This window comes from Hymenobacter daecheongensis DSM 21074, assembly GCF_900141805.1.
Taxonomy (GTDB): domain Bacteria; phylum Bacteroidota; class Bacteroidia; order Cytophagales; family Hymenobacteraceae; genus Hymenobacter; species Hymenobacter daecheongensis.
Genome location: NZ_FQYN01000005.1, coordinates 1 through 230,686 on the forward strand (window position 1 = coordinate 1; position 230,686 = coordinate 230,686).

Genomic DNA, 230,686 nt, shown 5'->3' on the forward strand with positions numbered 1-230,686 from the left:
CCGCTCAGGGCCAGCACCACGCTGCCCACGGCGGCGGGGCTGGTGTTAGCGCGCAGGTTCAGGTTCTGGGTGGGCAAGGTGGCCAGGTTCAGCACGGCCCCGGCGGCCAGCGTCTGCAGGGGCTGGTCGGAGTCGGCATTGATCAGCGTGAAGCTCGTTACGGCCTGCCCGCCCGTGGGCGGTGCTGGATTCACGGTGACGGTGACCTGGTCGGCGGCGCTGGCCAAGCCCAGGTTGTCGGTTACGACCAAGCTGAACACGTACGTGCCGGCCCCCAGGGCGCCCACGGTGGGCGCGGCCACGGTTGCCGAGGAAAACGTGGCGGTAGCCGGGCCGCTGGCCTGGCTCCAGGCAAAGCCTACGACCGAGCCGTCATCGGAGCCTGAGCCGTTGAGCACGGTGCTGGTGGTGGGCAGGGTGAGGGTTTTGTCCGGGCCGGCGTTGGCCACGGGCGGCACATTGCCGCCGCCGGGCTGGTTGGTGACCGAGAAGCTGATGGTGAGCGGGGTGCCGGGCGTACCGGTGCCGTTGCCGCCCGTGTAAGGCGTGGCCGTGAGCGAATACGTGCCTACGGCCGGGGTCCAAGGGTTGTAGTCGCCGCCCGTGTCGCTGAACAGGGCATAAGGCACCACATTCTCCGTCTGACTCCGGCTCTGGGCTCCGCCCAGCGAAAACCGCACGCTGCCCACGGCGGCGGGGCTGGTGTTAGCGCGCAGGTTCAGGTTGCGGGTGGGCAGCGCGGCCAAGTTCAGCGTACCCCCGTTCGCTAGGGTCTGAATATCCTGGTCCGAGTCGGCATTGATGAGTGTGAAGCTGGTCACGGCCTGCCCGCCCGTGGGCAAGGGCGCGAAGGTGGCCGTGATGGTGCGGTTGGCGCTCATGGTTATATTGAGCGGGTTGGCCATGCTGGTCACGTCGCCGCTCCAACCCGTAAACTGCTGCCCGCTGCCGGGCGAGGCCGTGAGCGTGACCCCCGTGCCGCTGGCGTAGCTGGCCGCATCCGGATTGCGGCTCACGGTGCCCGTGCCGCTGATATTTACGGTTAGAGCATAGAAAACGGCCGTGGGCGGGCCCAGCAGCGTCTGGATGGCCGTGTACCAGCGGTCGGCCATCTTTACCTCCCCGGCCGGGGTCAGATGCACGCCATCGTACGTGTCGACGGCCGGGTCGTACCCCGTGTTCTGATCCACGATAATCACCGGCGACTGGGCCGTCGTTTTTTGCTGGGCCAGCGCGGGCAGCAGCGCATTCAGCGCCGTGATGTTGCTGTTGCCGGGGCTCAGGGCCACCGGCAGCAGCTGGGCCATTATAATCTTAACCGTTGGCTTGCCCGCGCGCAGCGCGTCGATGAGCTGGCCCAGCTCGTCGCGGGTTTCTGTAACGCTCTGATTCTGAATCATGTCGTTGGAGCCGGCATGCATCAGCACCACATCGGGCTGGTGGGTGGCCGACCAGCCCTGGGCCTGGGCCAACAGCTCATCGGCCCGCCAGCCCCAGTGGCCTTCGTGGTCGAGGTCAAAGTCGGGGTTAGGGGGCGGGCCGCCGAAATTGCTGTTCTGGGAGCCCACGAAGTCGACGCTGTAGCCGCCGGTCTGCAGCTTTTGCCAGAGCGGGCGGCGGTAGGAGTTATGGTCGGTGTCGCCCTGCGTGGTGGAGGCTCCCAGGGGCATGATGCGCACCTGGGCCAGCGCCGGGCCGGGCACAAGCCAGACCAGCGCGAGAAGCAGCGCCCAAGGGACGCGCAAAAAAAGAAACCAGCTGCAAATAAGGGTAGGGTGCATGAGAATGGGACAAGAAGTGGACGATAAGTGCTGACACGCCGGCCAGAGCTTCTTCCACTCCTAACTCACCATACAGGTACTGAACCGTCCCACATTCTGTCAACTCCGGGCTCCCAACAGCACTTGCACACGTCACGGCGTGCAGAATCCTCTCCGCCAATTTTGCGTCTCCGGGCCAGTATACGCACTGATTTCCCGCGACGGCATAGCTTTGCTATCAAACATGATCAGAAATATATATACCAGGGTCCGGCAGTAGTCGAACTACGCTTTAATCATACCCCAGCAAGGGAACTGCCTGCTGCACACCTGCCACTACGAGTTCAAGCGCATCCGGCGGCCAATAGCAGCGTAGCAAAGCTGGCTAGACTTTGGAACAGCGTCATAGAAAGACAGGGAAGGGGCATAGGTTGCCAAGGTAGCTAATGGCGGAACTTCATACCAAAATCGGCCCCGCGCCGTTTGCCCAAGTAACCAAAATGGCTTTGGGCGCAACCCAACGCCTTTTTTCGCTACTTTTGGCCAGTTCCGGGCTGCTCGCGGCCCTTCCCCGTAACGCCTCGTAATGAAACTATTCCCCCGGATTGCGCTGGCGGCCACGCTCAGCGCGGCGGCCCCCTTAGCCGCGCACGCCCAGCAAACGCAGGTATTTGCCTCCGACGAACGACATTTTCAGGAAGGCCTCGAACTCTTCGACCGCGGCAAGTACGGTGCCGCCCAGCAGTCGTTTCAGCGCTACCTCGACCTCACCCAGCGCCGCACCGGCGAGCTGCGCGACCGCACCATCGAGGCCGAGTACTACTACGCCGTGGCGGGCCTCTACTTGTTTCACCCCGATGCCGAGGACCGCATTCTGGCCTTCGCGGCCAACAATCCGGCCCACCCGAAGGCGGCGGTAGCGTTTTTTGAGCTGGGCAAATTCTACTTCGACCAGAAAAACTACGCCAAGAGCATCGACTACCTGCAGCGCGTGGGGGCCGATAACCTCTCCAACGAGCAGCGAGCCGAGGCGGAGTTCAAGCTGGGCTACAGCTACTTCGCTCAGAAGGAGTTCGATAAGGCCAAGCTGCTTTTCGACCGCAACAAGCAGGGCAGCCACCAGTACCGCTACGCCAGCAGCTACTACGCCGGCTACCTGGCCTTCCGCGCCGGCGACTACCCCGGCGCCCGCCGCGACCTGGCCGTGGCCGAGGAAAACGACGCCTACAAGCTCGTGGTGCCCGCCATCATGAGTCAGATCTACTACAAGGAAGGCAACTTCGATGGCCTGATCGACTACGGCACCAAAGTGCTGGCCCAGACCCCGCCGCCTCAGGGGGCCGACGAGATTCAGCTCTTGGTGGGCGATGCCTTCTACCAGAAGCAGGACTACAAGCAGGCCGCCGCGTATTTTGACCAGTATGCCGCCGGCCGCAAAAAGGTGGAGCCCAAGGTGCAGTACAAGATCGGCTACGCCAACTACAAGATGGGCGACTTCAAGGGGGCCATCGGCAGCCTGAAGGGCGTGGCGGCCCAGCGCGACTCGTTGGGGCAGAACGCGGCCTACCACCTGGGCCTGAGTTACCTACAGACCAGCCAGAAGCAGCTGGCGCTGAACTCGTTCGATGCGGCCCGCAAGGTGAACTTCGATAAGAACATCACCGAAAACGCGACGCTCAAATACGCCCAGATCAACTACGAGCTGGGCAACTCGCCCGAGGTCATTGCCGCCCTCAAGGACTTCAACCGCCGCTTTCCGCGCTCCAAAAACGGCGCGGCCGCCGACGATATTCTCAGCGAGAGTTTCCTGAACTCCTCCGACTACGCCCAGGCCCTGCGCTACCTCGACGGCCTCGACGACCGCAGTGCCAAGCTCAACGCCACCTACCAGCGCGTGGCGTATCTGCAGGCCGCCACTTTGTATAATAACGGCCAGTATTCCGACGCTTTGCCGGTGCTGGAGAAATCCCTGAAATATCCGCAGGACGATGCCTTGCGGGCCGCCGCGCAGGTGCTGAAAGGGGAGGTGTACAGCGTAGGGCAGAAGTACCCCGAGGCCATTCAGGCCTACAACGCCGCCGCCCGCACCGCCCGCGACGGGGCCGCCGCCGACACCGATTTCGACCAGAAAGCCCGCTACGGTCTGGGCTACGCCTACTACAACACCCAGCAGTACGACCGCGCCCGCCAGCAGTTCCAGGCTTACCTGAACGACCCGATTGCCAAGCCCGCCGACGCGAACTACTACGACGTGCACCTGCGCCTGGCCGACACCTACTACATTGCCAAAAGCTACCAGCAGGCCCTGGATCTGTACGATAAAGTCATTCAGGCCAACGCCGCCGACAAGGACTACGCCTACTACCAGAAAAGCGTGACGCTGGGCCTGCTCGGCCGCCGCGACGAGGCCAGCAAAACTCTGGGCACGCTGCTGCGCACCGCGCCCACTTCGCGCTACGCCGACGATGCCGTGTACCAGCAGGCCCAGTTCGACTACGAGGCCGGCGACTTCCAGCCCGCCGTGGACGGCTTCACCAAGCTGATCGACAACCGACCCAACTCCCAGCTGATTCCGTCGGCGCTGCAGAAGCGCGGCGTGGCCTACGCCAACCTGAACCAGCACGAAAAGGCGGTGACGGATTTCCGGCAGGTGCTCACGCAGTTTCCGCGCACCAAGGCGGCCAACAGCGCTCTGTTCAGCCTGCAGGAAAGCCTGTCGGCGCTGGGCAAAACGGAGGAATTCGACCAGTATCTGGCCCAGTTTAAGCAGCAGAACCCCGAAAGTGGCGCTACTGAGAGCGTCGAGTTTGAGGCGGCCAAATCCCTGTATCTGGCCGAGAAGTACGACAAGGCCATTCCGCGCTTGGAAGGCTACCTCAAGCAGTATCCCGGCACGGCACTGGCCGCCAATGGCCGCTATTTCCTGGCCGATGCCTACCTGAAGACCGGCAAGAAAGCCGAGGCCCTGCCCCGCCTGCGGGCCGTGGTGGAAGAGGGCAAGAGCGAGTTTGTGAACCGCGCCGTGGGCCGGGTGGCCGATCTGGAGTTTGAGAACAAGAACTACCCCGAGGCCATCAAGTACTACGGTCGCCTGCGCGAGTCGTCGCAGAACAAGCGCGAGGTGGCCACGGCCAGCATCGGGCTGATGCGCAGCTACTACGAAAGCGGCGACTACGCCGGCACCCGCCGCGTGGCCGAGGAACTGCGGGCCCTGAGCGGGGCCACGCTCAACGCCACCAACGCCGCCACGCTCTACCTGGCCAAAGCCAGCTACAAGTCCGGCAGCCTCGACCAGGCCGTGCCCGAGCTAACTACGGCCGCCGCCGCCACCGACGAAACCGGGGCCGAAGCCCAGTACCTGCTGGCCGACGTGCTGTTTCAGCAGAAGAAATACCCTGAGGCGCTGGATGCGGCCTACAAAACCAACTCCTCCAACTACGAGCTGTGGCAGGGCCGCGGCTTCCTGCTGATTGCGGATATCTACCAGGCCCAGGGTGAAATTTTCCAGGCCCGCGCCACATTGAACTCCATCATCGACAATAAATTCCCGGTCGCCGAAGTCATCGAAGGCGCCAAGCAGCGCCTGGCTGCCCTGCCCGCCGACGCGCTGGCCGGCGGCTCCGGCAACGGCGCGCCTACGGGCGGCACCAAGTCGCTTACCACCAAAACCCCGACCAAAGCGCCGGCCACACCCACCAAAACCGGCCCCGCGCCTAAGGCTCCGGCCAAAGGTAAAGCGCCGATTAACAACCTGACGCCAAAGCAGGAAGCGCCCGTTGATTCAACTGCTGCTCCGGCTCCGGCGCAGGAGTGATAAGCACGTCATGCCGAGCGAAGCTGAGGCATCTCGCGTGCTAATGTTACTCGAAGTCGTCTGTCATCCTGAGCTTGCGAAGGACCTTATTACGGTAGAACGAGTCGTTGTTACGATTATCGTTCAACTGGCATAAGGTCCTTCGCAAGCTCAGGATGACAGACGAGTAAAAATAAAGTACCTAAGTCCCCAAGACCCCACTATATGATCCTTCGTCAACCATTGGCCCTGGCCGTGCTGCTGGCCGCCGCGCCGCTTGCCGCGCAGGCCCAACGCACCGGCCGCACCGGGGGCAAGATTGAAGATGCCGAAATTGAAATCGTGAAGGAGCGGGTGAACAAGCTGCCCGAAGCCACGCGCAACTTCGAGAAAATCCGCATCGACCCGCCCGCCAGGCAGGCCGGCAAAGTCGCCTATACATACCCCGACTTCCGCCTGCCCGCCGACCGCCTGAACCCTTCGGTGCGCGTGCTCACCATCCGGCAGGAGGAGCTGGCCCCGCAAACCGGCAACTACGTGAAGCTGGGTGTGGGCAACTACGCCACCACCTACGGCAAAATCTACCTGCACAACACCCGCTCCGACGCTGCTTCCTACGGCTTCGACTTCAGCCATATGGCCTCCGGCAAAGGCCCTGTGGATAAGAAAAATTCGGGCTTCAGCCAGAACAGCATCGGCCTGAACGGCGAAACCTACAGCGGCCCCATGACGCTGGGCGCGAAGCTGGACCTGGGCCGGGAGCGGTACAACTTCTACGGCTACAACCGCGCCGCCCTGGCAAAAACGCCCGAAGCCGACCAGCTCAAGCAAGTATTCTCCCGCGCCGCGGCCAAAGTCTACGCCCGCAACCGCGCCGCCGATGCTGCCTTCCAGTACGATTTTGGCCTGGGCTTCAACTACTGGAAAGACAACTTCAAGGCCACCGAGAGCAACGTGCACGCCGAGCTGCGCTCGGGCTACGCGCTCAGTGAGAAAAGCCGTGTGAGCGTAAACGGCGACGTGTCGTTCATCTCCCAGAAGGATTCGGCCTACTCCGTGAGCCGGCCCTTCGTGCAGGTGACGCCCGCCTACGAGCTGACTCTGGACCGCCTGCAGGTGAGCGTAGGGGCCACGCTGGGCTACACCGGCGACACCATCCGGCGGGCCTCGCAGTTCAACGTTTATCCGGCCGTGCGCCTGGGCTACACCGTGAGCGAGGATAAGTTCGTGGCCTTCGCTGGCTTGGGCGGCGGTCTGCAGCGCGTCACGCTCTACGATCTGAGCACCGAAAACCAGTGGCTGGCCGCTCGCCAGCGCGTGGCCGATACCCACCGCGGCCCAACGGTCTACTTCGGCTTCAACGCCACGCCCGCCCGCGCTCTGGCCGTGAATGCGAAAGTCACGCTGAGCAACGACCGCAACCTGTACTTCTACCAGAATTCGGCTAAAGACACCGCCCGCTTCGACTTGGTGTATGACCAGAAAGCCACGCAATTGGTCAATATTCACGGCGAAATCCTGTACAACGCCGCCGAGCAGGTCCGCATCGGCTTCAAGGCCGACTACAACGGCTACAAGGTGCATTCGCTGGCCAAAGCCTACCACCGGCCGGCGTTTCAGTCCACGCTGTTTGCCACCTATAATATGTATGGCAAGCTGCTGCTGGGCGGCGAGCTGTATACCTACAGCGCCAGCTACGGGGCCGGCTACCGCCCCGATGTGACCCGGCCGCTGCCGCGCCCGCTGCTGGCCGTGCCCCGCGCCACTGATGCCGTTATCGACCTGAACCTGCGCGCTGATTACCGTATTATAGAAAATCTGTCCATCTTTGCTTCGGGCAATAACCTGCTCAACCGCAAGTACGAGCGGTTCCTGAACTACCCGGTGAAGGGCCTCAACGTGCTGGCGGGTGCCACCTACGACTTCTAGAACCTGATTGTGTTGATGCCGAATTTGCCCGCGTCTTAGTGCCCGAAAGACCTTTTGGTCGCCCATAGCCCGCTTTTTTGCCTCCCGGCAATGGCGGGTTGGCCGTCCGGAAGGTCTTTCGCGTTGCCCGGCCGCCGGCTTTTCCAACCAATCCTAACCCCGCCACCTGATGCAGCTATCCGACCATATCCGCACCCTGCTCCGGGACCACGACTGCGTTATCATCCCCGATTTTGGTGGCCTGATTGCCGACTACGCGCCGGCCCAGATTCACCCGGTTCGCCACACGCTGGCCCCGCCCACCAAGCGCGTGGCCTTCAACCAGTCGCTCACGCGTAATGACGGTTTGCTGGTGGATGCGCTCAGTCAGGCGCTGACCATCACGCCCACCCAGGCCCGCCAGCTCGTGCGCGATGCCGTGCTGCGCCTGCAGGCCGAGCTGGAAACCGGCCAGCGCACCGAGCTGCCCGGCATCGGCACGTTCCGCCGCCTCGCCGGCCGCGGCCTCGACTTTGAGTATACCGGCCATCAGAACCTGCTGGCGGCCAGCTACGGCCTGCCCGAGCTGGTATCGCGCCCCATCCGGGCCACCGATGCGCTGCAGGCCCGCGAACGGCAGCCCGCCGCGCCGCTGCTCACCGTGAGCCGCTCGCGCCGCCTCACCCGCGCCTTCAAAGCCGCCGCCGCCATGCTCATTGCGGGTCTTGTTTTGACGGCTAACTACCAGGGCGCTTTGAAGTTGGGGTATCTGCCTGAAAGCTTTAGAATAGACCTAAACCAGGCTACGGCCGCGCCGGTGAACGAGGCCATGGCCGAGCGCCCGACCTTCGCCCGACAGCAGGCCACGCTGGCCAACAACAGCTGGGCGGAGGCCGCCCCCGCCACGGCCACGGTGATTGACAACGAAGCCGAAGCCACGAAAACAGTGGCGGAGGCCGCCGCTGCGCCAGCCAAAGCACCCGCGCCGGCCGCAGCACGCAAAGCCACCGTGGCCGTGAAGCCAGTTACCGTAGCCGGGAAGCCGGTGGCGCTGAAGCCAGCTGCAACCACGGCCACCGCTGCGCCGTCAGTGGCTCCGGTGGCGAAGGCCGGTGTGGTGGCTCCCAATCTGGTGCCGGCCGCGGGGCCAACCACAATTAAAAGCCGCACGGGCCGTTCCTACATCATCGTGGGCGCTTATACCACGCTGGCCCACGCCGAAAAAGGGCGGCTGGCATTGCTGAAGCACGGCCACAAAAATGCGAAAGTAGTGCTGCCGGCTCGCGGCAGCCGCCAGTTCCGCCTCTCGGTGCTCGACTATCCCAGCAACGCCGTGGCCCAGCAACAATTGCCCCTGGTGCGGAAGCACTTAGGTTCTGATCTTTGGGTTCTCAACTACTAGCATGACCGCCTTTCTGCTGCAGATTACCACCGCCGCTACCACCGCCACCGATACCGCTGCCACCGCCGTTGCCGCCGGCACCCCCACCGTCACCGGCGATTTGTCCCTGCTCGACCTGATTCTGAAGGGCGGCTGGATCATGCTGCCGCTGTTTTTGCTTTCGTTCGTGTCGCTCTACATCATCATTGAGCGCTTCATCACTATCCGCCGCGCCGCCGTCAACCCCGATGCGTTTATGGCCGGCATCCGCGGGCTGATGGTGAAGGGTGACTTGCAGGGGGCCAAGATGCTGTGCGCTCAGAATCCCTCGCCGCTGGCCCGCATGATTGAGAAGGGTATCCGCCGCATCGGGCAGCCGTTGAAGGACATCGAAACCAGCGTGGAAAACGTGGGTAAGATTGAAATTGCCCGCCTCGAAAAGAACATCAGCATTCTGGGCATCATCGCCGGTATCGCGCCTATGCTGGGCTTCGTGGGTACCATCATCGGCGTTATCAAGATTTTCTACGCCATCAGCGCCACCGGCGACTTCGGCATCGCCCAGATTTCGGGCGGCCTCTATACCAAGATGGTAACCTCCGCCGCCGGCCTCATCGTGGGCATCATCGCCCACATCGGCTACCACTGGCTCAGCATCATGGTCGAGCGCCTCGTGTTCCGCATGGAAAACTCGGCCATCGAATTCATGGACATTCTTCAGGATAACTAGCGGTGAAATGGTGAGATAGTGAACTGGTGAGTTGTCGTTCAATCTGCGCAATCTGCGCAAAACGCGCCGCCAAAACATCAAACTCACCATATCACCATTTCACCACCTCACCGTATGGACCTCAGCCGGCGCCGTAAGCTTTCCTCGCACGTCGAAACCAGTTCGATGAACGACATCATGTTCTTCCTGATGCTGTTCTTCCTGATTGTGTCGACGATGGTGAACCCGAACGTCATCAAGCTCATGCTGCCCAATGCCCGCTCGGGCAAGGCCGTGATGAAGCAGACTATTAATGTATCGGTGGATGCCGCCGGCGCGTATTTCCTGGACCGGCAGCCCGTGACGGCCGCCACGCTGGAAACGGCCCTGGCCCAGCGCATTGCCGGCCTGGAAAGCCCCACCGTGGTGCTGCGCGTCGATTCGTCGCTGAACGTGCAGAAGCTGGTGGATATCCTCGAAATCGGCAACCGGCTCAAGGTGAAGATGGTGATGGCCACCCAGGCCCAGCAGTCGGCCGCCAAGTAAGCTTTGGTTGGTTTTTGATAATTTGTTTCTGGTTTTTGGTCAACCGACGAAGTCAGATGTGTTGACCTGGATACCCAGCGCCAACAACCAACAACCAACAACTAAAAACCAAGTGCCATGCCTTTAGACTACCGCGAAGAGCACCGCCGCGAGGCAATTATCGGCACGGTGGCTATTCATGCGCTACTGGCCGCGGCCTTCATTTTCACCGTCTTCAAAGGCCCTGATCCGCCGCTGGCCGCCTTCGGGGGCGACGGCGTGGAGCTGAACTACGGCGTGGACGAAGCCGGCTCCGGCGACGTGCAGAGCAAGGCCGTGGCCAACGAGTCGCCGAACCGCGAAGACAGCCGCCCGCCCGCGTCCTCACCCGACCCCACGCCGCGCCCCGTGCAACAGGCCGCCGAGCCCACGCCCCAGCAGGCTTCGGAAGATAAGATAGTGACCAGCGAGGCCGAGGAAAGCCCCGTGAGCGTGCCGCCGGTAGAAAAAGCCGCACCCCGCCGCGAAGAGGTAAAGGAAACTCCCAAGCCCGCCGAAAAGCCCCGCACGCTCTACACCCCCAAAGGCAGCGCCAGCGGCGGCGGCAACGGCGAAAACGGCACCAGCAACGCACCCACCGGCAACAACAACGGCGACCGGCCCGGCTCCGTGGGCGACCAGGGCGACCCCAACGGCTCGCTCGACGCCAAAGCCCTCTATGGCCAGCCCGGCAGCGGCGGCTCGGGTCGCAGCCCCGGCTCCGGCGGCCTGGAAATGGCCGGCTGGGCCTTCGCCTCGAAGCCCGACGCGCCCGTGGTGGACAATTCCTCGGGGTTTGTGCGCTTTAAAATCAAGGTGAATGCCGACGGCGAGATTGAGTCGGTGACCAAAGTGGCCGGCAACGTGTCGCCGACCCAGGAAAAGGTGTGCCGCGACGCGCTGGAGAATGCCGACCTGCGCCGCACCAGTTCAGCCGTCGGCGGGGCCACGGGCTTCTATACTTTCAAGGTCACGGTGCGTTAAAGCATTCCTGGCCCTGCCGCAAGCCGCCGACCGGATTTCCGGCCGGCGGCTTTACTTTTACCGGCGCGTTGCCTTAGAAGTGAAGTTGTGCGTTTTTCAATGAGGCGGTTGAGAAAGTCACCAGAACGTCCTGCTGAGCTTGTCGAAGCATCTCTCCCGCTTCGTTGCAACGCTATTCAGCCGAAGCGGGAGAGATGCTTCGACAAGCTCAGCAGGACGTTCTGTGTAGTCTTTTAGAATTCTCGAAACAGCTTCACAACTTCCCCTTTCACAATTTCACCGCCCATGACCTACGCCGAAACCCTCGCCTTTCTCTACGACCAACTCCCCATGTTTCAGCGGGTAGGAATGGCCGGCTTTAAGAAGGGGCTGGGCAATACCGAGGCGCTGGCCGCGGCCATGGGGCACCCGGAGCGGCGGTTTCGGGCGGTGCACGTGGCGGGCACCAATGGCAAGGGCAGTAGCTCCAACCTACTGGCGGCGGTACTGCAGGCCGCCGGCTACAAGGTGGGGCTGTACACTTCGCCGCACCTGCGCGAGTTTACGGAGCGCATCAAAATCAATGGGCAGGATCTGGCCCCGGAGTATCTGGTGGCGTGGGTGGAGCGGTGGCGGCCGCTGTTCGGGCAGGTGCAGCCGTCGTTTTTTGAAATGTGCGTGGCGCTGGCCTATTCCTACTTTGCCGAGCAGCAGGTCGATATTGCCGTGGTGGAAGTGGGGCTGGGCGGCCGGCTAGATTCCACCAACATCATTACCCCGCTGGTGTCGCTCATCACCAACATCAGCTACGACCACCAGAACCTGCTGGGCGATACGCTGCCCGAAATTGCGGGCGAAAAAGCCGGTATCATCAAGCACCAGGTGCCCGTCGTCATCAGCCAGACCCAGCCCGAAGTAGCGGCCGTATTCGAGCAGAAAGCCGCCTCGGTGCAGGCCCCGCTGCTGTTTGCCGACCAGCACTACCAGGTGCAAATGCTGCGTGAGCCCGCCCCGGATGCCGATACGCAGCAGCTGCAGATCAGCGGCGCGGCGGAGCTGGCCGGGCTGGAGCTGGCCCTGGCCGGCGACTACCAGCGCCTGAACGTGGCCGGTGTGCTGGCCGTGCTCGACGAGCTGCGCCGCCAGGGCTTCACTATTCCCGAAGCCGCCGTGCGCACCGGCTTCCGCGAAGTGCACCGCCTCACCGGTTTCCGCGGCCGCTGGACCATTCTGAGCCGCCGCCCGCTGGTGGTCTGCGATACGGGCCACAATGAAGCCGGTATTCGCTTCGTGGTGGCCCAGCTGGCGCGGCTGCCCCGGCGGCAGCTGCATATGGTGCTGGGCGCGGTGAATGACAAGGATGTGAGCAAGATGCTGAGTCTGCTGCCCCCGGAGGCCACGTACTACTTCTGCCAGGCCAATATTCCGCGGGCCTTACCGGCCACCGAGCTGGCGGCGCAGGCGGCGCGGGCGGGGCTGCGGGGGGAGGTGTACGGCCCGGTGCCGGCCGCCGTGGCGGCGGCGCGGGCGGCCGCTGCGCCCGATGACGTGGTATTTATCGGGGGCAGTACCTTTGTGGTGGCCGAAATGGCCGAATTGTATTCCGAGTAACCCCGAAAAATGAGTCGAGTAAAACAGAAGCGCTTTGCCAACAACGCCGAGCGGCCGGACATCGTGGAGCCGGGCAAGGCCAACTTCCAGCAGCTGGCGGGCCGCTGGCAAACCGAGTTTTTTACCAGGCCCAACCCCATTACCCTGGAAGTAGGCTGCGGCAAAGGCGACTACACCGTGGGCCTGGCCGAGCGCTACCCCGAGCGCAATTTCCTGGGCCTCGACATCAAGGGCGACCGGATCTGGAAGGGCAGCCACCGCGCCGAGCAGCTGGGCCTCACCAACGTGGGCTTCGTGCGGATGCGCGCCCTGGATCTGCTCCAGCACTTCGGCTTCGGTGAGCTGAGCGAAATCTGGATTACGTTTCCCGACCCGCGCCCGCGCCTCGGCGATGCCAAGCGCCGCCTCACCGCCCCGCGCTTCCTCGACCTCTACCAGCAGATTCTGCGTCCCGGCGGCTTAGTGCACCTCAAAACCGACGACGAAGCGCTATTCGACTACTCCCTGGAAGTGGTGCAACAGCGCCCCGGCGCCACCGTGCTGGCCCACACCAAAGACCTGTACGAAACCCCTGAGCTGCTCCCGCACGCCGAGGATATCCAGACCCACTACGAGCGCCGCTTCCGCGCCGAGGGTATCCCCATTAAGTATCTGCAGTTTCAGCTGAGCTGATTTTTTAATGTGCTGATGTGGGAATGTGCTGATGTGCTAATTCTTTGATGGGCTGAAAAGTCGTCTGTCATCCTGAGCTTGCGAAGGACCTTCCTCGGGTAAGTGACAAGTCTTTTTAAATGCACAAAGCCCTTTACCGTTGGCGCGGTAAAGGGCTTTGTGCGTTGAATGAAAGTTGTAGTGCGGGAAGAGGGAGGTCCTTCGCAAGCTCAGGATGACAGACGACTTTTAGCACATCAGCACATTCCCACATCAGCACATTAAAAAATCACTCCTCTTCCAGCTGTTCAAAAGCCGCTTCCAGCTCCGTGAAGTCGCGCAGGCCGGGCTTGATTTCCTCGCCGCCTTCCAGCACGAGGCCGGCGGGCTTGATTTCCTCCACGAATTGGCGGATGCTCAGCGGCGGCGCGTAACCCGTGCCCAGCCAGAGCTTGTAGGTGCGGGCCTGCTGGGTGAGCTGGGCCAGCTGCATGGCCGAAAGGGCGTGGGCCGGCGGCGTGGCCAGCACGAACCCGGCCACGTGGGCGTGCTGGTCGCGGAAGCGCTTTTCTACGTCCTCCACCAGCATATCCGGAATCCACTTGATGAGCTTGAGCGCCGGAATGGCCAGCTGAGCCAGCTCCTCGGCGGGGCGACGGCGGTGCAGCAGCACGTAGTCGAGGCGGCAGGCCTGGGCCATTCGGTTGATTTCCTCCACCGAAAGCGTGTCGAACTCGCCCACCAGCCGCACGCCGGCCACCCAGCCGCTAAGCTCCTGCACCACCTCCGGCTGCAGGTGGCCGGGCAGGATGGGGTCGAGGCGGAACGTGAGGTAGTCGGCCCCCATGCCGGCGCAGTAGCGGGCATCGGAGAGGTTGTTGATGCCGCGAACGAGCACCGGAGAAATCAAGGACATAACGGAACGAGAGCAAGACGAAACGGCCACGCCTGGAATCAGCGTTCCGCAATATTCGGGATAAAACTCCTGATTTGGATGAATTCAAGGTCAATATGATAACCGGCAGCCAAAAATAATCCGGCGGCCGGTCCGGCGGCAGCGCCCGGCCGGCCGCCGGGCCCAACTGCGGACTTGCTACCTTTGCCGTATGACCGGCGGAAACTTTCGCGCGGCCTCTTGGCTTTCAACCAATATGAATACGAATACTTCCGAATCGAAAGGACGGGTCCTGGTCGCTATGAGCGGCGGCATTGATAGCTCCGTGGCGGCCGTGCTGCTGCACGAGCAGGGCTACGAAGTGGTGGGCATGACCATGAAAACCTGGGACTACGCCTCGGCCGGCGGCTCCAAGAAGGAAACCGGCTGCTGCTCGCTCGACAGCATCAACGATGCCCGCCAGATTGCCGTGGAGCTTGGCTTCCCGCACTACATCATCGACATCCGCGACGAGTTCGGCGATTTTGTCATCAACAACTTCACCGACGAATACCTGGCCGGCCGCACGCCCAACCCCTGCGTGCTCTGCAACACCCACATCAAATGGGATGCCCTGCTGCGCCGCGCCGACCAGCTCGGCTGCCAGTACATCGCCACCGGCCACTACGCCAACATTCGCCTGGAAAACGGCCGCTACGTCATCAGCAAGGGCCTGGATGAAAACAAGGACCAGAGCTACGCGCTGTGGGGCGTGAGCCAGGAGAGCCTGGCGCGCACCATGTTTCCGCTGGGCGCGATGCGCAAAACCGAGATTTATGACGAGGCCCGCCGCCGCGGCTTCACCGAGCTGGTGAACAAGCCCGAGAGCTACGAAATCTGCTTTATTCCCGACAACGACTACCGCGGCTTTCTGCGCCGGCGCGTGGAAGGGCTGGAGGCCCGCGTGGCCGGCGGCGAGTTTGTGCTGCGCGACGGCACCGTGCTGGGCCACCACGAGGGCTACCCGTTCTACACCATCGGGCAGCGCAAGGGGCTGGGCATTGCGCTGGGCTTCCCGGCCTACGTGACCGAAATCCGGCCCGAAACCAACCAGGTCGTGCTCGGCAACTTCGACGATTTGGCCAGCACCCGCACGCTGGTGGGCAAGCTGAACATGGGCAAGTACGCCTCCCTGGAAGGCATGGGTCTGGTGCCCGCGCGCACCAAAATCCGCTACAACCACGACGGCTCGCCCGCGTTTCTGGAGCAAATCGGCGACAAGATCCACGTCTACTTCGAAGAGGCTGTGCACGCCGTGACGCCCGGCCAGGCCGCCGTGTTCTACGACGGGCAGGATGTCATTGGGGGCGGCTGGATTGAGCGCCACATCATTGGCGAAGTCCCCGTATCTTCCCCAGCCACTACCCACCAAGTCATTTCGGCCTAACCCGTTATTCTATGCTGTTTTTATCCTGCCGGCTGCCACGCCTGCTTTCGGCCGCCAGCCTGCTCACGCTGCTGGTAGCCGGCTGCAAAACCGAGACCGAGCCCGGCCCCGAAGCCGGCACCGACTACTACCCGCTGGCGCTGGGCGACTACCGCATTTTTTCGGTGGTCGATTCCGTCTGGGTCAACTACCAACGGCAGCCTGTCAGTACGTACCAGTTTCGGGAGCGAATCGCGGAACAATTTACCGATGCCAGCGGTCAGCCGGCCTACCGCCTCGTGCGCTCCCGCCGCACCCTGCCCACCGACCCCTGGCGCGACGACAGCGTGATGGTCATTTCGGGCACGGCCAGCACCGTGCAGCTCACCCGCAACAACCGTCGCACCGTGGAGCTGGTGTTCCCCATCCGGGCCGGCCGCAGCTGGAACCGCGACGCCTTCAACGGCCGCGACCTGCCCGAGGCGCAGAGCCGCCGCTACCTGCGCGTAAACGAGCCCTTCGACACCGAAACCAGCACCAAAAGCTTCCACTACGACCACACCGTGACCACCGACGATGTGGAAGACGTGAACCTGGACAACCCCGTGACCAGCACCGCCAAATACCGCCAGGTATATGCCCAGGGCAAAGGCCCGGTATACCGGCAGCGCCGCCGGCTGGTGTACTGCAACGGCGGCAACTGCGACCCCAGCCGGGTTTTCGTGGGCCAGACGCGGGTGGAAACCCTGGTGGAGCAGGGCAACACGCCGTAGAAAAGCCAGCCCCAAATGCCCCGAAGCGCGGCCGGTAGCTCCTACCGGCCGCGCTTTTTTTGGGCGGCGCAGGCTTCGGGCGGCCGGCAAGCTGTAGGATGATTCGGGGGAACTCAACCACCCGGCAAATCCGTATCTTTCCCGACGATAACCTTCTCTTCCTGCCCCGCTCTATGCGCTTTTCCCAACTCCTGCTGCTGGCCGGCCTGTGGGCCGGCTCCGCCCCGGTGCAAGCCGCCGCCGCCCCGCCGGCCGCCCGGCCGCCCCAAACCACCGGCACGGTGCGCAAGCACCTGATTTACTTCACCAACAAAGCCAACTCGCCCTACAGCCTGAGCCAGCCCCAGGCCTACCTGTCGGCGCGGGCGCTGCAGCGGCGCACGCGGCAGGGCATCAGCCTCCGGCCCCGCGACCTGCCCGTGAACCCGGCCTATGTGGCGCAGGTGAAAGCCGTGGCCGGCGTGCAGCTCTGGTACACCTCGCGCTGGTTCAACGCGGCCATCGTGGCCTGCGACTCTACCACGCTGGCCGTGCTCAATGGCCTGAGCTGCGTGCGGGGCGCTGAAACGCTGAACCGCGGCCTGGCCGCCCCGCGCCCCGCTGAGGACGTGCCGCCCGCCGTCGCCCAGCGCTTGAGCAGCAGCGCCGACTACGGCATTGCCTACGGGCAGGCCAAGATGATTGGGGCCGCGACGATGCACAACGCCGGCTTTCGGGGCGAGGGCATGCAGATTGCCGTGTTCGATGCCGGCTTCACGGGCGTGAACCAGGTGGCGGCCTTCGCGCCGCTGTTTCAGGAGCAGCGCATTGCCAGCACCTTCAACTTCGTAGATAAAAACACCAGCGTATATCAGCGCGATGCTCACGGTACGCAGTGCCTCTCCACAATGGCGGCCAACCAGCCCGGCGTGTTCATCGGCACGGCTCCCAAGGCTACGTACCGGCTCTTTATCACCGAAGATAGCCGGCTGAACTCGGAAAACCCCATTGAGGAAGCCAACTGGCTGGTAGCGGCCGAATACGCTGACTCGGCCGGCGTGGACGTTATCAGCTCCTCGCTGGGCTACACCACCTTCGACCTGCCTTCAGCCGACTACACCTACGCCGACATGAACGGGCGCACGGCCATCTCGACGCGGGCCGCCGTGGTGGCCGCCCGCGTGGGCATGCTGGTGGTGAACAGCGCCGGCAACGAGGGCACCTCCAGCTGGCGCTACATTGCCGCCCCCGCCGATGCCGATTCCATCCTGACGGTGGGCGCGGTAGATTCGCTGCGGGCGCACGCGCCGTTCAGCTCCTACGGCCCCACGGCCGATGGGCGCATCAAGCCCAACGTGGCCACTCAGGGGCGCCAATCCGCTATTATTTCGCCTTCCGGCACCGTGGGCACCGGCAACGGCACGTCGTTTTCCTGCCCCATCATGGCCGGCATGGCTGCCGGCTTCTGGCAGGCCAACCCCGCGCTGAACGCGCAGCAGGTGCTCAGCTTTCTGCAGCGCTCCGGCACGCTGGCCACCGCGCCCAACAACACGCTGGGCTACGGCATTCCGCACTTCGTGCGGGCCTATAACCTGGCCAACCCCAACAACCCGCTGGCCGCCGACAGTCCGGCCGTGGCCGACGCGGCGCTGACCATCTATCCCAACCCCAGCGCCGGCGAGGCCATGTCGCTGCACCTGAGCGCGGCTTTCCGGGCCGCGCCGCTGCACGTGCGTCTCTTTGATGCACGGGGCCGGCTGGTGCGCGAGCTGCGCCTGGCCGCCACCCCGGCCGCCGATGTGCGGCTGCCGGCTATTGGGCTAGTTAAGGGGTTGTATTTCTGCGAGGTAAGCACGGATAAGGCCCGGCAAACCGTGCGCTTCGTGCAGCTGTAAGCCGGCGACGGCCCACCGATTCGGAAAGGCCGAAAGCTAGGCTTCTGGTTTTCGGCCTTTTTAGTTTTTATTAGCAATTATTCCAACCATATTAGCGTTATGAAGCGGCGCACCGCCGCGCTTCGTTCGTTTTTCGCCCCTTTTTCAGTTGATAGTATGTTGCAGCTCATGATTACTAAAAGAATTGGCCGCCGCCAGTTCCACTTTACGGTGCAGGGTCCCAATTTCCACGAGGTGGTGGCTGAATACGACCGGCTCAGCTTCCCCGACGTGCCCGCCTGCGGCCTGTGCGGCTCCGACAACCTAGATTTATCCTCGCGCCTGGCCCAGGACAAGTTCAAGTACACGTCCGTGAAGTGCCTCGACTGCCGCGGCGACGTGACCTTCGGCAAAACCCAGAAAGACGACCAAACCTATTTCCTGCGCAAGCGCGAAAACGGCGAGCTGGACTGGCAGGCCTGGAAAAAGCCGGCCGAAGTGAAGTAGCACGGAAGTCGGAAGCCGCAGCGCGGTGGTAGGTTTGTAGAGAATCGCACAAGAAGTCATTCAAAGCCGCGTAGCGGTGACAGAGCCGTTCGGGCGGTTCTGCCACCGCTACGCGGCTTTGTTCTTCATTCCTATTTATTGCTACAAACCTGTCGCCGCGTTGCGGCTCATTCATTCGTTACTTCGTGTCGAAGGAAAAACAGGCCAGACAAAGCTTGGCCCGAAAAAAAGCCGCCCCCAATCCCGCCTCCGGCATACCAAAAGCTGCTCCCCAAAGCGTTACCTTCGCTGTATGAACCCAACCCGACGCATGGCCCCGCTGCTGGCTCCCTCGCTGCTGGCCGCCGACTTTGGCAACCTCCAATCTGAAACCGAGCGCCTGGCCGCCAGCGCCGCCGACTGGCTGCACTGCGACGTGATGGACGGCCGCTTCGTGCCCAATATCTCCTTCGGTATTCCGGTGCTGCAGGCCATTCACCGCCACGCCCAGCAGCCCCTGGATGTGCACCTGATGATTGAGGAGCCCCAGCACTACCTGGCCGCGTTCCGCGACGCGGGAGCTGCCAACCTCACGGTGCACTACGAGGCGTGCCCGCACCTGCACCGCGTGGTGCAGCAGATAAAAGCCCTGGGCTGCCGCGCCGGGGTGGCCCTGAACCCGCACACGCCGGTGGCGGTGCTCGCCGATATTGCCGCCGACCTGGACTTGGTGTGCATCATGTCGGTGAATCCGGGGTTTGGGGGGCAGTCGTTTATTCCGAATACGCTGCGCAAGGTGGCCGAACTGAAAGAGCTGCTGATTGACAACGGCTCGGAGGCGCTGATTGAGGTAGACGGCGGCGTGAGCCTCGACAACGCCGGGGCGCTGGTAGAAGCCGGGGCCGATGTGCTGGTGGCCGGCAGCTTCGTGTTCAACTCGCCCGACCCGGTGCAAACCCTGGCCGACCTGCGGGCTTACCTCACGGCTACGCTGGCCGGCACTGCTCAGGACCAACGCTAATGCCGCTCCGTTTTCTGCGTATTTTGCCCCTGGTGGCGGGCCGCGCCGGCTGGCTGGCGCTGTTTCTGCTGCTGTTTTACCTGCCGACGGCCCAGGCCCAGCAGGCCGCCCGCATCCTCATCACCGGCACCGTGCGCGACGCGGGCGGGCAGCCGCTGGAGCTGGTAGGCGTGGGCATTGAGGGCCAGCCCGGCGGCACCAACACCGATGCGCGGGGCCGCTTTGCCCTGAGCGTGACCCGGCCGCAGAGCGGCAAGCCGCCGGTGCTGGTGGCCCGCCGCCTGGGCTTCGGGGCCCTGCGCGTACCGCTCGACTTGAGCAGCGGCGCGGAGCTAAATCTGACCCTGACCCCCGATAGCCGGGCCATAAAAGGCGTGACCGTGCGCGGCCGCCAGGACGAGGCCGATACCCGCGAGCAGGTCAGCATCACCCGCATCGACCCGCGCGCGGCCAAGGAGCTGCCCTCGGCCTTCGGCGACTTCAACAAGATCCTGACCACGCTGCCCGGCGTGGTGGCCAACAACGAGCTGACCAGCACCTACGCCGTGCGCGGCGGCAACTACGACGAAAACCTGGTGTACGTGAACGGCATGGAGGTGTACCGGCCGTTTCTGGTCACCACCTCGCAGCAAGAGGGGCTGAGCTTCGTGAACCCCGATCTGGTCGATAAGATTGAGTTTTCCAGCGGCGGCTGGCAGCCTAAGTTCGGCGACAAGCTTTCTTCCGTGCTCAGCATCGACTACAAAAAGCCCGCGAAATTCGGCGGCTCGGCCACGGCCAGCCTGGTGGGCGGCACGATGCACGTGGAAGCCACCTCGCCCAACAAGCGGGTGAGCTACCTGGCCGGCATCCGCTACAAAAACGCCTCCTACGTGCTCCGGTCGTTACGGCAGCAGCGCGGCGACTACAACCCCACGTTCTACGACGGGCAGGCCTACATCAGCGCCGCGCTGGGGCCCAAAGACGACGTGGAGCGCACCAGCCTGAGCCTGCTCACCAGCTTCGCCCACAACGACTACCGCCTCACACCCGAAACCGGCGTGGCCACCTTCAGCTCGGCCACGGCCCAGTTCAAGCGCCTGTTTATCGTGTATGATGGCCGCGAGCGGATGCAGTACGACACCTACCAGGGCGGGCTGAGCTTGAAGCACAATTTCACCCCAAGTCTGCAGGGCGAGCTGCTGGGCAGCGCCATGATTTCGCGGGAGCTGGAATACCGCGACGTGGAGGCCAGCTACAGCTTTGCCGAGGTGAACACCGACCCGAAGGCCCCCGACTACAACAAGGCCGTGCGCCAGCGCGACGTGGGCTCGCGCTTCGACCACTCCCGCAACACGCTGCTGGCCCGCGTGGCCACCCTCGAAGGCCGCGGCCGCTGGACGCCCGGCCAGCGCCACACCGTGCGCTGGGGCCTGAAAGGCGGCCGCGAAAACATCGAGGATCGGCTCAACGAGTACAGCTACGTGGATTCGGCCGACTTCGTGCCCGACTACCGCCGCACCCGGCTCGTGTCGGCGCTGGACCTAGCCAGTTCCCGCACCCAGGGCTACGCCCAGCACACTATTGCCCTGGATTCGCTGCGCACGCTCACCTACGGGGTGCGCGCCCACCAGTGGAGCGTGAACGGGCAGCTGACCGTGAGTCCGCGGGTGCAATACTCGTTTATGACGCGCCGCAACCCGGATCTGTCGTTTAAGCTGGCCACGGGCGTGTACTACCAGCCGCCGTTCTACCGCGAATTGCGCGACCAGACCGCCGGCACCCGCGCCACGCCCCAGAGCGTGCTGGTGCAGCGGGCCGGACTGAACCCCGAGCTGCGCGCCCAACGGTCGCTGCACTTTATTGCCGGCACCGAACTGCGCTTCCGGCAGTGGGAGCGGCCCTTCAAGCTCAGCAGCGAGGTCTATTATAAGTATCTCACCGACGTGGTGCCCTACGACATCGACAACGTGCGGCTGCGCTACTTCGCCAAAAACAACGCTACCGCCTACGCCGCCGGCTTCGATGCGCGGGTGAGCGGCGAGTTCGTGCGCGGCTCCGAGTCGTGGTTCAGCCTGGGCCTGCTCACCACCCGCGAGAACATCGACGGCGACTCCGTGACGCGCTACGACGACAATGGCAAAGCCCTCGGGCGCGAGGCGCAGGGCTACATTCGCCGGCCCTCGGATCAGCGGCTGAATCTCGGGGTATTCTTCCAGGACCAATTGCCCAACAACCCCACCGTGAAGGGCTACGTGAACCTAGTGTTCGGTAGCGGCCTGCCGTTCAGTCCGCCCGCGCTGCCCGAGGAGCGCGGCACCACCAAGCTCACCCGCTCCTACAAGCGCGTCGATCTGGGCTTTTCCAAAGTCCTCTCGCTCAGCAACCGCCCGGAAGCTACGCGCCGCCCCGGCCAGCTGGAAAGTCTTTGGATAGGAGTGGAGGTTCTCAACGTGCTGGGGGCCAACAACGTGGCCGGCTACAGCTACGTGCAGGACGTGAATGCCCGCACCTACGCCGTGCCCAACTACCTTTCCCAGCGCATCGTGAACCTACGCGTTATTGCGCGGTTTTGATGGTGGAATTGTGAAGGGTGAAGTTGTGAAATAACGCCTGTCATCCTGAGCTTGCGAAGGACCTTCCTCTTTCCTAACTGGGAATCCCATTCAACGCACAAAGCCCTTTACCACGCGGATGGTAAAGGGCTTTGCTCATTTCAAAAGACTTGGTAGTGGCGAAGAGGAAGGTCCTTCGCAAGCTCAGGATGACAGAACGAAAAACTCACCATTTCACTATCTCACCATTTCACTATCTCACCGCTAATACGCCTTGCTCTGCCACTCCGTGAGGGCCAGGCGCATGTTGGGGAGCTGGGTTTTGAAGGTGGAATCCTGCTTTTCGCCGAGCTTGATGGCTTTGCGGCCCACCACGATGGCCGTGCCGTAATCCTGCTGCGAGGCGAGCAGGCGGGCCTTGATCCAGGTATTGGTGTAGGCTTCCTTCAGCCTGATGGACTCATTGATGTAGCGCAGGGCCCGCTCCGATTCGAGGTTGTTCTGCACTAAGTAGTCGGCGGCCTGGGCCAGTAGCTGCCAGTTCTGGGGCTGGGCGGCAATGGTTTTTTCGATGGTAGTCAGCACCTTCGTATTCACGTCGGTTTCGACCAGCAGACTCACCGTGCGCTTTTCCCAGGTCAGATTCAGGCGGGCGCTGTTGCGCTTCACCTCCGAAAACCAGTACAGCAGACTCTCGTGCATGGTCGCCGCTTCCGGGGCGGCGGTCAGTCGGATCTGATCGTCCTTGGCATCGTAGCCTTCGGCGCCCCAGTGGGTGGTCACGCGGTTGAGAATGATTTCCCAGTCCTTGCTCTGGTGCGGCAATACATAAAAAGAGTAGCGCCCGGCGGGCACGGCCTTGCCGTTCAGAATCACCGGATCGGCGAAGGAAATGATGGTATTCTCGTTGGCTCCGGCCCGCCACACCTGCTCATACGGCACCAGCTGGCCCCAGATAGCGCGGTTTTTCACGCTGGGCGAATGGTAATCGACCACCACCTCGGTCAGGCCGACGGTTTGCTGCACCACGGCGTGCGGGCTCACCTGGGGCAGGGGCAGCTGTTGCTGCTCGGCCTTGCTTTGGGCTAGGGCGGCGGGGCTGGTGAGGAGGCAAAATGACAGGCCGCACCCGAGTAGGAGCGAGGAAAACCGGAAGGCAGGCATAGGCAAAAAGTAGAAGCAAAACAGGACAGCCAGCGGCCACCCGAAACAATAGTGCCAAAAACGCGGTTGGCCAAAAACGAGACGGCAAAGGTCCGGGTTCCCGATAATTTTTTGGAGGAAAATTTTGTTCCCGCCGCGCCGCTTGTACATTTGCCCAGCAATTCGCCTTCATGATCCTCGTCGCGCCCCTTTTCCGCACCCGCCCTCAAGCCGCCGCCCCCACTGTGGGCGTTGCCGCTGGCTGGCTGCGCCTGGCGCACCATCATGTACACGGCCACCATTCCTCGTAAGCGAGGAATGAACACAGCATATCGTCCCCCCGGGGCTGGCCGCTAGTCGGCCGCCCGGCCGCCCCACCCAGGCGGCCCGACCGCTATTTGCCGCTTCTCACGCCGCCCCGGTCATTCTCCCGTAACCAACTCACCCCAATTCTGAATGCTGAATCAAGCAGCCTGCCTGCAGAATTCATACTTCAACATTCAGAATTCATAATTCCCCTCATGATCCGTTTAGCCATTCAGAAGTCGGGCCGCCTGAGCGAAGATTCCCTCAATCTCATTCGGGAGTGCGGTATTTCCTTCGTCAGCAGCACCTACAAGCTCAAAACCGAAGCCACCAACTTCCCCCTCGAAATCCTGTTTCTGCGCGACGACGACATTCCCGGCTACGTGCAGGACGGCGTGGCCGACTTAGGCATTGTGGGCCAGAACGTGCTGGTAGAAGCCGGTTTTCCGGCCCTGGAAGTCGAAACGCTGGGTTTCAGCAAGTGCCGCCTCTCGCTGGCCGTGCTGCGCAATGAAACGTACAACTCGGTAGCCGATCTGCAGGGCAAGAACATTGCCACCTCATACCCCGAAATTCTGGGCCGCTACCTGGCCGGCGAGGGCGTGCAGGCGCACCTGCACACCATCAGCGGCTCGGTGGAAATTGCGCCCAGCATCGGCCTGGCCGACGCCATCTGCGACATCGTGAGCAGCGGCTCCACGCTGCTGGGCAACGGCCTGCGCGAGGTGCAGACCGTATTCCGCTCCGAGGCCGTGCTGATTGCCAACCAGCAGCTGAGCGCCGAAAAGCAGGAGCTGCTGGCCCAGCTGCAGTTTCGGATGCAGGCCGTGCGCCGCGCCCGCCGCAACAAATACATTTTGCTGAATGCCCCCGTAGCCTCGCTCGACGCGGTGAAGGCCCTGCTGCCCGGCATCAAGTCGCCCACGGTGACGCCGCTGGCCGAGGAAGGCTGGGTGTCGGTGCAGTCGGTGGTGAACGAGGACGACTTCTGGCACATTACCGGCCAGCTCAAAGCCGTCGGCGCCGAAGGCATTCTGGTGCTGCCGATTGAGAAGATGATTAGCTAATGAGGTTAATGTGCTGATGTGGAAATGTGGGTAATGTGCTAATGACAGGCACATGCTCACATCAAACTTTAGCACATTCAATCACATTTCCACATCAGCACATTACCCCCATGCAGATCTTTCAATATCCTTCGCAGCCGGAATGGGCAGCTCTGCAGCAGCGGGCCGCCCAGCAGCAGGCCCACGATGTGGAGCAGCGCGTGCAGCAGATCTTCACCGATGTGCGCCGGCGCGGCGACGCGGCCCTGGTCGAATACGCCCGGACCTTCGACGGTGCCGACCTGAGCGCCGGCCTGCGCGTGACGCCCGACGAGCTGGAGGCCGCCGGGGGGCAGGTGCCCGCCGAGCTGCAAACGGCCATCCGGCAGGCCCATGCCAACATTCGCCGCTTCCACGAGGCCCAGCGGCCCACGGAAGAGAAAGTGGAAACCATGCCCGGCGTGCTCTGCTGGCGGCGGGCCGTGCCGGTGCAGCGCGTGGGCCTCTACATTCCGGGCGGCACCGCGCCGCTGTTTAGCACCTTATTAATGCTGGGCGTGCCGGCCCGGTTGGCCGGCTGCCCTGAAATCGTGCTGTGCACGCCCCCGCAGAAGGATGGCTCAGTGAACCCCATTATTCTGTTCACGGCCCAGCTGCTGAGCATCACTACCATCATCAAGGCCGGGGGGGCGCAGGCCGTGGCGGCGCTGAGCGGCGGCACGGAGTCGGTGCCGGCCGTGGACAAGATTTTCGGCCCCGGCAACCGCTACGTGACGGCCGCCAAGCAGCTGGCCACCCGCTACGGCGTAGCCATCGATATGCCCGCCGGCCCTTCGGAAGTGCTGGTCATTGCCGACGACTCGGCCAATCCGGCCTTCGTGGCGGCTGATTTGCTCAGTCAGGCCGAGCACGGCCCCGACTCGCAGGTGATTCTGCTGTCGGATTCGATGACCATTATTGAAGCTACCAAAGCCGAAGTGCAGCGCCAGCTGGCCACGCTGCCCCGCGCCGCCGTGGCCACCCAGGCGCTGGATGAAAGCCGTGCCATTCTGCTGCGCACCCCGGAGGAAATGCTGTTTTTCTCCAATCAATACGCGCCCGAGCATTTGATCCTGGCCGTTAAAAACCCCGAGCAGCTGGCCGAGGGCGTTACCAGCGCCGGCTCGGTATTTCTGGGCCACCTCACGCCCGAAGCCGCCGGCGACTACGCCTCAGGCACCAACCACACGCTGCCCACCAACGGCTACGCCCACAATTACAGCGGCGTGTCGCTGGATTCGTTCCTGAAGAAAATCACCTACCAGCGCATCACCGCCGAGGGCCTGCTGAACCTGGGCCCGGTGGTGGAAACGATGGCCGAAGCCGAGGGCCTCAGCGCCCACGCCCGCGCCGTCACGCTCCGGCTGGAGTCGTTGGCGGGCGGGCAGTAAGTCTAACCGGAACTGTCATCCTGAGCAGAGCGAAGGACCTTATGTCCGTTGAACGAGTCGTTGCTACGCCTGTCGTTCTTACCCCATAAGGTCCTTCACTTTGCTCAGGATGACAAACGAAAAAATGAAATCCTTACCATCAGTGATGTTTGATTTAGATAGCCTCGTTCGCCCCAACATCCGCGCGATGAAACCCTATTCCTCGGCCCGCGACGAATTTCAGGGCGATGCCCGCGTGATGCTCGATGCCAACGAAAACAGCCTGGGCAGCGCCGGTCCCGAGCGGTTCAACCGCTACCCCGACCCGCACCAGCGGGCCGTGAAGGCCGAGCTGGCCCAGCTGAAAGACGTAGCCCCGGCGCAGATATTCCTCGGCAACGGCTCCGACGAGGCCATCGACCTGCTCGTGCGCCTCACCTGCACACCCGGCCACGACAGCATCCTGATTCTGCCGCCCACCTACGGCATGTATGAGGTGGCCGCCAACCTGAACGACGTGCGCATTGAGCGCCTGCCGCTGACGCCCGACTTCCAGATTGCGCCCGCCGACGTGGCCCGCATCGTGGCTTCCGAGGCCAAGCTGGTCTGGCTCTGCTCGCCCAACAACCCCACCGGCAACCTGCTCCACGAGGAGTCTATCGAGGAAATCCTGCGCGGCTTCCGCGGCCTGGTGGTGGTGGATGAAGCCTACGCCGACTTCGCCGCCGCCCCGAGTTGGACCACCCGCCTGGCCGAATTCCCGAACCTGGTGGTGCTCCAGACGTTTTCCAAAGCCTGGGGCCTGGCCGGGCTGCGCCTGGGCATGGCTTTCGCCTCGCCCGAAATCATCGGCTACCTCAACAAGATCAAGCCGCCCTATAACGTGTCGGAAGCCACCCAGCAGCACGCCCTGGCCGCTTTGCACGACGCCCCCCGCTTCGAGCAGATGCGCCAGCAATTGCTACTGGGCCGCGACTGGCTGGCCGAGCGCCTGCCCGCCATCGGCATTGTGGAAGCGGTTTTTCCCTCGGATGCCAACTTCCTGCTGGTCCGCTTCCGCCCCGATGCCACGGCCGTGTATGATTATCTGCTGGAGAAAGGCATCGTGGTCCGGAACCGCACCACCCAGCCCGGCTGTGCCGGCACGCTCCGCCTCACGGTGGGCACTGAAGCCGAAAATGAGCAACTGTTGCAGGCGCTGCGGGAGTTTACTGCTTAAAAAACAAAGAAAGAACGTGTCATGCTGAGCTTGCCGAAGCATCTCTACCACGCCGTTTGATTACCAATTCAACGAAGCGGTAGAGGTTCTTCGCAGGGCTCAGCATGACAGCCGATTTGATATACACCCCATGAAAAAAGTACTCTTCATCGACCGGGACGGCACCATCCTTATCGAGCCGCCCACGGATTTTCAGGTGGATGCCCTGACCCGGGAAAAATTCCAGTTTGTGCCTGGTGCTATCAGCGGACTAGCCCGCATTGCCCGCGAGCTGGACTATGAGCTGGTGCTGGTCAGCAACCAAGACGGCCTGGGCACGGCCAGCTTCCCGGAAGACACCTTCTGGCCCGCCCACACCATGATGCTCGACATTCTGCGCTCGGAAGGAGTGGAGTTCGTGCGTGAGCACATCGACCGCAGCTTCCCCCACGAAAACCTGCCCACCCGCAAGCCCGGCATCGGGATGCTGCAACAGTATCTGGCCGCGGGCGACTACGACCTGCCGAACTCCTTCGTCATCGGCGACCGGCTCACCGATGTGGAGCTGGCCCAGAACCTGGGCTGCCAGTCTATCCTGATTCGGGAGGAAGCCGACGAGCGGGCCGCGCTTAGTACCACGAGTTGGGAAAGTATATACCAATTCCTGCGCCTGCCCGCGCGCACCGCGGTAGTACAACGCGACACGAACGAAACCAAGATCCGCATCGAGTTGAACCTCGACGGCGCGGGCCGCCCCGAGATGCACACCGGCCTGGGCTTCTTCGACCACATGCTCGACCAGCTTAGCAAGCACTCGGGCGTGGATATGAAAATCACGGTGCAGGGCGACCTGCATATCGACGAGCACCATACTATCGAGGACACGGCCATTGCCCTGGGCGAAGCTTTCACCCAGGCCCTCGGCGACAAGCGCGGCCTGGCCCGCTACGGCTTCCTGCTTCCCATGGACGATGTGCTGGCCCAGGCCGCCATCGACTTCTCCGGCCGCCCCTGGATTGTGTGGGAGGCCGAGTTCAAGCGCGAGCGGGTAGGGGATATGCCCTGTGAAATGTTTTACCATTTCTTCAAGAGCTTTTCCGACGCCGCCCGCTGTAACCTCAACATCAAAGCTGAGGGTCAGAACGAGCACCACAAGATTGAAGCCATCTTCAAGGCCGTGGCCAAAGCCATTAAGATGGCCCTGGTGCGCGATGCCGGCAAGATGGAAATTCCGAGCACGAAAGGCATTTTGTAAGCTTTATCCAAATGTTTTAACATTTGGATAAAGGCTGTTTGGGTGTTGTGGCGCAAGTATTAAGTGCCTTTGGAAAGCTGGATAATCAGCTAGTGCAGATCAACTGTTTAGGTTATCTGTATTAACAAATGAGTAAATAAAGTTGCTTGCTCAAATGAACATAGCAGTCATAGATTACAAGGGCGGCAACGTACAGTCGGTGCTGTTTGCGCTGGAGCGGTTGGGCCTGCAGGCCACGCTCACCGCCGACCACAACCTGATTCGCGGGGCGGATAAAATCCTGTTTCCCGGTGAGGGTGAAGCCTCCTCGGCCATGCGTGAGCTGCGCGCCCAGGGCCTCGACCAACTGCTGCCCACCCTAACGCAGCCCTTCCTTGGCATCTGCCTGGGTATGCAATTACTGGGCCGGCACAGCCAGGAAAACGACGCCGAGCTGCTGGGCATTCTGCCTTTCGATGTGGTGCGCTTCCCGGAGGCGGCCGGCTATAAGGTGCCGCATATGGGCTGGAACAATCTGCAGCAGCTCCGCTCCCCGCTCTTTGCCGGCCTGCGGGAGGAAGACTATGTGTACTTCGTGCACAGCTACTACGCGCCGGTGGGCGACTACACTATTGCCGAGGCGGCGTATCCCGCCCCGTTCAGCGCGGCCGTGCAGCACGAGAACTTCTACGCCGTGCAGTTCCACACCGAAAAGAGCGGCCCCGTCGGCACCCGGATTCTGGAGAATTTTCTGAAGCTGTAGCAAGAACTCAAGAAGTGTCATCCTGAGCAAAACGAAGGACCTTATTACGGTAGAACGTCAATCATTGATACGGCTCGTTCCCATCCCATAAGGTCCTTCGCTTTGCTCAGGATGACAGACATGAAAAAAATACCCAAATGGAAATAATACCCGCTATCGACCTCATCAACGGCCAGTGTGTGCGCCTGACGGAAGGGGACTTCTCCCAGCAAACCACCTACGACGCCGACCCGCTGGCCGTGGCCCAGCGCTTTGAAGCCGCCGGCGTGAAGCGCCTACACTTGGTTGATCTGGACGGGGCCCGCGCCCGCCGCCCCGTGAACCTGCCGGTGCTGGAGCGCCTGGCTCGGCACACCAGCCTGGTTATCGACTACGGCGGAGGCCTGCAGAGCGAAGACGCCCTGCGCCAGGCCTTCGATGCCGGAGCGCGTCAGATTACGGCCGGCAGTATTGCCGTGCGCGAGCCTGCCACGGTGCAAGGCTGGCTGCAGCAGTTCGGGGCCGACCGGATTCTGCTGGGCGCGGATTTCCGCGACAACCACATTGCCATCAATGCCTGGGCTGAGCAAAGCGAACGGACGCTGGCCGAGTTTATCCAGGGCTACCTGGCGGCCGGGGCCAGCACCTTTATCTGCACCGACGTCAGCAAGGATGGCAAGCTGCAGGGCCCGTCGCTGGCCACGTACCAGCAGCTGCGCACCGAGCTGCCCGCCGCCCGCCTCATCGCCAGCGGCGGCGTCACGACGCTGGCTGATGTGGAGGCGCTGGCTGAAATTGGGATGCACGGGGCCATTATTGGCAAGGCGATTTATGAAGGGACAATTACGCTGGCAGAGCTGAAAGGCTGGCTGTAGAAAATTCAGAACGTGTGTCATGCTGAGCTTGCCGAAGCATCTCTCCCGCTTCGTTGTAATGCTATCCAGATGAAGCGGGAGAGATGCTTCGGCAAGCTCAGCATGACACACGTTCTTCTAACTCTAAATCAAAAACCCGATGCTCACCAAACGAATCATTCCCTGCCTCGACATCAAAGATGGCCGCACCGTGAAGGGGGTGCGCTTCGAGGGGCTGCGCGACGCCGGCGACCCGGTGGCGCTGGCTGCGCGCTACGCCCGCGAAGGGGCCGATGAGCTAGTGTTTCTCGACATCACGGCGACCAACCAGAAGCGCACCACGCTGGTGGCGCTGGTGCGCGAGGTGGCCCGCGAGCTGGATATTCCCTTCACGGTGGGCGGCGGTATCGGCACGGTGCAGGATGTGGAGGCGCTGCTGCTGAATGGGGCCGATAAGGTCAGCATCAACTCGGCGGCGCTGGCCCGGCCAGAGCTGATTGAGGAGCTGGCCCGGCGCTTTGGCTCGCAGTGCATCGTGGTGGCTGCCGATACGCGCTATAATGAGGCCGACGGCTGGCAGATCTATACCCGGGCCGGCACCCACAACACCGGCCGCGATGCCGTGCAGTGGTGCCGTGAGGCCGCCGACCGGGGAGCGGGCGAAATCCTGCTCACCAGCATGAGCAACGACGGCACCAAGGACGGTTTCGCGCTGGACATCACTGGGGCCGTGAGCCGGGCCGTGTCGGTGCCAGTGGTGGCCTCGGGCGGCGCGGGCTCCCTGCAGGATTTCACCAACGTATTCCAGCAAGCCCAGGCCGATGCCGGACTGGCCGCCAGCATCTTCCACTTCGGCGAAATCGGTATTCGGGCGCTCAAGGAGCATTTGCGCCAGGATGGTATTCCGGTTCGTTTGTAGTTTCTTATCTGTTACTATTCATCTGTCATCCTGAGCTTGCGAAGGACCTTATCACGGCAGAACGACTGTTGTCACAACGACTCGTTCAACTGGTATAAGGTCCTTCGCAAGCTCAGGATGACAGATGAGTTTAAAAACCACCCATGGAACTTGACTTTGCCAAAATGCCCGCCGGGCTCATCCCCGCTGTGGTGCAGGATGCCGATACCGGCCAGGTGCTTATGCTGGGCTATGTGAACGAGGAAGCCCTGGCCCAAACCCGGCAGCAGGGCCGCGTCACGTTCTTTTCCCGCTCCAAAAACCGCCTCTGGACCAAGGGCGAAACCTCCGGCCACTACCTCACCGTGGTTAGCCTGCACGAGGACTGCGACGGCGACGCGCTGCTCATCCGGGCCCGGCCCGATGGGCCCACCTGCCACCGCGGCACCACCAGCTGCTTCGAGCAGCCGGAGCAGGCGGCGTACCCGGCCGCGCCCATCGGCTTCGTGGCCGAGCTGGAGCGCCTGGTGCAGCGCCGCCGCGACTTTCCCCAGGAGGAGCCCAATTCCTATACCGCCTCGCTCTTCCGCAAAGGCATGCCCAAGATTGCTCAGAAAGTAGGCGAGGAGGCCGTGGAAACGGTGATTGATGCCGTGGGTGGCAACATTGAGGGGCTCAAAGGCGAGGCCGCCGATCTGCTGTACCACCTGCTGGTGCTGCTGGCCGCGTCCCGCATTACGCTGGAGGAAATTGTGGCTGTATTGAAGGAGCGGCATTCTACCATTTCGGCCGGGGTGCGGCGGGAATAGCCGGTAGCATATGTAGTAAAACGGCAGCCCCAGCGGGGCGACATATCGGTAGTAAGTGAGTCGATGGAAGATGCTAAAGCCCCAGCGGGGCGACACCAATCGTTAAGCGACGGTGCCGCCCCGCTGGGGCTTTTAAAACGCTTTATGCGCATTTCTCTACCGATATGTCGCCCCGCTGAGGCTGTTGTTCCGTCCTGGGTTTGATACTCAAAACCGGTAGCCCAACTGAAAACCGGCCACGCCGGTTGCCTGCCAGCGGTTGCGCCAGGAGCGCGAAAAGTACTGCTGATTCATATCGAGGCCCAGATACGTATCCAGCAGCAGGCGCTGGCCCAGGGACCACTGGCGGCCCAGGCGCAGCTGGGGCCGGATAGTCAGCGTGCTGGATGTGGTAGTGGTGGGGTGGTTGGAGGCGGCATAAGTGAACTGGTTGTAGCTCGTGCCTAGCCCCACGCCGGCGTACCAGCCCAGCAGGGCGGGCTTGGTGCGCTGAAAGTAGTAGCGCAGCTCGGCCGCCGCCGTCAGGTGGCGCGCCCGCAGGGTGTAGCTGTAGTTGCTGATGGTGTAGTCGTCATTCACGTAGGAATAGCCCCCGTGCCAGGTAGAGCCGGTGTAGCCCAGGCTGGTTTGCAGACTCAGGCGCGGCCGCAGCTGCCACTCGTAGCCCGCCGTGGGCAGCAGGCCCTGGCCCGCCGTGGTGCGCAGCCCCAGCTTTAGGGCATGGGTGCGCGGGGCGGGGGCGGCGGTCGTATCGGGTTGGGCCGGGGCGGTGGCGCGGGCGGCCAGGGGCAATGTGGCGAGCAGGGCCAGCGAGCAAAGCGGGAATTTTTTCATCGGCAGGGAGCAGTCGGGAAAAGGATAAGGAATAGGAGAGGAGCTTGCCGAAAGGAGTCCCGGCGGGCCCCGCAGGTTGTATGGCGGTTGGCAAATAGGCCCCGCCGGGCCGCCAGCCGGGGAAATAGTTGCTACTTTGCGGCCCGATTATCACCTGTTCTATGCCCGACCATTCCGCTTACCTGGCCCTGCAGTCGCTCACGGTGCTCGTGCCGGTTTACAATGAGGAAGAAAGCCTGCGCCAGTTTGTGGTGGAGATGAACAAATTCCTCGCCCAGACGCCGGTAGCCACCACTGTGCTGTTCGTCAACGATGGCAGCACCGACGGCTCGCTGGCCATTCTGCGCGACATCTGCCGCCACGATGCCCGCTACGAGTTCATTTCGCTGCGCGAAAACCGCGGCCTGAGCACCGCCATCAAGGCCGGCGTGGACCATTGCCGCAGCACGCTCATCGGCTATATCGACTCCGATATTCAGACCTCCCCGCTCGATTTTCTGCGCTTTTTCGAGTTTTTCCCGCAGTACGATATGGTCAACGGCATCCGGGCCAAGCGCCAGGATACGGTGGTCAAGAAGCTCTCCTCGAAAGTGGCCAACACGGTGCGGCGCACCCTCATCAACGACGGCATTCAGGACACGGGCTGCCCGCTCAAGATAATCAAGATAGAGTATGCCCGCCGGCTGCCGCTGTTTCATGGCATGCACCGCTTCCTGGGGGCGCTGGTGCAGCTGCAGGGCGGCCGGGTGAAGCAGATTGCGGTGCAGCACTTCCCGCGCTTCGCCGGCACGGCCAAGTACAACCTCTGGAACCGCGCCTGGAAGCCCCTGGTCGACACGTTCGGCTTCCGCTGGATCCGCAGCCGCTGGAAAAACTACGAAATTGGAGAGCACCACCGCGCCGACGGGGCGGGCAGCTAAGCCGCGGCCATGACGATGGAAACCCTTGCGCTGGCCATCGGCCTGGTGTCGCAGCTGCTGTTTTCGAGCCGCATCGTGCTGCAGTGGGTGCAGAGCGAGCGGGCCCGGCGGGTGCTGGTGCCCACGCTGTTCTGGCAGATCAGCCTGATATCATCGTTTCTGATGATTATCTACGGTATGCTGCGCCACGACCCGATTATTCTGGCCGCCCAGCTCATCAGCTACGCCATCTACATCCGCAACCTGCAATTGCTGGGCGAGTGGCGTAAGTTGAACCCCTGGTTTCGGGCGGCGGCCTACGGGTTTCCGCTGGCCATGCTGGCGTGGTTCGGGGCCGGCAATCAGCACTTCAGCCTGCGGGCCATGCTGGGCAGCCGCATTCCGGCCGGGCTGCTGGTGCTGGGCTCCGTGGGTCAGATTATTTTCCTGCTGCGCTTCGTGTATCAGTGGATCTACTCCGAGCGCAAGGGCGAATCATCCCTGCCCCTGAGCTTCTGGGCCCTCAGCTTCGGCGGCTCCGTCCTGATTCTGACGTACGCCATCCTGCGGCGCGACGTGGTGCTGATCATCGGCAACGTGTTCGGCACGGTGGTATATGCCCGCAACATCGTGCTGCTGCGCCGCGAGCAGCGCCGCGCCCCGGCGGTGGCCGCTGGTAAGGAGCCGGTGGGGTAGGCTCCAGCTAACGCAGGCATTAGCATTATAACGCTATAACGCTGCCAACGCCTGCTGCAACAGCCTTTCCGCAGTGTAGTGCGGCTGGTAGCCGAGTACCCGCCGTGCTTTTTCGCTGCTGTAAACCCGGTCAATGGTGGTGGGGAACTGCCAGCCCAGCCGCTGATAGGCGGCCGGGGCCATGGGCAGCCGTTGGGCAATAACCTGCGCGGGCTGCTGCTTGAGCAAGCCTACATCCTCGCGCTGAAACGGGCTGCTGCCCGTAATGTTGAAGGTTTCGAAGGTGGTGAAGCGGTGCTCCAGCGCCAGCAGATGGCCCAGGGCCCCGTCCCGTTCATCCAGGCCGCGGTAGAGGCGGTGGTTGGCGGCCAGATTGGCAGGCTCGGGCAAAAAGCGGCCCACCCGCAGCACCACCGTTTCGAGTCCTTCCTGCACAAAGAAATCCTGGCACAAGGCTTCGGCGGCCTGCTTGGTGATGTCGTAGATGTCGCGGGGCTCGGGGCGCAGATCCTCATCAACCCACACGGCCTGGGTGGGGTGCACCATGGCCTGCCCGTAGATGGAGGTAGTGCTGGTATAGAGAAACTTGCCGATGCCGTGCTGCCGGCAGGCATTCAGCAGATGCAGCGTGCCCTCAATGTTGGTGCGCACAAACTCCAGCCGCGCCACTCCCAACTCATAATGCCGCCCGTGCAGGGCCGCCGTGTGAATCACCGCGTCGGCACCCCGTAGCGCCCGGCTTACGGCTTGCGCATCCCGGATATCGAGCAGCAGATCGGTCGTGTCAGCCGGCAGCAGGTCGGCCCCGATAACGCGGTAGCCCTTCGCGCGCAGCAGCCGCACAATTTCCTGGCCCAGCCGGCCCGAAGAACCCGTGACAAAAACAGTAGCAAGGGGAAGCATTTGGCCAAGCAAAAAGTGAGGAGGCAAAATACGGCACAATACGCCAGTTGTTATTCGGCCGGTTGCGCATCCAGCCAGCGCACGAACTCCGCCAGCCCCGCGGCCAGTGGGGTATGCGGGGCGTAGCCAAGCAGGCGCCGGGCCTTGCTGATGTCGGCGTAGGTCACGTCCACGTCGCCGGCCTGCATGGGCTGGAAGGCCAGTGTCGGCGTTACGCCCACGGCTTGGCCCACGGCCTGAATCAGCTCCAGCAGCGGCACCGGGCGGTTATTGCCCAGATTAATGGTTTCGTACACCCGCTCCTGGGCGAGCAGATAATCCACGCCCTGCACAATGCCGGCCACCGTATCGAGCACGAAAGTATAGTCGCGGGCCGTGGTGCCGTCGCCGAACACGGGAATGGGTTGGCCGGCCCGCAGCAGGCGCACGAACTTATGAATGGCCAGATCGGGCCGCTGCCGGGGGCCATACACGGTGAAAAAGCGCGCGTTAAGCACGCTCAGGCCGTAGAGCTGGTGGTAGGTGTAGGTGAGCATCTCGCCGCTGAGCTTGGAGGCCGCGTAGGGCGAGATGCAGGCAGCCAGCAGGTTCTGGTCTTCGCGGAAGGGCCGCTGGGGCGTATTGCCGTACACCGACGACGAGGAGGCGAAAAACAGCTTGCCAATGCCGCGCAGCCGCATCCATTCCAGCAGGTGGGTGGTGCCGATGACGTTATTCTCCAGATAAGCCACCGGCGCGTGCACCGACGGTCCCACGCCGGCCTTGGCGGCCAGGTGCACGACTACCTCAATCGGATCGGCGGGCAGCGCATCCACCAGCGCATCGAGTCCGTGGCGCAGGTCGGCTTCGTGAAAGCTGAAGCGCGGGTGCGCCAGGCAGGCAGTCAGGTTGCGCAGCTTGAGGGCGCGGTCGTAGAACGGGTCGAAGTTGTCGAGGCCCACCACGCGGTGGCCGGCGTGGAGCAGCTGTTCGGTCAGGTGCGAGCCAATGAAGCCCGCGCAGCCCGTTACCAGAATGGATGCCATGCGTGAGAAGCAGGGGAGAAGAGGATGAAAAACGCCCTTTTGTTGGCGGGCGGGGCGCAAAGGTAGCCCGAATTGTCCGGCCCCGGCCAGCCTGCGTATAGCGTAGGTGGCGCTGGTGTTGGGGCCGGTGCAGATGTTGGTCGTTGGTTTGGGTTCAGGCTGCTGCTATGGAACACGTTCCCTCTCGCTTCGTTTGGGCGCTGGCGCTGGTTCTCAGCGCCGCCGGGCTGGGGCCTCCGTGCGCGGCCCAGCCGCCGGCCGGGCCGCTGGTCATCGGGCACGCCGGCTCGGGCTTTTTCCATCCTTTCAATTCTTTGCCGCCCAGCAGCCTGCGGGGCATCGAACGGGCGCTGCGGCTGGGTGCCGATGGGGTAGAAGTAGACCTGCGCCTGAGCCAGGACAGCGTGCCCGTGCTCTACCACGACTACACCCTCAACTCCATGACCAACGGCCGCGGCTGCGTCAGCCAAACACCGGCCGCGGCCCTGGTGCAGCTGCGCTACCGCGGCGGCTGGCTCCACGACTGGCGGCAGCATGAGCGAATCATTCCCTTTGATACGCTGCTGGCCCGCCTGGCCCGCCGCCCCGAATTCCCCTATCTGCACCTGGATCTGCACGAAGATGATGCCTGCGCCGCCAACGACACGGCCCGGAGCCGGGCGCTGGCCCGCCGTCTGCGCGAATTGCTCACGCACTACCAGGTGCCCGCTCACCGCCTGCTGATCCTGACCAACCGCCCTGCCACGCTCCGCTACCTGCATCAGCTGCTGCCCGCCGTGCCGCTGGGTCTGGAGCTGTCGACCGACTTTGAGGCCGACCTGCTACAGCTGCGGCAGCTGCCCTGGGTGCAGGCCGCCGTGGTGCACAAAGACGACATTACCCCCGCGCGGGCGGCCCGCCTGCATAGCCTGGGGCAGCAGGTGGTAGTTTTCGGGGGGCGTTCGGCCCGGGCCGAACGCCGGGTAGTGGCCACCGCCCCCGAGGCCTACCAGGCCGATAACGTCCGGCGGCTGCGGGCCATGCTCCGCCGCGGGAATATCCCTACCGAGAGCCGGCTTAGAAAACGGCCGCTACTAGCCCTGGGGCGGGAGCGTAGCGACTGATAGCATCTTCTGTTGGACTGCATTCATGAGCAGGCAGCCTTATGCTATTGCCTCGATAGCCGGTTAGTTTCCAGGCTTCTGCACGACAACCAAAACGCGCAGGGCGGGCTATCATTGCCGTTAAGCGCACTTATTGCAATTAGGTGTATTTATAGTGATATTTATTCTATGCGGAGGCCAGTACGTACCAACAGCCAGTGGGGGCGCATTATAGCGGTGCTGGCGGTATGTGGCTTCAGCTTCTTTGTGCACGGCGGAGCGCCCGCCGTCAGTTTGATGGAGTCCCGCAACTTTGTGGCCGCCCGCGAGATGGTCGCGGGCGGCTCCTGGCTTATTCCTACCCTGAACGGGGAGCCGCGGCTGGCCAAGCCCCCGCTGCCCACCTGGGCCGTGGCCGCGCTGCAGTCGCTCACAGGCCCTACCGAGAACCTGGCGCTGCTGCGGCTGCCCGCGGCGCTGGCGGCTACGCTGCTGGTGCTGTTCTTCTGGGCCCTGGCCCGCGAGCTGACCCGGCACCAGCCCGCCGAAGCCGCCGCGCCCGGCCGCACGGCCTGGCTGGCGGCATTGGTGCTGGCCAGCAGCCTGCTGATCATTGTGACGGGACGGGAAGGGCAGTGGGATATTTTTGCCAGCAGCCTGATGATAGGAGCCCTGTGGCTGCTGGTGCGGGGCTGGCGGCAGCCCGGCCCGGCCTACGCCCCGCTGCTGGGGGCCGGGCTGCTGGCCGGCCTGTCTATGCTCAGCAAAGGGCCGGTTGCCGTATATGCGGTGCTGCTGCCTTTTGTGGGCGCTTATCTGGTGGGGCAGCCCGGGTATCGGCGGCAGGTGGTCCGGCAGGGGCGGGGCACGACTCTGGCCGCGGTAGTGGCGCTGCTGGTGGGGCTCAGCTGGCCGGGGCATATCGGGCTGGCGCTGGCCCCCCTGGCCCTGAAAGTCGCCCGCACCGAAGTCACGTCCTGGGGGGGGCGGCACGTCCAGCCTTTCTGGTACTACTGGTCTTTCTTCGCCTTCACCGGGTTGTGGGCCTTGGTGGCCCTGCTCAGTCTGGTGTGGCCCTACGCCCGTCCTCGCCTGCGGGGCATCCTGCCCTACGCCCAGATCCTGGGGTGGTTGGTAGCCAGCTTGGTACTGCTAAGCCTGGTGCCGGAAAAAAAAGAGCGCTACATGCTGCCCCTGATGCCGCCGCTGGCATTGCTTGTGGCCGGCCTGCTGCGCTACTGGGAAACCTGGCAGGCTACCCGGCCCCAACCTGCCACGCCGACCGCCGATGTGTGGCTACTCCGGGGGTGGGGGAGTTTGCTGGTGGCCGTATTTCTGGCCTTGCCCGCTGCCATGGTCCTGAGCCGCCTGCCGGGGTTTGGGGTGGGGTCCATTTGGTTTGCAATGGCTGTCGGTGTGTGCGGAGCCCTGACCGGGTGGGTGGGGTGGGGCGTGCGCCAAGTGCGCCCCACGGCTCTGGTGGCCGCCACGCTAGCAGGTGTCGGAGCCATTATCGGGCTTTTGATGCCGGCTTACCCCGGTTGGGAAGCCCGCAAGGGGACGCCCGGCCTGCGCCAGCTGCGCGATGCCCGCCAGGAGCCCTACCTGCGCCGCATCGCCACCTGGCGCAGCCTCGACACGCTACACGTAAAGCAGGTGTGGGCGGCGGGCCGGGCAGTGCCGGTCTGGCACCCAAGTGTTGAAGCCTTGGCTGGCCTGCGGGAGCCGGTGGTTTTGTTCTCGGGAGGAAATGCCGCTGACCGGCTACCCACCGGGTGGGAGCGGTACGTGCAGCTGCAGCTGCTCGACAGTTTCTACCTAGGCCAGGATCAGCAGTCCGGCTATTGGCGGATATCCCGGATCGACCCGCTAAAGCATCCTCATAACAAAGTTGCGAATCACTAAAAAATAGTTTAACATAATAATTAAATAGATTGAATTTAGTTTCCGGTCCAGATAGGAGCGAGGTGGCCCCCGCTCCTTGTCAGAAGTCGTTAGGAAGTTCACCGCCCACGACGCGATACTGTACCAAAACTGCTCTACGCGGATTGTTCTTACCGCAAAGCCGTTAGAAGATGCTTTAGAAAGTAAGCCAGCAGCCTGTTAGCGACTTAGTTGCCGACGTATCTTCTCCAGCAACGCCCCGGCAATGGCTAAATCGTCAGTATCCTGAACGGAAAGTTGGGTATCCAGGCCCGGCCCCGTGATGCGGATGGTGTACACAGCCCCGCCCGTCAGGCCCTGAGCCTGAGGTTCCGCACCAGCCCCGCCGGTTGGGAAGTCTGCCGCCATAGTATCTGCGGGTCTAAGTGTATCAGCTGACATCGGGCGTGCCAGAGGCTCTTGTGCCGGCTGCGCCATCTGACTAGAGGAAGCGAAAGAATGAGCAGGCACAAAAACCGCTTCAGGTCCGGCGCCCCCCGCTTCCCTGGTAGTCGTGTGCTCCGGGTCTGTATCGTCCAGATCCGAAGTGTCTAGTCCAAACAGACTGGAAACGGCGTCAGAGTTCCGCAAGGCTGGTATATGAGCAAAAGCAGAGGTAGTCGAATTGCTACCCGTTGGGGAAGGGGTTGCCGCATAAGCCTGGGTTGGTGCCGGTGAAGAGCCCTCTGGAGTATTTTCCTGTTTGAATATATTCAGGGGCATCTCCGTGCTGGCCAGCTCCCGCCGTGGCGTTTGTTGGGCCGCCAGCATATCAATGTCTGCTATTATGTTGCGCTCATCGATAACGCCCACCATACGGGCACCCTCTACGAAGGCTTTAGCCACATTCTGCGCATTTATCTCCTCTACACCAAACTCCCGGATCAGCATTACATCGAACATATGCACCGGCAGCTCGCGGTTGCGGAACTTGCGGCATATATGCGTGAAGAGCGGTGGGTGCAGAAAGGCTTCCCGATGGTATATCTTTTCCTCCTGCTTGTCATAAGCATGCTTGATGCGTCGGAATAGGTTGGTAGTAGTCAGCAACTCCCGCTTACTGGTAACCAGCCCAAACTTTACCGCTGATCCGACAATCGCCTTGAAAGACCCACTAACCTTCCGGCTGAGCTTGCGGGCACAGGTCTCCAGAGCACACTTACCGCCAGTATCATCAACAACTTCTGCTATTTCCCAGGCACTGAGGTAACTCGTGCGGGGATAGTCTATGGTTTTAGGCATGAGAATGGGGAAGAGTATGAATAAATAGAAAGCACAAGTATATAAGATATAAGTATATAAAAGTAGTATAAAGTATAAAATAGTTTAACTTATATTTACTTTTTTATACTTTTTTTTGCTTTTTAGCTTTGGTTCTTAATATGCTTAAGCAATACAACTTGATTATCCTCCTATAGCATTCAATTTTAATACCACTCCAACTAAGGCCGGCGGCAGGGGCGGGGCGGGCCTTAAGCAGCCTTCAAAGCGCCATGGAGAGCCTCTAGACCACCATCTATCAGGCGACAGATAGTTTTGATCGTGCAGCTCAGCATACTCGCCTAGAGCAGGTTTAGTAGCAGGAGAGGAGCACGCGGCGTTTCCTCCGTCAGAACTTACACGCCGGGGTCCGACAACTTAGCAACACAACTGCCATATATAGGGCAGCTGTGCGACGCAACCGTCAACCTTACTCTGTGCCTGAAATCTGCACATAAGCCCTGATTTCACCGGAGCCCCAACGAAGCCAAGTAGATGAAGTAACAAGGGGAACATTCCGGCGTTTCATTCATCATACTCATCCAGTACTTGCGCAGTAGATACATGGCAGTTATCAATGTCGCCTTTGCGCAGCTGCTGCTCGTAGTCGGCCAGGCACACTTGATTCAACTTATCCTTGGGGCGCGTTGACGCCTACCGCATTGCCATCGGGGCGGCTTTCCGGCCGCCAGGCCAGCTTGAATAAGCGGATGTTGCGGTGTCCTCTGGCGGTTTGTTTTATAGCCTGTGAAAGAGCCATCAGCACGATATTGCGAAACCTTCTCAGCCGAACAGACCTGTGCCACAGTACACAGCAACACAGCTCGGATACAGTTCAATTAGCCATGGAACTCAACGACTTCCACATGTCTTATAATTTATATTATGTTAAGTAATGTTTTTCAGAATAACCCGAGGTATCTATATACCTCGGGTTATTCTGCTTGCTCCCCTTTGCTTACTTCGGGGCGTTCATTTTGGCATTTATCCGTTCTGCATCAGCGTTACGACCTAAAGCAGTATACGCTGCCTGCAGTGCAAATAGTGCTCCTTTATCATTCTGCTGAATGTTTACAGCCTTTTCTAAATACGGCAGAGCACTTTGTATATATACTCTACCTTCTGCCTTCATTTTATCGCCATTGGCCTTCTTATAGGCTGCGTCTGACATATTGTTAGTCTTTTTAAATAGATCAGCCCCTTTATTATAAGTGATAACACCAATATTGTATTGTGCATCAAAGTTATTCGGATCTACCTCAATGGCCTTTTTAAAGGCTACTAGTGCTTTGTCTGGCTGCTTAGCTTGGTAAATTGAGCCAAGAACGGTATACAGATTACTATTGCTAGGATCTACGGCAATAGCTTTTTCCAGTTTCCCAATTGCCTCTACGGTCCGGCCAGAACTCAGATACATGTTCGCTTCCTCGATCATAAAAGATTTATTGTTCGGGTAAGCTACCAGGGCCTGCTGCACTACTTTCATCGCATCGGCGTCGTTTTTCTCCTGCCGGGCAATCTGCAGCAGCCGGCCGTACAGCGCCGGCGACTTATAGTTCATGCCGAGCAGCTTGCTGTACGTGTCTTTCGCGCTGGTGAAATCCTGCTTGGCTTCGGCGGCGTAGGCAGCATACAAATACGCGGTGGTGTCCTGCGGGCGAATCTGCTGGGCCATGCGGTAGGAATTCAGCGCCTCGTCGTAGTTTTTGCCATTGTAGCTTTCTACGCCGGCGTTCAGCGCCAGGCCATACAGATTATCCAGCTTTTGCGCGGCCAGCTTGCCGAACTCGCCGTCTTTGCCATCCAGCTCTACGGCTTTCGAGTACGATTCAAAAGCAGCCTTCGTGCCTTCGCCGGGCTTCAGCGCTTTGCCGAAAATCGGGTTGCTTATCATCTGCTCGTAGATTTCGCCCCGGGTGTACCAGGTTTTGGCTTTGGCCGAGGTTTTGGCATTCAATACGGCACCGTCGATATCGGCGCGGGCTTTGTCGAGCAGGCCGTTGCGCTGATTCAGGATGGCACTGGTGACGGCCGAGGTCTGGGCCGAAGCGGTCTGCAGCGCCGCGGCGGCTACTAGCGTCAGAAAAATCTTCTTCATGGTTTTTTGCTGAAGAATGAACGAGGATGAGTGAAAGGAATTGATTGGCAAACGGCTGATACCGGCACTTGGTTCAGCCCAAAGCAAGTCAGAAAAGAAGCCTGACGAGCTTCCGGCACTGTATTCATAATCGAATACCATGCCTGAAAGCCGTCAGGCTCCGTGAAAACGCGGGTTAGTTACTGCTGAGCGTGTCCGGGTCGGTGAGCGAGGTAAGATCCGTCAACTCGGCGGCCGCGGCAGGCTCCGCTCCTTCCGGGCTGCCATTGGTGCCTGCCTCAAGCTCCGCCCCTTCTTCCAGCTCCTTATCATCGGCGGCCACCTTGGCTACCGACGAGATTTCGTCGCCGGCGCTGATTTTCAGCAGCCGCACGCCCTGCGTGGCCCGCCCGATGGTACGCAAGTCGCTCATCCGCAAACGGATGGTGATACCCGACTTGTTGATAATCATCAGATCATCCGAGTCCTGCACGTCCTTAATGGTAACCAGAGCGCCGGTTTTGTCGGTGATTTTCATGGCGCGGACGCCTTTGCCGCCGCGGTTCGTCACGCGGTACTCGTCCAGCGCGCTGCGCTTGCCGTAGCCATTTTCCGACACCACCAGCAGCTCCTGCGAGGCCGGATCGGTGATGCAGACCATGCCCACCACCCGGTCGTTGGCATTGGCCAGGGTGATGCCGCGCACGCCGGCGGCGTTGCGGCCCATCGAGCGCACCTTGCCCTCGGGGAAGCGCACCGCCCGACCCGAGCGCAACGCTACCACAATCTCGCTGCTGCCATTGGTGAGCTGCACGTCGAGCAGCCGGTCGCCTTCGTTGATGGTAATGGCGTTGATACCGGCCGTGCGGGGGCGCGAATACGCTTCCAGCGGCGTTTTCTTCACCGTGCCCTGCTCGGTGCAGAACATCAGGAAGGTGTTTTCCAGGTAGTCCGGGTCGCGCAGGCCGCGCACGTTCAGCACGGAACGCACCGAGTCTTCGCGCGGAATCTCAATCAGATTCTGAATCGGCCGGCCTTTGGTGTTCTTGCCACCTTCCGGCACTTCGTACACTTTCAGCCAGAATACCCGGCCCAGCTCGGTGAAGAACAGCAGGTATTCGTGGGTGGTGGCCACAAACAGGTGCTCCGTGAAGTCGTCCTGCTTGGAAGCGGCACCCTTGGCCCCAACGCCGCCGCGGCCCTGAGAACGGTACTCGTCCAGGGCGGTGCGCTTGATGTAGCCTTCGCGGGAGATGGTGATGACCATGCTCTCGTCGGCAATCATGTCTTCCATCGAGAAGTCGCCGCCGGCGTATTCGATGGCCGTGCGGCGCTTGTCGCCGTACCGCTCCCGGATTTCGAGCAGCTCGTCTTTGATGATCTGGCGCTGCAGCTCATCAGAAGCCAGCACGGCTTTCAGGTGGTCGATCAGGCGCATCAGCTCCTCGTATTCCTGCACGATCTTGTCGCGCTCCAGGCCGGTGAGGCGCTGCAGACGCATATCCAGAATGGCGCGGGCCTGCACTTCGCTCAGGGCGAAGCGCTCGATGAGCTGGGCGCGGGCCACTTCGCCGTCGCGGGAACTGCGAATCAGCTTGATAACCTCATCCAGATGATCCAGAGCGATGAGCAGGCCTTCCAGGATGTGGGCGCGCTTCTGGGCCTCGGCCAGCTCGTAGCGCGTGCGCCGGATGATGACATCGGCGCGGTGCTCCACGAAGTAGTGAATCAGCTCCTTCAGGTTCAGCGTCATCGGGCGGCCCTTCACCAGGCACACGTTGTTCACCCCGAACGACGACTGCAGCTGGGTGTAGCGGTACAGGTTGTTGAGCACCACGTTGGGCATGGCGTCGCGCTTGAGGTCATACACGATGCGCATGCCGTCGCGGTCCGACTCATCGCGCAGGTCGGAAATGCCTTCAATCTTCTTGTCGTTGATGAGCGCGGCCGTTTTTTCGATCATCGAGGCCTTGTTCACCATGTAGGGAATTTCGGTGATGATGATCTGCTCCTTGCCGCTGGGCAGGGTTTCGAAGTGGGCTTTGGCCCGCATCACCACCCGGCCCCGGCCGGTTTCGAAGGCCTGCTTCACGCCCTCGTAACCGTAAATGGTGCCCCCGGTCGGAAAGTCCGGCGCGGTGACGTGCTCCATCAGCTCGGCAATGGTAATTTCCTCGTTGTCAAGGTAGGCAATGATGCCGCTGACGACTTCGGTCAGGTTGTGCGGGGCCATGTTGGTGGCCATACCCACGGCAATGCCCGTCGTGCCGTTCACTAGCAGGTTCGGGAATTTGCAGGGCATCACCGAAGGCTCTTCCAGCGAGTCGTCGAAGTTGGGCTGGAAGTCCACGGTGTCCTTGTCCAGGTCGCCCAGCATTTCGTCGGCCAGGCGCTTGAGGCGGGCTTCGGTGTAACGCATGGCCGCCGGCGAGTCGCCGTCAATGGAGCCGAAGTTGCCCTGGCCATCCACCAGCGGGTAGCGCAGGCTCCAGTCCTGGGCCATGCGCACCATGGTGTCATACACCGAGGAGTCGCCGTGGGGGTGGTACTTACCCAGCACCTCGCCCACGATACGGGCGCTCTTTTTATAGGATTTGTTGTAGGACACGCCCAGATCCGACATGCCGTAGAGCACGCGGCGGTGCACGGGCTTCAGGCCGTCGCGCACATCGGGCAGGGCCCGGGAGATGATAACCGACATCGAGTAATCGATGTAGGCGCCGCGCATCTCGTCTTCAATGTTAATCGGAATGATTTTTTCGCCTTCCGCCATAGGGAAATCTTAGTCAGCCGGAGGCCCTTCGCAGGGCGGTTCCGACACCGGTGAGTGGGTACAATGTGAAGCCCGCAAGATACGAAAAAAGGCCTGTTTGGCCTAATCCGGCCTACTCCTTGCCTCTGCTTTTATCAGCCTTGTGAGTGCCCGATTTCGGGGTGTGCACCTTGATCTTTTCGCCCACGGCCGGGTACTGTTTTTTCCACAGCGGCTGGCCCCGGTATTTCACCCCGCTGTGCAGATGCACCTTGCGCGTGTGGCACGAAACAATGGGACAGGTGCGGCACGAAGCCACGAGCAGCAGCACCAGAAGCGGCAGCAGGAGCCGCGAAGCAAGCAAACGAACATTCATAGGCCCAAAAGTAAGCAGTTGGCGGTTGGAAGCCCGTCAGGGGCGAGCCGGGGTCAGGGTGGCCAGGTCCTCCCCTTCCCATTCGCGCAGAAATTGCTTCAGGAAGGTTTCCATGAACTCGTGGCGCTCCTGGGCCAGCTGCCGGGCCGCGGGCGTGTGCAGCCGCTCGCGCAGGTGCAGCAGCTTCTCGTAGAAATGGTTGATGGTCGGGGCCGTGTTCTGCTTATAGCTTTCGAAGGAGGCGTGCTGCATGGGCGGCACCGTGGGGTCGTGCAGGGGGCGGCCCTTGTGGCCGCCGTAGGCGAAGGCGCGGGCCACGCCAATGGCCCCGATGGCTTCGAGGCGGTCGGCATCCTGCACGGCTTCGCCCTCGGGCGTACTCATGGGCGTGGGCACGCCCAGGCCCTTGAAGGAGATTTCGCGGATGATGGTTTCGACCCGCTGAATGACCTCCTCCTCCACGGCCAGGCTGCTGAGCCACGCACGGGCGGCGCGGGGGCCAGCTTCCTCGTCGCCGGCGTGAAATTTCCAGTCGGCCACGTCGTGGAGCAGGGCACCCAGCTCCGTCACGAGCGGGTCGGCGTGGGGCAGCGTGGCGGCCAGGGCCCGGCTGGTGACCCACACCCGGCGGATGTGGTCCCAGTCGTGGCCGGAGCCCTCGCCGATGAACTTGTCGCGGATAAAGTCGGCGGTGCGGGTAATGATTTCCTGGGGTTCCAAAGCGGGGGGATGGCTAGGTGAAGAGAGAGCAAAACAACGAAGCAGACGGCAAATTCTTACGCGGCGGCCGGGCCGGATGGGCCGCCTCCCTCCTGTTCAGCCCGTTAGCGGTGGCGGGTGGCTGAATTATTTGGCCGGCCGCCGGGTTCTTGCGTATATTGCCTTCAAATGACATTAAAAAAACAAGCAAATGACTGTTGTTCGTAAAACTTCCGTGGCCAATATGGTGGAGCTGATGGGCGGTCCGGCCGTAATTCCGCAGCTGGTCCACAACGAGCTGGACCTGCTGGCGGTGGCCATCAAGGGCATTTCGGTGCAGGCCCTGCGGACGCTGCAGCAACGCCTGCGCTTCACCAACAAGGAAATCAGTGCCGTGCTGGGCGTGTCGGAAAGCACGCTGGCCCGGCGCGAGCAGGCCAATAAAGCCCTGACCCTGGATGAGGGCGAGAAGACCATTCAGCTCTCGGCCGTGCTGGCCAAGGGCTTGGAAGTATTCGAGGACGAGGGCGATTTTCACCACTGGCTCAACACCAATAACGTGGCCCTGGGCGGTATCCGGCCCATTCAGCTGCTGTCGTCGGCCATTGGGCGCGACAAAGTGGTTGAAATCCTATTTCGCATCGAATACGGCATGTATTCTTAACCGGTCTATATGCTCTTGTATCGATTGGGGAAAACAATTCGCATTCGGGATACGGCGGGAACCGGGGGGTTATATGCTGCCGCCCGCTGGAACGAAAAAGGAGTTCAGGTTCTCTATACGTCCGAGTATGTATCGCTGGCCAAGCTGGAAGTGCTGGCTAATTCGGCCTCGCTGCCCGTTGGTTTTTCGGCCTTAACCCTGGAAGTGCCCGACGATACACCCGTGAAGCAGGTGGATGCGGCACAGCTGCCTGCCAACTGGCGCAAGCTGCCCTACCCGCAGGAGCTGGCCCAGCTCACCCGCGCCTGGGTGGAAGAAGGCAAGTTCTGGCTGATGCGGGTGCCTTCAGCCCACGCCCCCGGCGAGTGGAACTACCTGCTCAACCCGCTCCACCCCGACCACCGGAAGCTGCGCATTGTGGCCATTGAGCCCCACCCCTTCGACCCGCGCCTGAAGCCCTGAGCCGCCGCCACGTATAAGCTACGGCGGTTGATTTTATATCAATTTTTACCTATATTTAGTAGTGTTTCCGTCGTTGCCGGATTCCGACCGCTAAGTGGCCGATATTCTACAACGAGGGACCCTTCTCCGCTCCCGTATGCTCTAAACCGCTACCCGCGCCGCTTTTCTCATCTTTTCCTGCCCCCTCATGGCCTGGCTAAGAAACCGCGTGCGTGCTGCCCGTCTGCTGGCAGTCTGCGCCTGCTGCGCCCTTGTGGGCGGAGCCGCGCCGACGCTGGCCGCCCCCCCACCCCGCCCGGCCCCGGAGCCCACAACCGAAGCCGGGCGCACGCTGAAAAGCCTGCTGGATACGGCCGCGCTGGGCTCGGCGGCAACCTACGCGCACCTGGGCCTGCGGGCGGGAGCCGGGGTGCTGCTTTTTTATACCCACAACGACTACCAGCCCATCTGGACGCAGGAGGCCGGCTGGAACCAGGGGGCCACGGAGGCGCTGGAATTGCTGGCGAAGGCCCCAGAGTACGGGCTCTGCCGCGAAGACTACCAGTGGAAGCAGCTGCGGGGCCTCCCCGATTCGCTGCGGCAGCTGGCCGGCAACCGCCAGCGCGGCCCGCTGCTGGCCGATTTTGAGCTGCGGCTCACCGATGCCCTCCTGCGCTACGGAATCCACCTGCGGGGCGGCCGCCGGCTGGCCGGCACACTGGCCCCCGAGCCGGCGGGCAGCAGCAGCGCGGAAGCAGCCAGCCGGCTCCGCACAGCCCTGGCGGCCGGTTCGCTGGCCGGCTTCGTGGCCGAAAGCGAGCCGACCGGGCGGGCGTATCAGCAGCTGCGGCGGGCCTGGGCGGCGGCGCTGGCGGCGGCCTGTCCCGAAGACTCGGCGCGCCTGCTGACGGGCGGGCAGGCGCTGTTCCGGCAAGTGGCTATCAATCTGGAGCGCCTGCGCTGGGAGGCCGCGCCAGACTCGGAGTACGCGGTGGTGAATATTCCCGCCTTTCAATTGCAGCTGGTGCGGGGCGGGCAGGTGGTACAAACGCACCGCGTGGTGGTGGGCAAGCCCGAAATGCCCACGCCCACGCTGGATAGCCGCATTATTGTGTTCGTGACCTCGCCGGAATGGCGCGTGCCTTATAGCATTGCGGTGAATGAGCTGCTGCCCGAGATTCAGCGCGACCCCGGCTTTCTGGCCGACAACGACTACGAGCTGCGCAACGCGGCCAACCAGCGGGTGAACCCGTGGCGGGTGCGCTGGCAGCGCGTGACCCCGGAGACGTTTCATTATACCATTCGCCAAACGGCGGGCCGCTCCAACGCGCTGGGCAGGGTGGTTTTTTACTTCCCCAACCGCCATACCGTGTTTCTGCACGACACGCCGGCCCGCACCGTATTCAGCCGCCCCGACCGGGCGTTGAGCCACGGCTGCGTGCGGCTGGAAAAGCCCCTGGCGCTGGCCGCCTACCTGCTGCGGCGCGAGGGCACCGAAGCCACCCTGCGCCCCGCCCTGAGCGGCCCTACCCGCCACGAAAAGCGCCGCTTCGACCTGCGGCGCGGCCTGCCCGTGCATTTCCGCTACTACACCTGCGCAGGCGAAAACGGCCAGCTGCGCCGGTACGCGGATATTTATGGCAAAGATCAGGCTCTGCTCGATGCCTTTTTCCCGCCGCAGCCCTGAGCCGGCGGCCACCCCGACGGGCAGGCACCTGTAGCCGGAGCGCTTCCGGCAGTCTCTACTGCTTAGTGTAACCGTGTTGGCCTTTTTTTCGGCGAAATTAGGCAAAAAACGCAGCGCCCGACAATTTTTTCCGGGTTTCTGCAACTGCTGTTTCAGTCCGCTACTCATCGTACTGGAATTCTCAGGGCTGCGGCGGCGTTATTGGGATGAAGAAAAAAACCTGCGCCACCGCGCGCCTTTTTTTGTTTATTTGGCTGAAGGCCGCTGCCGGCCGCTACGCCTGCCCTGACGGGAGTAGCCACCGGCTGCCGAAATCAGTTTCAGCCCTTACCTTTGTCTTATGCCGCACGAAGTAGCCAACCTCACCTTTGCCGAAGCCACCACCCACGCCCCGTTCGTGGACTACGCCCGCTGCGTGGATGCCAGCAGCCGCCCGGCCAACCACAGCGGCGACTGGCCAACAGAAGGCAAGCTCTATCCGGTGCGCGTGGTAGAGTCGCACCTTGAAGGGATGCCGCTGGTGCACGTACTGGGTTTCCAGGCCGATGCGCCGTATTTCAACGCCTACGCCCCGCACCGCTTCGAGCTGCTGCACACCATCTGGCTTAACTAGGCTTCCTTTTTCAGCCTTCTGATACAACCGCCAAGCGCGGCCGCCCAGACCCGGACGGCCGCGCTTGGCGGTTGTTGGCATTTGGGCGAAGCCCGGCGATGGATTCGGTTTCGAAGACGGCGGGCAGATTGCCGTTCAGGATGTACACAGGCATAGTGAAGCCGCGCCGGGCCAAGCGGCACCAGCACGTAGAGAGCGGGGCGAATCCAAGTGGGCCATTTGGGGGCGGAAGGCATCAGCGAGGCAGTAAGCAGGCATGAGAATGAAGGGCGTGGGCAAAGATATGCCGGTGCCGGCCGCGCCGTCGGGGGCCGGCCGCTGGCCTTCACGATTCGGTAACGGCCGGGTAATCCTGTCATAATGAGCCGCCGGTAGCTTTGGTGCATCCATTCACCAACCCTCTTTCGGATGCGTCAAACTATACTCTCAGGGGCCGTGGCGGGCCTGGGGCTGCTGATCCTGCCGGCGGCTCCGGCCGCGGCCCAGATCCTGCGCTTTGGAGCGGCAACGGCCGTGGTCAGCGAAAATACCAGCTCGGTCAGCGTGCCGGTTTCCATCACCAACCCCGGCGCGGCGGCCAGCACCGTGCAGGTGGTGCTCAGCCCCACCCTGAATACGGCCACGGCCGGCGCTGACTTCACCTTCGCCGCCCCCCAGACGCTCACGTTTCCGGCCGGCAGCGCCACCAGTCAGACGCTGGTGCTGCCGCTCACCGACGATGCGCTGGCCGAAGGAGCCGAGTATTTTACGCTACGCCTGCAAAACCCCACTAATGCCACGCTTGGGGCCGGCGGGGCCGAGATGCTGGTTTACCTGAAAGACAACGACACGGCGGCCCCCACCCAGAGCCGCAGCCTCACGCTGAGCTACATGGGCAGCTACCAGAACGGGGCAGCGGGCACGAACTCGGCCGAAATCGTGGCCCACGACCCCATCACGCGGCGGCTGTACGTGGCCAACTCGGTAGGCGGCAAGCTCGATATCCTCTCCTTCACCAACCCGGCCAGCCCCACGCCGCTGGCCTCCATCAATATGCTGCCCTACGGCAACATCAACTCGGTGGCGGTACGCAACGGTATAGTGGCCTGCGCCATCGAAAATGCTAATCCGCAGCTTGATGGCAGCGTGGTACTGTTCGATCAGAACGGCATTTTTCTGAAGCAGGTGACCGTGGGAGCCTTGCCCGACATGATTACCTTTTCGCCCGACGGGCGATTCATCCTCACTGCCAACGAAGGCGAGCCGAAATCGGACTACACCCTGGACCCCGAGGGCTCCGTGTCGGTGCTGAACTTCGCCGGCGGCGTGGCCGGGCTCACGCAGGCCAGCGTGACCACCGTGGGCTTCGGTGGCTACAACGGCCAGGCGGCCCAGCTGCGGGCCGATGGCGTGCGCCTGTACGGCGGCACCGCGGCCGCCCCCAGCAGCGTGGCCCAGGATCTGGAGCCCGAGTACGTGGCCGTATCGGCCGACTCGCGCCTGGCCTACATTACGCTGCAGGAAAACAATGCCGTGGCCACGCTCGACCTGAGTCAGAGCACCCCGCAGTGGGTGAGCCTGCGCGGCCTGGGCACCCAGGACCACAGCCAGCCCGGCTTTAGCCTCGATGCCTCGGACCAGACCCCCGACGTGCTGCTGGCCAACTGGCCCATTCGCGGAATGCGGCAGCCCGATGCGCTGGCGGCCTTTGAGGTGGCCGGCCAGCGCTACTTGCTCACGGCCAACGAGGGGGATGCCCGCGAGTATTCGGCCCTGACGGAGATAACCCGCCTCGGCGATGCCGCTTACGTGCTCGATCCGGCCGCCTTTCCGAACGCGGCGCTGCTGAAAAACGCGCAGGTGCTGGGCCGGCTGAACGTGACCACTAAAACCGGCGACACCGACGGCGACGGCGACATTGACCAGATTCACGCCTTCGGGGGCCGCTCCTTCAGCATTCTGAATGCCACCACCGGGGCCCTCGTGCACGACAGCGGCGATTTGCTGGAGCGCCTCACCAGCACCGACGCTACTTTTGGGACCATCTTCAATGCCAGCAACACCACCGGCACGCCCGTGCGGAAAAACCGCTCCGACGACAAAGGCCCCGAGCCCGAGGGCGTGACCACCGGCACGCTGCGCGATACGGTGTACGCCTTCGTAGCCATGGAGCGCATTGGGGGCATGGCCGTGTTCAACGTGAACGACCCCGCGCAGCCACGGCTGGTGCAGTACGTGAACAACCGCAGCCTAGTCAACGGCAGCGGCGACCAGGGGCCGGAAGGCATCGTGTTCATCTCGCCGGCTGACAGTCCCACCGGCCAGCCGCTGCTGGTGCTGGCCAACGAGGTGAGCAGCACGGTGGCGATATACGGCGTGCAGCTGCGCGGCACCGTGACGGCCAGCGGGCAGCTGCGCCCCGCCACCGCCCTGCACCTTTACCCCAACCCGGCTCAGGGTGGGCGCGTGCGCCTCAGCCGCCCCGTATCGGGCACGCTCTGCGATGTGATGGGCCGCCCGGTGCGCACGTTGCGCCAGGTCGAATCGTTTGAAACGGCCGGCCTCGCGCCGGGCGTATACGTGCTGCGCACCACCGACAATGGCCGCGCGAAGCTGGTAGTGCAGTAGCGCTTCACTACTGCTGAAACCGGTTGAAACCGCCCCCGCCGCTTTGGCGGGGGCGGTTTTGTTTAGCGGCCTTTTTGGGCCGCCCCGGCCAACCTTATGCATCCGGCGCGGCTCATCTGCGCGGACTCTTTTCCCTGCTTTCTTTGCTGTATGCTTCTGCCAACCATTTTTCGTCTGCTGTTATTGGGTCTGCTGCTGTTGCCGGGCCTTGGGGCTTCGGCCCAAACCCTGCTGCTACTTGAAGGGCAGGTGCTGGATGAGGCGCACCACGCGCCCGTGCCGTTTGCCACGCTGGGCATTCCGGGCCAGCCGCTGGGCACGGTGGCCGATGCCGAAGGCCGCTTCCGCTTCCTGGTGCCCGCCGCCCTGGCCGATGAGGCCGACCGGCAGTTGGTGGTGTCGTGCGTGGGCTACGCGCCGGCCCCGGTGGCCCTAGCGGCTTTCCGGGCCGGCCGGCAGGTGGTGGGGCTGCGCCCGGTCCCGGTGGCGCTGGGCGGCGTTACGGTGCGGCCGGGCCGGGTCAGGACCAAAACCTTCGGCCGCACCGGCGCGACTACCTTCATGACGGCCCGCCTGTATACCGAGCCCGACTTGGTGCGCGACGAGCTGGGCCGGGAGCAGGGCACGCTGCTGCGCCTCGACCCGGACTGCCGGCTGCGCGCGGTTCGGTTTCATGTAGCCTTCAACCGCTTTCAGTGGGTGCGGTTTCGGCTGAATCTGTACCGTGTAAAAGATGGCCGGCCCGACCAGCTGCTGCCGCTGCCGCAGGATATTACTTTCGAGGTGCGCCAGCCCCGGGGCTGGGTTACGGTTGATCTGAGTCCCTACAACATCCAGGTGCAGGGACAGCGCGAAATCGTGGTGGCGCTGCAATGGCTGCAAAGCGCGGCCACGGCCGGGTCCGCCAAGGCCTTTGCCCTTTCCGCCGTGCCCACGCCGGGGCACAGCATCGTGTTTCGCGACAAAAGCCAGGACCGCTGGCGCGACGTACGGCCCGGCCACCTGAGCCTGCACCTCACCGCCGACTCGTATGCGACTCCCCATCAGCCCAAAAACACGACCCCGGCCAGCGAGCCGGAATACGCGCTGCCCGACAGCCTGAAATACCTGCAGTTTGTGGAGCAGCCCGCGCCTGGTCCGCCGCCCTCCCACCACTACGGCGACAGCGCGGCGGTGGGCCACTACGTGGCGGTGCGGGGCGCCAAGCTCTATTACGAAGAGTACGGCCAGGGCGAGCCGCTGCTGCTGTTGCACGGCAACGGCCAGTCTATTGCCGCCTTTCACCGGCAGATTGGCCCGCTGGCCCGCCATTTCCGGGTCATTGCCGTGGATACCCGCGCCCAGGGCCGCAGTGCCGATGCCACCACCGGCCCGCTCTCCTACGACCTGTTTGCCGCCGACCTCCGGCAGCTGCTGGCCGCCCTGCACCTGCCCCGGGTGCGCGTGCTGGGCTGGAGCGACGGCGGCAACACGGCCCTGAAACTGGCCCTGGCCGACCCGGCTTTGGTGCAGCGGATGGCCATTATGGGGGCTAATCTGTTCCCGACCGAGCAGGCGCTGGCCCCCGGCGTGCTGGCCGGCATACGCCAGCACCTGCACGCCGTGCAAACCCGCCTCCCAGCCGATTCGGCGGCCCGCACCCAGGCCCGGCTGCTGCGCCTGCTGCTGGAAGAGCCGCAGCTGACTTTCGGCGCGCTGGCTGCCATTAAGGTCCCTACGCTGGTGCTGGCCGGCCAATACGATATGGTGCGCGAGGCCCACACCCGCGCCCTGGCCCAGGCCATCGGCGGCGCCCGCCTGACCATCTTCGCGGGCGCCTCGCACAACGCGCCCCAGGAAACCCCGGCCCTCTTCAACCAAACCGTGCTCGATTTCCTGCTAGCCCCGTAGCGCCGCTACCCGGCAACGCGCGCTCGGCTGAATTTCAGGCGAGCACCTGTCATAAGCCAGGAAACCTGCGTAAATCAGATGGAGGCACTGTATCCGTCAGGCTCCCCCTCTCCCCAAGGCTTCGCGCATGAAGCGAACCGGGGGCCGGGAGGGAGAGGCGCGCTTTCCCGGCATTTCCGCTTAATTTCGCCCGTTCAGCGTACCCCTAACCAACAGGAAGCCCATGCCCGGCTATAGTCCCCAGCAAATCGAGAAGAAGTGGCAAGCCCACTGGAAAACCAATAGCACCTTCAGGGCTGATAATAGCTCAGAGAAGCCCAAATACTACGTGCTCGATATGTTCCCGTACCCCAGCGGGGCGGGCCTGCACGTAGGGCACCCGCTGGGCTACATTGCCTCCGATATCGTGGCCCGCTACAAGCGCCTGCGCGGCTTCAACGTGCTGCACCCGATGGGCTTCGACTCCTTCGGCCTGCCCGCCGAGCAGTACGCCATCCAGACCGGCCAACACCCCGAAAAGACCACCCGCGAGAACATTGCCCGCTACATCGAGCAGCTTTCGGCCCTGGGCTTCAGCTACGACTGGAGCCGTGAGGTGCGCACCTCCGACCCGAGCTACTACAAATGGACGCAGTGGATTTTCCTCAAGCTGTTCAACTCTTGGTACAACCTCGACACCGACCGCGCTGAGCCACTGAAAACCCTGCTCGAAAAGTTTGACCAGAACGGCAGCGAGGGCATCCGCGCGGCCGGCGACGAGGAGGAGCGCCACAGCTTCACCAGCGGGCAGTGGAAGATGTTCACGGAAAAGCAGCGTTTGCAGGCCGTGCATCCCTACCGTCTCGCCTACCAGCAGGATACCTACGTAAACTGGTGCCCCGGCCTGGGCACGGTGCTCAGCAACGACGAAGTAAAGGACGGCCTCTCCGAGCGCGGCGGCTTCCCCGTGGAGCGCCGCCTGATGCCCCAGTGGAACCTGCGCATCACCGCCTACGCCGACCGCCTCCTGCAGGGCCTCGACTCGCTCGACTGGTCGGAAGCCGTGAAGGAGATGCAGCGCAACTGGATTGGCAAAAGCATTGGCGCGGAGGTTACGTTCCAAGTAAAAGACCACGAGCAGGCCCAGATCAAGGTCTACACGACCCGCGTGGATACCATCTACGGCGCGACCTTTCTGGTACTGGCCCCCGAGCACGAGCTGGTGCAGGAGCTGACGACGCCGGCGCAGCAGGCCGCCGTTCAGGACTACATCGACGCTACCAAGCGCCGCTCGGAGCGCGACCGGATGGCCGATACCAAAACCGTGTCGGGCGCTTTCACCGGCTCGTATGCCCTGAATCCGTTCAGCCAGGAGCCCGTCCAGATCTGGATTGCCGACTACGTGCTGGCCGGCTACGGCACCGGCGCCGTGATGGCCGTGCCCAGCGGCGACCAGCGCGACTACGTGTTTGCTAAGCATTTCGGCCTGCCCATCGTGCCGGTCACCGATGCCCAGAACATTGAGGAGCAGGCCGACCCCACCAAGGAAGGCCGCTACATCAACTCCGACCTCATCAACGGCCTCACCTACCAGGAAGCCACCCAGAAGCTGATTCAGGAGCTGGAAGCGCGCGGCATCGGCAAGGGCAAAACCAACTTCCGCATCCGCGACGCCATCTTCGGCCGCCAGCGCTACTGGGGCGAGCCCATCCCGATTTACTACAAAGATGGCGTGGCCTACGGCGTGGCCGAAGCCGACCTACCCCTGGTGCTCCCGGAAATCGACGAGTACAAGCCCACCGAAACCGGCGAGCCGCCCCTGGGCCGCGCCAAAGACTGGAAATACAAGGGCCAGTATGAGTATGAGCTGAGCACGATGCCCGGCTGGGCCGGCTCCTCGTGGTACTACCTGCGCTACATGGACCCGCACAACACCGAGCGTTTCGTGGGCCAGGAAGCCGAGCAATACTGGCAGAACGTGGATTTATACCTCGGCGGCGCAGAGCATGCTACCGGCCACCTGCTCTACTCCCGCTTCTGGCATCTGTTCCTGAAAGATCTGGGCTTGGTCACGGCGAATGAGCCGTTTCAGAAGCTGATTAACCAGGGGATGATCTTGGGTAGGTCGAATTTTGTGTATCGGTTGGATCATGGTGGTTTAACCAATTCGACAGAAGATAAGATGGACTACTCTACTCCATCTATATTCATCTCGAGTTCCTTTAAAAACTCATTGACTGGTATCTCTGATAGTCGTCTTAAAGACGCATTGAATAAGCTGGCAACCAAACTCTCTGAACAAACGGGTTACAACATTCGCTTACATCCAGTCGATTACAAAAACACGAATAACGTCGACGATTATGTCACGCCACTTCACGTTGATGTGAATATCGTGGAGAACGAAGTGCTCGACCTCGAAGCCTTCAAAAAGTGGCGCGAAGAGTATGCCACGGCAGAGTTTATCCTCGAAGACAACGATACCTACATCTGTGGCGTCGAAGTCGAGAAGATGTCGAAGTCGAAGTACAACGTAGTGAGCCCCGATGTGCTAATTGACCGCTACGGCGCCGACGCGCTGCGCCTCTACGAAATGTTCCTCGGCCCATTGGAGCAGTACAAGCCCTGGAACACCAACGGCATGAGCGGCGTGGCGGGCTTCCTCAAAAAGCTCTGGCGGCTCTACCACCCCCAGGACGGCGACTTCGCCGTGACCGAAGAAGCCGCCGCGTCCCAGGAGCTGAAGGCCCTGCACAAGGCCATCAAGAAGGTGGAAGAGGACATCGAGAAGTTCTCGTTCAACACCACCGTCAGCGCCCTGATGATTACGGTGAACGAGCTGACCGCCCTCGACTGCCACAAGCGCGCCGTGCTGGAGCCGCTGGTGGTGCTCCTTTCGCCCTACGCGCCCCATCTGGCCGAGGAGCTGTGGGTGGCGCTGGGCCACGCGGCCGGCAGCATCAGTGAGGCTTCGTACCCCAAGTTCCGCGAGGAATATCTGGTGGAAGACACCGTGAACTACCCCGTGGCCATCAACGGCAAAGTGCGCGAAACGCTGCAGTTTGCCGCCACCGCCACCGCCCAGGAAATCGAAGCCGCCGTGCGCGCGTCGGATTTCCTGCCGCGCTTCGCCGAGGGCAAGGAGCCCAAGAAGTTCATCGTGGTGCCCGGCCGCATGGTAAACGTGGTGGTGTAGCTCGGTGCTTTATCGGCTGGCAGCCTTCTGGCCCTGTCATCCTGAGCCCTGCGAAGAACCTTTCTCTTCGCCACTACTAAGCCTGATAAAATGAGCAAAGCCCTTTACTATTCGTGTAGTAAAGGGCTTTGTGCGTTGAAAGTGGTTTGCAGTAAACTACGAGGAAGGTCCTTCGCTCTGCTCAGGATGACAGACGTTGGATTACCTCTCCGCCTCAGCCAACTCTTCGCGCTTCGCTTTCGGCAGCGAGGCCCGCACCAGGTCGTAGGAATGGTCAATTAATTCGCGTAGCTGCGGGCCAGGGATGCCAGTGCCGACGAGCACCGTGTTCCAGTGCTTCTTGTTCATGTGGTAGCCGGGCAGCACGTAGTCGTGCTCGTCGCGCAGCTCCTGGGCGCGCTCGGGGTCACACTTCAGGTTGATACTGCCGAAGGTATCGATATCGGTGAGGGCGAAAACCTTGCCGCCAACTTTGAAAACCAGCGTTTCGGGGCCGAAGGGCGTTTCTTCGGTCACGCCGGCTTTGAGCAGGCAATAGTCGCGGAAATCTTCGATGTTCATAACTGGTTTATTAGAACGTCATGCTGAGCGAGGTCGAAGCATCTCTACTGCTTCGTTGTAACGGGTTTGTCATCCTGAGCTTGCGAAGGACCTTATAGGATGAGAACAAGTCGTAACAACGATGGCCGTTCAACTGGCATAAGGTCCTTCGCAAGCTCAGGATGACAAATACCTTGGCAACATCAGCACGCGAGATTCCTCGGCTTCGCTCGGAATGACGTTCTGCTGGTTCTTTCAGCCGACAACTTCCTACCGCGTGAACAGCCGGTAGAGCACCACGCACAGGCCGACCAGGAACATGGCCATGCTCAGCTTATTGATGAAGTGCATGGTGCGCAGGTTGAAGTTGGTTTGGCGGTTGGGGTCGTTTTTGCGGAAGAAATACCCGAGAGCGGGACCGAAATCGAAGAGGCCTTTGCGCATGATAGCTGGGGAAGATTGGTATGCAAAAGTAACAGGCCCGGCGGCGGAAAGATTTGCCGGCGGCCGGATAATCTGCCGGTTTTCGCGTGGGCTTACCGGAACAAAGCCTCGATGCGCTGCTGATTGTTCTGGCTGATAATCTTGCGCTTCACCTTCAAAGTAGGCGTCAGCTCACCCGATTCTACGCTCCACAAAGTGGGCAGCAGGGCTACTTTCTTGATTTGCTCCCACTGGGCGAAGGCAGCGTTGGTCTGCTGCACCAATTGCTCGTAGAGCTGCTGCACCTGGGCGTGGGCGGCCAGGGCGGCGTCGGAGAGGTCGGTGGGCAGGTTCTGACGGCCGGCCCAGGCGCGCAGCTCCGCGAAGGCCGGCACCAGCAGGGCCGCCGCAAACTTCTCGCCCTCGCCTACCACCATCACCTGCTCCACCAGCGGCGACTCGGAAATGCGCGATTCCAGGGGCTGCGGGGCCACGTACTTGCCGTTGGAGGTCTTGAACATCTCCTTCTTGCGGTCCGTGATTTTGAGGAATTTTCCCTGCACCAGCTCGCCGATGTCGCCGGTGTGCAGCCAGCCCTCGGCGTCGATGGTTTCGGCGGTCAGGTCGGGGAGGCGGTAGTAGCCCTGCATCACGGAGGGCGAGCGGGTCAGGATTTCGCCGTCGGCGGCGATTTTCACCTCCACGCCCGGCAGCACCGGCCCCACGGCCCCGATCAGATTGCCGGCGGGTACGGGCTGGCTGGCCGCAACCACGGGCGAGGTTTCCGTCATGCCGTAGCCTTCCATCACCCGAATGCCGGCAGCCCAGAACACCCGCGCCAGCCGCGGCTGCAGCGCCCCGCCCCCGCTCACGATGTAGCGCACCTGCCCGCCCATGGCCTCGCGCCACTTGCTGAACACGAGCCGGTTGGCCAGCGCCAGCTGCGCCCGGTACCACGCGCCCTGGTCCTGCTGCGTGTCATAGCGCAGCCCCAGATCCAGGGCCCAGAAGAACAGCTTTTTCTTCGCGCCGGTCAGCTCCTGACCCTTGGCCACAATCTTGTCGTAGATTTTTTCGAGCAGGCGCGGCACGGTGGTAAACACCTGCGGCTGCACCTCGCGCAGGTTGTCGGCAATGCGCTCCACGCTTTCGGCGTACCAGATGCTGAAGCCCAGCAGCAGATATAGATAGGTGGCCGTGCGCTCGAAAATATGGCTCAGGGGCAGAAAGCTCAGGGCTTTGTTGCCGGCCGGCAGCGGCAGGTAGCCGGTGAGATTTTCGCAGTTGAACAGAATGTTGCGGTGGCTGAGCATCACGCCTTTGGGTCGCCCGGTGGTGCCGCTGGTGTAGATGAGTGTGAGCAGATCGTCGGGCTGCACGGCGGCTTTCAGTGGGGCCAGCGGGGCCGGGTCGGCGGCCTGGCCCAGGGCCAGCAGCTCGGCAAAGGAGCGCGTGCCGGCTACCACATCGAAGGTGAAGACGTGCTCGGGGCCATCTGTGAGGCCCGCTACGGCCTGCTGCACCCGGGCCAGCAGCTTCTCATTTTCGACCAGCACCACCCGCACGCCGGCATCCTGGAAAATATGGCGGTAGTCTTCCACCGTGATGGTGGGGTACATGGGCACGCTCACGGCCCCGAGCTGGGCAATGCCGAAATCAGCCACCACCCACTCGGGGCGGTTGGCCGAGATGATGGCCACTTTGTCGCCGGGGCCGATGCCGAGCTGGTGCAGGCCCAGGCTGGCGTGGTTGCTCAGCCCCTGCACCCGCGCCGCGCTCAGGGGCTGCCAGGCGCCGGCTTTTTTCTCCACGAGGCAATCGGCCTGGGGCGTGGTGGTGGCCAGGTGGGCAAGCAGGTCGAACGTACGGCGGGTGGACATAAAGGGAAAGCTGAAAACGGCGGCAATTGCAATGACGCGGCCACAAAAGTAGCCCGCAGCAGCCCCGGCAACGACGGCAGGCCATAATTTTACCGGGCAGCAGCGAATACTACGTCATACGCAGCCCACGGCATCCTGAGCGAGGCAAAGACCAAACAATCACCCCGCGCGTGACACTTCGGCAGGCACCACCGGACGTATTTGCTCCAACAATCCGCATCTTACCAGCTACTTACCCTTGCCCCTTACGCATGAAACACCTCCTGCTCGCCGTCGCTCTGCTCACCACCACCCAGGCCCGGGCCCAAACCGCCACCGCGGAAACCGAGGCGGTCAAAAAAACTATTACCACCTTCTTCACCGGCATGCGGCAGGGCGACAGCACTTTGGTGCGCAGCACGCTGGCGCCCGGCGCAGTACTGCAAACCATCGAAACCAAAGGCGAAATCCGGGTTAGTGCCGAGGGCCCGAATGGCTTTCTCAAAGCCGTGGCCACGCCGCACAAAGACGTGTACGATGAGCGCATCACCTTCGAGCAGGTGCTCATTGATGCCAATCTGGCCAGCGTCTGGACGCCCTACCAGTTTTATATTGGCCCCAAGTTCAGCCACTGCGGCTACAATTCGTTTCAGCTGGTGAAGCTGGCCGCGGGCTGGCGCATCGTGCACATCATTGATACGCGGCGCAAGGAGGGGTGCAAGTGAGAGGTGTGAAATTGGTCTGCTAGTCGTCTGTCATCCTGAGCAGAGCGAAGGATCTTCCTCGGTTAAGCGACAAGCCTTTTGAAATGAGCAAAGCCCTTTACCAACGTGCGGTAAAGGGCTTTGTGCGTTGAAAGGCGTTTAGTAGTACGGAAAGAGGAAGGTCCTTCGCTTTGCTCAGGATGACAGGCAGCTAATACGCCTACGATTCCCTGCCCATTGCCAGCAGCTGCGCGGCCTTCAGCTGGCCCAGGTGCGCTACTACATGGTCGGCGTGGTGCAGGTCCTGGCCTTCGGAATGCTCGCTGCGGTAGCCCACGCAGTACATGCCGGCCGCTTTGGCCGCCGTCACACCGTTGGCCGAGTCTTCAATAACGAGGCACTCCGCCGGGGCCAGGCCGGCCAGCGCGGCCGCGTGCAGAAAGATAGCCGGGTCGGGCTTCGACTTGGGAAAATCTTCGCCGCTGACCAGATTATCGAAATACGGATATAGCCCGAAGCGCCCGAACACGCGGCCAATGGTTTCCTTCGAGGCTGACGACGCCAGCTGCAGCGGCACGCCGGCGCGGTGCAGCTCCTCAATCAGCGCCCGCGCGCCGGGCAGCAGCTCCAACGTCGTGTCGGCTTCAAACGCCCGGGCAAAATGCTCCCGCTTACGTTGAATCAGGGTTTCTACGTCTTCTGTCAGGTTAAACTGCTGCTTGAGCAGCTGGTACACGTTGCGGGTGGAAGAGCCCAGAAACGTGGCATATTCCTCCCGCGACATCGGAATACCCAGCTCGGCGAAGTGGCGGAAAAAGGCATCGTGGTGCAGCGGCTCGGTATCAACGAGCACGCCATCCATATCGAAGATAATGGTGCGGATCATGGGGCGGAGTGAGTTTCAAGCAAAGGTAGCAGCTCGCGCTTCCCACCTGCCTACGCCCCCCGGAACCCGGCTGTGGCGGCGCTTGTGAGGCCAGCTACGGCCGAGCCAGCGCCACAATATCCGGCACTTCCAGCACCGGCTTGGTGGCCCCGTGGCGCGCAACGTGCAGCATGGCCCGCCCCAGCTCCGCCAGCGTCGACACATACTTGGGTGCCAGCCGCCGCAACGCCGGGTAGAGCCAGCCGAAATACTTGTAGTACGACAGCACGTGCCGCTGCCCCGGCGTGGCCTTCAGGAAGCCCGGCCGGAACATGTAGGCGTGCGCGAAGCCGAGTTTGAGCAGGTCATTCTCCGTTTTGCCCTTCACGCGGGCCCACATCTGGCGGCCCTTTTCCGAACTGTCGGTGCCCGCGCCGGACACGTAGCAGAACGTGAGGCCGGGGTTGCGCGGCAGTAGCGTTTGGGCGAAGTGCAGGGTCAGGTCGTAAGTGAGGCGGCGGTACTCCGGCTCCTGCAGCCCCACAGCCGATACGCCCAGGCAGAAGAAACAGGCATTATAGCCCGTGAGCTGCTCCTGAATCGGCGTCAGGTTGTGGAAGTCGGCGTGGATGATTTCGCGCAGCTTGGGGTGGCTGATGCCACTGGGCCGCCGGCTGATGCTCAGTACCTGCTCCACGTTGGGGTCCTGCAGGCATTCGAGCAGCACGCCCTCACCTACCATGCCGGTGGTACCGGTTACAATTACACGTAGTTTCATAGGTGGGAAGACGAGTGCGAAGGAAAAATACTCGAAAACGTAGCGCGAAATATTGCCCGAATGGCCGCCCGGCACGCAGCCGGCGGCTTCTTTGTTAGCTTAGCAAATCAAACGAGCCTACTTGTATGAAACTCACGCTCATCATTCGTCAGGGAAAAACACACCTGATCGGGCAACTCAAGGAACTGCCGGGCGTGCTCACGTAGGGCAGCACGATAGCCGAGGTGAAAGACAATATCCGCGACGCGCTGGCCCTGTATTTGGAAGATATGCGGGAAGACAGCGTGGATGCCGCCGACATCATCGCGCAGGAAGAGCTGGAGTTCGTGGAGCAGGCCGCATGAAAGGCGGCAAATCCATCAAACATCAGGAAGCCCACGGCTGCCCGCTACACCGCCACGGCAGCCGCCACGATATTTACAAGAACGAGCAAACCGGCAAGCGCACCAGCGTCCCCGCCACGGCGATATTGACGAGGAGCTGTGCAAGGAAATCTGCAAGCAGCTGGGGATTCCGAAGGTGTGAAGCGTTTGCCCCTCTCTTATACTCTGGCCCCAGTGAAAATGGAGGGTTTGGAAGAGTTTGGCCGTTTCTCTGGTGTAGTAAGCTACTGATACCCATCCATTTCAAACCAAGCGTTCAACTCACTTAAAAAGTGAACAAATTTAGTAGTCAAGCGCAATCCTGGATTTTCTTTTCTTTTGACTGTAAGCACTACACAGCACTTTGCTGCTAAATCATGCTCTCGCATAAAAGAGCTAATCACATCAGTTTTATTGAAGAATATCTGATATAGCTTTTCTAGCGCTTCGTCGAGTCCATCACAGTCGTCCGATTCTGGAAGCCTGTACTCCCAGAAGCAGTCTTTGTAAAGTAGAGCAGGGAAAGAAAGGATCGGTTCACCTTTCAGACCGCTGGATGTGGGCTGTATGCCAAGTACGTTCGAAAACTTCTGAGGTGAGAAATCTTCGCCATAAAACGAAAGGTAGGCGTACGCCCTAGAATAACGCGACATAAAAGCCTACCCCACCACCGGCTCCTCCACCAATTCCTTTTCCACCCATCTCCCATCCTCGCGCATCAGCTCAATCAGCTGGTCCACGGCCTGCTCCTCGGGCACAGATTTTTTGATGACTTCCTGGCCGCGGTAGAGGGCAATCTTGCCTTTGCCCACGCCCACGTAGCCGTAGTCGGCGTCGGCCATTTCGCCGGGGCCGTTTACGATGCAGCCCATGATGCCGATTTTGACGCCCTTCAGGTGGTCGGTGCGCTTGCGGATCATGGCGGTGGTTTCCTGCAAATCGAACAGGGTGCGGCCGCAGCTGGGGCAGCTGATGTACTCGGTTTTGCTCATGCGGGTGCGGGCCGCCTGCAGAATGCCGAAGCTGAGCTGGTTGAGTTGGTCCAGGGTCTGGAGCCATTCGGCTTTGGGGCGCTCGGGCAGCAGCTCGGTGCTCAGCACCACGCCGTCGCCGAGGCCGTCGAGCAGTAGGCCGCCCACATCGGTGGCGGCGTAGAGCTGGGTTTGCTCGGGGGTGAGCTCGGGATACTGACGGTTGATGATGACCGGGTTGGTGATGCCATTCGTCAGCAGCTCGAAAAACGCGCGGCGGATTTCGGGCATGGCGTGGGCATTGTCGGTGTAGAGAATAACGACGGCCGTGGCATCGTGGCGGAGCTGATCGAGGGCTGCCGGCGTGAGCGAGGCCAGGTTGTGAAACACGAAGTTCAGCTCGGGGTGCTTATCCGTGGCCACGGCGTAATCAGCCTGGGTGAGCACCGGGAAGTGGTCGGGGCGCTGGCCGGCGTCGAGCCAGGCGGCGTAGTCCACCACTTCCTTGAGGCCGTTGGGCAGCATAAAGGGCACCGGGCGCCGGCCCGAATACACGTAGTCGGCCCCCAGGTCGTTCATCTGAAACTTATCCAGAAAAGCCGAATACAAATGGCCCACGGCCCGCAAATCGGCATATTCCATTTCGCCCAGCCGCGAAATATCCACCAGCACGCGGGGCACGTTGGCACCACCGAAGTTTAAAACTTCATGCGTTACGCGGCGGAAATACTGGAAAGGATTGATGGGCGAATCGGACGGCTCAGTTGTAGCGCGCGCATTAAATGCGGCAAAATCTTCCTCACTTTTCAACTCTGCGCTTCTCGCCAGCACCTCCATATCTGGTAGTGGCCGAATTGGCTTGGCCTCCTGCGCCCGATGCGTATACCGGTCAATCAGCGCCTTAGCTACCGGCGCTTCGGCTTCGGGGGCTTCGGTGAGGCTCACGCGCACGGTGTCGCCGAGGCCGTCTTCGAGCAGCGTGCCAATGCCCACGGCCGACTTGATGCGGCCGTCTTCGGCTTCGCCGGCTTCGGTTACGCCCAGGTGCAGCGGGTAGGGCTGCAGGCCTTCCTCGTCGAGCTTCTGCACCAAGAGGCGGTAGGCCTGCACCATCACCTGGGTGTTGCTGGCCTTCATGCTCAGCACCACGTCGTAGTAGTTTTCCTCCTCGCAGAGGCGCAAAAACTCCAGCGCCGACTCTACCATGCCCAGCGGCGTGTCGCCGTAGCGGCTCAGAATTCGGTCGGACAAGGAGCCGTGGTTGGTGCCGATGCGCATGGCCGTGCCGTACTGCTTGCAGATCTGGACCAGCGGGCGGAACCGTTCCCGGATGCGCTCCACCTCGGCCGCGTAGCTGCTGTCGGTGTACTCAATCACGTCGAATTTCTTCTTGTCGGCGTAGTTGCCGGGGTTCACGCGCACTTTTTCCACGATGCGGGCGGCCAACTCGGCGGCGTTGGGCGTGAAGTGGATGTCGGCAATGAGCGGCACGGTGCAGCCGCGCTTGCGCAGCTCCTTCTTGATTTCCAAGAGGTTCTGCGCCTCCTTCACGCTGGGAGCCGTGATGCGCACGTACTCGCAGCCGGCCGCCACCATGCGCAGCGTCTGCTCCACCGAGCCCAGCGTGTCCATGGTGTCCACGGTGGTCATGCTCTGCACCCGAATCGGGTTGAGGCCGCCCAGGGGCAGGTCACCGATTTTCACTTCACGGCTGAAACGGCGCTTGTATTCGGTGAGGCTGGGGCAATACGTCTTGTTCATATAAATAACCCGAGGGAGGAGTTTCGTCTGATAAACAAAGGTACGGAAGGTTTGTAGTCAGCCGGCTGCAAATGGGTTTTGCGGCACCGAACTGGTGAATGCCATTGGCAAAAAAGAACGTCCTGCTGAGCTTGTCGAAGCATCTCTCCCGCTTCGTTGGGTTAGCATCACAACGAAGCGGGAGAGATGCTTCGACAAGCTCAGCAGGACGTTCCTTCTATCGTCACGTTCTTCCAATAAAGTTCTACGCCCCCACTTCCAACACTATCTTCCCGATGTGCTCGCTGCTTTCCAGTAGCCGGTGGGCCGCCGCCGCCTCGGCTAGCGGAAACGTGCGGTAGATAACCGGCCGGAACTGCCCGGCGGCCAGCAGCGGCCAGACGTGGCGCTCCACCTCGGCGGCCAGCGCCGCCTTAAAGTCGGCGGAGCGCGGGCGTAGCGTGCTGCCGGTGAGGGTGAGACGGCGGCGCATCAGGTCCAGGGCATTCACATCCATTTTGCCGCCCTGCATGGCGTTGATGAACACCAGCCGGCCGTCGTCTTTGAGCAGGCGCAGGTTGCGGGGCGTGTAGTCGCCGCCAACCATGTCCAGCACCACATCGGCCCCGCCGGCGGCCTGCACGATGGCCTCAAAGTCCTCGGTTTTATAATTGATGGCCCGCGTGGCGCCCAGCTGCTCGCAGGCGCGGGCTTTCTCGGGGCTGCCCACGGTAGCAAACACCGGGCTGCCCAGCGCGTGGGCCAGCTGAATGGCCGTGATGCCGATGCCGCTGCTGCCGCCGTGCACCAGCAGCGTTTCGCCGGGTCGCAGCCGGCCGCGCTGAAACACGTTGTGCCACACCGTAAACGTGGTTTCGGGCAGCGAAGCGGCCTCCGGCAGGGTCCAGCCGGTGGGCACGGGCAGGCAGTGGCGGGCATCGGCCACGGCAAAGTCGGCATAGCCGCCGGCTGTCAGCAGCGCGCACACCGCGTCGCCTGGGTGCCAGCGCACCACCGCGGCCCCGCACTTTTCCACCACACCGGCCACTTCAAGGCCCGGCACGAGGCCCGTCACGTCGCCGCTGCCCGCGTATTTGCCCTGGCGCAGCAATACGTCGGGGCGGTTCAGGCCGGCGGCTTGCACCCGAATCAGCACTTCGTGGGCAGCCGGCTCCGGCACGGGCCGCGGCTGGTGGCGCAGCACCTCCGGGCCGCCGGGCGCGCTAATGACAATGGCGTTCATTTGGTCGGTTCGTGGTGAGGTTTTAGTCATTATGTGCGTTGTTTGTACAGGTGCTACGGTTCTGCTCGCCGAGCGGCAGCGCCCCGGCTTCTACGTTCGGGAGTCGTCACCCGGTCAGCACCCATCCCTCTGCCTTCCCCTGCCATGAAAAAGCTCACCTTCCACCCTATTTTCAGCGCCGCCAAAGCCACCGGCCTGCTGGCCTGGCAAACCGGCCGGGTTTTTCAGCAGCTCGCCAAAAAGGCGCTCGATGCCGTGCAGGAAGTGCTGCAGGCCGAAATCAGGAAGGGCAACGTGCAGTTGGTCACCGATTTTCTGACCGACAAGGCCCTGCCCGCGGCCAAGGCGCTGTTGCTGGAGCGCATGGCCACGCGCCTGCTGGTGCGCATCGGCCTGCGCGGGGCGCTGGCCTCCAATGTAGTGGGCTGGATTTTGCCGTTCGTGCTGGAGCGGCTGGTGAAAGTGGGCGTCAAGACCGGTTTTTTTGAGAAAGTGAAAAGCCACGGCACCGTGACCGAGGCCCTGCACCGTCTTGAAGAGCTTAAGCGGGCCACCTGGAAGTTTATTGCCCCCGATGCCGGCAGCGGGGCCGAGCTGGTAACGGAGGAAGAAATTGTGGAGCAGAAATTACTCAATACCAAAGCATAGCTCTATATTTGTTTCAAATAAATAGTATTTATATCCCAAATAAGCAATTCACATGTTTCGTCTAGCTACTCTCCGCGCCATTGGCTTCCGTTGCTGCTTGTTGCTGTTGCTCGGCTCGTATGCGCGCCCGGCCGCCGCGAAGGACGAGCAAGGCCTACAGCTGCATCATGACGCAGTGCACCAAGCTGTTACCATTCATCTGCCGGCCACAGCTCCGCGCAACAACCTATACCTGAGCGTATTGGATGCGGCCGGCCGCGTGGTATACCGCAAACCGCTCGATACTTCTTCCGGCCCGCTTATCTCGCTGCCCCTGAATAACTACGCGGCTGGCACCTACGTGCTGATTGTGGAAGGACCCAAAGGCTACAACATCGCGCAGCGCCTGGTGCTGAAATAGGCCCGGCCCGACTGGCAAAAACCCATTCTCTTTTCACGCAACAACGGACCGGACGGGCGAAGCAGCTTGGTAGCTGCTTCGCCCGTCCGGTCCGTTGTTGCGCGTAGCCGGATGAAAAGCGGGCCGGAATATCCGGCCAGGGCTTATTTAGCCAGATCCGCCGGAGCGCCTACCAGCGCGTCCAGCTCTCCGCTGATGTGCGCGAACAGCTTCAGCAGCGCAGCCGGCGCGTCTTCTTCGGCCTGCACGGTTTTGCTGCTGCCATCGGGCTGCCGGATGGTGAGAATGGTGGAGGGCAAATCGGAAGTGTTGCCGGTGTAGCGGCTTTTAAACTCGGCAAAGCCCATATTTTGCGCCTCACTCACCAGGTCGCTGACCCTGTCGGCGGGCAGCTGCAGCTGGTGGGTGCCGAGGCTGGCTACGTGCTGCCGGCCCTCGTACGTCACCCGGCCATCGGCCCAGAAAGTAGCCGTAAAATCGGGACACAAACCCATGCAGGGGGTTTTGGCGAAGATCAGCAGCGGCTCCTGGCGGTCGATTTCCGTCAGCTTGCCGCCGCCGGTAGGGTTCGTGGTTTCCAGCGGCATCTTGATACCGCCCGTTTCCCAGCTGGTAGGCGGCTTGATACCCCCCGTTTCGTGCTTCACGGGCGGCTGCTCCGGGTTCCGTATTTCATCCTCCGCCGGCGGCTTGATGTTGATGGCCTCGCCCGAGCCCCCCGCCGACGGCGGCTTGATGCCGCCGGTCTGCCAGTCGGTGGGCGGCGTTTTGATGATAACGGTTTCGCCCTCCACCGGCGGCTTGATGGTGACCGGGCCGCTGCCGGCGGGCGGCGTTTTAATGCCACCGGTTTCCCAACTCGGTGGCGGAGTTTTGATACCGCCGGTTTCGCCTCCGGTGGGTGGCGGGGACTTGATGCCGCCGGTTTCCCAGGTGGGCGGGGGCGTTTTGATGCCGCCGGTCTGGCCGCTGCCGGTGGGCGGCTTGGTGCCGCCGGTGGACGGAGTTTTTATCACATCCGGGCCGCTGCCGCCCACTGGGGGCCGCACGCCGCCGATTTGGCCGCCCCCAGGCGGGTAGTAGGCCGGTCCGCGCGAGTGGTAGGTGCTGCGCCGCGTCTGCGTCGACTGCCGGTGGTCGAGGCCGTAGTAGTTGACGGTGCAGGAAGTCAGGCCCAGGCCCAACAGCACCAGGGCCGGAAGTAGCGGATGCTTCATGATTTTGGATTTTGGGGAGAGATGGGAAGTGTGATAGCCAAAATTCCAAAAAGCGGGCCAGTATCAGGCAACTCTAATATTCGGAGCTAACCTACGCCGCGTCCGCACGGCTTACAAGTTGATTTACAAGCAGTAGCATTATCTAAAATCGGGCACAAAAAAAGCCGCCCCACCCGGAACGGCTCTTAATGAAATCGGGGCGGAGAAAAATTCCCACCCAACTCCGGCCCGATTCTAACCGCTGTTAGTGCCGGAACATCAGTTCCCGGTACTTCACCAGCGGCCAGTCCTCATCGGCCACCATCAGCTCCAGCTTATCCACGGAGCGGCGGATGGTGTCGAAATGCGTTTTTACCGTGTCGCAGTAGGCAATGGCGCGGTCACGGGTGTCTTCCAGCTTGTTGGCCACCTTGCGGGCCTGCACCATCTCGTCCACCTGCGTTTTGATGGTGCTGATGTGGCGCGAAATGGCCTTGATGGTGTCCACCGTCACCTGCGAGTGCTCGTCGTCGAGGCCCAGCTCGCGCAGGCCGCGCACGTTGGTGATGAGCTTGGTTTGGTAGGCCACCGCCGTCGGGATGATGTGGTTGATGGCCAAATCGCCCATCGTGCGGCTCTCAATCTGGATTTTCTTGATGTAGTCTTCCAGCAGAATCTCGTGGCGGGCGTGCAGCTCCACGTGCGAGAAAATGCGGTGCCGGTCGAACAGCGCGGCGGCATCCTCGCGGATGAAGGCATCCAGGGCCTGCGGCGTGGTCGGGATGTTGCTCAGGCCGCGCTGAGCGGCTTCGTCCTTCCACTCGTCGGAGTAGCCGTTGCCCTCGAAGCGGATGTCTTTGGAAGCAATAACGTACTCACGCAGCACTTCCACGATGGCCACTTCCTTCTTCTTGCCCTGCTCGATGCGGGCATCCACGGAAGCTTTGAACTCAATGAGCTGCTCGGCTACAATGGTGTTCAGCACCGTCATCGACGAGGAGCAGTTGGCCGACGAGCCCACGGCCCGGAACTCGAACTTGTTGCCGGTGAAGGCGAAGGGCGAGGTGCGGTTGCGGTCGGTGTTGTCGAGCAGAATGGCCGGAATCTTGTCGATGCCGAGCTTGAGGTAGATGTTGTCGCCCTTGTCGAGGGGCACGGTGGCGGTGCGCTCCAGCTCGTTGAGCACGCTGTCCAGCTGCGAGCCCACGAATACCGACATGATGGCCGGCGGCGCTTCGTTGGCCCCAAGGCGGTGGTCGTTGGAGGCCGAGGCGATGCTGGCGCGCAGCAAATCGCCGTAGCGGTGCACGGCCGTGATGGTGGCAATGAAGAAGGCCAGGAACTGCAGGTTTTCCTTGGGCCGGCGGCCGGGGGCCAGCAGGTTCACGCCCGTATCGGTGCTCAGGGCCCAGTTGTTGTGCTTGCCCGAGCCGTTCACGCCGGCGTAGGGCTTCTCGTGCAGCAGCACCTTGAAGTTGTGTACCTCGGCCACGCGGTCCATGATGTCCATCAGGAGCTGGTTGTGGTCCACGGCCAGGTTGGCATCCTCGAAAGTTGGGGCGCACTCGTACTGGTTGGGGGCCACCTCGTTGTGGCGGGTGCGCAGCGGGATGCCGAGGCGGTTGGCCTCTTCCTCGAAGTCGAGCATGAAGGCGTGCACGCGGCTCGGAATGGAGCCAAAATAGTGGTCTTCCAGCTGCTGGCCCTTGGCCGGCGCGTGCCCAAACAGCGTGCGGCCGGTCATCACCAGGTCGGGGCGGGCATCAAACAGCGCCTTGTCCACCACGAAGTATTCCTGCTCAATGCCCAGCGTGGTCGACACGCGGTTCACGTCCTTGTCGAAGTACTGGCACACGTCCAGCGCGGCCTGCTCCAGCACCGCCAACGACTTGAGCAGCGGGGCTTTATAGTCCAGCGCCTCGCCGGTGTAGGCTACGAAGATGGTCGGGATGCACAGGGTTTTGGCGCCGGCCGTCTCGATGATGAAGGCGGGGGAAGTGGGGTCCCAGGCGGTGTAGCCGCGGGCCTCGAAGGTGTTGCGGATGCCGCCGTTCGGGAACGACGAGGCATCGGGCTCCTGCTGCACCAGCGCCGAACCCTTGAAGTTCTCAATCGGCCGGCCGTCGGAGTTCAGGTCGAAGAACGAGTCGTGCTTTTCGGCCGTGGAGCCCGTCAGGGGCTGAAACCAGTGCGTGTAGTGGGTAGCGCCCTTGGCCATGGCCCAGGTTTTCATGGCCGAAGCCACCGCATCGGCCACGGAACGCTCCACCGGCGTGCCCTGCTTGGTCGCCGACTGCAGCTTCTTGAAATACTCGCCCGGCATGTTGGCCCGCATGGCCTCCAGGTTAAACACGTTTTTACCAAAAGTGTCGGAGCGACGCTCGCCGGTAGAAATAACGGCTACCGGCTTGCGCTGGTCAACAAGTTCAAGTGCTTTGAAGCGTAGAATGGCCATTGAGAGGAGTAAGACGAAGGAAGTGGCTTATGCAGGGCAAAAATACGATACGCCAGATACTTTTTCCAAAAACACCCTAATTTTTTAAGTCAATTTGCCTAAAACATGTCGTCCGCTTGCACATAAGCCCAACTTCGGAAGGTCATATTCCGGGAAAGCATAATTTTCAGCAAGTACCACCCCCTCTTTTTCACCGCGCAGTGGTTGACCCCGCTCCTTTGCGGCGTGACCGGCAGGATTCCGGTCCCGGCCTTCCATCGGGGCGAATCTGCGGCTACCTTTGCCGGGTGAGAAACCGCTTTGCCTTCCAGCTGCGCTATTTTCTGTGCTGGCTGGTCTTTTTTATGGCGGCGAAGGCCGTCTTCCTGCTCTACCACTGGCCCAAAGCCGCTGCCTTGTCCAGGGGCGAGCTGCTGCGCGTGTTTGGCTACGGCCTGCGCCTCGATGCCTCGGCCACTGCCTACCTGAGCATTATCCCGTTCTTTCTGCTCACGGCGGGCAGCCTGCTGCCCGCCCGCTTTCCCCTCGACCGGCTCCTGCGCTTCTATACCGCCGTGGCGGGCATTGTGGCGGCGTTTTTCACGGTTGCCGATCTGGAGCTGTACCGCGCCTGGGGCTTCCGCCTCGACTCCACCCCGCTGCAATACCTCGATTCGCCGGCCGAAATGGCGGCCTCGGCCGGTAGCGCGCCCCTGCTCCCGCTGGCCGCGGTGCTGCTGGGCCTGCTGGCCGCGGGCTGGGCGCTCTATAGTAAGGTGTGCGGCCGGCTGCCCGCGCTGCCGCCGGGCTTCGGGCGCGGCCGGGCCGCGCTGGCGGGGCTGCTGTATCTGGCGCTGCTGGCCGTGCCCCTGCGCGGCGGCGTGCAGCAGATTCCGGTCAACCAGAGCGACGTGTATTTCTCGGCCCGGCCCTTCGCCAACCACGCGGCCGTAAACGTGCCCTGGAACATCGTCAACTCGCTTTTCCTGCAGAGCGGCGGCCCCAATCAGTACCAAACGATGCCCGATTCGGTGGCCGCGCGCACGGTGCGGCAGCTCTACGCGCCGGCCCCGGTGGCTGATACCGCCGCGGCCCGCCTGCTGCGGGTGCCGCGCCCCAACGTGGTATTTATCATTCTGGAAAGCTTCACGGCCAAGCTGGTGGCCGGCACGGGCGGCGAGCCGAACGTGACCCCGAACCTGGACAGCCTGGCCCGCACCGGAGTACTATTCACCAACCTCTACGCGGCCGGCGACCGCAGCCAGAAGGGCCTTGTGTCGTTGCTCAGCGGCTATCCCAACCAGCCCACCACCAGCATCATCAAGTATCCGCGCAAAACGGAGCGGCTGCCGCACCTGTGCCAGTCGCTGAAGCAGGCGGGCTACGCCTCGCACTACTATTATGGGGGCGAGCTGGCCTTTGCCAACATGAAAAGCTACCTCGTAACGGCCGGCTACGACCAGCTCACCGAGCGCGCCGACTTCCCGCTAAATCAGCAGAACAGCAAGTGGGGCGCGCACGACCACGTGCTGTTCGACCGCATCCTGACGGACCTGAAAACCCAGCGGCCGCCGTTTTTCGTCACTGCCTTCACCCTCAGCAGCCACGAGCCCTTCGACGTGCCGATTCCGCGCAAATTCCGGGGCACCGACGAAGCGGCGCTGTTTCGCAACTCCGTATTTTATACCGACTGGGCGCTGGGCCGCTTTCTGCGCACGGCCCGCCAACAGCCTTGGTGGGACAACACGCTGCTCGTGCTCGTAGCCGACCACGGCCACCATCTGCCCGGCAACGATGCCATCGAAAGTCCCGGCAAATTCCACATTCCGCTGGTGCTGGCCGGCGGGGCCCTGCGCCCCGAAGCCCGCGGCCGGGTGGTGGCTACGTTCGGCTCCCAGACCGACGTGGCCCCCACGCTATTGGCCCAGCTCGGCCTGCCCACCACGGCCTATAAGTGGGGCTACGACCTGCTGCGCCCCGTGCGCCAGCCCTTCGCCTTCTACTGCTTCACCGACGGCTTCGGCTTCCTGACCGCCACCAGCCGCCTCACCTACGACAACATCGGCCGCCGCCTCACCTCCGGCGACACCACGCACCTGCGCCAGGGCCAGGCCTACGAGCAGGCTTCATTCGAGGATTTTCTGCGTAAGTAGCGCTGGAAAAAGGCGCAAGCCCTCTGCGCTCCTCCGCGAAACCTCCGCGCTCCTCTGCGGGAAATACCGTCGCTCAACTTCCCATGCCCGAAACCCTCCTATTCGTCTACAACGCCGATTCCGGGCTGGGCAACGCCGTGCTGGATCTGCTGCACAAGACCCTTTCGCCGCGCACGTATGCCTGCTCGCTGTGCGCCCTCACCTACGGCGTGCGCATGCAGCCCGAGTGGCGCGAGTTTCTGCAGCAGCTGCCCATCACGCCCACGTTCCTGCACCGCGACGAATTGCCCACCCGGCACCCCGAGCTGGCCAGCCAGCCCCTGCCCGCCGCGTTTCTACGCACTGCGGGCGGCAGCTGGCAGCCCTTCCTGACCCCGCAGGAGCTAAACCAGACCGATTTGCCCGGTTTGATGGACTTGGTGCGGGAGCGGCTAAGCAAGGCCGGGCTAGCGACGGATTCGGCTGCTTCCGAAACGCGGCTTTAGATTCTGGTTGATTGGGCTTCTGTCAGGTTCTTTTCGCCGGGAGGGAGTTGTTGGAGAGGTCTAAAGGGCAAAGTTATGCTTTTGATTGGCCTACCTTATGAGGAAGATTACAGAAGAAACTGTTGAAATCAAGTGAAAAAACTACGATAATGACTGAACAAGACATAATTGATTTAGGGATACTTTATAAATATCGTGATGCTTGTTATGAGCGCAATTGGGGCATTTTAGAGAACCAAGAGCTGTACTTTCCTACGCCTAGCTCCTTTAATGATCCTTTCGATTCTAACATTCTCATCCGTTTCGATTTAGTATCAGAAGACGAGCAGCGTAAGATAGTTGCAGATTACATCAGAGCGAAGTACCCTAACGAGGGGAGCAATCTGCGAGCGCCACGCGTAGCGCAGGTGATGGAAAGCATGAACGATCCAGAACAGCATGACCGCGCTAACAAAACCTGGACAGAGAACTTGACCCAACATACCCGAATGTTCTGTGTATGTCCTGATCGGGGCAATATCTTGCTCTGGTCGCACTATGGGAATAACCACTCCGGATTCGCCATTGGATTTGATCCCAAGGAGATGCTACAAGTCTGGAAAGATAATCAAGGCTTCTTGCTAGGGCGAGTAAGGTACGAGGACGAGTATCCCGTTATCCTACCTCCTAAAGCATCGAATGCATTAACTAAGCAGGCTACACTGATCAAAATGTTGAATGTAAAGTCGAGCATTTGGGCGTATGAGAAGGAAGTACGCCTGACCATGTTCAAAGGACCAGAAAAAGCAGCCTTCAAATCAGAATTAATCACCGAGGTAGTGCTAGGTTGTAAAATTTCAGACGATCATCAGCAGCGACTACTCAAACTCATGGATGAGAGGTACCCGCATGCCACAGTGCTCAAGGTGAAACTGCGCCGAGGAGAGTTTGCTTTAGACTTCGACCAGCTTAGAGGTTGATCTTGTAAAAAAGCCCGAAAGAATGTATCTTCTTCAGTAAGCTGCCCCATGAGGTAGCCCGGCCCAAAGCAGCGCTTTCTAGCCCCATGTTCCAACTCCACCATCGCCCTACCGGAAACCTGCCGCTGCCGCCGTATCTTTGCGGCCTTGCTTATGGACATGGAAACCAAGAAAGTTGCCTTCTACACGCTGGGCTGCAAGCTCAACTTCTCCGAAACCTCGGCCATCGGCCGACAGTTTGAGGAGCGCGGCTTCCGCAAAGTAGCCTTCGAAGACGCGGCCGACATCTACGTCATCAACACCTGCTCCGTCACCGACCACGCCGACCGCAAGTGCCGCAAGGTGGTGAAAGAGGCCCTGAAGCACAACCCCGAGGCATTTGTGACCATCGTGGGGTGCTACGCGCAGCTCAAGCCCCAGGAGATTTCCGAGATTCCCGGTGTGCACGCCGTGTTGGGCGCGGCCGAGAAGTTTCAGCTGGTGGATATTCTGGCCGGCTTCGAGAAGCCCGCCGCCGGCCAGCCCGGCCAGGTCTACGCCTCCCCCATTTCGGCGGCCACCGAGTTTCACGCCGCCCACAGCTACGGCGACCGGACGCGCACCTTCCTCAAAGTGCAGGACGGCTGCGACTACTCCTGCTCCTTCTGCACCATCCCGCTGGCCCGCGGCAACAGCCGCTCCGACTCGGTGCAGAGCGTGGTGGAGCGCGTGCAGCAGCTGGCCGAAACCGGCGTGAAAGAAATCGTGCTGACCGGCGTGAATCTCGGCGACTTCGGCCTGCAAGGGCCCGAGCGCACCCGCAAAGAGACGTTCTACGACCTCGTGCAGGCCCTCGACGAGGTAGAGGGCATCCGCCGCTTCCGCATCAGCAGTTGCGAGCCCAACCTGCTCACCGATGAGATTATCCGCTTCGTGGCCCGCTCGAAGCGCTTTATGCCCCACTTCCACATCCCGCTGCAGTCGGGCTCCGATAAGATTCTGGGCCTGATGCGCCGCCGCTACCGCCGCCAGCTCTACCAGGAGCGCGTGGCCCTGATCAAAGAAGTGATGCCTCACGCCTGCATCGGCGTCGATGTCATCGTGGGCTTCCCCGGCGAAACGGAGGCCGACTCTCTGGAAACCTACCAGTTTCTGAACGACCTGGACGTGAGCTACCTGCACGTATTTCCGTACTCGGAGCGCGAAAACACGCTGGCCCCCACGCTGCCCGGCCGCGTGCAGGACCGCCACCGCCACGAGCGCACCACCCAGCTGCGCGGCCTGTCGGAAAAGAAAAAACGCTTTTTCTACGAGCAGCACGTAGGTCTGGAAACCGAAGTGCTATTTGAAGATGACGTGACCAACGGCCAGATGGAAGGCTTCACGCCGAACTACATCCGCGTGGCCGCCAAATACGACCCGCTGCTAGTGGGCGAAATGAAGCTGCTCCGCCTCACCGCCGTGAACCCGCAGAATCTGATGGAGGCCGAAGAGATGGGCGTGGAATTATTTCATCACTAGTGCTGCACCTGGTCTCAACTAAAACAAAAGGGTAAACTCGAATTAATTTTACCCTTTTGTTTTAGTTGAGATTTTCGACTTTTCCATCAACCTCCGTCTAACTCAAGCTGCATAATAGAACATACCAGCCCCAGCGGGGCGACATATCGGTAGTAAAGCGCCTCTAAAGTAGGCCCAAAGCCCCAGCGGGGCGACACCAATCGTTGAATGAGAGTGCCGCCCCGCTGAGGCTTTTGAAATGCTTTATGTGCGTTTCTCTACCGATATGTTGCCCCGCTGGGGTTAAAAACAGATATGCTGCAACTTGGGCTATTTGGCCAGTTGCCGCTGCACCAGATCCAGCATCTGCTGCATCAGGCGCTGCTGCTCCAGCAAATGTTGGTTGCGCATTTCCGCTACCGTCAGTTGGTGGGCCATCTGCTGGGCATAGAGTGCGGCCTGCAAACTCTCCTGCCCAAAAGCAGCCAGCGTTGCGGTGGCCGTCGGCGCGGGAGTGGATGCTAAAACAACAGGCTGGTTATCCACCGCTTTATTATCGGCTGCGGCGGGCGGTACTGGCCCGGAGCTAAGCGGCATCTCAGTATGAGAGACTGCCGGCATAGCCTCTTTGGCAGCCGGGGGCACCGCTACTGGCACCACGGCAGCCAAAGACACGTTTTCTGACGAAGCTGGCAGCGAAGCTATTTCCGGCTCGGGCTTTTCAGGAACCACTGCCGGCGGGGCCGCTGCTACTGCTACCGAGCTTGCATCACCCGGCTGCGGGGCAGTAGTCAGCATAGCTCCTTGCCCCTGCAAAAGCCAATCTTTAGAAACATTTGGATATACATCAAACACTTTACACAAAAGGTCAAATCCTGGTTTATTTCGCTCATCTACAATATGCTGAATGACTGTCGCAGTCTTATCCAGGGAGTTGGCAAATGCGTTTTTTGATATACCCAAATGAGCAATAAGCTCGTTGAATCTTTGCCCTACGGTTGCCGTCTGTTCCATATACCCAAATGTTATCATTACCCCAAATGTATAAAAATATTTGCTATTTAAGCTTACCCCTGGGTTTTTTCTTTACTTGCCCGGCTTTCACCAGGGAATGCAGAATGCCGCGGGGCTGCAGCCGGTCGTAGGTAAACACGTAGGCTCCATCGGGTAGAAACTCGAAATCCAGGCGCGACATGCCCACCGGGTGAAACAGCAGCAGCGCATCGGGCCGCAGGGCGAATTCGGTCAGGTAAAACAGGGATTCGTAGGGGTCTGCTTCGGCCCCGTCGCCGGCATAGAGCCGCTGATCGGCCTGGGGCGTGGTGTTCCAGTGCTCGATGCCGTAGAGCTGCGCGACGTGGGTAATCAGAGTGGAGTCGTCGCCGTAGCTGGCCACTACGCCAGCCAGCTCGTCGTGCAGGCGGCGGATGATGGCCAACCCCAGCCGCCGCTCCAGCTGCGCGGGCGGATCGGCTACCAGCTCGGGCAGCGTCAGGAGCCGGCCGGTGCGCAGGCAGAATGTGAGGTGCTGGGTAGCGGGCTCCGTGAGGCCCTGCCAGTCGCGGCTAAACGCGAAGGAAAGCAGGTAGCTCTGGTTGAGCAAAACGCCGTAGGAAGTGGCACTCAGCCCCAATCCGCCGGCCCACCAGGTTTTCGTATCCTCATCGTAGCAGCATTCCCGCGCCGCCTGCTGCAGCTGCCGCCGGGGGCTGGCCGTAGAGTCGATGGTGCTGAATTCGGCGGTGACGAAAGCCAGGAGCTGCCGGTTGATGCACCGGGCCACGGCGGCATCGGGCAGGCGCACCTGGGGCACCTGAAAACGCGCCACTTCGCCCTGAACGGCTACCGGATACACAACCGCCTGACTACCGGCCATAGCTTGAGCCTCTGCTCGCGGCAGGGCGACTGACCCCACTCCTACTCCCAGCAGCCAGCGCACCAGTGTTTTCATCGGCCAGAAATGCTCCCGTGTGGCAGCCAGTGCATAAAGCTGTTCTGATTACCGTTGCCTGCCTGCGAGATTTGCCGGCGGCGCTCGGAATGACGGGCTGTTTTCACTTCCTACGGGAGCCCGCTCCTACTCGTAGCGCAGGCTCTCAATCGGGTCGAGGGCGGCGGCTTTGCTGGCGGGATAGTAGCCCGAGGCCAGCCCCACCGTCACGCAGATAATCATACCCAGCGTCATCCAGAGCCAGGGCACCAGGAACGTACCTTCGCCGATGAAGAGCGAAATGGAGTTGCCCATCGCCACGCCCAGCAGGATGCCCAGCAGGCCGCCGAGCATGCAGATAACGATGGCTTCGATGAGAAACTGCTGCCGGATCTGCAGGGCCGTTGCGCCCAGCGCCTTGCGGATCCCGATTTCGCGGGTGCGCTCCGTAACCGATACCATCATAATGTTCATCAGGGCGATGCTGGCCCCGAGCAGCGTGATGAAGCCCACCAGAAAGCCGCCCACCCGCAGGTTTTCCGACAACGAGTCGAGCTTGCTGGCCATCGAGTCGCTGCCCTCTACCTCGAAGGAATCTTCCTGGCCCAACGGGTCGTGGCGCACGGCGCGCATCACGCCGGTGGCCTCGCCGGTGAGGTAGGTCAGGTTGTCGGGCGAGGTGGCGGCGGTTTTGATGTCGTAGGTGAGGGCGCGCTGGCGGGGCATCTGATTACCGGTTTCCAGCGGGATCAGCACGAGGCGGTCGGCGCCGCCGCCGCCCATGCTGCTGCCGCTTTTTTCCAACTGGCCCACCACCTGAAAGCGGCGACCCAGCAGATAGATGTACTTATCGACGGGACTCTGGCCAGGAAACAGCTTGTCCTTCACCTCCGTGCCCACAATGGCCACGTTGGCCCCGCTGGCTAGCTCGGCGGGCGAAAAGGCCCGGCCCCCGGCCAGGTTGTAGCTCTGAATCTGCAGGTAGTTCTCGTCGCCGGCCATCACGTTCATGTTGGGGTTGGTCTTCTGGCCGTTGCCCTTCACCTCGGTAGCCCCGGAAATAAAAGCCGAAATGCCCACCTGGGCCTGGTCGCCGATCTGGCGCTTATACTGCATGGCCTGCAGATACGTGACGGCCGGGTAGGTTTTGCCCTGCACGCCCCCGCGCCGAAAGCGGTTGGTGTAGCCTTTGGCTTTAATCTCGAACGAATTAGCCCCCAGGCTGGCAAACGTGGCGTTCAGCGAGTACTTAATAGCATCGATGGCCGTGAGAATGCCCACCAGCGACATAATGCCGATGCTCACAATGAGGGCCGTCAGCACGGTGCGCAGCAGGTTGCTATGAATGGAGCGGAAGGCTTCCTTGATGTTTTCCAGCAGGTGCATAGCGGCGGCGAATCAATCCGGGGAGGTGAGGATTAAAACCGGCGGCAGGCGGTGAAAACCGCGTTTTGGCAACAGCGGCCGGTGCCGCAAGGTAGGCGGTTTCGGGTAAACTCCCGCCCGGTTTCGCTACATTTGTTTAGGCCCCTGCAGCCGGCGCGGCAACGGGCACGGAATTCTAATGGTCTGTTTGTTGTAGGGTTGATTTCCCTGCTTTCTCTCGTTTTTTCCTCTTTGCAGAACCCGATGGCCCTGAAGCGTATTCTGCCCGTTTTATTTCTGCTGGCCGCCTGGCTCGGCCAGCCCGCCGCCGCGTGGGCCAACCACGTCTTCATCCCAATGGATAATACCCAGAAGGAGCATCTGAAAGCCTACGGCATGGCCTACTGGCTGCTGGGCCGGGAAGTGGAGGTCGATTGGCTGCTGAACTACCGGGGCGGCTCGTTTGCGGCGGCCGTAGCGCCGGGGCTGGAAAACGAGCTGGCCGTGCGCGGCATCACCTACCAGGTGATTTCGGAGGCGCAGTACACCGGTATTCTGGCCCAGATAGCCGACCCCAACGCCAACATGGACCTGATGAAGCTGGAGAAAGCGCCCAAAATTGCGGTGTATACGCCCAAGGGCAAGCAGCCCTGGGACGATGCCGTGACGCTGGTGCTGGCCTACGCCGAAATCCCCTACACCCAGATCTACGACGACGAAGTGCTGCACGGCGACCTGCCTAAGTACGACTGGCTGCACATTCACCACGAGGACTTTACGGGCGAATACGGGAAGTTTTATGCCACCTACCGCAACCGCCCCTGGTACCAGCAGCAGCAGCGCGACGCTGAGGCCACGGCCAAGCGCAACGGCTTCAGCAAAGTAAGCCAGATGAAGGGCGCGGTGACGGTAAAAATGCAGGAGTTTATTGCCGGCGGCGGCTTCCAATTTGCCATGTGCGGCGCTACCGACACCTACGACATTGCCCTGGCCGGCCTGGGCGTGGATATGGTGGAAAGCATGTACGACGGCGACCCGGCCGATCCGCAGGCCCAGCAGAAGCTCAACTTCAACCGCACCCTGGCCTTCAAGGACTTCCAGCTGGTGCGCGACCCCTACCAATACGAGTACTCCGACATTGACATGCAGCCCGGCGAGCGGGGCGTGTACGAAGGCACCGACTACTTCCAGCTCTTCACGTTTTCGGCCAAATACGACCCCGTGCCCACCATGCTCACCCAGAACCACGAGAAAACAGTGAAGGGCTTCATGGGTCAGACCACCGCCTTCCGCAAGCAGCTCATTAAGCCCGACGTGGTAATAATGGGCGACAACAAGGCTTCCGGCGAGGTGCGCTACATGCACGGCACGCTGGGCAAAGGCACCTGGACCTACTACAGCGGCCACGACCCCGAAGACTACCAGCACATGGTGGAGGAAGAGCCCACCGACCTGAGCCTGCACCCCAACTCGCCCGGCTACCGCCTGATTCTGAACAACATCCTGTTTCCGGCGGCCAAAAAGAAGAAGCAGAAAACGTGATGCTATCCGGCCCATGCCGGGTTTTGCAAGCCTCCTTATCCGTTGCGCGGAGAAGGAGGCTTTTTGCTTCTGTCGGCTGCTGGGGCCCGGAAATCCGCTCCTCCAGCCGGCGGCGGCCAACCCGAAGCACGACAGAAAAACCGGACAGAAAGTTATCTTAGCCAGCGCAGTCCCGTTGGTCTGCCGCGGTTTCCCTAGCCCCTTCGTATGAACTCCGAGCACACCAACTACAGCCTCTCCGGCAGCCAGGAAGAGCCCGTAGCCGCCCTGGAAGAAGCCCCGAATCCGCTGCCGCGGGCGGTGCTGCGCCTCAACAACCATTTTCTGCTCGATGGGGAGTGGAAATTCGCCCTCGATGCCGACGACACCGGCCTGCGTGACTGCTGGTTTCTGGGCCACGACTACGAGCACAGCGCCCACTGGCCCGGCTCCATCGAGGCCCACATGGCCCAGGCCAAAGGCGACGCGCCGGCCGTGATGTGGCAGGATACGGTGGTGGCCTGGTACGAGCGCGAGTTCACGCTGCCCACCATTGCCGAGCCGCTCACGCGCTCCATGTTCCAGCTCACCTTCGGGGCCTGCGGCTACGAGACGCGGGTGTGGCTCAACGGCCGGCTACTGCGCACCATTGAGGGCGAAGACGTGCATTTTGGCGAGTACACGTCTTTTTCCTACGAGCTGCGCGAAGAAAATCTGCACCCCGTGAACCGCCTCACCGTGCGCGTGGCCGACACAATGGACGCCGAGACCACCCGCGGCAAGCAGGAGTCGCACATCTACAAGCGCGGCGGCATCTGGTATCAGACCTACAGCGGGGCCGTGCGCAGCGTGTGGCTCGAAATGGTGGAGCGCAACCGCCTCCGCTCCCGCCTCGGCGTCGATTCGGTGGTGGAAGACCAGCTCGTGCGCTTCAACGTGACCACCCGCGTGCACGACCCCGGCCACTACACATTGCGCCTGCGCGTGTTTGAGCGCGGCGCGGCCAAAGCCACGCCCCACCTGTTCACCTCCGATTTTCCGTTGCGCCTGGAAGCCGGACAGAAGCAGCAGCGCGTGGTACTGGAAATGCCCGGCGCCCGGCTCTGGTCGCCGGAAGCCCCGAACCTGTATCAGCTGGTAGCCGAGCTGATTGACACCGACGGCTACGCGGCCCAGATTGAAACCCACTTCGGCCTGCGCAAAATCGAGTCCAGGGGCCGCCACGTGTACCTGAACAACGAGCCTACGTATCTCGACGGCATTCTGTACCAGCCCGGCACGGCTACTTACGAGGAGATGCGCCGCCACATGCACGCCATGCAGAAGCTGGGCTGCAACCTGGTGCGCGTCCACATTGCCGGCATCGACCCGCGCATCTACAACCTGGCCGACGAGCTGGGCCTGCTGCTGTGGGTGGAAGTGCCCAGCCCGCACACCTCCAGCCCGCGCAGCCGCCAAAATCACCGCGAGGAGCTGCTGCGCATGCTGATGCTGATTGAGTCGCACCCCTCGGTGGTCATCTGGAGCCTGTATAATGAGGACTGGGGCTGCCAGGACATTGCCACCAACCCCGAAACCCGCCAGTACATCATCGACACCTACCACTTCATGCTTATCGAGCATCCGCAGTTTCTGGTGGTGGATAATGACGGCTGGCAGCACATTTCGCAGGAGGGTCGCCTGAAATCGGACCTGCTCACGGCCCACCTCTACACCCCCGACATGCCCCACTGGCAAAACCTGCTCGACCGGCTGGTGCGGGGCGAGATGGACGGCACCGCCGCCTTCCCCCTCATCGTGGGCGACGCTTTCTTCTACCGCCGCCAGAAGCCGCTGATTGTGAGCGAGTGGGGTGGCTTCGGCTTCGCCAACTACGGCGGCCCCGAGGCCGGTGAAGAGCGCACCGAGCAAATCCGCCAGTTCAAGCAGGAGCTGCGCGCCCGCCCCATCGCCGGCGACGTGTACACGCAGGCCACCAACATCGAAGACGAGCGCAACGGCATCATCGACCAGCACACCGGCGAGCTAGCCGTACCGCCCGGCCTGCTGAACTCGCGGTAATGTGCTAATTGTCATTGCGAGCAAAGCGAAGCAATCCGTCCTGGGCAATGAGCCAAGCTTTATAAACAGAAAAGCCGTGACGTATGTGTGCGTCAGGGCTTTCTGCTTTATCAAGGCTTTTTACATTTCAGAGGACGGATTGCTTCGCTTTGCTCGCAATGACAAGCAGCGCATCATCACCTAGTGCATCCTATCGTCGCGCACGGGGAGGTTGGTGATGATTTCGCCTTCGATTTTGAGCAGCTCCTGCAGGCGGGCATCCACTTCCTTGGGGTCGCGGTATTCCTTGGCCAGGTCTACATAGGCCACGAAATGGGCGGCCTCCGACACCATTAGTTCGTAGTAAAACTTGCTCAGGTCGGGGTCGGGAATGTGCTGCCAGAGCAGCTTGAACCGCTCGCAGCTGCGCGCCTCAATCAGCGCCGACACGAGCAGCATGTCCATCAGCTGCCGGTCGCGGTGGTCGCCGCGGCGCACGTGGGTCATCAGCTGCACCACGTACTCGTCGCGGCGCTGGGGACCCAGCTCGTAGCCGCGCTTGCGCAGCTCCAGCAGCACCCGCTCGAAGTGGGCCCATTCCTCGGCCACCAGGGCCGTCAGCTCGTCCACAAGGCGGGTTTTCTCGGGGTATTTCACAATGAGCGAAATACCGGTGCTGGCCGCCTTCTGCTCGCAGTAGGCATGATCAACGAGAATATCCTCGATGTTTTTGCTGGCAATATCCACCCAGCGCGGGTCGGTATTGAGCTTGAGCTTGAGGATGGTTTTTTCCTTGGGCTCGGAGGCGGAGGCGGCGGGCTGTGGTTCCATAAGGAGAAGGGGTTTCATCGGTTCTGCCTAGCCGGCTCGGGCCGGCGGAAGCAGCCCGATGGCCGGCAAAGCAGCTGGTTAATCAAAGAACTGCCACCGCAGGCCAAACTGGAAGCGGCGCGGCAGGCCGGTGTAGTAAGGCGTGGTGAAATAGCCGTCCTTATTGAGCAGATACTGGTTCACGTAAGCCATTTTCAGAAACAGCGACACGGTTTTAATGTCGGTGTTCAGGTACACGTCCACCAGCGGGTAGTTGCGGATGGTGAAGGCATCCTGGAGGTAAAATTGCTGGGTGCTGGGGCTGTAGGCGTAGCCTTTGAACTTCGACTGGTAGTACATTTCCACCCCTACCTGGCTGAACAGGGCCTTTTTGAAAATGTAGCTCTGGTAATACAGCTTGCTGTTGGTCACCAGCCGCGGAATGCGCACGCCGCGCTCGTCGGGGCTGTAGGTGTAAGTGGCCTGGTTGTCGGCGAAAACGTGGCCCAGCTGCAGCCAGTGTCGCAGCGTGCCGATGAGCAGTTGCTTGGAGCCCGTGAGCTGCGCGGGGCGGGCGTTCTGGTTGTAGTAGACCAGCTTTGCAATATTGACCACGCTGCCCGACAGCTCCAGGCGTTGCCGGCCCAGCGTCTGCGCGAGGCGGGCGCTGAGCTGCTGCACGTTGGTATTGTCGAAGGCGCTGTCGGCTACGGTGTGGTCCCAGGCGTAGTGGTTGCCGCTGAAGCGCTGCTGGGTGAGCGTGGGCGCATACGACGAATTCAGCAGCTCGCCGCTGAGCGGGCCCAGGCGGGCGGTGGCCCGCAGCCAGTACTCAGTCTGGCCCAGCGTGGCCGAGGGCTTCAGCTCGCCGGCCGTCTGAACGGCCACCAGGCTGCGGTAGCGGAAGGCCGCCGTGCCGCCCACAAACAGCTGCCCAAACGTGGCATCGGGCAGAATGGGGCGCACCACGCCGGGCTCGTTCAGGCCGTTTTCGCCCACCAGGGCGCGCGAAATCAGCCGGCCATTGCGGTAGCGGGCATACAGGCGGTATTCCACGGCCTCAGTGCGGCCCAGCACGCCCACCGCGTTTTCCAGCTGCCGCAGCTCGGCCCGGTCATCGGTGCCGATGTTGCTCAGCCGCGGAGCTGGCGGATAAAACAGCAGCCGCCCCTGCGCATCGCGCTGAGCCGGCGTGAAGGTGTCGGTGTATTTGTTAAGCTGCCGGCTCCAGTCGAAGAGATGATACACGGTGAGGCCGCGGCCCAGCAGGCGGTAGGTATGCACCAGGCGGCCCTGGTCCCGGTCGTCGCGGTTCAGGGCCTGCGTGAGCCAGACCCGCTCCCGGTCGTAGCCGAACAGGTCGCGCGGAAACGAATCGGTGGGCTGGGGCCGGATGCCGCCCTGCTCCACGGCGCGGTGGCGGGCGGTGCCGAAGCTCGCCAGTGCGTGGTAGCGGTCGTCTTTGCTTTGGAAGCGGGTGAAGAACAGCACGTTATTATGCTCCGACATCGCCTCGCGGTTGCCGGGCGCGGTAGCCACCGATTTGTTGGACGCAAACCGCTCAAAGGCCATTCCGATATTGGCCTGCCGGCCAATGCTGCGGCTATACGACAGCTCAAACACCTGTTCGCCCACGCCACTCTGGTTGTAGCGAAAAAACGTGTAGGGCGACTTGGTATCGTAGAACGGTATGGTGGCCGCGTCGCGGGCGTACTTGTCGAACACGGTGCGGCCCAGCCGGGCCCCGAGCTGGGTGTTGGTCTGCCACAGCAGCCGGTGCGAGGCCGTGCCCACGTTGCCCAGATCCTGCTGGAACGTACTGTCGTGAAACCAGTTGCGCTGCTGATGAATGCTGGTCAGGGTGGTATCCACGATGCGGCCCTCGTACTGCTCGCGCAGAATATCGGCCTCGTAGAGCACGCGGGTGGTTTTGGCGCCGTAGAGCACCTTGGTCGAGTCATCGACGATCTGGGCCCGCAGGCTCAGGGGCAGCCACAGCAGCAGCAGCGCCGGCAGCACGAAGCGGCGGCGCGCCCGGCGAAGGCACATATTCAGAGGCAACAGCAGATCAGACAACAGCTTGGGGCTGAAATAAAGGCGGGAGCAGGCTCCGGAGACGGGCAGCGCCGTCGGCCAGAAACCGTACTTCGATGGGAATGTAGAAAACGGGCAACCCGGCCAGCGCGGGCCGCAACGCCGGTTCCAGCAGGCGCACGGCATCCTTCTGGGTGGTAAAAACGCTCTGGCCGGGTTGTAATTGCCCGGCCACCGCCGCAATGTCGGCCGCGGTGAAGGCGTGGTGGTCGGCGAAGGCCGCGTGGTGCCGAATTTGGTAGCCGGCGGCGGTCAGGTAGCCCCGCAGCGGGCCGGGCTGGGCAATGCCGGTCAGCAGCACGATTTCGCGGCCGGCGGGCGCGGCCGAAGCCCCCACCGCCACCGGCGCGCCGTAGTCGTAGGTCGAAAACAGCACCGGCACCCGCGGCCGGCTGTAGCGCCGGATGCGGGCCGTGATGGCGGCCTGGTCGGCCACGGAAAGGTCGGCCGCGCACTTGGTCACGATGACCACATCGGCGCGGGCGGCTCCGTGGCGACTTTCGCGCAGGCGGCCGGCGGGCAGCACAAAGTCGTGGTAAAAGGGTCGCTCCTGCTCCATGAGCAATATATTGAGCACGGGCCGCACGCGGCGGTGCTGGTAGGCATCGTCGAGCACCACGGCCGTCAGGGCGGGCTCGGTGCGCAATAAGGTATCAATACCCAGGCGGCGGTTTTCGCACACGGCCACCGGCACCTGGCCCCCGAAATCCTGGTAGTGCTGCAGCGGCTCATCGCCGATGGTGGCGGCGGTGGCGGCGGCATCGGCCCGCAGGTAGCCGCGGGTGCGGCGGCCATAGCCCCGGCTCAGAATGGCCGGCTTTTCGCCGCTCTGGCGCAATTGCGCAATCAGCCAAGCCACGTGGGGCGTCTTGCCCGTGCCCCCGGCCCGCAGGTTGCCCACGCTCACCACGGGCACCGCGTAGGCCGCCGAGGCTTTCAGACCGCTGTCGTAGAGCCAGTTGCGCACGCGCAGCACCAGGGCATAGAGCCAGGCAAAAGGCAGCAGCAGCAGGGCGAGCGGGTGGGGCATAAACTGGCGGCGGAAACGCGGAACCGCAAAAGTACGCCTACTTCCTCAATCCCGGTAGCGAAATCCCGCACCGGGGCCGCCGCCCGGCCGCCGGGTGTTTCTGCGGTTCTGCGGAAATGTAGAAATTGCCGCCCGTCATTCGCCCTCCCTTATCTGCTGCTTCCCAAAATGAAACGAGCCTACACCAACCTTACCGTGCAGGTGCTCACGGCCATTGCTCTGGGGGTGGCCGTCGGGGCGCTGTTTCCGGCCGTGGGGGCCGCGCTGAAGCCGGTAGCCGATACCTTTATCAGCCTCATCAAAATGCTGATTGCCCCCATCGTTTTCCTGACGGTAGTGCTGGGCATTGCGGGCATGGGCAGCCTCAAGAAGGTGGGGCGCGTGGGCGGCAAGGCCCTGCTTTATTTCGAAGTGGTAACCACGCTGGCCCTGGGCGTTGGGGTGGTGGTGGCCAACCTGGCCCAGCCCGGCGCGGGCGTGCAGGAAACGGCCCAGGCCGTGCTGCAGGACGCGAAAAAAGCCGCGGAAGCGGCCAAGTTCACCGCCCAGGCCGGCGAGATGGACTGGGTGGCCTTCTTCACCCACATCATACCCGACAACGTGGTGGGGGCTTTTGCTAAGGGCGACATTCTGCAGGTGCTGCTGTTTTCGGTGCTTTTCGGGCTGGCTCTCAATCGGATGGGCGAGTATGCCCAGCCGCTGGTCAAAACCTTCGACCGGCTCTCGCACGCCATGTTCGGGGTGCTGGCGCTGGTCATGAAGCTAGCCCCCGTCGGGGCCTTTGCGGGCATGGCCTACACCATTGGCAAATACGGCGTGGCCTCGCTGCTGCCCCTGGGCAAGCTGCTGCTGGTGGTCTATGCCACCATGTTCATGTTTATTTTCGGAGTGCTGAATCTGATTCTGCGCGCCTACAAGCTGCGCCTGGGGCCGTACCTGCGCTTCATTCGGGAAGAAATTCTGCTGGTGCTGGGCACGTCCTCTTCGGAGTCGGCGCTGCCGCGCATGATTGATAAGATGGAGCGCTACGGCTGCTCCCGCTCGGTGGCCGGCCTGGTGATTCCGACGGGCTACTCCTTCAACCTCGACGGCACGTCCATCTACCTCTCCATTGCCGTTATTTTCCTGGCCCAGGCCTTCCATATCCCGCTTTCCCTGTCCCAGCAGCTCACCCTGATTGCCATTCTGATGGTTACCAGCAAGGGCGCGGCGGGGGTCACGGGCTCGGGCTTCATCGTGCTGGCCTCCACGCTGGCGGCCACCCGCCTGGTGCCGGTGGAAAGCGTGGCCCTGCTGCTGGGCGTCGACCGGTTTATGAGTGAGGCGCGGGCCATTACCAACGTCATCGGCAATGGCGTTGCCACGCTGGTGGTGGCCAAAAGCGAGGGCGAATTTGACGAGGCCCGCCACCGGCTGGCCCTGCTGGGACGCTCGGTGCCCGAGCAGGAACGCGCCGAACCCGCCGCCCTGCTGCCCCGCGTAGAAGTGCCCCACTGAGCCCGCCCAATTTATAATTCAACATTCAAAATTCCCAAAGAATGGCTACCGTTGCTGACCTCGCCCGCGTGCTCGAACAGGCCGCGCCCCTCGCCTACCAGGAATCGTACGACAATGCCGGCCTGCAGTGCGGCGACCCGCGGGCCGACATAACCGGCGTGCTCATTGCCCTGGACTGCACCCCGGCCGTGGTGGACGAGGCCATCCGGCGGGGCTGCAACGTGGTGGTGGCCCACCATCCGGTGGTGTTTAAGCCCCTCAAGCGCCTCACCGGGGCCAATGAGGTGGAGCAGACGCTCATCCGGGCCATTAAAAACGACGTGGCCATCTACGCCGCCCACACCAACCTCGACAATGTGCGCCACGGCGTGAACCGCCAGCTGGCCGCCAAGCTGGGCCTGACGAACCTGCGCATTCTGGACCCCAAAACCGGCACGCTCGGCAAGCTCATCACCTACGCCCCACCCGCCCACTCCGAGGCCATTTTGCAGGCGCTCTACGCCGCCGGGGCCGGCCACGTGGGCGACTACGCCGAGTGCAGCTTCCGCTCCGACGGTGTGGGCACCTTCACGCCCGGCCCCGGCACCACGCCCTTCCTGGGCACCGTGGGTCAGCCCGAAACCACCGCCGAGCAGCGCCTGGAAGTGCTGCTGCCGCTGCACCTGCACAGCCGCGTGCTGGCGGCGTTGCGGCAGGCGCATCCTTACGAAGAGGTTGCCTACGAGCTGATTAAGCTGGAAAATACGCACCAGGATGTGGGCTCTGGCATGGTGGGCGAGCTGGCCGAGCCGCTGCCCCCGGCCGAGTTTCGGCGGCGGCTGCGCCATGCGCTGGGGGTGCCGGTGGTGAAGCACACGGAGTTTGAAAAACCTATCAAAACAGTGGCCCTGTGCGGGGGCGCGGGCAGCTTCCTGATCGGTAAAGCCCGCGCCGCCGGGGCCGAGGCCTTCGTGACCGGCGACTTGAAATACCACGAGTATTTCGGGGCCGAGGGCCGGCTGATGCTCTGCGACGTGGGGCATTTTGAGAGCGAACAATTCACCGGGGAGCTGTTCCAGGATTTGCTTCACGCGAACTTTGGAAGTACTTTTGCGGTCTTAATTGCCCAGACCCTCACCAACCCTGTCCGTTATGATTTCTAACTCCTCCACGGAAACCACCGTTGCCAGCAAGCTGGAAGCTCTTCTGAATCTGCAGCGCCTCGACTCGCAGCTCGATGAAATCCGGCGCGTGCGCGGTGACTTGCCCGAAGAGGTTCGCGACCTGGAGGACGAAATTGCCGGCTACGAGGTGCGCGTGAGCAAGTTCGACGAAGAAATTCAGGGACTCAACGACCAGATCAAGCAGCGCAAGCAGAACGCCAAGGACGCCGACGGCCTCATTAAGAAGTATGAGGAGCAGCAGCAGAACGTGCGCAACAACCGCGAGTACGAGGCCATTGCCAAGGAAATTGAGCTGCAGCGCCTCGAAATTCAGATTTCGGAGAAGAAGATCAAGGAAGCCCAGTACCAGATTGAGGTAAAAAACAACGACATCGCCGGCACTAAGCAGCGCCTCGATGAGCGGAAGAAAGACCTCACCAACAAGAACACCGAGCTGCAGACCATCGTGGGCGAAAGCGAAACCGATGAGAAGAAGCTAATGGATGAGCGCGAGAAGGCCGTGAAACCCATCGAGGAGCGCCTGCTGACGGCCTACACCCGCATCCGCGGCAATGTGCGCAACGGCCTGGCCGTGGTAACGGTGAAGCGCGACGCCTGCGGCGGCTGCTTCAACACGGTGCCCCCGCAGCGCCAAGCCGACATTATCTCGCACAAGAAAATCATCGTGTGTGAGCATTGTGGCCGCGTGCTGGCCGATGTGGATTTGAAGGCAGTAGCCTAGGCAGCCACTAGTGGCTGGTTGAATTTTGAGAAAGGAACGGCCCCCCGCCGTTCCTTTTTTATTGGGAATACGGCAGTGAAAAAAGGGCGAGCGAACGGCAGCATGGCGAGGCATCTGGCAGTCTGGGGGGCGGTGGTTTTCGCCGGCCTGGCGGGGCCGTGCGCGGCGGTCACGCTTCGGCCCCGCCAGGAAATCAGCGGGCCGTTGGCTCCGGCCGGGCCGGCCACCGCTTCATCAATCAGCACTTTATCATCTACCTCCCGGCAGGCTTACAATGAGCTGTTTAAGCTACGGACGGAGTCGGCTCGCGCGCTGCTGCAGGCCGAGCTGAAGCGTCAGCCCGCCGCCGCCGGCGCGCTACTGGTCGCCGACTGCACCGACTTCGTGGAGCTGATGATTTCGCAGGATGCCAGCCGCTACGAGACCGTGACGATGGCCCAGAGCCGCCGGCTGGCGGTGCTGGAAAAATCGGCGGAGCGCGGGCCGTTGCGCGACTACGCCCGCGCCGAAATCCGGCTGCACCAGGCCGCCGCGCAAGTGGCCTTTCAGCACGAAGTGCAGGGCGCGTGGAATCTGCGGCAGGCGTATCAGCAGATGCAGGCCACAGTGCAGCGCTACCCCGATTTCTTGCCGGCCCGCAAAACGCTGGGCATGATGCAGTTCTTTATTGGCTCCTTGCCCGAGGGCTACCGCTGGTTTCTGAAGCTGCTGGGGCTGCCGGGCAGCGTGGAGCTGGGCCTGCAGAACCTGCGGGCCGCCGCCCGGCAGCCCAACGATTTTCAGCCCGAAGCTCAGATTATTCTGGCGCTGGTGCAGGAAACCTACTACAAAAGTGCCGACGAAGCCGTGCTGCTGGTGAGCCGCCTGGCCACCCAACAGCCCGATAATCTACTATTTAGCTACCTGTCCATCAGCCTCAACAAGCGCCAGCACCATACCGGCGCGGCGCTGGCGGCCTACCGCGCCCGCCCCACCGGCCCGGCCTATCTGCCCGTGCCCTATCTGCACCACATGGCCGCCGATTTGCTGCTGTACCAGGGCCAGTACGCGGCTTCGCAGCGCGAAAACCAGCAGTTCCTGCAGCAGTATCGCGGCGTGCACTACCGCAAGGATGCCGCCTTCAAGCTTTATCTGGCGGCCTGGCTGGGCAATGACGCGCCGGCCGCCGAGCAGTACCGCCGCCAGATCGGGGCCGGGGGCCGCACCGAGCTGGAAGAAGATAAGTATGCCCAGCGCTTCTTCGAGGACAAGCTGCCGCTGAGCCGCCCTCTCACCCGCGCCCGCCTGCAGATTGATGGAGGCTACTACCGCGAGGCGTTGGCCACGTTGCGCGGCTTCGCGGCCACGCCCGCCACCGGCCTGCGCGACCGGCTGGAAGACCCCTACCGCCGCGCCCGCGCCTACCAGGGCCTGGGCCGCCTGGATTCGGCCCGGCTGTTTTACACCCGTACCATTGCGCTGGCCGGCAAAGCGCCGTACTACTTCGGGCCGCAGTCGGCGCTACAGATGGGCTACCTCTGCCAGGCCGACGGGCAGCTGAACCTGGCGCGGGTATACTTTCAGAAGGTGCTTGATTCGCCTAAGCACGAGTACAAGAACAGCACCGATGCCAAGGCCAAAGTGGCGCTTTCGGGTATGCCGGCGGCAAAACTTCGGTAGCGGCTGGCTACTTTTGAGACTCCGGCTGCCCTGCTCATTTTCTTCGCCCGCCTTGCTGCCCCTTATAGTTTCTTTTGCCGCGCTGCCCGTTTCCGGGGCGGAATTTCGCGCCCGCGCCCTGCACTGGGCGGCCGGGTTTGCCTGCTGCGCTTACTACGAGTCGAACGGCCTGGAATATCCCGGCGGGCCGTTTGAGCGGCTACTGGCGGTGGCACCTCAAGCTGGCCCCGCTCCCACTACTTTGGCCGATTTGCGCGGCTGGCTGGCCCAGGCCCCATCAGCGGCGCCCCGCTGCGGGTTTCTGACCTACGATCTGAAAAACGAAATCGAAGCCCTGCACAGCGGCCACTTCGATGGGCTGCAATGGCCGGCGCTGCACTTCTTCAGCCCGGAAACCTGGCTGGTCTGGCAGCCGGATTCGGTGGAGATTCACGGGGAAACGCCGGGCGTGCTGGAAGCTATTCTGGCTACGCCGGTGCCGGCGGAAGCTGCTTTGCCCGCTATTCAACTGATGCCCCGCCTGCCCAAACGCGAGTATCTGGCGGCGGTGGAGGCCATTCGGGAAGACATTCTGAATGGGGAAGTGTATGAGCTGAACCTGTGCCAGGAGTTTTACGCCGAAAACGTGGCGCTGGACCCGGTCGGCACGTTTCTGCGCCTGAACGCGGCGTCGCCGACGCCCTTCGCCGGCTTCTACAAGTGGCAGGACCGCTACCTGCTCTGCGCCTCGCCCGAGCGTTTTTTGCAGAAGAAAGGGCCGTTGCTGACTTCCCAGCCAATCAAGGGCACCATCCGCCGCGGGGCCACGCCGGCCGAAGACGAGCGGCAGCGCCACACGCTGCTCCACGACGAGAAAGAGCGGGCCGAAAACCTGATGATCGTGGATCTGGTGCGCAACGACCTAGCCCGCGTGGCCCGGACCGGCACCGTGCAGGTGCCCGAGCTGTTCGGCCTCTACCCCTTCCGCCACGTCTGGCAGATGATTTCGACCATCCAGGCCCGGCTGCGGCCGGAGGTTGACCTCACCGAAATTCTACGCGCCACCTTCCCGATGGGCTCCATGACCGGGGCCCCAAAAATCCGGGCCATGCAGCTTATCGAGCACTACGAGCGCACGAAGCGCGGCCTCTACAGCGGCAGCCTGGGCTACATCACTCCCACCGGCGACTTCGATTTCAACGTCGTCATCCGCAGTCTGCAGTACCGCGCCGGCACCGGCTACCTCAGCTTCCAGGTCGGCTCGGCCATCACCTACGACTCCAACCCGGCCCGCGAATACGACGAGTGCCTGCTCAAAGCCCGCGCCCTGCTGGACGTGCTGGGCGTTGAACGGCTGTGAAGTTGTCATTGCGAGCAAAGCGAAGCAATCCGTCCTCTGAAACGTAGAAAGCTTCTTTTTACTGCAAAGCCCTGACGTAGATCTTACGTCAGGGCTTTCTGTATAATCAGGGGTTGGCTAATTGTCCAGGACGGATTGCTTCGTCGTGCCTCCTCGCAATGACAGGTTATAATTTCACCATCTCGCCGCTAAGCCTCGCCTCGAACTCCTGCAGAAACTGCCCCACGTGGTAGCCGTCGGCCAGGGCGTGGTGCACATTCACGGCCACGGGCATCCAGGTCGCGCCGTTTTCCTCGTAGAGCTGGCCGAAGGATATTTTGGGACAACTGTCGGGGTGAGCGAAGCTGCGGGCGTGGGTGAGGCCGCTGAAGCGCACCCACGGAATGGCCGAGCAGTGCAACACATCCGCGCGGGCGGTGGTGGGGCTCAGGCGCAGGCCGGTGCTGTTTTGTACGGCCTCCATTTCGGCGGTGGCGGCCGCTACGAAGCCCTTTAGCTCATCGTTTTGCTCGATGAATGAGAAGGCAAACGTATGGTCGGCGCGGCCCAGCGTAGCGGAGGCGTGCACCCGGTCATATCGATATACCTGGCCGTCTTCGATGCGAGTGCGGAACTCAGGCACCGCGTTGGCCGCCTGCACGGCGTGGTAGAGGTAGTAGAGGAAAAACGATACGCCCCGCTCCTTCGCCGCGGCCTGGGCTCCGGTACACTTGACGGGCGCCACCAGGCCGAAAAAGGGCTCTTCAAATGCTGAGAAGAAGGCAAAATGCTCGCGGCGGTTCCAGGTCGTCAGGTCAATCAGCTGTTTCATGGGCGGCAAGTTCGGTAACTTTGCGGCCCGCCGAAGCCTTTTTCGCCGGTTTTCTCTGCATTTGCCGCCATGTCTGCTCCCCACCTCATTGCCTTCGACGCTGATGACACGCTCTGGTCCAACCAGCCCCACTTCGACCAGGTAGAAGCCCGGCTGCTGAAAATAATGGCCCACTGCGGCGACCCGGCCCACATCCGCGAGCAGCTGAACATCGTGCAGCGCCGGAACATGACGCTCTTCGGCTACGGGGCCAAGTCGTTCATGCTCTCCATGATTGAAACGGCCATTCAGCTCACCAACGGTGCCGTCACTGGCCATGCTATTCAGCAGATTCTGGACATCGGCAAGGATCTGCTGCGTTACACCATCGAGCCGCTGCCGGGCGTGGTGGAGGTGCTCACCGAGCTGCGCCGCCGCGGCCACCGCCTGATGGTGCTCACCAAAGGCGACCTGCTCGACCAGGAAAGCAAGCTGGCCCGCTCCGGCCTAGGCGACTTTTTCGACTACGTTGAAATCGTGAGTGAAAAGGATGAGGCCACTTACCAGCGCCTCCTGGCCCGCTACAATGCTCTGCCCGGCGAGTTTTTCATGATTGGCAACTCCCTCAAGTCCGATATTCTGCCCGTGGCCCAGCTGGGCTTCCGGGCCGTGCACATCCCCTACCACGCCAACTGGATATTCGAGCACGTGGACCCCGAAAAGCTGGAGGGCCTGGAGTTCCACGCCGTCACGGACCTGCGCGAGGTACTGGAACTGGTGAAATAGTGAGATGGTGAAATGGTGAGTTTGATGTTCGGTTAGCGCCATCTGCGTGACTTGCGCCAAACGCGCAGCTCCGCGCCGCCAGAACGTCAACTCACCATTTCACCATCTCACTATTTCACCGCCTCTGCCATTCTGTCATTTTAGGGCTAAAAAACCTACCTTTGCCCTCCTTCTGAGTTTGTATTTCCTATGTCGCAGCAGCTGTTCACCTTAGATTATCTCGACACGCCCCCGACGGCCGCGGCTGGCGCGGAGCCCGCCCAGGACGTGCGCGTGAGTCCGGCCACCCGCACGGGGCGGCAGCGCAAGCTCTACATCGAGAGCTACGGCTGCCAGATGAATTTCTCCGACTCCGAAATCGTGTCGTCCATCCTCTTCGACGAGGGCTTCGACACCACCGAGCAGCTCGCCGAGGCCGATCTGGTGCTGCTGAACACCTGCTCCATCCGCGAAAAGGCAGAGCAGACCGTGCGCATGCGCCTCTCACAGATCAACAGCCACAAGAAGCGCAACCCCGGTATGCTGGTGGGCGTGCTGGGCTGCATGGCTGAGCGTCTGAAAAGCAAGTTCTTAGAGGAAGAAAAGCTGGTGGACCTGGTCGTGGGCCCCGACGCCTACCGCGACCTGCCCAACCTGATCCGGGAAGTGGACGGCGGCCAGAAAGCCGTGAACGTGCTGCTCTCCCGCGACGAAACCTACGCCGACATCACGCCCGTGCGCCTGAACTCCAACGGCATCACCGCCTTCGTGAGCATCATGCGCGGCTGCGACAACATGTGCTCGTTCTGCGTGGTGCCCTTCACGAGGGGCCGCGAGCGGAGCCGCGACGCCCACAGCATCGAGCAGGAATGCCGCGACCTGGTGGCCCAGGGCTACAAGGAAGTAACCCTGCTCGGCCAGAACGTAGACTCTTACAAGTGGGCCTCCGAAGACGGCACCGAGCACGTCAACTTCGCCCAGTTGCTGGAGCGCGTGGCCCGCATCAGCCCCGAGCTGCGGGTGCGCTTCTCCACCTCCCACCCCAAAGACATTACCGACGAGGTGTTGCACACGATGGGCCGCTACGAGAACATCTGCAAGTACATTCACCTGCCCGCCCAGAGCGGCAACTCGCGGATTCTCAAGCTAATGAACCGCACCTACGACCGGCCCTGGTACGAGGAGCGGGTGCAGGCCATCCGCCGCATCCTGGGCCCCGAGTGCGCCATCAGCACCGATATGATTGCCGGCTTCTGCTCCGAAACCGAAGAAGAGCACCAGGACACGCTCAGCCTCATCGACTGGGTGCAGTACGACATGGCCTACATGTTCTTCTACTCGGAGCGCCCCGGCACCCTGGCCGCCCGCAAGCTGGCCGATGACATTCCGCTGGACGTGAAAAAGCGCCGCCTCCAGGAAATCATTGACTTACAGCAGAAAAGCAGCGCCGCCCGCAACCATCAGGCCGTAGGCAAAGTGCACCGCGTCCTGGTCGAGAACTTCTCCAAGCGCAGTCAGGAGCACCTCAGCGGCCGCAACAGCCAGAACCAGGTCGTCATCTTCCCCAAGAAGCACTACAAGAAGGGCGACTACGTGAACGTATTCGTGCACACCGGCACTGGTGGGTCGTTGCTGGGCGACTCCGTTGAGTAGCCATGAGCAAGCTGGAGAAGTTTGTAGCCGCTTTACTAAGTACGCAAACCGATAAGAACATCGACTTCGCCGCCTTATGCGGCTTACTGCTCAAACTCGGCTTTTCTCAGCGCGTGAAAGGCAGCCATCACATCTTCGCCAGAACAGGCGTGGAGGAAATCATTAATCTGCAAAGCAACTCTGAGGGCCGGGCTAAGCCGTACCAAGTGAAGCAGGTGCGGGATTTATTGCAGAAATACAACCTGACACTGGATCCAACGCCTCAGTTGCGGGTTACCACAGAGAAGCTGGCCGAGGACATTGTTTCACTCAAACGCAAACCCAAGCAGTAAGATGGACAGCACCCAATATCCCGTTGTTATTCTTTGGAGCGCTGATGATGAAGCGTTTGTGGCTGAAGTTCCCGACCTGCCCGGCTGCATGGCCGATGGCACCACCCAGGCTGAGGCCCTGGCCAATGTAGCCTTGGTCATTGAAGAATGGCTGGAAACGGCCCGCGAGCTGAACCGGCCTATTCCGGTGCCTCGCGCCCGGCTGCGCTACGCTTAAAATAAAAACAGCCGTTTTTCGTCTGTTAACGAAACCACCCGACCTTGACACCCTCCGAAATACAATCTATTAAGCAGCGCTTCGGCATCATCGGCAACGCGCCGGCGCTGAACTACGCCATTCAGGTGGCCGCCCAGGTCGCGCCTACCGACATGACGGTGCTCATCAGCGGGGAAAGCGGCTCGGGCAAGGAATCCTTTTCCAAGATCATCCACGCCCTGTCGCCGCGCAAGCACGGGCAGTTCATTGCCATCAACTGCGGTGCCATCCCCGAGGGCACCATCGACTCGGAGCTGTTCGGCCACGAGAAGGGGTCCTTCACTGGGGCCCAGGAAGCCCGCAAGGGCTACTTCGAGGTGACCAACGGCGGCACCATCTTCCTCGACGAAATCGGGGAAATGCCGCTGGGTACCCAGGCTCGCCTGCTGCGGGTGCTGGAAAACGGCGAGTTTATCCGCGTCGGCTCTTCGAAAGTGCAGAAAACCGACGTGCGCGTGGTGGCCGCTTCCAACGTGAATCTGCTCGATGCGGTACGCGAGGGCAAGTTTCGCGAAGACCTTTATTACCGCCTCAACACTGTCCCGATTACGGTTCCACCACTGCGTGAGCGAGGCGATGATATCTATCTACTATTCCGCAAGTTCGCTACCGATTTTGCCGAGCGCTACCGCGTGAAGCCGATTGCGCTCAGCCCCGAGGCCGTGGTGGATCTGCAGCGCTTCCGCTTCCCCGGCAACATCCGCCAGCTCAAGAACGTGGCCGAGCAGATGTCGGTGCTGGAGACCGAGCGCGACGTGGACGCGCCCCGCCTGCGCCAGTACCTGCCCGCCGACCAGAGCAGCCGCCTACCCATGCTCATGCACGCCGCCACCGGCAGCGCCGACGGCGGCGGCACGGGCACCTACTCCGAGCGCGACCTGCTCTACAAGGTGCTCTTCGATATGCGCCGCGACATGACCGACCTTAAGAAGCTGGTGCTCGACCTGGCCGCTGGTCAGCGCCCGGCCGAAGCCCAAGAGTTGCTGCGCCAGAACAGCCACCTGTTCAGCAACCTCAACGTGGCCGCCGGCTACGAGGGCGGCAGCCGCCTCAGCCGCGGCACCTCTGCCGATGGCCCGGCCGAATACATCCTCACGCCCCGCCCCGAAATGACCGTGGACGATGAGGACGACTACGAGGAAGAGCCCCAGCGCGTGGAGGACATTCCGCACGAAACGGAGGAAGAAACCCTGTCGCTGGAGGCCAAAGAGAAGGAAATGATCCTCAAAGCCCTCAAAAAGCACCATAACAAGCGCAAGTATGCCGCCCACGACCTCGGCATCTCGGAGCGCACCTTATACCGTAAGCTGAAACAATATGATCTGGAACAAGCATAATAGTGAGCTACAAGCGGCAAGCTCCAAGCGGCAAGCCCCAAAAGGTTGGTTCATGCTCTTAGCTTGCAGCTTGCAGCTTATAGCTTGCGGCTTATTGACTGGCTGCTCGGTGTACTCGTTCACCGGCACCAACATCGATCCGGAAGTCAAGACCATTTCCATCCAGACCTTCCAGAATAACGCCGATAACGGCCCCTCGTTTCTGGCTCAGCGCTTCACCGAGGAGTTCAAAGACTACTTTCAGCGCAACACCACGCTCAAGCTCGTGCCCCGCGACGGCGACCTGCAGTTTGAGGGCCAGATCATTGCCTACGACTTTGCCCCGGCCGCCATTCAGCGCGAAAACAACGTGGACCAGGCCGGCGTGAACCGCCTCACCATTCAGGTGCGCGTGCGCTTCACCAACACCAAGGACCCCAAGCAGGACTTCGAGGAAACCTTCCAGAGCAACGGCGACTTTGCCGCCGCCCAGGACGTGGCCAGCATCAACAACGACCCCACTTCCCTGCGGCGCATCACCACCAACATTATCACCGACGCTTTCAATAAATCGGTGGCTAACTGGTAGTTATTCACCTCGCGCGGCACCGGGCCGCGGTGGTGTGGCCCGGCGCCGTGCGGGTAAGCCCACGAGGTTTTGCGGCCGGTCGGCCATCTATATATAGCATACGAATGGGTTTACCGGGTAAAATGATGCACTTTTGCCGCCCGCTAAAGCCGCTTGCTTTGCCGGCCCCGGCCTTCGTGGCGTAGGCCTTGAGAGCCGGCATTCCGCAAGGCAAGCCCTTCAATCCTCAGTAAATCAACGCTATGACCCGCGCGTCGCTGCTGCACATTCTGGATCATGTAAACGGAATTTCGGAAGCCGAAATCCGGGAGCTGGAGCAGCTGGCGGCCGCTTTTCCCTATTGCCAGACGGCGCACATCCTGCTGGCCAAAGCCGCCCACGACCGGGGCAACATGCTGGCCAGCCAGCGGCTGCGCCGCGCCGCCACCTATGCCGCCGACCGTGATTTGCTCCGTCATCTCATAGAAGATTCGGCCCCGGCTACGGCGCAAGCCATTGACCTGCAAACTCCTCCAGCCAAAGCTCCTGAACAGGCTGAGCCGCTTGCCGTGGCGGAAATGCTGCCAACAGCCGCCCCGGATAGCGCGGTTTTTGCGCCTGTCGCTGACCCAGAAAGCCCCGACGAGCCGCGCCCTACCAACCCGGACAGTATAGACTCGGCGGCGGAAGTAACCCCGGAAGAACCTGGCCCCGAACTGGCTGAGGTACTGGCAGAACCGGCCTCATCCTCGCAAGAAGTGTCCGCTGCCGAGGTCGAGGCCGCCGCTGTCGAAGAGCTGCTGCCCGCCGTAGCCCCTCCCATTCGTCCGCCGGTGGAGGCTGGGGCCGCCCGCTTCGAGTTTGGGCTGGCCGAGCAGACACCGGAAATTCCGCCGGTTTATCAGCTGCCTACGCTGGACGATGATGACCACGACGCGGTGAGCCCAGCGGCGGCTTTGGTCATTCCGGCTTTTCAGGCCGATGCGGCGTTGGCCTATGCCCTTGGGGGCAGTAGCCGGCTGGGGCATTGCCTGCAGCTCCGCGACGAGCTGACCCACGACTTGCCCACTGACGACTTCTTTGCCCCCGATGCCTTGCTGCTGGCACACCTACGGGCCCACACGCCGCCCGCGCCGCTGCCCTCCCGTTCTTCTTTCGATCTGATCAACAAGTTTTTGCGGGCCCAGCCCCGGCTCAAAGCCCCTACTTTGCAGACGCCCGCTGCCGAGGAGCAGGCCGATTTGTCGGTGCGTAGCCTGCAGGGCGTGCCCGATCTGGCCTCCGAAAGCCTGGCCAAAATCATGGTGCGACAGGGCAAAATCGGGAAGGCCATTGAAATATATGAACGACTGATAGTGCGTCAGCCGGAAAAAAAGGCGTATTTTGCCGACCAAATCCAACAACTGAAACCCTCGGAGTAATGTACGTTGCCCTTATCATCCTGATTCTTTTCGTGTGCTTCCTGCTGGCCCTGGTGGTGCTGGCCCAAAACCCCAAAGGGGGCGGATTGTCGAGCCAGTTCGGCGCGGGCGGCGCGGCTAACCTGATGGGTGTGAAGCGCACCGGCGACCTGCTGGAGCGCCTCACCTGGGGTTTCGCCATCGGCCTGATGGTGCTCACGCTGGGCACCCACATGCTGAACGGAACGTCTGACGCGGGTGGTGCCGTGCGCAGCGTAAACCAGCAGAAAGCCCTGGAAACTCGTATTCCGGCTGGTCCGGCCGCGCCGGCTTCGGCACCAACTACTGCCCCGGCCCCTGCACAGGCTCCCGCCCAGCAGCCAGCCGCTACGCCGGCTCCCGCCGCGGTTCCGGCCCAGTAAACAAGCTTTTACCAGCCCTGCTCAGCCGGTGGTTTCTCACGAAGCCACCGGCTGATTTTTTGTACGGCAATCCGGCGGCTTCTCTGCTTTCTACTGACACGATTGGCAGGTTGGGGCCAGCATCGCGCCGCGCCGGGGGGCCGATAGTGTTCATTCTGTCAGGCTCAGGCAGGCTGGCATAAGAAGTGTTGCCTGCCCCCGCACGTTCTTCTAACGAAAACCTTTCACCCAAAACAAACAATATGTCACTAAGCATGAAACCGCTGGCCGACCGCGTCATCATTGCACCGGCTGCTGCTGAGGAGAAAACCAAATCGGGCATCATCATCCCCGACACAGCAAAAGAAAAGCCCCAGCGGGGCGAAGTAGTGGCCGTAGGCGCGGGCAAGGTGGCCGATAGCGGCAACCTGATTCAGCCGCAGGTAAAAGTGGGCGACCAGGTGCTCTACGGCAAGTATGCCGGCACCGAAATCACCATCGAAGGCACCGATTACCTCATCATGAAGGAGTCGGATATTTTCGCCGTCCTGTAAAGCACCTTTTCCTTTCGACTTCCATTTCTGACTAACATAAGATGGCTAAGAACATCCAATTCGATACCGACGGCCGCGACAAGCTGAAGCGCGGCGTAGACAAACTGGCGAATGCCGTGAAAGTAACCCTGGGCCCGAAAGGCCGCAACGTGGTTATCGACAAGAAATTCGGTGCCCCCACCATCACCAAGGACGGTGTGACGGTAGCCAAAGAAATTGAGCTGAGCGACCCGGTAGAAAACATGGGTGCCCAGCTGGTGAAGGAAGTAGCTTCTAAAACCGCTGACCAGGCCGGCGACGGCACGACCACGGCCACGGTTCTGGCGCAGGCCATCTACACCGCTGGCTCCAAAAACGTAGCCGCCGGGGCCAACCCAATGGACCTGAAGCGTGGTATCGACAAGGCGGTGAAAGCCGTGGTCGAGAACCTGAAGGCCCAGTCGAAGAAGATTGAAAACTCTTCGGAAATTGCCCAGGTAGGCACCATTTCGGCCAACAACGACGCCGAAATCGGCCAGATGATTGCCGATGCCATGGACAAAGTGGGCAAGGAAGGCGTTATCACGGTGGAAGAAGCGCGCGGCACTGAAACCGAAGTGAAAACGGTGGAAGGCATGCAGTTCGACCGCGGCTACCTCTCCCCTTACTTCGTGACCAACCCGGAGAAGATGGAAGTGGAGCTGGAGAACCCCTACATCCTGATCTACGACAAGAAAGTGAGCACCATGAAGGAGCTGCTGCCCGTGCTGGAGCAGGTCGTTCAGACGGGCAAGCCGCTGGTAATCGTGTCGGAAGACGTGGATGGTGAGGCCCTGGCTACGCTGGTGGTGAACAAGCTGCGCGGCTCGCTGAAGATTGCCGCCGTGAAAGCGCCCGGCTTCGGCGACCGTCGGAAGGCGATGCTGGAAGACATTGCGGTGCTGACTGGTGGTACGGTGATTTCGGAAGAGCGCGGTTATAAGCTCGACTCTGCCACCCTCGAATATCTGGGTACGGCCGAGAAGATCATCATCGACAAAGACAACACGACCATCGTGAACGGCAAGGGTGAGAAAGACACCATCACGGCCCGGATCAACGAAATCAAGGCCCAAATCGGCACTACCACGTCGGACTACGACAAGGAGAAGCTGCAGGAGCGCCTGGCCAAGCTGTCTGGCGGCGTTGCCATTCTCTACATCGGCGCTTCGACGGAAGTGGAGATGAAGGAGAAGAAGGACCGCGTGGACGATGCCCTGCACGCTACCCGCGCCGCCGTTGAGGAAGGCGTGGTACCCGGCGGCGGTGTTGCCTTGGTGCGCGCCCTCGACTCGCTGGAAGCCATCGATACCCACAACAGTGACGAGCGCACCGGCGTGAACATTATCCGCACGGCTCTCGAAGCTCCCCTGCGTACCATCGTGGCCAACGCCGGTGGCGAAGGCTCGGTAGTCGTGCAGAAAGTGCGCGAAGGCAAAGGCGACTTCGGCTACAACGCCCGCGAGGACCGCTACGAAAACCTGATGGCCGCCGGTATCATCGACCCGACCAAAGTAACGCGCCTGGCCCTGGAGAATGCTGCTTCGATTGCCGGCCTGCTCCTGACGACCGAGTGCGTGATTTCGGACGAGCCCGAAGCTGAGAAAGAGCACAGCCACGGCGGCGGTGCCCCCGGCATGGGCGGCATGGGCGGCATGATGTAAGATCAGCCGTCTAAGCCTCTCGCTTGGATAACAAAAGCCCCGCTGAACTTCGGTCCGGCGGGGCTTTTTTATTGACTTAAAGCATGAGTTACAAGCTGCTCAAACAGTCACCAGCCGCAGCGCGGCGCCAGGTTTGTAGTAAAGCTTGCTTGCGAAGGTCAAAGCCGCGTAGCGGTGGCAGAGTTGTTCAGGCGGTTCTGTCACCGCTACGCGGCTTTGTTCTTTTCTCGCTTGGTTCTCTACAAACCTGCCGCCGCGCTACGGCTGGTGACTGTTTGAATTTGGACACGACTGCCCTTGATTCTCAACCATGCTGCGATGTTACGGCAGCTACAGAAGCAAAAAGCCCCCGACCTATGAGAATCGGGGGCTTTTCACACAAATTAGCTATCCTGATTAAGCAGCCGTCACTGGCTCGGCCATCATCGTGTTCAGACGCTTATAAAGCACGAACAGAATCAGCGACGCCACTGCCGACAGACCCACGAAAATCATGAAGAAGTCGTAGAGGCTGGTGATTTGGAAGCCCAGGAACGAGGGCCAGTGCGCGGTCAGCTCCAGCTCGGTCAGCTTGGCCGTCACGTCGGCGGTAGCTTGGCTGGTGCCGTTCAGAATGGCGGGCAGGTTGATGCCTTCCTTCGAGGCCTTGGCAAACTCGCCGGGGCCGGGAGGATACAGGCCCGACAGCACGCCGGCCAGCTTGTTGCCGGCGGCGGTGGCCAGGAACCACACGGCCATCAGCAGGGAGGCGAAGCGGGCGGGTGCGAGCTTGTTTACCAGCGCCAAACCAATCGGCGACAGGCACAGCTCGGCGAAGGTGTGCACCATGTACATGGTAATCAGCCAGAACATGCTCACTTTGGTATTGGCATCCACGCCCTTCACGCCGAAGGCGATGATGAGGTAGCCCACGGCCATCAGCATCAGGCTGATAGCCATTTTCAGCGGCGACGAAGGCTCAATGCGGCGCTTGCCCATCCAGGTCCAGAGCACCGCGAAAATCGGGGCAAACACGATGATGAATAAGGCGTTGGCCGACTGGAAGTACGACGCCGGCACCACTGAGGAGCCCAGCGTGCGGTCGGTCTGCTCATCGGCGAAGAACGTGAGCGAGGCCCCGGCCTGCTCGAACGTGCCCCAGAAGAAGATAACGAAGAAGCTCAGGATGAAAATAACGTAGATCTTCTGCTTCTCGCGGCTGGTCAGCGTAGGGTCGGTTAGGATGGTGACGGGGGCCACAATCATGGCCGAAAACACCAGCGCCCCGATCCAGTCCTGGTTCATGATCCAGGCAATGGCGGCATACACCACGGCAAACAGGCCGATGAGCATGGGCAGCTTGCTGGCGAAGCTCTTGGCGGGCTGCGCAATGGTTTCGGAGCGCACGGGGCCGTCGGTTTGTACGGGCACTACCGACGAGGCTTCCACGGTGCGCTCGGGCTTGGCACCCAGCGGCGTGCCTTCGGCCGTCACCACGTACTTATTTTTCAGCAGCTCAAAGGTGAGGCTGCCGATAAGCATACCGATACCGGCCGCCAGGAAGCCCCACTTAAAGTCGGCGGGGTTGCCCGTGTCGCCGAGCGTGCCGCACACCAGGGGCGAGAAAAACGCGCCCAGGTTGATGCCCATGTAGAAAATGGTGTAGGCCGCATCAATGCGCGAGTCGCCTTTGGGGTACAGCGAGCCCACCATGGAGGAGATATTCGGCTTGAAGAAGCCGTTGCCGAAAATCAGGCAGCCCAGGCCCAGAAAAAACAGCAGCAGCTGCGCCTGGGGCACTTCCGTCTGATTGGCACCATACATCGAAGCCGAGAAAAACAGCGCGAACTGCCCGGCTGCCATCAGCAGGCCGCCCACCAGAATGGAGCGGCGGTTGCCCCAGTAGCGGTCGGCCATGTAGCCGCCCAGCAGGGGCGTGAGGTACACCAGGGACGTATAGTTGCCGTAGATGAGCGACGACATCTCCTTGTTCATAAGGAGGGCCTTGAGCATGTACAGCGACAGCAGGGCCCGCATACCGTAGTAGCTGAATCGCTCCCACATTTCGGTGGCGAAGAGCACGTACAGGCCCTTGGGGTGGCTGGTGGAGGTGGCCATAGGCTGCTGCTCCCGCACAGCGGAGGTCGTTTGCATGAAAAAGAAGTGAAGGGATGAAAGGTGGAATAAGCCGCTGGCTGCAACCAGGCGGGTGGTTGGTAAAACTACAAAACTTTCGCAAGTGCCAACCGCCGCCGCAAATTGGCCCCGAAAAGCCCGTCGCTAGCAGCGAATTTTCGCGGTGACCAACCTCTTTGTGACGCTGCTTGGCGGCGGGCCGGGTTTTTTGTCTAATTTTGTTAACCGATTCTCCATCTTCCCACCCTTACTTATCCCGTTTTCGGCCCATGCAGAACACCGCCGCCAACGCCCTCGACCGCCTCGCGCCCCTGGGTTTCACCCAAGCCGCCCAGGTCCATCTGAACCTCACCCCCGCCGAGTTGGTGGAGCACGCCCTGCGCAACGGCGAGGGCACGCTCACCGATACCGGCGCGCTGATGGCCGACACCGGCAAATTCACCGGCCGCTCGCCCAAAGACCGCTTCGTCGTGCAGGACGAAAACACCCAGGACAGCGTGTGGTGGGGCGATATCAACATTCCGTTTTCGCCCGAGAAGTTCGACCAGCTGCACGCCAAAATGGTGCAGTACCTGGCCGATAAGGAGTTGTACGTGCGCGAAGCCTACGCTGGCGCCAACCCCGACTACCAGCTCAAGCTGCGTGTGGTGAACGAGCAGGCCTGGCACAACCTGTTCTGCTACAACATGTTCCTGCGCCCCGAAGCCGGCGCGGACACTTCCTGGACGCCCGACTTCAGCATCATCTGCGCCCCCGGCTTTGAGGCCGACCCGGCCGTGGACGGCACCCGCCAGCCCAACTTCGCCATTCTGAACTTCACCAAGAAAATGATTCTGATTGGCGGCACGGGCTACGCCGGCGAGATGAAAAAAGGCATTTTCGGCGTGCTGAACTACCTGCTGCCCCACGAGAAAAACACGCTGAGCATGCACTGCTCGGCCAACGTGGGCGCGCAGGGCGACACGGCCGTATTCTTCGGCCTCTCGGGCACGGGCAAAACCACTCTCTCCGCCGACCCCAACCGCGGCCTGATCGGCGACGACGAGCACGGCTGGACGCCGGATGCGGGCATCTTCAACTTCGAGGGCGGCTGCTACGCCAAGGTGATTGACCTGAGCCGCGAAAAGGAGCCCCAGATCTGGGATGCCATCCGCTTCGGCGCCATCGTGGAAAACACGCGCTTCGTGCCCGGCACCCACACCGTGGACTACGCCAACAAGAGCGTGACGGAAAACACCCGCACGGCCTACCCCATCAACTTCATCGATAACGCCATTGAGCCTTCGGTGGCCGATGCGCCGAAGAACATCTTCTTCCTCACCGCCGATGCCTTCGGCGTGCTGCCTCCCATCAGCAAGCTCGACAAGAGCCACGCCATGTACCACTTCATGAGCGGCTACACCGCGAAGGTGGCCGGCACGGAAATGGGCGTTACGGAGCCGCAAACGACGTTCTCGGCCTGTTTCGGCGCGGTATTCCTGCCGCTGCACCCCACCAAGTACGCCGAGATGCTGGGCCAGAAAATGGACGAGAACCCCGATGTGAACGTGTGGCTCATCAACACGGGCTGGAGCGGCGGCTCCTACGGCGTGGGCTCGCGCATGAAGCTGGGCTACACCCGCGCCATGATTACGGCCGCCCTGAACGGCGAACTGAACGACGTGACCTTCACCAAGCACCCCATCTTCGGCGTGGCCGTGCCGGCTACCGTGCCCAACGTGCCTACCGAAATCCTGGACCCGCGCAACACCTGGGCCGATAAGGAAGCCTACGACAAAACGGCCTCGTCGCTGGCCGATAAGTTCGTGGCCAACTTCAAGAAGTATGCGGATTTCGCCAACGAGGAAATCCTGGCCGGCGCGCCCAAAGTAGCCGTGGCGGCCAGCGTATAGCGCTTCGTTGCCCTGCATAAGAAAGCCCCGCTGGTACATACTGGTGGGGCTTTCTCTTTGCCTTGAGGTCAAGCGTTGGCTGATTGAGTAAGATTTGAGCCGTCCCACACTACTATTCCTGCCGCCGTTCGCCGAAAGCGGGTATTTTGCGGCTCCTTCCCTTATTCGCTTCTCATGTTGAAACGCTTTCTTCCGCTGGCTTTCCTGCTGCTGGCCCCGTTTGGCCTCCGCGCCTGGGGCGTCGATGGGCACCGCGCCGTGGGTAAAATTGCTGAGCGCCACCTCACCGCCAAAGCCCGCCGCGAAGTGCAGCGCCTGCTGGGCACCGAAACCCTGCCGCTGGTAAGCACCTGGCCCGACGAAATCCGCAACTACCCGGAGTTCAAGGACACCGCGCCCTGGCACTACGTGAATACGCCCTCGGGCCTGACGCAAGCGCAATACCTGCAAACGCTGGCTACCCAGACCGAGCCCAACGCCTACAACATGCTGCAGGCCAAGCTGCGCGAGCTGGGCGACACCGGCAAGCCCGAGGCCGAGCGGCTGGCCGCGCTGAAATTTGTGGTGCACCTGGTGGGCGACGCGCATCAGCCCCTGCACGCCGGCCACGCCGAAGACAAGGGCGGCAACGATATTAAAGTGAAATTTCGGGGCAAGGACACCAACCTGCACAGCCTCTGGGACAGCGGCCTGCTCGACTATCAGGGCCTGACCTACACCGAAATGGCCTGCCAGTATGACCGGCAGTTGCGCCGCCGCCAGGTGCGCCAGTGGCAGCAGACGCCCGTGGAGCAATGGTTCTGGGAATCGTACCAGAGCAGCACCCAGCTCTACCAGGAAGCCCCCACCGGCACCGATATCGACTACAAGTACTACCCCGCCCACGCCGAGCTGATGAAGCAGCGCATTGAGCAGGCCGGCGTGCGCCTGGCGCAGCTGCTGAACGAAACGCTGGGATAAAGACCGGCTGGTTGCAGGCTGGCGGAGCGCGAAGCTTCCGCCAGCCTGATTTTCACTCCTTCAAAAACCCTGATTATTTCCTGTGTTAACGCCGTTTTATAAGGTAACGCTACTGGCCGGATGGCTGTTGAGCCTATTGCCGCACCGCGGGCAGGCGCAGGCCAGGGGCATCTGGGCCAAAGCTGATATTCCGCTGGTATACAACCGGCAGTATGAAGTCGGCAACATCCTCTTCGACCCGAGCCAGGACCGCCCCGATTTTGCGCTACGCCCCAACGGCCGCATCTACCAGTACTATAACTTCGACACCACCTTCCCGGGCGGGCGGGTAGAGTTGCGGAAGCACTTGCTGCGCGCTTTGCCCACCGCGGCTGGCAGCTCGGACAGCGGCTTTCTCACGGTGCGCTTCGTGGTGAACTACCGCGGCGAAACGGACCGTTTTCGGGTGCAGGCGCTGAATTCGGAATATCAGCCCCAGGCAATGGACCCGGAGCTGGTGGCGCGGGTGCTGGGCGCGTGTCGCGCGTTGCGCGGCTGGCTGCCGGGCCAGATCGACGGCGAAACCAAGGACAGCTATTTCTACATCACGTTCGTCGTGCGCGAGGGGCATATTCAGGACATCACGCTATGAGGCGGACGCTACTGCTGGGGCTGCTGGCCCTCCTGTTGGGCCGCATGGCGGCGGCCCAGCCCAACTGCCTGATCTATGCGGCCGGCTCCCCGGAGCGGGCCGCGTGCGAGGTATATCTGCAGGCCATCGAGTTTCCGCAGGGCTCCATTCAGTCGCAGGTGTATTTCGACCGCGCCCTGGCGCTGTGCCCCACGTTTGCCGACGCGTACCACGAAAAATCGGTGCCGTTTCTCAAGCGCGGCGACTTTCAGACCTGGAAAAAGCTGATGGATGAGGCCGTGCGCCTGCGCCCGGAGCGCTTTCTGGGCGACCGGGGCTGGTGCCGCTTCAAGTTTCTGCACGACTACGCCGGAGCCCTGGCCGACATCACACGCCTGCGCCAGCTCACCCGCAACCAGCCCGGCCAGTCCGGCGACGGCAGCTACGACCTGCGCATAGTGGCCGCCCTGTGCCAGCGCGAGCTGGGCGACCTGCGCGGGGCGCTCAGTACGTTCGATGAGTGCATCGCCGACTACAAAATCAAGGACCGCGTCGGCCTTTCCGACTACCTGCACCGGGGCGTGGTGAAGCTGCGCCAGCGCGACTACGCCGGGGCCCTGGCCGATTTTGAGCTGCAGCGCTCCATAAATGGCAAGCTGGCCGAAACCTGCTACTACACGGCCCTGGCCATGCGCCAGCAGGGCAACCCGGCCTATCTGGGGCAGCTGCAGGCGGCCAGGGAGCTGTGGCAGCAGGGCTACCGGCTCAACGACCCCTACGTGAGCATGCCCGACGAAATTTCCCTGCCTGAGATTGAAGCCCTGCTGCAGCAGTAAGCTAGTCGCCCCCAAAATCAATCGGCCGGCTCGCGGGCCGGGGCGGCAGCGGCTGGGGTCGGTAGTATCGCCGTAGCCTTCGCCCCGCCTGACCAACCGCGCCGCGGTTTTCTGCTCTACCTTTGTTCTATGCCGCACACTTTCTTCGCCCCCGATTTAGCCGCCGCCACTTACGTGCTGCCCGAAGACGAAAGCAAGCACGCGGTGCGGGTGCTGCGGCTGGGCGCAGGCGACGCGGTGGTGCTGGTAAATGGGCGTGGCGGCGTGTTTCAGGCCGAAGTAGCCGAGGCCAACCCCAAGCGCTGCCAGCTGCGCGTGCTGCACGAGCAGCAGGTGCCGCCCCGCCCCTATTTCACCCACGTAGCCGTAGCCCCCACCAAAAACCTCGACCGTATGGAGTGGCTGGTGGAAAAGGCCGTGGAAATCGGTGTGGAGCGCCTCACGTTTCTGCGCTGCGCCCGCTCTGAGCGCCGCGAGCTGAAGCTGGAGCGGCTGGAGAAAATTGCGGTGAGTGCCCTCAAGCAGTCGGGCCAAGCGTGGCTGCCGCAGCTGGATGAGCTGACGGACTTCGCGGATTTTCTGCCCACTGTCGCGCCCCAAACCACGTTCATTGCGCATCTGGAAGCCGGCGAGCGGACGCCGCTGGCCCGCGTGGCCGCGCTCGGGCCGGGCTGCTGCGTCCTCATCGGCCCGGAAGGTGACTTTACGCCGCCGGAGATTCAGGCAGCTTTTGCCCGCGGCATCCGGCCCGTCACGCTCGGTGCCTCGCGCTTGCGCACCGAAACGGCCGCGCTGGCGGCCGTGCATACGGTGCACGTGGCGCGGGAGCTGGCCGAAGTTTCAGGAAGTTGAACGGCCTCTGCTACCCTCTGCGTTTGCTTCTGCGAATCTCTGCGTGAAAACAATTCCCACTATGCTGAAGAACATCTGCCTGGTTTTCATCCTTCTGCTGGCGCTAACAGGTGCTGTGCAGCCCGCCGCGCCCAGCTTCCGCATTGCCAAGCTGCACTACGGCGGCGGGGGCGACTGGTATGCCAACAAAACCTCGCTGCCCAACCTGATCCGCTTCTGCAACCAGGCGCTCAAGACCAACATCGCGCCCGACGAGGCTACCGTGGAGCTGGATTCGCCCGAGCTGTTCACGTACCCGTTTATTCACATGACCGGCCACGGCAACGTCGCTTTTACGGAGGCTGAGGCCAAAAACCTGCGCCGCTACCTCACCGGCGGCGGCTTCCTGCACATCGATGATAACTACGGCCTCGATAAGTTCATCCGGCCCGAAATGAAGAAGGTGTTTCCCGAGCTGGAATTTGTGGAGCTACCCTACTCGCACCCCATCTACCACCAGAAATACGTCTTTCCCAAGGGCCTGCCCAAGATTCATGAGCACGATGGCAAGCGCCCCCAGGGCTTCGGCCTGCTCTACAAAGGCCGCTTAGTATGTTTCTATAGTTATGAGTGTGACCTGGGCAACGGCTGGGAAGACCTGGGCACCTACCCCGAAGATACCCCCGCCAGCCACGAGGCCGCCCTGCGCATGGGCGCCAATCTGATGGCCTATGCTCTGACTCAGGACTAACCGTTTCGTCGTCGCTGTCATTGCGAGCAAAGCGCAGCAATCCGTCCTGGACAATGAGCTAAGCCTTATAAACTGAAAAGCCCTGACGTAACGCATACGTCAGGGCTTTGATGTGAAAAGGAGCTATTTACATTTCAGAGGACGGATTGCTTCGCTTTGCTCGCAATGACAGCCCCTCGCAACAACAGCTTCAGTCAAACTTGCGCTTGAGAATCTCGCTCAGCACGAAGGCCGTGCGGATATCGGCGGGGGTGCGGAGCATTTCCGTGACGTGGCGACGATTGGTTTCCGGCAGCGGCTGCAACGACACGCGGGGGCGCTCAGCGGGCCGTGCCAACGGCTCAACCGCCGGTATCGCGCGCCGAATACTAGGTTGGAATGGTTCTTCGGAGGAATACGGCAGGGCTTCAGCCGCGGGTTGCGGACTGGGTACTTCTTCCTGCTGGCGGCCGGTTTCATTTTGGCGCTGCATCTGCTTTAGCAGCTCCTGAAACGAAGTATTGGGCAAAGGCGGCACCTTCCCGGTGGGCCGCTCCCGGCTTTCCTGGGCCGCCGTTTCCCGCGCTTTCTGCACCATACGCCACACAAAAGCGCCCAACCCCAGCAGGATAATCAGCAGCGTCTGGATCTTTTCCATGGTGTTCTAAATAAGCCTGCCGCCGGGAAAAGGCAGCGAAGTTCAGCCAAGCTTCCACCCGCGAAGCCACCGCGCGGTTAGCGCACGCCTTTCTCGGGAAACTTGCCGGTTTTGGTGCGGTAGAAGGCCTGAATCTGCTCCAGGTCGGCCTCGTAGTTGCCGGTGGGCCAGAAAGCGGGTCCTACGCCGGCTTCCTTGTTTTTGTAGTCCAGAAAGCCCAGCAGAATGGGTACTTTGGCCCCCATGGCGGCAAAATAGAAGCCTTTGCGCCATTTGGGCTGGTAGCTGCGCGTGCCTTCGGGCGTAATCAGAATGATCATCTCCTCGTTGTCGTTGAAAAGCTGCACCATGCCGTCCACGAGGCTGTTGTTGCGGCTTCGGTCGACGGGCAGCGCCCCGAGGGAGCGCACGAGCCACCCCACAAATTTGTTATCGACCCACTCCTTTTTCACGGTGAAGCGCACCGGCACGTTCATCAGGAAGAACGCGCCGCGGGCGTAAATCAGGTCCCAGTTGCTGGTATGCGGCGCCGCAATCATAATGGCCTTCTTGGTGCCGGGCGGCAGCACAGACGCTAGTTTCCAGCCGGTTAGCCAAAACCAGCAGCGGGAAAAATAATACCAGAACGCGGGCGTGTGAGGTGCTTTGGGCATATAGTGGCAGTACGGCAGCCTGCAAAAAAGGGCGGCTGGGGTTAAAACTAGTAGTTTTTGGCCGTGAATCCCGCGGGCCTGGCTCTATTCCCTTCGTCAGGCAGGCAAGAGCAGCGCCCGCAGCTGGTCGGCCATGCTCAGGGTGTAGCAGTAGCCGATTTCGTACAGCTCCGGGGCGCGGCGGTAGCCCAGCGGCCGGTACAGGCGCAGCTCCGGCGGCTCAATGAGCACGTCGCAACGCAGCTGGCGGGGCAGGGTGTTGGCGTTGATGGCCAGGTGCAGCGTGCGCTCAATCAGGGTGCGAAAATTGGTAACGCGGGCCGCGTGATTGATAGGATTGCAATGCACGCCTATCACGCGCAGGCCCTGCTCCAGCAGCGGCTCCACGGGCAGGTTGTTCAGAAGACCGCCATCTACCAGCTGCCGCCCCTGGTACTCCACCGGCCGGTACACGATGGGCACCGCCGACGAGGCCAGCAGCGGCGGAATCAGCGGCCCCTCCGAAAAATACACCGACACGCCCTCCGCCAGATCGGTGGCGACCAGCGTGAGCGGGCGCTGCAAATCGGCAAAAGTGGCCTGGGCTCCCAGGTAGCGGGCCAGCAGCTGCTCCACGGCATCCAGGTGCAGCAGGCCGTAGCGGCTGAAGGCCGGGCGCATCAGTCGGGCCACGTTCACGCTGGTTAGCAGCCGCAGAATCTCGGCCGGAGCGAAGCCGGCAGCATAAAAGGTAGCCGCAATGGCCCCCGAGCTGACGCCCGCCAGGTGCGCCACCGGTATCTGCAGCTCATCCAGCGCGGCCAGCACGCCCAAGTGCGCAATGCCCCGCGCCCCACCCCCCGACAATGCCACGCCTATCTTCTGCATCAGGTCGGGCGTGGGGGCTACAGGTCTTCGAGGCGGAAGGTTTCGGCTAAGCGCACGCCCCGCTCGCTGTGCTGCACGGTGCAGCAGGCGTGGGTGGGGTCGTGCTCGAGCAGCAGCACCCAGTTTTCGTCGGCGGCGCGGCGCAGCACGGCCTCCTTTTCGGTCAGGGTGATGAGCGGGCGCACGTCGTAGCTCATCACGTAGGGCAGGGGAATGTGCGCCGCCGAGGGCAGCAAATCGGCCATAAAGGCCAGCGTGCGGCCCTTGTAGTTCAGCACCGGCACCATCATCTTCTCGGTGTGGCCGCTGGCAAAGATGATTTCGCGGAACTGCGGCAGTACAGCCGCGGCGTTGCCTTTATCTACGAACCGCAGGTGGCCGCTTTCCTGAATCGGCAGAATATTTTCCTTCAAAAAGCTGGCCTTCTCGCGCGGATTAGGCTGCACGGCCCAGTCCCAGTGCGCCTCATTCGACCAGTACGTAGCATTCGGAAAGGCCAGCTCCAGCCCGCCGGCGGCCGTGCGCACGACTGAGCCGCCGCAATGGTCGAAGTGCAGGTGGGTCAGAAACACGTCGGTGATGTCGGCGGCGGTGTAGCCCAGCCGGCGCAGGGATTTTTCGAGCGTGTCGTCGCCGTGCAGGTAGAAATGGCCGCGAAACTTCTCGTCCTGCTTCTCGCCAATGCCGTTGTCTATGAGCATCAGCCGCTTACCGTCTTCCACCAGCAGGCAGCGCATGGCCCAAGTGCACATATTGTTGGCATCCGGCGGGTTCAGCTTCTGCCACATGCTCTTCGGCACCACCCCAAACATGGCCCCGCCATCGAGCTTAAACAAGCCGGTATCGAGCGTATGAACGGTCATTCTTTGGAATGTTGAGTTGTAAATGCTGAATGTTGAATTGAGCTTTTGACCGAAGAATTCGACCCGCCCAAGCGTGAGAGCCGACCAATGAATTCGACACTCAAAACTGAAAATTCAGCCTTATTCAACCACGACGCCCATAGCGGAGAACTTGTCGATGCGCTGCGAAATCCGCTCGTCGGCGGGCAGGGCTTCCAGCTCGTCGAGGGTTTTGATGAGCGTTTTGCGGAGCGTGTCAATCATCTTATCGGGGGCCGTGTGGGCACCGCCCAGCGGCTCCTTCACGATGCCGTCCACGAGCTTGGCGGCCAGCATATCGGTGGCCGTGAGCTTGAGGGCCTGCGCGGCCTGCTCTTTATAATCCCAGCTACGCCACAGAATACTGGAGCACGATTCGGGCGAAATCACGGAGTACCAGGTATTTTCCAGCATCAGCACCCGGTCGCCGATGGCAATGCCCAGCGCCCCGCCCGAAGCGCCCTCGCCGATGATGACGCAGATAACGGGCACCTTCAGCAGAAACATTTCTTTCAGGTTGCGGGCAATGGCCTCGCCCTGCCCGCGCTCCTCGGCCTCCAGCCCCGGAAACGCGCCGGGCGTGTCGATGAGCGTGATGATAGGCTTGCCGAACTTCTCGGCCAGCTTCATCAGGCGCAGGGCCTTGCGGTAGCCCTCGGGGTTGGGCATCCCGAAGTTGCGAAACTGCCGCTGCTTGGTGTTACGGCCCTTTTGCTGCCCGATGAACATCACCGAGCGGCCATCCAGCTCGGCAAAGCCGCCCACCATAGCCTTGTCATCGGCCACGGTCCGGTCGCCGTGCAGCTCAATGAACTTGTCGCTCATGCCCTCAATATAGTCGAGGGTGTAGGGGCGCTCGGGGTGGCGCGAGAGCTGCACGCGCTGCCAGCGGGTGAGGTTGGCGTAGGTTTCTTTTTTGAGCGCCTTGATTTTGGCCTCCAGGGCCGTCACGGCCTCCGAAACGTCCACCTGGCTATCGAGGGCCAGCTGTTGCATTTCACGGAGCTTGCCTTCGAGGGCAGCAATTGGTTGTTCGAAGTCGAGGAGCATTGCCAAAGTACGGATGCGTCAGAAAAGGTGCAGAAATGATGGACGGGGGCGCTAATATCCGAGGTTCCGGGTAAAAATGCAGCTTCCCCGCCGCAAACAAAGGTAAGTGAAACGCCTGCACAGGTAGCGCGGCAGCCGGGGAATGATTTCAGGAAAAATTAATAGCGCTGAAAAACAGTGACAAAGCCTCCGCAGTGGCTGATTTCGCGGAAAAACATAGCGGCGTGGTTGTGTAATCTAAAAGCGCGTTCTACCTTTGCATCACAATAACGGAAAGCACCCGGCTTTTTAGTTACGGTACCTGGTTCGGTAGTTCAGTTGGTTAGAATGCCGCCCTGTCACGGCGGAGGTCGCGGGTTCGAGTCCCGTCCGGACCGCGAAGGCCCTTCAGAGCAATCTGAAAGGCCTTTTGCTTTTTCAGGCTGCCTGTATTTTCACCCATCAGTCCTGAGATGGGTGAGGCTGGTCATTACAAAAAATATCCTCTTCTATTGCCTTAGTTTTCACCCGACTACGCGTTTGTGGCCTGCGAAAACAGATTTTTCTTGTCGCTATCGTTTGGTTAGTCCAGATTAGTCCTCTACTTTTGCATCACAATAACGGAAAGCACCCGGCTTTTTAGTTACGGTACCTGGTTCGGTAGTTCAGTTGGTTAGAATGCCGCCCTGTCACGGCGGAGGTCGCGGGTTCGAGTCCCGTCCGGACCGCAAAAGGCCCCTAAATCGTACGATTTAGGGGCCTTTTCGGCTTTTACGCCCCTCACGTTTGGGTTCGGGCTAGCTGGCGGCCATCGCCGCAACTGTATCGGCTCAGCCTGGTCCACTACTTCAGCTGGTCGGCTGTGCCAGATGTCGGCTTCTGCCCAAGTCCTGCTCAGAACCAACCGCCTCGCCGGCCAAAAACCGCTGATACCAGCGCCCGGACTCCTTTATTGTGCGCTGCTGGGTGTCGAAATCGATGCCGACCAGGCCGAAGCGGGGCTCGTAGCCTTCGGCCCACTCAAAATTATCGGTAAAGGACCAAGCGAAGTAGCCTTCCACGGGTACGCCCTCGCGCCGGGCACGCAGTACCTGCCCGATGGCGGCCCGCAGATACGCCCGCCGCTCAGGATCGATGATGCGGCCGGCCGTGGGGGCTGCATCCGGGAAAGCCGCGCCGTTTTCCGTTATCAACAGCCGCGGGGCGTTAGGGTAGGCGCTGAACTGCTTCAGCATATAATACAGGCTCTCCGGGTAGACCTCCCATCCCATTTGGGTATAAGGCACCCCGCGCTGTTTGGCCCCTACCAGCGAGGCCCAGGCCAGCGGCACGTAGGGCGAGTAGCGCACCACCTCGCGGGTGTAGTTCTGGACGCCCAGAAAATCGAAGCTGAAGGGTAGCCGGTCCTCGTCGCCGGGGCGGTGGTAGCGGTAGAGCCAACTGAGCAGCGGCACATCGGCCACGGGGTAGCCCAGGCCGAGGGCAGGCTCCAAGAAGAGACGGTTGAGTAATGCATCGGCGCGGCGGGTGGCCCGCACGTCGCGGGGCAGTGCGGGTCGCCAAGGCGTGAGGTAGGAGCAGGAAAAGGTGGTGCCAATCTGGGCCGTGGCCGGCAGCGCGGCCCGCAAAGCCCGCCCCCCTTCGGCCTGGGCCAGCGCGGCGTGGTGAATGGCGGCTAGAAACCCGCCCAGGCTGCGCTTGCCGGGCGCGTGCAGGCCCAGCAATTGCCCGGCTCCCACAAATACCATCGGCTCGTTCAGCACCATCCAGTGCTGCACCCGGTCGCCGAGGCGGGCGGCCACGCGCTGGGCATAGTCGCTGAACCAGCCCACCACGTCGCGGTTGGTCCAGCCGCCGCGCTGCTGCAGGGCGGCCGGCAAATCCCAGTGGTAGAGCGTGAGCCAGGGCGTGATACCGCGCTCCAGGCAGCCATCAACCAGGCGGTCATAAAAGTCGAGGCCGGCCGCATTCACGGCCCCTACCCCATTTGGCACTACCCGCGACCAAGCCACCGAAAAGCGAAAATCCGGGATACCCATTTGGTGCAGCAAATTCAGGTCGCGGGGCCAGCGGTGGTAGAAGTCGCAGGCGATGCGGGCAGTTTCGCCGCGGCGGATGCGGCCGGGGCGCTGCACGAACTCGTCCCAGATGCTGGGGCCTTTGCCATGCTGGTTCCAGGCACCTTCGGTCTGGTAGGCCGCGGCCGAAACGCCCCAGCGGAAGTCGGGTCCGAAGTCGGCGCGGGAAAAGGCGGGAGGGCTGGTGGGCGGAAAGAAGGCGGCCGGCAGGTCCGGGGCTAGATCAGGCATTTGGGAAGAACGGATTATTAGGGGCAGATGGCGGTACGTAGCCCGGCTACCGGGCCAGCACGGGCAGCTGTTCGAGCAGCAACTTCCCGATAACGGCCGCCGTTTCATCCGGATAGCTCACCGGCACCGGCCGGCCGGACTGCAGCCAGTCGTCGAGGCCGGCCAGGTGGCGGTCTTTGAGGCCCTTCGCCACCGGCACGCCCATGCGAGCCAGCGCGGCGGCATTGCAGGCCTGCTCATACTGGTTCTTCATCGGAATCACCAACAGCTTCTTGCCCAGATACAAGGCCTCGGCGGGGGTTTCGAAGCCGGCCCCGCACAGCACGCCGGCACTGTGGGCGAGACTTTCGGTGAAGGCGGCCCCGCTCACGGGCCGCACCCGCACGTTGCCGTGTTCCGACTCCTGCCGGCTGTGCTTGGAAAACACCTCCCAGCGCGTGGCGGCACTCAGATAGCGGAGGCGGCGCACCAGCGTTTCCTCATCGAAGGAAGGCAGGTATACGGTATAGTGGCCGTCGTTGCGCGGGGTGAGTTGGCGCACCTGCTGCCGGATGACGGGGGTATGGATGCCGGGCTCGTAGCATTCGAAGTGAAAGCCGTAGCGGGCCGTGGCGGGCGCATAGTGGCGCAGCACGGCCCGCCCGATCAGGTCGTCGTGCCGGGGGCGCGGGGCGTAGTCGCTCAGCACGGCGCTCTGGTGGCTCAGGGCCACGCAGGGCACATTGCGCAGCTGGCAGGCCCAGGCCGAAACGGGCTCGAAGTCGCTGATGACCAAATCGTAGCTTTCGACCGGCATCTGGCGCACTTCGCGCAGGAAAGCCGCCGAATTGAGCTGCCAGAAGGTTTTGACGAAGTTCACCCCGCCCTTTTTACCGAAGATAAACCCCATGCCGTGGCAGCGGTGCTGCACCGCGAAGGGCAGCTCAATATCGGCCGGGGGGCCGCTTATCAGAACATCGAGGCGGCTGGCGTGCTGTTGCAACAGGGGAACTATATCGAGGGCGCGGCTGAGGTGGCCGTTGCCGGTGCCCTGAATGGCGTAGAGAATGCGGGGCATCAGATAAAGTTAGGCCGCGGTCAGGCGGGGGTATTCAGCTTGAACTCGACCAGCAACCCGCTGAGCAGGTCGGCCACGGGCATATCGGCGGCTTGGTCGCCGGCATCCGTTTCCGTCTCGGCGGGCTGCTGCATGCGCGGGTCGTCGGCGTAGCGGTAGAGCTGCCAGCCGGTGGCGGCCGAATACTCCAGCGCGGTCAGGTTTTCGACCCAGTCGCCGGAATTCAGGTACACCACCTCGCCCTCGGGCGTGGTCACGGTTTTGATTTCGGGGTGATGAATGTGCCCACAGGCCACGTAGCGGTAGCCGTTGTCGACGGCAATGCGGGCGGCGGTCTGCTCGAAGCCGCTGATCAGGTTCACCGCGCCCTTCACCCGGTTCTTCACCGCCTTGGATAGCGCCACGCGGGGCCGGCCGAGCTTTTGGAGCAGGAAATTGACGACGCGGTTGATCAGAATAAGCAGATCGTAGCCGTGGGCCCCGAGCCGGGCCAGCCAGCGCGAGTGCTGCATGGTCACGTCGAACACGTCGCCGTGAAACAGCCAGGCCTTGCCCTCGGGCAGCTCCAGCACCAGCTTGTTGTCGATGCGGAAGTTGCCCAGGCGGGTGCCGGCAAACTTGCGCAGCAGCTCGTCGTGGTTGCCGGTGAGGTAATGAATTTTGGTGCCTTTGGCGGCCAGCCCGGCCAGGTAGCGCACCACGCGCATGTGGGCAGCAGGCCAGTAGCTCTTGCTGAACTGCCAGATGTCCACGATGTCGCCGTTGAGCACCAGTACGGCGGGCCGCACGCTCTTCAGGTAGCGCAGCAGCTCGGCCGCGTGGCAGCCGTAGGTGCCCAGGTGCACGTCGGACACGACGACGACCTCTACTTTCCGGCGGCGGGGCCGTTTCTTTGCTTCACTCATCCAAGGGCGGGGTTTGCGGCAAGGCGCGGCCGGCGGCGCGGGCGGGTGGGCCGGGTCTGGCGCTCATCGCCGCCCAGCCGAAACGGCGACCACAGCCCCGCCGCCGAGTGGCCCACGAAAGCCAGCAGCAGCGCGAGCTGAAACAGCCTGTAGGCTAGCCACCGCACGCAGCGGCGCAAGAAGGGAACCGTAACGGGAGCGGGCATACCATCAGACCGTTTAAGCCATTTCAAAGGTCGCGCTCCGGTATGATGCCGGCGTTACGGCCGCGTTATGCCTGTGTCAAGTTTTACCGGCCACTTATTTTGCCGCGCCCGCCGGCCGCCGCCGCATTCCGGCACAGCATTTGAGCGCGGGCCGCCGCTGCTAAGCCCTGTCTGCGTACCTTTGGGGTGCCGCGGCCCAGCCGCCGCGTCTCCTCTACCCATTTCTGTTTGATGAAAAAGATTCTACTGCTCTTCACGCTGCTGTCTTCGCTGGCGGCTTCTGCCCAAATGATTACGCCCGAGCGCAAGCGCTACATGCGGCCCAAGAAAGACGAAGAGTGCGCCCTGGTTCAGAACGTGACGAAAAACACCGACGAGGACTCACAGAAGGACGCGACCATGACCCGCGTGGCCTACCGCCCCTACGCCGAGATGCTCACCGCCATCGACGCGCAGCGTGAGATGAACCGCTGGGCCGACAGCACCTACCAGCGTCGCCTGCGCACGCTGCCCCCCGGCGGCGAGCTGACCGTAACCATGTACCGGCGCGGGGCCCAGAACGCCGACCCTTCTTTCCTCTCGCTCTCGGCCAAGGATAAGGACGGCAAGGAGGTTTTTGCCCAGACCCTCACGCCCGGCACCGGCCGCTTCTGGAATCAGGACCAGTACAAGAGCGTGCGCAGCATTCCATTTGTTAAAACGGAAGCACCCCAGCCTCTCACGCTCATCATCACCGATTCAAAGCTGAAGCAGAGCTTTGAATACGTGATTAACGTGCAGTAACTACCGTTTTTCGCGGTTTTTCGCCTCCCACACGCTACCGCAAAGCCGAAACCGGGCTCAGGCTTGGTTCAGCTTTGCGGTAGTTGGGTTTTTACAAATGGTAAAACCCTTCAACTCTAGTGGCGCAGCCGCTCCCACTGCACCACGATGAGCGTTTTGGCATCCTGCCAGGCTTCCGTAGCCAGCTCGGCCCGCGTGAGGGGCACTATCGCCAGCTGCTCGTGCTCGTCGGCCACACCGCCCCCGACTCCGGTCTGGCGGCTAACTTCGGCGCGGTAGAGAAAGAACTTCTCGGCGCTGTTGCCGGGCGAAGGGAAGCAGTCGGTGATGTGCGTAAGCTGGTCTACTTCGTAGCCCAGCTCCTCCCGGATTTCGCGGCACAGGGCAGCTTCGGGGCTCTCATCGGTCGGGTCGAGCATGCCGGCCGGTATTTCCAGCATTTCCGATTCGGGGCCCACCCGAAACTGGCGCACGAAGAGGTAGCGCTGCTTTTGGGTGTCGAATACGAGGGCGGCCACGGCCTGGCCGGGCTCAAACCGCTCCCGCTTCAGCTGCTCTGGGCCATCCTGCACCAGAAGTTGGCTAAGTTTGTAGTGCCCGTCGTAGAGAATCTGGCGGTGGGTGACGTTCATGCGCGGTCCGGGTTGGAAATACTTTTTCAAAAATGGAGCGTAAAGCCTCCGGTATTCTGTTGAGCTTATACGCTTGCTGATCTTTTCGGCTTCGCGCCCCTACTCGTTTCGGGCCTTTTTTCCTTTTCATTTTCCGCACACCGCAGCCTGCTTTCTTTAAAAAAGGCTGCAATCGGCCGTTTCAACCTGTGCCGCGGCCTTTTTTTCTCCCATTTTCCTTCTGATGACGTTCGACGAACTCAATCTAATTCCGCCCATCCTGCGTGCCCTGCACGAGGAAGGCTACACCACCCCCACTCCCATTCAGGAACAAGCCATTCCGCACGTGCTCGACGGCCGCGACCTGCTGGGCGTGGCCCAGACGGGCACCGGCAAAACGGCCGCCTTCACCGTTCCCATTCTCCAGATTCTGAGCCAGACGGCCAAGCTGGAAAACCATTCGCACTCCCGCATCCGCTGCATGGTGCTCACGCCCACCCGCGAGTTGGCCATTCAGATCGGGGAAAGCATTGCCGCCTACGGCCGCCATTTGCCCATTCGCCACACCGTCATTTTCGGCGGCGTGGGCCAGACGCCGCAGGTAAGCGCGCTGAAGCGCGGCGTGGAAATCCTCATTGCCACCCCCGGCCGCCTGCTCGACCTGATGAACCAGGGCTTCGTGGATCTGCGCCACATCGAAGTATTCGTGCTCGATGAGGCCGACCGCATGCTGGACATGGGTTTCATCAACGACATCAAGCGCATCCTGCCCAAGCTGCCGGCCTCGCGCCAGACGCTGTTTTTCTCGGCTACCATGCCCGGCATCATTCAGGAGCTGGCCGGCTCTATTCTGAAGCCGAACCCGGTGAAGGTGGCCGTCACGCCCGTGTCGAGCACCGCCGATACCATTACCCAGTCGGTATACATGGTGCCCAAAAACGACAAGCCTGAGCTGCTGGAGCACATCCTGCAGGACAAGGCCATCAAGCGCGTGCTGGTCTTTACCCGCACCAAGCACGGGGCCGATAAAGTGGTAAAAACGCTGGCCAAAGGCAACATCCCGGCCGAGGCCATCCACGGCAACAAGTCGCAGAATCACCGCCAGCGGGCGCTGTCGAACTTCAAGGCCGGCAGCACCCGCGTGCTGGTGGCCACCGACATTGCCGCCCGCGGCATTGATGTGGACGAACTGACCCACGTAATCAACTACGAAGTACCGAACGAGCCCGAAACCTACGTGCACCGCATCGGCCGCACCGGCCGCGCCGGCGCCGATGGCAAGGCTCTCACCTTCTGCGACGAAGAGGAGCGCGCCTACGTGCAGGACATCCAGAAGCTGATCCGGAAGCAGATTCCGGTGGTTTCCGACCATCCGTATTTCAGCCCCTTCGTGCCGCCCGTGCCCCTCACCGGCGGCCCGCCCATTCAGCGCCCCAAGGGCCCTGCTGGCCGCCCGGCCCGCCCAGGTCGGGGTGGCGATGCCCGCCCGCCCCGCGCGGAAGGTGGTGCCCGCCAGGGCTCCGGCGGCCGTAGCGAGTCGCGCCCGACTGGTGGCGGCCGCCCTTCGGGTGGTGCGCGCCCGGCCGGCGAGCGTGCGGCCGGTGGCAGCGGGGGCGGTCAGCCCCGGCGGCCGTACCGTGGCAATAGCGGCCGCTAACGGCTGCTGCCTGCCCGTTCTTTTTCATGAAAAACGCCCGGTCCTGCGACCGGGCGTTTTTTGTTTGGGCGTTTTGGCAACGAAAGCCGGCTGGTTTTTCGCTCAACTGCTTCACTGCCTGAAACAAAACCGGGGCTCTGCCACTTATCAGCCCGGTATTTTTCCTCCACGCCCGATTTTCCCGAAGCTCGTTTTGTATGGCTAAGAGCACTCTTCCCGTCATTCAGGCCCTGCGCGATACGGCGCAGCGCCTCGCCTCGCAGGCTCCCTACCAGTGGGGCCACATGGGCAGCTGCAACTGCGGCCACCTAGCCCAGACCATCACGCACCTTACCAAAGCCGAAATCCACGCCCGCGCCATGCAGCGCTACGGCGACTGGGAGCGGCAGCTCACCGACTACTGCCCCACCAGCGGGTTGCCCATCGATGAAACTATTGACGAGATGCTGGCCCTGGGCTTCACCCGCGCCGATTTGGCCCACCTGGAGCGCCTCTCTGATGCCACCATCCGGGCAGTCATTCCCTTCGAGCGCCGCAACGCTCTGCGCCACAACCAGCGCAATGATGTGGTTCTCTATCTCCGCACTTGGGCCGATTTGCTCGAAACTCCACTCCTGGCCAGCATTCAACTGCCTGACCTGACCGCCGCGCCCCGGCTGCAGCCCGTCCGATAGCGCCTACCAGCGCTTGCTATTCAGCCATCCACGCACAACAAAGCCCCACCTGACTTATGTCGGGTGGGGCTTTGCTTTATGATGCGGCGGCAGTCCCGATCTGGGTGAGCTGCCAGCGGGGTCAGATGCTAATTATTGCTTCGCTGGGCAGCGCGGTACTCAGCGGCCCGATGGTTACGCTTATAAGCGGCATCGGCGTTGGGGTCTTTCTCAGCGTCGGGAGCTTGCTCGCAGGACGAGAGGAACAGGGAAGCACTGGCGGCAAGAAGAAGGAGCAGACGAGACTTTTTCATGGCCCAAAGGTAAGCACCGCCCCCAAAACTGCCAAGCTTTATCCGAGTTAACCTAACCGCCTTTTTGCGGCTGCTTTGGCCCTGCCATTGCCCCACCTTATCGTGCTGTTTTTGACAGATACATTTGTTACATCAAACTCTCCAAGTGGAGTATCTGCGATGTTACGCCCAAGCCGGCAGAAGTTAGCAATCGTATCCAAGGTACTTATAGGGTCCCGGTTTATTCGCCGATGGCCGCTGCCGGGAGCACCCGTTTCGCCTCATGGTACAGCCGCCAGAACGAACTGCCTAATGGCTAACCTTATTAGCGCCTGACCCGACCTAAATTATTGAATTTTTCAGAGAGCAAGCCATGTCAATCACCTTAGCAAGGAAAGCGTTTTGCAAATTTTACCGAAGCAGCAGTTACGAACACACATTTTTATAACATACAAAGTATTTCTAACCATGGACAAAAGGGCTGTTTCAGACAAACTTTTACTTCAATACTATTACTTCAAATCACTGGAAAATAGAAACTTGTAAATACACTTAATCAAATTTCACACCGATCATAACCGGATTTATTTATTATAACTATGTCAATGACAAACCAACCATAAAACCTCTATCATTATGCTTCACAAGTTGCTAACGCAGCTTATCAGAGGCCTCGACAAGGTCGAATCTGCCAAATTGTATCAATCAGCCGAATAGCATTTTAAGTACTGGCTGGCTGCCAGATAAGAAGGGGCACTACAGGCCTACGGCAATGCCACATATTAAGAGTGCCTAAAAGCGCTTATTCGGGACGATAATCCGCAAATGTGCCGTCCTGGTAGAAGATGACGATGCGGCGGATTGCTTTGTCGGGTTGGCTCAGCGAGGTAGCCAGGGACAGCGCCGAAGCGGCGGCCTCGGCAATGGCAGGCGTAGCCGCCGGGGTTGGCATCGAGGTTGGCGTGGCAGCTAAAACGGGCTCGTCGGCGGGTGTGGGAATGCTTTCCAGCGCGGGCGGCGTGGCAGTATTTCCCAGCGTGTCGGCGGGAGCGGCGGTGGCGGCGGGAGCGGGCCGGGGGGGCGTGACACGGGCGCGCTTGGGAGCAGCGGCATCAGTGGGCTTATTTTGGGGCGCTGCGGGGCTCAATAGCGCCTCCTGCAGCGTGGGTGGACCACTGACAGCCGTCATCTCGCCAAGACCACTGAGCAGCCACGGCAACGACAAATCAGGGAAAGCCGCGATGATCTTCTGCACTACCTCCAGGCTGGGCTTGTTGCGGCCGCTCAGAATATGGCTTACAATGGGCCGGGCCACGCCAATAGCATCCGCAAACTGGGTAGGAGTCAGCCCACGGGCCTGGAGAATGTTGCGAATGCGCTCAACCATACCTGAAAGTACATTTATTTACAAATGTACCTTGTTTTTAACTTCATCCGCTTCGGGTATGATACTGGTGTCTGTTTTTACACACTGGTTTCTCCTATTTACTTTTGTTTGCACACTTATACTACAACCTGCCCCGCCTGTTTACTTTTGTTTTACAATTGTAATTAATGATTCTTGGTGCTGGCAACTGTCTTCAGACCTTGAGCAGGTAGCGCCTACTGTTGATAGCCCGGTTGCTGGCAACTCTACGGCCTATATAGTTCCGGCTTCGTCACTCGCCCGGATGCCGGGTGGGTTTAGCTTCGCCCAACAAATAGCCCCGGCTGCGGATGCAGTCGGGGCTATTTGTTGAATAGAAACGGAGCGGACAGTACGGCCGTGTTTTATCCGGCTTAGCGGCGGCGGGGAGCTAGTTGAAGTATTCCTGGGCTAGCGCCTTATCGTGTCCGTAGATGTCGTCGCGGAAATTTACCCGGCCCGACTCATCGACCCAAGCCGTGAAGTAGACCAAGTAGACGGGCAGGGTTTCTTTGAGCGAAACATACTTCTCGCGGCGCTCAGCAATGGTATCCTGAATGGTTTGCATGTCCCAGCCGTGCTTGTTGCGCAGCAGGTATTCGGCCAGCTTGAGAGGCTCCTCTACCCGCACGCAGCCGTGGCTAAACCCGCGCTTACCCTGGTTGAAAAGCTCATCATGGGGCGTGTCGTGCAGGTAAATATCGTTGGAGTTGGGGAAGATAAACTTCACTTCACCCAAGTCATTTTTAGGACCCGGACGACGACGCACCGTATACTTGAATGACTTCTCCTCGATGCTCGACCAGTCGATGGATGATGGGCTTACAGCCACGGCTTTCTTGCCGCTGCCCTTCACCACTTCCATATCGAGGTGGTCGAGGTACGATGGGTTGTTGATCAGCTTGGGCTTAAGCTCCTTTTCGATGATGCTCCACGGCACATTCCAGTACGGCGAGAGCACCACGTATTCCAGCTTGTCGCTGAATACGGGAGTAGCGTTCAGCGTCTTGCCCACAATGACGCGCATGTCAAACACTTCCTTGTCGTTTTCAACGACGTGCAGCTTATAGTCGGGGATGTTGACGAGCAGATAATTCTTCTCGAAACGCTTGGGAGCCCAGCGCCAGCGCTCCATGTTCACCGTGATTTGCCGCACCCGATCTGACACCGGAATGTTGAGCTGCTTTACGGTTTCACCACTCACAATACCATCGACTTTCAGGCCCGTAGTGCGCTGAAACTCCTTGACGGCTTCCACCAACTCGCCCTCATACTTGGGGGCCGGGGCGGGCGCCGCGCTACCGTTGGCCACGGTCTGGGCAGGCGTAGCTGAGATATTGCTGGCGGCCGGAGCGGCGGCAGGCGTGCCCGTAGCCGCCCCCCCCAACAGGCGCTGACGCAGTATGGCTACGTTGGGCGAAGAGTCGCCGGGCTTAAGCTTGGTGCCGGCCGGCAGCGTGGGCCAGCCGCCGTTGCGCTGAATTATGCGGTAGTCGGCCAGCGCCTTTTTCAGGCCCTCATATTCCGGGTGCAGGGGCTCGAACTCGTAGTACGGATACGTGCTTTCCCGCTCCTTCAGAATCGTCTGCAGGGCTCTGTGCAGCTTGATCTTGTTGCGCTTTACGTCCCAGTCGATGCCTTTCACTTCGCGCGGATTAACCGTACCGCGGTAGAAATCAGAGGCATAGTTGAAATACGTACCGGACAAAGCCACATCGATTTCCTTTTCCAGCGCGTTGCGCCGGACCGAGTCTCCCTGGGCCTTTTCAAGCTCGGCAAACAGCTTGTTGAAGTCCTTGACCTGGTATTTCTTGGGGTCAAGGCCCTCATCAGCGGCTTTGGTAATAACGCTGAGCAAGGTTTTGGCCTGGGGCACTACTTCGTGGTTGCGAAACCAGCCGAGGCGGAACTCCCGCTCCCGGTAGAATTTCTTGGCCCAGATCAGCTGGTCTTTGAAGGCAGGCTCGGCGTTCATTGCCCGCACCACATACACGCTGTCGAGCTTGGGCTGAGCGCCACCGGCCTTGGTGGTGCCGGCCCCGGTCGTGCCGGCGGTGCCACCATCGGCCTGGGTGTTGTCTTTTTGATCCTGGCTGCACGAGGCAGTCGCCAGCGTCAGGCTGAAAAGCCAGAACAGCAGGGCCGTGAAGAAGGCAGGACGATTTGCTTGATTCATGAAATTTACTGGAGGTGGTGAGAAAGGGCGGTAAGGGCCACGGTAGCTGGCCTGGCAAAAAGCTGACCAAGCCACGCCGCGGCGCACTGCGCATTCTACTGGTTTCCGGGCGGCTGGGTTGTCACCCCCACCGGATTCCACCTGGGGGCGCAAGTTAGGGGTTTTGCTGGTAGGTGGCCAAGTGATTTTCAGCCAAATCGGCCGGCCGGTTTGGGCTATCTTTACCGCGGGCTGCCCGTGCCATACTGCCGGCGCCTTTCACTTTGCTTGCCGCCTGCTCCGTCTCACTTATGCTCACGCCCGACCCACACAGCTACGCCCGCCCCTCCAACGCGCAGGTTCGCCACCTGGCCCTGCACCTCACGGTAGACTTTGCCAGCCGCACCCTGGCCGGCCACGCCACCTGGACGCTCGACAACCACACCGACGCCACGGAGCTATGGCTCGATGCGCGGCACCTTGAAATAGAAGCAGCCCTGCTCGGCGGCCCCAACGGTGAAACCACCATGTTTGCGCTGGGTGCCGATGACCCGATTCTGGGGCAAGCACTGCGCGTGGGCATCCGGCCCGATACGACTACCGTGACGCTACGCTACCGCACCACGCCCGGGGCCGCTGCCCTGCAGTGGCTCATGCCCGAGCAAACGGCCGGCCGGCAGCACCCGTTTCTGTTCACGCAGTCGCAGGCCATTCTGGCCCGCACCTGGATTCCGTGCCAGGACTCGCCCGGCATCCGCTTCACTTATGAGGCTACCATCAAGTGCCCGGCCGAGCTGCTGGCGCTGATGAGCGCTGAGAATCCGCAGACCCGCAGCGCCGACGGCGAGTACCAGTTCCGTATGGCGCAGCCCATTCCGGCCTACCTGATGGCGCTGGCCGTGGGTGACGTGGAATTTACGCCGCTGAGCACGCGCACCGGCATCTACGCCGAGCCCGTCACGCTGCCCACCGCCACGCACGAGTTCGTGGACCTGGAGAAAATGGTAGGCGCGGCCGAAGAGCTGTACGGCCCCTACCGCTGGGACCGGTACGATTTGCTGGTGCTGCCGCCCTCCTTCCCCTTCGGCGGCATGGAGAATCCGCGTTTAACATTTGTAACTCCTACCATTCTGGCCGGCGACCGGAGCCTGACCAGCTTGGTGGCCCACGAGCTGGCCCATTCGTGGTCGGGCAACCTGGTGACCAACGCCACCTGGAACGACTTCTGGTTGAATGAAGGCTTCACGGTATACTTCGAGCGGCGCATTATGGAGAAGCTCTACGGCCGGCCCTACGCTGACATGCTCCAGGTGCTGGGCCACTCCGGCCTGCTGCACACGCTGGAAGAGCTGGGCCCGGAAAGCAAAGACACGCACCTGCACCTCGACCTGGCCGGCCGCGACCCCGACGAGGGCCTCAACGACATTGCCTACGAGAAAGGCGACTACCTCCTGCTCACGCTGGAGCACTTGGTGGGCCGCGAAAAGCTGGACACCTTTATTAAGGAGTACTTCGCCCGCCACAGCTTCCAGTCGATGGACACGGTTTCGTTCGTGGCTTATCTGCGCCGGGAGCTGCTGGACCGGGAGCCGGGCCTGGAAGCCAAGCTGCAGCTCGACGCTTGGATCAACGGACCCGGAATTCCGGCGGTGGCTCCACCGGTCAGCTCCGCCCGGTTCGCGGCCGTGGAGGCGGCGCGGCAGCACTGGCAGGCGGGCCGCCCGGCCGCCGCGCTCGACGTGGCCGGCTGGAGCAGCCATGAGTGGGTGCATTTTCTGCACGGTCTGCCCCAGCCGCTGAGCGTGGAGCAAGTGCTGGAGTTGGATGCGGCTTTCGGCTTCACTCAATCCGGCAATGCCGAAATTCTGGCCGCCTGGTTTCCGCTCACTATTGCCGCCGGCTACGCCCCCGCCGACGAGGCCCTGCACCAGTTCCTGACCCGCGTGGGCCGGCGCAAGTTTCTGACCCCGCTCTACAAAGCCCTGCTGCAGGTACCCGGCGGCCGCGAACGGGCCCAGGACCTGTATGCCGAAGCCCGCCCCAACTACCACTCTGTAGCCACCAGCACCTTCGACGCATTGCTGGGCCGGCCGGCCTAAAATTGTGGCTGGCCGCGCCCGATATGGCGTGAACCTTGCTTGCCCGCCAGCGGTTAGTATCTTTCGTTTTCTCTAAAGTTGATTTTTCGCGTTGAAAGCACAGAAACCACTCGGGAAGTTGATTGCCATCGGTGGCAATGAGGATAAAGGCACCTATCCTAACCCGCGCACCAAGAAAAAATACTACCTGAATTTCTTCGAGCTCGGCATTATCAAGCGCGTGGTGCTCGAATCGGGGAAGGCCGACCCGCGTATTGAGGTCATCACCACGGCTTCCATGATTCCGGAGGAAGTGGGCAAGATCTACGTCTCGTCGTTTGCGATGCTCAACTGCCTGAATATCGGCATCATGGACATTCGCACGCCGGAAGACGCGCAGCAGCCTGAGTACTTGGAGCGCCTGCTGGCGGCCGACATCATCATGATGAGCGGCGGCAACCAGTCGCGGCTGAAGGAGATGTTCGGCGACACCGAGTTTCTGGCCCGCATGACGGAGCGCTACTACAATGAGCCGCACTTCGTCATTGCCGGCACCAGCGCCGGAGCCATGGCCATGTCGCACATCATGATCCGGGGCGGCAGCGTTCCGGATGCCCTGATGAAAGGCGCCGTGAAAATGGGCACCGGCCTGGCCCTGACGCGCAACACCATCATCGACTCACACTTCGTGAAGCGCGGGCGCTTCGGCCGCCTCATCGAGGCCGTGGCCTTGCACCCCAAGCTCATCGGCATCGGGCTGGGCGAAGACACCGGCATCCTCATCACCGACGGCTGCCTAATCGAAACCATCGGCTCGAATCTGGTCATCATTATGGATGGTCATAACATTCAGCACAACAATGCCGCGGCCGCTAAAAAGGGCACCGCCATTTCGCTGGAAAACATGACCATGCACGTGCTGGCCAAAGGCAACGTCTACGATATCACGGAGCGAAAATTCTATGCCGACAAAAGCCTGTACGCGCCCGCGGCCACCCCTTCGCCGGCCAGCGTCAGCACTCCGGCGGTGTAGCCAGTTTTAGCCAAAATACCGGCCGCTTATCCGGCGGAATATTTTCCAACAAAAAGCCGTCTCTCCCACTCGAAGAGGCGGCTTTTTGTTGGTGCAGAAAGCTAGTTAAGCCGGCGCTTCCTACTCCTTATATATAGGGTGCTTTTTCTGATGCCGCACGGCCCCGATGATGTTCGCTCGCCGGGGCGGGTTTTTAGTCGCGGTAAATTCCCACGTAAAGCGGGTTGCTGGAGGAGATGCTGGCCCGGTACATGCCGTCGGAGTTGAAGGGCAGGGCAATGTTGCCGAAACTATCGACTGCCACCAGGCCGCCCTCGCCACCGATGGGCGCCAGCTTCTCGTGCACTACTATGTGGCAGGCGTCGGCCAGACTCAGGCCCCGGTATTCCATCAGGCACGAAATATCGTGGGCTACCACGGCGCGCAGGAAAAACTCGCCGTGCCCGGTGCAGCTGATGGCGCAGGTGCGGTTGTCGGCGAAGGTGCCCGCGCCGATGATGGGCGAGTCGCCGATGCGGGAGTAGCGCTTGTTGGTCATGCCGCCGGTGCTGGTGGCGGCGGCCAGATTGCCGTGCTGGTCGCGGGCCACGGCGCCCACGGTGCCCATCTTCTTTTTGGGGTCTTCGTTGGGCAGCGCCGTTTTGGCCTCGCTGTGGTCGAGGCGCATCCGGCCTTCGGCCAGGGCTTCCTGCAGCTGGTCGTAACGGTGCTGGGTGAAAAAGTACGCGGCCGGCTGCGTGGGCAGGCCATGCTCGCGGGCCAGCTCGTCGTTGCCGGGGTGGGCCAGCAGCACGTGGTCGGTTTGGTCCATCACCAGCCGGGCGGCCCGAATGGGGTTCTGCACGGTGCGCACGCCGGCCACGGCCCCGGCGGCCCGGTCGCGGCCGTCCATGATGGCGGCGTCCATTTCGTGATGCCCCTCGTGGGTAAATACCGCGCCCCGGCCGGCATTGAACAGCGGGCAGTCTTCGAGGCTGCGCACGGCCAGCTCCACCGCGTCCAGCGCCGCACCGCCCTGGCGCAGAACCGCGTAGCCCACCTCGGCGGCAGCCTGCAGGGCCTGGCGGTAGGCGTGCTCGGCCTCGGCCGTCATCAGGGTGCGGGAGATGGTGCCGGCCCCGCCGTGCAGAGCCAGGGAGATGGGATGATTCATGCGCAGAGAGCTATTGGGGGCGAATTGAAGGGGAATGACGGGTAAAGATACGCAGGGAAAGCCCCGGGATTTAGCCCGGTTGCGCTGGCCGAAACCCGTTTTTTTTCGTACGTTTGCTTACGTTTCACACCCCTCATAATATCCTTTCCTATGGCTTACGAAGCTACCGGCCGCCTGCACGAGATTTTCGACGAACAGCAGGTGAGTGAGAAATTCCGCAAGCGCGAATTCGTGCTCGAAGTTCAGGATGGCCAATACCCTGAGCATATCAAGTTCCAGATGGTGCAGGACAAAACTGCCCTCATCGACCCTTTCAAAGTTGGCGACGAAGTAAAAGTGACCTTCAACCTGCGCGGCCGCGGCTTCAACAAAAACGGCCAGATGCTGTATTTCACCAACCTGGAAGCTTGGCGCATTGAAGCCGGCACGGGCGGTGGTGCTCCCGCCGGTGGTGGCTACCAGCAGGCTGCCCCACGGGCGGCGGCTCCGGCCCAGAATCAGAATCCGAATCTGCGGGCCCAGCCCGCCGCCCCCATTGCCGGCGACGACGACAACGACCTGCCGTTCTAAGCAGCCCCGTTTTTCGTTTCAGGTATCAGATGCCGCTTCCTTCGGGGGCGGCATTTTGCTTGCCGGTCAATCTTGCGAGAAGTAAAACTTCCCGGTATCGTTTCAGCGTTTATACCCCGGGCCCGCCCTGCTGGCGGCCCCTGCTTCTGCTGATTTCCCTTTGCCTCATGGCCCCTATTTCTGACCCTAAACTTATGCACGGCAAAACCGTGCTGCTCACCGGCGCCTCCGGAGGCATCGGCTTCGTCACGGCGCGGGAGCTGGCCCGGCGGGGTGCCCGCATGGTGCTGGTGTGCCGCGATGCCGGCCGGGCCGAAGCCGCCCGCGGGGCTATTCTGGCAGAAGTCCCGGAGGCCAATGTTGATTTACTTCTCTGCGACTTGTCGCTTATTTCCAATGTGCGCGACCTGGCAGCAGAAGTCGGACGGCGCTACGAGAAGCTCGATGTGCTGATAAACAATGCCGGCGTGATGCCCGGTCCGCTGACCATCACCCGGGAAGGCCACGAGCTGAGCTGGGCGACCAACCATCTGGCGGTTTTTGCGCTGACTAATCTGCTGCTGCCCCAGCTGGAAGCCGCCGGGCAGGGTCGCGTGGTTACGGTGGCTTCGGATGGGCACTGGCTGGGCGAAATTGAGCCCTCGCAGGCGGCCCGCAACGACCCGGAAAAGTACAGCGCCTTTGCCGCCTACTGCGACTCGAAGCTGGCCAACATTCTGTTTACCAACGAGCTGGCCCACCGTCTCGACCTGACCAGCATCACCGCCAACTGCCTGCACCCCGGCATTGTGGATACGGGCCTGATGGCCCCAGGCCGCACGGGGCTCCTGAAGATGGCCTGGAGCCTGGGCAAACCCTTCATGATCAGCCCTGAGCGGGGGGCGCAGACCAGCATTTTTCTGGCCTCGGCCCCGGAGGTGGCGCATGTTAGCGGGCGGTATTTCAAGCACAGCAAGCCGGCCCGCCTGCTCTCCAGCCGCGCCCAGAACCGGGCCGAGGCCAGCCGCCTGTGGCGGATTTCGGCGGAAGAAACCGGAATCGGCTAAACTGGTTGTAGTCTGGACTGAGCTACAATAGCAGTCAGTATATGTCTGAGCTTCAAAACTTAATAAAGCAGGGCGAGGGCGAGCAGGTGGAATTCAAGAAGAAAACCACCCACCCGACCCGGATTTCGCGCACATTGGCCTCATTGGCCAACACGCGCGGCGGCCACGTGCTGGTGGGCATAGACGACGCGGGCCGCGTGGTGGGAGTGCGCGACGCGGAGGAGGAAATGTATCTGCTGCAGATGGCCGCCGCCCAGTACGTGGAGCCGCCGCTGAACCTGCATTTTGAGGAAGTGGAAGAGGACGGCCGCACGGTCATTATCGTGACGGTGGCCGAAAGCAGCCACAAGCCCCACCGCGCCCAGGTGGCTGAAGGCGACTGGCGCGGCTACGTGCGCGTGCGCGACGAGAGCGTGCAAACCAGCGGCCTCACCGAAAAAGCCCTGGAGCGGGCCGACGCACCCTCCCAGCTGGAGCATATTCCGCTCAACCGCCACGAGATGGCCGTGCTGGAGTATTTGCGCAAGCACCCGCGCATCACGCTGGCGCAGTACATGAAGCTGGGCAACCTGGGCCGGCGCCGAGCCTACCAAACCCTGATCAAGCTGACGTTGCACGGCTACCTGCGCCACCACGACAAGGAGAAAGAAGTTTATTACACGCTGTAGGGCTCTATAGCAGGCTGTATGAACAGGCAGAGGAACAAGGCGGCCATTCCGAGCGCAGCCGAGGAATCTTGCCCGCTTCGTTAGAATATTACTCAGACGTCAGCACGCCAGATTCCTCGGCTGCGCTCGGAATGACGGTCTGACTGATTACCAGCACAAAAAAGGCGGGGCGCCGGGAGGTTTCCCCCTGGTGCCCCGCCTTTTTTTGACTTTAACGCTTCAACTATTCGCTGCTGCTGTTTTTGGCTTTCTTCTTCTCTTCTTTGGCCGCCTTCTTTTCCTTGGTGGTCTTGGCGGGCTCCTTCTTTTTTTCTTTGCGGGCGTCTTGTGCTTTAGCCATGGTGCAAAATGGTTTGGGGGAGAAATAAACTACAAACCCTTAACGCAACAGCGTTGAGGGGTGTTGTGCAAGATAGCTAGTGCAGCAATGGCAAATACCGCTCGCGCAGAATATGTACGTGGTGCGCCTCGTGCCCCGGCACCACAAACAGCAGCGCCCGCACCGTAATCGGGTGGTTGCTGGCCGTGCCCGCCCGGTTCAGCTGGGCAGGGCTGAAGCTGCCAAACAGCGTGCGCGTGGCCTGGCGCACCGTGTCGTATTCGTGCAGTAAGTCGCTCAGGGGGCGCTCGTTCGCGCCGGATTCGGCGGCGTAGGCGTTTTCGTCGAAGCCGGGCAGGGGCTGCTGGTCGCCGCGGGCGATGCGCAGGGCGCGGTAGGCCATGATGCGCTCGGTATCTATCAGGTGCAGCAGCATTTCCTTGATGGTCCATTTGCCGGGCGCGTAGGCCAGCAAAGCCTGCTCCTCGCTGAGGCCGCCAATGAGCTGGCGCAATTGCTCGGGCTGCTCGGCCAGCATGGCCAGCGGCTCGGTGCCGACGGGCACGCGGCTGATGTAATTGTCGAAATACGGCACGTACTGGCCGGGCTGGGGGCGGGAAGTGAGCATATAGGGAAAACGGAATTTTGCGGAGCGCAAGGTAGCTGAATTGCGCATTCCCGCAGTCATGCCGGCCGGCTGGATCAGGGCGGGGCGGGGCCTGTTCAACCATTTAAATACGGTTTCGTAAAGCCTCCAACATTTCTCCTCTCACAATAACAGCGTATGTCTTCTCTTGCCGAAAAAGGCCTCAAACTCTCCAAAAACGCTATTTTCAGCATCTTCATGGCCCGCGCCAGCAAGATCCTGGGCAAGCCCTTCCAGGTGGCCATTGTGCTGAAGGAAGTAGCCGAAAAGCTGGCCGACAAGAAAAGCAGCAAAGGCGCCTTCGGGCAGCTGATTGAGCTGGCCCTCACGCTGGTGCGGCTGGTGCAGGCCTACATCACGGGGGCCTACCGCCAGATTGAAACCGGTACGGTGGTTTCGGGCGTGGCAGTGTTGCTCTACGTGCTGTCGCCGATTGATTTGGTGCCCGATTTCATTCCGGTGCTGGGCTTTCTGGATGATTTTTCGCTGATCAGCTGGTTCATTACCAAGTTTCAGGGCGAAATTTCCCGCTTTCAGGAGTGGGAAAAGACTTCGGCCGTCTCCGCTTCGGGGGTGGCTTCGGCGCCGGCCGTTTCCGACCGCACGCAGCCCGCGGTGGCGGAGCTGGGTCATTCGTAAGCGCTGCCCGCCTGTTTTTGCCAGAGCCCGCGCCCGTCAGCGCGGGCTCTTTTGGCCTTTGGCCGGTCCAAAACGTGTATTTTCGTCGCCTACATTTCCCCTTTCCCATGCGTATTCTTTCCCGACTGGCCTTGGCGGCCCTTCTGCTGTTGCCCGTTTCGCTGCGGGCTACCCCACCCGATGAAGGCATGTGGCTGCCGTTGCTGCTCAAGCAGCTCAATGAAGCCGACATGCAGCAAAAAGGCCTCAAGCTGACGGCCGAGCAGATTTACAGCGTCAATCAGGGCAGCCTGAAGGATGCGGTGGTGCAATTTGGCGGCGGCTGCACCGGCGAAATCATTTCTGATCAGGGCCTGCTGCTGACCAACCACCACTGCGGCTATGGCCAGATTCAGAGCCATTCCTCGGTAGAGAATGACTACTTGACCAAAGGCTACTGGGCCATGACGCGGGCGCAGGAGTTGCCCAATCCGGGCCTCACGGCCACGTTCATCGTGCGCATGGAAGACGTGACGGGCCAGATTCTGGCTGGCGTGCCTACCACCAATATCACCGAGGCCGACCGCGAAAAGCTGGTGCAGACCAACATCCAGCGCGTGGCGCAGGCGGCCGTGCAGGGCACGCACTACCAGTCGTTTATCCGGCCGTTTTTTAATGGCAACGAGTATTACATGTTCATCACGGAGGTGTTCACCGACATCCGGCTGGTGGGCGCGCCGCCGTCGGCCATTGGCAAGTTTGGCGGCGATACCGACAACTGGGCCTGGCCGCGCCACACCGGCGACTTCAGCCTGTTCCGCATCTACGCCGGCCCCGACAACAAGCCGGCCCCCTACTCCGCCGCCAACCAGCCCTTCAAGCCCCGCCACCACCTGCCCATCTCGCTCAGCGGCATCAAGCCCGGCGATTTTACGATGGTGTTCGGCTTCCCCGGCCGCACCAACGAGTACCTGACCTCCTGGGGCGTGGACGAAACCTACTCGGTATCGAACCCGGCCAAGGTGAAGATCCGGGAAGCCAAGCTGCGTTTGCTCGATGCTGACATGAAGGCCTCCGACAAGGTGCGCATTCAGTACGCGGCCAAGTACGCCGGCATTGCCAACTATTGGAAAAAGTGGATTGGCGAAACCCGGGGCCTGAAAAAGCTGGATGCCGTGACGCGCAAGCAGGAGCAGGAAGCCCGTTTCGCGCAGTGGGTGCAGGCCGGCGACGAGGCCCGCAAAGCTGCCTACGGGCCGCTGCTGGCCGGTTTTGAGAAGAATTACCGCACCGGTCGCGACTACACCCTGGCCCGCGACTACGTGACCGAGGCAGTGCTGGGCGTGGAGCTGCTGGCCTACGCCAACAGTATTGCGCACCTGCCCGATATGCTGGCCAAGAAAGCCCCGGCTGCCGAGGTGACTGCCGCTGTGGAGAAGGCCAAAGCCGGCCGCGCGGGCTTCTTCAAAAATTACAATGCCGCCACCGACCAGAAGGTGGCCGCTGCCCTACTGGCGCTCTACGCCGAAGGCACGCCGCCGGCTATGGTACCCGACTACGTGAAGGCGCTGCAAAAGCAGTATCCCGGTAAGGATGGCTGGGCGAAATATGCCGACCAGCTTTTCAGCCGCTCGCGCCTGACCACTGAGGCCGGGGCCGGCGCGGTGCTGGATGAGGTGGCCAAAGGCAATGCCCGCGCCCTCACCGACGACCCGGCGTATCAGTTCGCCAGCGCCGTTATTGGCCACTACCGGGCCAATATCCTGCCCGCCTACACGGCCGCCACCGACAACATTGCGCTGCTGGCCCGCACCTACCTGGCCGGGCTGCGCCAGATGCAGACCGACAAAAAGTTTTACCCCGATGCCAACCTGACCCTGCGCGTGGCCTACGGGCAGGTGGCCGGCTACCAGCCCGCCGACGGCGTGCGCTACGAGTATTACACCACCCTCGATGGCCTGATGGAGAAGGCCGACCCGACCAATCCGGACTTTGAAGTACCGGCCCGCCTCGTCGAATTGTACCAAAAGAAAGACTACGGCCCGTATGCCGTGAACGGCACGGTGCCGGTAGCCTTCATTGCCACCAACCACACCACCGGCGGCAACTCCGGCTCGCCCGTCATCAACGGCCGCGGCGAGCTGATTGGCACCAACTTCGACCGCAACTGGGAAGGTACCATGTCCGACATTATGTATGACCCCGACCGGGTGCGCAACATCACGCTGGATGTGCGCTACATGCTGTTTGTGGTGGATAAATACGCCGGTGCCGGCCACCTGGTGCAGGAAATGACGTTGGTGGGCGGGCCCAATGCGCCGGCCGTGCCGGAAGTGAAGAAGCTGAAGGTGAAGCGCAAAGTGAAAGCCTGACCAAGGGCCGCCCGAACGCTGTAGAGACGCGACACTTCGCGTCTCGTCGTTGCTGACGTTGTTTTGATGCCGCGGCTCTGGTCGTTCAACGACGAGACGCGAAGTATCGCGTCTCTACAGCGTTCGGGCGGCCTGAAACAGCCCTTGCCCAGTCGTTCGGCACAGCCGAGTGACTGGGCAAGGGCTTCTACAGCTGTTTACGCCGGCGTAAACGGCTGTAGAAGCGGCGTAAAGACCCTTAGAAGAGGCGTAAATACCGCTAGAACAGACGTAAGAACCGCTAGAACAGGCGTAAACACTGCTAGAACAGGCGTAAAGACCGCTAGAAGCGGCGGGGCGGCGTAGCGGATGGATTCTTTCCCGCTATCTTTTGGCGATGCTGACTTCTCCCCTACCTCTTCGGCCCTTTGGCGCGCTGCTGGCGCTGCTCAGTCTGACGGCGGCCCCTTACCGGGCGGCGGCCCAAACGAACCTGCCGGCGGCGCCGGTCATTCTGCTTCGCCCGGCGGCCGTGTTCGATGGCGAAACCATGCATTCCGGCTGGGCCGTGCTGGTGGAGGGCAGCCGCATAAAAGCCGTGGGGCCGGCCGCGCAGCTGGCCGCGCCGGCCACTGCCCAAACGCTGGAATTGCCCGGTCTCACGCTGCTGCCGGGCCTGATTGAGGGCCATTCGCACCTGCTTTTGCACCCCTACAACGAAGCCACCTGGAACGACCAGGTGCTGCTGGAGTCGCTGGCGCTGCGGGTGGCGCGGGGCACGGCCCACGCCCGGCGCACGCTGGAAGCCGGCTTCACCACGGCCCGCGACCTGGGCTCGGAGGGCGCGGGCTACGCCGATGTGGGGCTGAAGCAGGCCATTGAGCAGAACCTGATTCCGGGGCCGCGCCTGCTGGTGGCTACCCGGGCGCTGGTGGCCACGGGCAGCTACGGCCCCAAGCTGTCGGCGGAGGTAGACGTGCCCCAGGGAGCGCAGGAGGCCGATGGCGTGGACGGCATTATCCGGGCCGTGCGCGAGCAGATCGGGAAGGGCGCGGATATTATAAAAGTGTACGCCGACTACCGCTGGGGGCCCAATGAGCCCTCCCGCCCCACCTTCACCCAGGAAGAATTGAACCTGCTGGTGCGCACGGCCAACTCGGCGGGGCGGCCCGTGGTGGCGCACGCTTCCACGCCGGAAGGCATGCGCCGGGCCACGCTGGCCGGGGTTGAAACCATCGAGCACGGCGACGCGGGCACGCCGGAAATCTTCCGGCTGATGAAGCAGCACGGCGTGGCGCTGTGCCCCACCGTGGCAGCCGGCGATGCCATTTCGCGCTACCGCGGCTGGCAGCCGGGGCAGCCGCTGCCCGAGCGCCTGCAGCAAAAGCGCCTCAGCATGGCGGCGGCGCTGAAAAGCGGCGTGGCGCTGGCCGTGGGCGGCGATGCGGGCGTATTTGCCCACGGCGACAATGCCCGCGAGCTGGAGCTGCTGGTGCAGGATTACGGCCTGCCCCCGCTCATCGTGCTGCGGGCCGCCACCAGCGGCAACGCCCGCCTGTTCCACCTCCCCGACCGGGGCACGCTGGCCCCCGGCCTGCTGGCCGACCTAATAGCCGTGCCCAACGACCCCACGCAGGATATAACCACGCTGCGCCAGGTGAAGCTGGTGATGAAGGGCGGCGTTATTTACAAGCAGCCGTAGCCAACCAAACAGCCGCCGCTATGCAACTTTGAATTGCTTCAGAAGCTGCTTGAGTTAGCGAAAAGCTGTTCAGCACGGTGTAGAGACGCATACTTGCGTCTCGTCGGCCGCGCAGTTCGGACGATTGCCGTTCAACGACGAGACGCAAGTATGCGTCTCTACACCGCTTTAGGCGCAACTCTCTGCGACTTGGGCAACGCTAGTCAGCCCGGCGCCTACCCCGGCCGCGCTACGCCCAACTGCTGCAGCTGCTCCGCATACTTATCATAGATAATCTGCAGATCCTCATTGTGCTTGCCGGCATCTACCCCAATGCTCACGTTGCTGCGGTGGAAGCGGTGCAGATGGCTTACGTGGGGCGAAATCACCGGCAGATGCCCGGCCAGCAGGAAGCGCACGTACAGGTCCAGATCTTCGGCCATGGCCAGCTTTTCGTCGTAGCCGCCTACCTGGTCAAACAGCGCTTTGCTGTAGCAAACGTTGCCCTGAATGAAGTGCTCGGCCCGGAAAATGGCGTGCAGCATGGCGCGCGGTGAGTCGAAGCGCCAGGCGTAGTAGTCTTCGCCGGGCAGGTAGCGGCGCTCCTCATCCACGCGCAGGAAGTCGGCCACGAACCAGGGGCGGCCGGGGTGGCGCTGCACCAGATCGGCGTAGTGGTAGAGGCAGCGCTGCAGCAGCAGGTCATCGTCGTCGAGGGGCACGAGCCAGGAATCGGACTGGGCTTCCTCAATCAGGCGGTTGCGGGCCAGGCCGGCGCGCACTTTTTCGGGGTGGCTCCAGTGGCGCAGCGGCGGGCCGGGCTCCTGCGCCGCCGTGGGCAGCCACTCGGGCGTGCCGTCGGTCGAACCGTTGTCGTAGATAAGGTGCTCAAAGGCAAAATCGAGCGGGGCGCTGACGCTGGCCCGCACGCTGGCAATGGCTTCGGGCAGGTACTGGCGGCGGTTGTGGCTGGGCGTGATAATGGTAAAATTCATACTCCCGTCTTTCGGCTTTGCCGCCAAAAAGTTGCCGCTATGCCCGCACGGGGCCAACTTTATGCCTTACCGTGGCGTTTAGCAGCCTGTTAGCTGCCCCACTTCCATGGCCCGATTCGTAGTCACCGTCCGTTTTCCCGCCAGCTTCGACGCGGAGTTTCTTGCCCTGATTCCGGAGCACCGCGCCCTGATCAGCCGGCTCATTGAGGAAAACGTGGTGGAAGCCTACGCCATCAGCGCCAGCCGCACCCGGGGCTGGATTACGATGAACGGCCTGAACGCCGACATCATCCGGGCGGTGGTGGCGCAGTTTCCCCTGTATCGTTTCTTCGAGCAGGTAGAGGTCGACGAGCTGTTCGTATTCGACAGCACGGCCTCCCGGTTTCCGCGTATCAGTCCCAACTAAGCCCTCTTCAAGCGCCGCGGGCGGCTCCGGCCCGGTTTGTGCTACGGCGTGTTCTTTAGGATTTTATCGTCTTGTCTTTGCGCTGCATGATTCGAATTTTCCGGCTTCCGGTTCTCGCTCTCGCCTTGCTCCCCGCCCTGGCCGCCACCACCCCACCCCCGGCCGATAAGCTTACCACCGAGCAGCTGCTCACCCGCCTGACCAGCGCCATCGAAAACCTGAAAACGCTGCGCTGCAACGTACGGGCGCAGGAGCGGTCGGGCAATAAATACCAACATGCCCGCACGGCTATGAAGATGGGCTTTAACCCGTTGCGTGTGTACCTGCGCAACGATAAGGGCATTGAGGTGCTCTGGGTGACGGGCCAGAACGATGGCGACGCCTGGGTGTACCCTAACAGCTTTCCTTACGTGACTCTGAGCCTCGACCCGAATGGCAGCATCATGCGCCGCAACCAGCACCACAGTGTGCTCGATGCCGGCTTTGGCACCATCGCCGACATTATAAAAGGCTCCAAGCAGCGCCAGGACCACGTTTTTGAGCGCACCTTCCGCTACGCCAGCGACACCACCATCACGGGCCGCCCCTGCCACATCCTGCGCTCCGACTTCCCGCAGTTTCGCTACGTGCCCTACAAAACCACCAAGCCCGAAACCCTGGCTAGCATCGCCGACCGGTTTGGCTGCGGCGAATACCGCATTATGGAGCGCAATGACTTGAGCCCCGATGCCACCGTGCCGGCCGGCAAAACCCTACAAGTGCCCAACGGCTACGGCAAGCGCACCATCATCTGCGTCGATCAGAAGCTGTTTTTGCCCCTCGTAGTGCAGGTACAGGACGATAAAGGCCTGTTCGAGAAGTTCGAGTTTTCGGATGTGGTGGCCAACCAGCCCATCCCGGCCGCTGAGTTCGCCAAAGGCTACAAAGGCTATAAGCTCTGACCACGGATTTTTCGGATTCGTCGGATTTCACGGATTTTGTGGACGATTTTTCAGAGTCCAAACAGAAAAGGCCACCCAAGCGGGTGGCCTTTTCTGTTTGGCATTTGCTGACTGAATGAGCAGCCGTTCGCGCCGTCCACAAAATCCGAAAAATCCGACGAATCCGAAAAATCCGTGGTTTAGCGACGCATGGCTTTTTCGATTTCGTCCCACATAGGGGCCGGAATCATTTCCAGCTTGTTGAACTCGCCGGCGCCGTTGAGCCACTCGCCGCCGTCGATGGTCACGACTTCGCCGTTCACGTAGGCCGAGAAATCGGACACGAGGTAGGCGGCCAGGTTAGCTAGTTCCTGGTATTCGCCCACGCGCTTGAGGGGCACGGAGGCCGCGGGGTCGAGCTTTTCGGCCAGCGGGGCCGGAAACAGGCGGCTCCAGGCGCCTTCCGTCGGGAACGGGCCGGGGGCAATGGCGTTGGAGCGGATGCCGTACTTGGCCCACTCCACGGCCAGCGAGCGGGTCATGGCCAATACGCCGGCCTTGGCCGCCGCCGAGGGCACCACGTAGGCCGAGCCCACGGAGGCGTACGTGGTAACGATGTTGAGAATGGTGCCGGGCTTCTTGTCGGCAATCCAGCGTTTGCCGAAGGCCAGCGTGCAGTTGTAGGAGCCGCGCAGCACGATGTCTACAATCACGTCGAAGGCCTTGTGCGAGAGGCGCTCGGTGGGCGAAATGAAGTTGCCGGCGGCGTTGTTGAGCAGCACGTCCACACCCCCGAACTCGTCGTGGGTGCGCTGGAGCATGGCTTCCACTTCGTCGTATTTGCGCACGTCGCATTGCACGGCCAGCACCTTGCCGCCGGTTTGCTGGCGCAGCTCGGCGGCGGTTTTCTCCAGCACCTCCAGCTTGCGGCTGCTGATGGTCACATTGGCCCCCAGCTGAAGGAAATACGTGGTCATGGCGCGGCCCAGGCCGGTGCCGCCGCCGGTCACGACGATGGTTTTGCCCTGGAGTGCGTTGTCGCGGAGCATGGGTTGAGTGTAGGCGGGCATAGAAGGAAGGTAGAAGCTGAAAGAATGGTGGATGGCGTGCAAGAACGGGATTTGTCGGCTTTTGCCCGCCAAATATTCTGACGAAGGAATTTTTGCCACCTTTGACCCCAATGACTGCATCTGCACCCGCTTCTTCTGCTTCTTCGCCCAAACTAACCGTCGCCGTCCTCGGCTGCGGGTGGCTGGGTTTGCCCCTGGCCAAAGCGCTGGTGGCGGCCGGCTATTCCGTGGTGGGCTCCACCACCACCCCCAGCCAGCTATTGGTGCTGCGCGACGCGGGCATCACGCCCTACCTGCTCAGCCTGGGCACCGATTTCACCCCCACCGATGCCGACACGCTGCGCACCATGCTTACGGGTGTGGATGTGCTGGTGCTGAACGTGCCGCCCCGCGCCGCCGCCGCCAACAACTACCCCGGCCTGCTGCGCCCCGTGGGCAGCGCCGTGGCCGCTATGGGCGTGCGCCACGTGGTGTTTGTCAGCTCGACCAGCGTGTATGCCGACGGCCCGCGCACCATGCTGGAGGCCGATGCCGTATCGTCGCCGGATGCCGCCTCCGACCTGCTGCGGGCCGAAGGGCACTTCACGCCCCGGCGCGGGCAGTGGCTGAGCACCGTGGTGCGTTTCGGCGGCCTCATCGGCCCCGAGCGGCCGCCGGGCCGCTTTCTGGCCGGCCGCCAGAATCTGCCCAATGCTGACGCGCCGGTCAACCTGATTCACCTCGACGACTGCATCGGCGTGCTCACCAGCATCATCCGGGAGCAGGCCTGGGGCTATACCTTCAATGCCTGCGCCAGCCAGCACCCCTCTCGTCAGGCGTTCTACACCGCTGCTGCCCAAAAGCTGAACCTGCCGCCTCCCACCTTCGACCCCCGCAAAAACAAGCGCGGCAAACGCATCGACAGCAGCCTGCTGCAGCGCACCCTCGCCTACCAGTTCCGCCACGACGACCTGCTGGCCGCCCTGGACTACTGCTAACCCACGGACCACGGATTGAGACAGATTTCGCGGATTTCACGGATTTTGGGGACGATTTTCCGAAGTCCGAACAGAAGAGGCCACCCCATCAGGTGGCCTTTTTGCTGCTAAACCCGCGCGGTAAGCTCAAACAACCGCGCCAGCTACAAAATCCGTGAAATCCGCGAAATCCGCGCGAATCCATGGTCTATCTTTGCAGGGTGAAGGATGCATCCAATTTGACGGTAGCGGTAGTGGGCGGCGGCGCGGCGGGCTTTTTCGGGGCCATTGCCTGCGCCGAGGCCAACCCCGGGCTCACGGTTTATCTGCTGGAGAAAACCAGCAAGCTGCTTAGCAAAGTGCGCGTATCGGGCGGGGGGCGCTGCAATGTGACCCACAACTGCTTTTCCGTCACCCAGCTGGTGCAGCACTATCCGCGCGGGGCCAAGCAGCTCAAGGAGCCTTTCCGGCAGTTTGGTGCGCAAGACACGGTGCAGTGGTTTGAAAAGCGGGGCGTGGCGCTCAAAACTGAAGCTGACGGCCGTATGTTCCCCGTCACCGATTCCTCCGAAACCATTGCTCAGTGCCTGCTGGAAGCCGCCCGCCGCGCCGGGGTGCACATTCTCACCAGCACCGGCGTAGAGCGCATCGAGCCACTGCCGGCTGGCGGCTTCGCCCTGCATCTTACTGGTGCCGCGCCCCGGATTTTGTCGGTGCAGCGCCTGTTGGTGGCCACGGGGGGCCTGCCCAAATCGGAGGGTTATAATTGGCTGCGGGGCCTGGGCCACAGCATCATGGAGCCGGTGCCCTCGCTATTTACCTTCAATGTGCCGGCCTCGCCGCTTAAAGACCTGATGGGCGTGAGCGTGCCCCACGCCCGCGTGCTGCTGGCCGGCGAAAAGCTCGAATATGAAGGCCCGCTGCTGATTACGCACTGGGGCATCAGTGGCCCGGCGGTGCTCAAGCTCTCGGCCTGGGGAGCCCGCCGCCTCCACGACCTGCAGTATACCAGCACGGCCCTGGTCAGCTGGCTACCCACTTACACCGAAGACGCGCTGCGCCAGTGGCTGGGCGCGTTTCGCACCGAAAACGGGCGCAAGGTGGTGCTCTCCAACGCCCTGTTCGGGCTGCCGCAGCGGCTGTGGCGGCGGCTGGTGGAGCAGGCCGGCGTGGGGCCCGAAACGCGGTGGAGCGATTTGCCGGCCAAGCTCCAGAACCGCCTGATTGAGCTGCTCTTGCGTATGCCGCTGGCGATGCGGGGCAAAACCACTTTCAAGGAGGAATTTGTGACCTGCGGCGGTATTCCCCTGAGCGAGGTGAATATGAAAACCATGGAAAGCCGCTTGGTGCCCGGCCTGCACTTCGCCGGCGAGGTGCTGGATATTGATGGCATCACCGGCGGCTTCAACTTCCAGGCCGCCTGGACCACCGGCTTTCTGGCCGGGCAGGCCATGAGCCGGCTTGCCAATGCAACCCAAACCGCTTCCGGGCAGTAAAGAGAGACACCAATTCGTTTTCTCCTACACCAAAACTACCCACTCGCTCATGGAAGCCAAAGCAACCCAAGCCCTCGCCAACGAACTCATCGAAACGCTCAAGGATGGCCAGAAAGGCTACGCCGAAGCCATGACCGACGTGACCGATGCGGATCTGAAAGAGACGTTTAAGAAATATGCCGCCCAGCGCTCGGGCTACATCACCGAGCTGGAGGACCAGATGCACAAGCTGAACCTGCACCCTGATGAGGAAAGCTCCATCACCGGCACCATTCACCGCGCTTTCATCAACCTGAAAGGCATGGTAACCAGCAAAGACCGGCACAGCATCCTGGCCGAGTGCGAGCGGGGCGAAGACTACGCCGTGAAAGCCTACCAGACGGCCCTCAAAGCTCAGGACCTGCCCGCCGCTCTGAAAACCATTATCGAGAAGCAGTACCAGGGCATTCAGCAAGGCCACAACGACATGAAAGCCCTCCGCGACGCGGCCGTTACCAAGTAAATCAGTCGCTGAGAGTAGCCGGTAAGCCTGGTCTTCTCACAACGCAAAAAAAGGCCTCTCCGAAACCGGAGAGGCCTTTTTTTGTGCTTACTGCTGGCAGCTGAGCTTAGTCGCGCTTGCCTTTGTAGCCGCCGCCGTAGCTGCTGCCACCGTCGCGCTTGCCTTTGTAGCCGCCACCGTAGCTGCTGCCGCCGTCGCGGTTGCCGCCATACGAAGAGCCGCCTTCCCGACGGTCGCCGTAGCTACCGCCACGGTTGCCGCCGAAGCTGCTGCCACCGCGCTGCCCACCGCCGTACGACGAGCCGCCTTCGCGGTTGCCATACGGAGCCCGGCGGGCGGGGCGGTTGTCTTCGGCACCGAAGCCACCGGGGCCGCGGGTGTTGCCTTCCTGCCGCGCGTCGCCTTCCTGCAGCGGCGTGGCAATGTTGAAGGCCACGGGGCGGCCCTGAATGGAGCTGCGGCCGAGCTTCTCGATGATTTCCTCCACAAACTCCGACGGCACTTCCACGAAGCTGAACTTGTCGTAGAGGGCAATGTCGCCGACTTTGCTGCCAGTGAGGGCGGTGTTTTCGGCAATCAGGTCCACGATGTCGCGTGGGTGCAGGCGGTCCTTCTTGCCCATGGTCACGAACAGGCGAGTGAAGCCCGGGCGCACGGCACCCCGCTCACGGCCGGCTTCGAGGCTCTTTTCGGCCTGCTTGTCCTCCTTCATGGTCATGCGCAGCAGGGCGGCGGCCACGTCCAACGACGTGATACCTTCCTCCTGGTCGAGCAGGCGCTGCACGCGGCCCACGTATTTTTCCAGCTTGCCCTTCTCGATGATGTCCTTGATCTGAGCCAGGAACAGCGTGGTTTTCACCTCCGACACGTCCTCAAACGACGGAATCCGTTCCTGCTTGATGGTAGCCTTGGTGAAGCGCATGATGTCGCGCAGCTTGTAGATGTCACGGCCACTCACGAAGGTGAAGGCTTTGCCCAGCTTGCCGGCGCGACCCGTGCGGCCGATGCGGTGTACGTAGTACTCCTCGTCGGCGGGCAGGTCGTAGTTCACTACGGCCTCCACGTTCTCCACATCGATGCCGCGGGCGGCTACGTCGGTGGCTACCAGGATTTCGAGGGTGCCCTTGCGGAATTTGTCGAGCGTGTTCTGGCGCTGCTGCTGGCCCATGTCACCGTGCAGACCGTCGGCGAAGTAGCCGCGGGCCTGCAGCTCGGCCACGCACTCGTCTACCATGCGCTTGGTGTTGCAGAAGACGATGGTCGACTTGAGATTGTACATGTCGAGGATGCGCGAGAGCACGTCCTTCTTCATGGGGTTGCGCACCTCGTAGTACATCTGCTCGATGTTCGTAACGGTCAGCTCCTGGTGGTTGACTTTTACGATCTGCGGATTTTTCTGGTACTTTTTGGTGAGCTCCATGATCGGCTTGCTCATGGTGGCCGAGAAGAACACCGTCTGGCGCTCCTCGGGCATCTTGCTCAGCACGATTTCGATGTCCTCACGGAAGCCCATATCGAGCATTTCGTCGGCCTCATCGAGGATGATTTTGGTGGCTTTGTCCAGCTTCAGGGTGCCACGCTCCAGGTGGTCCATCACGCGGCCGGGGGTACCGATTACGATCTGTACGCCGCGCTCCAGGGCCTGGAACTGGCGGTCGTAGCTCTGGCCACCATAGATTGGCACCACGGCCAAACCACGCTTGTATTTGCCCAGCTTCTGGATTTCGCCCGAAACCTGTACCGCCAGCTCGCGCGTGGGGCACAGAATCAGGACCTGCACCGCCTTGCTGTCGGTGTCAACGCCTTCGATGGCGGGAATGCCGAACGCAGCCGTTTTGCCCGTACCGGTCTGGGCCTGACCGATTACGTCCTGGCCAGCCATAAGGACCGGAATAGCAGCCGTTTGGATTGGCGATGCTTCTTCGTAGCCGAGGTCGGTGATGGCACGCATCATCTCTGCCGAGAGATTCAGCTCTTCAAATTTTACTTTTTCCATGACTTGGTTTGATGGAATGGGAGACACTAGCTCTGAAAACAGCTTATTCAGCGACGTTCTTCTCCCACTCAACAACAACGACAAGCGACGGAAGCAACGGACGGAAGACGAAGGCGGCCAGCCTATTAGATTACTGCAGCCAATGCTGCGCGGAACATGGCCGTTCTCAATGCGGCTGCAAAGGTACTGTTTTTAACTTAGGAATGTCATAGTACCCTACTTCTATTGTAGAGGCCAAGCCAATCCGGCTGTCATCCTTCAAAAAATGAAAAACCTCTAAACGCAAAGAAGCCCGCATTGCTGCGGGCTTCTTTGTTTCATCCGAAGATGAGAGGTCAAACTAAACCAACGACACCTTTACGGCGTTGAGGCCTTTTTTGCCTTGTGCAACTTCGAATTGCACTTTGTCATTTTCGCGAATCTCATCAACGAGGTCACTTACGTGCACGAAGATGTCTTCACCTGATTGGTCTACTTTAATGAAGCCAAAGCCCTTGGTGTCATTGAAGAATTTTACTGTTCCTGTCTGCATGTTGTTTGATTATGTATGTCATCCAAGTAAAGTGGCCATGAAATCTGCGTTGGCCCCTTACGGAACAGCTTGCAGATGGCTTGATGCACATTTCTTAAACTTAGGCAAATATACGGATTTGCCGGAGACTAGTTCGTACTTGCTGCCGATAACACCCCGGAGCAGGGCTCTTTCGGGCCAAATACTGTTGCTACACCTCTTAAACGCTATTTTTAATTTTTGTGGCATCCGAAGAAATAATGTCCGAGCTGTGCCCTTTGGGCTCTGAGCCGCTCCGAAATACGCGTAAGCGCCCTATCCAGTGCATAGACAACACCGCCTGAGACGATGACCGACACTGCCGACTCCTTCCGCTTCTCCCACCTCATCCGGGTGGTGGAGGCCGACATAGACGAGCTGCACCACGCCAACAACGTGCAGTATGTGCGCTGGGTGCAGGATATTGCCAGCGCCCACTGGCGGGCCTGCTACCCGCCCTCGGCCGCGCCCACTCCTACTATATGGGTGGTACTGGAGCACCGCATCCGCTACCTTCGGCCCGCCTTGCTCGATGACGAGCTGCGCTGCACCACCTGGGTGGCCGAAGTGCGCGGGGCCCAGTCGCAGCGCTTCACCCGCATCGAGCGGACGGCGGACGGGGCGCTGCTGTGCGAGGCCGAAACCCAGTGGGCCTTCCTGGACCCGCAGACGCTACGGCCCCGGCGGGTGCCGGAGGAGGTGATTCGGCGGTTGCGGGAGGCGGTGTAGGATTGAGTCAGAGAATAAACCTTAAGCTTTACCAAAAAATATGAAGAAAAATGTCAAGCGTCATACTCAGCATATTGTATCACCGATTCTATCTGCTGCGATAAGTCTGCCGTGTGCTCGTCTTCTAAGACTTCTTTTATTAGCAATACCTCCAAGAAGTAGTCGAACCCCGGACATTTCATCTGAGCTATTGCATCAACTTTCAACCCTTCTTCCTCTTCGGTGAGTTCGAGCAAAATAGTTTCCGAGTCGCTTCCAAACTGACCATTGATTCTTTTCGCGTAAACCACGGCGTTATCACTCAATTCATTAATCTTGGTAATACACTCTCTAATTGTTCTGACAGTCATGATGTAAAGCTCTTTCAAGTTGAAATTGGTATTGCCGCTAAATATATCCACAGAAGCCTGATTTTCTCTACCCATAGGCTATTTTGCGGGCCGCTATCCTCCTTCCCATGCCCGCCACCTTCCGCATCTATTCCTCGTCCGCCGGCTCCGGCAAGACTTACCAGCTGACTAAGGAATACCTGAAGCTGGCGCTGGGCTCAGACGACCCTTCGTACTTCAAGAGCATTCTGGCCATCACCTTCACCAACGACGCGGCCGGGGAAATGAAGGAGCGCATCATTGGCGCGCTGCGGAAATTTGCTTACCCGGCGGCCGGGCCGGTCGAGGCGCTGCTGGCGGAAGTGGCGGCCGAGCTATGGGACGCCGGGAAGCTGCCGCGCCGCCTCGATACCGTGGCCGAGCAGCAGCAGGAAGTGCAGCGCCGGGCCCAGGAAACCTTCCGGCTGGTGCTCTACCACTACGCTGATTTCGCCGTGAGCACCATCGACTCGTTCGTGCAGCGCATCGTAACGGCCTTTACCCGGGAGCTGGGCCTGCCGGCCACCTTCGAGGTGGAGCTGGATACCGACGCGGTGTTGCAAAGCGCCGTGGCCGTGCTGCTCGATAAGGTAAACCGCGACCCGAACTCGGCGCTGCTGTCGAAGACGCTGGCGGAGTACGCGCTGGGCAAGGCCGAGGAGGGCAAAAGTTGGAACACGCTACCTGATGAGCTGGTGAAGTTCGGCAAGTACCTTTTTAATGAGAGCGTGCATGAGGCCGTGGGCCAGCTCCAGCTGCTGACCATGCAGGACTTCCGCCGCCTGCACGAGGCCATCCGGAAGCGGCGGCAGGAGATTGAGGGCGCGGTGCAGCTGGCGGCGCACAAGGCACTGGATGTTATCGGCGGACAGGGGCTGGAGCCGGCGCAGCTGGCCGGCGGGGCCCGGGGCGTATACACGCATTTTGCCAACTGGCAGCGCTGGCTGGCCGACGGCGACACGCCCACGGCCACGGCCCGCAAGGTGGCCGAGTCGGGCAAGTGGAGCAGCGCGGCCGGCGACAAGGAGCCGTTCAAAAGCCGGATCGAGGCCATCAAACCCACGCTGGACGAGGCGTTTCGGGAGCTGGAGGCGCTGCGGGCGCTGCATCTGCCCAGCTACTTATTGCTGAGCGGGATGCAGCCTTACCTGTTTCATGCCTCGCTGCTGAGCGAGTTGAGCAAGATTGTGGACCAGCTGAGCCGGGAGCGGAACGTAGTGCTCATCAGCGAGTTCAACCGCCGCATCGCCGGCATCGTGCTGACTGAGCCGGTGCCGTTTCTCTACGAGCGGCTCGGCGAGCGGTACCAGCATCTGCTGATTGATGAGTTTCAGGATACGTCGGTGCTGCAGTGGAACAACCTGCTGCCGCTGGTGGAAAACGCCGTGTCGAACGACAATCTGAGCCTGGCGGTGGGCGACGCCAAGCAGGCCATCTACCGCTGGCGGGGCGGCGAAATGGAGCAGATTCTGCGGCTGCACCAGGGCCAGACCGAGCACCTCTACATGCGGGCCACCGACCCGGAGATGCAGGAGCTGCTGCAGCAGCGCTACCAGGGCATTGACCACCGGCTGGAAGCGGTGTCGCTGAACACGAACTACCGCTCGGCGGCGGCCATTGTCGGGTTCAACAATGACTTTTTCGCCCAGGTGAGCCAGACGCACGCGCAGTTTGGGCTGGTGCAGGGGATTTATGATGAGGGGTTTAAACAGGAGGTGCCTCACCCCCCGACTCCCGCAAATGCTTCACCTGCACTACCTAAAACAGAGAGTGCCAAGGCCGGCCACATCGAACTCCTCTTCACCCAAAACGACGCGCCCGCCCGGCGCTACTCCCCCGCCGCCGGCACTTACACGGCCGAAACCCTGCCCGGCCACCGCGAAGGCGCGGTGCTTGACTACGAGGAAAGCACGCTCTACCTCACCCTGCAGCTGGTAGAGCAGGCGCTGGCCGACGGCTTTGCGCTGCGCGATGTGGCCGTACTCTGCCGCACGCGCAACAGCAGCCGGCTGGTGGCTAAGTTTCTGAAGGAGCGCGGCTACGCCATCATCTCGGCCGATTCGCTGTCGTTGGAATTTGCGGAGGTGGTGAACCTGCTGGTGGCCGTGTTTCGGGTGCTGAACCAGCCGGCGGACACGCTGGCGCGGGCCGAGGCCCTGCTGCTGCTGGACAAGGTGGTGCGGCGGCTGGCCCCCACGCCGGCGCGGGCCCGGGCCATCGGGGAGCTGGCCAAGGAGGAAAAGGCCGAGCCGTTTTTCGACCATCTGCGGACGCTGGGCTACGATGTGCGCGAGCACGAGGTGGGCAACCTGGGCCTGTACGAGCTGACCGAGCGGCTGATTGGCACCTTCGGGCTACTAGGGCGCAACGGCGAGAGCGAGTACCTGTTCCGCTTTCTGGACCTGACGCTGGAATACAGCCTGCGCTTCGGCAACAACCTCAACAACTTCCTTACCTACTGGGACCAGCGCAAAAGCGCCCTGAGCATCAACGCCCCCGGCGGCCGCGACGCCATTACCATCACCACGGTGCACAAGGCCAAGGGGCTGGCGTACGGGGTCGTCATCGTGCCTTTTGCTGATTGGAGCCTGGAGCCCCACCGCAACACGCTGCTCTGGGGCCGGCTGGCGGAGGAAGAGAAGCCTCTCGGCCAGATGCCGGCCGTGGCTGTGGTGCCGCTCAGCAACGCGCTGACGCACACGCCCCTGGCCGCGCAATACCTGGAGGAGCGCGAAAAAACCTTCCTCGAAGGCCTCAACATGCTTTACGTGGCCTTCACCCGCCCCCGCCACCGCCTCTACGCCATTGCCGAGCGGCCCAGGCCCACCAAAGCCAGCTCCGACGATGCGCCCCTAACGGCCGCCCGCAACGTGAGCCAGCTCCTGCACCGCTTCCTGATGGATACCCAGCAGTGGGACGACGAGCAGGTGAGCTTCGTGCTATCAGAAGGCAGCCTGAATGCCCAAAAACCAACAGCCAAAGCCCAAAAACCCGATACCTACCCCCTTCAGAACCTGAGCACCGCGCCCTGGGAGGAGCGCCTGCGCCTGCGCCGCCACGCCAACACGGTGTTCGACTTCGACGAGCAGCAGGTGCGCAACGAGTGGAACCGCAAGCTGCACTACGCCCTGCGCCGGGTGGTGCTGGCCGCCGACGTGGAGCGCGTGGCCACCCAGCTCGTGGCCGAGGGCCTGATCAGTGGGCGCGAAAAGCCCGAGCTGCTGGCCCGCCTGCGGCAGGTGACCACACACCCGCGGCTGGCCCACTACTTCAGCCCCCGGGTGGCGGTGGAAACGGAGCGCGAAATCCTGGTGGGCGGCGTGAAGCGCCGCGACTACCAGCCCGACCGGGTGGTGTTCGAGGCCTTGGGCGGGGCCCGCAGCCGCGCCGGCACCCGCGTCACCCTGCTCGATTTCCGGGTGCCCCCGCCCCAGGACCAGCACCGGCGGCTGTTGCAGGAATACGCGGGCCTGTTTCGGCAGCTGCGCTATAATGAGGTGCGCTGCGTGCTGTTTTATTTTGATTCGGAGGAGGTGGTGGAGTTTTAGCACTTAACCCACCTGTCATCCTGAGCTTGCGAAGGACCTTATGGGATAAGAACGACAATCACACAAACGACTAGTTCTCATCCCGTAAGGTCCTTCGCAAGCTCAGGATGACAGGATAAACAACGCCTGCCCTTACTTCCTACCTTGCACTCCCACGCCACCCCTCCCGCCATGTCCGATAAACGCCAGGCTGCCCTGGGCTTCATTTTCGTTACGCTGCTGCTCGACGTTATCGGGTTCGGCATCATTATTCCGGTGCTGCCCAAGCTGATCGGGCAGCTGCTGGGCAGCCACCTGAGCGCGGCCGAGCGGCTGAGTGAGGCGGCCCGCTACGGGGGTTGGCTGATGTTCTCGTTTGCCAGCATGCAGTTCCTGTTTTCGCCGGTGCTGGGCAACCTTTCCGACCAGTACGGGCGGCGGCCGGTGCTGCTGTTTGCCCTCTTCGGCTTCGGCCTCGACTACCTGTTTCTGGCTTTCGCGCCCAGCATCGGGTGGCTGTTCGTGGGGCGCATCATCGCCGGCATCACGGGGGCCAGCTTCTCCACGGCCTCGGCCTACATTGCCGACATCAGCACCCCGGAAAAGCGGGCCCAGAACTTCGGCCTGATCGGGGCGGCCTTCGGGCTGGGCTTCATCATCGGGCCGGTTATCGGCGGACTGCTGGGGCACTACGGGGCGCGGGTGCCGTTTCTGGCCGCCGCGGGCCTCACCCTGCTCAACTGGCTCTACGGCTACTTCATCCTGCCCGAATCATTGGACCAAGCCCACCGCCGGCCCTTCGACCTGAAGCGGGCCAACCCGGCGGGCTCGCTGCGGCAGCTGCGGCGCTATCCGGTCATTCTCGGTATGGTCGGCTCCCTGGTCTGCATCTACCTGGCCGGGCACGCCACGCAGAGCACCTGGTCGTATTATACCATGTACAAGTTCGGCTGGAATGAGCGTTGGGTGGGCTACTCGCTGGGGGCCGTGGGCCTGATGACGGCCCTGGTGCAGGGCCTGCTGATTCGGGTGGTGAACCCGCGGCTGGGACCCAAACGGTCGGTATTTATTGGGCTGGGCATGTACGCGGTGGGGTTTGTGCTGTTTGCGTTTGCCTCGAAGGGCTGGATGATGTTTGCCTTCCTGGTGCCCTACTGCCTGGGCGGCATTGCCGGCCCGGCTCTGCAGGGCATCATGAGCGGGCAGGTGGCCAGCAATGAGCAGGGCGAATTGCAGGGGGCCCTCACCAGCCTGGTCAGCCTCACGTCCATCGTGGGCCCGCCGTTCATGACCAACCTGTTTTCCTACTTCACCGGGCCGGCCGCGCCGGTGCATTTTCCCGGCGCGGCCTTCCTGGCCGGGTCGATGCTGACGCTGGTCAGCATCACGCTGGCCGTGCGCTCGTTGGCTACGTATGTGGCGCCCCCGGCCACATCCGGCGCGGCGGAGCTGGTAGAGCCCAATGCTACCGAGGCCCACCTGTAGTCCCGGCCGCAAAGCCGCCGCCACCGGTCGGCAAAGCAGCCCGCCCGCCTCGGGTGCCGGAGCCCGGGAGGCCCCCCGGAAGCACCGGAGGCCCCTCCGAAGCACCGGAGGGGCCTCCGGTGCTCCGGTTTGGCAAACCGAAGCACCGGAGTGCCAAACCGCTGCACCAGATTGCCAAACCGAAGCAGCAGACTGGCAAACTGAAGCACCAGATTGCCAAACCGGAGCAGCGGTTTGGCAAACTGAAGCACCGGAAGGCCAACCCGAAGCAGCCGATTGCCAATCTGGTGCTCCGGGTTGGCAATCGGCTGGTGGCGGGGGGCCGCCGCTGGTTCCCGGCAAAGAATAGCCGGCTGGTAGCTGCTGCTACGGGTTTGGCCCGTAATTTTAAGCACGCGCCGCCCCGCTTCGGGGTTTCGCCTCTTTTTTAGTGCTCTATGCTTCTCACCCCGCCCGCCCCCGCGCCCACCGTTGCCACCACTTCCTTCCTGGCCCAGGTAGCCCAGGACCTGACCACGCGCTTTGTCCCGGAAGACCTGTCGGAGCTGGTGGTGGTGGTGCCCACGCGGCGGGCCGTGGTGTACCTCAAAAACGAGCTGGCCCTAGCTACCGGCGCGGGCGAGGCCCTGTGGAGCCCCCGCGTGGCGGCCATGGAAGACTACATGGTGGAGCTGGCCGGCGTGCAGGTCGAGGAGCCCATCACCCTGCAGCTCCTGCTCTTCGACATCCTGCGCGACATCGACCCCAGCCTGGATTTCGACCGGTTTGTGGGCTGGTCGGCGCTGCTGCTGCAGGATTTTTCCAGCCTCGATCAGAACCTGGCCGAGCCCGCCAAGGTGTTTGAGTACCTCTCCCAGGCCAAGGCCCTGGAGCGCTGGGAGCTGGCCGAAGCCCCGGCCCCGCAGTCGATGACGGCCTCGTACTTCAAATTCTGGGACGACCTGGAGAAGGTGTACCACGCCCTGCGCAAGCGGATGCTGGCCCAGCACATTGCCTACCCCGGCCTGGCCTACCGCCGGGCGGTGGAAAAAGTCACGGCCCGCCTCAAGCAGGGCGAGGAGCTGCCTTACCACCTGTTCGTGGGCCTGGGCTACCTCTCCCGGGCCGAGGAGCGCCTGATTCAGCTGCTGCTCAAGGAGCGCCGCGCCGAGGTGCGCTTCGACGGCGACGCCTTCTACATGGACAACGACTCGCCCAACCGCGCCGGCCAGCACCTGCGCCGCTACCGCCAGCGCTGGGAGCTGTCCAACGAGGCCTTTGGCGGGCCGGCCAACCTACTGCGCGGGCTGGAGCGGGAGGTGCGCTTCGTGGGCGTGGCCAATGCCAGTATGCAGGGCAAAGTGGCCGGGCAGCTGCTGGCCGAAGCCCGCCAGCGCCACCCCACCGGCACCGTGGCCATCGTGCTGCCCGACGAAACCCTGCTGCTCCCGGTCCTCCACGGCCTGCCCCCCGCCGCCGTGCCCGACTACAACGTGACGATGGGCCTGAGCTTCCAGAGCACGCCCTTGTTCAATCTGGTGGATCTGCTGTTTGAAGTCCACCTCACCGGCATCCGCGAGGGGGCCGACGGGCGCGACTACGGCGTGCCCCGCTACCACCACCTGGCCGTGACCAAGCTGCTGGGCCACCCGTTTCTGCGCCGCTTTCAGCTCTGGCAAAACCGGCAGGAGCACGAGCCCCAGTACCACCATCTGCTCGACCACGTGTGCCGCGAAATCGTGCGGCGCAATGCCGTGCTGCTGCCCGCCGCCGAGCTGGAGGAGCTGGGCCGCCACCACCCGCTCATCGAGGCGCTGTTTAAAACCTGGGACACCTGCGACGACATCATCGCGGCCTGCTACACGCTCATCAACCTGCTCAAACAAGTATACCAGGACCAGCATTCGGCTATCGAGGCCGAGTACCTGTACCTGTTTTTCACCCTCGTGAAGCGCCTCGACTCGGTGTTCGACTGCCGGGAGCAGCGCCTGTCGGTGCGCTCCTTCCGCCGGTTCCTCTACGACCAGATGACCCGCACCCGCCTGCCCTTCAGCGGGGAGCCCATTGCCGATATTCAGGTGATGGGCCTGCTCGAAACCCGGGCCCTCGACTTCGACCACGTCATCATTCTGAGCTGCAACGAGAACGTGCTGCCCGCCCCCAAGCGCCACGGCTCCCTGTTCCCCTACGACCTGCTCAACCAGTTTCACCTGCCCACCTACGCCGACCACGAGGCCGCTACCGCCTACACCTTCTGGCGCTTATTGCAGCGGGCCCGCCACGTCGATCTGATCCACGTATTACCCGGCGCCGAGGGCACCCGCACCGGCGAGCGGAGCCGCTTCCTGCTGCAATTGGAGCACGATTTAGCGCCTCAAAACCCGAATCTGACCCTGCTCAACCTGACGGCCGCCACCCAGGAGGCCGAGGCCCTCACCGATGCGTTTGAGGGGGATTTGGTGCTCGAAAAGGACGCCGAGATGCTGGCCGCCCTGCGTATCCGGCTCGAAAACGGCCTCTCGCCCTCGGCCCTGAACGAGTACCTCAAATGCTCGCTCAAATTCTACTTCAACCGCCTGGCCAAGTTCAGCGAAAACGACGAGGTGGAAGAAAAGCTGGGGGCCGACGGCTTCGGCACGGCCGTGCACAAGGCCCTGGAAATGCTGCTGCTGCCCTTCGCCGAAGACAGCCGCGAGCTAACCGCCCAGGACATCCCGGGCCTGCTGCTGCGCGTGCCCAAAGAGGTGGCCGAGGCCCTCTGGCAGGCCGAGGAAGAGCACCACGCCCGCCCCGACGAGGGCCTCAACCACGTGCTGGGCCAGGTGGCCGAGCAGCTCGTGCGCCGCTACCTCGAAAGCCTGCCCGAGCAGCCCGGCCTTCTCCCGCTCCGCATTAAGGGCCTCGAAACCAAGCTCCACGCCACGGTTTTCGTCCCGCTGGCCGATGGCACCACCCTGCCCGTGCGCCTCATCGGCACCGCCGACCGCCTCGACGAGCTGCCCGACGGCCGCCTGCGCGTAGTGGACTACAAAACCGGGCTGGTGCGGGCCGCCGAGCTGCGCCTGAACGCCAAAAACGACCCGGCCGCCGCCCGCGAAAAGCTCCTGCTCGACGGCGACTCGGGCCCCGAAAAAGTGCGCCAGCTCTGGCTCTACCGCTACATGCTCGAAAGCCAGGGTCGCCCCGCCGCCGACGCCGCCATCCTGTCCCTGCGCAGCATCCCCGAGGGCCTGCTCACCGCTGATATGGCCTTTATAACGGAGGAAAATCAGTCGTTCATTGAAGCCAGCGAGGCGCTGATCGGCGAATTCGCCCGCCGCATCCTCGACCCCGCCGAGCCCATCCGCAAAACCGACGACCTGCGCCGCTGCGAGTATTGCCCCTACCGCGGCATCTGCGCCCGGTGATTTTTATTCGTTTGTCAGACCGATAAAAAGCACGTGTCATGCTGAGCGAAGCCGAAGCATCTCTACCGCTTCGTTGTAATGCTATTCAGATGAAGCGGTAGAGATGCTTCGACAAGCTCAGCATGACACGTTCTTGCGACGTTCCTTTTATTTTTCTTCACGACGCTATTGCCCTTCACCGCGCTATATTCGCCGGTACACTCTCACCCGAAACGCAATTCGCGTTTTTCTAAATTCAGACTATCATGGATAAATTCATGCAGGCCGCCATTGATGAAGCCCGCTTAGGCCGCAAAGAAGGCGGTATTCCCATCGGCTCGGTACTCGTGCGCAACGGCGAAATCGTGGCCAAGGGCCATAATAAGCGCGTGCAGGAAGACAATCCGATTAAGCACGGCGAAATGGACTGTCTCAATAATGCCGGCCGCCAGCGCACCTACCGCGACACCGTGATTTACAGCACGCTGATGCCCTGCTTTATGTGCGCCGGCACCATCGTGCAATTCAAAATTCCGAAAGTAATTGTGGGCGAATCCCGCACCTTCGACGGGGCCCGCGAATTTATGGAAAGCCACGGCGTTGAAGTAATTGACCTCGACCTGGACGAGTGCGTGCAGATGATGGAAGAATTTATCGAAGCCGAGCCCACGCTCTGGAACGAAGATATTATGGAGCTGTAGGCACCCAGCAACATTGTCCGCTGGCCGTAGCTGACGCACTTTCTTCGCCTCGCCTACATTGTGACCGGCTGGCCTGCTTCTATTTTTGCGTTGGCCAATATTCCTTTTTCGGACAAGGCATTTCCCCAAAAGGCTCGGCTCAAAAACAGAGCAGCCCCCGCCACTTGCGTGACGGGGGCTGCTCTGTTTTTATAGCAATGCGGCCAACTTAAGCAGCCGACTGATCTTTCTTCGGACGACCACGACGGCCGCCGGTGGTGCTGGCGGCGCGGGGCTTGCGCTCTTTGCGCTCGGGCTTGTAGGCGGGGTCCAGAATGGCGCTCATCTCGTCGAGCATCGTGCGCACTTTGTCCATGCTCTTGCGAACCTGGTTCAATACCAGCTCGTTGTCTTCTGCATTTTTCAGAAGGTCCTGCAATTTGCTCAAATCATTTGCTGCCATGATGTTTTTTAGGTTAGGGTAGATTTTTATTTTCAGGACAAAGAAAACACGAATTTCCTTACGAACAACTTCTGGTTAAGTTATCAGCCTGGTTTTATTTTTCAGAATACTAAGTCGGCGACCTGCGTGACATTTGCCATGCGAAGCATATTTCTAAAATCGCACCGGTTAGTATTACAACTCTACTCAGGCAGTCTTTTATTCTCTGCGAAAGTTTACGAAATATCAGGCAGGAGCCGCGGGCCAAGTCCCACCAATTCCCGCCGTACTTTTGCGCTATGCGCACATCTTTTTCCTCCAAGAAATGTCTTCACTGCGGCGGCTGGTCGGCCTGGCAGCAGCAGCCGGATGACCGCTGCGAACAGTGTACCGAATTGCTCGACCCGCAGGCGCAGCACCGCGCCGAGGAGCAGGCAGCCATTGCCCGGCAGCCGGTTTCGCAGTTTATGCTGATTGAAATAAAGCCCACCGACGGCCTGGTTTTGCGTGTCTTTAAATACGCCATTCGCGGTGGGCAGCTGGCCTTCGCCGCCATTATGGCCTTTTTTCTGTGGGTGGTCACGGCGCTGGCGGGCTGAGCGGGATGCTGGCCCGCGAATTTCGCCACCCGCTATTTCTGATTCTAGCGGCTTTGTATGGGCTGAGCCGCTGGCACCGCTTCGCGGGGCTGGCGCTACTGCCCGCGCCCGTGAACTCCTACCTGGCTGATGTGGCCTGCCTGCCGCTGGAGCTGACGGTGGCGCTGGTGCTGCTGCGGCGCTCCTACTTTCGCCGCCCCGCATTCGTGCTGCCCGTTTCCTGGATTGTTAGCGCCTGGCTGCTCACGTTTGGCTGGTTTGAGCTGCTGCTGCCGCACCTGCGCCCCAGCGCCACCGCCGACCCACTCGACGGGCTGGCCTACGCCGCGGGCGGGCTGCTTTTCTGGCGCTGGCTGAACCGCCCTGGCTGAGCTACAAGCTACAAGCTACAAGCCGCAAGCCGCAAGCTTTTTTGGCTGGATAATGGCCGGTTAATACTCCTTTTTGAGTATCATGCGTTGAGGTAGAGAGGCCGGGGCCACGGCAGCGCCGGGCCGGCCGCCAGCTACTGCTTAGTCAATGCCCAAAAATTACCTTCATCGGCTGCTGCGGCCCCTGCTGATGTGGCGGCTGCGCCACATCAACGACCGGGTATATCTGCTCCTGGTGAGCGTGCTGGTGGGGGCGCTGGCGGGGCTGGCGGCGGTGGCCATCAAAACCTCGGTGCACGAGGTGCAGACGCTGCTCTATGCCTGGGTGCCCGAGCAGGACCGCGTGTTTGCCCTGTTCCTCTACCCCATCATCGGCATTGCCCTCACGGTTATTTTTACCCGCTATTTTCTGGGCGGCACACTGAGCCGGGGCATCGGGCCCATCATCTACAACATTGCCCGGCAGAGCAGCGTGGTGCCGCGCAGCAAACTCTATTCGCAGCTCGTCACCTCGTTTCTGACGGTGGCGTTCGGGGGCTCGGCGGGGTTGGAAGCACCCATTTCGGTCACGGGTTCAGCTTTAGGGTCTAATCTGGGCCGCATTCTGCGGGTGGGGCAGCGCGAGCGGCGGCTGCTGGTGGGCTGCGGCGCGGCGGCGGGCGTGGCGGCCATCTTCAACAGCCCCATTGCGGGCGTGCTGTTTGCCGTCGAAGTTATTTTGTCGGAACTGTCGGCCCCGTTTTTTATTCCGCTGCTCATTTCCTCGGCCACGGCCACGGTGGTGTCCAAGGCGCTGTACGCGGGCCAGCCGTTCGTGCTCATTACCAACAGCTGGCCGGTCGAGGGCATTCCGTTCTACCTGCTGCTGGGCCTGTTCACGGCGCTGCTCTCGGTGTATATGATTCGGGTGTATTTTTGGTCTGACAGGGTTTTTGAGCGCTGGCACGGCACCTTCCGCAAGGTGGTGCTGGGTGGTTTCGGGCTGGGCATCATGGTATTCCTGTTTCCGCCCCTCTACGGCGAGGGCTACAACATCGTGCAGCTGCTGCTCAGCGGGCAACCCGAGCATCTGGTAGATAACTCCATCTTCTCGGTGTACCGCGACGAAAACGTGTGGACGCTGCTGCTGGTGGCGGCGGCCAGTATGCTGCTGAAAGTGTTTGCCACCTGCGTCACGGTGGGCGCGGGCGGCAATGGCGGCATGTTCGGCTCATCGCTGTTTGCGGGGGCGCTGATGGGCTTCATTGCCGCCCGACTCATCAACCTGAGCGGCGTGTACCCGATTTCGGAAGTGCATTTTATCGTGCTGGGCATGGCCGGCACGCTGGCCGGGGTCATTCACGCCCCGCTCACGGCCATATTCCTGATTGCCGAAATCACCGGGGGCTATGCTTTGTTTGTGCCGTTGATGGTAGTTTCGTCCAGTTCTTATCTGATTACCAAGTACTTCGAGCCGTATTCGGTGTATACGCGCAAGCTCGTAACGCGCGGCGTGTACATGCATGCCGACCGCGACCGGGGCCTGCTTTCCCAGCTCGACCCGCTCTCCCTGGTGCAAACCGACTACGTGCCCGTGCACCCCGACAGTACGCTGGGCGAGTTGGTAACCATATTCCGCCACGCCCACCGCAACCTGTTTCCGGTGGTCGATGACATGGGCCAGCTGGCCGGCATCGTCTCGCTCGATACCGTGCGCGATGCCCTGTTCGACGACGAGCACTACAACACCACCCGCGTGCGCGACCTGATGATGCCGCCCCCGGCCATCGTGAACCCCGACGACACCATGCTCGATACGCTGCGCTGCATGGAGCAGCTGAACGTGTATGCCCTGCCCGTAGCCAGCAACGGCCGCTACATCGGCTTCATCCGCAAATCGGCCATTCTGAGCAGCTACCGCCGGCAGCTGCTGAAAGAAACGGAATAACATCTGTCATTGCGAGGAACGAAGCAATCCGTCCCGGACAACGAGCCAAACGCTGTAAACGCAGCAAGCCCGTCGGCTGTCATTTCGAGGCAAAGACGAAGCAATTCGTCCCAGACAATGAGCTAAGGGTTGTAAACGCAGCCAGCGCCACCCTCTAACTGAAAGTGGGGATTTTAGGTTGAAGCAGGCTTTCTTTGTTGTCCAGGACGGATTGCTTCGCTTTGCTCGCAATGACAAACATGCCACAGGAAGTAGCCATTATTGGGGGCGGGCCGGCGGGGCTGCTGGCGGCTCAGCACCTGGCTGAGGCGGGGCACCGCGTGCGGGTATTTGAGGCGCAGGCCACCGTGGGGCGCAAGTTTCTGGTGGCCGGCCACGGCGGCTTCAACCTGACCAATGCCGAGCCGCTGCCCGCCTTTGCCACCCGCTACGCCGACCGCCAGCCCGGTTTCGAGCAGTTTCTGGCCTACTTCTCCCCCGCTGATCTGCGCCAATGGGTGGCCAGCCTGGGCCTCGATACCTTCGTGGGCACCAGCGGCCGCATATTTCCGACCGCCGACTACAAGCCCGCCCAGCTGCTGCGGGCCTGGCTGCGGCACTTGCAGGAGTTGGGCGTGGCGCTGCACACCCGCCACCGCTGGCTGGGCTTCACGCCCAAAGGGCTGCGGCTGCGCGATGAAAGCACAGGGCAGGAAACAGAAGTGTGCCCCGCCGCTACCGTTCTGGCACTGGGCGGGGCCAGCTGGGCCAAAACTGGCTCCGATGGCCGCTGGACGCAGGCTTTTCAGGAAATCGGGGTGCGGTGCGTGCCATTTGCGCCGGCCAACTGCGGGGCGGAGGTGGCGTGGTCGGCTTTTTTTCGGGAGAAGGCTGGCCGGGTGCCACTCAAAAACATGGCCCTGAGTTGCGCCGGCCACACGGTGCGCGGCGAAATCATGCTCACCGATTATGGGCTGGAGGGCACGCCGGTCTACGCCCTCACGCCGGCGCTACGGGCCGCGCTGGCCTCTGGCGGTCCGGCTACCTTGCTGCTCAACCTCAAGCCTGACTTAACGCCGGAGCAGCTGCTCGAAAAGCTCCGCAAACCGCGCGGCGGCAAGTCGCTGGCTGCTTTTCTGGAGCAGGCGCTACGCCTGGGCCGCCCCATCCCGATGCTGCTGCGCGAGTTGGCCCCCGCCGAAGCCACAGCCACGCCCGAAGCCCTGGCCCACCTGCTGCACCACCTGCCCATCCCCGCTTCAGGCCTGCGCCCGCTGGATGAAGCCATTTCGACGGCCGGCGGCGTGGCCTGGGACGAGCTGGACGCGCACCTGATGCTGCGCCGCCGCCCCGGCACCTTCGTGGCCGGCGAGATGCTGGACTGGGAGGCCCCCACCGGCGGCTATTTGCTGCAGGGCTGCTTCAGCACCGGCGCCTGGGCCGCGCGCGGGGTGCAGGCGTGGCTGGCCGAGCAGTAGTTTTGCCTTAAAGAACGGGTCATGCTGAGCTTGTCGAAGCATCTCGCATGCTGACGCACGCCAAAGTAACTGTCATCCTGAGCCCAGCGAAGGACCTTCCTCCGTTAAGTGACAAGCCCTATAAAATGAGCAAAGCCCTTTACCAGCGTACGGTAAAGGGCTTTGTGCGTTGAATTACGGTAGCAGTAAACTACGAGGAAGGTCCTTCGCTGGGCTCAGGATGACAGTTACTGTTACCCACAAGTCGAAAATAACCTACTCCTCTTCCCGCACACCCACGCCCCGCGCTTCGGCGGCGGCCAGAATGGCTTTGGCTTCGGCCAGAGCCTGTTCGCCGCCGTCCATTTCCTTGCGGTAGAGCAGGGCAAACAGGATGAAGAACGACACGATGGGCAGCACCCAGCCCAGCGCAAACCACAGCCAGAACGAACGGCCGTAGCTATAGGCGCAATACCCCGTGGTGAGGGGCAAAAACGACATAGCGCACGCAAAGGCCAGAATGATGTCGATAAACATGGCGGGCAGGGGCTGGTACTCCTAAGATACGCCCATTGCCGCCAATTCACAAAGTGGGGCGCGGGTTTCTGCCAGCATAACCTGGCCGGGGCCGCATTGTTGAGCGCCGCCGGCGGGCAGGCGGGGCCACCTTCCGCCGCGTTTTCCCGTACCTTCCGGTTCCTGCCCCTTCTCTCCGTTCGTTTGCCCCGCCCCGAATTGCCCATGTGGGACCACCAAAGTCTGTTTCGCGTCACGGCCCAGCTCTTTGCCGATGGCGTTTTTAATCTGCTCGACCGAAATCTGAAGCCCGAGGTCTTTCTACTTGGGCTGGCTTCTGCCCGCGAAACCGACGAGCCCCAGGCCGTGGTGGTGGAGCCCATGACCCACCGCTACAAGCCCGCCGATTTTGCCAACGTAAAGTCGCTGGCCGCCGCCCTGGAGCCCGACGGCCCCCGCGAAGTGGTGTATCACCTGCACCCCACCGACCACGACCGGTTTGAGAAGCTGCGCTGGTATGATTTGATGCGCAGCGCTACCGAGCAATTACTAGGCGAGCTAACCGTCCGCCACCAAGAAGACCGTATCAGCTTTTGCTCGCTGCCCGTGAGCCTGAATGGCTACCTGGTGGTGGTGGTGCTGCAGCTTTCGGCCGAAACCTACCACAGCTACTACGCCCTGCCGCCCCAGCCTGGTTCGCGGGCCAGCTCATTGCTGGCAGCGGCGGTGCAGGAGTTTTTGCAGGACTGCTCCCGCGCCCTGCGCGAAACCGACACCGACGATGAGCGCCCCGTGCTGGACCGCGACTACAACGAGGTGCTGCGCGCCGCCGGCCGCCGCTTCATGCTGCGCCCCGCCGGTGGCAACCACGGCCTCTACGATGCCTGCAACGGCGTGGCCGCCCTGCGCCACGAGGGCGACGAGGGCATCGGGACCATGCTGGTGGCCCGGCGTCACCACCCGGCCGTGGTGCCCGTGCTCACCCTGGAAACGCCCATCACGCTGCGCGACCACCGCTCCATCCGCAAGCTGCTGGAGCTGAGCGAGGGCCGCACGTCGCTCATTACCGATGCCTCCAACGTGTTCGGGCTAGGCCACCTGGTGGAGCCCACCGACCCGCACTACGAGCCGCTGTTTACGGTGCACTTCACCAAGCACTACAGCTGGGACCTGAGCCACAACGGGCAGGTGATGATGAAGGTAGTAACCAACACGCCCCGCCTGCCCCAGGGCCGGGTCGATGAGCAGAACTTCGCCACGGCCATTCAGCGCGTGTTTCCGGCCGTGGATGCCGCCGGCATTGCCTACCTCTGGGAGCTGACCCAGAAAGCCAGCAACCAGACCAACGGCACCATTCTGGTCATTTCGGAGGGCGCGGCGCAGGAGGCCGTGCGCCTCACCCGCCAGTGCTTCCGCGTCACGCCCCGCATCATGACGCCCTCGGTGCTGCGCCTGGTCACGAACATCGACGGCGCGGTTTTCATCGATCCGGCCGGCACCTGCTACGCCATCGGGGCCATCCTCGACGGCCTGGCCACCGAAAAAGGCGACTCCTCCCGCGGCTCCCGCTACAACTCCGCCCTGCGCTACGTGGAAAGCAGCCGCTACGCCTGCATCGCCATTGTGGTCAGCGAAGACGGGTTAATTGACCTGCTGCCGCCGAAAAGGTGAAGTTGTGAAGGGTGAAGTTGTGAAAAACCGTCTGTCATCCTGAGCAGAGCGAAGGACCTTCCTCTTCAGCTACTAGAAAACGTTTTTCAACGCACAAAGCCCTTTACCATGCGAACGGTAAAGGGCTTTGCTGATTTAAAAAGGCTTGTTACTTAACCGAGGCAGGTCCTTCGCAAGCTCAGGATGACAGAACCGATTCACAACTTCACTTTTCACAACTCCACCACCTACCCATTCACGCTCGCCATCATGGCGGAGGGGTAGCGGGGACCGGCGGCGGCGTTTATAGGGGCGGCTTCGTCGATGTGGCGCAGGTCTTCGTGGGTCAGGTGGACTTGCAGAGCGCCGAGGTTTTCTTCCAGATACGCTATGCGCTTGGTGCCGGGAATGGGCACGATATCCGGACCCTGGGCCAGCACCCAAGCCAGGGCCAGCTGGCCGGGCGTGCAGCTTTTCTCGGCGGCAATGGCGCGGATGCGGGCCACTAAGTCGAGGTTGCGCTGGAAGTTTTCGCCCTGAAAGCGCGGCGTGTGGCGGCGGTAGTCGTCGGGGGCCAGGTCGTCGAAGCGCTGAATCTGGCCGGTGAGGAAGCCGCGGCCCAGCGGGCTGTAGGGCACGAAGCCCACGCCCAACTCGCGGCAGGCGGGCAGAATCTCATCCTCGGGGTCGCGGCTCCAGAGCGAATACTCGCTTTGCAGGGCCGCAATGGGATGCACGGCGCAGGCCCGGCGCAAGGTGGCAGCGGCGGCCTCGCTCAGGCCCAGGTGGCGCACTTTGCCCTCCTTCACCAGCTCGGCCATGGCCCCCACGGTTTCCTCAATGGGCGTTTCGGGGTCTACGCGGTGCTGGTAGTAGAGGTCGATGTAGTCGGTGCCGAGGCGCTTTAGGCTGGCTTCGCAGGCCTGGCGCACGTATTCCGGCCGGCCGCTGATGCCGCGCCGGGTGGGGTCGTTGGGGTCACGCAGGATACCGAATTTGGTGGCTAGCACCACTTTATCGCGCCGGTCGCGGAAGGCTTTGCCCACCAGCTCCTCGTTTTTGAAGGGGCCGTACATGTCGGCCGTGTCGAAGAACGTGACGCCCAGCTCGAAGGCGCGGTGCAGCGTGCGGATGCTCTCGGCATCGTCGGTTTGGCCGTAGAACTCGGACATGCCCATGCAGCCGAGGCCGAGGGCGGAAACGTGCAGGCCAGCGCGGCCCAGGGTTCTGGTTTCCATGGAAAGAGGATTTTAGAGAAGTGGTGAAGAAGCAGGGAACTGCCTTATAGCCTACGGCCGCCCGCGAAAAGTGGCTGCGCTATTGGCAAGGCACACTGTAGCGCAGCCACTTTTCGAGACGAGCACAGCGAATGAGCCGAACCATGCAGAACCGGATACTCGCTTTGCTCGTCGCGAAACGGATTTTCGCGCTACTATCCAGCTACCCCTCCCACCGTCATTTTTTCGGCGGCTTCGTATGATGACCAGAAAAAACCCGCCCCGATGCCCGCTTCCAATCAGTTCCCGACCTACTCCCAGCCCACTCCTACCTTTGATGCCGATGAGCGCCTGCGCTGGGTGGAGCGCGTGGCCCGGCTCATGGACAGCCAGTTTCGGCTGCCCGGCACCGCGTTCCGCTTCGGCCTCGACCCGCTGCTGGGCCTGATTCCGGTGGTCGGCGACTTGTCCACGCTGGCCGTATCGGGGGCGCTGCTGCTTACTATGATGCGCCACGGGGCCAGCGGCGCGGTGGTGGTACGCATGGGCCTCAATATTCTGGTAGACACGCTGTTTGGGGCCATTCCGGTGCTGGGCAATCTGTTCGATTTCGCCTATAAAAGCAATGAGCGCAACGTGGCGCTGCTGCGTGCCCACTACGCCGAGGGAAAGTACGCGGGCAGCGGCCGGGGCCTTCTGGTAGCCGTGATTGTGGGGCTGCTGGTGGTATTCGGCCTCACGGCCTGGGGAGGTTACGAGCTGGTGCGCTGGGGCTGGCAGTACTTCCAGTAGCCGGCCGACCTGGGCCGCCGATTTATGGCTTTTTCCGTGATACTGCGCCCGGCTCGTCGTAGCTTTGCGCCGTGAAAATCCTCCGTTTCCCTGCTTCTGGACTGGCCGTTGCGGCCTTGTTGCTGCTGGCGGCCTGCCAGGCCCAGCCTACGCCCGCCCAACAGGCCGAGCAAGCCGAAAAAAGTCTGCTGGCCAGCCACGACACGCTCATGGCCCGCATGGACGAGTTGTATGACCTGCGCCAGAAACTTCGGGCTGCCCCGGCAGTTGATACCGTGGCCGCCGGCCGCCAGCGCCGCGCCCTGCTGGCCGCCGACGCGGCCATGATGGACTGGATGCACCGCTACCAGCGCCCCGCCGACAGCGTGGCCGCGGCCCGCAAGCTGGCCTATTTTGCCGCCCAGCAGCGCCGCATCGATTCCGTGGCCCACCTGATGACCAGCAGCCTCGATTCGGCCCGGCTGGTGCTGGGACAGGCCGCTACTTCGCCCAAATCCTCCGCTCAATGACCTTTTTTCGTTTTCGCCAGGCCCTGACTATAAGCCTGCTGGCCCTGGGCAGCACCCTGCTGCTGCCGGGGTGCTCCGCTGATAAGAACAACGCGGCTGCCACCGAGCGCCTGCCCTTCATTGGCGAGCGGGAAGTGCGCCCCCGCGCCGACGGCGGCCCCGCCGACACCGTGTACGCCACCATTCCGGCCTTCCGCCTCACCAACCAGGACGGCAAGGTCATCACCAACCAGACCTTCGCCGGCAAGGTCTACGTCACCGATTTCTTCTTCGCCACCTGCCCCAGCATCTGCCCCAAAATGCAGAGCGAGCTGCTGCGCGTGTACGATAAGTTTAAGGGCGACCCACGGGTGCTGTTCCTGTCGCACACCATCGACCCGGCCCACGACTCCATTCCGGTGCTGCGCGACTACGCCCAGCGCCTGGGCATCGCCGATGCGGCTCGCTGGCACTTTGCCACCGCGCCCCACGACACCATTTTTGCCCTCGCCCGCGCCTACATGACGGCCGCGCAGGTAGACAAAGGCGTAGCTGGCGGCTTCGCCCACAGCGGCGCTTTCGCCCTCATTGACCCACAGCGCCGCATTCGGGGCGTGTATGATGGCATGAACCCGCTGGAAGTGCAGCGCCTGCTCGATGATTTGCCGGTGCTGCTGCGGGAAGTGGAGCAGGAGCAAAAAGCCGCCAAATGAGACGCCGCGGGCCGCTGACTTTGGTTCTTACCGGGCTGCTGGGGGCGGCGCTGGGCCTGGCGGGCTGCTTCACGGAGCGGCAGCACGAGGGCGAAAAGATATACGCCACGCACTGCGCCAACTGTCACGGAGCCCAGGGCGAGGGCCTAAAACGCCTGATTCCGCCCCTGGCAAAGTCCGATTACGTGGCCAAAAACCGCACGGGGCTAGCCTGCCTGATTCGTAAGGGTATTAAAGGGCCATTGGTCGTCAATGACGTTGAGTTCAACCAGGCCATGCCCGCCGCTGATTCCCACCTCACCGATTCGCAAATCACCAACCTGCTCAATTTCGTGCAGACCTCCTGGGGCAATCAGGGTGAGGTGTTCACCATCCGGGAGGTATCAGCCCAACTGCAGGGCTGCGGTGCCAGCGACGGGCAGTGAGGTGAGGAGATGGTGCGTTTTTGTTTGCTCATCCTTACCTTCCTGAAAACCAACCGGCTACCGCAAAGGTCATTTCTATGGGCCGGGGAGGCTGAAATCTTCCGCAATCCTCGCTAGCTTGCGTATCCAATCCACTTTTCTGTCATGGGTCTGTTCGACTTTCTGAAATCCAAAAAAGATTCGGCCGCCCCGGCGGCTCCTGCTTCCGCGCCTGCCCCAACGGAAGCCGGGGCGGCAGCCCCGGCCGGGCCGCGCTACAAAGGCGCCAGCTATACCTCGCCGGTAGCGCCCGAGCCGGCGCACATTCCGGCTATGCCGCCGCTGCCGCCCATGCCGCAGCTGCCGCCTTTCGAGCCGGTAAACATTCTGGAACAGCTGCTGCTGCACGCGGCCACCCAGCCGGAAGCCCGCCCCGATTTCTACCGCGCCCTGCTGGGCGAGGAATTGATCTTGGTGATGGTGCCCAAGGAAGGGGAGCCGGGCGGCGAAAAGCAGCCCACCGAAGGCATGGAAATTCAGCTTCAGGTGCTCAACGACGGCAAAATCCCGGTTTTCAGCTCCGTAGATCGGATGTATGAGGGCAATATGGAAGTTGATTCCGTGCCGTATCTGCGCATTCGGGGACTGGAGTTTTTCCAGATGGTGCAGGGCGCGGAGTGCGCCTTGAATCCCTTCTCTTCAGTGGGCAAGCTGCTGCCCGCCGAGGAGCTGGCCGATCTGCTGGCCGGCCGCCTGTTTCCGGAAGGCGACGCTGCCGCGGGCCAAAATATACCCGTATTGCTGGGCCAGCCCACCGACTACCCCACCCAACTGCTGGACGCCCTGCGCACGTTCAGCGCCGAAAAGCCCGCCATTCAGGCCGTGTACCTGGCCCAGGTGCAGCTCCAGGACAACTCAGCTCCGCCCCGCCTGCTGCTCGCCTTCCATACCGACGACAACGACGCGGCCTTCCTTCAGGAGTTGGGCCCCGTAGTGCAGGGCAACATCAGCGACCATGAGCTGGTCGACGTGCTGGTGCTCGACCCGAATTCTGAAGAGCCGCTCAATCAATATTTTACTACCGTAGAGCCGGTCTACAAGCGGAGTTAAACCGTCTGTCATCCTGAGCTTGCGAAGGACCTTATGCCAGATGAACGAGTCGTATCAACGATCATCGTTCACCCGGCGTAAGGTCCTTCGCTTTGCGCACGCCAGATGAAGGATGACAGCCGGTTTGCTACCTGCGTATTTTCCTACCCCTGCCGGGCCAGCAGCCGACGGAACACAGGGCGCAAGCCGAAGTTCAGCAGCAGCACGAGCGGCACCATGCCCACGGCCCACAGCAGCAGTGCCCCGGCGCTGGCGTGCCAGAGCAGTTGCAGGGCGCTACTCCAGTCGTGGGCAATCAGGTAGCGGATTTTTTCCAGCGTGAGGTCGGGCGTGCGGCCATTTTGCCAGAGCCGGGCACCCAGGCGTAGCAGTGGAATGAGCAGCACCAGCTGCACGGGGCTCATCAGGTGGCCGATGAGCAGCATGGCGGCCACGTTCAGGCGCAGGCGCACGGCCGCAAACGTAATCAGCAGCGTGGTGATGCCCAGCACCGGCACCAGGCCAAAGGCCACGCCCAGCGCCACGGTGAGGGCCAGCTCGGCGGGGGCCAGGCCCTGCCGCAGCAGGTTGCGCACGGGCTCCAGCACGCGGCGGCGCAGCCAGCTGGTAGGTGGCGACGGCGGCGGAAGCGGGGATGGGAACTCCAAAATAGGACCGGGGAAAAACGGAATGTTACGGCGGCGCGTTACCTTAGCAGCCTGCACCCCGGCTGGCGGCGGGGGCATCACGCCTTCCTGATGACAAAAGTACGCGAGTCGGGCCAGCCCCGGACCAAAGTCTGGACCGATTTCTTTTTTCTGCTGCGCCGCGCCGGTATCGAGCTGGGCAGCCACGACCCGCTGCGGCTGGGTGCGGCCACGGCCTTCTTCACCACGTTTGCGCTGCCGCCCATCCTCATCATTCTGATTCAGGTGCTGGGGTCGCTGTATTCGGCCTCGGGGGTGCGCACGCTGCTGCTGGGCAAGCTCTCGGCGCTGCTGGGCACCTCGGCCGCCGAGCTGGTAGAGCAGATTCTGCTGAACGTGACCAACGTGGAGCGTAGCCGCCTGCTCACGTGGCTGGGCTTTGGCTTTCTGCTGTTCGTGTCCACTACGCTGTTCGTGGTTATTCAGAACTCGCTCAACCAGCTCTGGCAGGTGCGCCCGGCCCGCCGCACGGGGCGCCTGCACAAGCTCCTGAAAGAACGGGCCCGCTCGCTGGGCCTGCTGCTGGCCACCGGCCTGCTTTCCCTGCTGGCCTTCCTGACCGATGCCGCCCTGGCCCTCTTCGCCGATTACATTCAGGACTTCGACTCGAACTTCGGCTACTTTCTGATGCAGGCCCTCAACCAGATTACGTCGCTGCTCATTCTGGCCGCGTGGTTCAGCGTCACGTTCCGAAACCTGAGCAGCGCCCACGTGCCGTGGAAAGCCGTGAGCCGCGGGGCCATTCTTACCGCCGTTTTGTTCGATCTGGGCGAGTTCGTGCTGGGGCATCTGCTGGTGCCGCGCAACCTGGGCCCCATCTACGGCCAGGCATCCAGCATTGTGCTGGTGCTGCTGTTTGTGTTCTATTGCGCCATGATTTTCTACTTCGGCGCCTGCTTCACCAAAGTGTACGCCCACTACGCCGGCATCGACATCCGCCCCAAGAAGAACGCTGTGCGCTACCGCCTGGTGGATGTGGTGGAGGAAAAAGAGTAGCGGGCGGCGGTAAGCGCTAAGCAGGCTGGCGCCGAAATCCGGCGTACCTTTGCAGCCAACTTTTTCGTTTCGCATGCCCTCTTTCGCCGACCTTGGCCTCGCCCCTTCCCTGCTGCAAGCACTGGAAGAGCTGACTTTTACCATCCCTACTCCCGTTCAGGAACAAGTAATTCCGATGGCCCTCGCCGGCCAGGACGTAGCGGGCCAGGCGCCCACCGGCTCGGGCAAAACCGCCGCCTATGGCCTCTCCATCCTGCAAAAGCTGGATCTGAAGCTCGACGCGGTGCAGGTAATCGTGCTGGTGCCGGCCCGCGAGCTGGCTCTGCAGGTGCGCGACGCGCTGAAGAAATTGGGCAAATACCTGCCCGGTCTGCGGGTAGCGGCTTTCTACGGCGGCCACGCGTTCCGCGAGGAAACCGCCTCGCTCACCCAGCCGCCCCACATCGTGGTAGCCACGCCCGGCCGCCTGCTCGACCACTTCGAGCGGCGCTCCATCGTGCCCAATCAGCTCACGGTGCTCATTCTGGATGAGGCCGATAAGCTGCTGGAGCTGGGTTTTCAGGATGAGCTGGTCGAAATCGTGAAGCGCCTGCCGCGCCGCCGCCAGACCCTGCTGTTCTCGGCCACGATGTCGGACAAAGTGCTGCTGCTGATCCGCAACAACCTCACCCGGCCCCGCGTCGTGCAATCGTCGGAGGAGGAAGGCAAGCTGCCCGAAAACCTGACGCTGCTCGGCCAGGTGGGCCCCATCGAGAAGAAGCCCGCCGCCCTGCTGCACCTGCTGAACCTACCCGAAACCGGCCGCGCCCTGGTGTTCTGCAACACCCGCGACCGGTGCGTGGAGCTGGCCCGTTTCCTGCAGGGCCGCGGCGTGGCCGCCGAAGTATTGCACGGCAAAATGCCCCAGCCCGAGCGCGACAAAGCCCTGATGAAGCTGCGCAACGGCTCCAGCCAAGTGCTGGTAGCCACCGACGTAGCCGCCCGCGGCCTCGACGTGACGGCCCTCGACACCGTGATTCAATACGACGCGCCCGACAAAGCCGACGCTTTTCAGCACCGGGCCGGCCGCACGGCCCGCGCCGGCGCCGTGGGCACGGCCCACATTCTGGCCACGCCCCACGAGCAGACCCACGTGCAGAAGTGGCCCATTGCCGAGAGTATTCAGTGGAAGCCCCTGCACGCCCCGGCCCTGCCGCCGGCCGCTCCCAAAGCGCCCAAGCCGGCCAGCATCACCCTGCACGTATCGGCCGGCCGCAAAGACAAGGTCAGCGCCCACGACCTGGTAGGCGCGTTCGTGGCCCAGGGTGGCTTGGAGCGCACCGATGTCGGACACATCGAAGTATTCGACCACTACAGCTACGTGGCCGTGCCGCGCCTGCAGGCCCACGAAGTAGCCCAGCGCGTGACGGGTGCCAAAATCAAAGGCCGCAAGGTGCGGGTGTCACTGGTGGAGTAATTTGGTGAGTCGGGAAAAGAAAAGAGAACGTCATGCTGAGCTTGTCGAAGCACCTCTCCCGCTTCGCTGAACAGCCCTGACGAAGCGGCAGAGATGCTTCGACAAGCTCAGCATGACTCGTTCTTTTGATTATAAGCGCCAATTCATCAGCTCACATTTGCCTCCCGAACCCCGCCAGCTTCTGTTCATCTGCAGCCAGAACCGCTGGCGCAGCCTCACCGCCGAGCGGCTATTCGATGGGCACTCGCACTATGAGGCTCGCTCGGCCGGCACTGAGCCCGGGGCGCGGGTGCGCGTCACGGCCGGGCACCTGAGCTGGGCCGAGGCCGTGTTTGTGATGGAACGTCGCCACGCCGAGCGGCTGCGGGCGAAGTTCGGGGCGGCGCTGGCCGGTAAGCCGGTTATTAATCTGCGCATTCCTGATAACTATCAGTTTATGGATGCTAGCTTGCAGCAGCTACTGCGCGAAAAATTACAGGAGCATCTGCCGCGGCTTTAGCCCTGCTTTTTATTAACCCTCTACCCTATTATCAGATGATTAGACGCTTACTTGGTAGCTTATCATGTCTTTATTTTCTGGCTACACCCTTGCGGGCCCAAACTTACGAGCCCGGACTGCTGGTGCAGGCCAACGGCGACACGCTGCGGGGCGAAATTGAAAACAGCTTCTGGACCGAGCCGCCCACTTTTATTCACTACCGCCCCACGGCCACCAGCCCCAGCCAGCTGTTTCAGCCCCGGCAGCTGCGGGCGCTGAGCTTCACCGGGGGCCGCTCCTTTCGCTACGTAATCGTGCCCATCGACCACGCGGCCGAAACCCGCCTCGACCGCCTGCCGCGCGGCAACTATTTCGAGGTTCGCACCGATTCACTGCTGGCCGAGGTTCTGCTCGAAGGTCCGGCTGAGCTGCTGCGGGTGACCCGGCCTGGCGCTACACACTACTTGCTGCGCCGCCCCAGCCAGCCCTAGCTCGAACTGAGTGAGCGAAGTTACCTGCGGCAGGATACCAAAACCGGGGCCTGGGTGATGACCGACGGCAACAACTTCCGCGGGCAGCTGGCCCTCTATTTTCCGGATTGCCCGGCCACCCAGGCGGCGGCCCGCACGGCAGCCTTTTCGGCCCCGGACCTGGTTAGCCTGGTGCAGACCTACAACACTGCCTGCAGCCCCACCCGGCAGCCGGGCCGCAGCTTGCTGGCGCAGGCCCAAATACGCCGCCGGGTGGCTCTTCGGGGCGGCCTGCTGGCAGGCGCGCGCTACAACCGCATCGACTACCGCACAGATGGGCTGCTGGTCGCCGATCCGACGTGCGCCAATTGCCGCTTCTTTCCCCTTGGTGGCTTGTATGCTGAGCTTATTCAGCCCGGCCGCACCGGCGCGCTGTTTGGCGAGTTCCTACTGAGCACCTTCCGCGCTCCGGCTGATTTTCAGCATACCAACGGCAATCAGCCCACCACCTACAGCACTTTCACCTTCAGCACGAAGGTGGCTACGGCCCGCCTGGGCGTGCGCTACTCTTTCCCGTTGCCCCACGAGCAGCAATGGCTCTTCAGCGCCAGCTACGAGTTGAGCCGGACCATAAACCCGCGCTTCAGCGCAGTCCGTGGGGTGCCTTATACACCTGTTCGGGACGATGCCTACTACCCCATCCAGACCCTACTCCCCGCCCTGGGGCTAGGCTGGCGTACCGGTCCGCTCACGTTGAGCGCAGACGGGTTGCTGCTCAGCGACGGCCGCGCGGGCGAGTTTCTGGGCTTTTTCGTCAGCCAGTCATTTGTCCTGCGCACCAGCCTGGCCTATCGCCTCGGCCGCAACCCCGATCAGGCCGCACCGAGAACTACGGTCCGGCCCTGAGCCAACCTGAACGCCTGCCGGTGCGTTTAGCGGGCCATGAATTACGTTATTTGGCTGGCCGTGCTGGCCGTCGTCCTCTTCCTATTCTACCGCTACGCCACCCGCGCCGCCCGCGTGAAAGCCGCCGCCCTGGCCGCAGAGTTTCCGGCAGCGTGGCGCGAAATCCTGACCGGCCGCGTGGCGTTTTACCTGTCGCTCACCGACAATGAGCGCAAGCGCTTCGAGCGGGAAGTGCAGGTTTTTCTGGCCCAAACGCGCATCACCGGCCTGCAAACCGAGGTGGATGATACCACCCGCGTGCTGGTGGCGGCCTCGGCCATCATTCCCATCTTCGGCTTCCGCGACTGGGAATACGGCAACCTGAGCGAGGTGCTCATCGTGCCCGACGCCTGGAAGGAGGCCCCAAACCCCGACCAAGAAACGGCGCCGCTGGCCGGGCAGCTGCTGGGCTCGGTGCGCAACTTCCAGACCTCCCAGTACATGCACCTCTCCAAGGCTTCGCTGGAGCAGGGTTTTCGGGATAGTTTGGACCGCCAGAACGTGGGTATTCATGAATTCGCCCACCTGCTCGACCAGGCCGACGGCGTGATTGACGGCGTGCCGAAGCTGGCGCTGCCGCCCGAGCTGCTTCAGCCCTGGGCCGCGGTGATGGCGCGCGAAATCGAAGCCATCCGGGCCGGCAAATCCGACATCAACCCTTACGGCGGCACCAATGAGGCCGAGTTCTTCGCCGTGGTAACGGAGTACTTCTTCGAGAAGCCCGAGAACCTACAGGAAAACCACCCCGAGCTGTACCAGCTGCTCACCCGCGCCCTGCGTCAGAACCCCAAGAAGCGCTTCCTGCGCTTCGCCATCGACCCGCGCGAATGGCTGAAAACACTGCGCTCGAAGCGAAAATTTGGCCGCAACGACCCGTGCCCCTGCGGGAGCGGAAAGAAGTACAAGGACTGCCATTTGCAGCAGACAGTTGTGACCTGAGTGTCATTGCTTCGGCCTGATAATCACAGTGTTTTTATCCGGCAGCCGTTCGCCTGATCTGGCCAGAGTAGTAGCTTTACTTCGCCTATGAAAAAGACCCATCTCCCCCTGCTCGCCGCGGCCCTGCTCACGGCCTGCGCCCCCACGGCCAAGGTGCCCGCCACCACGGCGGCCGCGGCCCCCACCGAAGCGCCCGCCACCCCGCCCGCACCCGTGGATTGGGGCCGGCAGGCTGATGAGTTTCTAACCAGTTATTCGGCTGAATATCAGCGTCTCTACACGCAGTCCTCCGAGGCCGAATGGCGCTCCAACACCCGCATCGTGGCCGGTGACTCGACCAACGCCGTGGCCACGGCCCGCGCCAACGAGGCCATGGCCGCCTTCACCGGCAGCGCCGACAACATCAACAACCTGCGCCAGCTGCTCGAGCACAAGGACCAGCTGCAGGAGTTCCAGATCCGGCAGCTCCAGACGGCCCTCTACAATGCCGCCAACTCGCCTCAGACCATAGCCGACGTGGTGAAGCGCCGCATTAAAGCCGAAACTCAGCAGACCGAAAAGCTCTACGGCTTCGACTACAAGTACCAGGGTAAGTCCGTGACGACCAACGACCTGGATGAGCTGCTGCGCAAGGAGAATGACCCTAAAAAGCGCCAGGCCGTCTGGGAGGCCAGCAAAGCCATCGGCCCGACGCTGAAAGACGGCCTGCTGAACTTGCGCGGCCTGCGCAACCAGACTGTGCAGGCCCTGGGCTACCCCGACTATTTCACCTACCAAGCCTCCGACTACGGCCTGAGCCGGGAGGAGATGATGACGCTGGTGCGCCAGATCAACGACGAGCTGCGGCCCTTGTACCGCGAATTGCACACCTACGCCCGCTACGAGTTGGCCAAAAAGTATAAGGTAAAGCAGGTGCCCGATTACCTGCCCGCCTCCTGGCTGCCCAACCGCTGGGGCCAGGACTGGAGCGCCATGGTGGACGTGAAAGGCGTGAACCTCGACGCCACCCTGGCCAAAAAGGGCGCGGAGTGGCAGGTGCAGCAGGCCGAGCGGTTTTATAAGAGCCTGGGCTTCCCGGCCCTGCCGCCGGTGTTCTGGCAGAAAAGCAGCCTGTACCCGCTGCCCAAAAATGCCGGTTACAAGAAGAACAACCACGCCTCGGCCTGGCACATGGACCTCAACCAGGAGGTGCGCAGCCTGATGAGCGTGGAGCCCAACACCGAGTGGTACGAAACCACTCACCACGAGCTGGGCCACATCTACTACTACCTCAGCTACGCCAACCCTGAGGTGCCGGTGCTGCTGCGGGCTGGGGCCAACCGCGCCTACCACGAGGCCATGGGCAGCCTGATGGGCCTGGCCGCCACCCAGAAGCCCTTCCTGGTGGGCCTGGGCCTCCAGGATGCCAAAGCCAAAACCGACCAGACCCAGACCCTGCTGAAAGAGGCGCTGAACTACGTGACCTTCATCCCTTTTTCCTCGGGCGTGATGAGCGAGTGGGAAAACAGCTTCTACGCCGATAAGCTGCCCGCCGACCAACTGAACGCCCGCTGGTGGGAGCTGGTAAAGAAGTACCAGGGCATCGTGCCGCCCACCGCCCGCGGGGAGCAGTACCTCGACCCGGCCACCAAGACCCACATCAACGACGACCCCGCCCAGTACTACGACTACGCCCTGTCGTACGTCATCCTGTTCCAGCTCCACGACCACATCGCCAAAAAAATCCTGAAGCAGGACCCGCACGCCACCAACTACTACGGCAGCAAGGAAGTAGGCACCTTCCTGGCCGAAATCATGCGCCCAGGCGCCAGCAAGGACTGGCGGCAAGTGCTCAAGGAGAAAACCGGCGAAGATTTATCGGCTAGGGCGATGGTCGAGTATTTTCAGCCGCTGATGGTGTATTTGAAGGCTCAAAACAAGGGGCGGAAGTACACGATGTAGGTTTTTCTGAATCTTTGGAAAACAAAAAGCCTCGCCGGGTACGGGCGAGGCTTTTTGCCTTTCGGGCCAGGCAACACAAACTATAAAGCGGTGACACTGCAAGGCCCTTACTCTATCCCGCCGCCTGCGCCATACGCCGCTTCAGAACCTTCGCCAAACCCTCCAGCCGCCGCTCGATGAGCTGGGCTACTTCGTCGTCCTCGTAGTCGATGCCCTGGTTGCGGGAGTTGAGGTAGCGGGCCAGGGCGGAGTTTTCGTCCAGGGTGTCGGCCAGCTCGGCCTGAGCTTCCTCCCACTCCTCTTCTTGCCCGGCCCGCAGGTAGCGCACCCGCAGCTCAATGGTCTGGCTGACCAGCTGGGCCAGCCGGGCCAGAACGGCGGTTTCCTTCTCGGAAAGTGTGCGAAACTCCCGGCCGATAACGGCCAGCATCCCCACCCGCGCCCCGTCGGGCATCTGCAGGGCCGCGCCGGCGTAGAATTTCAGCCCGATGGCTTGGGCCACGTCGGGCTTGATGAGGGTGCAGCTTTCCGGCTTGTAGTCGGAAGTAACTACCGCCTGCTCCTGCAGAATGGCTGCCGAGCACATGCTTTCCACCCGCGGCAGCCCCGGAATTCCTTCGGCCCCGGTCACAGATTTAAACCACACGTATTCGTCATCCACCAATGAAATCAGCGAGATGGGCGTGTTGAACAGCTGGGCCGCCCAGGCCGTGTAATCGTCGAAAATAGCTTCGGGCGTGGTATTGACGATGTCGTACTGGTAGAGCGTGCGCAGGCGCGCCGCATCGTTGGCGGGCACCAGAGAATCGGGGTAGCTAGTGTTCATGAGGGATGGAAATAGCGCCGGGTTCCCTAGCAGCTAGGGAACCCGGCACCGGATGGAGCGACTCAGCCGCCGTTAGTAATTAGCCTCGCTCGAAGGCAAATCAATCAGGATGAACTGGGCGTCTTTTTTGGCCCGGATCTGCACTACATGCTCGTCGGTCATGCGGGCTTGGTCGTTGGGGCCCAGCTCGGTGCCGTTCACGAAAACGGTGCCTTCCTTCACGTAGATGAAGGTATTGCGGATGGGAAAGGTCTTGAACTCAACCTCTTTATCTTCCTTCAGGTTCGACCAATAGATAGTGCTGTTGGAGTTCATGTACACCACGTCTTCCAGCACCTTCTGCCCCGACACTAGCGGCATAAGCTCGTTCTTGGAATCCAGAAAGTCGAGGTCTTTCTGCTCGTAGCTGGGCGCGAGGCCTTTTTGGTTGGGCAAAAACCAGAGCTGGTAGATATGCAGGGGCTTGTCGGTGCGGTTCATTTCGCCGTGGGCCAGGCCGGTGCCGGCCGTCATGCGCTGCACTTCGCCCTTCGGAATGGTGGTTTTGTTGCCCATCGTATCCTCGTGCGTCACCTCGCCATCCAGCACGATGGTCACGATTTCCATTTCCGAGTGCGGGTGTTGCGGAAAGCCGGAGTTGGGCGCGATATTATCGTCATTAAACACGCGCAACGGCCCGAAATGCATGTTTTTGGGGTCGTAGTAGTCGGCGAAGGAGAACAGGAAATAGCTGCTCAGCCAGCTCACGGGCGCGGCATGATGACGGTCGGAGGCGGGGATATATTTCAGCATAGGGGTCGGAAGTGAGGAAGAAGCGAATTGGCTAACGCATACGCGCTAACCCTGAACGAAGTTAACGCCGGCTCCCCATAGCACGAAAATCCGTTGCGCGACGAGCCCCGCGAGTTCTAACAACAATCTAAGTCGTTGCTACTCGCGCAGTTCGTCGCGCAACGGATTTTCGTGCTGCAGAAAGTCGGCGCTACACTTTGCGCATAGTACTCACTTGCTGCTGCAGATCCAGCACGATGCTGGCCAGACGCGAGAGCGACAAGTCAGCAATGGGGAACGTGCTGCTGATGTATGACTTAGCTTCCCAGATTTCCACTACGTCTTCCACATTAATTTCGTAGGGCGAATACACGGGGTTGTCGGAGTGCAGCGAGAGGGTGGCGCCGTCTTTCAGGCGGTTGAACACGCGCTTGAACACGATGCCTTCCTTGCTGCTCACCACAATGCACGGCGTGCCGTCTTTCAGCGTCAGCCAGTCGTCTACGTAGCGGCCCACAATGACGGTTCCCGAGGCGATGGGCAGCATCGAGTCGCCGGCAATTTCGAAGGCGCGATAGGTGCCGCCGCTGCCGAGCATGGGCAGCCGGAACTTGGGCAGTTCCTCAATGAACTCGGGGTCGGCGTAGCCGTTGAGGTAGCCAGCGGCCGCCTTCAGCGGCACCAGCTCGATGTTCTCGTTCTGCTCCTTATCCACGGTGAGGGCCAGAATGCGCAGGTTACCGGCCGGCCGCGTCGGGTTCGGATCATCCGACGGAATAGGCGTTACCTGGCGCAGGGCGGCCTTTTGCACGCTCTTTTTGGTGAAGTCATTGGTCACCAAAGAGTCGAGCGTGATGCCGAACAGGCGGGCCATATTGACCAGCGTGCTGAGCTTGGGCTCGGCGCGGCCTTCCTCGTAAGCCCCTACTAAGGAGCGTTTTATGTTCAGCTTTTCGGCCATCTGCGCTTGCGTCAGGCTCAGTTCGCGCCGCCAGAATTTCAGGTTCGTGTTAATCATCGCCTAGGGGAGCCGGGAATAGATTAGAAACCAAAGGGTTACCGGCTCGTGAAATTAGCAACAAAGACGAGACTTTACTAATTCAATTAGCTTTATTTTTTTTGTAGTGAAAAGGTTCCCGCAGAGGAGCGCAGAGGTCGTTCAACCTCTGCGCTCCTCTGCGGGAACCTAACTTCTGAATTTTACTTCCCGCTCAGCCGCTTCTGATACAGCCCGGCCAGCCGCAGCTTGAAGTAGTCGTACTTCTCGCGCAGATGGTCGAACAGGTCGCGCAGCAGCGGCTCGCCACCGAGCTGGGCCCGGGCCGTCATGATTTCGGCGTACTCGCTTTGGCTCAGGAATTCCTCCAGTCGGATCTGCTGGCCTTTGGCGTACAGGGTTTCGATGTGGGCGCGGATGGTGCTGGCCGCTAGGTTGCGGCGCTCGGCAATCTCATCCACCGTAAGCCCCTGGCGGTGCAGCAGCAGCGTATTTTCGTGGGTGTCGCCGGGCTCGCGGGTGCGGCGCGGGCGGCGGGTGTCCTCATCGTCGGGGCCGAGAGAAGTCTGGTCGGCGGCGGCGGCATCGTCGGGCGTGGGGGCACCGCCCTGGGCCAGAATTTCGCGGATAAACTGCTCGCCGTAGGTTTCGAATTTCTTCATGCCCACGCCCGAAATACCCAGCATGGCCACGCGGGAAACCGGCCGCTCGGCGGCCATTTCCTGCAGCGTGGCATCGGAGAATACCACGTAGGGCGGCACGTTCTGTTCGTCGGCGATGCGCTTGCGGAGCTGGCGCAGCTTCTCATACAGGTCGGTGCCGGTATCGGTGGCTTTGCCGGTGCCGCGCGGCGCTCTTTTACCCCGCGGCAGCTTCTCGGCCTTCTCCGCCACCTGAAACTTCTTCATCGACTGCTGGCGCTGCCCCTGCAGCACTTCGCGGCCCAAATCGGTCATTTTCAGCGCGTAGCCTTCCTCGTAGGCAATGTAGAGCAGGCCATCATTCAGCATCTGGTGGATGTAGCTGTACCAATCCAGATAGGGCAGGTCGGCACCCGCGCCGTAAGTTTTGATCTGGTCGTAGCCGCCGCTGAGCACGGCTTGATTGCGCATGCCGCGCAGCACATCAATCAGCAGGCCGATGCTGCCCCGCTCCCGCATCCGCACCACGGCGGAAAGGGCTTTCTGAGCCAGCAGGGTGCCGTCGAAGGTGGTGGGCGGGTTGCGGCAGATGTCGCAGTTGCCGCAGTCGTGGGGCAGGGTTTCGCCGAAGTAGTTGAGCAGGATGCGGCGGCGGCAGCTGGCGGCCTCGGCAAACTGCTGCATGCGCTCCAGCTTGGTTAGGTTGAGCTGGGTGAGGTTGGGGTTGTCCTTGGTGAGCATCTCGCGCAGGCTCATCACATCGGCGAAGCTGTAGAATAGCACGGCCGTAGCCGGGGCCCCGTCGCGGCCTCCGCGCCCGATTTCTTGGTAGTAGCCCTCGATGTTTTTGGGCAGGTTATAATGAATTACCCAGCGCACGTTGCTCTTATCGATGCCCATGCCGAAGGCGATGGTGGCCACAATGACCTGCAGGTCGTCCTTCAAAAACCCTTCCTGCACCGCGCTGCGCTGGTTGGCGGTCATACCGGCGTGGTAGAACCCGGCCTTAATGCCTTTCTGCTGAATCTTTTGCGCCAGCGTTTCGCACTGCTTGCGCGAGAGGCAGTAGATGATGCCCGACTCGTTGGGGTGGCGCTCGATGAACTCCAGGATACCGCCCACGCGGTCTTGGCCGGGGCGCACGATGAGGTTGAGGTTGGGCCTATCGAAGCTGGAAAGGAACACCTGCGGCTCGTGCATGCGCAGCTGCTGCTGAATGTCGCGCTGGGTGAGGCGGTCGGCGGTGGCGGTGAGGGCAATGATGGGCACTTGCGGAAACTGCTCACGCAGCAGCCGCAACTGGGTGTATTCGGGCCGGAAATCGTGGCCCCACGACGAGATGCAGTGCGCCTCATCAATAGCGAACATACTGATGCGCAGGCGCTTCAGAAACTGCGTGAAGCCCGGCGACACGAGCTTCTCGGGACTCACGTAGAGCAGCTTGAGGTGGCCGTTGAGGCAGTCGCCGGCAATGCTGTTCTGCTCGCTCTGCCCCACGCTGCTGTTGATGTACTCGGCCGATATACCGTTGGCCTTGAGCGCCTCTACCTGGTCCTTCATCAGGGCAATGAGCGGCGATACGACCACGCATACGCCCTCCATCACCACGGCCGGCACCTGGAAGCAGACCGATTTGCCGCCGCCGGTGGGCATGAGCACCACCGTGTCGCGGCCGGCCATGATGTTGGCGATGATGTCTTCCTGCATGGGCCGGAAGGAATCGTAGCCATAATACTGTTTCAGGACGCGCCGGGCCGATTCAATGGTCGGCGTGAGGGCTTCGGGGGCAAATAACATTCGGTAAAAATACGACGGTAAAACGGGAGTTTGGGGAGTTTTATCGGAGTAAGCTAACCAAAAACGGGCGGAAATGGTGCGGCCCGCTGCTGCGGTAGAACGCTCACAACGCTCGCAAACCCGCCACGAAATACCGAAAGCTGGCCGATTCGTTGCGGGCCGGATCGAGGTGTGGGGTGATGGTTTCGGCCCACTTCACCTTGGTTTTGGCGGCTGGGTAGCCGGCTTTCTGCAACAGTTGCTGCAACCGCTCCCAGGTATCGGTGATGGTATCCGGATCTTTGGATAGGCCTTTGAAATGCTGGCCGCGCACTGCCGGATATGCCGCCGTTATGGCCTCCCGGTCGCCCAGAAACCAGGCTTCCAACTCCTGCACGGCCAGAGCATTGAATACGTGAAACTCCTGACCGGCTGTAGCTTGCCCGTAGGTCAGCAGGCCGGCGGCGGTGGCTTTGGCTTCCATTTCAGCCAGGCGGCGCGGACCCACGCCATCGGCATCGAGCAACACCACGACCCGCAGATCCTGCTGTCCCGGTTGCGCGAGCCGTCGGCGGTAGCCTTGCAGCAGCGGTTGCAACTGGCCCAGCAAATCCTTGCAGCCCTCGAACACCCGGTAGCGCGGCACGCAACCGGCGGGCAGCAGGTGCGGCACCAGCAGCTTCAGCGCGGCTTCGGCCGATTCCTCTTCCAGTAGAAACACCACCTGCATACTACTGCCGCGCCGGTTGGATGGAGTCCCGGTCGAGCGGGTCACCGACCTCGAAGAAGTTGCGCGTCCAGAGGTAGCCCAGCGGTGAGCCTTCCTCTACCATCGCCACGATGTCGGGCATATCGGCAATGCGCGTGGCTTGCGTGTAGCCGTCGGCGGCGCGGTGCAGAATCCAGACCTGCTCGGGTTCCAGGGCATTCAGCAAAGTCGGCGAGTGGGTTGCGACCAGCAACTGCCGCTTCTCGGTGGCCTGAAGCAGCGCTTCGGCCAGGCGGGGCAGCAGGCGCGGGTGCAGCTCGTTTTCGGGCTCTTCCAGGCCCAGCAGGCCGGCCGCGTCGGGCTCGTGCAGCAGCGTGAGCAGGGCCGTGAGCCGCAGCGTGCCATCCGACATATACTGGGCCGGCAGCGGCTTGGCAAACGGCGCATCCCGAAACCGCAGCAGCAGCCGCTCATCAGAAGTCACTTCGGTCAACACTTCGGCCAGGTTCGGAATCTGCCTCCGTAGCTCCGTAATGATGGTTTCGAGCACCCGCGGGTGCTTCAGGTGTAGGTAATAGAGGACGTTGGGCAGGTTGTCGCCGGAGGATGACAGTTTTTCGCGGGGGCCTTCGTCGGAATAGCCTTTGTGGTTGTCGGTGAGGCTGATGTAGCGGTAGGATCTAATTGTATCTACTACACCTTTGACTTGATTATTGTAAGGAATTTTTACCATCCTTACCAAGGATAGGAACGGTTGTTTAACAGTGGGATTTGTCTCATTCTCCTCAATTACAAAGTACTCCTCACCAGTTTGAGTAGAATGCTTTTTTGATGACTTAATTTGAATTGCATTCCGCTTCTCATTAACCGGTTTAATCATTGAGAAGATAACTTCACTTCTATTAGAATTATCTAAACCGAAAGCTTCTAATCGTTCATCAACAAGTGAAACCGAGCCACCTTTTTCATCAAATGCACAATAGTAGCGGAGGTTCGCTCCTGCTTTAGACAACTTTACTCCCACCTCAAACTCAATCGGCCCCTCCTGCCCCCGCGTCCGCATTCCCACAAACCGATTTCGCTTCTCCCACGCCTGCTGCAGATTCCCGCTGACTGCTTCCGCCAGAAACGCCAGCGCGTCGAGCACCGTGGATTTGCCGCTGCCGTTGGGGCCGACGAGCACCGTGAGCGGGGTCAGGTCGCGCAGCTCCAGGTCGTGCAGGGCGCGGTAGTTGCGGATGCGCAGGTAGGTGAGGCGAGGAACGGCGGCGGGAGTGGTAGACATACAAATACGGTCTGGCAGGCCGCAAAGTACGCCGTTTTGGCCCTATTCCGCCAAGGCCCGCGTGTAGGTGTGCGACACCGGCACGGGGCCTTTCACGCCCTGCTGCCCCAACGCCCGCTGCACCTGCTCGATAAGGCGACCGTAGGCGGGAATGGTGTGGCCGGCCAGCGTGTAGGCGCGGAAAGCCACCGTCATGCCGCCGGGCTTGAGGGCCACGATGCCGACCTGGGGCGCGGGGTCGGGCAGCACCTGCGGGTCGGCCTGGAGCAGGGGCACGGCCCAGCGGCGCAGCTCGTCGAGGCTGGTGGCGCTGTCCACGTCGGCCAGAATCTCGACCAGGGAGCGGCTCTGGGCGCTTTTGTTCACGATGACATTGTTGGAGGTGGCGCCGTTGGGCAGGATGATGGTGTCGCCCTGGGGCGTGGCCAGAATGGTGTTGAAGATCTGAATTTCGCGCACCTCTCCGGTTTTGCCCTGGCTCTCGATGATGTCGCCGACCACGTAGGGCTTGAAGATGAGGATAAGCACGCCGCCGGCAAAGTTGGCCAGCGTGCCCTGCAGCGCCAAGCCTACGGCCAGCCCCGCCGCACCCAGAATGGCCACGAACGAAGTGGTTTCGAAGCCCACCATGCCGGCCACCGAAATCAGCAGCAGCACCTTCAGCACGATATTGACCAGGCTGGTCAGAAACGAGCGCAGCGACACGTCGAGCCGGGCCGTGGATACGGTGATAAGGTGGCTGACGCGGCCGATAATCCACCAGCCGATGACCAACGCCAGCAGGGCCATAAACACGCGCGGCAGATAAAGCACGGCCAGCGTCTGGAGCTGCTCGGCGTAGGTGGTGATGCGGTTCATGGCTGCTGGCTGAAGTACGAATGAGAACAGGGCGGCTGATTATACTCAAAATCCCTGATTCAGCCATGAGCCGTGGCCAGCCATAAGCCTCAGGCCAACAGCAGAAAAGCCCGAAACCGCTTATTCAGCGAGTTTCGGGCTTTTCTCCGGGCTGCTTGGGCTACTTCAGTAGCTCCAGCACCACGGCCGTTTTGGCCGGCAGCTGCAGCGTGGCTAAGCTGCTGAGGGTTTCGCCAGTCAGCACGTTGCGGGCTTTGGTGAAGCCGCTCATGCGCTCCGAGAAGCGGGCCGTGGGCAGCGCGGCGGGCTTGTCGATAGCATTGGTGGCCACCATAACGGTACCGGTGGCATCGTAGCGGAAGTATACGTATATGCCCTTTTCCGGCAGATACTGCATCAGCCGGCCTGAATGCAGGGTCTTATGGTCGCGACGGTAGGTGGCGAGTTTTTTCACGAAGTCGAAGGCTTCGTTTTCGCGGGCCGAGCGGCCGGCGGCGGTGAATTTATCTTCCTTGTCGCCGGGCCAGCCGCCGGGAAAATCCTTCCGTACCTCGGCGTCGGAAGGATCCTTGAAGTTCTTCATCAGGATTTCGGTGCCGTAGTACATGCTCGGGATGCCGCGGGTGGTGAGCAGCCAAGTCAGGCCCATCTTGAACTTATCCAGGTCGTCGCCTACTTCGGAGAGGTAGCGGTTGTGGTCGTGATTATCGAGAAAGGTGACCAGCTTGGTGGGGTCCTGATACACGGCATCCTGGGCCAGGGCCTGGTATACGCGCTGAGGGCCGCCATCCCAGCTGGTAGCCTCAGGCTTGCCCACATCCTTCAGCGCCCCCAGCACCGCGCTTTCCAGCACGAAATCAAGCCCGCCGGGCTGGTTGGATTTAAAGGGGAAGTCAATCTTGTTCTTCACGTAGTAGGACTGGTCCACCACGTTGTTCACCGACGACTCGCCGAAGATGTGAATGCGCGGGTACTCGGCCAGCAGCGCCGCGTTGCAGCGGTTCATAAATGGCTGGTCGTTGTACATGTAGGTGTCAATGCGCCAAGCATCTACCCCGAAGTTCTCCACGCTCCAGATGGCGTTTTCGATGAGGTAGTTGGCCACATACGGGTTCTGCTGGTTCAGGTCGGGCAGGAAGGGCACAAACCAGCCGTCGAGGGTCACCTTTTTGTCGATCTGGGCCGCGTGCGGGTCGGTGATGGGCTGCTGCCGGTAGCTGGTATTGGTGTAGGTGGGCCACTGGTGCAGCCAGCTTTTCATGGGCATATCCTTTAGAATCCAGTGGTTCTGGCCCACATGATTGTACACGGCATCCTGCACCACCTTCAGGCCGGCGGCGTGGGCCTGTTGCACGTAGGCTTTGTAGGCCGCATTGCCGCCCAGGCGGCGGTCCACGTTGTATTGGTCGGTGAAGCCGTAGCCGTGGTAGGCCGAGCGCATGGTGCCGCCCTCGTTGGTGAGGGGCTGGTTGTTTTCGAGCACGGGCGTAAACCACACGGCCGTCACGCCCAGCTCTTTCAGGTAGCCGATGCGCCGGGCCGCGCCCTGCAGGTCGCCGCCGTGGCGGTAGAAGGGGTTGGCGCGGTCCATGTTGGGGTCGGCCAGGTCGGCAAACTTATCGTTGGCCGGGTCGCCGTTGGCAAACCGGTCGGGCATGGCCAGGTAGATGAGGTCGGCGGCCGTCACGCCTTGGCCCTTCGGGGTGTTGTCGCGGGCCCGCAGCTCCCAGGTCTGGCTGATGGTCTGGGTGCCTTTTTTGCCGATGATCTGCACCTTGCCGGGCTTGGCCGTGGGCGCAATGGTCAGGTCGAGAAAGGCGTAATTGGGATTCTCTACCGTATTGACTTTCACCAATTTCACCCCCGGATACGTGATGGTGTAGGTGAGCGTGCCGGCTTGAGGGCCATACACGAGCAGCTGCAAACTGGGGTTTTTCATCCCCACCCACCAGTTGGTGGGGTTGATGCGGGTGATGCCCGGCGCCGATTGGGCCAAGCCCAGCAAGGGCAGCAGCAGCGCCAGCAGCAGGCCGAAATAGCTTTGTTTCATACGATAAGGGGAATTTTTGAAAAAATATGGAGTGGGGCCGCCGGAACCAGGCGCAGCTGCAATAGTAAATAAACGGCGCAACAAAAACGGGGACGTTTGCTCCGGCGGCCGAGGTAGAGACGCATACTTGCGTCTCAATCGTTGAACGTCAATCGGCCGAGCAGCGCAGACGATTGAGACACAAGTATGCGTCTCTACTCCTGCTCCGGCCGCGCCGCCTTGCGGCTGCCCTGGTACAGCTCATATTTGAGCAGGCGGCAGTCAATGGGCCCGTTGAAGAGCGGAATGCGGCGCGAGGCTTTCAGGCCCACGCGCTTGGCGGCCTGCAGGTTGCCGGTAAAAATATATGCATCGTAGCCCTGGAAGCCGGTTTTGAGCGTATCGCCGATGGTTTTGTAGAGGCTCTCCATTTCCTGCTCCTCGCCGATTCGCTCGCCGTAGGGTGGGTTCATCATCACCAGGCCGGGGGCTTCATTGGCGGGGGCTTTGGCATCTTTCACGTCGCGCACGGCCAGCCGGATGAAGTCTTCCAGGTCGGCGGCGGCCACATTTTCGCGGGCCAGCTCAATGAACTCCGCCGACAGATCGGAGCCGGCCAGGTAGGCCTGGGGCTCGTCGAGGCGGGCGCTGCGGGCATCCATCCGCACCGATTCCCAGAGGGCGCGGTCAAAATCAGCCCAGTTCTCGAAGCAGAATTTGCCCTGATGATACAGGCCGGGCGCGATGCGCTGGGCAATGAGCGCGGCCTCGGTGAGCAGCGTGCCGGAGCCGCACATGGGGTCGATGAGGGCTTTTTTGCCGTCCCAGTCGGCCAGCAGCAGCAGGCCGGCGGCCAGGGCTTCGTTGAGCGGGGCGGCGTTGGTTTGCTGGCGGTAGCCGCGGCGGTGCAGGGAGTCGCCCGACGAGTCGAGGCTGAGCACCACCTCATTCTCAATCATGTGCAGGTGCAGCCGGATGTCGGGCGTTTTCACATCGACGCTGGGCCGCACGCCGGTGCGGTTGCGGAACTGGTCCACGATGGCATCTTTGGTGAGCTGGGCCACATATAAGGAGTGCTCGAAGGTAGATTTATTGACCACGGCCGTAATGGCGAAGGTCTGCTCCGCGCCGATGTACTCGCTCCAGTCGATGCGGCCGACTTCGCGGTACAGGGCTTTTTCGTCGGGAGCCAGGAAGTGGGCAAAGGGCTTGAGGATGCGCACGGCGGTGCGGCACCACAGATTGGCCTCGTAGAGCAGCTGCTTGGTGCCGGTGAACTCGACAGCCCGCTGCCCGATCTTCTCGATTTTGGCCCCCAGCTGGCGCAGCTCCTGGGCCAGCACTTCTTCCAGCCCAAACTGGGTGGTAGCCGTCATAAAAAAGGAGGCGTCGCGGCGGTTTTCAGACATGGAGCGGGGGTGTTTGGGGCGGAGAGAAGCCGCAAAGGTCGGCAATATGTCGTACAGACCGCTACTTTGCAGTGTTAGCCCGCGGCCCGCCCATGCGTCACTCCTTTCTTTTCGACCCCAATAAAAGCTCGCTGTTCTACCTGGTAGTGTTTCTGATGCTGTCCCTGCTCGGCATTCAGCTCTACCAGGCCGTGAACGGGCACTACTCCATTGTGGGCAGCGTAGCCTCTTTCCTGGGTCTGTTTGCGGCGTTTCAAAGCTGGAAAGCCGCCTCGGAGGGCGCGCGCAAAACCGATGAGGCCCTGCACCAGATGCAGCAGATGGCTCACGAAACCCGCCAGCTGGTGCAGCATAGCAGTGCCGTGGAAGAGCAGATTCGCGGGGCCGTGACCACTATCAGCGACGCCACTCGCCAGCTCTACAAAGGCTACCAGCCCATCATGGGGGCCATCCGCGACTTTCTGGCCCAGGCCCAGCACAGCGAATATATGGCCCTGATGACCGATTCGGCTGCCATCGGCACCTTCTACGCCCGCCACCATCGTCCCGCCCTCAACCAGCGCGAGCTGCGCACCCTCACCGACCGCATTCATGAGCTGCTGCTGGAGCGGGCCCGCGACGCCCGCGAGTTTTATTTGGCCACCCTCGATGCCGAAACTGACCCGCTGGACTTCCCACCCCCGCCGGCCGGCAACTCGCTCTATCACTTTCACTCAGCCAAGCTCTGGCAGCATCTGCACCCGGAGCAGCCGCTGAGCCAGACGGAGTGGGACGACCACCGGCTGCTGCACTTAGCCACGCTGCGGCAGGTGCGCGAAACCTTCGAGCTGTTTGCCGACCACCCCGCCCAGCGGGCCGCTGGCGTGCCGCCCCACCTCACGCTGCCCGTGCTGCCGCTGCAGCTTTTCATTCGCTACAATGCCGAGGCCAACGAGCCCTACCGCGCTTTAGTGGTGTTTGTGGGTCAGTACAACCTCGACCGGGTAGACGAGGCTCGCGCCCTCGAAACCACCGATCCGGAGCTGGTGCGCACCTTCATCAGCATGTTCGAGAGCATCACCAACCTCGACGACCACGCCGGCTACCAGCAGCTGCGCCGGCAGTGCCCGCTGTAGCGCCCCGCTCCCGCTGCCTAGCTCATGTGGCGGTGGCCGGTAGCAGCTTGATGGCGCCTTCTTATCTTTAAGCCCCTCATCCTTCATTTCTGCCTGCATGGCCGCTCCGCTCGCTTCTTCCTCCACTCCCACCGCCCTACCCGCTGCCCGCTCCTACGCCGGCCCCATGGTGCTGATGACCACCCTGTTCTTCCTGTTCGGGGCCGTCACCAACTTCAACGACGTGCTGATGCCCTACCTCAAGGACGTGTGTCAGCTCACCGATCTGCAGTCGTCGGCGGTGCAGTCGGCGTTTTTCGGGGCCTACTTTCTGATGTCGTTGCCCGCAGGCTGGGTGCTGAAAAAGCTGGGCTACCAGCGCGGCATCGTGGTGGGGCTGCTGGTAATGGCCGGCGGGGCGCTGCTGTTCATCCCGGCCGCCGACTCGCGGGCCTTCGGCCTGTTCCTGACGGCGCTGGCCGTGCTGGGCGCGGGCATCACGCTGTTGCAAGTGGCCGCCAACCCCTACGTGAGCGTGCTGGGGCCGGCCCGGTCGGCGGCGGCGCGGGTGAGCATCGTGGGCGTGGCCAATAACTTCGGCGGCAGCCTCTCGCCGCTGGTGGGCGGGCTCATTCTGTTCGGCGGCTCGGTGGCGCTGAAGGCCCGGCTGGCGGCCCTGCCCCTGGCCCAGCGCCTGGGCGAGGAAGCCCAGCTGGTGAAAGGCCCCTACATGGGGCTGGCGGCGTTTCTGGTGCTGCTGGCGGGCGTGTTTTTCTTCCTGGTAAAGCTCCCTGAAATTGAAGGCATGGATGCCGACGAGGCCCCGGCCGCCGCGGCAGGCACCGCCAGCTTAAGCCAACGCACCAGCGCCCTGGCCTTTCCGCACCTGGTGCTGGGCATCGTGGCCATTTTCGTGTATGTGGGCGTGGAAGTCGGGCTGGGCTCATTTCTGATCCGCTACGGTGAAAGCCAGGGCATTCAGCAGCTTTCCGGCTTCACCCAGAGCCTGGTGCGGGGCCTGAACGTGGCCACCAACTACGCCCTGGTGCTGTTCGGCCAGGAAGCCGCCCCCATCGATACCACCGCCGGCTTCACCAAAGCCGTGGGCGCGGTGCTGGTGTCGTCGTATTGGTTTGGCTCGTTGGTGGGCCGGCTGGTGGGCATTCCGCTGCTGCTGCGCTTCCACAACCGCGCCCTGCTGGTGGCCGTGTGCGCCGCCGGGGCCGCCTTAGTGGGCGCGTCGCTGCTCAGCCACGGCGAAACTGCCCTCTGGCTGGTGGTGCTCTGCGGACTGATGAACTCCATTATGTGGCCCGTCATCTTCCCGCTGGCCATCACCGGGCTGGGCCAGTTCACCAAACAGGGCTCTTCCTACCTGATTATGGCCATCGTGGGCGGCGCCCTCATTCCACCGCTGATGGGCTTCATTGCCACCCACGGCGGCGGCCTGCAGCTGGCCTTCGTGGTGCCCATGCTCTGCTACCTCTACCTGCTGTTTTACGCCCTGAGCGGCTATCGGGTGCGGTAATTTTTTTAGCTGCAAGCTGTAAGCCGCAAGCTTCAAGCTTTTTTCCGGTCTACAAGCCAAGAATTTTAGCTGGCCGCAGACTTACTCTAGCTCTTGGCAAAACAGAGGCTTGAAGCTTGCAGCCAATAGCTATTCCAGCGGTTACCTTTGCCGCAAATTCAGCCGCTTTCCCATGCCCGCTCCCTTGCTCGAACACGACGTTTCGCTCCGCCCCTACAACACCTTCGGCCTGGAGGTGAAGGCCCGCCTGTTTGCCCGCTTCCAGAGCGTGGAGGAGTTGCGCGGGCTGCTGTCGCTGGCCGAGGTGCAGCAGGCCGAAAAGCTCGTGCTGGGCGGCGGCTCCAATCTGCTTTTCACCCAGGATTTCGCGGGCGTAGTGCTCAAAAACGAGATTATGGGCCTCGAAATCACGGCTCAGGATGAGGCCACCGATACCGCCCTGGTGCGGGCCGGGGCCGGCGAGAGCTGGCACGGCATGGTGGAGTATGCGCTGGGGCAGGGCCTGAGCGGCATCGAAAACCTATCCTTGATTCCGGGTACGGTGGGCGCGGCCCCGCTGCAGAACATCGGTGCCTACGGGGCCGAGCTGAAGGACACCTTCGACCACCTGGAGGCCGTGGAAATCAGCACCGGGCAGCTGCGCACCTTCTCGTACGAGCAGTGCGGTTTCGGCTACCGCGAAAGCGTGTTCAAGGGTCCGCTGCGCAACCAGTTCATCGTGACGGGCGTGGTGCTGCGCCTGCGCCGCCGCCACCAGCTCAACACCAGCTACGGGGCCATCGGCACCACGCTGGCCGATATGGGCATCGAAACCGCCCCCACGCCCCAGGATGTGAGCGAGGCCGTGATGCGCATCCGCCGCAGCAAGCTGCCCGACCCCGCCCAGATTGGCAACGCGGGCAGCTTTTTCAAAAACCCCGAGCTTTCGCAGGCCAAATACGATGCCCTCAAAGCCCAGTACCCCGGCCTGCCCGGCTACCCGGTGCCGGGCGGCGTGAAGGTGCCCGCGGCCTGGCTCATTGAGCAGTGCGGCTGGAAGGGCCGCCGCTTCGGTGCCCACGGCGTGCACGATCAGCAGGCCTTGGTGCTGGTGAACCACGGCGGGGCCCAGGGGGCCGCCATCCGCGACTTGGCCCACGAAATCATTGCTTCCGTGCGCGAGAAGTTCGGCGTAGAGCTGCACCCGGAAGTGAATATTCTGTAGGCGGCCGCGGCGGTTTGGTGGTTTATAGCAGATAACATATTTTTAATCTGCGGGCTTTGTGCAATTCGCCTACGAATAAGGATCTTTGTGGAAATGCCCTTTCGCCAACCTCTTCCCAACTCCTCTCCTTCTCGTCTTTTTTTGTTGCATGAAGAACTTTACGCTTTTCGCCGCGCTGCTGAGCACGGCAACCGGGGTACAGGCCCAGTCGGCCATTAGTCTGTCGGCCGCCCGCACGGCCGGGCCGGGCACCACCGTTACGGTGCGCGGCACCGTGAGCAATGGCCCGGAGCTGGGGGCCGTACGCTTTATTCAGGATCAGCAGGCCGGACTGGCGGCTTTCTCCAACTCGGCCGTGGGCTTCTCGGCCCTGGTGGCCGGCGATAGTGTGGAGGTGCGCGGCACGCTCAAAAACTACAACGGCCTGCTCGAAATGGACCCCGTGACCTCCGTGCGCAAGCTGGCCTCGGGCCGCCGCCTGGTGCCGGTAGAAGTATCGGCGGCCAATATGATGCAGCTCTACAACGAGCAGTATGAGGGCCGGCTGGTCAAAATCAAGTCGAATACGGCCGTGACGACGCCCAGCGGCGTGGTTATCAGCACCTTCAACGGCAACACCAACTACCTGCTCAACGGGCAGCGCGGCGCTACCATCCGCACCAACAATGCCTCGGCCGGCGAGCTGGGCATCGTGGGCAAGCCCGCGCCTAATTCTGACTTCGACCTGACCGGCGTCATGGGGCAGTTTTCGCCCAGCGGCACGGGCGGCTACCAGTTGCTGCCCCGTCTCTACGGCGATATGGTGCTGGGCGGCGGCCTGCCCAACGTGCTGGGCGAGCCCGTGCCCACCGAGATGAGCCGTGACGGCTTCACCGTCACCTTCAACACCCAGAATGCCGGCGATACGAAGGTGGAATACGGCAAAACCTCCGCGCTGGGCACCGTCGTGATGAACGCCACGCCCACCACCCGCCACAACATCGCGCTGAGAAACCTGCAGCCCGGCACCGTGTACTACGTGAAGGTATCGTCGACCAATGCCGTAGGCACTTCCGCCACGCCGGCCGTGCCCATCATCACGGATACCAAGAAGCGCAGCGCGGGCCGCGGCCGCAGCGCCCAGGCCGACAGCGACGACGAGTAGATTTGCGGTTATTCCGGAATTTCATAACCGTTCCTTAATCCGGAAGCAAGGTTTTATTGCCTGAAAATCAGCATATTTGCAGCCTTGTTTTCCACCCAGCTTCTTCGCAACAACTTTTAAGGCTTTCATGAAAAAAATTACTCTTCTGGCCCTGCTTTCGCTCGGGGCAAGTCTGCAGTCGGCTATGGCCCAGACGGCCATCACCATTGCGGCGGCCCGGGCGGCGGCTCCGGCCTACAATACCTCCGGTACGGCCGCCGTCACGGTGCGCGGCGTGGTTACCAACGGGCCGGAGCTGGGCGTGATTCGCTACCTGCAGGATGGCACGGGCGGCATTGCGGCCTACTCGCCGAGCATGAGCAACGTGCGCCCCGGCGACAGTATTTCCGTTACGGGCATCATCAAAGACTACAAGGGCCTGCTGGAGTTTGACCCGGTTACTTCGTTCACGGTGCTGGCCGGCAACCGGCCGCTGCCAACTCCGGTTGCCTTTCCGGCCTCGGCGCTCTCCACGGCCTTCGCCGAGCGGTATGAGGGCCAGCTGGTGCGCCTGAACAACCTGACCTCCGTGACCACCACCACCGGCGCCCCCGTGTCGGCTTTCTCCAGCACCACCTACCGCATCAACGGCAACGGGGCGCTGACGGCCTACATCAACGCGGCCTCCACGGGCGCGGCCGGCCTGATTGGCAAACCCTCGCCGACCGGCGTATTCGATGCCATCGGCATCATGAGCCAATACACCAACACGGCTCCCGGCACCACCGGCTACCAGCTGCTGCCCCGCCTCTACGCCGATTTCCAGCAGGGCGGCACGCCTAACCTGGTAACAGCCCCACGCCCTACCAACATCAGCACCACCGGCTTCACGGTGAATTTCACGACCCAGAACGCCGGCAACACGAAGCTGGAGTACGCTACCTCTCCTACCGGCACGTTCCAGTCGGTGACGGGCGCTACCAACACCACCCAGCACAGCCTGGCCATCACGGGCCTGCAGCCGGCTACGGTGTACTACGTGAAGGCCATCTCCACCAACTCGGTGGGCCTGTCCGAGTCGCGCCTGATTCCTATGATTACGGCCTCGAACTCCTCGGGTAAGATGCGCAGCTACTTCACCACGGCGGTGAACACCGCGCTGGCGCTGCCCGGCAACAATGCCGTGTACCTGCCCAACGGGGCCATTGCCGACACCATTGCCCGCTATATCAACCGGGCTACCGCTACGCTCGACATTGCCATCTATAATTGGAACAGCCAGAAGATTCTGGATGCCGTGAATGCCGCCCACACCCGCGGCGTGGCCGTGCGCGTGCTGTTCGAGAACGACAACACCAACGTCAGCATTCAGAGCCTGAACCCCGCCATCCGGCGCGTGGGCCGCACCACGGCCCAGAACATCATGCACAACAAGTTTGTGATTATTGATGCCAACAACAATAACCCGAACGTTCCGTGGGTCTGGACCGGCTCGACCAACTGGACTCCCGGCCAGCTGAGCGTGGACCGCAACAACTCCATTGCCATTCAGGATCAGTCGCTGGCGAAGGTGTACACCATGGAGATGGACGAGATGTGGGGCGGTGGTACTACGAGCACGGCCGTATTCGGCTCGCTCAAAACCGACAACACCCCGCACTACCTCAACATTGGCGGCAAAACGGTGGAATCGTGGTTCTCGCCGACCGACAACGTGAACGGCCGCCTCATCGAGTCCATTCAGACCGCCGACAACGACCTGCACATTGCCACCATGCTCATCACCCAGAGCGACATCGGCCGCGCCATCCGCGACCAGGTGAACCTGCGCGGCATCGCCAACTGCTCGGAAGTACTGGTGGATGACACGACCAGCAGCACCGCTTCGGGCAGCATCTTCCGCACGATCAGAACGGCCATCGGCACCCGCGCCATGGTAAATAACGTGGCCGGCATCATGCACCACAAATACGCCATCATGGATGCCGGCGCTTCGGCTTCCGATCCGCAGGTGTTCGTGGGCTCGCACAACTGGAGCCTCTCGGCTAACACCGAAAACGACGAAAACACGCTCATCGTGCACGATGCCCGCATCGTGAATCAGTACTACCAGGAATTCCACCGCCGCATCACCGATCAGAACCGCGGCATCACGCCCTGCGCTCTGGTGCTGGCCACCCGCAACGGCACGGTGCAGAACTCCAACGTGCAGATCTATCCTAACCCGACCACGGGTAAGTTCCAGCTGCACCTGGAAGCCGCCAAAGCCCGCACGGCCACCATCACGCTGCGCGATGCCACCGGCCGCGTCGTGCTGACGGAAACCCGTCCGCTGACCGGCCAGGATGTGAGCATTGATGCCACCCAGCTGCGCGCCGGCCTGTATCTGGTACAGATCGTAACGCCCGAATCGACGCAGATCAGCCGCGTGGTGGTGGAGTAGATTACATCTTGATTCCACGCAAAAAAGGCGGCTCCCCAACTTGGGGAGCCGCCTTTTTTGCGTGGAGTAGAAGCGGGACGTCCTGCTGAGCTTGCACCTGGCGGCTCCTGCCCCTACCGCTGCGACACCAGCGGGCCAACCAGCTGCATTTCGTGAGTGGCGAAGAGGCGGGCCAGCTCATCGGGGTTGGGCGGGGCCGGGAAGGCGGCCAGGGCCACGAAGAACTCTTCCAGCTTGCCGGCGGGCTGCAGCGTCACGGTCATGCGGCCTTTCTCGCTCATCTGCAGCCATGAATGCGGCACTTTGCGGGGCAGAAATATGCACTCCCCGGTAGTTAGCGAGTATTTTTCCTGGCCCACCTGGAAGTAATAGTTGCCTTCCAGCACGTAGAAAATCTCGTCCTGCCCCGGATGAATATGCAGCGGGGCACCCTTGCCCGGCGACAGGCTGGTTTGCTCAAAGATGGCCAGATTGCCCTGCGTGTCCTTGCCGGACACTTTCACGTCCAGAATATTAGTATTGATGCCCGAGAGCTGAATATGGCCATGGTAGCGACCTTCGCCCGCTTTCACGCGGAAGCCCGCCTGCCGGGTGCTGGTTTCGCCCGCCCGGTCGGCCAGAAAAACAAACGGCATTGTCATTCCCGACAGCACAAAGTTTCTTCTTTTCATGGCTTGCGAAGTTCAGGGTTGCTGCTGCTTCTGCCTGCCAGGGGCGGCTGCCGGTTGCACGGGGCAGCAGCCCGAAGGCAGAAAGAATATATATTTATAAATATATATTCTTTCTGCGAAAGGTCCTATCTCAACACCGCAATGGTCACGCCGTCGCCGCCACGGTCGGCGTGCTCGTCCTGCACGCTGGCAATGGCGCGCACCGAGCGCAGGTAGTCGCGCACCACTTGGCGCAGCACGCCGTTGCCGCGGCCGTGCAGGAAGCGCAGCTCGGGAATGCCGAACATGACGGCATCATCCACGAAGGCCATGATCTTGTGCAGGGCATCTTCGGCCCGTTCGCCGCGCAGGTCGAGGTTGGGGCTGAAGTTGCTCATGCGGCCGGTCATGTCGATGCCCGCGCCCGAATTGGCGTAGCTGACCCGCTCGGCCTTCTTTTCCCGCTCCCGGATTTCGGCCCGGCCCAGCTTTTCGAGCTGCGACACCTTCACGATAGTTTTCATGCCCCCAAACGAAACCTCGGCGGTTTTGCCCTTCACGCTCATGATTTCGCCGTGGCCGTCCTGGCCGATGAGGGCCACTTTGTCGCCGGCTTTTAGGGTGCTTGCGTCGGCCAGCTCGCGGGTGGCTTTGGGCTTGGGCGGCTCTATCTGGAGCTTTTCGCGCACGAAGGTGTCGAGCTTCTGACGGGCGTCTTTGGTCTTGTCCTTGTCGGCCTGGCCGACGCGGATTTCCTGGATGGTGGCCTCGATTTGCTGGTTGGTGTCCTTGAGCAGCAGCTTGGCTTTGGCCTTGGCATCGCGCAGCACTTCGAGAGTGGTTTCGTCGAGGTGCTTTTTGAGGTCCTGGTATTCCTGGGCGGCTTTTTTCATGCGCCGCTCGGCTTTGGTAGCTTCAGCGGTACGCAGCTCCAGGTCGGCTTTTTCCTTTTCCAAGCCTTCCAGCAGCCGGTCGTAGCGGATTTTATCCTTGCCCACGAGTTGGGTAGCCCGCTCCACAATCTGCTTGGGCAGCCCAATTTTGCGGGCAATTTCGATGGCAAACGACGAGCCCGGCTTGCCGATTTCGAGCCGGTAGAGCGGCTGCAGCCGCTCGGGGTCGTAGCGCATAGCCCCGTTCACCACGCCCTCGGTGCGCTCGGCGAAGTTCTTCAGGTTGGTGTAGTGCGTGGTGATGACCCCAAAGGCGCGGGCACGGTTGAGCTGATCCAGCACGGCCTCGGCAATGGCCCCGCCCAGCGCGGGCTCGGTGCCGGTACCGAACTCGTCAATCAGCACCAGGCTGCGCTTGTTGGCCAGCGTCACGAACTGCTTCATGCTCAGCAGGTGCGAGGAATACGTGCTTAGGTCGTTTTCCAGGCTCTGCTCGTCGCCGATATCGAGGAAAATATCATCAAACATGCCGGCCTCGGAGCCGTCGGCAGCCGGGATGAGCAGGCCGCACTGCAGCATATACTGCACCAGCCCCACCGTCTTCATGCTCACCGACTTACCGCCGGCATTCGGCCCCGAGATCAGCAGAATGCGGCGCTCGGGGTTCAACTCAATATCCAGGGGCACCACTTCGCGGGGGCTGTCCTTGAAGTGCTCCTTGAAAGTGAGGTAGAGCAGCGGATGGCGCACGGTCTGCCAGCGGATCAGCGGGCGGGCGTCGAGCCGGGGCATGGTGGCTTCGAGGCGGCCGGCCAGCAGGGCTTTGGCCCGCACGAAATCGAGCAGGCCCAGGTACTGGTATGCCTTGCGCAGATCCGGAATGTGGGGACGCAGCTGGTCAGTGAGGGCCGTCAGGATGCGGATCAGCTCGCGCTGGTAGCCGTTTTCGAGGTCCTTGATGTCGTTGTTCAGCTCAAAAACGGCTTCCGGCTCGATGAAAACCGTCTGGCCCGAAGCGGACTCGTCGTGAATCAGGCCCTTCACCCGGCGCTTGTGCTCGGCAATGACGGGCAGCACCAGCCGCCCACCGCGAATGGTCGGTTCAGCATCGCCGGGAATCCAGCCTTCGGCCTTAGCGTGGCGCAGGATGCCGGCAATCTGCTTGCGCAGCTGGCTTTGGCGGCCAATCAGCTCCTGCTTGAGCTGCGACAACAGCGGCGAGGCGTTGTCGCGCACCTGGCCTTCGTCGTCCACTACTTTGTCCAAGGCGGCCAGCAGGTTGCGGTCTACCTGCACGCCGATGCCCAGCAGGCGCAGGGTCGGGTACAGGCTTTCCTCGGCCTGGGTGAAAAAGGTAAGCGCCTGGCGAATAGTGCGCAGGCTCATTTTCACGGCGAAAAACGCGGCTACGTCGAGGTAGGAGCCGGGCAGGGCGGCGCGCACCAAGTGCGGGTGCACGTCGTGGTAGTGCTGGCTGGGGAAGTCGGCGCCGCTGTTGAGCAGCAGGCCGAACTCGTCGGTTTGCTGGAGCAGCTTCAGCAACTGGTCGTGCTTGGTCTGGAAGGTCATCTTGGCCACGAACTGGCGGCCCAGGGCGCTCAGGCACAGGCCCTCCAGCATCTCACGCAGCTGCGCGAAGCCTATTTTCTGCTCGAAATTTTGAGGAAGAATCAATGCGGGTAATGGGTAATTAGGGGGTATTGAGAAGGAATGTAAAAGTAAACATTCGCGGCGGGGCGAAAGATTCGCGGGGATTATCAATTAGCTAATCATTCGCCCCGCTAGCTTCTGCTTTATTCTGGCGGGCAGCAAACCACGCCCCCAGATACGTCAGCCCATTCCCGTAAATCATAAACACGGAGCCCCATTTCCCGTCCTTGACGCCGTGCGTCAGCAGGTGCCAGCTGAAGTAGCACAAGCCGGCTACAATCAGCCAGCCAACTACACTCGCCACTGGCTTTTCAAAGAAGGTCTTCTCACGTGTAATGCCCACAGACCGATCAGTAGAGAAGTCAGCCGCCTGCTTTCTGAAGTCTGCTGCCAAAGCCACAATATCGTCAGCCGGGCAAAAAGTATCGTTGTGCGCCAAAGTCACTTTTTGACCAGAGCGCAGGCGCAAGCGGAACGTCTTGTTGCCATTGAATTCCTGGTAATGAAAAGACGCAATATCTGCCAGCATAATCTGCTGATCCGGTGCCGATTTGGAGCTACGAATCGACAATTGGTCCGGCGTCAAAGTCACCTGTTTCGCGACTATAGCCACTCTCTTGATAAGCAAATAACCACCAAACAGGCAAACTGCCGCCCAAATAAGAAATACACCCCAAGGCAGATTTAGTCCGCGGGCTAACACCATGCTTCCAAAAAATAGAACAAGGGTGCCCATGAAAATGGCCACAAAAACCCATGTTCGCATAATCTGAATAGTATACTCTTTCATCTTTCTATTTATTGCTTGTATTAACTACCAATATTTTTCTCCTCCACCCCCAGCCCAAACAAGGCGAAATCATACTTCACTGGATCAGCAGCATCGAACCGGCGCAGGTTTTCGGTGAGCTCCTCGGCGGCTCGCCAATCCACCACGGGGCGGGTTAATAATCCCAGCTGCCGGGCCTGGCGCTCTACGTGCACGTCGATGGGGCAGATCAAATCCGCCATCGGCAGGCGGCGCCAGAGGCCGAAGTCCACGCCCCGGTCGTCGTGGCGCACCAGCCAGCGCAGGTACATATTCACGCGCTTGCAGGCCGAGCCGCGGGCGGGCGTGGCCACGTGCTTGCGGGTGCGCTGGGGCGCGTCTTCGAGGCTGAAGAACCGGGTATGGAAGTTTTCGAGCCGCTCACGCTGGGTGTTTCCTTGTAGAAACGCATCTTCCAGCGTATCGTGCCCGGCGTAGTAGTCGCGCAGCCAGTGCACGAAGTAGAGCAGGTCGGTGTCGCAGAAGGTGCGGTGGCAGAAGCCGAGTAGCTTCTTCAGATCCTCCTCCTGGTGCTGGGTGATGAACTGGTGGGGCGCATCGTCCATGCGGCGCAGCAGCTCCGTGACTTTGCTGATAATGGTCGGCCGCCGGCCCCAGGCCAGCAGGGCGGCAAATAGAGCGCTTATTTCAATATCCGGCCGCTGGGTGAAGCGGTGGGGAATGCTGATGGGGTCGTTTTCGATGAACGCCGGCCGGTTGTAATGGTCGTAGCGTTCCTCCAGCAGATTCAGAGTCTGGGCGTGGGTCATAGCGGGGGCGCGGGCAACGCGCCCCTACGGAACGTAGGAGGTTTCGACGCGGAAGCGGGAGTCGGGGGTGGCCAGCTTCTGCACGGCGCGGCGGGAAATGCGCACCAGCACGTTGCTGTTTTCGCCGGTATCCGGCAGCTGCCCAATCACGCGCACGTACACCGACTGGCCGTTCATGATGTTGCGCACCTGCATGATGGTGCCCACCGGCGCGGTTTTGTGCAGGGCCAGGTATTTGTCGGTGCCGCCGCCCTCAATCACGGCGGCAAGGCCGCTTTCCGTCACTTTGCGCACGATTTCGCTGGCCCGCTCGGGGGCTTCCTCCTTGGCGGGAGCCGGCGCGGTGCTGGCCGTGGCGGCCGGCTCCTTCTCCTTGTCCCGGTCGTTGTCGTCGCGCTCAGGGCGGTTGGTGGGCGCGGGCACCGGCGCGGCTTTCACCGGCGCGGTGGCTACCGGGGCGGCTTCGGGAGCCGCGGAGGCGCCCCCGGCGGGCACGATGATAAGCGTCTGGCCGATGCGGACGCCGGCGCTGGGGGCCATGTTATTCTGGCGGGCAATGTCGGCGGGCGTCAGGTCGAAGCGGCGGGCAATGGCGAAGAGCGTCTGGCCTTTTTCCACCTTGTACACCTTGTTGCCGCGGGCATCGGTGGTGAGGCCTTTGGCGGCCGGGTTGGGAGCCGCAGCAGTGGGAGCCGCTTTGGCGGCACTGGGGGCCGAAATCACCACGCGGGTGCGGGGCACCAGCACAATCTGGCCGGCCCCGAGGGCACCTTCCAGCTTCGGATTTACCTCCACAATCTGCTCGACGGGCACTTTGTAGCGGCGCGAAATGCCGTAGAGCGTTTCGCCCGGCATCACGCGGTGCTTGATCAGGACTTTGTTATTACGATACTCCACGCCGATGGAATCGGGCAGGATGGTGGGCCGCACGGCGGCCGAAGCAGCAAAACCAGACAGGGCAAAAGCGGCAAACAGCAACGAAAAACGGGTCATACGGACGGTTTGCAAGAAAAAGACCACGGAAACTGAAAAAGGGGGCGCAGCCCGTGGCAAGCGGAATAAATGCTGCCGAAAGATAAATAAATAATCCTTGGCTGCGGGGCCGAAACGGGAGGCCGGCCCCGCGCAACCGCTGCGCTACCCAGGCAGCCCTGGGCTTAGCCAATTTGGTACCGCTTTGCTTCTAACGCCAAAATCCCGCTACTTTCGGCCGTTTCCTGGCCTTTCCTCCTTCTCAAGCTGCTTCCATGCTCCACGCCATCGGTATCATTCCGGCCCGCTACGCCTCCACCCGCCTGCCCGGCAAGCCGCTGGTTGATCTGGGCGGCAAGTCCATGATTCAGCGCGTGGTGGAGCAGGCCCGGCAGGCCAACCTGAGTCGCGTGGTGGTAGCCACCGACGACGACCGGATTCTGAGCCACGTGGAAAGCTTCGGCGGCGAGGCCGTACTCACCGCCCCCGACCACCCCAGCGGCACCGACCGAGTATTCGACGCCTACCGCCAGCTCGGCGTGGTAGCCGACTGCATCATCAACATTCAGGGCGACGAGCCCTTCATCCATCCGGCCCAGATCAATGCTTTGGTCGATTTGTTCGCCGCCGAGCCCCGTCCGCAGCTGGCTACGCTGGTGAAACCCGTCGTCAGCACCGAGGAGCTGTTCAGCCCGCACCTGCCCAAAGTGGTGCTCGATGCGCAGGGCTACGCGCTGTATTTCAGCCGCCACCCCCTGCCCTTCCAGCGGCAGCACGCTCCCACCGACTGGCTCGCCCACCACCGCTACCTGCGCCACATCGGCCTCTATGCCTACCGCCCCGACGTACTGGCTGACATCACCCTGCTGCCGCCCTCGGCGCTGGAGCAGGCCGAAAGCCTGGAGCAGCTGCGCTGGCTGGAAACCGGCTACCGCATCCTCACCGCCGAAACCACGCTCGATACCATCGGCATCGATACGCCGGAAGATGTGCAGCGGGCCTTGGCCCAATTAAAAATCGAGAATTAAAAATTAAAAAATTACTGCCCAGTATTGCCGCGCAGGAGTAGTTGAATGGTCGGTTTTTAATTTTTAATTCTCAATTTTCAATTGATTCAGCCTCCGGCTTTTTTGGCTTTGTATTTCTGCTCCAGCAGCACGGCCAGGGCTTTGTCGCGAAAGTCGCCCTGAATCAGGATTTCGCCGTCTTTGGCGTTGCCGCCCACGCCGCACTTGGTTTTGAGCAGCTTGCCCAGCGCCTGCAAATCCTCGTCCTTGCCCACGAAGCCGGTGATGAGCGTGACCTGCTTGCCCCCGCGCGACTTCTTATCGAGCTGCACGCGCAGGTTCTGCTGCTGGGGCGGCAGCGTGGCCGCTTCCTCGTCGGCGGCGTGCTGGTACTCAAAGTCGGAACTGGTCGAATACACGATGCCTTCGCGGCTGCGGCGGTTTTTCATGGCGAAATAGTGAGATAGTGAAATGATGAGTTTACGTTCCGGCAGTTTCAGCGGCGCAATTTGCGCCAATAGAACGTCAAACTCACCATTTCACTATCTCACTATTTCGCCACTTCCAGCGCTAGCGGCGTCAGGGCCACTTCAAATTCCTGCGCGTCGCCGGCGTAGTCGCCATCTATGTGGAAGCCCAGGGGCGCGGCGGCCTGCACCCGGATGTGGCGGCTGGTATGAAACACGGCCGCCCCGGACGCGGGCAGATTGCCCAGCGCCAGCCCCAGGCTCACCCGCACCGCCCGCACGATGGGCAGCGAGTCGATCAGGCACAGGTCCAGCAGGCCGTCGCGAATGTCGGCAAGGGGCGCGATGTAGGCGTTGTTGCCGTACTGGGCGGCATTGGCGAAGGCCAGCACGTAGCAGTCGGTGTGCAGGGTCTGGCCGTTCAGCGTCACGGCAACGGCGGTGGGCTGGTAGTGGCGGTATTCGCGCAGCGCCACCTTCACGTAGGTGCTCAGCCCGCGGGTGCCAGCTTGCGCAAACATCTTGCTGACGTGGGCATCAAACCCCAGTCCGGCGGTGCAGAAAAACGCCCGGCCGTTGATGTGGCCCACATCAATGCGCTGAAACTCGGGGCGGCACATGCGGCGCACGGCGGCGGGCAGCGCCAGCGGAATGCGCAGGTGGCGGGCCAGCCCGTTGCCGGAGCCGCGCGGCACGATGCCCAGTGCCGCCGCCGTGCCCAGCAGCCCGCGCCCTACTTCATTCACCGTCCCATCGCCGCCCACGGCCACCACCGTGCGAAAGCCCTCGGCGGCCGCCTGCCGGGCCAGCGTTTCGGCGTGGCCGGCGTATTCCGTGAGCCGGATTTCGTAGTCAGCCACGGACTTGTCGATGTGCTGCGCGATGAGCGCGGGCACATCCTGCCGCCGGTCGGTGCCCGATTTGGGGTTGATGAGGAAGCAGATCCGGGGCATGAAGTGAGGTGTTGAAGGCTGAGTTTTGAATGTTGAATGTTTCGCTGTTAAAATGTCTGTCATCCTGAGCTTGCGAAGGACCTTATGGGATGAGAACGAGTCGTTGTTGCGCTGGTCGTTTAACTGGCATAAGGTCCTTCGCTCTGCTCAGGATGACAGACGTTTTAAATTGCTAAACGGCTTCAACAGCGCAGAAAACAAGCGCCTACCGCAGAGCTTTACGGCCAAAACCCAAAAAAGCCTGCCCGAACCGGGCAGGCTTTCTCATACTTTAGGTTACCGGAGCAATTATTTGCTCATGGCCTCACCCAACTTCTGGATCAGGTCAGCGGTGCGGGTGCTGTAGCCGGTTTCGTTGTCGTACCAGCCGATTACCTTGGCCAGCGTGCCGTTGGCTGAGGTCAGCTCCGAGTCGAAGATGCAGCTGTGGGGGTTGCCCACGATGTCGATGCTCACAATCGGGTCGGTGGTGTACTCAATGATGCCTTTCATGGCCCCATCGGCCGCCGATTTCAGCGCCTCGTTGATCTGCTCTTTCGTGGCTTCTTTCTTCAGAATCACGGTCAGGTCGGTCATCGAGCCATCCGGCACGGGCACGCGCATGGCCAGACCGTCGAGCTTGCCTTTCAGCGTGGGCAGTACCAGCCCTACGGCTTTGGCGGCGCCGGTGCTGGTGGGGATGATGCTGTAGGCGGCGGCGCGGGCGCGGCGCAGGTCTTTGTGCGGCGCGTCCTGCAGGTTCTGGTCGGAGGTGTAGGCGTGCACCGTGGTGATGTAGCCTTTCTCGATGCCGAAAACCTCGTCGAGCACCTTGGCCATGGGGGCCAGGCAGTTGGTGGTGCAGCTGGCGTTCGAAATGATGGTTTCGTCGCCGGTCAGGATGTCTTCGTTCACACCCAGCACTACGGTTGGGATGTTGCCGGTGGCGGGTGCCGAAATCACAACCTTCTTCGCGCCGGCCGTGATGTGCTGACCTGCGCCAGCCTCGTCCACGAAGCGGCCCGTGGATTCGAGCACTACATCTACACCCATTTTGCCCCAGGGCAGCAGCTTGGGGTCGCGCTCGGCGAGGGCGGCAATCTTCACGCCGTTCACCGTCAGGCTTTCCTCGTCGTACGAAACCGTGCCATCGAAGCGGCCGTGCACGGAGTCGTATTTCAGCAGGTGCGCCAGCGTTTTGTTATCGGTGAGGTCGTTGATGGCGACTACTTCCACATTGTCGCGGCTGAGCAGCGACTTGAACGTCAGGCGGCCAATGCGGCCGAAGCCGTTGATGGCAACTTTGATTTTAGCCATAATTGAGAGGAAAATGGGGTTAGCGACGCACGAATGCGCCGGGTGGAAACGCGGAGCGAAGGTACAGGGAGCAGCCAACAACGCCAAATCAATCCTGACCTTCGTGCTAACCCTGCTGAGGTATTGTCCTGCTGAGCTTGTCGAAGCATCTCTACCGCTCCGTTGCAAGTGCAATTCAACGAAGCCGTAGAGGTGCTTCGATAGAGTCAGCAGGACGAAAATGACGTTTTCAGCAAATCTCAGACGCCCAGCTCAGCAGCTATTAGCCCTGCCGACCCCAGTACCCACTTCTGGTCCGGCAAAACTTTTTCCTTGAAAGTCAGCCCATTTGCTCGCTAAGGCACTTTTTTTTGGAACCAGGTATTGCGGCGGCGCTTGCGGCTATTACCTTTGCATCATCAAAACGAGTCAGGCACAGTATCTGGTCCGTTCGTCTAGGGGTTAGGACAGTAGATTTTCATTCTACCAACAGGGGTTCGATTCCCCTACGGACTACTACCTTCTCGTTTTGAAATGGCCTTCACTGCCCGGTGAAGGCCATTTTTATTTTAGGAGCCGCCGGCTGGCATCTGCCCCGTGCTCTGGCTTTTGCTGGCTGCCAGCTTGAAAATATGCGCAGAAGTTTGCCGCAGGTATTGCACCGAACCGTTGCGGTGTTACCTTTGCATCATCAAAACGAGTCAGGCACGTTATCTGGTCCGTTCGTCTAGGGGTTAGGACAGTAGATTTTCATTCTACCAACAGGGGTTCGATTCCCCTACGGACTACTACCTTCTCGTTTTGAGGAATTAAAAACCCGCATCAGCGCTTCTGATGCGGGTTTTTGCTTTTTCCGGCAGCCGCCCCTTTGCCCGCCTCAGCGCCTTTCGCCCATGCACACCCTTTCCCAACTCCGCGCCGGGCAGCTGGCCGGCGCCCGCGAACTGCACCTGGCCGAAGGCCTGACGGAGTTTCCCCGCGAGCTATTCGACTTGGCTGATACGCTGGAAATCCTGAACCTGTCGGGCAACCGGCTGGCGGCGCTGCCCGACGACCTGGGGCGGCTGCGCAAGCTGCGCATTCTGTTCTGCTCCGATAACCTGTTTACGAGCGTGCCGGCGGTGCTGGGCCAGTGCCCAGCGCTGAGCATGGTGGGCTTCAAGGCCAACCAGATCCGGACGCTGCCCGCCGCGGCCCTGCCGCCAACCCTGCGCTGGCTGATTCTGACCGATAACCAATTGGAAGCCGTGCCGGCCGAAATCGGGAGCTGCGGGCAGCTGCAGAAGCTGATGCTGGCCGGCAACCACTTGCGGGAGCTGCCCGCGACGCTGGCTACTTGCACGCACCTGGAGCTGCTGCGCCTTTCGGCCAACCGCCTGGAAGCCCTCCCCGACTGGCTGCTCACGATGCCGCGCCTGGCCTGGCTGGCCTACGCCGGCAACCCGTTCTGCGACCGGCTGGAAGCCGCCGCCGTGGCCCGCCACCCCATCAATACGATTAATTGGCCTGAGCTGGCGCTGGAAGAAAAGCTGGGTGAAGGCGCGTCGGGTGTGATCTATCGGGCGCGGTGGCAGCCGCAAGCGGCGCCGGTTGCAGAAGTGGCCGTGAAGCTCTTTAAGGGCAGCGTGACTAGCGACGGCCTGCCGCACAGCGAAATGGCGGCCTGCATCAGCGCCGGCCCGCACCCGAACCTGGTGGGCGTGACGGGCAAAATCGGGAGGCACCCGGCGGGTACCGAAGGGTTGGTGCTGGCACTCATCGATCCGGCATTCGGCAACCTGGCCGGGCCGCCCAGCTTCGCCACCTGCACCCGCGACGTGTATGCGCCGGATACCACTTTCGGGTTCGATGCGGCCTTGCGCCTGGCGTTGGGCATTGCCGCGGCGGCGGCGCACCTGCACGCCCGCGGCATTCTGCACGGCGATTTATACGCCCACAATATTCTGAATACGCCCGCTGGCGAGTGCCTGCTGAGCGACTTCGGGGCCGCCGGCTTCTTCGATACTGCCGACCAGGAAGCGGCGCAGGCGCTGCAGCGGCTGGAGGTGCGGGCCTTTGGGTGCCTGCTCGAAGAGCTGCTGGAGCGTAGCATAGTGCCCCCGGCTTTGGCTTCCTCGGCGCAGGTGCTGCATACGCTGCAGCAGCGCTGCACGCAGGCCGCGGTGGCCGAGCGGCCGCTGTTTGCCGAGATTCAGCAGACGCTGCAAGGGGTATATCAGGCGGCGGAGCCCCTTGGGGTGGGGCTGTAGCAGGGCGGCTCCGGGGGGCGTTTTTGACGGGTTATATAGTTGGTGGTCCTTTGTGCCTGTCCTATTCCTACTTTGGAACAGTTTAAGAGTCAAAACCGCCTGTCATCCTGAGCTTGCGAAGGACCTTATGCCAGTGGAACGAGTCGGTGGTATAACCTCAAACGTGATAAGGTTCTTCGCAAGCTCAGGATGACAGGCGATGAAAAAACGAATCACAAAACAGTCCTTTATGTCCTCTATGCCCGTTTCTGCCCTTGAGCTGCGCACCGTGGAGGTGACGCGCTACGTGACGCCGCTACGCGAGGGTGGCTCTTTGCCGGCCTTGGTGGAGGCTGATGATGGCTTTCTGTACGTGCTCAAATTTCGCGGGGCGGGCCAGGGCATCAAAGCCCTTATTGCCGAGCTGATTGTGGGCGAGCTGGCCCGCGCGCTGGGGCTGCGGGTGCCCGAGCTGGTATTCGCCCAGCTCGACGAAGCCTTCGGCCGCACCGAGCCTGACGAGGAAATTCAGGACCTGCTGCGGGCCAGCACGGGCCAGAACCTGGCCCTGCACTACTTATCCGGTGCCATTACTTTCGATGCGCTGGTGACCACCGTGGAGCCGCGCCTGGCCTCCCAGATTGTGTGGCTCGACTGCCTGACGCTGAACGTGGACCGCACGGCCCGCAACACCAACATGCTGATGTGGCACAAGGAGCTCTGGCTGATTGACCACGGCGCGGCGCTGTACGTGCACCACGCCGGGCCGGGCTGGGAGCTGCCGCCGCGCCGCGCCTTCGGGCAGGTGAAAGACCATGTGCTGCTGCCCCAGGCCAGTGAGCTGGACGCTGTGGATGCCGAAAGCCGCGCCCGCCTCACGCCGGAAGTTCTCCGCGCCATCGTGGCCCTGGTGCCCGATGAGTGGCTGGTGGAAGAAGGCTCCGACGCCCCGGCCGCGGAGCAGCGCGCGCGGTACGTGCAGTTTCTGACCAACCGCCTGGCCGCCGCCGACACCTTTATTCAGGAAGCCAAAGATGCCCGCAATGCACTTATTTGAGTATGCCGTGCTGCGCGTGGTGCCCCGCGTGGAGCGCGAAGAATTCCTGAATGTGGGCGTGATTGTGTACTGCGCCGCCCAAGGCTTTCTGGAAACCCGCTGCGCCCTGCCCGAAGCCCGCCTGCGCACCCTAGCCGGCGACGCGCTAGACCTGCAGGAAGTACAGCAGCGCCTGCAAGCATTTGAGCGCATCTGCCGGGGGCGCAAAGAAGGCGGCACCATCGGGCAGCTGCCTTTGGCTTCGCGGTTTCGGTGGCTCACGGCCACGCGCAGCACCATCGTGCAGACCTCGGCCGTGCACCCCGGCCGCTGCGAAGATGCCGGCGCGACGCTGACGCGGCTGTTTGAGCAGCTGGTGCTGTAGGGAAGCTAAATGGTGCCGGTTTCAGGTTTGTAAAAGCCTACTTACAAATCAGGTCAAAGCCGCAGCGCGGCGGCAGGTTTGTAGTAGTCAGAGCGAAAAAAGAACCAAGCCGCGTAGCGGTGACAGAGTCCTTCGGGCGGTTCCGTCACCGCTACGCGGCTTGTTCGTTCTGAGGCGTGATTTACTACAAACCTGTCACCGCTACGCGGCTTTATTTCACCTGCCGCCCGGCGTGCTACAAATCTGTCGCCGCGCTGCGGCTGTTCGGTTTGTCCAGGTAATTTATTTCTGAAAAATATACGCCCTAATCGGTGCTATCTTTAGGCAATAAACTGCGCAACTTATCCGCAGCTGCTCCGGCTACTTATGAAACACTTCTTCCTTCTGGCCGGCCTGCTGTGCGCCAGCCTGAGCAGCTTTGCGGCCCAGCTCACCTTTCGCGTCGATATGAGCGGGCAAACTGTGGCCGCTGCCGGTGTGCACGTGGCAGGCACGTTTCAGGCCGCGGCCGGCTACACCGGCGACTGGAATCCGGCCACCACCCTACTCACCGACCCTGACAACGACCGCATCTACGAGTTGACCGTAACGGTGCCCGCCGGCACGTACCTGTACAAATTCGTGAACGGCAGCGCCTGGGCCGGGGCCGAAATAGTGCCCGCTGCCTGCGGCCTCGACGATGGCGGCGGCAACGTGAACCGGCAGGCCACGGTGGGCACCGCGGGCCTGCGCCTGCCCGCCGTCGGCTTTGGCGGCTGCCTCACGGAGCTGATTTTTAGAGTGAACATGCGCGGCCAGACCGTGTCGCGCGCTGGGGTGCACGTGATGGGCAACTTCCAGACCCTGGCCGGCTACGCCACCAACTGGGACCCCATCAGCATTGCCCTCACCGACACCAACGGCGACGAAATCTACGAGGCGCGGGTGGGCATGCCGGCTACCGGCCGGTTTCAGTACAAGTTCGTGAATGGCAACACGCTGGCAGCGGCCGAAGTGGTGCCGGCTGCCTGCGGCGTAGTCGACGGCACCGGCAACCTGAACCGGGTGCTCGATGCCACGGCCACCACGACTGCTACTTTATGCTTCGGCACCTGCACCAACTGCGGGCCCTCGCTCACCACCTACACCACCCACTGGTGGAACGATGCCGTGTTCTACGAGGTGTTCGTGCGCAGCTTCTACGATACCAACGCCGACGGCCAGGGCGACTTCGCCGGCCTCACGGCCAAGCTCGATTACCTCAACGACGGCAACCCCGCCACCACCACCGACCTCGGCGTCACGGCCCTGTGGCTGATGCCCATGATGGACTCGCCCAGCTACCACGGCTACGACGTGACCAACTACAAGGCCACTGAGCCCGATTACGGCACCATGGCCGGGTTTGAAGCCTTCCTGGCCGCCGCCCACGCCCGCGGCATCAAGGTCATTATTGATCTGGTTTTGAACCACTCCTCCAGCCAGCACCCGTGGTTTCAGCAGGCGGCCGGCAGCACCACCAGCAGCTACCGCGACTGGTACCGGTGGTCGGCCACCAACCCTGGTGCGGGCTGGTATCTGCGCAATGGCAGCTACTACTACGGCTATTTCTGGAGCGAAATGCCCGACCTGAACTGGCGCAACCCCCAAATGAAGGCCGCCATGTGGGATGCCACGCGCTTCTGGCTGAAAAAAGGCGTGGACGGCTACCGGCTCGACGCGGTGAAATTTCTGGTGGAAGACGGCGCGGTGATTGAAAACACGCCCGGCACGCTGGACGTGCTGAAAGAATTCCGCGACTCGGTGCGGGCCGTGAGTCCCAACGCTTTTACCGTGGGTGAAGCCTGGACGAATACGGAGGCGGTGGTGCCCTACGTGCTAGATGGCGGGCTCGATGCCTGCTTCGAATTCGACTTGGCCACAACAATGATTGGCAGTCTGACCACGGGCAATGCCGCCGGCCTGCGCACCCAGCTGACCCTTATCGACAGCAATTACCCCCGGCTGCAGTACGCCACTTTCCTTACCAACCACGACCAAAACCGCATTATGAGCCAGCTGGGCGGCAATATGGCCCGCATGAAGCAGGCCGCCGCCCTCTACCTGACCATGCCCGGCGTGCCCTTCCTCTACTACGGCGAGGAAGTGGGCATGCTCGGCACCGGGGCCGATGAGGAAAAGCGCAAGCCCATGCAGTGGACGGCCGGCCCCAACGCCGGCTTCAGCACCGGCACGCCCTGGCGCGCCCCAAACAGCAACTACGCCCAGTTCAACGTGGCCACCATGCAGGCTGACCCGGCTTCGCTGCTGAATCACTATAAAAAGCTCATCGGTATGCGCACGGCCCAGCCGGTGCTGCGCAAGGGCTACATGCTGCCCGTGAGTACGCCGGGAGCCAGTGTACTGAGCTACGCGCGGGTATTTGGGGCGGAAGCGGCGGTGGTCGTGGCTAATCTGGGCAGCGGCAGCGCGGGCGCGCCGGCCCTCTCGCTGGCCGTGTCGTCGTTGCCGGCCGGCGTATATCAGGCCACGGATCTGTATTCGGGCCAGGTGGCGGGGCAGGTGACGCTCGACGGCCAGGGCGGCTTTAGCGGCTGGATTCCGGCGCTGGGCGCGCTGGGTGCCAACCAGACCTGGGTACTGCACCTCACGCCTGCTTCACCCACGGCAGTCCGGCCAGCCAATCAACTGGCGTTCAGCTTCTACCCTAACCCCGCCACTACGCAAGTGCAACTGGAGCTGCCCGAAGCCGGAGCCACGCCGGCGCAGCTCACGGTCTACGACCTGACCGGCCGGCTGCTGCACACCCGCACCTTCACCGGCCGCCGCCACACGCTCGATACAAGTGGCTGGGCCAACGGCACCTACTTCCTGCGGATTCAGGCTGGCAATGCCAGCTCGGTGCAGCGGCTGGTGGTGGCGCATTGATGCTTATGAACGGCAAGAAACCAGCACGTCATGCTGGGAGAAGTCGAAGCATCTCTACTGCTTCGACTTCTCCCAGCATGACGTGCTGGTGCATACCAAAAATGAGAAAGCCGTTGCAGACGCAACGGCTTTCTCGTTTTAAAGCAAGGCTGAACCTCTACGCCCGCCCTTTCAATGGGGCCGACTGCAGGGCGGTCAGCACGGTGCGCAGGCCCTGCTCGGCGTCGTGGCCGAGGTGGATGCGCAGGGTGCGGCGGTTGTAGTCGTGCAGGGCCTGCAGGTCGCCGGCGGCCTGGGCATTCTTGAACGTGCCGAAGGAATACGAGCGGCCGGGCAGCGCCAGATCTACGCCGGGCGCGTGGTCCTGGGTGAACTGCACGAACAGGCCCTTGTCAGGGCCGCCCTTGTGGTACTGACCGGTGGAGTGCAGGAAGCGCGGGCCGTAGCCGGAGGTAGTGGCTAGGTGCAGCTGTTCCTGCACCTGCGTGCGCAGCGCCAGCAGACTCTCGTTCAGCGCTTCCGACTCGGTCAGGTAGGCCTGCAGGTTCAGGAAGTCGCCGGGGCGGGCCTGGGCGAAGAAGTTATGGACCACTTCGGCGGCATCCTGGCCGGTGGCGGCGGTGTAGTAGGCCACGCCGTTTTCGGTCACCTTGGGCGCGTCGCCGGCGGGCAGGCTGCCTTTTTCCTGCACCACTTTCATCAGACTGTCGGTGGCGGTTTTGGCGGCCTGCACGTTGGGCTGATCGAAGGGGTTAATTTCGAGCACGGCGCTGGCCACGGCCGTGGCCACTTCCCAGCGGAAGAACTCGGCCCCCAGGTCCAACGGCTCGTCCATCAGAATGCGAATAGTGGGGTGGCCGGCGGCTTCCAGGGCCAGCAGCTTGGTGCGGTTATCCACGTCGGCATCGGTCTTGTAGCCCACGTACACGAACACGCGGTCCGGGCCGTACACCTGCGGCTCGCGGGCGGGCTCGCCGGCGATGGGCAGAATTCCCTTGCCTTCCTTGCCGGTGCTTTCGGCGATGAGCTGCTCCAGCCACAGGCCCAAATCACTGAGCGAGTCAGGCACGATGAGGGTGAGCTTGTCGCGGCCCTGCTGGGCCAGTACGCCCAGGGCCACGCCCAGCTCCAGGCCGGGATTGTGCGCCACGGGGCCATACGCGCCGTTGGCCCGCATCATCCGGATGGCCCGCTCCAGCATCTCGCCGATGTTCAGCCCATAGAGCGCGGCCGGCACCAGCCCGAAATACGACAGCGCCGAGAACCGGCCGCCCACTTCCGAGAAATTCAGGAAGATGCGGCGGTAGCCCTGCGCGGTGGCCGAGGTCACGAACTGGGAGCCGGGGTCGGTGATGGCCACGAAGTTCTCGCCGGCCTTGTCACCTTTTAGCTGCTTGAGACGGTCGTAGAAATAGTCGCCAAAAGCCAGCGGCTCGGCCGTGGTGCCCGATTTGCTGGCCACGATGAACAGCGTATCGGCCAGCGGCACCGATTCTTCGATCTGACGCACGGTGCCGGGGTCGGTGGTATCGAGCACCGACATGGGCAGGCCGTCGGCTCCTTTTTCAAACGAGGATTTGAACACAATCGGGGCCATGGTGCTGCCGCCCATGCCCATCACCACCACATGCTTGAAGCCCGCAGCCTTCACTTCCTGCACAAACTGCTCGATTTCGGGCACGGCCCCTACCATCGTTTCGGCCACGCGCAGCCAGCCCATGAAGCTGCGGATGCTGTGCTGCCCGGCCTCGTCCTGCACCCACAGGTCGGCCTTCTTGTCCCAGAAGCCGGCGGTGAAGTTTTTGGCGTCGAGTTTCTGAATTTTGTCCTCTACGGCCGCCTGGTACTGGCCCAGCTGCAGGGTCTGCTCGGTTACGGTTTCGGCCAGCGCCTGCTGGCGCTTCTGCTCCAATGAGTCCATGAGTTTCGCGAAAGGTTCGTTGAATTTCTTGGCGCCATCCACTTCCAGGAAGCTGGTTTGCTCCTCCAGATTGATGCCCAGCTCGGGCAGACGGCGCAGCACGTCCTGGGCTTTCTCCAGCCCTTCTTCCAGGCGGTGCGCGGCGCGGCCCCGCTCGCGGAAAATATCCAGCGTTTCGACCGGCACGGTGTTCACCGTGTCGGGGCCAATCAGATTTTCAACGTACTTCAGGTCGTCGTATTTGGGGTTTTTGTTGCCGGTGCTGGCCCACAGCAGGCGCTGCGGGGCCGCGCCTTTTACCTGCAGCGCTTCCCAACGCGGGCCGCTGAAAATCTGCTTATACAGCTGATACGCCTGCTTGGCGCTGGCCAGGGCCACCTCGCCTATCAGGCTCTGCGCCAGCGCGCCCTTCTCGCCCCCTTCGGCGGCAATTTTCTCCAGCATGGGGTCCAGCAGCACATCGATGCGGGAGAGGAAGAAGCTGGCCACGGAGTCGATCCGGCCAATCGGCTGGCCGGCCTTCACGCGGTCTTCGAGGCCCGCGAGAAAAGCTTCGGCCACCAGACGGTAGCGCTCCAGGCTGAAAATCAGGGTCACGTTTACGTTGATGCCCTCGGCAATGAGGCGGCGGATGGCGGGCAGTCCTTCCAGCGTGGCGGGCACTTTTATCATCACGTTGGGCCGGTTCACGGCCTGCCAGAAACGGATGCCTTCCTCGATGGTGCCCTCCGTATCGTTCACCAGCTTGGGCGACACTTCCAGGCTCACGTAGCCGTCGCCGGCACTTTCAGGGTGGTCGTAGAGGGGCCGAAACAGGTCGCAGGCGTGCTGCACGTCGGCCACGGCCAGGGCGGTGTAGATTTCGTCGGTGGTTTTATTCTGGAGCGCCAGGCTGCGGATGGCCGCGTCATAGTCGTCGGAGCCGCCGATGGCCTTCTCGAAGATGGCCGGGTTGGACGTGACGCCGCGCAGGGCTTCGTGGGTGATGCGCCGCTGCAACTCGCCGTTGATCAGGATTTTGCGCCGGATGAAGTCCAGCCAGATGCTTTGGTTGAAGTCGCGGATGGCAACGAGAGGATTCATAAACGTCAGCTTTGAGGAAGCGCCAAAGTTCAGGAAAGAATTGGTGGGGCGCTGAATTCTCGGGCAATTTTATGGTAAAGGATGGTTTGGCTGGCCCAGCCTGCTGGCTAAATCTTCTCCGGCAGCAGCGTGGCATCGGGATAGTTGCCGAGCACCACTTTGTCGCCTTCTGTCACGGCTTCTACCAGCAGCGCCCCGCCCACAAACGCGCCTTTCCACGATTCGCCCAAGCCGCCGAATACCTCTTCCCGGTCGCCGCGGGAGCGGAGCTTGTTCACGCCCACCTTGAAGGCGCGGATTTCTTTGGCAGTGCGGGCGGCCCATTTTTCGTCGTCGGAGGCTACGGCGGCTACCAGCGCGCCGTTCGAGATATTCATTTCGCCCACCAGCTCCTCTACCCTATCCACCAGCACAATGGAGTCAATCGGGCCGAAGGGCTCCTTGAAGTACAGCTCACTCTGGCGGGGCAGATTGACGAGGGCGCGGGGGGCGCGGTAGGCCGAGCGGTCCTGGCCGGGCAGGAAGAGGCTGTCGTCGAGGCGACCTTCGTAGATAGGCGTGGCGCCGGTTTTGAGCGCGTCGGCGTAGAGGCGGTCGAGGTCTTCGGCCTGGGCCTGGTTGATGACGGGCCCGAAAGCCAGCTCGGGCAGCTTGTCGTCGGGCGCATCAACCAGCGTGGGGTTGCCCACTTTCAGGCCCTGCATCACGCCCCAGTAGGTTTCCAGAAACTGCGGAAACAGCCGCCGCTCCACCACGAAGCGCACGTAGGCCGTGCAGCGCTGCTTGCCGTAGTCGTAGCCTTTTTTGAGCTGGTCGGCCAGGGTGGTCCAGTCGGAGTAGTTCCAGATACCGTAGGTGTTCACGCCTTCCATTTCGAGCATGTAGCGCTTGTGCTCGGTGGACAGCGCGTCGGCAATGTTGCGGCCATTGTAGCGCCCGCCCACGAAGGAGAGGCAGTCGATGGCGGCGTGCTTCACCAGCACGTCGCTCAGCTCGCCGCCCGAGCCGCTGACCAGCGTGACGGGCAAGCCGCAGCGGCGGGCCAGGGCAAAGGCCAGACTGAGTGAAATAAAGCCGCCGTCGGTGGGCGTTTTGGCAATGACGGCATTGCCGCACAGCGCCTGCACCAGCACGGCGTGCAGCAGCACCGAAAACGGGTAGTTCCAGCTGGCAATGTTGCTCACCAGCCCCAGGGGCTTACGCTGGCCCAGCATTCCCTCAATGGTATCCAGATACCACTGCGCCCCGTCGATGCAGCGGTCGATGTCGGTGAAGCCGAGCTTGTAGGTTTTGCCGATTTCCCACATCACCAGCTTCCCGATCAGCTCGACGTGCTGGCGCAGCAGATTCAGGCACTCCTGCACCTTGGCGCGGCGCTCGTCGAGGCCGGTGGCGGCCCAGGCGGGGGCTTCGCCTTTGGCAAACTGCACGGCCCGCAGGGCGGTTTCGCGGCTGAGCATGGGCATCCAGCCCAGCTGGGTGCCATCGATGGGCGAGATGAACTCGCGGGGCGTGCCGATTTCCTGCCAGCGGCCTTCCAGCAGGTTCAGGAATTTGCCATCGGCCGAAAAAACTTCCGGCGTAATCGTTTTCATCTGGCTCAGCAACCCGCTGAACTCGACCTGGGGCGAAATGATTTTGGGCATAGCGAAGAAGGAAAAAGCCTGTCGTCAGGCCTGGTTTGGGAGCACCTAAAAGTAGGATGGTTTGGCATAGGTTGGTGCCCTGGCTTTTTGCTCCCCGGGCGGGCGGCGGACCTCACCCCCTAGCCCCCTCTCCATGAGAGAGGGGGAACTAGATTTTAGATCTAGAGCCTGTTATGCACTTTTTGAGCAACTGAGGCCTTTTTTGTAACTGGTTACAGCAGAAACAAGGATAGCTCAGTACCAAAAGCGGCCCTGCGTGTCGTAGCGGGCTTCCAATGCGTTGAGACGCTTTTGATAAACCGCGTTTCGGCGCAGCAGTGCATAACAGGCTCTAGAGCGCTAATAACAAAGTCTAAAAACTAAGGCTAGTCCCCCCTCTCCCATGGAGAGGGGGCTAGGGGGTGAGGTCCGGCGGGCAGCGAGCCTTAGCGCGTGGCTTGAGCCAGTTCGCAGATGGCCCGCCGGATGCGCGTTTTGACCGTACCCAGCGGCAGGTTGAGCGCCTCGGCGGCTTCGGCCTGGGTGAAGCCGTTGAAATAGAGCAGGTCGATGAGCTGCTGATCGGGGGGGCTGAGGCGGGCCACCAACTCGCGCAGGCCGATGTGCTCGGGCTGAAACGTGGGGGCCGCGGCCTGGTGCCGGGCCGCGCTTTGGTGCAGCTCCTCGGTGCGGGCGGCGGCCTGGTGGCGGCGGGTGCGGATGTGGTCGATGGCCACGTTGCGGCAGATGTTGAGGGCCCAGGTGAAAAGCCGGCCGCGGTCAGGGTCGTAGCTGGCGAAGGAAAACCAGATCTTGACCATGCCTTCCTGCAGTACGTCTTCGGCCAGCTCCTCGCTTTTCACGATGCGCCAGATGGTGTTGTAGAGCGCCCGGCCGTAGCCATCGTAAAACAGCGTCATGGCGGCTTCGTCGCGGGCGTAGAGACGTTGAACGAGTTCCTGCTCGGAGGCCCGGGAAGCGGCGGGTGAAATCATAAAAGGGGTAGATTACAACACATTAACACGCTTGCGGAAATAGGATGCTCAGGCATCCAAAACTGCCGCTCACTCCCGCTACTGGCACCGGTTGCGGGTGTACGGGCCCGCTCGGACCAAAGTTTGACCGCCCGGCCAGCGGCGGCGCACCGCCTGATTAAAAAAATGCGCCGGCAGGCTACGGATGAGATTCCGTGCCGCCGTAGGCCCGGTTTGCGGTCGGGCTGGGCCGGGCAGCCGCCCACGTTATTTTACCGGCTACTTTCCGCACGGGGCCGGAAGGGCCTACCTTTGCGGCCTTTTACGCGGGGCCGGTGGCCCCGTGGCTTTGTTCGTGCGTGCCGTGCTTGGTGTTTCTGCTTTCCGTCGGGTTTTTCTGGTAATGTTTGGGCTGACCGTCCTGGTTCTTTCAGCGCGGGGGCAGGCGGGGCCGCTGCTGCGCGAGCTGATCATCCGCACCGATACGGCCCGCTACGCGCTGAGCCGCCACACGGTGCTGGTGCAGCAGGAGCCGCACCTGTACTTCTACCACCGTCAAAACGATGAAACCGCCGAGCTGCTCCTCTACCCCACCGTGTGGCAGCCGGCCCGCCCGCCGCGCCTGCGCCGCTCCGCCGACTTCGTGCTGCTCGACTCGCTCACGGCCGTCGATAGCCAGTACTACCGCGCCAAAATCCGCTTCCGCGACCTGGCGGCGGCGCGGTTTCTGCAGCTCACCTTCACCCAGGCCAGCCCCGACAGCGTGAGCGGGCCGCCGCGCACCCAGACCGTGCCCCTGCTGGCCGTGTCGCGCACCACGCTGGCGCTCAACGCCCCCGATACGGAGCTGTTTGTGGGCGAGGAAAAGGTGTTTGAGCTGCGCAGCAACTCTCCGCAGAACGTGCGCACTACCACCGACTGGACCCGCGGCCAGGATATCGACTACCGCATCAGCCAGGAAAACGGCCAGCTGCGGCTGCACGTGCTGCCCACCGCGCTGGGCCCGCGCGTGCTCACGGTGCGCGCCCAAACGGAGCGGCCGTTTCTGGTCGAAAACGGCCGGCGGCTCAGCTACGCGCTGGCCCCGCTGCGGCAGGATTTCATGGTGAAAGCCAGCCGTTTGCGTTTTCTGAGCGCGGATAAGAAGGAAGTCACGCTCGACGATGCAGCCCGGCGGCGGGGCGTGGAAATTATTCTGGACAACGGCCGCAGCTTCGAGCTGAAGCGCACCTACCGCCTGGAAGACCAGGAGGAACCCGGCGGCGCGCTGATGGCCGAGCTGTTTACGCGCCAGTACCTGACCAACGACCGGGTGCTGTGCTGGCTGCGCGTGTACAACACCCACCGTCAGACCGAGGGCTACCTCTACCTGAAGGAAAACGACCAGGCCCGCGCCATCACCAACTTCACCATCTCGCCCAAAACCTCCATCAGCAGCGTGCAGGTGCGCCACCGCGGCGGCGACTGGAGCCCCAGCCTGGCCGTGAACCCCGGCGAAACCGTGGACGTGCGCCTGGAGGGCGAGGCCCTGCAAAAGGCGCGGCTGCACTTTGAAGACCTGACGGTGATTCCCTCCGACTCCTCGGTGCGCACGGAGGCGGCCGTGGTGTACCGCGTGCAGGTGCCCGTCACGATTGATAAGCGCCGCATCACTATTTTCAATGCCGGCCTGCCCACGGGCTTTGCCCTCACGGTGAAGGAGTTTCAGCGGCCCCACCCGCTCGATTTCGTGGCCGTGAACTTCGGCGAAGGGCCGCGGGTGCTCAACCGCCTGAACGGTCCGGTGCTCTACAGCCGCGTGATTTCCGACGTGGTGTTCAGCTTCAACCCCAACGGCCTCGACACCGATAACCAGCTCTACGGCAAGCAGTTCCTCACCTTCGACATTCGCACCCAAAACAGCAAGGGCGAGCTGCTGGAGCTGCGCACCCTCGACAACGTGGTCATCTGCCCCGGCGACAACTCGGTGCGGGCCGCCTTCTACCAGGACAAGCTCTGCCAGGTGGGCAACCTGAGCCTGAACAACCTGCTCAGCGCCCGCAAAACCTACGATCTGGACGATTGGAGCACCATTATCATTACGGTGCGGCACACGCCGGGGCAGTACCAGGAGTCCGGCTTCACGCAGAAGCTGGAGCTGGTGCTCAAGCGCCGCCTCAAGTTTGATATTGACGTGAGCTTTCCCGGCGGCCTGCTCACCAAGTACCGGGGCGAGTCGAGCTACACGTCGTTCGGGGGCATTTCCCTGGCTATGCTGGGCCAGCTGAGCTTCTACCACCCCGAGAAAATCAACCGGCTGCGGCCCTACAAGATTGGGGCAGGCTTCGTGGCCCTCAATGCTTTCGACCTGAGCAAAAACGGCGGCAACCGCGACCTGGGCCTGGTGGTGCTGGGCTCCGTCTACCCCACCCGCCGCGAGGCCAAGCTCACCTTCCCGCTCTACCTGGGCGGCGGCTACCTGCTCAGCACCCGCAAACCCTTTTTCCTCCTCGGCCCCGGCATCGGCGTGCGGCTCTGATAGTGAGATGGTGAGATAGTGAGATAGTGAGATAGTGAGTTTGATGTTTTGACTGCGCCGAATGCGCCATATGCGCAGTCAAAACATCAAACTCACTATCTCACCATTTCACTATCTCACTATCAGAGCCGTCAATTCAATCGTGATGATGGTGCCGCGGCCCAGGCGCGACTCGATGGTTAGCTCGCCGCCGAGCAGGTCGATGCGGTTGCGGATGCCGGCCAGGCCGATGCCCTGGAGCGGCGTGGCCGGGTCGGGGCTGATGCCAACGCCGTTGTCTTCGACGGAAATATGCAGGTGCTGGTCTTCGTGAATGACGTGGATGAAAACCTCGCTGGCGCGGGCGTGCCGGATGATGTTGTTAAGCAGCTCCTGCACCACGCGGTAGATGGCAATTTCGATGGGGCGCGGGCGCGGCTTTTCCAGCCCCACCAGGTTCAGGTGGAAGCGCAGGTTTTGCTTCGGAATGCGCTTGCACAGCTCTTCCAATGCTATTTTCAGGCCGAAGTCTTCCAGAATGCCGGGGGTCAGCTCGAAGGAGATGGTCCGCGTGGCCCGGATGGCGTCGTCGAGCAGGCTCAGGGCGGTGGCGCGCAGGGTGGCTTCCGGGGCGGCGCGGTTTTCCAGGTTGAGCTTGGCCGCGTAGAGCAGCTGGCCCACGCCGTTGTGCAGGGCCTCGGCAATGCGCTTGCGCTCCTCTTCCTGGGTAGTCAGAATGGTGGAAAGCACCTCCTGCTGCTGGCGCAGCTTCAGGCGGGTGGTTTCTTCGGCCAGCCGCACCCGCTCGGTCACGTCGCGCACCAGCACCAGGCCGCCCTTCAGCTCGTTGTCGGGGCCCAGTAGCGGCACCAGATACGACTCGTAATGCCCCGGCTGGCTATGAAACGGCATGTTGTAGCGCGTCACGCGCTTGCCCTTCAGCACCTGCCGGATGGCCTGCTCCTGGGGCTGCCCCCGCCACTGGGGAAAAGCGGCAAAAATATCCTGGCCCAGCAGCTCGGCGGCCCGGCGGCCGGTGTGCTGCTCCAGCACGCGGTTCCAGGCCAGAAAGCGGCCGTGCTGATCGAAGGCCATAATGCCGTCCACGCTGTTGTCGAGCAGGCTTTCGCTGAACTCCTTCTCCGTGCGCAGCTGCCGCTTCTGCTCCTCCACGGCCGTCACGTCGCGCCACACCATATACAGCAACTCCTGCCCGCCCACCGTCATCGGGGTCATCACGCACTCCACCCACAGTCGCTCGCCCGAGAGGCAGCGCAGCGCGAACTGGCAGCGCTCGGAGCCTAAGCGCCGGGCCTCGGCCACGGCCCCCGCAAACTGCTCGGCTACGGGCAGCGCGGGGTCTTCGGCGGGCACCACCTGCTCCCAGGGGCGGTGGCCTACCACCTGGGCTTTAAGGCTGGCCCCCAGCAGGTGCAGCGCGGCGGGGTTGCAGTCTATCACCAGGCTGTGCTGCACCAGCAGGCTGGCATCGGAGCTTTGCTCAAACAGCTGCCGGAAGCGGGCCTCGCTGGCGGCCAGGGCCTGAATGGCTTCGTGGCGGGCCGTGCTATCGATGATGGCCAGGCGGCACTGGGGCGGCTGCGCAGCGGTGGCGGGCACGGCCACGCCTTCGAGCTGGGCAAAGAAAGGCGTGCCATCGTCGTGCAGCATGGCCAGCTCGCAGGTCTGACGCTGCTCACTGGCAAGGATTTGGGCCAGAAAGCCGAGGAAAGCCTCGCGGCTGGCCGGGGCCACAAACAGCAGGAAGCGGCGGTGCATCAGGCGCTGGCGCACGGCCCCCAGCAGCCGGGCCGCGCTCAGGTTGAGCTGCCCGATAAGGCCGTGAGCATCGAGCGTGCAGTAGCCGACCGGCGCAAACTCGTAGAGGTCGACGTACTGGGCGCGCACGGCTTCGGCTTCGGCCTGGGCCAGCAGCAGCTCCTCATACTGCATTTCCAGCTCAATCTGGTGCACCTGCAGCTCCTGCACCAGCCGCTGCACCTCCGCCGGACTTTTGTCGGCCACGGCCTGCGTCACGAGGTGGCGCCGGGCCTCGGCCCGCGCCCGCAGCTCCTGCAGCGCCGCCCCCACCGAACCAGAAAGCTCTTCAGACTGCATTAGCGAAATAGTGAGTTAGTGAGATGGTGAGTTTGATGTTCGGTTTACGCGAGTGGCGCGAATGGCGTAGTTGGTGCGAGTAGCGCAAATGGCGCGAGTGGCGCAGCTTGAACATCAAACTCACCATTTCACCATCTCACTAACTCACTATTTTAACCCCGAGCAGGATACAGCTGGTGGGGTGGCCTTCGCGGCGCAGGCGGCGGCCGTAGACGAGCACGCGGCGGTGGCCCACGCCCGCGAAGTCGGCTTCTACCACTGTGTCGTCGAACTCGCTGGCCATGGTGCTGAGCAGCGCCTGCAGGTGGCGGCCGAGAGTGGCATCCTGCCAGCCGCCGCCCGCCAGCTCCCGAAACTGCTGCCCCCGGATCTGCTCGGGCACCAGGGCAAAGGAGCGGGCGAAGGAGCGGCTCACGCTCAGCACGCGCAGCTCCTCATCGAGCACCACCAGCATTTCGCGCACGGTTTCTACGATGCCCTCGGCGTAGGCGGTGCTGGCCTGCAGCTGCTCTTCCAAACGCTTGAGCGCCGTGATGTCGGTGAAGGTGAGCACGGCCCCGCTGATGTAGTTGTCGAGGGTGCGGTAGGGCATGATGCGCATCACGTACCACTCGCCGGTGGTGGTCTGAATGTTGGTTTGCAGGCTCACCAGCCTATCCAGTACCTGCTGCACGTCCCGCACCAGGGAGTCGTAGCGCAGGTTGCTGGCAAAGTGCGTGATGGGGCGGCCCACATCGGCGGGCAGCAGCCGGATGATGCGGGCCACGGGCGGCGTGAAGCGCTTGATGACCATGTCATTATCCAAGAAGATGGTGGCAATTTCGGTGGCATCGAGCAGGTTCTTCATGTCGTTGGCGGCCTGGCTCAGCTCGTCGGTTTTGCTCTGATGCTGCATGTTCAGCGTCATCAGCTCCTCGTTCAGGCTCTGCATCTCCTCCTTGTTGGTCATGGCCTCCTCGTTGGTGCTTTGCAGCTCCTCGTTGGCGCTCTGCAGCTCCTCGTTGGTGCTTTTCAACTCTTCCAGGCTGATTTCCATCTCCTCAATGGTGGTTTGGAGGCGGTGCTTGGTGTATTGCAGCTCCTTATCGAGGGTAGCCACCAGCGCGTCGCGGCCGTGTTCGGCGGCGGCGGCGCGGCCGGGGCCACCCGTGCGCACTTTGCGGGGCGTGGGCACCTCCTCGAAAGCCACCAGCAGCAGGCCGGCCAGGCCCTCGGTGGCATCCAGCGGCTTCACCGAAAGCCGCAGCAGCTGGTGGCCGGCCTCGGTTTTCACCCGCACGTTGTCCACCACCACATCGTGGTGCTGGGTGGTGGCGCGGTGCACGGCCCCGCTGATTTCGAAGTTCAGCTCCTCGCGGGCCATTTCGAAGATGTTCATGGTGCCCAGGCCCGGCGCGGGCTCCAGGTAGCGGCCGGTGCGCCCATGCACATACAGAATCTCGCCTTTGGCATTGATAACCACGGCGGGCGGGGAGAAAGCCTGCAGCAGGGCCTTCTGCACCAGCGCGGCAAACGGCCCGACTTTGCGGAGCGGGGAGGAAGGCATAGCATCGGGGGCGCTGGCCAGCACGGCGGGGTGCCGCGCCAGGGAAAAAGGGAAATTGAGCAGCCGGTTCAGGGGCGAAGGCACGTCGAGGCGGCGCGAGAGCTTCCACTTCACATCGAGCGGCGCAAACAGGTCCTGAAAGCCGGTCAGGTTTTCGCTGGGCCCCAGAAACAGCACGCCGCCGGCATTCAGGGCATAGTGAAACACGGGAATCAGGTTGCGCTGCAGCTCCGCCGACAGGTAGATCAGCAGATTGCGGCAGCACAGCAGGTCGAGGCGGGTGAAGGGCGCGTCCTTGTTGAGGTTGTGCAGGGCAAACACCACCGCGTCGCGCACCTCCTTGCCGATCTGGTAGCCGCCGTCGGTTTTCACAAAAAACCGCTGCAGCCGCTCCGGCCCCACATCGGCCGCAATGTTATCCGGATACAGGCCGCCGCGGGCAAAGTCGATGGCCTCGGCGTTGATATCGGTGGCGAAAATCTGGATTTTGAGGTGCGGCGCGGCTCCCGGCGCATCCAGGCATTCGCGCAGCAGCATGGCCAGCGAATAGGCTTCCTCGCCCGTAGAGCAGCCCGGTGCCCACACCCGAATGGTGCTATCGGGCTCCTTCTGGCGCAGCACGGGCAGCAAATGCTGCCGCAGCTGCTCGAAGGCTTCCGGGTCGCGGAAAAACCGGGTAACGCCAATCAGCAGCTCCCGAAACAGCGCTTCCACCTCCGCCGGGTTTTCCTGCAGGTAGCGCACATAGTGCGTAAACTCCTTGATCTGGTGCGAGTTCATACGCCGCTCAATGCGCCGAAACACGGTATTGCGTTTGTAGAAGCTGAAATCATGGCCGGTCTGAGCCCGGATCAGGGTGAAGATTTTCTGCAGGGCGTGGGCCGGGCGCGCCACCGATTCGGCCGTTTCGCGGAAGGGCCGGCTCATCAGCGGCTGGCTGAGGTATTCGAGCAGCTTGGCCGGCAGCTGCTCGGCGGGCAGCACGTAGTCGACAAACTCGGTGGCAATGGCCGAGCGGGGCATGCTGTCGTAGGCGGCGGTGGCGGGGTCCTGCACCATCACCATGCCGAAGTTCTCCATCACCATTTTCAGCCCGATGGTGCCATCGAACCCCATGCCCGAGAAGATGATGCACACGGCCCGCTCGCGCGCGTCTTTGGCCAGACTCTGGCAGAAAAAATCGATGGGCAGACGATGGCCGCGCGGCTGAGTGGGCACAAACAGCAGCAGCGTGCCGTGCAGAATGGACATTTCCTTGCCCGGCGGAATCACATAGACGTGGTTGGGCCGCACTTTCAGGCCATCCTGCGCTTCAATCACGGGCATATCGGTGGAGCGCTGCAGTATGCTGGCCAGATCCGACTCGACATCGGGCAGCAGGTGCGACACCACCACGAAGGCCACGCCGCTGGCGGGCGGCAGGTTGCGAAAAAACCGCTCGAAGCCCTCCAGCGAGCCGGCCGAGCCGCCCAGGCTCACAATCGGAAACTTATCGGGGCCGTTTTCGGTGCGCCGCGGCGCTTTGGCCGGCACGGCGGGCAGCGGGGCCGCCGAGTCGGGCTTATCGGCGGGCGGCGGGGGTGGCGGGGTGGTGGGCATGGGCAACGCTGGGGCACCGGCCAACGCGCCGCCGACGGGGCAGCGCGGGGGTGCTTTCCTATTCAAAGCTAACTACATTCTGCCGTGGCGGCTGGGTATGGACGGTTTTGGCCGAAAATAATTCGGGGGCACCCGTAGCCCTGGCCGGGCTTTGCACGTACGTTTTGACCGGCCCCACCCCGGTCGGCCGCCCCGTCGGCTCTCTTCTCGCCCTACGCTCAACCCGTGAACGGTCATCCTCATATCATCGTCATCGGCACCTCGGCCGGCGGAATGCCTGCGCTGTGCCAGCTCGTTGAGCAGCTGCGCGGCACGCTGCCCGCGGCCGTGCTGGTGGTGCAGCACCTGTCCCCCGACTCGTCGGGCGAGCTGCTGGTGCAGCGCCTGGCCCGGCACGCGGCCCTGCCCTGCCACCTGGCCGAAAACGACATGCCCATCGAGCCCGGCCACCTCTACCTGGCCCCGCCCGACCGCCACTTACTGGTGCGCGCGGGCAAGCTGCTCATTACCAAAGGCCCCCGCGAAAACCACTACCGCCCCGCCGCCGACACGCTGTTTCGGTCGGTGGCGGCGGCTTATGGATCCCGCGCCATTGGCGTGGTGCTCACCGGTATGCTGCACGATGGCACGGCCGGGCTGGAGTTTATCAAGCGCTGCGGGGGCCTGGCCCTGGTGCAGGACCCCGAGGACGCGCAGTTTCCGAGTATGCCCGAAAGCGCGCTTCGCAACGTGGCCATCGACGATGTGGTGCCGCTGGCCCGCCTCGGAGCCCGCCTTGAGGAGCTGGTTTTTCAGAGTGTGCGCGAGCCGATACCAGTGCCGGCCGACATCCAACTGGAGGCCGCCATTGCGGAGCGCGTGGTGGGCACGGTGGAAGAAGCCGCCGTGCTGGGCGACCAGGTGCCCCTCTCCTGCCCCGACTGCGGCGGCTCGCTCTGGCAGATGAAGCACGGCCAGGTGCTGCGCTACCGCTGCCACACCGGCCACGCCTTCACCGCCGATTCGCTGCTAAAAGAGTCGCAGGAAGGGCTGGAGGAGTCGTTGTGGGTGGCTATGCGGATGCTGGAAGAGCGCAAAACCCTGCTCACCAACATGGCCGCGCGGGGCGACACGGCACTTAACCGGCAGTATGAGGAGCGGGTGGCAGAAATCAAGAAGCACATCAACCGCCTGCGCGAATTCATGCTGAACGGCACCAGCGGCAGCCCGCAAACGGAGCACTAGCCGACATTGTTAACCCACTGTTTTCAAGGCAAATTGTGCGTTATAACGCATACAATCTTTGTCATCCGGCAGTTGGCTCCGAGCCGCCGGATTACTGCGTTTGTTCGGTTGGCACATGGGTCGTCAGGCTCCCCTCTCCCCAAGGCTTCGCGCCTAAAGCGAACCGGGGTCGGGGGTGAGGTCCCCCAAGGCCGCGCCAGATACCCCAACCCCAAAACGGCTCTAGCTTTCGGCGGCTCACTTTTTAGCGTCCTTTGCGCCCTGACTGAGCCTCGAAGCCGGGCGGGGGCGAAACATCCGCCCGGCTTCGTGGCTTTGCTATCTATTCCTCTTCTCCTTCCCCATGAAACTTCTCTACAGCTACCTGCGCCACTATTGGGGCCTGCTGGCCCTGGCCCTGCTGCTGGCCGCCATCAACCAGGTTTTTTCCCTGCTCGACCCCTATATTTTCCGCCAGATCATCGACCGCCACGTGGTGAATGCCGGCAAGACGGTGTTCCACGATGGCTTCTGGGCCTTTCTGGCCGGCGGCGCGGGCATCCTGATCCTCAAGGCAATGGGCGTGGCGATGGTGTCGCGCATTGCCAAAAACTTTCAGGATTACTACACCAACGTCATCACCCAGCGCCTCGGGGCCGAGCTGTATTCCGATGGCCTGCGGCACTCGCTGGAGCTACCCTACCAGGTGTTTGAGGATCAGCGCTCGGGCGAAACCCTGGGCAAGCTGCAGAAGGTGCGCACCGACGTGGAGCGCCTGATTCAGAGCTTTGTAAATGTGCTGTTCATCTCCTTGGTGGGCATTATTTTCGTGGTCTGGTACGCCATCAGCGTGTATTGGCCCATTGCGGCGGTGTATTTTCTCACCATTCCGCTGCTGGGCTCCCTAAGTTTGTTTCTGAGCAAGCGCATCAAGGTGATTCAGAAAACCATTGTGGCCGAAACCACGGCCCTGGCCGGCTCCACCACCGAAAGCCTGCGCAACATTGAGCTAATCAAAAGCCTGGGGCTGGCCCAGCAGGAAACCACCCGCCTGAGCGCCACCACCGACAAAATCCTGAAGCTGGAGCTGAAAAAGGTGCGCTACCTGCGTTCGTTGTCGTTTGTGCAGGGCACCTTCGTGAACCTGATGCGCAATGTGATTCTGCTCATGCTGCTGTTTCTGGTGGTGCAGAAGATCATTTCCGTGGGCGAGTTTTTCTCGTTCTTCATCTACTCGTTCGCCATTTTCGGGCCGCTGCAGGAAATGGGCAGCATCATCAACGTGTACCGCGAAACCGAGGCCTCGCTGGCTAACTTCCAGCTGATCTTGGACACGCCCAAGGAAGTGAAGCCCACCAACCCGCAGGTTATCGAGCAGATTCAGACCCTGGCCTTCGCCGACGTACATTTCAAGCACCTTTCGGCCGCCACCTCCGCCTTGGATGGCATTTCGTTTGAAACCCAGCTGGGCGAAACCATTGCCTTTGTGGGGCCCTCCGGCTCGGGCAAAACCACGCTGGTGAAGCTGCTAGTGGGCCTGTATCCGCCCGCCAGCGGCCAGATTCTCTACAACGGCATCTCCGGCGCCCAGCTCGACCTTGACCAGCTGCGCGAGCAAATCGGCTTCGTGACCCAGGACACCCAGCTTTTTGCCGGCACCATCCGCGAAAATCTGCTCTTCGTGGCCCCCGCCGCCACCGACGAAGAGTGCCTGCACGCTATGCACCAGGCCGCCGCCGACGGCCTGCTGGCCCGCGCCCCGCTCGGCCTCGATACGGTGATTGGCGAAGGCGGCGTGAAGGTTTCCGGGGGCGAAAAGCAGCGCCTCAGCATTGCCCGCGCCTTGCTGCGCCACCCCACTCTACTGGTGTTCGACGAAGCTACCTCGTCGCTGGACTCTCTTACGGAGGAAGAAATCAGCACCACGGTGCGGGAGCTGTCGGGCTCGCGCCAGCACATCACCATCCTCATTGCCCACCGCTTGAGCACCATCCTGCACGCCGATAAAATCTTCGTGCTGGAGCGCGGCCACATCGCCGAGCAGGGCCGCCACGACGAGCTTTTGGCCCAGAAAGGCCTCTACTACGCCATGTGGCGGCAGCAGATCGGCGAGCGGCCCACCGCCGATATTCTGCCCGCCCGCAAGCTGGCCAAAGCGTAATAAAATTAGCAGACAAGTAGCGCGGAAATCCGTTCCGCGACGAGCAGAGCGAGTTCCTGGCAGAAGCGCAAGCGGCGCAAAACCGGAACTCACGTTGCTCGTCGCGGAACAGATTTCCGCGCTACTGTTTCACCAAGCGGCCGCGGCGGGTGGTGGTGCCGTCGGTCCACTCCACCACGTAGAGGCCGGGGCGCAGGCCGCTCAGCGGCACTTCGGGCACCTCGGGGGCCAGCGCCAGCCGCAGCACGGCGCGGCCGGCCATATCAATAAAGGTGAGCCGCGCCGCGCCGGCGGGCCGCGGGGCCAGCACCCGCAGGCGGTCAGTAGCCGGATTCGGATATAAGCTCAGTGCCGCCGATGCTTCCCCGCTCACGGCCACCACCGACGAATATTGCGTGCTGCCGTCGGCATCGGTCTGGCGGAGGCGGTAGTAGCGCACGCCCGTCAGTGGCCGGGCATCTATTAGCTCGTAGGTGCGCGGCGTGTTGCTGCTGCCCGCCGCCGGCACCCGCCCGGCTTCGGCCCAGCGGCCGGCGGCCGGCTCGGCGCTGCTTTCCACCGCAAAAAAGGCGCTGTTCGTTTCGCTGGCGGTGGTCCAGGTGAGGCGGGTACCGCGCCCGGCCTCATACTGGGCCGCGAAAGCCACCAGCTCGACCGGCAGCGGCGTGGTGCAGCCCGCCGGCACGGCCGCCGCCACCGGCGGACTCAGAG

At 62.1% G+C, this 230,686-nt stretch carries 190 protein-coding genes and 4 tRNA genes (1 of these 194 cut by a window edge); 118 read left to right on the forward strand and 76 right to left on the reverse strand.

What is annotated here, in order from left to right; genetic code table 11:
- Positions 1–1,745, reverse strand: a 1,745-nt coding sequence (locus BUB62_RS19015; protein WP_073109749.1) for a PKD domain-containing protein, incomplete at its 3' end; no start/stop codon positions are given.
- Between the two features lie 601 nt (positions 1,746–2,346).
- Here BUB62_RS19015 and BUB62_RS10560 point away from each other — a divergent pair.
- The 8 genes from BUB62_RS10560 to trmB all read left to right on the forward strand — a co-directional run bounded on the left by BUB62_RS10560 (position 2,347) and on the right by trmB (position 13,361).
- Positions 2,347–5,574: a tetratricopeptide repeat protein gene (locus tag BUB62_RS10560; protein WP_073109752.1), complete on the forward strand. Its 3,228-nt coding sequence runs from the start codon at positions 2,347–2,349 to the stop codon at positions 5,572–5,574.
- Positions 5,575–5,778: 204 nt separating this feature from the next.
- Positions 5,779–7,482, forward strand: a complete 1,704-nt coding sequence (locus tag BUB62_RS10565) for a TonB-dependent receptor (RefSeq protein WP_073109754.1) — start codon at positions 5,779–5,781, stop codon at positions 7,480–7,482.
- A gap of 169 nt (positions 7,483–7,651) precedes the next feature.
- Positions 7,652–8,863, forward strand: coding sequence for an HU domain-containing protein (locus BUB62_RS10570; RefSeq protein ID WP_073109756.1), 1,212 nt, complete (start codon positions 7,652–7,654; stop codon positions 8,861–8,863).
- Position 8,864: 1 nt separating this feature from the next.
- Positions 8,865–9,572, forward strand: a complete 708-nt coding sequence (locus tag BUB62_RS10575) for a MotA/TolQ/ExbB proton channel family protein (protein ID WP_073109758.1) — start codon at positions 8,865–8,867, stop codon at positions 9,570–9,572.
- A gap of 114 nt (positions 9,573–9,686) precedes the next feature.
- Positions 9,687–10,097, forward strand: a complete 411-nt coding sequence (locus BUB62_RS10580; protein ID WP_073109760.1) for an ExbD/TolR family protein — start codon at positions 9,687–9,689, stop codon at positions 10,095–10,097.
- Between the two features lie 117 nt (positions 10,098–10,214).
- Positions 10,215–11,099 carry a cell envelope integrity TolA family protein gene (locus BUB62_RS10585; protein WP_073109763.1) on the forward strand — a complete coding sequence of 295 codons (885 nt, stop codon included), beginning with the start codon at positions 10,215–10,217 and terminating at the stop codon, positions 11,097–11,099.
- A gap of 285 nt (positions 11,100–11,384) precedes the next feature.
- A complete protein-coding gene (locus BUB62_RS10590; RefSeq protein ID WP_073109765.1) occupies positions 11,385–12,689 on the forward strand; it encodes a bifunctional folylpolyglutamate synthase/dihydrofolate synthase in 1,305 nt (434 codons plus the stop codon).
- Between the two features lie 9 nt (positions 12,690–12,698).
- Positions 12,699–13,361, forward strand: a complete 663-nt coding sequence (gene trmB, locus BUB62_RS10595; protein WP_073109768.1) for a tRNA (guanosine(46)-N7)-methyltransferase TrmB — start codon at positions 12,699–12,701, stop codon at positions 13,359–13,361.
- Between the two features lie 268 nt (positions 13,362–13,629).
- Here the strand turns inward: trmB and trpF are convergent, their stop codons facing one another.
- Complete coding sequence (gene trpF / locus BUB62_RS10600) at positions 13,630–14,256, reverse strand: phosphoribosylanthranilate isomerase (protein WP_073109771.1); 627 nt, start codon at positions 14,254–14,256, stop codon at positions 13,630–13,632.
- 235 nt (positions 14,257–14,491) lie between these two features.
- Here trpF and mnmA point away from each other — a divergent pair, with 235 nt between their 5' ends.
- The 6 genes from mnmA (at position 14,492) to BUB62_RS10630 (ending at position 22,328) form a co-directional block, all read left to right on the forward strand.
- Positions 14,492–15,661 (forward strand): tRNA 2-thiouridine(34) synthase MnmA, encoded by a 1,170-nt coding sequence (gene mnmA / locus BUB62_RS10605; RefSeq protein ID WP_073109773.1) that lies wholly within the window; start codon positions 14,492–14,494, stop codon positions 15,659–15,661.
- Positions 15,662–15,672: 11 nt separating this feature from the next.
- On the forward strand, positions 15,673–16,413 hold the full coding sequence (locus BUB62_RS10610) for a hypothetical protein (RefSeq protein WP_073109776.1): 741 nt from the start codon (positions 15,673–15,675) through the stop codon (positions 16,411–16,413).
- Positions 16,414–16,586: 173 nt separating this feature from the next.
- Positions 16,587–18,287 carry a S8 family serine peptidase gene (locus BUB62_RS10615; RefSeq protein ID WP_073109779.1) on the forward strand — a complete coding sequence of 567 codons (1,701 nt, stop codon included), beginning with the start codon at positions 16,587–16,589 and terminating at the stop codon, positions 18,285–18,287.
- 168 nt (positions 18,288–18,455) lie between these two features.
- Entirely contained in the window at positions 18,456–18,773 is a 318-nt protein-coding gene (locus tag BUB62_RS10620; protein WP_143164113.1) for a hypothetical protein, read from the forward strand.
- Positions 18,774–19,083: 310 nt separating this feature from the next.
- A complete protein-coding gene (gene rpe / locus BUB62_RS10625) occupies positions 19,084–19,773 on the forward strand; it encodes a ribulose-phosphate 3-epimerase (protein ID WP_073109784.1) in 690 nt (229 codons plus the stop codon).
- Complete coding sequence (locus BUB62_RS10630) at positions 19,773–22,328, forward strand: TonB-dependent receptor (RefSeq protein WP_084538996.1); 2,556 nt, start codon at positions 19,773–19,775, stop codon at positions 22,326–22,328. Before rpe ends, BUB62_RS10630 begins: the two co-directional genes overlap by 1 nt.
- A gap of 243 nt (positions 22,329–22,571) precedes the next feature.
- Here BUB62_RS10630 and BUB62_RS10635 read toward each other — a convergent pair whose 3' ends face one another.
- Positions 22,572–23,471: a DUF2911 domain-containing protein gene (locus BUB62_RS10635; protein WP_159437442.1), complete on the reverse strand. Its 900-nt coding sequence runs from the start codon at positions 23,469–23,471 to the stop codon at positions 22,572–22,574.
- A 500-nt stretch (positions 23,472–23,971) separates the two neighbouring features.
- Here BUB62_RS10635 and hisG point away from each other — a divergent pair, with 500 nt between their 5' ends.
- The 8 genes from hisG to hisIE all read left to right on the forward strand — a co-directional run bounded on the left by hisG (position 23,972) and on the right by hisIE (position 31,946).
- A complete protein-coding gene (hisG, locus tag BUB62_RS10640; protein ID WP_073109787.1) occupies positions 23,972–24,823 on the forward strand; it encodes an ATP phosphoribosyltransferase in 852 nt (283 codons plus the stop codon).
- 110 nt (positions 24,824–24,933) lie between these two features.
- Positions 24,934–26,232 (forward strand): histidinol dehydrogenase, encoded by a 1,299-nt coding sequence (hisD, locus tag BUB62_RS10645; RefSeq protein ID WP_073109790.1) that lies wholly within the window; start codon positions 24,934–24,936, stop codon positions 26,230–26,232.
- A gap of 145 nt (positions 26,233–26,377) precedes the next feature.
- Positions 26,378–27,430: a histidinol-phosphate transaminase gene (hisC, locus tag BUB62_RS10650; protein WP_073109792.1), complete on the forward strand. Its 1,053-nt coding sequence runs from the start codon at positions 26,378–26,380 to the stop codon at positions 27,428–27,430.
- A gap of 130 nt (positions 27,431–27,560) precedes the next feature.
- Complete coding sequence (hisB, locus tag BUB62_RS10655) at positions 27,561–28,664, forward strand: bifunctional histidinol-phosphatase/imidazoleglycerol-phosphate dehydratase HisB (protein ID WP_073109794.1); 1,104 nt, start codon at positions 27,561–27,563, stop codon at positions 28,662–28,664.
- Positions 28,665–28,818: 154 nt separating this feature from the next.
- Positions 28,819–29,406: an imidazole glycerol phosphate synthase subunit HisH gene (hisH, locus tag BUB62_RS10660; protein WP_073109797.1), complete on the forward strand. Its 588-nt coding sequence runs from the start codon at positions 28,819–28,821 to the stop codon at positions 29,404–29,406.
- 137 nt (positions 29,407–29,543) lie between these two features.
- Positions 29,544–30,260, forward strand: a complete 717-nt coding sequence (gene hisA / locus BUB62_RS10665) for a 1-(5-phosphoribosyl)-5-[(5-phosphoribosylamino)methylideneamino]imidazole-4-carboxamide isomerase (protein ID WP_073109800.1) — start codon at positions 29,544–29,546, stop codon at positions 30,258–30,260.
- 139 nt (positions 30,261–30,399) lie between these two features.
- Positions 30,400–31,158: an imidazole glycerol phosphate synthase subunit HisF gene (hisF, locus tag BUB62_RS10670; RefSeq protein WP_073109803.1), complete on the forward strand. Its 759-nt coding sequence runs from the start codon at positions 30,400–30,402 to the stop codon at positions 31,156–31,158.
- A gap of 143 nt (positions 31,159–31,301) precedes the next feature.
- A complete protein-coding gene (gene hisIE / locus BUB62_RS10675) occupies positions 31,302–31,946 on the forward strand; it encodes a bifunctional phosphoribosyl-AMP cyclohydrolase/phosphoribosyl-ATP diphosphatase HisIE (protein ID WP_073109805.1) in 645 nt (214 codons plus the stop codon).
- A gap of 207 nt (positions 31,947–32,153) precedes the next feature.
- Here the strand turns inward: hisIE and BUB62_RS10680 are convergent, their stop codons facing one another.
- Positions 32,154–32,780 (reverse strand): outer membrane beta-barrel protein, encoded by a 627-nt coding sequence (locus tag BUB62_RS10680; RefSeq protein WP_073109806.1) that lies wholly within the window; start codon positions 32,778–32,780, stop codon positions 32,154–32,156.
- A gap of 161 nt (positions 32,781–32,941) precedes the next feature.
- Here BUB62_RS10680 and BUB62_RS10685 point away from each other — a divergent pair, with 161 nt between their 5' ends.
- Positions 32,942–33,700, forward strand: a complete 759-nt coding sequence (locus tag BUB62_RS10685; RefSeq protein WP_073109809.1) for a glycosyltransferase — start codon at positions 32,942–32,944, stop codon at positions 33,698–33,700.
- Between the two features lie 15 nt (positions 33,701–33,715).
- The gene (locus BUB62_RS10690; protein WP_073109811.1) at positions 33,716–34,375 is read left to right on the forward strand and encodes a lipid-A-disaccharide synthase N-terminal domain-containing protein; all 660 of its coding nucleotides are present in this window, start codon (positions 33,716–33,718) and stop codon (positions 34,373–34,375) included.
- Between the two features lie 33 nt (positions 34,376–34,408).
- On the opposite strand, the gene BUB62_RS10695 is transcribed toward BUB62_RS10690, so the two are convergent.
- Complete coding sequence (locus BUB62_RS10695) at positions 34,409–35,278, reverse strand: NAD-dependent epimerase/dehydratase family protein (RefSeq protein ID WP_073109812.1); 870 nt, start codon at positions 35,276–35,278, stop codon at positions 34,409–34,411.
- Positions 35,279–35,328: 50 nt separating this feature from the next.
- Positions 35,329–36,303 (reverse strand): GDP-mannose 4,6-dehydratase, encoded by a 975-nt coding sequence (locus tag BUB62_RS10700; RefSeq protein ID WP_073109815.1) that lies wholly within the window; start codon positions 36,301–36,303, stop codon positions 35,329–35,331.
- Between the two features lie 167 nt (positions 36,304–36,470).
- Between BUB62_RS10700 and BUB62_RS10705 the strand changes: the two genes are divergently transcribed.
- Together BUB62_RS10705 and BUB62_RS10710 are read left to right on the forward strand one after the other, a co-directional pair.
- Positions 36,471–37,406, forward strand: a complete 936-nt coding sequence (locus tag BUB62_RS10705; protein ID WP_073109817.1) for a glycerophosphodiester phosphodiesterase — start codon at positions 36,471–36,473, stop codon at positions 37,404–37,406.
- A 276-nt stretch (positions 37,407–37,682) separates the two neighbouring features.
- Positions 37,683–39,290 (forward strand): ArnT family glycosyltransferase, encoded by a 1,608-nt coding sequence (locus BUB62_RS10710; protein ID WP_073109819.1) that lies wholly within the window; start codon positions 37,683–37,685, stop codon positions 39,288–39,290.
- 198 nt (positions 39,291–39,488) lie between these two features.
- Here the strand turns inward: BUB62_RS10710 and BUB62_RS10715 are convergent, their stop codons facing one another.
- The 5 genes from BUB62_RS10715 to BUB62_RS10735 all read right to left on the reverse strand — a co-directional run bounded on the left by BUB62_RS10715 (position 39,489) and on the right by BUB62_RS10735 (position 46,493).
- Positions 39,489–40,550, reverse strand: coding sequence for a hypothetical protein (locus BUB62_RS10715; RefSeq protein WP_073109821.1), 1,062 nt, complete (start codon positions 40,548–40,550; stop codon positions 39,489–39,491).
- Positions 40,551–41,526: 976 nt separating this feature from the next.
- Complete coding sequence (locus BUB62_RS10720; RefSeq protein ID WP_084539000.1) at positions 41,527–42,807, reverse strand: tetratricopeptide repeat protein; 1,281 nt, start codon at positions 42,805–42,807, stop codon at positions 41,527–41,529.
- A gap of 34 nt (positions 42,808–42,841) precedes the next feature.
- Positions 42,842–45,418 carry a DNA gyrase subunit A gene (gene gyrA, locus BUB62_RS10725; protein WP_073109825.1) on the reverse strand — a complete coding sequence of 859 codons (2,577 nt, stop codon included), beginning with the start codon at positions 45,416–45,418 and terminating at the stop codon, positions 42,842–42,844.
- 112 nt (positions 45,419–45,530) lie between these two features.
- Complete coding sequence (locus BUB62_RS10730) at positions 45,531–45,773, reverse strand: hypothetical protein (RefSeq protein WP_143164114.1); 243 nt, start codon at positions 45,771–45,773, stop codon at positions 45,531–45,533.
- 36 nt (positions 45,774–45,809) lie between these two features.
- Positions 45,810–46,493 carry an HD domain-containing protein gene (locus BUB62_RS10735; protein ID WP_073109830.1) on the reverse strand — a complete coding sequence of 228 codons (684 nt, stop codon included), beginning with the start codon at positions 46,491–46,493 and terminating at the stop codon, positions 45,810–45,812.
- A gap of 190 nt (positions 46,494–46,683) precedes the next feature.
- Here BUB62_RS10735 and parS point away from each other — a divergent pair, with 190 nt between their 5' ends.
- From parS to BUB62_RS10770, 7 genes are all read left to right on the forward strand, one after another.
- Entirely contained in the window at positions 46,684–47,136 is a 453-nt protein-coding gene (gene parS, locus BUB62_RS10740; RefSeq protein WP_073109832.1) for a type II RES/Xre toxin-antitoxin system antitoxin, read from the forward strand.
- Between the two features lie 24 nt (positions 47,137–47,160).
- The gene (locus tag BUB62_RS10745) at positions 47,161–47,598 is read left to right on the forward strand and encodes an RES family NAD+ phosphorylase (protein WP_234988676.1); all 438 of its coding nucleotides are present in this window, start codon (positions 47,161–47,163) and stop codon (positions 47,596–47,598) included.
- Between the two features lie 187 nt (positions 47,599–47,785).
- Positions 47,786–49,264 (forward strand): L,D-transpeptidase scaffold domain-containing protein, encoded by a 1,479-nt coding sequence (locus tag BUB62_RS10750; RefSeq protein WP_143164115.1) that lies wholly within the window; start codon positions 47,786–47,788, stop codon positions 49,262–49,264.
- A 340-nt stretch (positions 49,265–49,604) separates the two neighbouring features.
- Positions 49,605–49,877 carry a hypothetical protein gene (locus tag BUB62_RS10755; RefSeq protein ID WP_073109839.1) on the forward strand — a complete coding sequence of 91 codons (273 nt, stop codon included), beginning with the start codon at positions 49,605–49,607 and terminating at the stop codon, positions 49,875–49,877.
- Positions 49,878–50,285: 408 nt separating this feature from the next.
- Positions 50,286–52,484, forward strand: a complete 2,199-nt coding sequence (locus BUB62_RS10760; protein ID WP_084539001.1) for a choice-of-anchor I family protein — start codon at positions 50,286–50,288, stop codon at positions 52,482–52,484.
- A 150-nt stretch (positions 52,485–52,634) separates the two neighbouring features.
- On the forward strand, positions 52,635–54,374 hold the full coding sequence (locus tag BUB62_RS10765) for an alpha/beta fold hydrolase (protein ID WP_073109844.1): 1,740 nt from the start codon (positions 52,635–52,637) through the stop codon (positions 54,372–54,374).
- Between the two features lie 223 nt (positions 54,375–54,597).
- The gene (locus BUB62_RS10770; RefSeq protein ID WP_073109847.1) at positions 54,598–57,549 is read left to right on the forward strand and encodes a leucine--tRNA ligase; all 2,952 of its coding nucleotides are present in this window, start codon (positions 54,598–54,600) and stop codon (positions 57,547–57,549) included.
- A gap of 201 nt (positions 57,550–57,750) precedes the next feature.
- Here BUB62_RS10770 and BUB62_RS10775 read toward each other — a convergent pair whose 3' ends face one another.
- The 3 genes from BUB62_RS10775 to BUB62_RS10780 all read right to left on the reverse strand — a co-directional run bounded on the left by BUB62_RS10775 (position 57,751) and on the right by BUB62_RS10780 (position 60,392).
- Positions 57,751–58,110: an MmcQ/YjbR family DNA-binding protein gene (locus tag BUB62_RS10775; RefSeq protein WP_073109848.1), complete on the reverse strand. Its 360-nt coding sequence runs from the start codon at positions 58,108–58,110 to the stop codon at positions 57,751–57,753.
- Between the two features lie 249 nt (positions 58,111–58,359).
- Positions 58,360–58,533: a DUF6728 family protein gene (locus BUB62_RS19420; protein ID WP_200799920.1), complete on the reverse strand. Its 174-nt coding sequence runs from the start codon at positions 58,531–58,533 to the stop codon at positions 58,360–58,362.
- A 92-nt stretch (positions 58,534–58,625) separates the two neighbouring features.
- Positions 58,626–60,392, reverse strand: a complete 1,767-nt coding sequence (locus tag BUB62_RS10780) for an AMP-dependent synthetase/ligase (RefSeq protein WP_073109851.1) — start codon at positions 60,390–60,392, stop codon at positions 58,626–58,628.
- 251 nt (positions 60,393–60,643) lie between these two features.
- On the opposite strand from BUB62_RS10780, the gene BUB62_RS10785 reads away from it, so the two are divergent.
- Positions 60,644–61,096, forward strand: a complete 453-nt coding sequence (locus BUB62_RS10785; RefSeq protein WP_073109853.1) for a nuclear transport factor 2 family protein — start codon at positions 60,644–60,646, stop codon at positions 61,094–61,096.
- Between the two features lie 199 nt (positions 61,097–61,295).
- Here BUB62_RS10785 and BUB62_RS10790 read toward each other — a convergent pair whose 3' ends face one another.
- The 5 genes from BUB62_RS10790 to BUB62_RS10815 form a co-directional block, all read right to left on the reverse strand.
- Complete coding sequence (locus tag BUB62_RS10790) at positions 61,296–61,961, reverse strand: HAD family hydrolase (protein ID WP_073109855.1); 666 nt, start codon at positions 61,959–61,961, stop codon at positions 61,296–61,298.
- Positions 61,962–62,055: 94 nt separating this feature from the next.
- Entirely contained in the window at positions 62,056–62,718 is a 663-nt protein-coding gene (locus tag BUB62_RS10795) for a Rossmann-fold NAD(P)-binding domain-containing protein (RefSeq protein WP_073109857.1), read from the reverse strand.
- A 607-nt stretch (positions 62,719–63,325) separates the two neighbouring features.
- Positions 63,326–63,733 (reverse strand): DUF4279 domain-containing protein, encoded by a 408-nt coding sequence (locus BUB62_RS10805; RefSeq protein WP_073109859.1) that lies wholly within the window; start codon positions 63,731–63,733, stop codon positions 63,326–63,328.
- A gap of 6 nt (positions 63,734–63,739) precedes the next feature.
- Positions 63,740–65,812: a (E)-4-hydroxy-3-methylbut-2-enyl-diphosphate synthase gene (gene ispG / locus BUB62_RS10810; protein WP_073109861.1), complete on the reverse strand. Its 2,073-nt coding sequence runs from the start codon at positions 65,810–65,812 to the stop codon at positions 63,740–63,742.
- Positions 65,813–66,056: 244 nt separating this feature from the next.
- Positions 66,057–67,034, reverse strand: coding sequence for an NAD(P)H-quinone oxidoreductase (locus BUB62_RS10815; protein ID WP_073109862.1), 978 nt, complete (start codon positions 67,032–67,034; stop codon positions 66,057–66,059).
- Positions 67,035–67,178: 144 nt separating this feature from the next.
- Between BUB62_RS10815 and BUB62_RS10820 the strand changes: the two genes are divergently transcribed.
- Positions 67,179–67,682, forward strand: a complete 504-nt coding sequence (locus tag BUB62_RS10820; protein WP_073109865.1) for a hypothetical protein — start codon at positions 67,179–67,181, stop codon at positions 67,680–67,682.
- Positions 67,683–67,734: 52 nt separating this feature from the next.
- The gene (locus BUB62_RS10825; protein WP_143164117.1) at positions 67,735–68,082 is read left to right on the forward strand and encodes a T9SS type A sorting domain-containing protein; all 348 of its coding nucleotides are present in this window, start codon (positions 67,735–67,737) and stop codon (positions 68,080–68,082) included.
- Positions 68,083–68,225: 143 nt separating this feature from the next.
- Here the strand turns inward: BUB62_RS10825 and BUB62_RS10830 are convergent, their stop codons facing one another.
- Positions 68,226–69,299: a DUF6438 domain-containing protein gene (locus BUB62_RS10830; protein WP_073109869.1), complete on the reverse strand. Its 1,074-nt coding sequence runs from the start codon at positions 69,297–69,299 to the stop codon at positions 68,226–68,228.
- A 244-nt stretch (positions 69,300–69,543) separates the two neighbouring features.
- The gene (locus BUB62_RS10835; protein ID WP_073109872.1) at positions 69,544–71,733 is read right to left on the reverse strand and encodes a glutamine synthetase III family protein; all 2,190 of its coding nucleotides are present in this window, start codon (positions 71,731–71,733) and stop codon (positions 69,544–69,546) included.
- Positions 71,734–72,020: 287 nt separating this feature from the next.
- Between BUB62_RS10835 and BUB62_RS10840 the strand changes: the two genes are divergently transcribed.
- The 4 genes from BUB62_RS10840 (at position 72,021) to mtaB (ending at position 76,809) form a co-directional block, all read left to right on the forward strand.
- The gene (locus tag BUB62_RS10840; protein WP_084539002.1) at positions 72,021–73,865 is read left to right on the forward strand and encodes an LTA synthase family protein; all 1,845 of its coding nucleotides are present in this window, start codon (positions 72,021–72,023) and stop codon (positions 73,863–73,865) included.
- Positions 73,866–73,948: 83 nt separating this feature from the next.
- The gene (locus BUB62_RS10845) at positions 73,949–74,350 is read left to right on the forward strand and encodes a hypothetical protein (protein WP_073109873.1); all 402 of its coding nucleotides are present in this window, start codon (positions 73,949–73,951) and stop codon (positions 74,348–74,350) included.
- 149 nt (positions 74,351–74,499) lie between these two features.
- Entirely contained in the window at positions 74,500–75,309 is an 810-nt protein-coding gene (locus BUB62_RS10850; RefSeq protein WP_073109875.1) for a DUF2971 domain-containing protein, read from the forward strand.
- A 153-nt stretch (positions 75,310–75,462) separates the two neighbouring features.
- Positions 75,463–76,809: a tRNA (N(6)-L-threonylcarbamoyladenosine(37)-C(2))-methylthiotransferase MtaB gene (mtaB, locus tag BUB62_RS10855; protein ID WP_073109878.1), complete on the forward strand. Its 1,347-nt coding sequence runs from the start codon at positions 75,463–75,465 to the stop codon at positions 76,807–76,809.
- Positions 76,810–77,118: 309 nt separating this feature from the next.
- On the opposite strand, the gene BUB62_RS10860 is transcribed toward mtaB, so the two are convergent.
- From BUB62_RS10860 to BUB62_RS10870, 3 genes are all read right to left on the reverse strand, one after another.
- Complete coding sequence (locus tag BUB62_RS10860; RefSeq protein ID WP_143164118.1) at positions 77,119–77,802, reverse strand: helix-turn-helix transcriptional regulator; 684 nt, start codon at positions 77,800–77,802, stop codon at positions 77,119–77,121.
- A gap of 43 nt (positions 77,803–77,845) precedes the next feature.
- Complete coding sequence (locus BUB62_RS10865) at positions 77,846–78,739, reverse strand: hypothetical protein (RefSeq protein ID WP_159437443.1); 894 nt, start codon at positions 78,737–78,739, stop codon at positions 77,846–77,848.
- A 126-nt stretch (positions 78,740–78,865) separates the two neighbouring features.
- On the reverse strand, positions 78,866–80,104 hold the full coding sequence (locus tag BUB62_RS10870; protein WP_073109885.1) for an ABC transporter permease: 1,239 nt from the start codon (positions 80,102–80,104) through the stop codon (positions 78,866–78,868).
- Between the two features lie 243 nt (positions 80,105–80,347).
- Between BUB62_RS10870 and BUB62_RS10875 the strand changes: the two genes are divergently transcribed.
- Positions 80,348–81,625, forward strand: a complete 1,278-nt coding sequence (locus BUB62_RS10875; RefSeq protein ID WP_073109887.1) for an asparagine synthetase B — start codon at positions 80,348–80,350, stop codon at positions 81,623–81,625.
- Between the two features lie 207 nt (positions 81,626–81,832).
- Positions 81,833–83,665, forward strand: a complete 1,833-nt coding sequence (locus BUB62_RS10880) for a glycoside hydrolase family 2 protein (RefSeq protein WP_073109890.1) — start codon at positions 81,833–81,835, stop codon at positions 83,663–83,665.
- 180 nt (positions 83,666–83,845) lie between these two features.
- Here the strand turns inward: BUB62_RS10880 and miaE are convergent, their stop codons facing one another.
- From miaE to lpxK, 3 genes are all read right to left on the reverse strand, one after another.
- A complete protein-coding gene (gene miaE, locus BUB62_RS10890; RefSeq protein WP_073109894.1) occupies positions 83,846–84,475 on the reverse strand; it encodes a MiaE family protein in 630 nt (209 codons plus the stop codon).
- A 78-nt stretch (positions 84,476–84,553) separates the two neighbouring features.
- Positions 84,554–86,503: a putative porin gene (locus BUB62_RS10895; RefSeq protein WP_159437444.1), complete on the reverse strand. Its 1,950-nt coding sequence runs from the start codon at positions 86,501–86,503 to the stop codon at positions 84,554–84,556.
- A 19-nt stretch (positions 86,504–86,522) separates the two neighbouring features.
- Complete coding sequence (gene lpxK, locus BUB62_RS10900; protein WP_073109899.1) at positions 86,523–87,578, reverse strand: tetraacyldisaccharide 4'-kinase; 1,056 nt, start codon at positions 87,576–87,578, stop codon at positions 86,523–86,525.
- A 168-nt stretch (positions 87,579–87,746) separates the two neighbouring features.
- Between lpxK and dctA the strand changes: the two genes are divergently transcribed.
- The 5 genes from dctA to BUB62_RS10925 all read left to right on the forward strand — a co-directional run bounded on the left by dctA (position 87,747) and on the right by BUB62_RS10925 (position 93,957).
- The gene (gene dctA / locus BUB62_RS10905) at positions 87,747–89,075 is read left to right on the forward strand and encodes a C4-dicarboxylate transporter DctA (RefSeq protein ID WP_073109901.1); all 1,329 of its coding nucleotides are present in this window, start codon (positions 87,747–87,749) and stop codon (positions 89,073–89,075) included.
- A gap of 41 nt (positions 89,076–89,116) precedes the next feature.
- On the forward strand, positions 89,117–90,217 hold the full coding sequence (locus tag BUB62_RS10910) for a Nif3-like dinuclear metal center hexameric protein (RefSeq protein ID WP_073109904.1): 1,101 nt from the start codon (positions 89,117–89,119) through the stop codon (positions 90,215–90,217).
- On the forward strand, positions 90,207–90,959 hold the full coding sequence (locus tag BUB62_RS10915; RefSeq protein ID WP_073109905.1) for a zinc ribbon domain-containing protein: 753 nt from the start codon (positions 90,207–90,209) through the stop codon (positions 90,957–90,959). The genes BUB62_RS10910 and BUB62_RS10915 overlap by 11 nt, the downstream gene beginning before the upstream one ends.
- A 132-nt stretch (positions 90,960–91,091) precedes the next feature.
- Positions 91,092–92,618, forward strand: coding sequence for a tetratricopeptide repeat protein (locus BUB62_RS10920; RefSeq protein WP_159437445.1), 1,527 nt, complete (start codon positions 91,092–91,094; stop codon positions 92,616–92,618).
- A gap of 52 nt (positions 92,619–92,670) precedes the next feature.
- The gene (locus BUB62_RS10925) at positions 92,671–93,957 is read left to right on the forward strand and encodes an anthranilate synthase component I family protein (RefSeq protein ID WP_234988677.1); all 1,287 of its coding nucleotides are present in this window, start codon (positions 92,671–92,673) and stop codon (positions 93,955–93,957) included.
- Positions 93,958–94,123: 166 nt separating this feature from the next.
- Here BUB62_RS10925 and BUB62_RS10930 read toward each other — a convergent pair whose 3' ends face one another.
- Positions 94,124–94,768 (reverse strand): chloramphenicol acetyltransferase, encoded by a 645-nt coding sequence (locus tag BUB62_RS10930; protein WP_073109910.1) that lies wholly within the window; start codon positions 94,766–94,768, stop codon positions 94,124–94,126.
- 69 nt (positions 94,769–94,837) lie between these two features.
- On the opposite strand from BUB62_RS10930, the gene BUB62_RS10935 reads away from it, so the two are divergent.
- From BUB62_RS10935 to groL, 10 genes are all read left to right on the forward strand, one after another.
- Positions 94,838–95,533 carry an HAD family hydrolase gene (locus tag BUB62_RS10935; RefSeq protein ID WP_073109912.1) on the forward strand — a complete coding sequence of 232 codons (696 nt, stop codon included), beginning with the start codon at positions 94,838–94,840 and terminating at the stop codon, positions 95,531–95,533.
- 189 nt (positions 95,534–95,722) lie between these two features.
- Entirely contained in the window at positions 95,723–97,165 is a 1,443-nt protein-coding gene (gene miaB / locus BUB62_RS10940) for a tRNA (N6-isopentenyl adenosine(37)-C2)-methylthiotransferase MiaB (protein WP_073109914.1), read from the forward strand.
- A gap of 2 nt (positions 97,166–97,167) precedes the next feature.
- The gene (locus tag BUB62_RS10945; protein WP_073109917.1) at positions 97,168–97,497 is read left to right on the forward strand and encodes a type II toxin-antitoxin system HicA family toxin; all 330 of its coding nucleotides are present in this window, start codon (positions 97,168–97,170) and stop codon (positions 97,495–97,497) included.
- Between the two features lies 1 nt (position 97,498).
- Positions 97,499–97,714, forward strand: a complete 216-nt coding sequence (locus BUB62_RS10950) for a type II toxin-antitoxin system HicB family antitoxin (protein ID WP_073109919.1) — start codon at positions 97,499–97,501, stop codon at positions 97,712–97,714.
- Positions 97,715–97,758: 44 nt separating this feature from the next.
- Positions 97,759–99,090 (forward strand): sigma-54 interaction domain-containing protein, encoded by a 1,332-nt coding sequence (locus tag BUB62_RS10955; protein WP_073109922.1) that lies wholly within the window; start codon positions 97,759–97,761, stop codon positions 99,088–99,090.
- A gap of 94 nt (positions 99,091–99,184) precedes the next feature.
- Positions 99,185–99,658 carry an LptE family protein gene (locus BUB62_RS10960; protein ID WP_234988678.1) on the forward strand — a complete coding sequence of 158 codons (474 nt, stop codon included), beginning with the start codon at positions 99,185–99,187 and terminating at the stop codon, positions 99,656–99,658.
- Positions 99,659–99,900: 242 nt separating this feature from the next.
- The gene (locus tag BUB62_RS10965; protein WP_073109928.1) at positions 99,901–101,058 is read left to right on the forward strand and encodes a hypothetical protein; all 1,158 of its coding nucleotides are present in this window, start codon (positions 99,901–99,903) and stop codon (positions 101,056–101,058) included.
- Positions 101,058–101,459 (forward strand): preprotein translocase subunit SecG, encoded by a 402-nt coding sequence (secG, locus tag BUB62_RS10970; RefSeq protein WP_073109930.1) that lies wholly within the window; start codon positions 101,058–101,060, stop codon positions 101,457–101,459. The genes BUB62_RS10965 and secG overlap by 1 nt, the downstream gene beginning before the upstream one ends.
- A 242-nt stretch (positions 101,460–101,701) precedes the next feature.
- On the forward strand, positions 101,702–101,992 hold the full coding sequence (gene groES, locus BUB62_RS10975; protein WP_073109933.1) for a co-chaperone GroES: 291 nt from the start codon (positions 101,702–101,704) through the stop codon (positions 101,990–101,992).
- Between the two features lie 41 nt (positions 101,993–102,033).
- Entirely contained in the window at positions 102,034–103,674 is a 1,641-nt protein-coding gene (groL, locus tag BUB62_RS10980; RefSeq protein WP_073109936.1) for a chaperonin GroEL, read from the forward strand.
- A gap of 396 nt (positions 103,675–104,070) precedes the next feature.
- Here the strand turns inward: groL and BUB62_RS10985 are convergent, their stop codons facing one another.
- Positions 104,071–105,807 (reverse strand): peptide MFS transporter, encoded by a 1,737-nt coding sequence (locus BUB62_RS10985; RefSeq protein ID WP_073109939.1) that lies wholly within the window; start codon positions 105,805–105,807, stop codon positions 104,071–104,073.
- Between the two features lie 251 nt (positions 105,808–106,058).
- Between BUB62_RS10985 and pckA the strand changes: the two genes are divergently transcribed.
- The 6 genes from pckA (at position 106,059) to BUB62_RS11015 (ending at position 111,669) form a co-directional block, all read left to right on the forward strand.
- A complete protein-coding gene (pckA, locus tag BUB62_RS10990) occupies positions 106,059–107,681 on the forward strand; it encodes a phosphoenolpyruvate carboxykinase (ATP) (protein ID WP_073109941.1) in 1,623 nt (540 codons plus the stop codon).
- Positions 107,682–107,855: 174 nt separating this feature from the next.
- A complete protein-coding gene (locus tag BUB62_RS10995) occupies positions 107,856–108,641 on the forward strand; it encodes a S1/P1 nuclease (protein WP_073109944.1) in 786 nt (261 codons plus the stop codon).
- Positions 108,642–108,723: 82 nt separating this feature from the next.
- Positions 108,724–109,272 (forward strand): hypothetical protein, encoded by a 549-nt coding sequence (locus BUB62_RS11000; RefSeq protein WP_073109946.1) that lies wholly within the window; start codon positions 108,724–108,726, stop codon positions 109,270–109,272.
- Positions 109,269–110,087 carry a hypothetical protein gene (locus tag BUB62_RS11005; RefSeq protein WP_073109949.1) on the forward strand — a complete coding sequence of 273 codons (819 nt, stop codon included), beginning with the start codon at positions 109,269–109,271 and terminating at the stop codon, positions 110,085–110,087. The genes BUB62_RS11000 and BUB62_RS11005 overlap by 4 nt, the downstream gene beginning before the upstream one ends.
- 129 nt (positions 110,088–110,216) lie before the next feature.
- On the forward strand, positions 110,217–110,939 hold the full coding sequence (locus BUB62_RS11010) for a 16S rRNA (uracil(1498)-N(3))-methyltransferase (protein ID WP_073109952.1): 723 nt from the start codon (positions 110,217–110,219) through the stop codon (positions 110,937–110,939).
- 61 nt (positions 110,940–111,000) lie between these two features.
- Positions 111,001–111,669, forward strand: coding sequence for a DUF4159 domain-containing protein (locus BUB62_RS11015; RefSeq protein WP_073109955.1), 669 nt, complete (start codon positions 111,001–111,003; stop codon positions 111,667–111,669).
- A gap of 190 nt (positions 111,670–111,859) precedes the next feature.
- On the opposite strand, the gene BUB62_RS11020 is transcribed toward BUB62_RS11015, so the two are convergent.
- From BUB62_RS11020 to BUB62_RS11040, 5 genes are all read right to left on the reverse strand, one after another.
- Positions 111,860–112,306 (reverse strand): hypothetical protein, encoded by a 447-nt coding sequence (locus BUB62_RS11020; RefSeq protein WP_073109957.1) that lies wholly within the window; start codon positions 112,304–112,306, stop codon positions 111,860–111,862.
- Between the two features lie 77 nt (positions 112,307–112,383).
- Entirely contained in the window at positions 112,384–112,959 is a 576-nt protein-coding gene (locus BUB62_RS11025; RefSeq protein WP_073109960.1) for a 1-acyl-sn-glycerol-3-phosphate acyltransferase, read from the reverse strand.
- Between the two features lie 96 nt (positions 112,960–113,055).
- Entirely contained in the window at positions 113,056–113,826 is a 771-nt protein-coding gene (locus BUB62_RS11030) for a patatin-like phospholipase family protein (RefSeq protein ID WP_073109962.1), read from the reverse strand.
- A 17-nt stretch (positions 113,827–113,843) separates the two neighbouring features.
- On the reverse strand, positions 113,844–114,689 hold the full coding sequence (locus BUB62_RS11035; RefSeq protein WP_073109965.1) for an MBL fold metallo-hydrolase: 846 nt from the start codon (positions 114,687–114,689) through the stop codon (positions 113,844–113,846).
- Between the two features lie 120 nt (positions 114,690–114,809).
- Positions 114,810–115,757: an acetyl-CoA carboxylase carboxyltransferase subunit alpha gene (locus tag BUB62_RS11040; protein WP_073109967.1), complete on the reverse strand. Its 948-nt coding sequence runs from the start codon at positions 115,755–115,757 to the stop codon at positions 114,810–114,812.
- A gap of 303 nt (positions 115,758–116,060) precedes the next feature.
- Between BUB62_RS11040 and BUB62_RS11045 the strand changes: the two genes are divergently transcribed.
- Both BUB62_RS11045 and BUB62_RS11050 read left to right on the forward strand, forming a co-directional pair.
- Positions 116,061–116,134, forward strand: a tRNA-Asp gene (locus tag BUB62_RS11045).
- A 256-nt stretch (positions 116,135–116,390) separates the two neighbouring features.
- Positions 116,391–116,464, forward strand: a tRNA-Asp gene (locus BUB62_RS11050).
- Between the two features lie 120 nt (positions 116,465–116,584).
- Here BUB62_RS11050 and BUB62_RS11055 read toward each other — a convergent pair.
- From BUB62_RS11055 to BUB62_RS11070, 4 genes are read right to left on the reverse strand one after another with little or no spacing between them, the layout of a single operon-like run.
- The gene (locus BUB62_RS11055; protein WP_073109969.1) at positions 116,585–118,045 is read right to left on the reverse strand and encodes a GH1 family beta-glucosidase; all 1,461 of its coding nucleotides are present in this window, start codon (positions 118,043–118,045) and stop codon (positions 116,585–116,587) included.
- A gap of 46 nt (positions 118,046–118,091) precedes the next feature.
- Positions 118,092–119,102 (reverse strand): glycosyltransferase family protein, encoded by a 1,011-nt coding sequence (locus BUB62_RS11060; protein ID WP_073109972.1) that lies wholly within the window; start codon positions 119,100–119,102, stop codon positions 118,092–118,094.
- 20 nt (positions 119,103–119,122) lie between these two features.
- The gene (locus BUB62_RS11065) at positions 119,123–120,007 is read right to left on the reverse strand and encodes a UDP-2,3-diacylglucosamine diphosphatase (protein ID WP_073109974.1); all 885 of its coding nucleotides are present in this window, start codon (positions 120,005–120,007) and stop codon (positions 119,123–119,125) included.
- Entirely contained in the window at positions 120,004–120,213 is a 210-nt protein-coding gene (locus BUB62_RS11070) for a hypothetical protein (RefSeq protein ID WP_073109977.1), read from the reverse strand. Before BUB62_RS11070 ends, BUB62_RS11065 begins: the two co-directional genes overlap by 4 nt.
- 231 nt (positions 120,214–120,444) lie before the next feature.
- On the opposite strand from BUB62_RS11070, the gene BUB62_RS11075 reads away from it, so the two are divergent.
- Positions 120,445–120,996, forward strand: a complete 552-nt coding sequence (locus tag BUB62_RS11075; protein ID WP_073109980.1) for a hypothetical protein — start codon at positions 120,445–120,447, stop codon at positions 120,994–120,996.
- A 116-nt stretch (positions 120,997–121,112) separates the two neighbouring features.
- Here the strand turns inward: BUB62_RS11075 and BUB62_RS11080 are convergent, their stop codons facing one another.
- Positions 121,113–121,628: an NUDIX domain-containing protein gene (locus tag BUB62_RS11080; RefSeq protein WP_073109983.1), complete on the reverse strand. Its 516-nt coding sequence runs from the start codon at positions 121,626–121,628 to the stop codon at positions 121,113–121,115.
- 223 nt (positions 121,629–121,851) lie between these two features.
- Here BUB62_RS11080 and BUB62_RS11085 point away from each other — a divergent pair, with 223 nt between their 5' ends.
- Both BUB62_RS11085 and BUB62_RS11090 read left to right on the forward strand, forming a co-directional pair.
- Positions 121,852–123,264, forward strand: coding sequence for a DEAD/DEAH box helicase (locus BUB62_RS11085; RefSeq protein ID WP_073109987.1), 1,413 nt, complete (start codon positions 121,852–121,854; stop codon positions 123,262–123,264).
- Positions 123,265–123,461: 197 nt separating this feature from the next.
- A complete protein-coding gene (locus BUB62_RS11090; RefSeq protein ID WP_073109990.1) occupies positions 123,462–123,938 on the forward strand; it encodes a hypothetical protein in 477 nt (158 codons plus the stop codon).
- A 128-nt stretch (positions 123,939–124,066) separates the two neighbouring features.
- On the opposite strand, the gene BUB62_RS19315 is transcribed toward BUB62_RS11090, so the two are convergent.
- The 3 genes from BUB62_RS19315 to BUB62_RS11105 all read right to left on the reverse strand — a co-directional run bounded on the left by BUB62_RS19315 (position 124,067) and on the right by BUB62_RS11105 (position 127,791).
- A complete protein-coding gene (locus tag BUB62_RS19315) occupies positions 124,067–124,231 on the reverse strand; it encodes a hypothetical protein (RefSeq protein ID WP_159437446.1) in 165 nt (54 codons plus the stop codon).
- A 781-nt stretch (positions 124,232–125,012) separates the two neighbouring features.
- Entirely contained in the window at positions 125,013–125,597 is a 585-nt protein-coding gene (locus BUB62_RS11100; protein ID WP_073109996.1) for a helix-turn-helix domain-containing protein, read from the reverse strand.
- Positions 125,598–126,006: 409 nt separating this feature from the next.
- Positions 126,007–127,791 carry a L,D-transpeptidase family protein gene (locus BUB62_RS11105; RefSeq protein ID WP_073109999.1) on the reverse strand — a complete coding sequence of 595 codons (1,785 nt, stop codon included), beginning with the start codon at positions 127,789–127,791 and terminating at the stop codon, positions 126,007–126,009.
- Positions 127,792–128,081: 290 nt separating this feature from the next.
- On the opposite strand from BUB62_RS11105, the gene BUB62_RS11110 reads away from it, so the two are divergent.
- Together BUB62_RS11110 and BUB62_RS11115 are read left to right on the forward strand one after the other, a co-directional pair.
- Positions 128,082–129,869, forward strand: a complete 1,788-nt coding sequence (locus BUB62_RS11110; protein ID WP_073110002.1) for a M1 family metallopeptidase — start codon at positions 128,082–128,084, stop codon at positions 129,867–129,869.
- Positions 129,870–129,987: 118 nt separating this feature from the next.
- Complete coding sequence (locus BUB62_RS11115; RefSeq protein ID WP_234988679.1) at positions 129,988–130,881, forward strand: cyanophycinase; 894 nt, start codon at positions 129,988–129,990, stop codon at positions 130,879–130,881.
- Between the two features lie 193 nt (positions 130,882–131,074).
- On the opposite strand, the gene BUB62_RS11120 is transcribed toward BUB62_RS11115, so the two are convergent.
- Complete coding sequence (locus BUB62_RS11120) at positions 131,075–132,034, reverse strand: isoaspartyl peptidase/L-asparaginase family protein (protein ID WP_073110007.1); 960 nt, start codon at positions 132,032–132,034, stop codon at positions 131,075–131,077.
- Between the two features lie 150 nt (positions 132,035–132,184).
- On the opposite strand from BUB62_RS11120, the gene BUB62_RS11125 reads away from it, so the two are divergent.
- The 3 genes from BUB62_RS11125 (at position 132,185) to BUB62_RS11135 (ending at position 134,318) form a co-directional block, all read left to right on the forward strand.
- Positions 132,185–132,604 carry a DUF3127 domain-containing protein gene (locus tag BUB62_RS11125; protein WP_073110009.1) on the forward strand — a complete coding sequence of 140 codons (420 nt, stop codon included), beginning with the start codon at positions 132,185–132,187 and terminating at the stop codon, positions 132,602–132,604.
- Between the two features lie 167 nt (positions 132,605–132,771).
- Positions 132,772–133,650: an SDR family oxidoreductase gene (locus BUB62_RS11130; RefSeq protein WP_159437447.1), complete on the forward strand. Its 879-nt coding sequence runs from the start codon at positions 132,772–132,774 to the stop codon at positions 133,648–133,650.
- 41 nt (positions 133,651–133,691) lie between these two features.
- Entirely contained in the window at positions 133,692–134,318 is a 627-nt protein-coding gene (locus BUB62_RS11135; protein WP_073110014.1) for an AlbA family DNA-binding domain-containing protein, read from the forward strand.
- Between the two features lie 416 nt (positions 134,319–134,734).
- Here the strand turns inward: BUB62_RS11135 and BUB62_RS11140 are convergent, their stop codons facing one another.
- Positions 134,735–135,265: a DinB family protein gene (locus tag BUB62_RS11140; protein ID WP_073110017.1), complete on the reverse strand. Its 531-nt coding sequence runs from the start codon at positions 135,263–135,265 to the stop codon at positions 134,735–134,737.
- A 156-nt stretch (positions 135,266–135,421) separates the two neighbouring features.
- Between BUB62_RS11140 and BUB62_RS11145 the strand changes: the two genes are divergently transcribed.
- From BUB62_RS11145 to BUB62_RS11155, 3 genes are all read left to right on the forward strand, one after another.
- Positions 135,422–135,922, forward strand: a complete 501-nt coding sequence (locus BUB62_RS11145; RefSeq protein WP_073110019.1) for a YkvA family protein — start codon at positions 135,422–135,424, stop codon at positions 135,920–135,922.
- A 107-nt stretch (positions 135,923–136,029) separates the two neighbouring features.
- Complete coding sequence (locus tag BUB62_RS11150) at positions 136,030–138,273, forward strand: S46 family peptidase (protein WP_073110021.1); 2,244 nt, start codon at positions 136,030–136,032, stop codon at positions 138,271–138,273.
- A 376-nt stretch (positions 138,274–138,649) separates the two neighbouring features.
- Entirely contained in the window at positions 138,650–139,954 is a 1,305-nt protein-coding gene (locus tag BUB62_RS11155; protein WP_084539007.1) for a metal-dependent hydrolase family protein, read from the forward strand.
- A 215-nt stretch (positions 139,955–140,169) separates the two neighbouring features.
- On the opposite strand, the gene BUB62_RS11160 is transcribed toward BUB62_RS11155, so the two are convergent.
- Complete coding sequence (locus tag BUB62_RS11160; protein ID WP_073110024.1) at positions 140,170–140,928, reverse strand: glycosyltransferase; 759 nt, start codon at positions 140,926–140,928, stop codon at positions 140,170–140,172.
- Positions 140,929–141,034: 106 nt separating this feature from the next.
- Between BUB62_RS11160 and BUB62_RS11165 the strand changes: the two genes are divergently transcribed.
- Together BUB62_RS11165 and BUB62_RS11170 are read left to right on the forward strand one after the other, a co-directional pair.
- Entirely contained in the window at positions 141,035–141,334 is a 300-nt protein-coding gene (locus BUB62_RS11165) for a hypothetical protein (protein ID WP_073110027.1), read from the forward strand.
- Between the two features lie 86 nt (positions 141,335–141,420).
- The gene (locus tag BUB62_RS11170) at positions 141,421–142,275 is read left to right on the forward strand and encodes a LysM peptidoglycan-binding domain-containing protein (protein ID WP_084539008.1); all 855 of its coding nucleotides are present in this window, start codon (positions 141,421–141,423) and stop codon (positions 142,273–142,275) included.
- Positions 142,276–142,454: 179 nt separating this feature from the next.
- Here BUB62_RS11170 and BUB62_RS11175 read toward each other — a convergent pair whose 3' ends face one another.
- Entirely contained in the window at positions 142,455–143,324 is an 870-nt protein-coding gene (locus BUB62_RS11175) for an SDR family oxidoreductase (RefSeq protein WP_073110033.1), read from the reverse strand.
- 110 nt (positions 143,325–143,434) lie between these two features.
- Here BUB62_RS11175 and BUB62_RS11180 point away from each other — a divergent pair, with 110 nt between their 5' ends.
- The 3 genes from BUB62_RS11180 (at position 143,435) to BUB62_RS11190 (ending at position 146,278) form a co-directional block, all read left to right on the forward strand.
- On the forward strand, positions 143,435–144,301 hold the full coding sequence (locus BUB62_RS11180) for an SDR family oxidoreductase (RefSeq protein ID WP_073110036.1): 867 nt from the start codon (positions 143,435–143,437) through the stop codon (positions 144,299–144,301).
- Between the two features lie 200 nt (positions 144,302–144,501).
- On the forward strand, positions 144,502–145,776 hold the full coding sequence (locus tag BUB62_RS11185; protein ID WP_234988680.1) for a BaiN/RdsA family NAD(P)/FAD-dependent oxidoreductase: 1,275 nt from the start codon (positions 144,502–144,504) through the stop codon (positions 145,774–145,776).
- 49 nt (positions 145,777–145,825) lie between these two features.
- Complete coding sequence (locus BUB62_RS11190; RefSeq protein ID WP_073110041.1) at positions 145,826–146,278, forward strand: PA2169 family four-helix-bundle protein; 453 nt, start codon at positions 145,826–145,828, stop codon at positions 146,276–146,278.
- 106 nt (positions 146,279–146,384) lie between these two features.
- On the opposite strand, the gene BUB62_RS11195 is transcribed toward BUB62_RS11190, so the two are convergent.
- Complete coding sequence (locus tag BUB62_RS11195) at positions 146,385–148,274, reverse strand: DEAD/DEAH box helicase (protein ID WP_073110045.1); 1,890 nt, start codon at positions 148,272–148,274, stop codon at positions 146,385–146,387.
- A gap of 340 nt (positions 148,275–148,614) precedes the next feature.
- The gene (locus tag BUB62_RS11205) at positions 148,615–148,806 is read right to left on the reverse strand and encodes a cold-shock protein (protein WP_073110051.1); all 192 of its coding nucleotides are present in this window, start codon (positions 148,804–148,806) and stop codon (positions 148,615–148,617) included.
- A gap of 327 nt (positions 148,807–149,133) precedes the next feature.
- On the opposite strand from BUB62_RS11205, the gene BUB62_RS11210 reads away from it, so the two are divergent.
- Entirely contained in the window at positions 149,134–149,553 is a 420-nt protein-coding gene (locus BUB62_RS11210) for an acyl-CoA thioesterase (protein ID WP_073110053.1), read from the forward strand.
- A gap of 53 nt (positions 149,554–149,606) precedes the next feature.
- Here BUB62_RS11210 and BUB62_RS11215 read toward each other — a convergent pair whose 3' ends face one another.
- The gene (locus tag BUB62_RS11215; protein WP_159437448.1) at positions 149,607–149,978 is read right to left on the reverse strand and encodes a hypothetical protein; all 372 of its coding nucleotides are present in this window, start codon (positions 149,976–149,978) and stop codon (positions 149,607–149,609) included.
- Between the two features lie 32 nt (positions 149,979–150,010).
- On the opposite strand from BUB62_RS11215, the gene BUB62_RS11220 reads away from it, so the two are divergent.
- From BUB62_RS11220 to BUB62_RS11240, 4 genes are all read left to right on the forward strand, one after another.
- Entirely contained in the window at positions 150,011–153,469 is a 3,459-nt protein-coding gene (locus BUB62_RS11220; protein ID WP_073110054.1) for a UvrD-helicase domain-containing protein, read from the forward strand.
- A 171-nt stretch (positions 153,470–153,640) separates the two neighbouring features.
- Complete coding sequence (locus tag BUB62_RS11225) at positions 153,641–154,933, forward strand: TCR/Tet family MFS transporter (protein ID WP_073110057.1); 1,293 nt, start codon at positions 153,641–153,643, stop codon at positions 154,931–154,933.
- Between the two features lie 437 nt (positions 154,934–155,370).
- Positions 155,371–158,319, forward strand: coding sequence for a PD-(D/E)XK nuclease family protein (locus tag BUB62_RS11235; RefSeq protein WP_084539010.1), 2,949 nt, complete (start codon positions 155,371–155,373; stop codon positions 158,317–158,319).
- A gap of 245 nt (positions 158,320–158,564) precedes the next feature.
- Positions 158,565–158,999: a nucleoside deaminase gene (locus BUB62_RS11240; RefSeq protein WP_073110062.1), complete on the forward strand. Its 435-nt coding sequence runs from the start codon at positions 158,565–158,567 to the stop codon at positions 158,997–158,999.
- Positions 159,000–159,207: 208 nt separating this feature from the next.
- Here BUB62_RS11240 and BUB62_RS11245 read toward each other — a convergent pair whose 3' ends face one another.
- Entirely contained in the window at positions 159,208–159,441 is a 234-nt protein-coding gene (locus tag BUB62_RS11245; RefSeq protein ID WP_143164121.1) for a hypothetical protein, read from the reverse strand.
- Between the two features lie 278 nt (positions 159,442–159,719).
- Between BUB62_RS11245 and BUB62_RS11250 the strand changes: the two genes are divergently transcribed.
- The 4 genes from BUB62_RS11250 (at position 159,720) to BUB62_RS11265 (ending at position 163,774) form a co-directional block, all read left to right on the forward strand.
- Complete coding sequence (locus BUB62_RS11250) at positions 159,720–160,019, forward strand: hypothetical protein (RefSeq protein ID WP_073110067.1); 300 nt, start codon at positions 159,720–159,722, stop codon at positions 160,017–160,019.
- On the forward strand, positions 159,992–160,390 hold the full coding sequence (locus BUB62_RS11255) for a hypothetical protein (protein ID WP_143164122.1): 399 nt from the start codon (positions 159,992–159,994) through the stop codon (positions 160,388–160,390). The genes BUB62_RS11250 and BUB62_RS11255 overlap by 28 nt, the downstream gene beginning before the upstream one ends.
- Positions 160,391–160,538: 148 nt before the next feature.
- Positions 160,539–162,317, forward strand: coding sequence for a chloride channel protein (locus BUB62_RS11260; protein WP_073110074.1), 1,779 nt, complete (start codon positions 160,539–160,541; stop codon positions 162,315–162,317).
- Positions 162,318–162,547: 230 nt separating this feature from the next.
- Positions 162,548–163,774: a BaiN/RdsA family NAD(P)/FAD-dependent oxidoreductase gene (locus BUB62_RS11265; RefSeq protein ID WP_073110077.1), complete on the forward strand. Its 1,227-nt coding sequence runs from the start codon at positions 162,548–162,550 to the stop codon at positions 163,772–163,774.
- 255 nt (positions 163,775–164,029) lie between these two features.
- Here BUB62_RS11265 and BUB62_RS11270 read toward each other — a convergent pair whose 3' ends face one another.
- Entirely contained in the window at positions 164,030–164,290 is a 261-nt protein-coding gene (locus tag BUB62_RS11270) for a hypothetical protein (protein ID WP_073110080.1), read from the reverse strand.
- A gap of 183 nt (positions 164,291–164,473) precedes the next feature.
- On the opposite strand from BUB62_RS11270, the gene BUB62_RS11275 reads away from it, so the two are divergent.
- The gene (locus BUB62_RS11275) at positions 164,474–165,940 is read left to right on the forward strand and encodes a DNA integrity scanning protein DisA nucleotide-binding domain protein (RefSeq protein ID WP_143164124.1); all 1,467 of its coding nucleotides are present in this window, start codon (positions 164,474–164,476) and stop codon (positions 165,938–165,940) included.
- A 227-nt stretch (positions 165,941–166,167) separates the two neighbouring features.
- Here the strand turns inward: BUB62_RS11275 and BUB62_RS11280 are convergent, their stop codons facing one another.
- Positions 166,168–167,157: an aldo/keto reductase gene (locus tag BUB62_RS11280; protein WP_073110086.1), complete on the reverse strand. Its 990-nt coding sequence runs from the start codon at positions 167,155–167,157 to the stop codon at positions 166,168–166,170.
- A 264-nt stretch (positions 167,158–167,421) separates the two neighbouring features.
- Here BUB62_RS11280 and BUB62_RS11285 point away from each other — a divergent pair, with 264 nt between their 5' ends.
- The 5 genes from BUB62_RS11285 (at position 167,422) to BUB62_RS11305 (ending at position 170,643) form a co-directional block, all read left to right on the forward strand.
- Positions 167,422–167,928 carry a DUF4112 domain-containing protein gene (locus BUB62_RS11285; protein WP_073110089.1) on the forward strand — a complete coding sequence of 169 codons (507 nt, stop codon included), beginning with the start codon at positions 167,422–167,424 and terminating at the stop codon, positions 167,926–167,928.
- 71 nt (positions 167,929–167,999) lie between these two features.
- Positions 168,000–168,437: a hypothetical protein gene (locus tag BUB62_RS11290; RefSeq protein ID WP_143164125.1), complete on the forward strand. Its 438-nt coding sequence runs from the start codon at positions 168,000–168,002 to the stop codon at positions 168,435–168,437.
- A complete protein-coding gene (locus tag BUB62_RS11295; protein WP_073110095.1) occupies positions 168,434–169,129 on the forward strand; it encodes an SCO family protein in 696 nt (231 codons plus the stop codon). Before BUB62_RS11290 ends, BUB62_RS11295 begins: the two co-directional genes overlap by 4 nt.
- 20 nt (positions 169,130–169,149) lie before the next feature.
- Positions 169,150–169,554, forward strand: coding sequence for a c-type cytochrome (locus BUB62_RS11300; protein ID WP_234988681.1), 405 nt, complete (start codon positions 169,150–169,152; stop codon positions 169,552–169,554).
- Positions 169,555–169,698: 144 nt separating this feature from the next.
- Positions 169,699–170,643, forward strand: coding sequence for an enhanced serine sensitivity protein SseB C-terminal domain-containing protein (locus BUB62_RS11305; RefSeq protein ID WP_073110101.1), 945 nt, complete (start codon positions 169,699–169,701; stop codon positions 170,641–170,643).
- A gap of 143 nt (positions 170,644–170,786) precedes the next feature.
- Here BUB62_RS11305 and BUB62_RS11310 read toward each other — a convergent pair whose 3' ends face one another.
- The gene (locus BUB62_RS11310) at positions 170,787–171,290 is read right to left on the reverse strand and encodes a DUF2062 domain-containing protein (protein WP_073110451.1); all 504 of its coding nucleotides are present in this window, start codon (positions 171,288–171,290) and stop codon (positions 170,787–170,789) included.
- Positions 171,291–171,380: 90 nt separating this feature from the next.
- Here BUB62_RS11310 and BUB62_RS11315 point away from each other — a divergent pair, with 90 nt between their 5' ends.
- From BUB62_RS11315 to BUB62_RS11345, 7 genes are all read left to right on the forward strand, one after another.
- A complete protein-coding gene (locus tag BUB62_RS11315; protein WP_073110103.1) occupies positions 171,381–172,325 on the forward strand; it encodes a YihY/virulence factor BrkB family protein in 945 nt (314 codons plus the stop codon).
- Between the two features lie 73 nt (positions 172,326–172,398).
- Positions 172,399–173,781 carry a DEAD/DEAH box helicase gene (locus BUB62_RS11320; protein ID WP_073110106.1) on the forward strand — a complete coding sequence of 461 codons (1,383 nt, stop codon included), beginning with the start codon at positions 172,399–172,401 and terminating at the stop codon, positions 173,779–173,781.
- 157 nt (positions 173,782–173,938) lie between these two features.
- Complete coding sequence (locus BUB62_RS11325) at positions 173,939–174,280, forward strand: low molecular weight protein tyrosine phosphatase family protein (protein WP_143164126.1); 342 nt, start codon at positions 173,939–173,941, stop codon at positions 174,278–174,280.
- Between the two features lie 89 nt (positions 174,281–174,369).
- Entirely contained in the window at positions 174,370–174,750 is a 381-nt protein-coding gene (locus BUB62_RS11330) for a hypothetical protein (RefSeq protein ID WP_073110108.1), read from the forward strand.
- 57 nt (positions 174,751–174,807) lie between these two features.
- The gene (locus BUB62_RS11335) at positions 174,808–175,635 is read left to right on the forward strand and encodes a hypothetical protein (RefSeq protein WP_073110111.1); all 828 of its coding nucleotides are present in this window, start codon (positions 174,808–174,810) and stop codon (positions 175,633–175,635) included.
- A gap of 36 nt (positions 175,636–175,671) precedes the next feature.
- Positions 175,672–176,613: a M90 family metallopeptidase gene (locus BUB62_RS11340; protein WP_073110113.1), complete on the forward strand. Its 942-nt coding sequence runs from the start codon at positions 175,672–175,674 to the stop codon at positions 176,611–176,613.
- 87 nt (positions 176,614–176,700) lie between these two features.
- On the forward strand, positions 176,701–178,554 hold the full coding sequence (locus tag BUB62_RS11345) for a M2 family metallopeptidase (protein WP_073110116.1): 1,854 nt from the start codon (positions 176,701–176,703) through the stop codon (positions 178,552–178,554).
- A gap of 112 nt (positions 178,555–178,666) precedes the next feature.
- Here the strand turns inward: BUB62_RS11345 and BUB62_RS11350 are convergent, their stop codons facing one another.
- The 9 genes from BUB62_RS11350 to BUB62_RS11390 all read right to left on the reverse strand — a co-directional run bounded on the left by BUB62_RS11350 (position 178,667) and on the right by BUB62_RS11390 (position 189,855).
- On the reverse strand, positions 178,667–179,380 hold the full coding sequence (locus tag BUB62_RS11350) for a GAF domain-containing protein (RefSeq protein ID WP_073110119.1): 714 nt from the start codon (positions 179,378–179,380) through the stop codon (positions 178,667–178,669).
- 72 nt (positions 179,381–179,452) lie between these two features.
- Positions 179,453–180,172: a pirin family protein gene (locus tag BUB62_RS11355; RefSeq protein ID WP_073110121.1), complete on the reverse strand. Its 720-nt coding sequence runs from the start codon at positions 180,170–180,172 to the stop codon at positions 179,453–179,455.
- A gap of 190 nt (positions 180,173–180,362) precedes the next feature.
- Positions 180,363–181,169, reverse strand: coding sequence for a LexA family transcriptional regulator (locus tag BUB62_RS11360; RefSeq protein WP_073110123.1), 807 nt, complete (start codon positions 181,167–181,169; stop codon positions 180,363–180,365).
- 182 nt (positions 181,170–181,351) lie between these two features.
- Positions 181,352–183,586 (reverse strand): DNA helicase RecQ, encoded by a 2,235-nt coding sequence (gene recQ / locus BUB62_RS11365; RefSeq protein ID WP_073110126.1) that lies wholly within the window; start codon positions 183,584–183,586, stop codon positions 181,352–181,354.
- Between the two features lie 103 nt (positions 183,587–183,689).
- Positions 183,690–184,340, reverse strand: coding sequence for a DUF4276 family protein (locus BUB62_RS11370; RefSeq protein ID WP_143164127.1), 651 nt, complete (start codon positions 184,338–184,340; stop codon positions 183,690–183,692).
- Positions 184,297–185,559 carry an AAA family ATPase gene (locus BUB62_RS11375; RefSeq protein ID WP_073110130.1) on the reverse strand — a complete coding sequence of 421 codons (1,263 nt, stop codon included), beginning with the start codon at positions 185,557–185,559 and terminating at the stop codon, positions 184,297–184,299. The genes BUB62_RS11370 and BUB62_RS11375 overlap by 44 nt, the downstream gene beginning before the upstream one ends.
- A gap of 42 nt (positions 185,560–185,601) precedes the next feature.
- Complete coding sequence (locus tag BUB62_RS11380; protein WP_073110132.1) at positions 185,602–186,417, reverse strand: mechanosensitive ion channel family protein; 816 nt, start codon at positions 186,415–186,417, stop codon at positions 185,602–185,604.
- Between the two features lie 160 nt (positions 186,418–186,577).
- The gene (locus BUB62_RS11385) at positions 186,578–188,467 is read right to left on the reverse strand and encodes an alpha-amylase family glycosyl hydrolase (RefSeq protein WP_073110135.1); all 1,890 of its coding nucleotides are present in this window, start codon (positions 188,465–188,467) and stop codon (positions 186,578–186,580) included.
- Positions 188,468–188,661: 194 nt separating this feature from the next.
- Complete coding sequence (locus BUB62_RS11390) at positions 188,662–189,855, reverse strand: THUMP domain-containing class I SAM-dependent RNA methyltransferase (protein WP_073110137.1); 1,194 nt, start codon at positions 189,853–189,855, stop codon at positions 188,662–188,664.
- Positions 189,856–189,947: 92 nt separating this feature from the next.
- Here BUB62_RS11390 and BUB62_RS11395 point away from each other — a divergent pair, with 92 nt between their 5' ends.
- The 5 genes from BUB62_RS11395 (at position 189,948) to BUB62_RS11415 (ending at position 197,247) form a co-directional block, all read left to right on the forward strand.
- Positions 189,948–190,970, forward strand: coding sequence for a hypothetical protein (locus BUB62_RS11395; protein ID WP_073110140.1), 1,023 nt, complete (start codon positions 189,948–189,950; stop codon positions 190,968–190,970).
- A gap of 97 nt (positions 190,971–191,067) precedes the next feature.
- A complete protein-coding gene (locus tag BUB62_RS11400; RefSeq protein ID WP_073110143.1) occupies positions 191,068–192,477 on the forward strand; it encodes a sugar MFS transporter in 1,410 nt (469 codons plus the stop codon).
- A 172-nt stretch (positions 192,478–192,649) separates the two neighbouring features.
- A complete protein-coding gene (murB, locus tag BUB62_RS11405; protein WP_073110145.1) occupies positions 192,650–193,681 on the forward strand; it encodes a UDP-N-acetylmuramate dehydrogenase in 1,032 nt (343 codons plus the stop codon).
- A gap of 148 nt (positions 193,682–193,829) precedes the next feature.
- On the forward strand, positions 193,830–194,825 hold the full coding sequence (locus BUB62_RS11410) for a hypothetical protein (RefSeq protein WP_073110148.1): 996 nt from the start codon (positions 193,830–193,832) through the stop codon (positions 194,823–194,825).
- A 127-nt stretch (positions 194,826–194,952) separates the two neighbouring features.
- The gene (locus BUB62_RS11415) at positions 194,953–197,247 is read left to right on the forward strand and encodes a phospholipase D-like domain-containing protein (RefSeq protein ID WP_073110151.1); all 2,295 of its coding nucleotides are present in this window, start codon (positions 194,953–194,955) and stop codon (positions 197,245–197,247) included.
- A gap of 113 nt (positions 197,248–197,360) precedes the next feature.
- Here BUB62_RS11415 and BUB62_RS11420 read toward each other — a convergent pair whose 3' ends face one another.
- From BUB62_RS11420 to BUB62_RS11440, 5 genes are all read right to left on the reverse strand, one after another.
- Positions 197,361–197,918, reverse strand: coding sequence for a cupin domain-containing protein (locus BUB62_RS11420; protein ID WP_073110153.1), 558 nt, complete (start codon positions 197,916–197,918; stop codon positions 197,361–197,363).
- Positions 197,919–198,043: 125 nt separating this feature from the next.
- The gene (locus BUB62_RS11425) at positions 198,044–200,464 is read right to left on the reverse strand and encodes an endonuclease MutS2 (protein ID WP_073110155.1); all 2,421 of its coding nucleotides are present in this window, start codon (positions 200,462–200,464) and stop codon (positions 198,044–198,046) included.
- 91 nt (positions 200,465–200,555) lie between these two features.
- On the reverse strand, positions 200,556–201,230 hold the full coding sequence (locus BUB62_RS11430) for a hypothetical protein (RefSeq protein ID WP_073110158.1): 675 nt from the start codon (positions 201,228–201,230) through the stop codon (positions 200,556–200,558).
- Positions 201,231–201,250: 20 nt separating this feature from the next.
- On the reverse strand, positions 201,251–202,018 hold the full coding sequence (locus BUB62_RS11435; RefSeq protein WP_073110160.1) for a TIGR02757 family protein: 768 nt from the start codon (positions 202,016–202,018) through the stop codon (positions 201,251–201,253).
- Between the two features lie 24 nt (positions 202,019–202,042).
- The gene (locus BUB62_RS11440; RefSeq protein WP_084539012.1) at positions 202,043–203,011 is read right to left on the reverse strand and encodes a LysM peptidoglycan-binding domain-containing protein; all 969 of its coding nucleotides are present in this window, start codon (positions 203,009–203,011) and stop codon (positions 202,043–202,045) included.
- A 254-nt stretch (positions 203,012–203,265) separates the two neighbouring features.
- Here BUB62_RS11440 and kdsB point away from each other — a divergent pair, with 254 nt between their 5' ends.
- Positions 203,266–204,018: a 3-deoxy-manno-octulosonate cytidylyltransferase gene (kdsB, locus tag BUB62_RS11445; RefSeq protein WP_073110162.1), complete on the forward strand. Its 753-nt coding sequence runs from the start codon at positions 203,266–203,268 to the stop codon at positions 204,016–204,018.
- An 86-nt stretch (positions 204,019–204,104) separates the two neighbouring features.
- On the opposite strand, the gene BUB62_RS11450 is transcribed toward kdsB, so the two are convergent.
- The 3 genes from BUB62_RS11450 to gap form a co-directional block, all read right to left on the reverse strand.
- On the reverse strand, positions 204,105–204,446 hold the full coding sequence (locus tag BUB62_RS11450; RefSeq protein WP_073110166.1) for a translation initiation factor: 342 nt from the start codon (positions 204,444–204,446) through the stop codon (positions 204,105–204,107).
- A gap of 101 nt (positions 204,447–204,547) precedes the next feature.
- Positions 204,548–205,417: a diacylglycerol/lipid kinase family protein gene (locus BUB62_RS11455; RefSeq protein WP_073110168.1), complete on the reverse strand. Its 870-nt coding sequence runs from the start codon at positions 205,415–205,417 to the stop codon at positions 204,548–204,550.
- A gap of 288 nt (positions 205,418–205,705) precedes the next feature.
- Complete coding sequence (gene gap / locus BUB62_RS11460; protein ID WP_073110170.1) at positions 205,706–206,713, reverse strand: type I glyceraldehyde-3-phosphate dehydrogenase; 1,008 nt, start codon at positions 206,711–206,713, stop codon at positions 205,706–205,708.
- Positions 206,714–207,136: 423 nt separating this feature from the next.
- On the opposite strand from gap, the gene BUB62_RS11465 reads away from it, so the two are divergent.
- The 6 genes from BUB62_RS11465 to BUB62_RS11490 all read left to right on the forward strand — a co-directional run bounded on the left by BUB62_RS11465 (position 207,137) and on the right by BUB62_RS11490 (position 213,248).
- A tRNA-Glu gene (locus BUB62_RS11465) sits at positions 207,137–207,208 on the forward strand.
- A gap of 200 nt (positions 207,209–207,408) precedes the next feature.
- Positions 207,409–207,480 (forward strand) — tRNA-Glu (locus BUB62_RS11470).
- A 105-nt stretch (positions 207,481–207,585) separates the two neighbouring features.
- Positions 207,586–208,941: a leucine-rich repeat-containing protein kinase family protein gene (locus BUB62_RS11475; RefSeq protein WP_073110173.1), complete on the forward strand. Its 1,356-nt coding sequence runs from the start codon at positions 207,586–207,588 to the stop codon at positions 208,939–208,941.
- Positions 208,942–209,179: 238 nt separating this feature from the next.
- Positions 209,180–209,977, forward strand: a complete 798-nt coding sequence (locus BUB62_RS11480; RefSeq protein ID WP_073110174.1) for a HipA family kinase — start codon at positions 209,180–209,182, stop codon at positions 209,975–209,977.
- Entirely contained in the window at positions 209,955–210,341 is a 387-nt protein-coding gene (locus tag BUB62_RS11485) for a DUF3037 domain-containing protein (protein ID WP_073110176.1), read from the forward strand. Before BUB62_RS11480 ends, BUB62_RS11485 begins: the two co-directional genes overlap by 23 nt.
- 366 nt (positions 210,342–210,707) lie before the next feature.
- Entirely contained in the window at positions 210,708–213,248 is a 2,541-nt protein-coding gene (locus BUB62_RS11490) for an alpha-amylase family glycosyl hydrolase (protein WP_073110178.1), read from the forward strand.
- A gap of 157 nt (positions 213,249–213,405) precedes the next feature.
- Here BUB62_RS11490 and BUB62_RS11495 read toward each other — a convergent pair whose 3' ends face one another.
- The 3 genes from BUB62_RS11495 to BUB62_RS11505 all read right to left on the reverse strand — a co-directional run bounded on the left by BUB62_RS11495 (position 213,406) and on the right by BUB62_RS11505 (position 218,872).
- Positions 213,406–216,252, reverse strand: coding sequence for a bifunctional transaldolase/phosoglucose isomerase (locus BUB62_RS11495; protein ID WP_073110181.1), 2,847 nt, complete (start codon positions 216,250–216,252; stop codon positions 213,406–213,408).
- 107 nt (positions 216,253–216,359) lie between these two features.
- Positions 216,360–217,898 carry an aldehyde dehydrogenase family protein gene (locus BUB62_RS11500; RefSeq protein WP_073110183.1) on the reverse strand — a complete coding sequence of 513 codons (1,539 nt, stop codon included), beginning with the start codon at positions 217,896–217,898 and terminating at the stop codon, positions 216,360–216,362.
- Between the two features lie 425 nt (positions 217,899–218,323).
- Complete coding sequence (locus BUB62_RS11505) at positions 218,324–218,872, reverse strand: RNA polymerase sigma factor (RefSeq protein WP_073110186.1); 549 nt, start codon at positions 218,870–218,872, stop codon at positions 218,324–218,326.
- A 343-nt stretch (positions 218,873–219,215) separates the two neighbouring features.
- Here BUB62_RS11505 and BUB62_RS11510 point away from each other — a divergent pair, with 343 nt between their 5' ends.
- Positions 219,216–221,369 (forward strand): hypothetical protein, encoded by a 2,154-nt coding sequence (locus BUB62_RS11510; protein WP_159437449.1) that lies wholly within the window; start codon positions 219,216–219,218, stop codon positions 221,367–221,369.
- Between the two features lie 111 nt (positions 221,370–221,480).
- On the opposite strand, the gene BUB62_RS11515 is transcribed toward BUB62_RS11510, so the two are convergent.
- Both BUB62_RS11515 and BUB62_RS11520 read right to left on the reverse strand, forming a co-directional pair.
- The gene (locus BUB62_RS11515) at positions 221,481–223,466 is read right to left on the reverse strand and encodes a PAS domain S-box protein (RefSeq protein WP_073110190.1); all 1,986 of its coding nucleotides are present in this window, start codon (positions 223,464–223,466) and stop codon (positions 221,481–221,483) included.
- A gap of 139 nt (positions 223,467–223,605) precedes the next feature.
- Positions 223,606–226,611, reverse strand: a complete 3,006-nt coding sequence (locus tag BUB62_RS11520; RefSeq protein ID WP_084539013.1) for a CheR family methyltransferase — start codon at positions 226,609–226,611, stop codon at positions 223,606–223,608.
- 225 nt (positions 226,612–226,836) lie between these two features.
- Between BUB62_RS11520 and BUB62_RS11525 the strand changes: the two genes are divergently transcribed.
- Both BUB62_RS11525 and BUB62_RS11530 read left to right on the forward strand, forming a co-directional pair.
- The gene (locus tag BUB62_RS11525) at positions 226,837–227,835 is read left to right on the forward strand and encodes a chemotaxis protein CheB (RefSeq protein ID WP_073110193.1); all 999 of its coding nucleotides are present in this window, start codon (positions 226,837–226,839) and stop codon (positions 227,833–227,835) included.
- A 343-nt stretch (positions 227,836–228,178) separates the two neighbouring features.
- Positions 228,179–229,975, forward strand: coding sequence for an ABC transporter ATP-binding protein (locus BUB62_RS11530; RefSeq protein ID WP_073110195.1), 1,797 nt, complete (start codon positions 228,179–228,181; stop codon positions 229,973–229,975).
- Between the two features lie 121 nt (positions 229,976–230,096).
- Here the strand turns inward: BUB62_RS11530 and BUB62_RS11535 are convergent, their stop codons facing one another.
- A protein-coding gene (locus tag BUB62_RS11535; protein ID WP_073110198.1) for a T9SS type A sorting domain-containing protein crosses the window boundary here: on the reverse strand, positions 230,097–230,686 show its end. The gene runs 1,546 nt beyond the window's last position; the window shows 590 of its 2,136 coding nt (coding positions 1,547–2,136); its start codon lies off the right edge, out of view; the stop codon is at positions 230,097–230,099.

Coding starts and splice junctions, on each gene's coding strand:
- BUB62_RS10560 (WP_073109752.1), top strand. CDS start 2,347: ATGAAACTATTCCCCCGGATTGCGCTGGCGGCCACGCTCAGCGCGGCG.
- BUB62_RS10565 (WP_073109754.1), top strand. CDS start 5,779: ATGATCCTTCGTCAACCATTGGCCCTGGCCGTGCTGCTGGCCGCCGCG.
- BUB62_RS10570 (WP_073109756.1), top strand. CDS start 7,652: ATGCAGCTATCCGACCATATCCGCACCCTGCTCCGGGACCACGACTGC.
- BUB62_RS10575 (WP_073109758.1), top strand. CDS start 8,865: ATGACCGCCTTTCTGCTGCAGATTACCACCGCCGCTACCACCGCCACC.
- BUB62_RS10580 (WP_073109760.1), top strand. CDS start 9,687: ATGGACCTCAGCCGGCGCCGTAAGCTTTCCTCGCACGTCGAAACCAGT.
- BUB62_RS10585 (WP_073109763.1), top strand. CDS start 10,215: ATGCCTTTAGACTACCGCGAAGAGCACCGCCGCGAGGCAATTATCGGC.
- BUB62_RS10590 (WP_073109765.1), top strand. CDS start 11,385: ATGACCTACGCCGAAACCCTCGCCTTTCTCTACGACCAACTCCCCATG.
- trmB (WP_073109768.1), top strand. CDS start 12,699: ATGAGTCGAGTAAAACAGAAGCGCTTTGCCAACAACGCCGAGCGGCCG.
- trpF (WP_073109771.1), bottom strand. CDS start 14,256: ATGTCCTTGATTTCTCCGGTGCTCGTTCGCGGCATCAACAACCTCTCC.
- mnmA (WP_073109773.1), top strand. CDS start 14,492: ATGAATACGAATACTTCCGAATCGAAAGGACGGGTCCTGGTCGCTATG.
- BUB62_RS10610 (WP_073109776.1), top strand. CDS start 15,673: ATGCTGTTTTTATCCTGCCGGCTGCCACGCCTGCTTTCGGCCGCCAGC.
- BUB62_RS10615 (WP_073109779.1), top strand. CDS start 16,587: ATGCGCTTTTCCCAACTCCTGCTGCTGGCCGGCCTGTGGGCCGGCTCC.
- BUB62_RS10620 (WP_143164113.1), top strand. CDS start 18,456: ATGATTACTAAAAGAATTGGCCGCCGCCAGTTCCACTTTACGGTGCAG.
- rpe (WP_073109784.1), top strand. CDS start 19,084: ATGGCCCCGCTGCTGGCTCCCTCGCTGCTGGCCGCCGACTTTGGCAAC.
- BUB62_RS10630 (WP_084538996.1), top strand. CDS start 19,773: ATGCCGCTCCGTTTTCTGCGTATTTTGCCCCTGGTGGCGGGCCGCGCC.
- BUB62_RS10635 (WP_159437442.1), bottom strand. CDS start 23,471: ATGCCTGCCTTCCGGTTTTCCTCGCTCCTACTCGGGTGCGGCCTGTCA.
- hisG (WP_073109787.1), top strand. CDS start 23,972: ATGATCCGTTTAGCCATTCAGAAGTCGGGCCGCCTGAGCGAAGATTCC.
- hisD (WP_073109790.1), top strand. CDS start 24,934: ATGCAGATCTTTCAATATCCTTCGCAGCCGGAATGGGCAGCTCTGCAG.
- hisC (WP_073109792.1), top strand. CDS start 26,378: ATGTTTGATTTAGATAGCCTCGTTCGCCCCAACATCCGCGCGATGAAA.
- hisB (WP_073109794.1), top strand. CDS start 27,561: ATGAAAAAAGTACTCTTCATCGACCGGGACGGCACCATCCTTATCGAG.
- hisH (WP_073109797.1), top strand. CDS start 28,819: ATGAACATAGCAGTCATAGATTACAAGGGCGGCAACGTACAGTCGGTG.
- hisA (WP_073109800.1), top strand. CDS start 29,544: ATGGAAATAATACCCGCTATCGACCTCATCAACGGCCAGTGTGTGCGC.
- hisF (WP_073109803.1), top strand. CDS start 30,400: ATGCTCACCAAACGAATCATTCCCTGCCTCGACATCAAAGATGGCCGC.
- hisIE (WP_073109805.1), top strand. CDS start 31,302: ATGGAACTTGACTTTGCCAAAATGCCCGCCGGGCTCATCCCCGCTGTG.
- BUB62_RS10680 (WP_073109806.1), bottom strand. CDS start 32,780: ATGAAAAAATTCCCGCTTTGCTCGCTGGCCCTGCTCGCCACATTGCCC.
- BUB62_RS10685 (WP_073109809.1), top strand. CDS start 32,942: ATGCCCGACCATTCCGCTTACCTGGCCCTGCAGTCGCTCACGGTGCTC.
- BUB62_RS10690 (WP_073109811.1), top strand. CDS start 33,716: ATGGAAACCCTTGCGCTGGCCATCGGCCTGGTGTCGCAGCTGCTGTTT.
- BUB62_RS10695 (WP_073109812.1), bottom strand. CDS start 35,278: ATGCTTCCCCTTGCTACTGTTTTTGTCACGGGTTCTTCGGGCCGGCTG.
- BUB62_RS10700 (WP_073109815.1), bottom strand. CDS start 36,303: ATGGCATCCATTCTGGTAACGGGCTGCGCGGGCTTCATTGGCTCGCAC.
- BUB62_RS10705 (WP_073109817.1), top strand. CDS start 36,471: ATGGAACACGTTCCCTCTCGCTTCGTTTGGGCGCTGGCGCTGGTTCTC.
- BUB62_RS10710 (WP_073109819.1), top strand. CDS start 37,683: ATGGAGTCCCGCAACTTTGTGGCCGCCCGCGAGATGGTCGCGGGCGGC.
- BUB62_RS10715 (WP_073109821.1), bottom strand. CDS start 40,550: ATGCCTAAAACCATAGACTATCCCCGCACGAGTTACCTCAGTGCCTGG.
- BUB62_RS10720 (WP_084539000.1), bottom strand. CDS start 42,807: ATGGTATTCGATTATGAATACAGTGCCGGAAGCTCGTCAGGCTTCTTT.
- gyrA (WP_073109825.1), bottom strand. CDS start 45,418: ATGGCGGAAGGCGAAAAAATCATTCCGATTAACATTGAAGACGAGATG.
- BUB62_RS10730 (WP_143164114.1), bottom strand. CDS start 45,773: ATGAATGTTCGTTTGCTTGCTTCGCGGCTCCTGCTGCCGCTTCTGGTG.
- parS (WP_073109832.1), top strand. CDS start 46,684: ATGACTGTTGTTCGTAAAACTTCCGTGGCCAATATGGTGGAGCTGATG.
- BUB62_RS10750 (WP_143164115.1), top strand. CDS start 47,786: ATGGCCTGGCTAAGAAACCGCGTGCGTGCTGCCCGTCTGCTGGCAGTC.
- BUB62_RS10755 (WP_073109839.1), top strand. CDS start 49,605: ATGCCGCACGAAGTAGCCAACCTCACCTTTGCCGAAGCCACCACCCAC.
- BUB62_RS10760 (WP_084539001.1), top strand. CDS start 50,286: ATGCGTCAAACTATACTCTCAGGGGCCGTGGCGGGCCTGGGGCTGCTG.
- BUB62_RS10765 (WP_073109844.1), top strand. CDS start 52,635: ATGCTTCTGCCAACCATTTTTCGTCTGCTGTTATTGGGTCTGCTGCTG.
- BUB62_RS10770 (WP_073109847.1), top strand. CDS start 54,598: ATGCCCGGCTATAGTCCCCAGCAAATCGAGAAGAAGTGGCAAGCCCAC.
- BUB62_RS10775 (WP_073109848.1), bottom strand. CDS start 58,110: ATGAACATCGAAGATTTCCGCGACTATTGCCTGCTCAAAGCCGGCGTG.
- BUB62_RS19420 (WP_200799920.1), bottom strand. CDS start 58,533: ATGCGCAAAGGCCTCTTCGATTTCGGTCCCGCTCTCGGGTATTTCTTC.
- BUB62_RS10780 (WP_073109851.1), bottom strand. CDS start 60,392: ATGTCCACCCGCCGTACGTTCGACCTGCTTGCCCACCTGGCCACCACC.
- BUB62_RS10785 (WP_073109853.1), top strand. CDS start 60,644: ATGAAACACCTCCTGCTCGCCGTCGCTCTGCTCACCACCACCCAGGCC.
- BUB62_RS10790 (WP_073109855.1), bottom strand. CDS start 61,961: ATGATCCGCACCATTATCTTCGATATGGATGGCGTGCTCGTTGATACC.
- BUB62_RS10795 (WP_073109857.1), bottom strand. CDS start 62,718: ATGAAACTACGTGTAATTGTAACCGGTACCACCGGCATGGTAGGTGAG.
- BUB62_RS10805 (WP_073109859.1), bottom strand. CDS start 63,733: ATGTCGCGTTATTCTAGGGCGTACGCCTACCTTTCGTTTTATGGCGAA.
- ispG (WP_073109861.1), bottom strand. CDS start 65,812: ATGAACAAGACGTATTGCCCCAGCCTCACCGAATACAAGCGCCGTTTC.
- BUB62_RS10815 (WP_073109862.1), bottom strand. CDS start 67,034: ATGAACGCCATTGTCATTAGCGCGCCCGGCGGCCCGGAGGTGCTGCGC.
- BUB62_RS10820 (WP_073109865.1), top strand. CDS start 67,179: ATGAAAAAGCTCACCTTCCACCCTATTTTCAGCGCCGCCAAAGCCACC.
- BUB62_RS10825 (WP_143164117.1), top strand. CDS start 67,735: ATGTTTCGTCTAGCTACTCTCCGCGCCATTGGCTTCCGTTGCTGCTTG.
- BUB62_RS10830 (WP_073109869.1), bottom strand. CDS start 69,299: ATGAAGCATCCGCTACTTCCGGCCCTGGTGCTGTTGGGCCTGGGCCTG.
- BUB62_RS10835 (WP_073109872.1), bottom strand. CDS start 71,733: ATGGCCATTCTACGCTTCAAAGCACTTGAACTTGTTGACCAGCGCAAG.
- BUB62_RS10845 (WP_073109873.1), top strand. CDS start 73,949: ATGCCCGAAACCCTCCTATTCGTCTACAACGCCGATTCCGGGCTGGGC.
- BUB62_RS10850 (WP_073109875.1), top strand. CDS start 74,500: ATGACTGAACAAGACATAATTGATTTAGGGATACTTTATAAATATCGT.
- mtaB (WP_073109878.1), top strand. CDS start 75,463: ATGGACATGGAAACCAAGAAAGTTGCCTTCTACACGCTGGGCTGCAAG.
- BUB62_RS10860 (WP_143164118.1), bottom strand. CDS start 77,802: ATGGAACAGACGGCAACCGTAGGGCAAAGATTCAACGAGCTTATTGCT.
- BUB62_RS10865 (WP_159437443.1), bottom strand. CDS start 78,739: ATGAAAACACTGGTGCGCTGGCTGCTGGGAGTAGGAGTGGGGTCAGTC.
- BUB62_RS10870 (WP_073109885.1), bottom strand. CDS start 80,104: ATGCACCTGCTGGAAAACATCAAGGAAGCCTTCCGCTCCATTCATAGC.
- BUB62_RS10875 (WP_073109887.1), top strand. CDS start 80,348: ATGGCCCTGAAGCGTATTCTGCCCGTTTTATTTCTGCTGGCCGCCTGG.
- BUB62_RS10880 (WP_073109890.1), top strand. CDS start 81,833: ATGAACTCCGAGCACACCAACTACAGCCTCTCCGGCAGCCAGGAAGAG.
- miaE (WP_073109894.1), bottom strand. CDS start 84,475: ATGGAACCACAGCCCGCCGCCTCCGCCTCCGAGCCCAAGGAAAAAACC.
- BUB62_RS10895 (WP_159437444.1), bottom strand. CDS start 86,503: ATGTGCCTTCGCCGGGCGCGCCGCCGCTTCGTGCTGCCGGCGCTGCTG.
- lpxK (WP_073109899.1), bottom strand. CDS start 87,578: ATGCCCCACCCGCTCGCCCTGCTGCTGCTGCCTTTTGCCTGGCTCTAT.
- dctA (WP_073109901.1), top strand. CDS start 87,747: ATGAAACGAGCCTACACCAACCTTACCGTGCAGGTGCTCACGGCCATT.
- BUB62_RS10910 (WP_073109904.1), top strand. CDS start 89,117: ATGGCTACCGTTGCTGACCTCGCCCGCGTGCTCGAACAGGCCGCGCCC.
- BUB62_RS10915 (WP_073109905.1), top strand. CDS start 90,207: ATGATTTCTAACTCCTCCACGGAAACCACCGTTGCCAGCAAGCTGGAA.
- BUB62_RS10930 (WP_073109910.1), bottom strand. CDS start 94,768: ATGAAACAGCTGATTGACCTGACGACCTGGAACCGCCGCGAGCATTTT.
- BUB62_RS10935 (WP_073109912.1), top strand. CDS start 94,838: ATGTCTGCTCCCCACCTCATTGCCTTCGACGCTGATGACACGCTCTGG.
- miaB (WP_073109914.1), top strand. CDS start 95,723: ATGTCGCAGCAGCTGTTCACCTTAGATTATCTCGACACGCCCCCGACG.
- BUB62_RS10945 (WP_073109917.1), top strand. CDS start 97,168: ATGAGCAAGCTGGAGAAGTTTGTAGCCGCTTTACTAAGTACGCAAACC.
- BUB62_RS10950 (WP_073109919.1), top strand. CDS start 97,499: ATGGACAGCACCCAATATCCCGTTGTTATTCTTTGGAGCGCTGATGAT.
- BUB62_RS10965 (WP_073109928.1), top strand. CDS start 99,901: ATGACCCGCGCGTCGCTGCTGCACATTCTGGATCATGTAAACGGAATT.
- secG (WP_073109930.1), top strand. CDS start 101,058: ATGTACGTTGCCCTTATCATCCTGATTCTTTTCGTGTGCTTCCTGCTG.
- groES (WP_073109933.1), top strand. CDS start 101,702: ATGTCACTAAGCATGAAACCGCTGGCCGACCGCGTCATCATTGCACCG.
- groL (WP_073109936.1), top strand. CDS start 102,034: ATGGCTAAGAACATCCAATTCGATACCGACGGCCGCGACAAGCTGAAG.
- BUB62_RS10985 (WP_073109939.1), bottom strand. CDS start 105,807: ATGCAAACGACCTCCGCTGTGCGGGAGCAGCAGCCTATGGCCACCTCC.
- pckA (WP_073109941.1), top strand. CDS start 106,059: ATGCAGAACACCGCCGCCAACGCCCTCGACCGCCTCGCGCCCCTGGGT.
- BUB62_RS10995 (WP_073109944.1), top strand. CDS start 107,856: ATGTTGAAACGCTTTCTTCCGCTGGCTTTCCTGCTGCTGGCCCCGTTT.
- BUB62_RS11005 (WP_073109949.1), top strand. CDS start 109,269: ATGAGGCGGACGCTACTGCTGGGGCTGCTGGCCCTCCTGTTGGGCCGC.
- BUB62_RS11010 (WP_073109952.1), top strand. CDS start 110,217: ATGCCGCACACTTTCTTCGCCCCCGATTTAGCCGCCGCCACTTACGTG.
- BUB62_RS11015 (WP_073109955.1), top strand. CDS start 111,001: ATGCTGAAGAACATCTGCCTGGTTTTCATCCTTCTGCTGGCGCTAACA.
- BUB62_RS11020 (WP_073109957.1), bottom strand. CDS start 112,306: ATGGAAAAGATCCAGACGCTGCTGATTATCCTGCTGGGGTTGGGCGCT.
- BUB62_RS11025 (WP_073109960.1), bottom strand. CDS start 112,959: ATGCCCAAAGCACCTCACACGCCCGCGTTCTGGTATTATTTTTCCCGC.
- BUB62_RS11030 (WP_073109962.1), bottom strand. CDS start 113,826: ATGCAGAAGATAGGCGTGGCATTGTCGGGGGGTGGGGCGCGGGGCATT.
- BUB62_RS11035 (WP_073109965.1), bottom strand. CDS start 114,689: ATGACCGTTCATACGCTCGATACCGGCTTGTTTAAGCTCGATGGCGGG.
- BUB62_RS11040 (WP_073109967.1), bottom strand. CDS start 115,757: ATGCTCCTCGACTTCGAACAACCAATTGCTGCCCTCGAAGGCAAGCTC.
- BUB62_RS11055 (WP_073109969.1), bottom strand. CDS start 118,045: ATGCCTGATCTAGCCCCGGACCTGCCGGCCGCCTTCTTTCCGCCCACC.
- BUB62_RS11060 (WP_073109972.1), bottom strand. CDS start 119,102: ATGCCCCGCATTCTCTACGCCATTCAGGGCACCGGCAACGGCCACCTC.
- BUB62_RS11065 (WP_073109974.1), bottom strand. CDS start 120,007: ATGAGTGAAGCAAAGAAACGGCCCCGCCGCCGGAAAGTAGAGGTCGTC.
- BUB62_RS11070 (WP_073109977.1), bottom strand. CDS start 120,213: ATGCCCGCTCCCGTTACGGTTCCCTTCTTGCGCCGCTGCGTGCGGTGG.
- BUB62_RS11075 (WP_073109980.1), top strand. CDS start 120,445: ATGAAAAAGATTCTACTGCTCTTCACGCTGCTGTCTTCGCTGGCGGCT.
- BUB62_RS11080 (WP_073109983.1), bottom strand. CDS start 121,628: ATGAACGTCACCCACCGCCAGATTCTCTACGACGGGCACTACAAACTT.
- BUB62_RS11085 (WP_073109987.1), top strand. CDS start 121,852: ATGACGTTCGACGAACTCAATCTAATTCCGCCCATCCTGCGTGCCCTG.
- BUB62_RS11090 (WP_073109990.1), top strand. CDS start 123,462: ATGGCTAAGAGCACTCTTCCCGTCATTCAGGCCCTGCGCGATACGGCG.
- BUB62_RS19315 (WP_159437446.1), bottom strand. CDS start 124,231: ATGAAAAAGTCTCGTCTGCTCCTTCTTCTTGCCGCCAGTGCTTCCCTG.
- BUB62_RS11100 (WP_073109996.1), bottom strand. CDS start 125,597: ATGGTTGAGCGCATTCGCAACATTCTCCAGGCCCGTGGGCTGACTCCT.
- BUB62_RS11105 (WP_073109999.1), bottom strand. CDS start 127,791: ATGAATCAAGCAAATCGTCCTGCCTTCTTCACGGCCCTGCTGTTCTGG.
- BUB62_RS11110 (WP_073110002.1), top strand. CDS start 128,082: ATGCTCACGCCCGACCCACACAGCTACGCCCGCCCCTCCAACGCGCAG.
- BUB62_RS11120 (WP_073110007.1), bottom strand. CDS start 132,034: ATGAATCATCCCATCTCCCTGGCTCTGCACGGCGGGGCCGGCACCATC.
- BUB62_RS11125 (WP_073110009.1), top strand. CDS start 132,185: ATGGCTTACGAAGCTACCGGCCGCCTGCACGAGATTTTCGACGAACAG.
- BUB62_RS11130 (WP_159437447.1), top strand. CDS start 132,772: ATGGCCCCTATTTCTGACCCTAAACTTATGCACGGCAAAACCGTGCTG.
- BUB62_RS11135 (WP_073110014.1), top strand. CDS start 133,692: ATGTCTGAGCTTCAAAACTTAATAAAGCAGGGCGAGGGCGAGCAGGTG.
- BUB62_RS11140 (WP_073110017.1), bottom strand. CDS start 135,265: ATGCTCACTTCCCGCCCCCAGCCCGGCCAGTACGTGCCGTATTTCGAC.
- BUB62_RS11145 (WP_073110019.1), top strand. CDS start 135,422: ATGTCTTCTCTTGCCGAAAAAGGCCTCAAACTCTCCAAAAACGCTATT.
- BUB62_RS11150 (WP_073110021.1), top strand. CDS start 136,030: ATGCGTATTCTTTCCCGACTGGCCTTGGCGGCCCTTCTGCTGTTGCCC.
- BUB62_RS11155 (WP_084539007.1), top strand. CDS start 138,650: ATGCTGACTTCTCCCCTACCTCTTCGGCCCTTTGGCGCGCTGCTGGCG.
- BUB62_RS11160 (WP_073110024.1), bottom strand. CDS start 140,928: ATGAATTTTACCATTATCACGCCCAGCCACAACCGCCGCCAGTACCTG.
- BUB62_RS11165 (WP_073110027.1), top strand. CDS start 141,035: ATGGCCCGATTCGTAGTCACCGTCCGTTTTCCCGCCAGCTTCGACGCG.
- BUB62_RS11170 (WP_084539008.1), top strand. CDS start 141,421: ATGATTCGAATTTTCCGGCTTCCGGTTCTCGCTCTCGCCTTGCTCCCC.
- BUB62_RS11175 (WP_073110033.1), bottom strand. CDS start 143,324: ATGCCCGCCTACACTCAACCCATGCTCCGCGACAACGCACTCCAGGGC.
- BUB62_RS11180 (WP_073110036.1), top strand. CDS start 143,435: ATGACTGCATCTGCACCCGCTTCTTCTGCTTCTTCGCCCAAACTAACC.
- BUB62_RS11190 (WP_073110041.1), top strand. CDS start 145,826: ATGGAAGCCAAAGCAACCCAAGCCCTCGCCAACGAACTCATCGAAACG.
- BUB62_RS11195 (WP_073110045.1), bottom strand. CDS start 148,274: ATGGAAAAAGTAAAATTTGAAGAGCTGAATCTCTCGGCAGAGATGATG.
- BUB62_RS11205 (WP_073110051.1), bottom strand. CDS start 148,806: ATGCAGACAGGAACAGTAAAATTCTTCAATGACACCAAGGGCTTTGGC.
- BUB62_RS11210 (WP_073110053.1), top strand. CDS start 149,134: ATGACCGACACTGCCGACTCCTTCCGCTTCTCCCACCTCATCCGGGTG.
- BUB62_RS11215 (WP_159437448.1), bottom strand. CDS start 149,978: ATGGGTAGAGAAAATCAGGCTTCTGTGGATATATTTAGCGGCAATACC.
- BUB62_RS11220 (WP_073110054.1), top strand. CDS start 150,011: ATGCCCGCCACCTTCCGCATCTATTCCTCGTCCGCCGGCTCCGGCAAG.
- BUB62_RS11225 (WP_073110057.1), top strand. CDS start 153,641: ATGTCCGATAAACGCCAGGCTGCCCTGGGCTTCATTTTCGTTACGCTG.
- BUB62_RS11235 (WP_084539010.1), top strand. CDS start 155,371: ATGCTTCTCACCCCGCCCGCCCCCGCGCCCACCGTTGCCACCACTTCC.
- BUB62_RS11240 (WP_073110062.1), top strand. CDS start 158,565: ATGGATAAATTCATGCAGGCCGCCATTGATGAAGCCCGCTTAGGCCGC.
- BUB62_RS11245 (WP_143164121.1), bottom strand. CDS start 159,441: ATGGCAGCAAATGATTTGAGCAAATTGCAGGACCTTCTGAAAAATGCA.
- BUB62_RS11250 (WP_073110067.1), top strand. CDS start 159,720: ATGCGCACATCTTTTTCCTCCAAGAAATGTCTTCACTGCGGCGGCTGG.
- BUB62_RS11260 (WP_073110074.1), top strand. CDS start 160,539: ATGCCCAAAAATTACCTTCATCGGCTGCTGCGGCCCCTGCTGATGTGG.
- BUB62_RS11265 (WP_073110077.1), top strand. CDS start 162,548: ATGACAAACATGCCACAGGAAGTAGCCATTATTGGGGGCGGGCCGGCG.
- BUB62_RS11270 (WP_073110080.1), bottom strand. CDS start 164,290: ATGTTTATCGACATCATTCTGGCCTTTGCGTGCGCTATGTCGTTTTTG.
- BUB62_RS11280 (WP_073110086.1), bottom strand. CDS start 167,157: ATGGAAACCAGAACCCTGGGCCGCGCTGGCCTGCACGTTTCCGCCCTC.
- BUB62_RS11285 (WP_073110089.1), top strand. CDS start 167,422: ATGCCCGCTTCCAATCAGTTCCCGACCTACTCCCAGCCCACTCCTACC.
- BUB62_RS11295 (WP_073110095.1), top strand. CDS start 168,434: ATGACCTTTTTTCGTTTTCGCCAGGCCCTGACTATAAGCCTGCTGGCC.
- BUB62_RS11305 (WP_073110101.1), top strand. CDS start 169,699: ATGGGTCTGTTCGACTTTCTGAAATCCAAAAAAGATTCGGCCGCCCCG.
- BUB62_RS11315 (WP_073110103.1), top strand. CDS start 171,381: ATGACAAAAGTACGCGAGTCGGGCCAGCCCCGGACCAAAGTCTGGACC.
- BUB62_RS11320 (WP_073110106.1), top strand. CDS start 172,399: ATGCCCTCTTTCGCCGACCTTGGCCTCGCCCCTTCCCTGCTGCAAGCA.
- BUB62_RS11335 (WP_073110111.1), top strand. CDS start 174,808: ATGACCGACGGCAACAACTTCCGCGGGCAGCTGGCCCTCTATTTTCCG.
- BUB62_RS11340 (WP_073110113.1), top strand. CDS start 175,672: ATGAATTACGTTATTTGGCTGGCCGTGCTGGCCGTCGTCCTCTTCCTA.
- BUB62_RS11345 (WP_073110116.1), top strand. CDS start 176,701: ATGAAAAAGACCCATCTCCCCCTGCTCGCCGCGGCCCTGCTCACGGCC.
- BUB62_RS11350 (WP_073110119.1), bottom strand. CDS start 179,380: ATGAACACTAGCTACCCCGATTCTCTGGTGCCCGCCAACGATGCGGCG.
- BUB62_RS11355 (WP_073110121.1), bottom strand. CDS start 180,172: ATGCTGAAATATATCCCCGCCTCCGACCGTCATCATGCCGCGCCCGTG.
- BUB62_RS11360 (WP_073110123.1), bottom strand. CDS start 181,169: ATGATTAACACGAACCTGAAATTCTGGCGGCGCGAACTGAGCCTGACG.
- recQ (WP_073110126.1), bottom strand. CDS start 183,586: ATGTTATTTGCCCCCGAAGCCCTCACGCCGACCATTGAATCGGCCCGG.
- BUB62_RS11375 (WP_073110130.1), bottom strand. CDS start 185,559: ATGTCTACCACTCCCGCCGCCGTTCCTCGCCTCACCTACCTGCGCATC.
- BUB62_RS11380 (WP_073110132.1), bottom strand. CDS start 186,417: ATGAACCGCATCACCACCTACGCCGAGCAGCTCCAGACGCTGGCCGTG.
- BUB62_RS11385 (WP_073110135.1), bottom strand. CDS start 188,467: ATGAAACAAAGCTATTTCGGCCTGCTGCTGGCGCTGCTGCTGCCCTTG.
- BUB62_RS11390 (WP_073110137.1), bottom strand. CDS start 189,855: ATGTCTGAAAACCGCCGCGACGCCTCCTTTTTTATGACGGCTACCACC.
- BUB62_RS11395 (WP_073110140.1), top strand. CDS start 189,948: ATGCGTCACTCCTTTCTTTTCGACCCCAATAAAAGCTCGCTGTTCTAC.
- BUB62_RS11400 (WP_073110143.1), top strand. CDS start 191,068: ATGGCCGCTCCGCTCGCTTCTTCCTCCACTCCCACCGCCCTACCCGCT.
- murB (WP_073110145.1), top strand. CDS start 192,650: ATGCCCGCTCCCTTGCTCGAACACGACGTTTCGCTCCGCCCCTACAAC.
- BUB62_RS11410 (WP_073110148.1), top strand. CDS start 193,830: ATGAAGAACTTTACGCTTTTCGCCGCGCTGCTGAGCACGGCAACCGGG.
- BUB62_RS11415 (WP_073110151.1), top strand. CDS start 194,953: ATGAAAAAAATTACTCTTCTGGCCCTGCTTTCGCTCGGGGCAAGTCTG.
- BUB62_RS11420 (WP_073110153.1), bottom strand. CDS start 197,918: ATGAAAAGAAGAAACTTTGTGCTGTCGGGAATGACAATGCCGTTTGTT.
- BUB62_RS11430 (WP_073110158.1), bottom strand. CDS start 201,230: ATGAAAGAGTATACTATTCAGATTATGCGAACATGGGTTTTTGTGGCC.
- BUB62_RS11435 (WP_073110160.1), bottom strand. CDS start 202,018: ATGACCCACGCCCAGACTCTGAATCTGCTGGAGGAACGCTACGACCAT.
- BUB62_RS11440 (WP_084539012.1), bottom strand. CDS start 203,011: ATGACCCGTTTTTCGTTGCTGTTTGCCGCTTTTGCCCTGTCTGGTTTT.
- kdsB (WP_073110162.1), top strand. CDS start 203,266: ATGCTCCACGCCATCGGTATCATTCCGGCCCGCTACGCCTCCACCCGC.
- BUB62_RS11450 (WP_073110166.1), bottom strand. CDS start 204,446: ATGAAAAACCGCCGCAGCCGCGAAGGCATCGTGTATTCGACCAGTTCC.
- BUB62_RS11455 (WP_073110168.1), bottom strand. CDS start 205,417: ATGCCCCGGATCTGCTTCCTCATCAACCCCAAATCGGGCACCGACCGG.
- gap (WP_073110170.1), bottom strand. CDS start 206,713: ATGGCTAAAATCAAAGTTGCCATCAACGGCTTCGGCCGCATTGGCCGC.
- BUB62_RS11475 (WP_073110173.1), top strand. CDS start 207,586: ATGCACACCCTTTCCCAACTCCGCGCCGGGCAGCTGGCCGGCGCCCGC.
- BUB62_RS11480 (WP_073110174.1), top strand. CDS start 209,180: ATGCCCGTTTCTGCCCTTGAGCTGCGCACCGTGGAGGTGACGCGCTAC.
- BUB62_RS11485 (WP_073110176.1), top strand. CDS start 209,955: ATGCCCGCAATGCACTTATTTGAGTATGCCGTGCTGCGCGTGGTGCCC.
- BUB62_RS11490 (WP_073110178.1), top strand. CDS start 210,708: ATGAAACACTTCTTCCTTCTGGCCGGCCTGCTGTGCGCCAGCCTGAGC.
- BUB62_RS11495 (WP_073110181.1), bottom strand. CDS start 216,252: ATGAATCCTCTCGTTGCCATCCGCGACTTCAACCAAAGCATCTGGCTG.
- BUB62_RS11500 (WP_073110183.1), bottom strand. CDS start 217,898: ATGCCCAAAATCATTTCGCCCCAGGTCGAGTTCAGCGGGTTGCTGAGC.
- BUB62_RS11505 (WP_073110186.1), bottom strand. CDS start 218,872: ATGATTTCACCCGCCGCTTCCCGGGCCTCCGAGCAGGAACTCGTTCAA.
- BUB62_RS11515 (WP_073110190.1), bottom strand. CDS start 223,466: ATGCAGTCTGAAGAGCTTTCTGGTTCGGTGGGGGCGGCGCTGCAGGAG.
- BUB62_RS11520 (WP_084539013.1), bottom strand. CDS start 226,611: ATGCCCACCACCCCGCCACCCCCGCCGCCCGCCGATAAGCCCGACTCG.
- BUB62_RS11530 (WP_073110195.1), top strand. CDS start 228,179: ATGAAACTTCTCTACAGCTACCTGCGCCACTATTGGGGCCTGCTGGCC.